Source organism: Herbiconiux sp. 320_LB, from assembly GCF_059691755.1.
In genome coordinates this window covers 57,672-280,373 of sequence record NZ_JCAWAD010000005.1, presented here as the reverse complement: position 1 = coordinate 280,373, position 222,702 = coordinate 57,672, and the positions used below count along the sequence as shown (strand labels likewise).

Annotated in this window: 230 protein-coding genes and 4 tRNA genes (2 of these 234 running past the window's edge); 152 read left to right on the top strand and 82 right to left on the bottom strand. The window is 70.6% G+C overall.

The genetic code is table 11. The annotated features are described in order from the left end of the window. The 5 genes from AC59HU_RS14815 to AC59HU_RS14795 all read right to left on the bottom strand — a co-directional run. Positions 1 to 736 carry the 5' portion of an aldose 1-epimerase family protein gene (locus tag AC59HU_RS14815; protein ID WP_497224186.1) on the bottom strand. It extends 200 nt beyond the left edge of the window, so 736 of the gene's 936 nt are visible here — the first part of the coding sequence; its start codon is at positions 734 to 736; the stop codon falls past the left edge of the window. Then, positions 737 to 2,260 (bottom strand): L-arabinose isomerase, encoded by a 1,524-nt coding sequence (gene araA, locus AC59HU_RS14810; RefSeq protein WP_497224185.1) that lies wholly within the window; start codon positions 2,258 to 2,260, stop codon positions 737 to 739. Beyond that, positions 2,257 to 2,994, bottom strand: coding sequence for an L-ribulose-5-phosphate 4-epimerase (locus AC59HU_RS14805; RefSeq protein WP_497224184.1), 738 nt, complete (start codon positions 2,992 to 2,994; stop codon positions 2,257 to 2,259). The genes araA and AC59HU_RS14805 overlap by 4 nt, the downstream gene beginning before the upstream one ends. Then, positions 2,991 to 4,709, bottom strand: a complete 1,719-nt coding sequence (locus AC59HU_RS14800) for a xylulokinase (protein ID WP_497224183.1) — start codon at positions 4,707 to 4,709, stop codon at positions 2,991 to 2,993. Before AC59HU_RS14800 ends, AC59HU_RS14805 begins: the two co-directional genes overlap by 4 nt. A gap of 168 nt (positions 4,710 to 4,877) precedes the next feature. Continuing rightward, positions 4,878 to 6,005 (bottom strand): LacI family DNA-binding transcriptional regulator, encoded by a 1,128-nt coding sequence (locus AC59HU_RS14795; protein ID WP_497224182.1) that lies wholly within the window; start codon positions 6,003 to 6,005, stop codon positions 4,878 to 4,880. Between the two features lie 186 nt (positions 6,006 to 6,191). On the opposite strand from AC59HU_RS14795, the gene AC59HU_RS14790 reads away from it, so the two are divergent. The 5 genes from AC59HU_RS14790 (at position 6,192) to AC59HU_RS14770 (ending at position 13,316) form a co-directional block, all read left to right on the top strand. Then, complete coding sequence (locus AC59HU_RS14790) at positions 6,192 to 7,208, top strand: LacI family DNA-binding transcriptional regulator (RefSeq protein ID WP_497224181.1); 1,017 nt, start codon at positions 6,192 to 6,194, stop codon at positions 7,206 to 7,208. Positions 7,209 to 7,582: 374 nt separating this feature from the next. Next, on the top strand, positions 7,583 to 8,665 hold the full coding sequence (gene chvE, locus AC59HU_RS14785; RefSeq protein ID WP_497224300.1) for a multiple monosaccharide ABC transporter substrate-binding protein: 1,083 nt from the start codon (positions 7,583 to 7,585) through the stop codon (positions 8,663 to 8,665). Positions 8,666 to 8,832: 167 nt separating this feature from the next. After that, the gene (mmsA, locus tag AC59HU_RS14780; protein WP_497224180.1) at positions 8,833 to 10,350 is read left to right on the top strand and encodes a multiple monosaccharide ABC transporter ATP-binding protein; all 1,518 of its coding nucleotides are present in this window, start codon (positions 8,833 to 8,835) and stop codon (positions 10,348 to 10,350) included. Beyond that, positions 10,343 to 11,584: a multiple monosaccharide ABC transporter permease gene (mmsB, locus tag AC59HU_RS14775; RefSeq protein ID WP_497224179.1), complete on the top strand. Its 1,242-nt coding sequence runs from the start codon at positions 10,343 to 10,345 to the stop codon at positions 11,582 to 11,584. The genes mmsA and mmsB overlap by 8 nt, the downstream gene beginning before the upstream one ends. Positions 11,585 to 11,645: 61 nt before the next feature. Then, positions 11,646 to 13,316: an ATP-binding cassette domain-containing protein gene (locus AC59HU_RS14770; protein WP_497224178.1), complete on the top strand. Its 1,671-nt coding sequence runs from the start codon at positions 11,646 to 11,648 to the stop codon at positions 13,314 to 13,316. 22 nt (positions 13,317 to 13,338) lie between these two features. On the opposite strand, the gene AC59HU_RS14765 is transcribed toward AC59HU_RS14770, so the two are convergent. Further along, positions 13,339 to 13,491, bottom strand: a complete 153-nt coding sequence (locus AC59HU_RS14765; RefSeq protein ID WP_497224177.1) for a hypothetical protein — start codon at positions 13,489 to 13,491, stop codon at positions 13,339 to 13,341. Positions 13,492 to 13,499: 8 nt separating this feature from the next. Further along, entirely contained in the window at positions 13,500 to 14,276 is a 777-nt protein-coding gene (locus tag AC59HU_RS14760; protein WP_497224176.1) for a DUF2510 domain-containing protein, read from the bottom strand. Positions 14,277 to 14,352: 76 nt separating this feature from the next. On the opposite strand from AC59HU_RS14760, the gene AC59HU_RS14755 reads away from it, so the two are divergent. The 4 genes from AC59HU_RS14755 to mtnB are packed head-to-tail and all read left to right on the top strand — an operon-like array spanning position 14,353 to position 18,282. Further along, positions 14,353 to 15,501: a translation initiation factor eIF-2B alpha/beta/delta subunit family protein gene (locus AC59HU_RS14755; RefSeq protein WP_497224175.1), complete on the top strand. Its 1,149-nt coding sequence runs from the start codon at positions 14,353 to 14,355 to the stop codon at positions 15,499 to 15,501. Next, positions 15,498 to 16,820, top strand: a complete 1,323-nt coding sequence (locus tag AC59HU_RS14750; RefSeq protein WP_497224174.1) for a phosphotransferase — start codon at positions 15,498 to 15,500, stop codon at positions 16,818 to 16,820. The genes AC59HU_RS14755 and AC59HU_RS14750 overlap by 4 nt, the downstream gene beginning before the upstream one ends. Beyond that, positions 16,817 to 17,569, top strand: a complete 753-nt coding sequence (mtnC, locus tag AC59HU_RS14745) for an acireductone synthase (protein ID WP_497224173.1) — start codon at positions 16,817 to 16,819, stop codon at positions 17,567 to 17,569. Before AC59HU_RS14750 ends, mtnC begins: the two co-directional genes overlap by 4 nt. Beyond that, positions 17,566 to 18,282, top strand: coding sequence for a methylthioribulose 1-phosphate dehydratase (mtnB, locus tag AC59HU_RS14740; RefSeq protein WP_497224172.1), 717 nt, complete (start codon positions 17,566 to 17,568; stop codon positions 18,280 to 18,282). The genes mtnC and mtnB overlap by 4 nt, the downstream gene beginning before the upstream one ends. Before the next feature lie 14 nt (positions 18,283 to 18,296). On the opposite strand, the gene AC59HU_RS14735 is transcribed toward mtnB, so the two are convergent. The 7 genes from AC59HU_RS14735 to AC59HU_RS14705 form a co-directional block, all read right to left on the bottom strand. Next, complete coding sequence (locus AC59HU_RS14735) at positions 18,297 to 19,550, bottom strand: low temperature requirement protein A (protein ID WP_497224171.1); 1,254 nt, start codon at positions 19,548 to 19,550, stop codon at positions 18,297 to 18,299. Positions 19,551 to 19,576: 26 nt separating this feature from the next. After that, entirely contained in the window at positions 19,577 to 21,181 is a 1,605-nt protein-coding gene (locus tag AC59HU_RS14730; RefSeq protein WP_497224170.1) for a cell wall-binding repeat-containing protein, read from the bottom strand. Positions 21,182 to 21,318: 137 nt separating this feature from the next. Further along, on the bottom strand, positions 21,319 to 22,203 hold the full coding sequence (locus tag AC59HU_RS14725; RefSeq protein WP_497224169.1) for an aminodeoxychorismate lyase: 885 nt from the start codon (positions 22,201 to 22,203) through the stop codon (positions 21,319 to 21,321). 108 nt (positions 22,204 to 22,311) lie between these two features. Beyond that, the gene (mtnK, locus tag AC59HU_RS14720) at positions 22,312 to 23,583 is read right to left on the bottom strand and encodes an S-methyl-5-thioribose kinase (protein WP_497224168.1); all 1,272 of its coding nucleotides are present in this window, start codon (positions 23,581 to 23,583) and stop codon (positions 22,312 to 22,314) included. Between the two features lie 8 nt (positions 23,584 to 23,591). Further along, a complete protein-coding gene (locus AC59HU_RS14715) occupies positions 23,592 to 24,644 on the bottom strand; it encodes an ABC transporter permease (RefSeq protein WP_497224167.1) in 1,053 nt (350 codons plus the stop codon). Then, positions 24,631 to 26,346: a sugar ABC transporter ATP-binding protein gene (locus AC59HU_RS14710; protein ID WP_497224166.1), complete on the bottom strand. Its 1,716-nt coding sequence runs from the start codon at positions 26,344 to 26,346 to the stop codon at positions 24,631 to 24,633. The genes AC59HU_RS14715 and AC59HU_RS14710 overlap by 14 nt, the downstream gene beginning before the upstream one ends. Next, a complete protein-coding gene (locus tag AC59HU_RS14705) occupies positions 26,343 to 27,440 on the bottom strand; it encodes a substrate-binding domain-containing protein (protein ID WP_497224165.1) in 1,098 nt (365 codons plus the stop codon). The genes AC59HU_RS14710 and AC59HU_RS14705 overlap by 4 nt, the downstream gene beginning before the upstream one ends. A gap of 157 nt (positions 27,441 to 27,597) precedes the next feature. Between AC59HU_RS14705 and AC59HU_RS14700 the strand changes: the two genes are divergently transcribed. Further along, positions 27,598 to 28,173 carry a 1,2-dihydroxy-3-keto-5-methylthiopentene dioxygenase gene (locus AC59HU_RS14700; protein WP_497224164.1) on the top strand — a complete coding sequence of 192 codons (576 nt, stop codon included), beginning with the start codon at positions 27,598 to 27,600 and terminating at the stop codon, positions 28,171 to 28,173. A gap of 62 nt (positions 28,174 to 28,235) precedes the next feature. Here AC59HU_RS14700 and AC59HU_RS14695 read toward each other — a convergent pair whose 3' ends face one another. The 3 genes from AC59HU_RS14695 to AC59HU_RS14685 all read right to left on the bottom strand — a co-directional run bounded on the left by AC59HU_RS14695 (position 28,236) and on the right by AC59HU_RS14685 (position 31,273). Beyond that, positions 28,236 to 29,345, bottom strand: a complete 1,110-nt coding sequence (locus AC59HU_RS14695) for a VIT1/CCC1 transporter family protein (RefSeq protein WP_497224163.1) — start codon at positions 29,343 to 29,345, stop codon at positions 28,236 to 28,238. Positions 29,346 to 29,407: 62 nt separating this feature from the next. Continuing rightward, a complete protein-coding gene (locus tag AC59HU_RS14690; protein WP_497224162.1) occupies positions 29,408 to 30,607 on the bottom strand; it encodes an acyl-CoA dehydrogenase family protein in 1,200 nt (399 codons plus the stop codon). Between the two features lie 54 nt (positions 30,608 to 30,661). Continuing rightward, complete coding sequence (locus AC59HU_RS14685; RefSeq protein ID WP_497224161.1) at positions 30,662 to 31,273, bottom strand: histidine phosphatase family protein; 612 nt, start codon at positions 31,271 to 31,273, stop codon at positions 30,662 to 30,664. A 91-nt stretch (positions 31,274 to 31,364) separates the two neighbouring features. Here AC59HU_RS14685 and AC59HU_RS14680 point away from each other — a divergent pair, with 91 nt between their 5' ends. The 6 genes from AC59HU_RS14680 to AC59HU_RS14655 all read left to right on the top strand — a co-directional run bounded on the left by AC59HU_RS14680 (position 31,365) and on the right by AC59HU_RS14655 (position 36,583). Next, positions 31,365 to 32,795: an amidohydrolase family protein gene (locus tag AC59HU_RS14680; protein ID WP_497224160.1), complete on the top strand. Its 1,431-nt coding sequence runs from the start codon at positions 31,365 to 31,367 to the stop codon at positions 32,793 to 32,795. A 149-nt stretch (positions 32,796 to 32,944) separates the two neighbouring features. After that, positions 32,945 to 33,217 carry a hypothetical protein gene (locus tag AC59HU_RS14675; RefSeq protein WP_497224159.1) on the top strand — a complete coding sequence of 91 codons (273 nt, stop codon included), beginning with the start codon at positions 32,945 to 32,947 and terminating at the stop codon, positions 33,215 to 33,217. Positions 33,218 to 33,230: 13 nt separating this feature from the next. Then, positions 33,231 to 34,205 (top strand): FHA domain-containing protein, encoded by a 975-nt coding sequence (locus AC59HU_RS14670; RefSeq protein WP_497224158.1) that lies wholly within the window; start codon positions 33,231 to 33,233, stop codon positions 34,203 to 34,205. A gap of 51 nt (positions 34,206 to 34,256) precedes the next feature. Then, positions 34,257 to 34,721, top strand: a complete 465-nt coding sequence (locus AC59HU_RS14665) for a GNAT family N-acetyltransferase (RefSeq protein WP_497224157.1) — start codon at positions 34,257 to 34,259, stop codon at positions 34,719 to 34,721. A gap of 96 nt (positions 34,722 to 34,817) precedes the next feature. Next, positions 34,818 to 35,669 carry a PPK2 family polyphosphate kinase gene (locus AC59HU_RS14660; RefSeq protein WP_497224156.1) on the top strand — a complete coding sequence of 284 codons (852 nt, stop codon included), beginning with the start codon at positions 34,818 to 34,820 and terminating at the stop codon, positions 35,667 to 35,669. Positions 35,670 to 35,707: 38 nt separating this feature from the next. Continuing rightward, positions 35,708 to 36,583 (top strand): alpha/beta fold hydrolase, encoded by an 876-nt coding sequence (locus AC59HU_RS14655; protein WP_497224155.1) that lies wholly within the window; start codon positions 35,708 to 35,710, stop codon positions 36,581 to 36,583. 96 nt (positions 36,584 to 36,679) lie between these two features. On the opposite strand, the gene AC59HU_RS14650 is transcribed toward AC59HU_RS14655, so the two are convergent. Both AC59HU_RS14650 and AC59HU_RS14645 read right to left on the bottom strand, forming a co-directional pair. Beyond that, positions 36,680 to 37,882: a multidrug effflux MFS transporter gene (locus AC59HU_RS14650; protein ID WP_497224154.1), complete on the bottom strand. Its 1,203-nt coding sequence runs from the start codon at positions 37,880 to 37,882 to the stop codon at positions 36,680 to 36,682. A 71-nt stretch (positions 37,883 to 37,953) separates the two neighbouring features. Further along, entirely contained in the window at positions 37,954 to 38,994 is a 1,041-nt protein-coding gene (locus AC59HU_RS14645; RefSeq protein ID WP_497224153.1) for an LLM class flavin-dependent oxidoreductase, read from the bottom strand. 68 nt (positions 38,995 to 39,062) lie between these two features. Between AC59HU_RS14645 and AC59HU_RS14640 the strand changes: the two genes are divergently transcribed. After that, the gene (locus tag AC59HU_RS14640; protein ID WP_497224152.1) at positions 39,063 to 39,887 is read left to right on the top strand and encodes an SDR family oxidoreductase; all 825 of its coding nucleotides are present in this window, start codon (positions 39,063 to 39,065) and stop codon (positions 39,885 to 39,887) included. Between the two features lie 50 nt (positions 39,888 to 39,937). Here the strand turns inward: AC59HU_RS14640 and AC59HU_RS14635 are convergent, their stop codons facing one another. After that, entirely contained in the window at positions 39,938 to 40,945 is a 1,008-nt protein-coding gene (locus AC59HU_RS14635) for an NAD(P)/FAD-dependent oxidoreductase (RefSeq protein WP_497224151.1), read from the bottom strand. A 57-nt stretch (positions 40,946 to 41,002) separates the two neighbouring features. On the opposite strand from AC59HU_RS14635, the gene AC59HU_RS14630 reads away from it, so the two are divergent. Continuing rightward, a complete protein-coding gene (locus tag AC59HU_RS14630) occupies positions 41,003 to 41,584 on the top strand; it encodes a helix-turn-helix domain-containing protein (RefSeq protein WP_497224150.1) in 582 nt (193 codons plus the stop codon). Then, entirely contained in the window at positions 41,581 to 42,276 is a 696-nt protein-coding gene (locus AC59HU_RS14625) for a hypothetical protein (protein ID WP_497224149.1), read from the top strand. Before AC59HU_RS14630 ends, AC59HU_RS14625 begins: the two co-directional genes overlap by 4 nt. Positions 42,277 to 42,423: 147 nt before the next feature. Here the strand turns inward: AC59HU_RS14625 and AC59HU_RS14620 are convergent, their stop codons facing one another. Further along, positions 42,424 to 42,942 carry a gamma-glutamylcyclotransferase family protein gene (locus tag AC59HU_RS14620; protein ID WP_497224148.1) on the bottom strand — a complete coding sequence of 173 codons (519 nt, stop codon included), beginning with the start codon at positions 42,940 to 42,942 and terminating at the stop codon, positions 42,424 to 42,426. 297 nt (positions 42,943 to 43,239) lie between these two features. Here AC59HU_RS14620 and AC59HU_RS14615 point away from each other — a divergent pair, with 297 nt between their 5' ends. The 3 genes from AC59HU_RS14615 to AC59HU_RS14605 are packed head-to-tail and all read left to right on the top strand — an operon-like array spanning position 43,240 to position 46,939. Then, positions 43,240 to 44,595 (top strand): acyl-CoA dehydrogenase family protein, encoded by a 1,356-nt coding sequence (locus AC59HU_RS14615; protein WP_497224147.1) that lies wholly within the window; start codon positions 43,240 to 43,242, stop codon positions 44,593 to 44,595. Beyond that, entirely contained in the window at positions 44,592 to 46,139 is a 1,548-nt protein-coding gene (locus tag AC59HU_RS14610) for a PIG-L family deacetylase (protein ID WP_497224146.1), read from the top strand. The genes AC59HU_RS14615 and AC59HU_RS14610 overlap by 4 nt, the downstream gene beginning before the upstream one ends. Then, positions 46,136 to 46,939: a glycosyltransferase family 2 protein gene (locus AC59HU_RS14605; RefSeq protein WP_497224145.1), complete on the top strand. Its 804-nt coding sequence runs from the start codon at positions 46,136 to 46,138 to the stop codon at positions 46,937 to 46,939. The genes AC59HU_RS14610 and AC59HU_RS14605 overlap by 4 nt, the downstream gene beginning before the upstream one ends. 36 nt (positions 46,940 to 46,975) lie before the next feature. On the opposite strand, the gene AC59HU_RS14600 is transcribed toward AC59HU_RS14605, so the two are convergent. After that, positions 46,976 to 47,266 carry a hypothetical protein gene (locus tag AC59HU_RS14600; RefSeq protein ID WP_497224144.1) on the bottom strand — a complete coding sequence of 97 codons (291 nt, stop codon included), beginning with the start codon at positions 47,264 to 47,266 and terminating at the stop codon, positions 46,976 to 46,978. Positions 47,267 to 47,394: 128 nt separating this feature from the next. Here AC59HU_RS14600 and AC59HU_RS14595 point away from each other — a divergent pair, with 128 nt between their 5' ends. Together AC59HU_RS14595 and AC59HU_RS14590 are read left to right on the top strand one after the other, a co-directional pair. Then, positions 47,395 to 48,570 carry a zinc-dependent alcohol dehydrogenase gene (locus tag AC59HU_RS14595; protein ID WP_497224143.1) on the top strand — a complete coding sequence of 392 codons (1,176 nt, stop codon included), beginning with the start codon at positions 47,395 to 47,397 and terminating at the stop codon, positions 48,568 to 48,570. A gap of 22 nt (positions 48,571 to 48,592) precedes the next feature. After that, positions 48,593 to 48,940, top strand: a complete 348-nt coding sequence (locus AC59HU_RS14590; protein WP_497224142.1) for a hypothetical protein — start codon at positions 48,593 to 48,595, stop codon at positions 48,938 to 48,940. Positions 48,941 to 49,040: 100 nt separating this feature from the next. Here the strand turns inward: AC59HU_RS14590 and AC59HU_RS14585 are convergent, their stop codons facing one another. Both AC59HU_RS14585 and AC59HU_RS14580 read right to left on the bottom strand, forming a co-directional pair. Further along, positions 49,041 to 49,583 carry a hypothetical protein gene (locus tag AC59HU_RS14585; RefSeq protein ID WP_497224141.1) on the bottom strand — a complete coding sequence of 181 codons (543 nt, stop codon included), beginning with the start codon at positions 49,581 to 49,583 and terminating at the stop codon, positions 49,041 to 49,043. Positions 49,584 to 49,716: 133 nt separating this feature from the next. After that, positions 49,717 to 50,787 (bottom strand): EamA family transporter, encoded by a 1,071-nt coding sequence (locus AC59HU_RS14580; RefSeq protein WP_497224140.1) that lies wholly within the window; start codon positions 50,785 to 50,787, stop codon positions 49,717 to 49,719. Between the two features lie 76 nt (positions 50,788 to 50,863). Between AC59HU_RS14580 and AC59HU_RS14575 the strand changes: the two genes are divergently transcribed. Further along, complete coding sequence (locus tag AC59HU_RS14575; RefSeq protein WP_497224139.1) at positions 50,864 to 51,421, top strand: CGNR zinc finger domain-containing protein; 558 nt, start codon at positions 50,864 to 50,866, stop codon at positions 51,419 to 51,421. A 3-nt stretch (positions 51,422 to 51,424) separates the two neighbouring features. Here the strand turns inward: AC59HU_RS14575 and AC59HU_RS14570 are convergent, their stop codons facing one another. Beyond that, positions 51,425 to 51,976: a DUF1697 domain-containing protein gene (locus AC59HU_RS14570; protein WP_497224138.1), complete on the bottom strand. Its 552-nt coding sequence runs from the start codon at positions 51,974 to 51,976 to the stop codon at positions 51,425 to 51,427. 105 nt (positions 51,977 to 52,081) lie between these two features. Next, entirely contained in the window at positions 52,082 to 54,019 is a 1,938-nt protein-coding gene (gene phoA, locus AC59HU_RS14565) for an alkaline phosphatase (protein WP_497224137.1), read from the bottom strand. A 288-nt stretch (positions 54,020 to 54,307) separates the two neighbouring features. Here phoA and AC59HU_RS14560 point away from each other — a divergent pair, with 288 nt between their 5' ends. After that, positions 54,308 to 55,012, top strand: a complete 705-nt coding sequence (locus AC59HU_RS14560; protein ID WP_497224299.1) for a response regulator transcription factor — start codon at positions 54,308 to 54,310, stop codon at positions 55,010 to 55,012. Then, a complete protein-coding gene (locus tag AC59HU_RS14555) occupies positions 55,009 to 56,574 on the top strand; it encodes a sensor histidine kinase (protein WP_497224136.1) in 1,566 nt (521 codons plus the stop codon). The genes AC59HU_RS14560 and AC59HU_RS14555 overlap by 4 nt, the downstream gene beginning before the upstream one ends. Here AC59HU_RS14555 and AC59HU_RS14550 read toward each other — a convergent pair. Then, positions 56,534 to 57,367 (bottom strand): TspO-related membrane protein, encoded by an 834-nt coding sequence (locus AC59HU_RS14550; RefSeq protein WP_497224135.1) that lies wholly within the window; start codon positions 57,365 to 57,367, stop codon positions 56,534 to 56,536. The two genes, AC59HU_RS14555 and AC59HU_RS14550, sit on opposite strands and share 41 nt — an antisense overlap. A gap of 114 nt (positions 57,368 to 57,481) precedes the next feature. Then, the gene (locus AC59HU_RS14545) at positions 57,482 to 58,624 is read right to left on the bottom strand and encodes an ROK family protein (RefSeq protein ID WP_497224134.1); all 1,143 of its coding nucleotides are present in this window, start codon (positions 58,622 to 58,624) and stop codon (positions 57,482 to 57,484) included. A gap of 186 nt (positions 58,625 to 58,810) precedes the next feature. On the opposite strand from AC59HU_RS14545, the gene AC59HU_RS14540 reads away from it, so the two are divergent. Next, positions 58,811 to 62,878, top strand: coding sequence for a cell wall-binding repeat-containing protein (locus AC59HU_RS14540; RefSeq protein ID WP_497224133.1), 4,068 nt, complete (start codon positions 58,811 to 58,813; stop codon positions 62,876 to 62,878). Between the two features lie 101 nt (positions 62,879 to 62,979). Then, entirely contained in the window at positions 62,980 to 64,215 is a 1,236-nt protein-coding gene (locus AC59HU_RS14535) for an ABC transporter permease (RefSeq protein ID WP_497224132.1), read from the top strand. Positions 64,216 to 64,251: 36 nt separating this feature from the next. Here AC59HU_RS14535 and AC59HU_RS14530 read toward each other — a convergent pair whose 3' ends face one another. The 4 genes from AC59HU_RS14530 to AC59HU_RS14515 are packed head-to-tail and all read right to left on the bottom strand — an operon-like array spanning position 64,252 to position 67,932. Then, positions 64,252 to 65,094 (bottom strand): hypothetical protein, encoded by an 843-nt coding sequence (locus AC59HU_RS14530; protein WP_497224131.1) that lies wholly within the window; start codon positions 65,092 to 65,094, stop codon positions 64,252 to 64,254. Between the two features lie 50 nt (positions 65,095 to 65,144). Continuing rightward, positions 65,145 to 65,846: an SOS response-associated peptidase gene (locus tag AC59HU_RS14525; protein WP_497224130.1), complete on the bottom strand. Its 702-nt coding sequence runs from the start codon at positions 65,844 to 65,846 to the stop codon at positions 65,145 to 65,147. Next, positions 65,843 to 66,637, bottom strand: a complete 795-nt coding sequence (locus AC59HU_RS14520) for a spermidine synthase (protein WP_497224129.1) — start codon at positions 66,635 to 66,637, stop codon at positions 65,843 to 65,845. Before AC59HU_RS14520 ends, AC59HU_RS14525 begins: the two co-directional genes overlap by 4 nt. Further along, a complete protein-coding gene (locus AC59HU_RS14515; RefSeq protein ID WP_497224128.1) occupies positions 66,634 to 67,932 on the bottom strand; it encodes a winged helix DNA-binding domain-containing protein in 1,299 nt (432 codons plus the stop codon). Before AC59HU_RS14515 ends, AC59HU_RS14520 begins: the two co-directional genes overlap by 4 nt. 96 nt (positions 67,933 to 68,028) lie before the next feature. Between AC59HU_RS14515 and AC59HU_RS14510 the strand changes: the two genes are divergently transcribed. Continuing rightward, complete coding sequence (locus tag AC59HU_RS14510; RefSeq protein WP_497224127.1) at positions 68,029 to 68,376, top strand: hypothetical protein; 348 nt, start codon at positions 68,029 to 68,031, stop codon at positions 68,374 to 68,376. Between the two features lie 30 nt (positions 68,377 to 68,406). Here AC59HU_RS14510 and AC59HU_RS14505 read toward each other — a convergent pair whose 3' ends face one another. Beyond that, positions 68,407 to 69,618: a cupin domain-containing protein gene (locus tag AC59HU_RS14505; protein WP_497224126.1), complete on the bottom strand. Its 1,212-nt coding sequence runs from the start codon at positions 69,616 to 69,618 to the stop codon at positions 68,407 to 68,409. A 221-nt stretch (positions 69,619 to 69,839) separates the two neighbouring features. On the opposite strand from AC59HU_RS14505, the gene AC59HU_RS14500 reads away from it, so the two are divergent. Further along, entirely contained in the window at positions 69,840 to 70,553 is a 714-nt protein-coding gene (locus AC59HU_RS14500) for a DUF1275 family protein (RefSeq protein WP_497224125.1), read from the top strand. Between the two features lie 50 nt (positions 70,554 to 70,603). Here AC59HU_RS14500 and AC59HU_RS14495 read toward each other — a convergent pair whose 3' ends face one another. After that, on the bottom strand, positions 70,604 to 71,452 hold the full coding sequence (locus AC59HU_RS14495; protein ID WP_497224124.1) for a DNA/RNA non-specific endonuclease: 849 nt from the start codon (positions 71,450 to 71,452) through the stop codon (positions 70,604 to 70,606). 132 nt (positions 71,453 to 71,584) lie between these two features. On the opposite strand from AC59HU_RS14495, the gene AC59HU_RS14490 reads away from it, so the two are divergent. The 3 genes from AC59HU_RS14490 (at position 71,585) to AC59HU_RS14480 (ending at position 73,664) form a co-directional block, all read left to right on the top strand. Further along, positions 71,585 to 71,785 carry a hypothetical protein gene (locus AC59HU_RS14490; protein ID WP_497224123.1) on the top strand — a complete coding sequence of 67 codons (201 nt, stop codon included), beginning with the start codon at positions 71,585 to 71,587 and terminating at the stop codon, positions 71,783 to 71,785. Between the two features lie 2 nt (positions 71,786 to 71,787). Then, a complete protein-coding gene (locus AC59HU_RS14485) occupies positions 71,788 to 72,249 on the top strand; it encodes a hypothetical protein (RefSeq protein WP_497224122.1) in 462 nt (153 codons plus the stop codon). A 224-nt stretch (positions 72,250 to 72,473) separates the two neighbouring features. Then, entirely contained in the window at positions 72,474 to 73,664 is a 1,191-nt protein-coding gene (locus tag AC59HU_RS14480) for a toll/interleukin-1 receptor domain-containing protein (protein ID WP_497224121.1), read from the top strand. Between the two features lie 106 nt (positions 73,665 to 73,770). Here the strand turns inward: AC59HU_RS14480 and AC59HU_RS14475 are convergent. From AC59HU_RS14475 to AC59HU_RS14465, 3 genes are all read right to left on the bottom strand, one after another. Further along, a tRNA-Phe gene (locus tag AC59HU_RS14475) sits at positions 73,771 to 73,843 on the bottom strand. A gap of 59 nt (positions 73,844 to 73,902) precedes the next feature. Then, positions 73,903 to 73,976: transfer RNA gene (locus AC59HU_RS14470), tRNA-Asp, on the bottom strand. A gap of 55 nt (positions 73,977 to 74,031) precedes the next feature. Next, positions 74,032 to 74,104, bottom strand: a tRNA-Glu gene (locus tag AC59HU_RS14465). 121 nt (positions 74,105 to 74,225) lie between these two features. Here AC59HU_RS14465 and AC59HU_RS14460 point away from each other — a divergent pair. The 3 genes from AC59HU_RS14460 to AC59HU_RS14450 all read left to right on the top strand — a co-directional run bounded on the left by AC59HU_RS14460 (position 74,226) and on the right by AC59HU_RS14450 (position 77,525). Then, entirely contained in the window at positions 74,226 to 75,488 is a 1,263-nt protein-coding gene (locus AC59HU_RS14460; protein ID WP_497224120.1) for a M23 family metallopeptidase, read from the top strand. Positions 75,489 to 75,519: 31 nt separating this feature from the next. Further along, a complete protein-coding gene (locus AC59HU_RS14455; protein ID WP_497224119.1) occupies positions 75,520 to 76,905 on the top strand; it encodes a peptidoglycan DD-metalloendopeptidase family protein in 1,386 nt (461 codons plus the stop codon). Positions 76,906 to 77,033: 128 nt separating this feature from the next. Beyond that, positions 77,034 to 77,525 carry a hypothetical protein gene (locus tag AC59HU_RS14450; RefSeq protein ID WP_497224118.1) on the top strand — a complete coding sequence of 164 codons (492 nt, stop codon included), beginning with the start codon at positions 77,034 to 77,036 and terminating at the stop codon, positions 77,523 to 77,525. Positions 77,526 to 77,593: 68 nt separating this feature from the next. Here the strand turns inward: AC59HU_RS14450 and AC59HU_RS14445 are convergent, their stop codons facing one another. After that, complete coding sequence (locus AC59HU_RS14445) at positions 77,594 to 79,492, bottom strand: hypothetical protein (protein ID WP_497224117.1); 1,899 nt, start codon at positions 79,490 to 79,492, stop codon at positions 77,594 to 77,596. A gap of 84 nt (positions 79,493 to 79,576) precedes the next feature. After that, positions 79,577 to 80,071 (bottom strand): inorganic diphosphatase, encoded by a 495-nt coding sequence (locus AC59HU_RS14440; protein WP_497224116.1) that lies wholly within the window; start codon positions 80,069 to 80,071, stop codon positions 79,577 to 79,579. Between the two features lie 78 nt (positions 80,072 to 80,149). On the opposite strand from AC59HU_RS14440, the gene tilS reads away from it, so the two are divergent. The 15 genes from tilS to cls all read left to right on the top strand — a co-directional run bounded on the left by tilS (position 80,150) and on the right by cls (position 93,925). Beyond that, a complete protein-coding gene (gene tilS / locus AC59HU_RS14435; RefSeq protein ID WP_497224298.1) occupies positions 80,150 to 81,184 on the top strand; it encodes a tRNA lysidine(34) synthetase TilS in 1,035 nt (344 codons plus the stop codon). Between the two features lie 11 nt (positions 81,185 to 81,195). After that, entirely contained in the window at positions 81,196 to 81,750 is a 555-nt protein-coding gene (hpt, locus tag AC59HU_RS14430) for a hypoxanthine phosphoribosyltransferase (protein WP_497224115.1), read from the top strand. A gap of 170 nt (positions 81,751 to 81,920) precedes the next feature. After that, on the top strand, positions 81,921 to 83,939 hold the full coding sequence (gene ftsH, locus AC59HU_RS14425; RefSeq protein WP_497224114.1) for an ATP-dependent zinc metalloprotease FtsH: 2,019 nt from the start codon (positions 81,921 to 81,923) through the stop codon (positions 83,937 to 83,939). A 7-nt stretch (positions 83,940 to 83,946) separates the two neighbouring features. Then, positions 83,947 to 84,549 (top strand): GTP cyclohydrolase I, encoded by a 603-nt coding sequence (gene folE, locus AC59HU_RS14420; RefSeq protein WP_497224113.1) that lies wholly within the window; start codon positions 83,947 to 83,949, stop codon positions 84,547 to 84,549. Next, positions 84,546 to 85,364, top strand: coding sequence for a dihydropteroate synthase (gene folP / locus AC59HU_RS14415; RefSeq protein WP_497224112.1), 819 nt, complete (start codon positions 84,546 to 84,548; stop codon positions 85,362 to 85,364). The genes folE and folP overlap by 4 nt, the downstream gene beginning before the upstream one ends. Beyond that, positions 85,361 to 85,753 (top strand): dihydroneopterin aldolase, encoded by a 393-nt coding sequence (gene folB, locus AC59HU_RS14410; RefSeq protein ID WP_497224111.1) that lies wholly within the window; start codon positions 85,361 to 85,363, stop codon positions 85,751 to 85,753. The genes folP and folB overlap by 4 nt, the downstream gene beginning before the upstream one ends. Then, on the top strand, positions 85,750 to 86,301 hold the full coding sequence (folK, locus tag AC59HU_RS14405; protein ID WP_497224110.1) for a 2-amino-4-hydroxy-6-hydroxymethyldihydropteridine diphosphokinase: 552 nt from the start codon (positions 85,750 to 85,752) through the stop codon (positions 86,299 to 86,301). The genes folB and folK overlap by 4 nt, the downstream gene beginning before the upstream one ends. Beyond that, positions 86,298 to 86,750, top strand: coding sequence for a DUF3180 domain-containing protein (locus AC59HU_RS14400; protein ID WP_497224109.1), 453 nt, complete (start codon positions 86,298 to 86,300; stop codon positions 86,748 to 86,750). Before folK ends, AC59HU_RS14400 begins: the two co-directional genes overlap by 4 nt. Then, complete coding sequence (locus tag AC59HU_RS14395) at positions 86,747 to 87,259, top strand: PH domain-containing protein (protein ID WP_497224108.1); 513 nt, start codon at positions 86,747 to 86,749, stop codon at positions 87,257 to 87,259. Before AC59HU_RS14400 ends, AC59HU_RS14395 begins: the two co-directional genes overlap by 4 nt. After that, positions 87,256 to 88,905 (top strand): PH domain-containing protein, encoded by a 1,650-nt coding sequence (locus AC59HU_RS14390; RefSeq protein ID WP_497224107.1) that lies wholly within the window; start codon positions 87,256 to 87,258, stop codon positions 88,903 to 88,905. Before AC59HU_RS14395 ends, AC59HU_RS14390 begins: the two co-directional genes overlap by 4 nt. Beyond that, positions 88,902 to 89,606: a Rossmann-like and DUF2520 domain-containing protein gene (locus AC59HU_RS14385; RefSeq protein ID WP_497224106.1), complete on the top strand. Its 705-nt coding sequence runs from the start codon at positions 88,902 to 88,904 to the stop codon at positions 89,604 to 89,606. The genes AC59HU_RS14390 and AC59HU_RS14385 overlap by 4 nt, the downstream gene beginning before the upstream one ends. A gap of 93 nt (positions 89,607 to 89,699) precedes the next feature. Further along, entirely contained in the window at positions 89,700 to 90,596 is an 897-nt protein-coding gene (gene panC, locus AC59HU_RS14380) for a pantoate--beta-alanine ligase (RefSeq protein WP_497224105.1), read from the top strand. A 70-nt stretch (positions 90,597 to 90,666) separates the two neighbouring features. Next, positions 90,667 to 92,181 carry a lysine--tRNA ligase gene (gene lysS, locus AC59HU_RS14375; protein ID WP_497224104.1) on the top strand — a complete coding sequence of 505 codons (1,515 nt, stop codon included), beginning with the start codon at positions 90,667 to 90,669 and terminating at the stop codon, positions 92,179 to 92,181. Positions 92,182 to 92,213: 32 nt separating this feature from the next. Next, entirely contained in the window at positions 92,214 to 92,393 is a 180-nt protein-coding gene (locus AC59HU_RS14370; protein WP_497224103.1) for a hypothetical protein, read from the top strand. A 59-nt stretch (positions 92,394 to 92,452) separates the two neighbouring features. Next, positions 92,453 to 93,925: a cardiolipin synthase gene (gene cls / locus AC59HU_RS14365; protein WP_497224102.1), complete on the top strand. Its 1,473-nt coding sequence runs from the start codon at positions 92,453 to 92,455 to the stop codon at positions 93,923 to 93,925. A 24-nt stretch (positions 93,926 to 93,949) separates the two neighbouring features. On the opposite strand, the gene AC59HU_RS14360 is transcribed toward cls, so the two are convergent. Next, on the bottom strand, positions 93,950 to 94,870 hold the full coding sequence (locus AC59HU_RS14360; RefSeq protein WP_497224101.1) for a pirin family protein: 921 nt from the start codon (positions 94,868 to 94,870) through the stop codon (positions 93,950 to 93,952). 290 nt (positions 94,871 to 95,160) lie between these two features. Here AC59HU_RS14360 and AC59HU_RS14355 point away from each other — a divergent pair, with 290 nt between their 5' ends. The 3 genes from AC59HU_RS14355 to AC59HU_RS14345 all read left to right on the top strand — a co-directional run bounded on the left by AC59HU_RS14355 (position 95,161) and on the right by AC59HU_RS14345 (position 98,687). Then, positions 95,161 to 97,689 carry an ATP-dependent Clp protease ATP-binding subunit gene (locus AC59HU_RS14355; protein ID WP_066041319.1) on the top strand — a complete coding sequence of 843 codons (2,529 nt, stop codon included), beginning with the start codon at positions 95,161 to 95,163 and terminating at the stop codon, positions 97,687 to 97,689. A 168-nt stretch (positions 97,690 to 97,857) separates the two neighbouring features. Continuing rightward, positions 97,858 to 98,376 carry an amino-acid N-acetyltransferase gene (locus tag AC59HU_RS14350; protein ID WP_497224100.1) on the top strand — a complete coding sequence of 173 codons (519 nt, stop codon included), beginning with the start codon at positions 97,858 to 97,860 and terminating at the stop codon, positions 98,374 to 98,376. 14 nt (positions 98,377 to 98,390) lie between these two features. After that, positions 98,391 to 98,687 carry a hypothetical protein gene (locus AC59HU_RS14345; protein ID WP_497224099.1) on the top strand — a complete coding sequence of 99 codons (297 nt, stop codon included), beginning with the start codon at positions 98,391 to 98,393 and terminating at the stop codon, positions 98,685 to 98,687. A 28-nt stretch (positions 98,688 to 98,715) separates the two neighbouring features. On the opposite strand, the gene AC59HU_RS14340 is transcribed toward AC59HU_RS14345, so the two are convergent. After that, entirely contained in the window at positions 98,716 to 98,976 is a 261-nt protein-coding gene (locus tag AC59HU_RS14340; RefSeq protein ID WP_497224098.1) for a TraR/DksA family transcriptional regulator, read from the bottom strand. 90 nt (positions 98,977 to 99,066) lie between these two features. Next, complete coding sequence (locus tag AC59HU_RS14335; protein WP_497224097.1) at positions 99,067 to 99,243, bottom strand: hypothetical protein; 177 nt, start codon at positions 99,241 to 99,243, stop codon at positions 99,067 to 99,069. 55 nt (positions 99,244 to 99,298) lie between these two features. Between AC59HU_RS14335 and AC59HU_RS14330 the strand changes: the two genes are divergently transcribed. The 6 genes from AC59HU_RS14330 to AC59HU_RS14305 all read left to right on the top strand — a co-directional run bounded on the left by AC59HU_RS14330 (position 99,299) and on the right by AC59HU_RS14305 (position 104,302). After that, a complete protein-coding gene (locus AC59HU_RS14330; RefSeq protein WP_497224096.1) occupies positions 99,299 to 99,805 on the top strand; it encodes an 8-oxo-dGTP diphosphatase in 507 nt (168 codons plus the stop codon). Positions 99,806 to 99,896: 91 nt separating this feature from the next. Further along, a complete protein-coding gene (locus AC59HU_RS14325; RefSeq protein WP_497224095.1) occupies positions 99,897 to 100,367 on the top strand; it encodes a MarR family winged helix-turn-helix transcriptional regulator in 471 nt (156 codons plus the stop codon). A 58-nt stretch (positions 100,368 to 100,425) separates the two neighbouring features. After that, entirely contained in the window at positions 100,426 to 100,848 is a 423-nt protein-coding gene (locus tag AC59HU_RS14320) for an organic hydroperoxide resistance protein (protein ID WP_497224094.1), read from the top strand. 147 nt (positions 100,849 to 100,995) lie between these two features. After that, entirely contained in the window at positions 100,996 to 101,361 is a 366-nt protein-coding gene (locus AC59HU_RS14315; RefSeq protein WP_497224093.1) for a DUF6457 domain-containing protein, read from the top strand. A gap of 135 nt (positions 101,362 to 101,496) precedes the next feature. Next, positions 101,497 to 102,954 (top strand): GAF domain-containing protein, encoded by a 1,458-nt coding sequence (locus AC59HU_RS14310; protein WP_497224092.1) that lies wholly within the window; start codon positions 101,497 to 101,499, stop codon positions 102,952 to 102,954. A gap of 31 nt (positions 102,955 to 102,985) precedes the next feature. Beyond that, positions 102,986 to 104,302 carry an MFS transporter gene (locus tag AC59HU_RS14305; RefSeq protein WP_497224091.1) on the top strand — a complete coding sequence of 439 codons (1,317 nt, stop codon included), beginning with the start codon at positions 102,986 to 102,988 and terminating at the stop codon, positions 104,300 to 104,302. On the opposite strand, the gene AC59HU_RS14300 is transcribed toward AC59HU_RS14305, so the two are convergent. Beyond that, a complete protein-coding gene (locus AC59HU_RS14300) occupies positions 104,280 to 105,356 on the bottom strand; it encodes an AraC family transcriptional regulator (protein WP_497224090.1) in 1,077 nt (358 codons plus the stop codon). The genes AC59HU_RS14305 and AC59HU_RS14300 overlap by 23 nt on opposite strands. 119 nt (positions 105,357 to 105,475) lie before the next feature. Between AC59HU_RS14300 and exaC the strand changes: the two genes are divergently transcribed. From exaC to AC59HU_RS14280, 4 genes are all read left to right on the top strand, one after another. Next, complete coding sequence (exaC, locus tag AC59HU_RS14295; RefSeq protein ID WP_497224089.1) at positions 105,476 to 107,059, top strand: acetaldehyde dehydrogenase ExaC; 1,584 nt, start codon at positions 105,476 to 105,478, stop codon at positions 107,057 to 107,059. Beyond that, a complete protein-coding gene (locus tag AC59HU_RS14290; RefSeq protein WP_497224088.1) occupies positions 107,059 to 107,481 on the top strand; it encodes a DUF779 domain-containing protein in 423 nt (140 codons plus the stop codon). The genes exaC and AC59HU_RS14290 overlap by 1 nt, the downstream gene beginning before the upstream one ends. A 29-nt stretch (positions 107,482 to 107,510) precedes the next feature. Further along, on the top strand, positions 107,511 to 108,218 hold the full coding sequence (locus AC59HU_RS14285; protein WP_497224087.1) for a hypothetical protein: 708 nt from the start codon (positions 107,511 to 107,513) through the stop codon (positions 108,216 to 108,218). Between the two features lie 92 nt (positions 108,219 to 108,310). Beyond that, positions 108,311 to 109,924: a carboxylesterase/lipase family protein gene (locus AC59HU_RS14280; protein ID WP_497224086.1), complete on the top strand. Its 1,614-nt coding sequence runs from the start codon at positions 108,311 to 108,313 to the stop codon at positions 109,922 to 109,924. A gap of 183 nt (positions 109,925 to 110,107) precedes the next feature. Here the strand turns inward: AC59HU_RS14280 and radA are convergent, their stop codons facing one another. Genes radA through AC59HU_RS14260 form a run of 4 tightly spaced genes read right to left on the bottom strand, consistent with a single transcriptional unit; the run spans position 110,108 to position 114,465 of the window. Further along, on the bottom strand, positions 110,108 to 111,442 hold the full coding sequence (gene radA / locus AC59HU_RS14275) for a DNA repair protein RadA (protein WP_497224085.1): 1,335 nt from the start codon (positions 111,440 to 111,442) through the stop codon (positions 110,108 to 110,110). Positions 111,443 to 111,483: 41 nt separating this feature from the next. Beyond that, positions 111,484 to 112,137, bottom strand: a complete 654-nt coding sequence (locus AC59HU_RS14270) for a response regulator (RefSeq protein WP_497224084.1) — start codon at positions 112,135 to 112,137, stop codon at positions 111,484 to 111,486. Next, entirely contained in the window at positions 112,134 to 113,672 is a 1,539-nt protein-coding gene (locus AC59HU_RS14265; protein WP_497224083.1) for a GAF domain-containing sensor histidine kinase, read from the bottom strand. The genes AC59HU_RS14270 and AC59HU_RS14265 overlap by 4 nt, the downstream gene beginning before the upstream one ends. A gap of 16 nt (positions 113,673 to 113,688) precedes the next feature. Continuing rightward, positions 113,689 to 114,465 (bottom strand): hypothetical protein, encoded by a 777-nt coding sequence (locus AC59HU_RS14260; protein ID WP_497224082.1) that lies wholly within the window; start codon positions 114,463 to 114,465, stop codon positions 113,689 to 113,691. A gap of 286 nt (positions 114,466 to 114,751) precedes the next feature. Between AC59HU_RS14260 and AC59HU_RS14255 the strand changes: the two genes are divergently transcribed. Then, complete coding sequence (locus AC59HU_RS14255; protein WP_497224081.1) at positions 114,752 to 116,413, top strand: stealth family protein; 1,662 nt, start codon at positions 114,752 to 114,754, stop codon at positions 116,411 to 116,413. Here AC59HU_RS14255 and AC59HU_RS14250 read toward each other — a convergent pair. Together AC59HU_RS14250 and AC59HU_RS14245 are read right to left on the bottom strand one after the other, a co-directional pair. Then, positions 116,349 to 117,293: a phosphodiesterase gene (locus AC59HU_RS14250; protein ID WP_497224080.1), complete on the bottom strand. Its 945-nt coding sequence runs from the start codon at positions 117,291 to 117,293 to the stop codon at positions 116,349 to 116,351. The genes AC59HU_RS14255 and AC59HU_RS14250 overlap by 65 nt on opposite strands. A 112-nt stretch (positions 117,294 to 117,405) precedes the next feature. Continuing rightward, positions 117,406 to 118,089 carry a potassium channel family protein gene (locus AC59HU_RS14245; RefSeq protein WP_497224079.1) on the bottom strand — a complete coding sequence of 228 codons (684 nt, stop codon included), beginning with the start codon at positions 118,087 to 118,089 and terminating at the stop codon, positions 117,406 to 117,408. A gap of 86 nt (positions 118,090 to 118,175) precedes the next feature. On the opposite strand from AC59HU_RS14245, the gene AC59HU_RS14240 reads away from it, so the two are divergent. Continuing rightward, positions 118,176 to 118,265 (top strand) — tRNA-Ser (locus AC59HU_RS14240). A 108-nt stretch (positions 118,266 to 118,373) separates the two neighbouring features. On the opposite strand, the gene AC59HU_RS14235 is transcribed toward AC59HU_RS14240, so the two are convergent. The 3 genes from AC59HU_RS14235 to AC59HU_RS14225 all read right to left on the bottom strand — a co-directional run bounded on the left by AC59HU_RS14235 (position 118,374) and on the right by AC59HU_RS14225 (position 121,691). Beyond that, entirely contained in the window at positions 118,374 to 119,240 is an 867-nt protein-coding gene (locus tag AC59HU_RS14235) for an AraC family transcriptional regulator (RefSeq protein ID WP_497224078.1), read from the bottom strand. 145 nt (positions 119,241 to 119,385) lie between these two features. Beyond that, entirely contained in the window at positions 119,386 to 121,020 is a 1,635-nt protein-coding gene (locus AC59HU_RS14230) for a sensor histidine kinase (protein WP_497224077.1), read from the bottom strand. A 2-nt stretch (positions 121,021 to 121,022) separates the two neighbouring features. After that, the gene (locus tag AC59HU_RS14225; RefSeq protein ID WP_497224076.1) at positions 121,023 to 121,691 is read right to left on the bottom strand and encodes a response regulator transcription factor; all 669 of its coding nucleotides are present in this window, start codon (positions 121,689 to 121,691) and stop codon (positions 121,023 to 121,025) included. 155 nt (positions 121,692 to 121,846) lie between these two features. Between AC59HU_RS14225 and AC59HU_RS14220 the strand changes: the two genes are divergently transcribed. Further along, on the top strand, positions 121,847 to 122,467 hold the full coding sequence (locus tag AC59HU_RS14220; RefSeq protein WP_497224075.1) for a hypothetical protein: 621 nt from the start codon (positions 121,847 to 121,849) through the stop codon (positions 122,465 to 122,467). Positions 122,468 to 122,659: 192 nt separating this feature from the next. On the opposite strand, the gene AC59HU_RS14215 is transcribed toward AC59HU_RS14220, so the two are convergent. From AC59HU_RS14215 to AC59HU_RS14200, 4 genes are all read right to left on the bottom strand, one after another. Then, a complete protein-coding gene (locus AC59HU_RS14215; RefSeq protein ID WP_497224074.1) occupies positions 122,660 to 123,628 on the bottom strand; it encodes an arsenic resistance protein in 969 nt (322 codons plus the stop codon). Between the two features lie 4 nt (positions 123,629 to 123,632). Further along, positions 123,633 to 124,250: a nuclear transport factor 2 family protein gene (locus AC59HU_RS14210; RefSeq protein ID WP_497224073.1), complete on the bottom strand. Its 618-nt coding sequence runs from the start codon at positions 124,248 to 124,250 to the stop codon at positions 123,633 to 123,635. Between the two features lie 160 nt (positions 124,251 to 124,410). Beyond that, entirely contained in the window at positions 124,411 to 124,818 is a 408-nt protein-coding gene (locus AC59HU_RS14205) for a (R)-mandelonitrile lyase (protein WP_497224072.1), read from the bottom strand. Positions 124,819 to 124,974: 156 nt separating this feature from the next. Beyond that, positions 124,975 to 125,877, bottom strand: coding sequence for a helix-turn-helix transcriptional regulator (locus tag AC59HU_RS14200; RefSeq protein ID WP_497224071.1), 903 nt, complete (start codon positions 125,875 to 125,877; stop codon positions 124,975 to 124,977). Positions 125,878 to 126,013: 136 nt separating this feature from the next. On the opposite strand from AC59HU_RS14200, the gene AC59HU_RS14195 reads away from it, so the two are divergent. The 6 genes from AC59HU_RS14195 (at position 126,014) to AC59HU_RS14170 (ending at position 131,339) form a co-directional block, all read left to right on the top strand. Beyond that, complete coding sequence (locus AC59HU_RS14195) at positions 126,014 to 126,637, top strand: cyclophilin-like fold protein (RefSeq protein ID WP_497224070.1); 624 nt, start codon at positions 126,014 to 126,016, stop codon at positions 126,635 to 126,637. A gap of 96 nt (positions 126,638 to 126,733) precedes the next feature. Further along, positions 126,734 to 127,078, top strand: a complete 345-nt coding sequence (locus AC59HU_RS14190; protein ID WP_497224069.1) for a carboxymuconolactone decarboxylase family protein — start codon at positions 126,734 to 126,736, stop codon at positions 127,076 to 127,078. Then, positions 127,075 to 128,274, top strand: coding sequence for an MFS transporter (locus tag AC59HU_RS14185; RefSeq protein WP_497224068.1), 1,200 nt, complete (start codon positions 127,075 to 127,077; stop codon positions 128,272 to 128,274). Before AC59HU_RS14190 ends, AC59HU_RS14185 begins: the two co-directional genes overlap by 4 nt. 103 nt (positions 128,275 to 128,377) lie before the next feature. After that, complete coding sequence (locus AC59HU_RS14180) at positions 128,378 to 129,415, top strand: zinc-dependent alcohol dehydrogenase family protein (RefSeq protein WP_497224067.1); 1,038 nt, start codon at positions 128,378 to 128,380, stop codon at positions 129,413 to 129,415. Positions 129,416 to 129,515: 100 nt separating this feature from the next. Next, a complete protein-coding gene (locus AC59HU_RS14175) occupies positions 129,516 to 130,400 on the top strand; it encodes an aldo/keto reductase (RefSeq protein ID WP_497224066.1) in 885 nt (294 codons plus the stop codon). 48 nt (positions 130,401 to 130,448) lie between these two features. Further along, positions 130,449 to 131,339: an aldo/keto reductase gene (locus AC59HU_RS14170; RefSeq protein WP_497224065.1), complete on the top strand. Its 891-nt coding sequence runs from the start codon at positions 130,449 to 130,451 to the stop codon at positions 131,337 to 131,339. 42 nt (positions 131,340 to 131,381) lie between these two features. Here AC59HU_RS14170 and AC59HU_RS14165 read toward each other — a convergent pair whose 3' ends face one another. Next, positions 131,382 to 132,026 (bottom strand): TetR family transcriptional regulator, encoded by a 645-nt coding sequence (locus AC59HU_RS14165; protein WP_497224064.1) that lies wholly within the window; start codon positions 132,024 to 132,026, stop codon positions 131,382 to 131,384. 101 nt (positions 132,027 to 132,127) lie between these two features. Between AC59HU_RS14165 and AC59HU_RS14160 the strand changes: the two genes are divergently transcribed. Then, a complete protein-coding gene (locus AC59HU_RS14160; protein ID WP_497224063.1) occupies positions 132,128 to 132,943 on the top strand; it encodes an SDR family oxidoreductase in 816 nt (271 codons plus the stop codon). A gap of 35 nt (positions 132,944 to 132,978) precedes the next feature. Here the strand turns inward: AC59HU_RS14160 and AC59HU_RS14155 are convergent, their stop codons facing one another. Then, entirely contained in the window at positions 132,979 to 133,290 is a 312-nt protein-coding gene (locus tag AC59HU_RS14155) for a putative quinol monooxygenase (RefSeq protein WP_497224062.1), read from the bottom strand. Between the two features lie 156 nt (positions 133,291 to 133,446). Here AC59HU_RS14155 and AC59HU_RS14150 point away from each other — a divergent pair, with 156 nt between their 5' ends. The 4 genes from AC59HU_RS14150 (at position 133,447) to msrA (ending at position 135,663) form a co-directional block, all read left to right on the top strand. Continuing rightward, entirely contained in the window at positions 133,447 to 134,088 is a 642-nt protein-coding gene (locus tag AC59HU_RS14150) for a TetR/AcrR family transcriptional regulator (RefSeq protein WP_497224061.1), read from the top strand. A 222-nt stretch (positions 134,089 to 134,310) separates the two neighbouring features. Then, positions 134,311 to 134,469, top strand: coding sequence for a hypothetical protein (locus AC59HU_RS14145; protein WP_497224060.1), 159 nt, complete (start codon positions 134,311 to 134,313; stop codon positions 134,467 to 134,469). Between the two features lie 145 nt (positions 134,470 to 134,614). Further along, positions 134,615 to 135,151, top strand: a complete 537-nt coding sequence (msrB, locus tag AC59HU_RS14140; RefSeq protein WP_497224059.1) for a peptide-methionine (R)-S-oxide reductase MsrB — start codon at positions 134,615 to 134,617, stop codon at positions 135,149 to 135,151. After that, on the top strand, positions 135,148 to 135,663 hold the full coding sequence (msrA, locus tag AC59HU_RS14135; protein WP_497224058.1) for a peptide-methionine (S)-S-oxide reductase MsrA: 516 nt from the start codon (positions 135,148 to 135,150) through the stop codon (positions 135,661 to 135,663). The genes msrB and msrA overlap by 4 nt, the downstream gene beginning before the upstream one ends. Before the next feature lie 114 nt (positions 135,664 to 135,777). On the opposite strand, the gene AC59HU_RS14130 is transcribed toward msrA, so the two are convergent. Beyond that, on the bottom strand, positions 135,778 to 136,131 hold the full coding sequence (locus tag AC59HU_RS14130; protein WP_497224057.1) for a nuclear transport factor 2 family protein: 354 nt from the start codon (positions 136,129 to 136,131) through the stop codon (positions 135,778 to 135,780). A gap of 125 nt (positions 136,132 to 136,256) precedes the next feature. Here AC59HU_RS14130 and AC59HU_RS14125 point away from each other — a divergent pair, with 125 nt between their 5' ends. Next, entirely contained in the window at positions 136,257 to 136,514 is a 258-nt protein-coding gene (locus AC59HU_RS14125; protein ID WP_497224056.1) for a hypothetical protein, read from the top strand. On the opposite strand, the gene AC59HU_RS14120 is transcribed toward AC59HU_RS14125, so the two are convergent. Further along, positions 136,505 to 137,098 carry a dihydrofolate reductase gene (locus AC59HU_RS14120; protein ID WP_497224055.1) on the bottom strand — a complete coding sequence of 198 codons (594 nt, stop codon included), beginning with the start codon at positions 137,096 to 137,098 and terminating at the stop codon, positions 136,505 to 136,507. The two genes, AC59HU_RS14125 and AC59HU_RS14120, sit on opposite strands and share 10 nt — an antisense overlap. Continuing rightward, entirely contained in the window at positions 137,095 to 137,901 is an 807-nt protein-coding gene (locus tag AC59HU_RS14115) for a thymidylate synthase (protein WP_497224054.1), read from the bottom strand. Before AC59HU_RS14115 ends, AC59HU_RS14120 begins: the two co-directional genes overlap by 4 nt. An 88-nt stretch (positions 137,902 to 137,989) precedes the next feature. On the opposite strand from AC59HU_RS14115, the gene AC59HU_RS14110 reads away from it, so the two are divergent. The 3 genes from AC59HU_RS14110 to AC59HU_RS14100 all read left to right on the top strand — a co-directional run bounded on the left by AC59HU_RS14110 (position 137,990) and on the right by AC59HU_RS14100 (position 140,134). Continuing rightward, positions 137,990 to 138,202: a hypothetical protein gene (locus tag AC59HU_RS14110; RefSeq protein WP_497224053.1), complete on the top strand. Its 213-nt coding sequence runs from the start codon at positions 137,990 to 137,992 to the stop codon at positions 138,200 to 138,202. Positions 138,203 to 138,347: 145 nt separating this feature from the next. Further along, a complete protein-coding gene (locus AC59HU_RS14105) occupies positions 138,348 to 139,067 on the top strand; it encodes a YqjF family protein (RefSeq protein ID WP_497224052.1) in 720 nt (239 codons plus the stop codon). Positions 139,068 to 139,210: 143 nt separating this feature from the next. Next, positions 139,211 to 140,134 carry a hypothetical protein gene (locus AC59HU_RS14100; protein WP_497224051.1) on the top strand — a complete coding sequence of 308 codons (924 nt, stop codon included), beginning with the start codon at positions 139,211 to 139,213 and terminating at the stop codon, positions 140,132 to 140,134. A gap of 66 nt (positions 140,135 to 140,200) precedes the next feature. Here the strand turns inward: AC59HU_RS14100 and ybaK are convergent, their stop codons facing one another. Both ybaK and AC59HU_RS14090 read right to left on the bottom strand, forming a co-directional pair. After that, positions 140,201 to 140,701 (bottom strand): Cys-tRNA(Pro) deacylase, encoded by a 501-nt coding sequence (gene ybaK / locus AC59HU_RS14095; RefSeq protein WP_497224050.1) that lies wholly within the window; start codon positions 140,699 to 140,701, stop codon positions 140,201 to 140,203. A 20-nt stretch (positions 140,702 to 140,721) separates the two neighbouring features. Next, a complete protein-coding gene (locus tag AC59HU_RS14090; protein ID WP_497224049.1) occupies positions 140,722 to 141,471 on the bottom strand; it encodes an alpha/beta hydrolase in 750 nt (249 codons plus the stop codon). A 51-nt stretch (positions 141,472 to 141,522) separates the two neighbouring features. On the opposite strand from AC59HU_RS14090, the gene AC59HU_RS14085 reads away from it, so the two are divergent. Next, a complete protein-coding gene (locus tag AC59HU_RS14085) occupies positions 141,523 to 141,933 on the top strand; it encodes an MmcQ/YjbR family DNA-binding protein (RefSeq protein WP_497224048.1) in 411 nt (136 codons plus the stop codon). 2 nt (positions 141,934 to 141,935) lie between these two features. Here the strand turns inward: AC59HU_RS14085 and AC59HU_RS14080 are convergent, their stop codons facing one another. Together AC59HU_RS14080 and AC59HU_RS14075 are read right to left on the bottom strand one after the other, a co-directional pair. Next, positions 141,936 to 142,724, bottom strand: a complete 789-nt coding sequence (locus AC59HU_RS14080) for a DNA-formamidopyrimidine glycosylase family protein (RefSeq protein ID WP_497224047.1) — start codon at positions 142,722 to 142,724, stop codon at positions 141,936 to 141,938. A gap of 89 nt (positions 142,725 to 142,813) precedes the next feature. Beyond that, the gene (locus AC59HU_RS14075) at positions 142,814 to 147,547 is read right to left on the bottom strand and encodes an ATP-dependent helicase (protein ID WP_497224046.1); all 4,734 of its coding nucleotides are present in this window, start codon (positions 147,545 to 147,547) and stop codon (positions 142,814 to 142,816) included. A gap of 80 nt (positions 147,548 to 147,627) precedes the next feature. Here AC59HU_RS14075 and AC59HU_RS14070 point away from each other — a divergent pair, with 80 nt between their 5' ends. Beyond that, positions 147,628 to 148,167 carry an NUDIX hydrolase family protein gene (locus AC59HU_RS14070; RefSeq protein ID WP_066041223.1) on the top strand — a complete coding sequence of 180 codons (540 nt, stop codon included), beginning with the start codon at positions 147,628 to 147,630 and terminating at the stop codon, positions 148,165 to 148,167. A 15-nt stretch (positions 148,168 to 148,182) separates the two neighbouring features. Then, entirely contained in the window at positions 148,183 to 148,791 is a 609-nt protein-coding gene (locus AC59HU_RS14065) for a YdeI/OmpD-associated family protein (RefSeq protein WP_497224045.1), read from the top strand. A 189-nt stretch (positions 148,792 to 148,980) separates the two neighbouring features. Here AC59HU_RS14065 and AC59HU_RS14060 read toward each other — a convergent pair whose 3' ends face one another. The 3 genes from AC59HU_RS14060 to AC59HU_RS14050 all read right to left on the bottom strand — a co-directional run bounded on the left by AC59HU_RS14060 (position 148,981) and on the right by AC59HU_RS14050 (position 151,984). Further along, entirely contained in the window at positions 148,981 to 150,597 is a 1,617-nt protein-coding gene (locus tag AC59HU_RS14060) for a DEAD/DEAH box helicase (RefSeq protein WP_497224044.1), read from the bottom strand. 179 nt (positions 150,598 to 150,776) lie between these two features. Beyond that, complete coding sequence (locus tag AC59HU_RS14055) at positions 150,777 to 151,445, bottom strand: DUF1684 domain-containing protein (protein WP_497224043.1); 669 nt, start codon at positions 151,443 to 151,445, stop codon at positions 150,777 to 150,779. Next, positions 151,442 to 151,984 carry a hypothetical protein gene (locus tag AC59HU_RS14050; RefSeq protein ID WP_497224042.1) on the bottom strand — a complete coding sequence of 181 codons (543 nt, stop codon included), beginning with the start codon at positions 151,982 to 151,984 and terminating at the stop codon, positions 151,442 to 151,444. The genes AC59HU_RS14055 and AC59HU_RS14050 overlap by 4 nt, the downstream gene beginning before the upstream one ends. A 126-nt stretch (positions 151,985 to 152,110) precedes the next feature. Here AC59HU_RS14050 and AC59HU_RS14045 point away from each other — a divergent pair, with 126 nt between their 5' ends. Beyond that, complete coding sequence (locus tag AC59HU_RS14045) at positions 152,111 to 152,413, top strand: DUF427 domain-containing protein (protein WP_497224041.1); 303 nt, start codon at positions 152,111 to 152,113, stop codon at positions 152,411 to 152,413. Between the two features lie 110 nt (positions 152,414 to 152,523). Next, positions 152,524 to 153,543, top strand: coding sequence for a Vgb family protein (locus AC59HU_RS14040; protein ID WP_497224040.1), 1,020 nt, complete (start codon positions 152,524 to 152,526; stop codon positions 153,541 to 153,543). Positions 153,544 to 153,566: 23 nt separating this feature from the next. Here the strand turns inward: AC59HU_RS14040 and AC59HU_RS14035 are convergent, their stop codons facing one another. From AC59HU_RS14035 to AC59HU_RS14020, 4 genes are all read right to left on the bottom strand, one after another. Then, the gene (locus AC59HU_RS14035; protein ID WP_497224039.1) at positions 153,567 to 154,061 is read right to left on the bottom strand and encodes a SprT-like domain-containing protein; all 495 of its coding nucleotides are present in this window, start codon (positions 154,059 to 154,061) and stop codon (positions 153,567 to 153,569) included. 62 nt (positions 154,062 to 154,123) lie between these two features. After that, the gene (locus tag AC59HU_RS14030; protein WP_497224038.1) at positions 154,124 to 154,612 is read right to left on the bottom strand and encodes a hypothetical protein; all 489 of its coding nucleotides are present in this window, start codon (positions 154,610 to 154,612) and stop codon (positions 154,124 to 154,126) included. Positions 154,613 to 154,764: 152 nt separating this feature from the next. Further along, entirely contained in the window at positions 154,765 to 155,985 is a 1,221-nt protein-coding gene (locus AC59HU_RS14025; protein WP_497224037.1) for a PQQ-dependent sugar dehydrogenase, read from the bottom strand. Then, positions 155,982 to 156,866 carry a spermidine synthase gene (locus AC59HU_RS14020; RefSeq protein ID WP_497224036.1) on the bottom strand — a complete coding sequence of 295 codons (885 nt, stop codon included), beginning with the start codon at positions 156,864 to 156,866 and terminating at the stop codon, positions 155,982 to 155,984. Before AC59HU_RS14020 ends, AC59HU_RS14025 begins: the two co-directional genes overlap by 4 nt. 258 nt (positions 156,867 to 157,124) lie before the next feature. Here AC59HU_RS14020 and rpoB point away from each other — a divergent pair, with 258 nt between their 5' ends. Then, positions 157,125 to 160,613 (top strand): DNA-directed RNA polymerase subunit beta, encoded by a 3,489-nt coding sequence (rpoB, locus tag AC59HU_RS14015; protein ID WP_497224035.1) that lies wholly within the window; start codon positions 157,125 to 157,127, stop codon positions 160,611 to 160,613. Positions 160,614 to 160,655: 42 nt separating this feature from the next. Further along, the gene (gene rpoC, locus AC59HU_RS14010) at positions 160,656 to 164,534 is read left to right on the top strand and encodes a DNA-directed RNA polymerase subunit beta' (protein ID WP_497224034.1); all 3,879 of its coding nucleotides are present in this window, start codon (positions 160,656 to 160,658) and stop codon (positions 164,532 to 164,534) included. 153 nt (positions 164,535 to 164,687) lie between these two features. Here the strand turns inward: rpoC and AC59HU_RS14005 are convergent, their stop codons facing one another. Next, positions 164,688 to 165,782 carry an FAD-dependent oxidoreductase gene (locus AC59HU_RS14005; RefSeq protein ID WP_497224033.1) on the bottom strand — a complete coding sequence of 365 codons (1,095 nt, stop codon included), beginning with the start codon at positions 165,780 to 165,782 and terminating at the stop codon, positions 164,688 to 164,690. Between the two features lie 135 nt (positions 165,783 to 165,917). Between AC59HU_RS14005 and AC59HU_RS14000 the strand changes: the two genes are divergently transcribed. From AC59HU_RS14000 to map, 31 genes are all read left to right on the top strand, one after another. Continuing rightward, positions 165,918 to 167,129: a DMT family transporter gene (locus AC59HU_RS14000; protein ID WP_497224032.1), complete on the top strand. Its 1,212-nt coding sequence runs from the start codon at positions 165,918 to 165,920 to the stop codon at positions 167,127 to 167,129. A 292-nt stretch (positions 167,130 to 167,421) separates the two neighbouring features. Beyond that, complete coding sequence (rpsL, locus tag AC59HU_RS13995; RefSeq protein WP_056734914.1) at positions 167,422 to 167,796, top strand: 30S ribosomal protein S12; 375 nt, start codon at positions 167,422 to 167,424, stop codon at positions 167,794 to 167,796. Next, the gene (gene rpsG, locus AC59HU_RS13990; RefSeq protein WP_066041196.1) at positions 167,796 to 168,266 is read left to right on the top strand and encodes a 30S ribosomal protein S7; all 471 of its coding nucleotides are present in this window, start codon (positions 167,796 to 167,798) and stop codon (positions 168,264 to 168,266) included. Before rpsL ends, rpsG begins: the two co-directional genes overlap by 1 nt. 48 nt (positions 168,267 to 168,314) lie before the next feature. Continuing rightward, entirely contained in the window at positions 168,315 to 170,429 is a 2,115-nt protein-coding gene (gene fusA, locus AC59HU_RS13985; RefSeq protein ID WP_497224031.1) for an elongation factor G, read from the top strand. A gap of 113 nt (positions 170,430 to 170,542) precedes the next feature. Beyond that, the gene (gene tuf, locus AC59HU_RS13980) at positions 170,543 to 171,733 is read left to right on the top strand and encodes an elongation factor Tu (RefSeq protein WP_497224030.1); all 1,191 of its coding nucleotides are present in this window, start codon (positions 170,543 to 170,545) and stop codon (positions 171,731 to 171,733) included. A gap of 108 nt (positions 171,734 to 171,841) precedes the next feature. Continuing rightward, on the top strand, positions 171,842 to 172,054 hold the full coding sequence (locus tag AC59HU_RS13975; protein ID WP_497224029.1) for an antitoxin: 213 nt from the start codon (positions 171,842 to 171,844) through the stop codon (positions 172,052 to 172,054). Between the two features lie 32 nt (positions 172,055 to 172,086). Continuing rightward, the gene (locus AC59HU_RS13970; protein WP_497224028.1) at positions 172,087 to 173,052 is read left to right on the top strand and encodes a DNA topoisomerase IB; all 966 of its coding nucleotides are present in this window, start codon (positions 172,087 to 172,089) and stop codon (positions 173,050 to 173,052) included. Positions 173,053 to 173,134: 82 nt separating this feature from the next. Beyond that, entirely contained in the window at positions 173,135 to 173,905 is a 771-nt protein-coding gene (locus AC59HU_RS13965; RefSeq protein WP_497224027.1) for a fructosamine kinase family protein, read from the top strand. A 264-nt stretch (positions 173,906 to 174,169) separates the two neighbouring features. Beyond that, positions 174,170 to 174,478: a 30S ribosomal protein S10 gene (gene rpsJ / locus AC59HU_RS13960; RefSeq protein WP_022895514.1), complete on the top strand. Its 309-nt coding sequence runs from the start codon at positions 174,170 to 174,172 to the stop codon at positions 174,476 to 174,478. A 23-nt stretch (positions 174,479 to 174,501) separates the two neighbouring features. Continuing rightward, on the top strand, positions 174,502 to 175,158 hold the full coding sequence (rplC, locus tag AC59HU_RS13955) for a 50S ribosomal protein L3 (RefSeq protein ID WP_497224026.1): 657 nt from the start codon (positions 174,502 to 174,504) through the stop codon (positions 175,156 to 175,158). 3 nt (positions 175,159 to 175,161) lie between these two features. Continuing rightward, positions 175,162 to 175,821, top strand: a complete 660-nt coding sequence (rplD, locus tag AC59HU_RS13950; protein ID WP_497224025.1) for a 50S ribosomal protein L4 — start codon at positions 175,162 to 175,164, stop codon at positions 175,819 to 175,821. Next, complete coding sequence (gene rplW, locus AC59HU_RS13945) at positions 175,818 to 176,123, top strand: 50S ribosomal protein L23 (RefSeq protein WP_497224024.1); 306 nt, start codon at positions 175,818 to 175,820, stop codon at positions 176,121 to 176,123. The genes rplD and rplW overlap by 4 nt, the downstream gene beginning before the upstream one ends. Positions 176,124 to 176,148: 25 nt before the next feature. After that, positions 176,149 to 176,988 carry a 50S ribosomal protein L2 gene (rplB, locus tag AC59HU_RS13940; protein ID WP_497224023.1) on the top strand — a complete coding sequence of 280 codons (840 nt, stop codon included), beginning with the start codon at positions 176,149 to 176,151 and terminating at the stop codon, positions 176,986 to 176,988. A gap of 12 nt (positions 176,989 to 177,000) precedes the next feature. After that, entirely contained in the window at positions 177,001 to 177,282 is a 282-nt protein-coding gene (gene rpsS / locus AC59HU_RS13935; protein ID WP_022897962.1) for a 30S ribosomal protein S19, read from the top strand. A gap of 27 nt (positions 177,283 to 177,309) precedes the next feature. Further along, positions 177,310 to 177,705 (top strand): 50S ribosomal protein L22, encoded by a 396-nt coding sequence (rplV, locus tag AC59HU_RS13930; protein WP_497224022.1) that lies wholly within the window; start codon positions 177,310 to 177,312, stop codon positions 177,703 to 177,705. Beyond that, on the top strand, positions 177,705 to 178,469 hold the full coding sequence (gene rpsC / locus AC59HU_RS13925) for a 30S ribosomal protein S3 (protein WP_066041174.1): 765 nt from the start codon (positions 177,705 to 177,707) through the stop codon (positions 178,467 to 178,469). Before rplV ends, rpsC begins: the two co-directional genes overlap by 1 nt. Positions 178,470 to 178,471: 2 nt before the next feature. After that, positions 178,472 to 178,891, top strand: coding sequence for a 50S ribosomal protein L16 (rplP, locus tag AC59HU_RS13920; protein WP_497224021.1), 420 nt, complete (start codon positions 178,472 to 178,474; stop codon positions 178,889 to 178,891). Beyond that, positions 178,891 to 179,208, top strand: coding sequence for a 50S ribosomal protein L29 (gene rpmC, locus AC59HU_RS13915; protein WP_497224020.1), 318 nt, complete (start codon positions 178,891 to 178,893; stop codon positions 179,206 to 179,208). Before rplP ends, rpmC begins: the two co-directional genes overlap by 1 nt. Further along, on the top strand, positions 179,208 to 179,531 hold the full coding sequence (gene rpsQ / locus AC59HU_RS13910; protein WP_066041168.1) for a 30S ribosomal protein S17: 324 nt from the start codon (positions 179,208 to 179,210) through the stop codon (positions 179,529 to 179,531). The genes rpmC and rpsQ overlap by 1 nt, the downstream gene beginning before the upstream one ends. Before the next feature lies 1 nt (position 179,532). Then, the gene (rplN, locus tag AC59HU_RS13905) at positions 179,533 to 179,901 is read left to right on the top strand and encodes a 50S ribosomal protein L14 (RefSeq protein ID WP_137837171.1); all 369 of its coding nucleotides are present in this window, start codon (positions 179,533 to 179,535) and stop codon (positions 179,899 to 179,901) included. Between the two features lie 2 nt (positions 179,902 to 179,903). Continuing rightward, entirely contained in the window at positions 179,904 to 180,263 is a 360-nt protein-coding gene (gene rplX, locus AC59HU_RS13900; RefSeq protein WP_497224019.1) for a 50S ribosomal protein L24, read from the top strand. Continuing rightward, positions 180,263 to 180,856 carry a 50S ribosomal protein L5 gene (gene rplE, locus AC59HU_RS13895; RefSeq protein WP_497224018.1) on the top strand — a complete coding sequence of 198 codons (594 nt, stop codon included), beginning with the start codon at positions 180,263 to 180,265 and terminating at the stop codon, positions 180,854 to 180,856. The genes rplX and rplE overlap by 1 nt, the downstream gene beginning before the upstream one ends. A 76-nt stretch (positions 180,857 to 180,932) precedes the next feature. Then, entirely contained in the window at positions 180,933 to 181,331 is a 399-nt protein-coding gene (rpsH, locus tag AC59HU_RS13890; RefSeq protein ID WP_066041161.1) for a 30S ribosomal protein S8, read from the top strand. Between the two features lie 6 nt (positions 181,332 to 181,337). Next, a complete protein-coding gene (gene rplF / locus AC59HU_RS13885) occupies positions 181,338 to 181,874 on the top strand; it encodes a 50S ribosomal protein L6 (RefSeq protein ID WP_066041159.1) in 537 nt (178 codons plus the stop codon). Between the two features lie 3 nt (positions 181,875 to 181,877). Next, on the top strand, positions 181,878 to 182,249 hold the full coding sequence (gene rplR / locus AC59HU_RS13880) for a 50S ribosomal protein L18 (protein WP_497224017.1): 372 nt from the start codon (positions 181,878 to 181,880) through the stop codon (positions 182,247 to 182,249). A gap of 26 nt (positions 182,250 to 182,275) precedes the next feature. Further along, positions 182,276 to 182,941, top strand: coding sequence for a 30S ribosomal protein S5 (rpsE, locus tag AC59HU_RS13875; RefSeq protein WP_497224016.1), 666 nt, complete (start codon positions 182,276 to 182,278; stop codon positions 182,939 to 182,941). After that, entirely contained in the window at positions 182,941 to 183,126 is a 186-nt protein-coding gene (rpmD, locus tag AC59HU_RS13870; protein ID WP_066041154.1) for a 50S ribosomal protein L30, read from the top strand. Before rpsE ends, rpmD begins: the two co-directional genes overlap by 1 nt. Then, positions 183,126 to 183,842: a 50S ribosomal protein L15 gene (rplO, locus tag AC59HU_RS13865; RefSeq protein WP_497224015.1), complete on the top strand. Its 717-nt coding sequence runs from the start codon at positions 183,126 to 183,128 to the stop codon at positions 183,840 to 183,842. Before rpmD ends, rplO begins: the two co-directional genes overlap by 1 nt. Before the next feature lie 134 nt (positions 183,843 to 183,976). Next, positions 183,977 to 185,299 carry a preprotein translocase subunit SecY gene (secY, locus tag AC59HU_RS13860; protein WP_066041149.1) on the top strand — a complete coding sequence of 441 codons (1,323 nt, stop codon included), beginning with the start codon at positions 183,977 to 183,979 and terminating at the stop codon, positions 185,297 to 185,299. Beyond that, the gene (locus AC59HU_RS13855) at positions 185,296 to 185,901 is read left to right on the top strand and encodes an adenylate kinase (RefSeq protein ID WP_497224014.1); all 606 of its coding nucleotides are present in this window, start codon (positions 185,296 to 185,298) and stop codon (positions 185,899 to 185,901) included. The genes secY and AC59HU_RS13855 overlap by 4 nt, the downstream gene beginning before the upstream one ends. 44 nt (positions 185,902 to 185,945) lie before the next feature. Next, positions 185,946 to 186,797 (top strand): type I methionyl aminopeptidase, encoded by an 852-nt coding sequence (gene map / locus AC59HU_RS13850; RefSeq protein WP_497224013.1) that lies wholly within the window; start codon positions 185,946 to 185,948, stop codon positions 186,795 to 186,797. 31 nt (positions 186,798 to 186,828) lie between these two features. On the opposite strand, the gene AC59HU_RS13845 is transcribed toward map, so the two are convergent. Beyond that, positions 186,829 to 188,751 (bottom strand): BglG family transcription antiterminator, encoded by a 1,923-nt coding sequence (locus tag AC59HU_RS13845; RefSeq protein ID WP_497224012.1) that lies wholly within the window; start codon positions 188,749 to 188,751, stop codon positions 186,829 to 186,831. A 121-nt stretch (positions 188,752 to 188,872) separates the two neighbouring features. On the opposite strand from AC59HU_RS13845, the gene AC59HU_RS13840 reads away from it, so the two are divergent. The 16 genes from AC59HU_RS13840 (at position 188,873) to glmM (ending at position 201,242) form a co-directional block, all read left to right on the top strand. Then, positions 188,873 to 189,208: a PTS sugar transporter subunit IIB gene (locus AC59HU_RS13840; RefSeq protein ID WP_497224011.1), complete on the top strand. Its 336-nt coding sequence runs from the start codon at positions 188,873 to 188,875 to the stop codon at positions 189,206 to 189,208. A 23-nt stretch (positions 189,209 to 189,231) separates the two neighbouring features. Further along, positions 189,232 to 189,501, top strand: a complete 270-nt coding sequence (locus tag AC59HU_RS13835) for an HPr family phosphocarrier protein (RefSeq protein ID WP_497224010.1) — start codon at positions 189,232 to 189,234, stop codon at positions 189,499 to 189,501. Further along, the gene (gene ptsP / locus AC59HU_RS13830) at positions 189,501 to 191,168 is read left to right on the top strand and encodes a phosphoenolpyruvate--protein phosphotransferase (RefSeq protein ID WP_497224009.1); all 1,668 of its coding nucleotides are present in this window, start codon (positions 189,501 to 189,503) and stop codon (positions 191,166 to 191,168) included. The genes AC59HU_RS13835 and ptsP overlap by 1 nt, the downstream gene beginning before the upstream one ends. A 47-nt stretch (positions 191,169 to 191,215) precedes the next feature. Further along, the gene (locus AC59HU_RS13825) at positions 191,216 to 192,808 is read left to right on the top strand and encodes a PTS mannitol transporter subunit IIBC (protein ID WP_497224008.1); all 1,593 of its coding nucleotides are present in this window, start codon (positions 191,216 to 191,218) and stop codon (positions 192,806 to 192,808) included. A gap of 27 nt (positions 192,809 to 192,835) precedes the next feature. Continuing rightward, entirely contained in the window at positions 192,836 to 193,267 is a 432-nt protein-coding gene (locus AC59HU_RS13820; RefSeq protein ID WP_497224007.1) for a PTS mannitol transporter subunit IIA, read from the top strand. Between the two features lie 31 nt (positions 193,268 to 193,298). Beyond that, positions 193,299 to 194,450: a mannitol-1-phosphate 5-dehydrogenase gene (locus tag AC59HU_RS13815; protein ID WP_497224006.1), complete on the top strand. Its 1,152-nt coding sequence runs from the start codon at positions 193,299 to 193,301 to the stop codon at positions 194,448 to 194,450. A gap of 124 nt (positions 194,451 to 194,574) precedes the next feature. Continuing rightward, complete coding sequence (gene infA / locus AC59HU_RS13810) at positions 194,575 to 194,796, top strand: translation initiation factor IF-1 (RefSeq protein ID WP_022883252.1); 222 nt, start codon at positions 194,575 to 194,577, stop codon at positions 194,794 to 194,796. Between the two features lie 78 nt (positions 194,797 to 194,874). Then, positions 194,875 to 194,991 carry a 50S ribosomal protein L36 gene (rpmJ, locus tag AC59HU_RS13805; RefSeq protein ID WP_066041129.1) on the top strand — a complete coding sequence of 39 codons (117 nt, stop codon included), beginning with the start codon at positions 194,875 to 194,877 and terminating at the stop codon, positions 194,989 to 194,991. Between the two features lie 158 nt (positions 194,992 to 195,149). Then, entirely contained in the window at positions 195,150 to 195,527 is a 378-nt protein-coding gene (gene rpsM / locus AC59HU_RS13800; protein WP_066041126.1) for a 30S ribosomal protein S13, read from the top strand. A gap of 35 nt (positions 195,528 to 195,562) precedes the next feature. Beyond that, on the top strand, positions 195,563 to 195,961 hold the full coding sequence (gene rpsK / locus AC59HU_RS13795) for a 30S ribosomal protein S11 (RefSeq protein WP_022896808.1): 399 nt from the start codon (positions 195,563 to 195,565) through the stop codon (positions 195,959 to 195,961). Positions 195,962 to 196,129: 168 nt separating this feature from the next. Then, the gene (locus AC59HU_RS13790; protein WP_066041125.1) at positions 196,130 to 197,122 is read left to right on the top strand and encodes a DNA-directed RNA polymerase subunit alpha; all 993 of its coding nucleotides are present in this window, start codon (positions 196,130 to 196,132) and stop codon (positions 197,120 to 197,122) included. A gap of 61 nt (positions 197,123 to 197,183) precedes the next feature. Then, positions 197,184 to 197,750, top strand: coding sequence for a 50S ribosomal protein L17 (gene rplQ, locus AC59HU_RS13785; RefSeq protein WP_497224005.1), 567 nt, complete (start codon positions 197,184 to 197,186; stop codon positions 197,748 to 197,750). A gap of 70 nt (positions 197,751 to 197,820) precedes the next feature. Then, complete coding sequence (locus AC59HU_RS13780) at positions 197,821 to 198,702, top strand: tRNA pseudouridine synthase A (RefSeq protein WP_497224004.1); 882 nt, start codon at positions 197,821 to 197,823, stop codon at positions 198,700 to 198,702. 166 nt (positions 198,703 to 198,868) lie between these two features. Further along, on the top strand, positions 198,869 to 199,315 hold the full coding sequence (rplM, locus tag AC59HU_RS13775; protein WP_497224003.1) for a 50S ribosomal protein L13: 447 nt from the start codon (positions 198,869 to 198,871) through the stop codon (positions 199,313 to 199,315). Positions 199,316 to 199,365: 50 nt separating this feature from the next. After that, positions 199,366 to 199,851 carry a 30S ribosomal protein S9 gene (gene rpsI, locus AC59HU_RS13770; RefSeq protein WP_497224002.1) on the top strand — a complete coding sequence of 162 codons (486 nt, stop codon included), beginning with the start codon at positions 199,366 to 199,368 and terminating at the stop codon, positions 199,849 to 199,851. Positions 199,852 to 199,877: 26 nt separating this feature from the next. Continuing rightward, positions 199,878 to 201,242 (top strand): phosphoglucosamine mutase, encoded by a 1,365-nt coding sequence (gene glmM, locus AC59HU_RS13765; RefSeq protein ID WP_497224001.1) that lies wholly within the window; start codon positions 199,878 to 199,880, stop codon positions 201,240 to 201,242. 32 nt (positions 201,243 to 201,274) lie between these two features. On the opposite strand, the gene coaA is transcribed toward glmM, so the two are convergent. Continuing rightward, complete coding sequence (gene coaA / locus AC59HU_RS13760) at positions 201,275 to 202,225, bottom strand: type I pantothenate kinase (RefSeq protein WP_497224000.1); 951 nt, start codon at positions 202,223 to 202,225, stop codon at positions 201,275 to 201,277. Positions 202,226 to 202,314: 89 nt separating this feature from the next. On the opposite strand from coaA, the gene glmS reads away from it, so the two are divergent. From glmS to AC59HU_RS13710, 10 genes are all read left to right on the top strand, one after another. Further along, positions 202,315 to 204,162 carry a glutamine--fructose-6-phosphate transaminase (isomerizing) gene (glmS, locus tag AC59HU_RS13755; RefSeq protein WP_497223999.1) on the top strand — a complete coding sequence of 616 codons (1,848 nt, stop codon included), beginning with the start codon at positions 202,315 to 202,317 and terminating at the stop codon, positions 204,160 to 204,162. 5 nt (positions 204,163 to 204,167) lie between these two features. After that, a complete protein-coding gene (locus AC59HU_RS13750; protein WP_497223998.1) occupies positions 204,168 to 204,527 on the top strand; it encodes a holo-ACP synthase in 360 nt (119 codons plus the stop codon). Further along, complete coding sequence (gene alr, locus AC59HU_RS13745; RefSeq protein WP_497223997.1) at positions 204,524 to 205,681, top strand: alanine racemase; 1,158 nt, start codon at positions 204,524 to 204,526, stop codon at positions 205,679 to 205,681. The genes AC59HU_RS13750 and alr (AC59HU_RS13745) overlap by 4 nt, the downstream gene beginning before the upstream one ends. Continuing rightward, positions 205,678 to 206,982 carry an alanine racemase gene (gene alr / locus AC59HU_RS13740; RefSeq protein ID WP_497223996.1) on the top strand — a complete coding sequence of 435 codons (1,305 nt, stop codon included), beginning with the start codon at positions 205,678 to 205,680 and terminating at the stop codon, positions 206,980 to 206,982. The genes alr (AC59HU_RS13745) and alr (AC59HU_RS13740) overlap by 4 nt, the downstream gene beginning before the upstream one ends. Continuing rightward, on the top strand, positions 206,979 to 207,524 hold the full coding sequence (gene tsaE / locus AC59HU_RS13735; protein ID WP_497223995.1) for a tRNA (adenosine(37)-N6)-threonylcarbamoyltransferase complex ATPase subunit type 1 TsaE: 546 nt from the start codon (positions 206,979 to 206,981) through the stop codon (positions 207,522 to 207,524). Before alr (AC59HU_RS13740) ends, tsaE begins: the two co-directional genes overlap by 4 nt. Positions 207,525 to 207,619: 95 nt before the next feature. Next, positions 207,620 to 208,234, top strand: a complete 615-nt coding sequence (gene tsaB, locus AC59HU_RS13730) for a tRNA (adenosine(37)-N6)-threonylcarbamoyltransferase complex dimerization subunit type 1 TsaB (RefSeq protein ID WP_497223994.1) — start codon at positions 207,620 to 207,622, stop codon at positions 208,232 to 208,234. After that, positions 208,231 to 208,740 (top strand): ribosomal protein S18-alanine N-acetyltransferase, encoded by a 510-nt coding sequence (rimI, locus tag AC59HU_RS13725; RefSeq protein WP_497223993.1) that lies wholly within the window; start codon positions 208,231 to 208,233, stop codon positions 208,738 to 208,740. The genes tsaB and rimI overlap by 4 nt, the downstream gene beginning before the upstream one ends. Continuing rightward, complete coding sequence (tsaD, locus tag AC59HU_RS13720; protein ID WP_497223992.1) at positions 208,737 to 209,858, top strand: tRNA (adenosine(37)-N6)-threonylcarbamoyltransferase complex transferase subunit TsaD; 1,122 nt, start codon at positions 208,737 to 208,739, stop codon at positions 209,856 to 209,858. Before rimI ends, tsaD begins: the two co-directional genes overlap by 4 nt. 109 nt (positions 209,859 to 209,967) lie before the next feature. Next, positions 209,968 to 210,246 (top strand): DUF4190 domain-containing protein, encoded by a 279-nt coding sequence (locus AC59HU_RS13715; protein WP_497223991.1) that lies wholly within the window; start codon positions 209,968 to 209,970, stop codon positions 210,244 to 210,246. 91 nt (positions 210,247 to 210,337) lie between these two features. Continuing rightward, the gene (locus tag AC59HU_RS13710) at positions 210,338 to 211,012 is read left to right on the top strand and encodes a DUF4190 domain-containing protein (RefSeq protein WP_497223990.1); all 675 of its coding nucleotides are present in this window, start codon (positions 210,338 to 210,340) and stop codon (positions 211,010 to 211,012) included. A gap of 18 nt (positions 211,013 to 211,030) precedes the next feature. Here the strand turns inward: AC59HU_RS13710 and AC59HU_RS13705 are convergent, their stop codons facing one another. Continuing rightward, positions 211,031 to 212,221 (bottom strand): THUMP-like domain-containing protein, encoded by a 1,191-nt coding sequence (locus AC59HU_RS13705; protein WP_497223989.1) that lies wholly within the window; start codon positions 212,219 to 212,221, stop codon positions 211,031 to 211,033. Positions 212,222 to 212,376: 155 nt separating this feature from the next. Between AC59HU_RS13705 and groES the strand changes: the two genes are divergently transcribed. From groES to AC59HU_RS13685, 4 genes are all read left to right on the top strand, one after another. Beyond that, complete coding sequence (groES, locus tag AC59HU_RS13700) at positions 212,377 to 212,673, top strand: co-chaperone GroES (RefSeq protein ID WP_066041091.1); 297 nt, start codon at positions 212,377 to 212,379, stop codon at positions 212,671 to 212,673. A 189-nt stretch (positions 212,674 to 212,862) separates the two neighbouring features. After that, a complete protein-coding gene (rarD, locus tag AC59HU_RS13695; RefSeq protein WP_497224297.1) occupies positions 212,863 to 213,786 on the top strand; it encodes an EamA family transporter RarD in 924 nt (307 codons plus the stop codon). A gap of 34 nt (positions 213,787 to 213,820) precedes the next feature. Next, complete coding sequence (locus AC59HU_RS13690) at positions 213,821 to 214,678, top strand: ABC transporter substrate-binding protein (RefSeq protein ID WP_497223988.1); 858 nt, start codon at positions 213,821 to 213,823, stop codon at positions 214,676 to 214,678. A 176-nt stretch (positions 214,679 to 214,854) separates the two neighbouring features. Then, positions 214,855 to 216,213 carry an ABC transporter substrate-binding protein gene (locus AC59HU_RS13685; protein WP_497223987.1) on the top strand — a complete coding sequence of 453 codons (1,359 nt, stop codon included), beginning with the start codon at positions 214,855 to 214,857 and terminating at the stop codon, positions 216,211 to 216,213. Positions 216,214 to 216,304: 91 nt separating this feature from the next. Here AC59HU_RS13685 and AC59HU_RS13680 read toward each other — a convergent pair whose 3' ends face one another. The 6 genes from AC59HU_RS13680 to AC59HU_RS13655 all read right to left on the bottom strand — a co-directional run bounded on the left by AC59HU_RS13680 (position 216,305) and on the right by AC59HU_RS13655 (position 221,973). Continuing rightward, the gene (locus tag AC59HU_RS13680) at positions 216,305 to 217,048 is read right to left on the bottom strand and encodes a hypothetical protein (protein ID WP_497223986.1); all 744 of its coding nucleotides are present in this window, start codon (positions 217,046 to 217,048) and stop codon (positions 216,305 to 216,307) included. Beyond that, positions 217,045 to 217,797, bottom strand: a complete 753-nt coding sequence (locus AC59HU_RS13675) for a hypothetical protein (RefSeq protein ID WP_497223985.1) — start codon at positions 217,795 to 217,797, stop codon at positions 217,045 to 217,047. Before AC59HU_RS13675 ends, AC59HU_RS13680 begins: the two co-directional genes overlap by 4 nt. Positions 217,798 to 217,894: 97 nt before the next feature. Then, the gene (locus AC59HU_RS13670) at positions 217,895 to 218,719 is read right to left on the bottom strand and encodes an ABC transporter ATP-binding protein (RefSeq protein ID WP_497223984.1); all 825 of its coding nucleotides are present in this window, start codon (positions 218,717 to 218,719) and stop codon (positions 217,895 to 217,897) included. Continuing rightward, positions 218,716 to 219,690 (bottom strand): ABC transporter ATP-binding protein, encoded by a 975-nt coding sequence (locus AC59HU_RS13665; RefSeq protein WP_497223983.1) that lies wholly within the window; start codon positions 219,688 to 219,690, stop codon positions 218,716 to 218,718. The genes AC59HU_RS13670 and AC59HU_RS13665 overlap by 4 nt, the downstream gene beginning before the upstream one ends. After that, positions 219,683 to 220,660 carry a branched-chain amino acid ABC transporter permease gene (locus AC59HU_RS13660; RefSeq protein WP_497223982.1) on the bottom strand — a complete coding sequence of 326 codons (978 nt, stop codon included), beginning with the start codon at positions 220,658 to 220,660 and terminating at the stop codon, positions 219,683 to 219,685. Before AC59HU_RS13660 ends, AC59HU_RS13665 begins: the two co-directional genes overlap by 8 nt. Before the next feature lie 14 nt (positions 220,661 to 220,674). Beyond that, positions 220,675 to 221,973, bottom strand: a complete 1,299-nt coding sequence (locus AC59HU_RS13655; protein WP_497224296.1) for a branched-chain amino acid ABC transporter permease — start codon at positions 221,971 to 221,973, stop codon at positions 220,675 to 220,677. Positions 221,974 to 222,227: 254 nt separating this feature from the next. Between AC59HU_RS13655 and guaB the strand changes: the two genes are divergently transcribed. Further along, positions 222,228 to 222,702: the start of an IMP dehydrogenase gene (gene guaB, locus AC59HU_RS13650; protein ID WP_497223981.1), read on the top strand. Its footprint extends 1,028 nt past the window's final position; 475 of the gene's 1,503 nt are visible here — the first part of the coding sequence; the start codon lies at positions 222,228 to 222,230; its stop codon lies off the right edge, out of view.

Here is a 222,702-nt window from a genome sequence, read left to right as displayed (position 1 = left end):
AGCGGATGCCGGCGCCGGAGCCGGCCCGGTCGGTGACGGTGACCGTCGTGGTGCCGTCCGCATCCGGTTCGAGACCGCCGAAGGCGTGGTCGATGAAGGTCGTGCCGACGGGGCGCGGCGCCCGGAAGTCGAGGGCGCCGTCACCGTCGGCCACGCTCCGGGTGCGCCCGGGCAGCAGGCGCTCGCCGACGATGTCGACCACGATCCGGGCGGGCAGCCGCAGGGTCCACTCGTCGACGCGGCCCGCGCCGCCGATGAGATACGGATGCGGCCCGACTCCGTACGGGGCGGGCAGGTCGCCGACGTTCGTCGTGCGCACCTCGGTCGTGAGCCCCTCGGCACTCAGCCGGTAGGCGACGGAGACCTCGAGCGGGAACGGGTACCCGGCCTGCGCGGGGATGCCGGTGCGGAGCGTCACCGCATCCGGAGCGGTCTCGACGACCCCGAAGTCGAGCCAGCTCGCCAGGCCGTGCAACGCGTGCCCGCGCGCCGGCTCGGTCAGCGCCAGCCGGTGCTCGGCGCCTGCGAAGCGGTAGCGGCCGTCGACCACCCGGTTCGGCCAGGGCACCAGCACCGCACCGCGGTAGTACGGGCGCAGTTCGTCGGCCCCGAAGTGCTGCACCAGGTCGCGCCCGTCGTGGCTGAGCCGTCGGAGCGTGGCGCCGACGGTCGCGACCGTGGCCCGGTAGCCTCCGGCGACCAGGTCGAGCTGGTCGCCGGAGAGCGGCCGGCCCACTCAGAGCCCCTGCGCGAGCCGGTAGTAGGCCTGGTTCCAGCGCACCTCGTTCTGGAAGGCGCGGAGGGTGGTGTCGGCGTCGATGCGCAGCAGTTCGGTCTTCGCGATGGCCGCGAAGTCCTCGAAGACGTCGATGCCGACGGCCGTGGACATCACCGTGTGGTGGGCGGCGCCGGCCGTGAGCCAGGCCGCGGCCGAGACCGCGAACGAGGGCTCGGGGCGCCAGACGGCCCGGCCGACCGGGAGGTTCGGCAGCGGGGCGCGGGGCTCGACGACCTCGACCACGTTCGCGACCAGACGGAACCGGTCGCGCATGTCGCTCAGCGCGACGACGACGGCGGGGCCGGGGTCGGCGGTGAAGACCAGGCGCACCGGGTCGTCCTTGCCGCCGATGCCGAGCTCGTGGATCTCGAGGGTGGGGCGTGAGGTCGTGAGCGACGGGCTCACCTCGAGCATGTGGGCGCCGAGGATCGTCTCCGCACCCTCGACCAGGTCGTAGGTGTAGTCCTCCATGAGCGAGGCGCCGCCGGGCAGGCCCGAGCCCATCACGTTGGCGGCCCGCACCAGGATCGCCGTCTTCCAGTCGCCCTCGGCGCCGAAGCCGTAGCCCTCGGCCATCAGCCGCTGCACGGCGAGCCCGGGGAGCTGCTTCAGGGCACCGAGGTCTTCGAAGCTGGTCGTGAAGGCGCCGAAGCCGCCCTCCTCGAGGAAGGAGCGGAGCCCGAGCTCGATCGCGGCCCCGTCACGCAGCGACTGGTGGCGCTCGCCGCCGCGGCGGAGCTCCGGCACGACGTCGTACTGCTCCTCGTACTCGGCCACGAGGGCGTCGACGGCGGCGGTGTCCTCCTCGAACCGGGCCACGGCCTCGGCGAGCTCGTTCACGCCCCAGGTGTTCACCTGCACGCCGAAGCGCAGCTCGGCCTCGGTCTTGTCGCCCTCCGTGACGGCGACGTAGCGCATGTTGTCGCCGAAGCGGGCGAGCTTGAGGGTCTTGGTGGCCTGCCAGCCGGCGGCCGCACGCGACCAGTCGGCGATCTGCTTCTGCACCAGCGGGTTGGTGGCGTGGCCGACGACCGTCTTGCGGGCGACGCCGAGCCGGGTCTGGATGTAGCCGAACTCGCGGTCGCCGTGCGCCGCCTGGTTCAGGTTCATGAAGTCGAAGTCGATGTCGGCGTAGGGCAGCTCGACGTTCGCCTGGGTGTGCAGGTGCAGCAGCGGCTTGGCGAGCGCGTCCAGGCCGGCGATCCACATCTTGGCGGGGCTGAAGGTGTGCATCCAGGCGATCACGCCGATGACGCGGTCGTCGGCGTTGGCGTCGAGGGCGGCGCGACGGATCGACTCGCTGTCCTTCAGCACCGGCTTCCAGACGATCCGCACCGGGACGACGCCGGCGGAGTCGATGGTCGAGGCGATGACCTGCGACTGCTCCGCGACCTGGCGGAGGGTTTCCTCGCCGTAGAGGTTCTGGCTTCCGGTGAAGAACCAGATCTCGTAGGGGCTGAGGTCGGTGCTGAGCGTGCTCAATTGAGGGATCCTGTCGGCTCTTGTCCGTAGACGTTCTGATAGCGGTTGAAGAGGGAGTCGATCGCCGCCGGGTCGATCGGGGTCGGCGTGCCGAGCTGACGCGAGAAGTGCACCGTGCGGGCGACGTCCTCGACCATGACGGCCGCCTTCACGGCGTCGCGCGCGTCGCGGCCGATCGTGAACGGGCCGTGGTTCTTCATCAGCACCGCCCGCGAGCGGTGGCCGGCCAGGGTCTCGACGATCCCGCGGCCGATGGAGTCGTCGCCGATGATCGCGAAGGGGCCGATCGGGATGTCGCCGCCGAACTCGTCGGCCATCGCGGTCGTGACGCAGGGGATCGGCTCGCCGAACGCGGCCCAGGCCACGGCGTAGGGGGAGTGGGTGTGCACCACTCCGCCGACCTCGGGCATGTTGCGGTAGACGTAGGCGTGTGCGGCCGTGTCGCTCGAGGGCGAGCGCTCGGAGCCGGGGGTGCCCTCGACGACCTGCCCGTCGAGGGTGCAGAGGATCATGTTGTCGGCCCGCAGCTGGTCGTACATCACGCCGGAGGGCTTGATCACGAACAGGTCGGCGCCGGGCACGCGCCCGGAGACGTTGCCTCCGGTCCAGACCACGAGCCCGTACCGGACGAGCTCGGCGTGCAGGGTCGCGACCTGCTCGCGGGTGCGGGCGATCGCGTCGCGGAGCTCGGGCGACAGGGCGTCGGCGGTGGGCTCCGTGGTGGGGTCGGTCATGCGGATGCTCCTTCCAGGGGGAGGGCCAGGACGGCGGCGCGCTCGGCGGCGAGCCCGTCGCGGTAACGGTCGAGGTAGGCGGCGAACCCGGCCACGTCGGCCGGGTCGGGGTCGACGACGCTCGAGTCGGAGCGGGCGAAGACCGTCTCGTGCAGGTAGCGGTCGAGGGTGGTCTCGGAGGTCGTGGCGCCCGCCGCACCGCTCGCGCCCGCCGCCTCGGCCTTGGCCGCGGTGAAGGCCGCGAGCACGGCCATGCCCCAGGCGCCCCCCTCCGACGCGGTGCGGGTCACGGCGACCGGAGCGCCGATCGCTCCGGCGAGGAAGCGCTGGGCGACGCCCGCGGTGCGGAACAGGCCGCCGTGGGCGAACATCCGGTCGAGGGCGACCCCCTCCGAGTCGAGCACCCGCATGCCGAGTGCGAGGGTGCCGAAGACGCCGTAGAGCTGGGCGCGCATGAAGTTGGCGAGGGTGAAGCGGCTGTCCGGGGTGCGCACCACCAGGGGCCGGCCCTCGTCGAGCCCGGCGATCGGCTCGCCGGAGAGCTGGTTGTAGGCGAGCAGGCCGCCCGCATCCGGATCGCCCGCGAGCGCCTCGCGGAACAGGATGTCGAAGACGGCGTCGGGATCGGTCGCGGCCCGCCCACCACCCGCATCCGCTCGCCCCGCCTCGGCGAAGCGCACGAACAGCCCGGCCCACGCGGCGAGCTCGCTCGCGCCGTTGTTGCAGTGCACCATCGCGACCGGGTCGCCCGCGGGCGTGGTCACCACGTCGATCTCGTCGTGCGGGCGGGAGAGCGGATGCTCGAGCACGACCATCGCGAAGATGCTTGTCCCGGCGCTGACGTTGCCGGTGCGCGGGGCGACCGAGCAGGTCGCGACCATGCCGGTGCCGGCGTCGCCCTCGGGCGGGCAGAACAGCGCGCCGGGTCGGAGCAGGCCGGAGGGGTCGAGCAGGAGCGCGCCGTCGGCGGTCAGCTCACCGGCCGGCTCGCCCGCGACGAGCACCTCGGGCAGCAGCTCGGCGAGCCGGAGGCCGGGGGCGTCCTCGGCCACGAGCCGGTCGTACGCCGCGATCATCGCGGCGTCGAAGCCCCCGGTCGCGGCGTCGATCGGGAACATGCCCGAGGCGTCGCCCACGCCGAGCACGCGGCGGCCGGTGAGCCGCTCGTGCACGTACCCGGCGAGGGTGGTCAGGTGACGGATGCGCGGGACGTGCTCCTCGTGGTCGAGCACGGCCTGCTGCAGGTGGGCGATCGACCAGCGCAGCGGGATCGTCACGCCGAACAGGGCGCCGAGCTGGGTCGAGGCGGCCCCGGTCGTGGTGTTGCGCCAGGTGCGGAAGGGCACCAGCAGCCGGTCGTCGGCGTCGAAGGCGAGGTAGCCGTGCATCATCGCCGAGATGCCGATCGAGCCGTAGCCGGTCGGGCGCACGCCGTAGCGCGTCTCGGCGTCGGCGACCAGCGCGGCGTGCGCGGCTTGCACCCCGCTCCACACGTCCTCGAGCGAGTAGGTCCAGAGACGGTCGACGAACTCGTTCTCCCAGTCGTGGCTGCCGACGGCGAGCACCTCGCCGTCGGGGCCGATCAGGCACGCCTTGATGCGGGTCGAGCCGAACTCGATGCCGAGGGCGGTGCGCTCCTCGAGGATCGTCCAGGCCGGGCCGCTCCTGGCCGGTTCGGCGAGGAGCGAACCCAGGGGGACGGCAGGCTCGCTCATCGGACGGGACTCCTTCGGCTCGACATGTGAGCGATCACATGATCGATCACAACGGAAGTGTACGACAAGCCGGGGCCGTCTGTCATCCGACGGGTCCGCGTCAGCGGTCGGTCGATGCGCCCACCCGCGGGGCGTCAGCGGCCGGTCGGGGCACTCACGCCCGGGCCGTCAGTGGGCGGTCGGTGCGCCCTCACTCGCCGCGTCGCCAGAATCCGCCGAGTCGGCAGCCCGGCGCCGGGAGGCGCCGACCGGGGTCGCCGACTCCCGCACGATCAGCACCGGCTTGACCGACGGCGCCACCTCGCTCTCGCCGAGCAGCAGGGCGACGGCGCGCCGGCCCGCCTCGGCGAAGTCCTGACGCACCGTGGTGAGCGCCGGGCGGTAGAACGCCGCCTCGGGCACGTCGTCGAAGCCGACGACGCTGAGGTCGGCGGGCGGCTCGAGCCCCGCCTCCGCCGCGGCCGCGAGGGCGCCGAGCGCCATCTGGTCGTTGCCGGCGAAGATCGCGGTCACCCCCTGCGCGATCAGCTCGCGGCCCGCGCGGTACCCGGATGCGGCGCTCCAGTCGCCGCTGGCCACCAGGTCGGCCTCCAGGCCCCGGGAGATCAGCTCTTCGCGGAAGCCGCGGACACGCTGGGAGGCCTCGATCGAGTCGGCGGGGCCGGCGATGTGCCCGATCCTCCGGTGCCCGAGCTCGGCCAGGTGCACGGTCGCGAGCCGCGCGCCGACCACCTGGTCCAGCGAACGGTCGTCGCCAGCCGGCGCGACCGAGCCCACGCCGCCGTGCGCCGCATCCGGGTCGTCGTCGGCCTGAAGGGTCACCCACGGGATGCCGAACGAGCGCTTGGAGAGGATCTCGAGCACGCTGACCTGCGGTGCGACGACGACCAGGCCCTCGGCCGAGAGCGCGGCGAGATGGTCGACGGCCTCGTCGATCGACGCGAGCGACAGCCCGTCGGCGTTCGCGATCGTGACGCTGTAGCCCCGGGCCCGGGCGGCCGACTCGACGGCGGCGACGCTGGAGGCCGGGCCGTACTCGCCCGCGGCGGCCGTGGAGAGGATGCCGATCATCCGCGACCGGTTCGACGACAGGGCGCGCGCGGCGGCGTTCGGTCGGTAGTCGAGCTCGGCGATCGCGTCGAGTACGCGCTGGCGGGTGCTGGGCCGGAGGCTGGGGTGGTCGTTCAGCACTCGGGAGACGGTCTGGTGCGAGACGCCGGCCGCGCGGGCCACATCCATTACGTTGGCCGGGCGCTGACGGCGAGCGGGGGCCGGGGGAACGGGGTCTGCACTCATCTGACGATTATCGGGGGACGGGGCCCCACCCGTCAGCACCACCCCGCGGACTCGCATTCGCGCTCGCCGCCGACGGGCGACATAATCGACTCACGAACGCGATGTGACCGTGCACATGACTGGTCCGCGCTCGTCACGCGAAGGTGCGGGCGGTGCCCCGCCGCACGGCGGGAGTGGAGCGGGCAGATGGCGGAAGACGACACCCGGGCGACCCGGGCGCCGAGCATCCGCGACGTCGCCCGCCTCGCGGGGGTCTCCCACCAGACCGTGTCCCGCGTGCTCAACAACCACCCCAGCATCCGGGTCGAGACGAAGGCCCGTGTCCAGCGGGTGATGGACGACCTGCAGTACCGGCCGAACCGGGCCGCCCGGGTGCTCGTCACGAGCCGCTCCCGCACGATCGGGGTCCTGGCCTACCAGGCGGCGCACTACGGGCCCGCCTCGAGCATCCTGGCGATCGAGCAGGCCGCCCGCGCCGAGGGCTACTTCGTCAACACCGTCAACCTCGAGGCCACCGACGCCGAGTCGATCGGGCAGGCGCTCGGCCACCTGCTCGACCAGGCCGTCGAGGGCCTGGTCGTCATCGCGCCTCAGGTGCGGGTCTTCGAGACCTTCGACGAGCTGAACCTCTCGGTTCCGTTCGTCACGCTGCAGAGCACGGGGGCCTCGCGCAACACCCTGTCGGTCGACCAGGTGACCGGGGCGCGATTGGCCACGCGTCACCTGATCGATCTCGGGCACCGCCACATCCATCATCTCGCCGGACCCCAGGACTGGATCGAGGCGGAGGCCAGGATGCACGGCTTCCTGACCGAGATGAGCGATCGCGACCTGCCGGCGACCGCGCCGATCCTGGGGGACTGGAGCGCCGACTTCGGCTACCACGCGGGGCGCGAGCTGCTGAGGGTGCGGGACTTCACGGCGATCTTCTCGGCCAACGACCAGATGGCGCTGGGCTTCATCCACGCCGTCCGTGAGGCGGGCCTAGACGTGCCGCGGGATGTGAGCATCGCCGGGTTCGACGACATCCCGGAGGCAGCGCACTTCTGGCCACCCCTGACCACGGTGCGGCAGGACTTCCCCGAACTCGGGCGGCGCGCGGTCGCCCTGCTGCTCGGCCGGCTCGCGGACGACGACCGCCCGGAGGTGAGCCTGGTGCCCGATCTCGTGGTGCGCGGGAGCACCGCTCCGCCACCGTTCTGACCCGATTCGGTGACGATCCGATGCCGATCCGGCCCGCCCGGAAAAGTCGGGTTGACATTTTTCGGGAACGTGAGGCACCATTGCCCAAGTCGATGTGACCGTTCACATTCAGCTCGAACCAAACGAAGGAGTTTGCCGCGTGTCCACCTCAGCCGCATCAGGAGCCGTTCTCAGCACGGCACCCGCGGCGCGAGCCCGGCACGACCGCGACTGATGCCGAACCGGCGCTCACGGGCGTCCCCGATTCCGCACGCCACCGCGCGACAGCGTCCTACTCCCTCACCGCACCACCTGCAGACAACGAAGTCATCTCACACAGAAAAGGACACACCGTGAAGAAGAAAATCGCACTCTCGATCCTGGCCGCCGGGGCCATGGTCGTCTCGCTCGCCGGTTGCGCGGGCGGCTCGAGCACCTCGGGCGACAGCGGCTCCAGCAGCGGCGGCGACGGCAGCCTGATCGGCGTCGCGATGCCGACCAAGTCCTCCGAGCGGTGGATCGCCGACGGTGACAACATCAAGAAGCAGCTCGAGGACGCCGGGTACACCGTCGACCTCGAGTACGCCGAGGACGACATCCCCACCCAGGTCTCGCAGATCGAGAACATGATCACCAAGGGCGCCAAGGCCCTGATCATCGCCTCCATCGACGGCACGACGCTGACGAACACGCTGCAGAACGCCAAGGACAACGACATCCCGGTCATCGCCTACGACCGCCTGATCCGCGACTCCGACAACGTCGACTACTACGCCACCTTCGACAACTACAAGGTGGGCGTCGAGCAGGCGACCTCGCTGCTGACCGGCCTCGGTGTCGTCGACGCGAGCGGCGCGAAGACCGGCACGAAGGGCCCGTTCAACATCGAGCTGTTCGCCGGAAGCCCCGACGACAACAACGCCACCTTCTTCTTCAACGGCGCGATGGACACCCTGAAGCCCTACATCGCCGACGGCACGCTGGTCGTCAAGAGCGGTCAGACCGACTTCAACACCGTCGCGACGCTGCGCTGGGACCCGGCGACCGCCCAGGCCCGCATGGAGAACATCCTCACCTCGACCTACTCGGACGGCTCGAAGGTCAACGGCGTGCTCTCGCCCTACGACGGCATCTCGCGCGGCATCATCTCGGCGCTGACCTCGGCCGGCTACACCACGGCCGACATCCCGATCATCACCGGTCAGGATGCCGAGCTCGACTCCGTCAAGGCCATCGAGGCCGGCGAGCAGTACTCGACCATCTACAAGGACACCCGTGAGCTGGCCAAGGTCGCCGTCGAGATGGCCACCGCGCTGCTGACCGGCGGCACCCCGGAGACCAACGACACCGACACCTACGACAACGGAAAGAAGGTCGTGCCCTCGTACCTGCTGCAGCCGGTCGTGGTCACCAAGGCCGACATCCAGAAGGTCCTGGTCGACGGTGGCTACTACACCGACGCTCAGGTGAACGGCTGATCCGCACACCCACGCGGATCTGAAGACGGGTCTGCCCGGTCGCCTCTCGGTCGACCGGGCAGACCTTCCGCGGTGACCAGGTCCGACCGGCCGCACCGCGAACCCCGTCCATCCACTCGCACCTCCACCGCCTCCGAGGAGAGACCGTGACCACCAACATCCTGGAAATGCGAAACATCACCAAGACGTTCCCCGGCGTCAAGGCTCTGCAGGACGTGACGCTCGACGTCGCGCGGGGAGAGGTCCACGCGATCTGCGGCGAGAACGGGGCCGGCAAGTCCACCCTCATGAAGGTGCTGAGCGGGGTCTACCCGTTCGGGACCTACGAGGGCGACATCGTCTTCGAGAACGAGACGATGGAGTTCCGCGACATCCGCGACAGCGAGGCCAAGGGCATCGTGATCATCCACCAGGAGCTGGCGCTGAGCCCCTACCTGTCGATCGCGGAGAACATCTTCCTCAACAACGAGATCAAGGGCCCGCTGGGCCTCATCGACTGGAACAAGACCAACCTCGAGGCCTCGAAGCTCCTCGCCCGGGTGGGGCTCCGCGAGAACCCGACCACCAAGGTGATGGACCTTGGTGTCGGCAAGCAGCAGCTGGTCGAGATCGCGAAGGCGCTCTCCAAGCGGGTCAAGCTGCTCATCCTCGACGAGCCGACGGCCGCCCTCAACGACGAGGACAGCGACCACCTGCTCGATCTGATCCTCTCGCTCAAGGGCCAGAACATCACGTCGATCATCATCAGCCACAAGCTGAACGAGATCAAGAAGATCTCGGACACGGTCACGGTCATCCGCGACGGCAAGGCGATCGAGACGATCCCCAAGCAGGAGGTGACCGAGGAGCGGATCATCAAGGACATGGTGGGCCGCGACCTCGAGCACCGGTACCCGGACCACACCCCGCACATCGGCGAGGAGATCCTCCGGGTCGAGGACTGGACCGCCTACCACCCGCAGGACCCGACCCGGGTGATGGTCGATCACGTGAACATCACCGTGAACCGCGGCGAGATCGTCGGGATCGCCGGCCTCATGGGGGCGGGTCGCACCGAGTTCGCCATGAGCCTCTTCGGCCGCTCCTACGGCACCCGGATCTCGGGCCGCGTCTTCAAGAACGGCCAGGAGATCAAGACCCGCACGGTCTCCGAGGCGATCCAGAACGGTCTCGCCTACGCGACCGAGGACCGCAAGTTCTACGGCCTCAACCTGATCGAGGACATCAAGCGCAACATCTCGATGGCGTCGCTGAAGAAGCTCGAGCACGCCGGCCTCGTCGACGACAACGAGGAGTACAAGATCGCCGACGGCTACCGGAAGTCGATGAACATCAAGGCCCCCTCGGTGCTGGCCAAGGTGGGCAAGCTCTCCGGCGGCAACCAGCAGAAGGTCGTGCTGAGCAAGTGGATCTACTCGGATCCGGACGTGCTCATCCTCGACGAGCCGACCCGCGGCATCGACGTCGGCGCCAAGTACGAGATCTACACGATCATCAACCGGCTCGCGGCCGAGGGGAAGGGCGTCATCGTCATCTCCAGCGAGCTCCCCGAGCTGATCGGCATCTGCGACCGGATCTACGCGATCGCCGAGGGCCGCATCACGGGCGAGGTGCCGATCAGCGAGGCCACCCCCGAAACGCTCATCAAGTACATGACCATGGAAAAGGAACGTCACGATGTCTGATCTCGAGACCAAGCCGGCCGACGACACGGCCGCCGGAGGCCGCGTCGACCCGGTCGACAACCGCTTCACCCGTGCCCTCAGCCACGTCGTCTCCGACCTGGGGAAGAACGGCATCTTCATCGCGCTGATCCTCGTGGTCGTGGTGTTCGAGATCCTGACGAACGGGGTGCTCCTGCGCCCGCAGAACGTCTCGAACCTGATCGTGCAGAACGGCTACATCCTGATCCTCGCGATCGGCATGGTGATGGTGATCGTCGCAGGCCACATCGACCTGTCGGTCGGATCGGTCGCGGCCTTCGTCGGCGCGGTGTCGGGTGTCTTCGCGGTGAACATGGGGATGCCCGCGTGGCTCGCCGTCGTGCTGTCGCTCCTGATCGGCGCCCTGGTCGGCGCCTGGCAGGGCTTCTGGATCGCGTACGTCGGCATCCCGGCGTTCATCGTGACCCTGGCGGGCATGCTGATCTTCCGCGGGCTCACGCTCGTGGTGCTCGGCAACCAGAACATCGGCTCGTTCCCCGACTTCTACCGCGCGCTCGGCAACGGCTTCATCACCGACGTCTTCGGCGCGCTGGAGATCGACCCGCTGACCATGGGCGTCGCCGTCATCGCGATCATCGCGCTGATCGTGCAGTCGGTCCGCACCCGCCGCGGCCGTCAGAGCTACGGGCAGGAGGTCGAGCCCGCCGCCTGGTTCGTCGGCAAGCTCGTGCTCGTCTCGGCCGTCGTGCTGCTGTTCGCATACGCCCTCGCGACCTTCAAGGGCATCCCGGTGACCCTGATCGTGCTGGCCGTGCTCATCCTGATCTACGGTGTGATCATGAACCGCTCGGTCTTCGGTCGCCACGTCTACGCGATCGGCGGCAACCTCCACGCGGCCGAGCTCTCGGGCATCAAGACCCGCAACGTCACCTTCTGGCTGTTCGTCAACATGGGCTTCCTCGCCGGTCTCGCCGGTCTGGTCTTCACCGCCCGCCTCAACCTCGCCGGGCCCAAGGCCGGTGACGGCTTCGAGCTCGAGGCCATCTCGGCCGCCTTCATCGGCGGCGCGGCGGTCACCGGTGGTGTGGGCACGATCGGTGGAGCCATCGTCGGTGGTCTGATCATCGGTGTGCTGAACAACGGCATGTCGATCATGGGCATCGGCATCGAGTGGCAGCAGGCCGTCAAGGGCCTCGTGCTGCTGCTCGCGGTCGCCTTCGACGTCTACAACAAGCGCCGCTCGGGCGGGCGGTAGCCCGTCACGGGCTGACGGACAGCGGATGCCCGGAGCACGCGCGACTCTGACACTGGACTCGGTGTCGGCACGGTCGGGGGCGGGCACGGGCATCCGCTCCGTCACGTTCGGGGTCGCCCGCGGCCGGATCCACGGGATCCTCGGCGGGCCGCGATCCGGAGCGTCGGAGACGCTCGCCGTGATCGGTGGCTACCTGCGGCCCGAGAGCGGCCGGATCGAGTTCGACGGGGTCGAACCGGCGGTCGTCGCTCCCGGCCGCGACGGGGCCGAGGCGGCCGGGATCGTGGTGCTCCGGGGGGAGCCGGCCATCGTGCCGGGGCTCTCGATCGGCGAGAACGTCACCCTCGGCAACGAGCGCCCGGTGGCCGGGCTGATCCGGTTCGGCTCGATGTACGAGCGGGCGGCGGAGCTGCTCGCGCGGGTCGGACTCGAGTCGGTCGACGTGCGCGCCGCGGGGGCGACCCTCGGGCGGGCCGAGCGGCACGTGGTCGGCTTCGCGCGGCAGCTCGCCTCGGGCCGGAAGGCCGTGCTGATCGACGAGCCCTTCCGAGGGCTGGATGCGGCCGGCGCCGACACGGTGGTGCGCGGCATCCTCGGGCTCGCGGCGGCGGGCCTGGTCGTGGTGGTGGCCTCGGCGCGCGTCGAGCTGCTGCTCCGCGTCGCCGACGCGGGGACGGTGCTCGCGGGCGGGGCGGTGTCGGCGGTGTGGCCTGATGCCGGTGCGGCGGGTGGAAGTGGAGCCGACGCGCTCGGCGCTGAGCTCGTCGGGCCGGAGGACGCTGCGGTCGGCGCGATGGGCGCTACCGGTGCGGTGGGGGATGCGGGCGCCGCTCGCCTGATCGGGGCGATGGTGGCCGACGTGGTGGTGGAGCGCAGCGCGGTGCGCGCACCCGGCCCGGGCGGAGAACCCGCTCTCGAGGTGCGGGGCTGGACCGCATCCCACCCGCTCGACCCGAGCCGCGCCCTCGTGCGCGACGCCGACCTCACGGTCGCGGCCGGCGAGATCGTCGGGCTCGCCGGGCTGGAGGGCTCGGGCGCGGGAGAGCTGCTGATGGGCCTGTTCGACAGGTCTCGCGGCTCGTCGGTCGAGGGCTCGGTGAGAGTCGGCGGCACCCCGCTGACCGCGCGGAACCCCGCCGAGTCGATCGCCGCCGGCCTCGCGCTGGCGACCGAGCGCAGCACCACCTACGATCTCGGGCTGATCGGCGGGGTGCCCTCGCGGATCTCACCGGGCATGCTCGGCCGGCTCGCGCGACTCGGCGTGATCGACCGTGACCGCAGCTACCCCGAAGCCGCGCCGGTCGCCGGTCTCGGCGGGATCGCGGCGCTGTTCGCCGGACGGGGTCGCCGCGGTGACGGCTCGGCCCTGTCGCGGGCCGCGGCGAGCGGGGAACCGGCCGGCACGAGCATCCGGAACGCCCTGGCCGGCTGGCTGGCCGGCACGGGTTCCGAAACCGGCCCCGGCCCCGGCGCGCGGCCGACGGTCGTGCTGCTCGACCACCCGACGGCGGGGGCGACGGATGCGCTGGCGCGCGAGATCCACGGCCTGATCCGGCGGCTCGCTGAGGCCGGCACCGGCATCCTGATCGCCTCGGACGACCTCGCCGAACTGCTCGGAACGACCGACCGGGTCTACGCGATGCACGACGGGCGGATCACGGCCGAGCGGCCCGCCGCGACGACCGGCCCGGCGGAGCTGCTCGCACCGATGGTGCTCGGGCCCCGCCGGTAGCGGTCGATCTCGGGACCGGGGCTCAGCTGCCGCCGGTGATGATGCCGTAGACGCCGCTGATCAAGAAGTAGAGGGCGACGGCGCTGACGCCGATCCAGACCGCGATGCGGCCGTTGGAGGGTCGCTTGCGGCGGTTCGGGTCGTCGGAGGGGTCGGTGGGAGGCGTGTAGCTCATCGCCGGGCTCAGGTGTAGCTGCCGTAGGTCGCCGCGGCGCCGAAGGCCGAGGCGATGAGCGACACGGTCCACACGATGGTGACGACGATGCTGAGCGCGCAGAGGCCGATCGACACCCACATCGGGGCGATGCCCCGGCCCGAGCGCCGGCGCACGACGACGGAGCGGCCGATCGGGTAGACGATCGAGAGGAACGCCCAGGCCCAGTGGAACGGCTGCACGTAACCGTGGCGGAGCAGCCACTTGTGGTCGAAGTACGACAGCACCACGATGGCCGCGTAGAGCACCAGGCTGATCAGCGAGCCGATCGCCTGCACCCCGAACAACGAGGCGCTCATCGTCGTGCCGTAGCGGTAGGTGGAAGTCATCGACTGCTGGATCGAACCCGAGTAGAGCGGGAGGATCAGCAGCGAGACGACCGGCATCAGCGTGACGAGCCAGATGAACGCGTTGTAGACGGGGGTGCCGGGCGCGACGGGCGGCGGGGTCTGTGGGGCGTAGAGGCCCGCGGGGGCGGAGCCGTAGGCGGGCTGCTGGGCGTAGCCGCCCTGGGAGTACCCGGGCTGCTGGCCGTATGGGGGCTGGGGCGCCTGCGGGTGCTGCGGCTGGGCCGGCTGCGGCTGGGCCGGCTGGTGCTGCGCCGACTGGTGCTGCCCCGGCTGCGGCGGGGTGGCCTGCGTGTGCTCGGTCCAGCGGGTGCCGTCCCACCAGCGCTGCCCGGGTGCACCCGAGGGATCGGCGTGCCAGCCGGGCGGTGTTGACTGGTTCCCGTTCGAATGGCTCACAGCGGCCCCTTCTCGTTCTTTACGGCAAGCATACGGTCGCGCGGTATCCTCGATGGGGGAAATCGACGGGAACCGCATGACCACTACAGCCGAGAACGCCCCCGCCCTCGACGACTCCGTGCGGGTCGACGACGGGGCGGTGCGCATCCTCGACCGCCGGGTGTTCCCCGAGCGCCTCGAGTGGGTCACCGCGCGGAACGCCGACGAGGTGGCCGCCGCCATCCGCGACATGGTCACGCAGAGCTCCGGGCCGCTGTTCGCCGCCTACGCCGGCCTCGAGATCACCGCCGTGCAGTCGGCGGGCCTCCCACCCGAGCAGGTGCGGCAGCGGATGCACGCGGCCGGCGCCGTGATCGAGGCCGCCCGGCCCACGAACAACCACCCCCGCGAGGCCGTCGGCCGGGTGCTCCGGGCGGTCGACGCCGTGGCCGCGGAGGCGGCGGGTACCGACCCGTCCGTCACGTCGGCGCGGATGATCGAGGCCGCTCTCGAGGCCGCCCGCGCCGGCGCCGAGCTCTACCGCGCGCGCAGCCACCGGCTGGCCGCCGAGACCGTCGCCCTGCTGCCGGACGGCTCGCGCATCCTCACCCACTGCTGGATGGACACCTACCTGATCGAGCTCGTGCGCGCCGCCCGGGCCGCCGGCAAGCGCTTCGACTGGGTCGCCACCGAGACCCGCCCCTACCTGCAGGGCGCGCGCCTGACCGCGCACACCCTCGCCGAGATGGGCGAGCACGTCACCCTGATCACCGACTCGATGGGTGCCGCAGCCCTGGCGCCAGGGTCGACGATCGGGCCGATCGACGCGCTCGTGACCGCGGCCGACCGGGTGTCGCTCGACGGCAGCGTGGTCAACAAGGTCGGCACCCTCGGGCTCGCCGTCGCGGCCTCGGCGTTCGGCATCCCGTTCTACGCCCTGGTGCAGGCCCCCGACGACGAGGCGCCCACCGCCGCCGACATCGTGGTGGAGGAGCGCGACCCGGTCGAGGTGCTGCACACGCTCGGCCGCCGCACGGCGTCGACGCGGGTGACGGATGCCTGGTACCCCGCCTTCGACGTGACCCCGGCCCGCTTCGTGACGCGCATCGTGACCGACCGCGGCGCCTTCGAGCCCGACCGCGTCGCCGACTACTACGGGATCGACGCGGCGGTGGCGGCCGCCTCCGCCGCCCTGGGGCCCGAGTCGACGACGGCCCCCGCCGAGGGCGACGGGGGAGCGCGATGACCGCCGAGGGTTCTGGCTACGAGCTGCTCGTCACGGCGGAGGACGTGGTCGCGTACCTCGCGACGACCGGGCTGCTCGCGCGGGTCGCCGGCCGCGCCGACGAGGTCGAGGCCGTCGAGGTCACCGCGGGCAACATGAACCGCGTGTTCCTGGCGCGTGGTCCGCACGGCAGCCTCGCGGTCAAGCAGGCGCCGCCCTGGGTGCAGGTCGTCGGGCCGGAATGGCCGGTCGACCCGTCCCGGATCGCCTCCGAGGCGCGCACCTACGAACGACTGGCCGAGCGGGTGCCGGACTCGATCCCGACCATCCTCGCCTTCGACGAGGCGCGGTACGTGCTGGTGATGGAGGATCTGTCGGACCTCGACGTACTCCGCGACGTGCTCGTGCGCGAGCTCGCGGGGGAGGCCGGTGCCGGGGACGGCGCCGCGGCGGATACCGGGATCGATTTCGGGGGTCTGGGCACGGTCGTGGGGCGGTTCGTCGGCGAGCTCGCCGCATCCACGTCGCGCCGGGCGCTCGGCGACCAGGGGCACGACGCGCTGATCGAGGTCGCCGCGAACCCGGAGCTGTGCCGCATGACGCTCGACGTGGTGCTCGACGAGCCCTACCGCGAGCACGAGCACAACCACTGGCATCCCGTGCTCGAGGAGCGGGTGCGCGCGCTCTACGCCGACGAGGCCGTGGCGGCCGCCGTCGACGGCGTGCGCCTCGTGTTCGAGACCCGGCACGAGGCGCTCGTGCACGGCGACCTGCACAGCGGCTCGGTGATGCTCGGGCGGCGCGACGGGGCGCAGACCGTGAAGGTGTTCGATCCGGAGTTCAGCTTCGTCGGGCCGATCGGGCTCGACCTCGGACTGTTCTGGGCCAACCTGGAGATCGCGGCGATCGCCGCCTTGGCGCTGGGCCGGCACGACCTGGCCCGGGAGCGCTACTCGGCCGTGGCCGCCTGCCGCGAGGCCTTCGCGCTCTCGTGGGACGACCCCGCGACCCTGGCCGCCATCGAGGCCGACGCCTGGCGCTTCGCGGGGGTCGAGCAGCTGCGTCGCGCCGTGGGCTTCTCGCACGCGGCCGACATCGAGACCCTGCCCGAGCCGGCGCGCGCCGAGGCCTCGGCGCGGCTGTTCGACGTGGCCCGGCAGCACCTCCTGACGGGCGAGGCCGCGCCCGCCGACGCTGCGCCCGCGGGCGCCGCGCTCGCTGACACCGCGCCGGCCGACACTGTGCCGGCTGACACCGCGCCGGCCGACACTGTGCCCGCTGACACCGCGCCCGCCAGCCCCACGAACCACCGCCCCACCGACCACCGGAGGACACCGTGAGCACCGAGACCCCCGCCCCCGCCCCCACGCCCGATCCGCTCGCCGTCACCGCGCGCTACCTCGTGGTCGACCTCGAGGGCACGACGAGTGCCGCCGGGTTCATCCTCGGCGACCTCTACGACTACGCCCGGCCCCGCCTGGCCGGCTGGCTCGACGAGCACGGGGCCGAACCCGCGATCGCCGAGGCCCGGGAGCAGGTCGTGCACGACGCCTCCCTGCCCGCCGACGCCTCGACCGACCAGATCGTCGCCGTGCTGCACGAGTGGATGGAGCGCGACGTCAAGGCGACCCCCCTCAAGACGATCCAGGGCCAGATCTGGGCCGAGGGCTTCGCGCGCGACGAGATCTCGTCGCACTTCTTCGACGACGTGATCCCGCGGCTGCGCGAGTGGCACGAGCACGGCGTCGGCATCGCGGTGTTCTCCTCCGGCTCCGTCGCCTCGCAGGTGCCCTGGTTCCGGCACTCCCCCGGCGGTGACCTGACGCCGCTCATCACCGACTACTTCGACACCGTCAAGGCCGGGCCCAAGAAGTTCGCGTCGTCGTACGAGGCGATCGCCGCGGCGCTGGACGTGCCCGCAGCCGAGATCGTCTTCTTCACCGACAACCCCGGTGAGGTGACTGCCGCGCTCGAGGCCGGCTGGCAGGTCGTCGCCTTCTCGCGCGAGGGGGAGCCGTTCTTCGAGGCCGACTTCGGCGCCGCATCCGTCGTCTCGTCGTTCGACGAGGTCGAGGTCGTCGCTCCGTGAGCACCGGCACGGGCAACTGGGCACCGAACGTGTTCTCGCCGGCCGGAGTCACCGCCGCGACCGTCACCGAGGCGGGTGGCCTCCTGGCCGCCGAGTCGGCCCGGTTCGCCGCCCGGGGGTGGATGCCGGGCACCGCGGGCAACCTGTCGGTCACGCTCGGTCGCGACCCCCTGCGGCTGGCCGTCACGGCCTCGGGCCTGGACAAGGGCGAGCTGACGGCGTCGGACGTGGTGCTGGTCGACGGCGAGGGCGAGTGGATCGGGGAGGGGGCGGATGCCGGACCCGGCGCCGACCTCACCGCCGCGCTCGGTCTCGCGCGGAAGCCCTCCGCCGAGGCGGGGCTGCACGCGCGGATCGCGCGGGTCACCGGGGCCGGGGCGTGCATCCATGTCCACGCCCTCACCGCCGTGCGGGCCGGACACGCCTGGCCCGAGGGGGTCGTGCTGCACGACCTCGAGATGCTGAAGGGCATCGGTCACAGCGCGCACGGCGAGCGCGTCGTCATCCCCGTCGTGCAGAACCACCAGGACATGCGGGTGCTTGGCGACGACTTCGAGCGCGTCTACCGGGGGCGCACGGCCGAGGTCGGCGAGGTGCCCGCCCTGATCGTGGCGAGCCACGGCATCTACGCCTGGGGCGCCGACCTGCGTCAGGCGCGCTGGCATCTCGAGCTCACCGAGGCGCTGCTGCAGATTGCGCTCGCGGTCGCGTAGCTCAGGCCAGTAGCTCAGGCCAGGCGTCTCGCGAGCGCCGCCGCCTGGTGCTTGTGGCCGAGCAGTTCGTAGCCCACGACCACGACGTACGGCGAGAGCGTGATCAGGATGATCGACACCCCGAGCGACGCGCCCGCTGCGGCGGCGGCCACCGCGAGCGCCAGCAGGGCGACGGTGCCCGCGATCAGGCCGAAGTGGAACGGGTCGACGGTCATCAGCAGGTGGTCGTAGAGCGCGAAGATCGTCAGGCACAGCACGAGCACCGGGATCGCCACGCAGAGCACGGCCCCCACCGTCCCGATCTCGGCCTCGCCCTCGATGACGTAGGCGGCGACGTGCAGGCCGGCGCCGGTCGCCGTGATCGAGGCGAACACGAGCAGGTGCCCGTAGCCCCAGACGAAGGCCTTGCCCCGGTAGCGCTGCAGGATCCGGGCCGAGGGCGCGATGAAGTACGACCACCACAGCCCGAAGGTCAGCCCCACCCCGGCGATCACCAGCAGCACCGCCTCGACCGACCAGCCGCTGTGCTCGATCACCGCCGACACCGCGGTGACGGTGCCGAAGACGCCCTCGCCCAGCGCGATGATCGTGAGCAGCCCGTAGCGTTCGGCGATGTGGTGGGCGTTCCACGGCGTGCCGCCCTCGCCCACCCGGCGCTCGGCCAGGTAGGGCCCCGCGAGCTCGACGGCCCACAGCAGCGCCGCGAAGGCGACGGTGGCCCCGAGCGTGGTGTGGGCGACGGCCAGGGCGACCCAGCCGACCTGCGCCAGCGAGACGCAGGCCACGTAGGTGAGCGCGGTGCGGCGGCGCGCGGTGTCGTCGTGCGCGACCCGGAGCCACTGGGCGACCATGGCAACCCGCATCACCACGTACCCGGCCACGAGCACGCCGTTGTCGAGGTGGTCGCCCTGGTCGATCGAGTGGAACACCGCGGGGATGCCGAGGACCAGGATGACGACGCCGATCATCTGCACCATCGTGGTGATCCGGTAGAACCAGTCGTCGGTGTCGTAGGCCGAGGCGAACCAGGAGAAGTTGATCCACGCCCAGGAGACGGCGAAGACCACGAAGGCGAAGCCGGCGATGCCCGCCCCGATGTGCCCCTCGGCGAGGGAGTGCGAGAACTCGTTGCCGGCCGCGCCGAACGCCACCACGAACGCCAGGTCGAACAGCAGCTCGAGGGGTGTCGCGGCGCGGTGCGGCTCGTCCGGGTCGCGCCCGGTCAGGCGGCGCAGCCGGTGCGCGAGCGTCGGTGGTGTCGGGACCATGCGCCCATGGTGCCAGACCCGGCGCCTCAGCAGAGGTAGCGGAGGTTCTCCACGTCGTCGCTCAGCGTGTTGGGGCCGCCGAGGAGGATGAAGTCGATCGGGTCGAGGGCGGAGGCGCTCGACCACATCGACTCGGGGAGGCAGTCCTTCTGCACGAGGTAGAGGGGGGCGTCGATCGTGGCGGCCGAGGGTCCGCCCGAGAGTGCGTCGGCGAACACCTCGCCGGAGGCGAGCAGCACGGTGTCGTAGGTGCCGCGGAACACCAGCCGGTTCATCTCCGCCGCGACCTCGTAGCGGTTGGCCCCGTTGTAGCGGTCGACCCGCCCGGGCAGGGCGATCTGCAGCCGGGTCTCCATCGCGCTGTTGACCGAGAGGTAGCCTCCCGCGATGTGGGCGTCCGCCGTGCCCAGCCGCGAGAGCAGCTCGACGGTCGGCGTGCCGAGCTCGTTCGCGGTGCCCGGGACGAGCAGTACGGCGCCGTCGACGTGGGCGGCGGCGGGGCCGGCCGCGAGGGCGTCGGGGAAGTTCGCGCCCGTGGCCACGAACAGGGTGCGGGCCCCGCCCTCGCAGGGTGCGGAGCTGCGCGGGGCGCCGGGCAGCAGACCGCAGAAGGCGTAGTCGACGATCAGGCGCGACGACTCGTACCGGTCGGCGCCGGCCACGCGGATCGTGTCGGGCTGGAGCTGGGCCAACTGCTGCAGCACCGAGTCCTGCACGGTCGACGTGCCGCCGACGACCACGATCTTCTGTGGCTCGAGGGCGAGGATCGCCGCACGCGTGGAATCGGGGATGCGGTCGTGCATCACGAGCAGCAGCGCGCCGTCCTGACGCGCCGCCGCGGGGCCCGCGCTGAGGGCGTCGGGGTAGCTCTCGCCGCTCGCGATGTAGAGCACGGGCACCCCGGGCGCGAAGGCGTCGAGCGAGATGTTCGCCGCGACCTCGTACCGGTCGGCGCCGCCGTAGCGGTAGGTCCAGTAGGTCTTGGGCTCGAGGTCGACAGCGCCGAGCTCGACGGTCTGACCGGCCGTGACCGAGACCAGGGTGGCCTCGTCCTCGTACAGCGCGTCGTCGTAGTACTCGTTGCGGATGCCGCGGTAGCTCTGGTCGACGAAGTGCACGAGGTAGTCGCCGGGCTCGAGGAGCTCGGAGGTGAAGTCCGAGCCGGAGGCGGGTGCGGCCGGCACGAACTCGCCGGACGCGGGATCCCGTCGCGAGAGCTCGATCAGCACCTGCTCCTCGGGCTCGCGGACGCCGGTCGAGCGGTCGAGGTAGAAGACGATGCCGTGGATGCGGCCACCCGCGGCCTCCTCCGCCGTCGCGGCCGGGTCGCCGGTACTCGTGCCGGCGCTTGAGCCGGTGTCGGTGCCGGTGCCGGCGGCACTGCGGTCGGTGGCCTGGCTCAGCAGCGGGGCCGACGGAGCCGCGAACGGCGACCGCGGGGCCGAGGCGTCGGGGGTGGGTGCCGCCGTCGCTGCATCCGTCCCCTCATCCGGGCCCGGGAGGGCCGGGCCGGTGGCGGCGACCGGCGTCGGTGCGGCATCCACCCGCTCGTCGGCCTGCGCGGGCAGGGCCGTGACCATCAGTGACAGTGCCAGCAGGGCGGCGCCCATGGTGACCGGTATCGTGCGCAATTCGTTCTCCCCCAGCTCGTGCCCCGTCTCCCCGACGGCTGTAGCACAGGGCAGAGCCTAGGGCATCGAAGCGTCGTCTCCGTGCCGCTGGGCTGCGCCGGGCCAGGCCGATCGGATCGCGCGGGTCAGGGTGCGGGTCAGGCCGTGGCGTGCGGGAGGCCGAAGGCCTTGTCGAGGAGGGTGGCCGTGAACTCGGCGTCGACGGGGAGGGGCGCGCCGTCGAGCTCGCGGACGGGGGCGACCAGGCGACCGCTGGAGAGCAGCCAGAGGCCGTCGGCCGAGGCGAGGTCGGCGGGGGAGAGGAGGGCTTCCTCGGCCGCGAAGCCCATGGCGTCGAGGGTGTCGAAGACCGCGGCCTGGGTGGTGCCGGCCAGGATGCCGAGGTCGGTGCGCGGGGTGCGGAACCGGTCGCCGTGCCGCACCAGCACGTTCGCCGTCGGCCCCTCGAGCACCACGTCGTCCGAGCTGATGAAGATCACGTCGTCGGCCCCGCGCCGGGCGGCCTCGCGGAGGGCCGCCTTGTTCAGCGCGTAGGAGAGCGTCTTGGCGCCCTGCAGCAGCCAGGGCGCGGTCTGCGCGATGTCGTGGCGGTAGCCCCGGTCGAGCGTGACGACGCGGATGCCGTCGCGTCGCGCATCCGTGTGGTCGGCCCCGGTGAGCACCTGGATCCAGCCGCTCGGTGCGTCGTCGCCCTCGATGCCGCGGCTGTGGAACAGCTTCACCAGCAGCTCGGCCTCGGGGCGGTGCGCCGAGACGCCCCGGCGAGCGGCCGCCTCGAAGGCCGCGAGGTCGGGCTCGGGCAGGTCGAGCATCGCGGCCGAGTGCGCCAGGCGCGCCAGGTGCCGCTCGAGCTCGATGAAGCGGCCGTCGAGCACCCCGATCGACTCGAAGACGCCGTCGCCGCGGGTCACGGCGAGGTCGCCCGCGTTGACGGCGGCCGAGGCGAGGGGAACCGGGACTCCCTCGTCGAGGAACACGACCAGGTCGCCGAACGACCCGTCGTCAGGAGCAGTGTCAGTCACGCCTTTCACAGTACCCAGGTCTGGCTCGGGTCGCGGCGGAGCGGTGGCCCGGCGGCGGGCCGCGGCGCGGGCGACGGCTCGGCCGAGGGTCGGCAGGGCGGGCAGGGGTCAGCGGGCGGCTCGGAGGGTGGCGAGGGACTCGGCCGCGAGGGCGTCGACGTCGGCGATGCCGTGGCGGGTGAGGGCGAGCGACCGCCCGGCGTGCAGCAAGCCGCGGGCCGCGCGCTCCCGGAGCTCCGGGGGGAGTGTCTCGATGTCGCTCGCCTTGGCGAAGCCGACGATCCGGCGGATCGCCTTGGCCGCCGCGAAGATCGCGGCGTCGTCGCGGATGCTCGCGAGCAGCCCCTCGAGCACGTCGTCGCCCCAAACCCGCGGGTCGACCCGGGAGGGCCAGAGCGCGCGGTACTCCCGCTCGAACGCGCCCCAGAGGCGGCCGGGGAGCGACAGGACGAGCTCGGCCCGCTCCGGCTCGCCGAGCGCCTCGGCGCGGGCCGCGGCGATGATGAAGTTGGCCCACAGGGCGCCGAGATCGAAACCGGTCGGCCCGACGAACCCGAACTCGCTGTCGAAGGCCCGCACCGATGCCGGAGAGCCGCCCCGCGCATCCTCGACCGCCGCCCGCACGAAGACCGAACCCGTGTGCAGGTCGCCGTGGATGAGCGACTGCGCCGTGGTCATGAAGCGCCACTTCGCCAGGCCCATCTCGCGCACGAGGGCGGTGTCGGCCTGCAGCTCGGCGACATCCGCCTCGTTCGCGGGCAGCACGGCGTTGTGCGCGTGAGCGATGTACGGCTCGGTGAACACGAGGTCTTCGGTGATCTGGGCGAGCTCGGGGTTCACGGCCCGCGCGATCAGGCGCTTGTGCTCGAGCGGATCCATGCCGAGCGGCGAGGTCGCGAAGGCGGTGCGGGCCACGTAGACGCCGAGCTCGTCGGCCGCGTAGTCGTGCACCCGGCCCTCGTTGAGTTCGTTGCGCCACACCCGGTGGTCGGACAGGTTCTCGATCGCCAGCACGTAGTGCTCGGGGTCGTAGTCGTAGAACCCGGGCACGTGACCGGGGTCGGCGAGCACGTGCTGCCCGAGAACCGTCGCCTCGCGGGCCGAGCGCTCGCGGGTCATCGGCCACGAGGGGTCGGTGCGCACGTGCGGCAGCGACTGCTTGAGTACCACCGAGGCCCGCACCTCGTCGTGGATGATGAAGACGAGGTTGAGGTTGCCGTCGCCCACCTCGCGCACCGAGGCGATGCGCGAGGCGTCGATCCGGGTCGCGAGGGCCGGGCGGCTCGCGAGGTAGGCGGCGACCGTGTCGGCACGCAGCTGACCGAAGTCGGCTGCGCCGGTGTCGGACGCACCGGTGCCGGATGCGGGGGAGTCGCTCATCGCCGCCCCTACGAGCTCGAGGTGGTCGAGCCGGCGGTCACGACCGTGCGCCGGCGGGAGAAGGTGAAGCTGAACAGCAGCGCGATCAAGAGGACGATGCCCTTCCCGAAGTCCTGCGCGTAGTAGGGCAGGCCCAACATCGTGAAGCCGGTGACCATCACGGCGATCAGCACCGCGCCGAGCGCCGTGCCCCAGGCGTTCGGCCGCCCGATGCCGAGCACCGAGACGCCGACGAGCGCCACGGCCACCGCGTCGAGCAGCAGCGAGTTGCCGGCGCTGACGTCGCCCTGCCCGATGCGGGCGGCCAGCAGCAGCCCTGCGACGGAGGCGAGCAGCCCGCAGCCCATGTAGGCGGCGGTGCGGTACCACTGCACCCGGATGCCGGACAGCCGCGCCGCCTCGGAGTTCGTGCCCACCGCGAACAGCGCCCGCCCCCAGCGCGTGCGCTCGAGCAGGAACCACAGCAGCACCGTGATCACCAGGAAGAGCAGCACCGGCACCGGCACGGGGCCGATGCTGCCCCGATCCAGCCAGAGGAAGTCGGCCGTGAACTTGCCCGGCGCGGTCGTGCCGTTCGACAGCGTCATCTGCGACGAGATCGACTTGCCGTCGACGATGATCAGCTTGAGGCCGACGATCACGAACATCGTGGTCAGCGTCGCCAACAGGTCCGGGATGCGCGCGATGACGATCAAGAAGGCGTTCAGCGCCCCGATGATCAGCCCGCACACCAGCACCACCGACACGGCGACCCCGCCGACCTGGTTGCCGATCACCATCGTCCAGGCCGCGATGGAGACCGCGAAGCCCGCCGAGGCGCCGACCGAGAGGTCGATGCCGCCGACCGTCATGGCGAGCATCACGCCGAGACCCGCGATCGCGGTCGGCGCGATGAACTTGAGCATGCCGAAGATGTTGTCGACGGTGCGGAAGTTGGGTTCGGTGATGACGAAGAACAGGATGAGCGCCACGGTCACACCGACGAAGCCCCACTTGACGACGAAGGCGGAGATGCGCTCGCCGGGAGTCGACGTGACGGCGACCGCGCTAGGGCTGGACATGGGAGGGCCTTTCGGGAGGGGCTTCGGGGGTGGTGGGCGCCGGGGCGGCCGAAGAGGGCGGGGCGGCCTCCGGCACAACGGGCGACGGCGAATCGGGCGCCGGCGCTTCGGGCGCGGGCGACGACACCTCGGGCGACGGCGAGTCGGGCGCCGGCGCGCCACCGACGGTCTGGCCGAGGAAGGCCCCGATCACCGTGCCCCGATCGACCTCGTCGGCGTAGCGGTCGAGCTCGACCGCGCCGGCGACGAGGACGACGATGCGGTCGGCGACCTCGAGGATCTCGTCGACGTCGCTGGAGAGCACGACGGCGGCCGCGCCGTCGGCGGCGAGCCCCGCCAGCCGGGCGCCGATCTCGCGGCGGGCGGCGATGTCGACCCCGCGGAACGGCTCGTCGAGGATGGCCAGCGTCGGGCCGGCCGAGAGCCAGCGGCCGACCACGACCTTCTGCTGGTTGCCGCCGGAGAGGTCGTCGATCGAGGCATCCGGCCCGCTCGCGACGACCTGGAGCGTGTCGATCACGGTCTCGGCGCGCGAGCGCTCGAAGCGCCGGCGCACCAGCCCCGCCACGCTGGACTCGCGGAGGAAGGGCAGCGTGATGTTGCGGAGCACCGACCAGCCCGGCAGGATGCCCTGACGCTGCCGATCCTCCGGCACCAGCACGACCCCGGCGGCGATCGCGTCGCCCGGTCGTCGCGGAGCGTAGGTCTCGCCCCGCAGCCGGAGCGACCCGGCACGGGGACGCCCGAGCCCGCCGAGCAGTTCGGCGATCTCGGTCTTGCCCGCCCCGATCAGGCCGAGCACGCCGAGCACCTCGCCGCGGCGGATCTCGAGCGAGACCGGCAGCGACTCCGGGAACAGCTGCACGCCGATCAGCTCGGCCACGACCTCGGTGCCGCGCTGGGTGCCGCCGCGGTCGTGCTCGACGTCGGTCGCGCGGCCGAGCATGTCGTGCAGGATGCCGTGCCACGCGAAGGGGCGCACCGACTCGCTCTGCACGATCCCGTCGCGCAGCACGACCACCCGGTCGGCCAGGGCCTCGATCTCGCCGAAGCGGTGCGAGACGTAGACGATCGACAGGCCGCGGGAGCGGAGCCCGCGGAGCACCTCGAACAGGCGCTCGGCCTCGGCCGCGGTGAGGGCCGAGGTGGGTTCGTCGAGGATCAGGAGCTGAGGGGTGCTGCGCAGGGCGCGGGCCAGCACGAGCAACTGCGCATCCGAGATCGCGAGGTCGGCCGCATCCTGCGCCAGCACCGAGTCGGGCCAGTCGAGGCCGAGGGTCGCCAGCGCCGACCGGGCGTCGGCCGTGGCCTGGCGGCGATTGCGCAGCGGGTGCCGCGAGGCCTGGGCGAGATCGTCGAGCGTGAGGTTCTCGGCCACCGTGAGACCGGGCACGATCCCGTCGGCGACCTTCTGATGCACGGCCGAGATGCCCAGCTGGCGCGCCGCGACCGGGGAGCCGAGGTGCACGACGGCCCCACCGATCCTGATCTCGCCGGAGTAGCGCGAGTTCGCGCCCGAGAGCGCCTTGATCAGCGTCGACTTGCCGGCGCCGTTCGCGCCGAGCAGCGCCAGGATCTCGCCCGCACGGAACTCGAGGTCGACGTCGGTGAGCACGACGTTCGAGCCGTACGCGACGGAGACGCCGTCGAGGGACACGACGACGTCGTGCCCCTCGAGCGGACGGGTGGGAAGAGAGGTCATTCGGAGACCGCGGGCAGCCAATCCGCGACCACGACGTCGTCGAGCTTCAGGCTCGGCTGCGCCGCGCGGAGTTCGGCGACGTTCGTGACCGAGTTCTCGGCCAGGAAGTCTTTCGTGATGGTGATCGCGGGGAACTGCACGTCGGTCTCGTCGAGCTGGCCGGCGAGGCTGAGGGCGAGCGAGCGGACCACGCCCGCGCCGACCGCGGCCGGGTCGGTCGCCGAGGTGGCGACCCAGGGGCTGCCGTCGGCGGTGATGACCTCGATGTCGGCGTTGGAGATGTCGATGCCGTACACCTTCACCGAGCTCTGCAGATTGTTGTTGATCACAGCCTGAACAGTACCCTTGGTGATCTCGTCGTACGGGGCGAAGATCGCCTGCACGTCGGGGTTCTGCTTCAGCGCCGCGTCGACCAGGGGGATGTTGTCGGTCGCGGTCGACTCGCTGACCTTGCCGGTCGAGAAGAGTACGTCGAGCTTGTGGTCGGTCACGTATTTGTTCCAGACCACCGCGCGCCGGTCGAGAGCGGCGAAGCCCTCGGCCGAGACGTAGCCGACCTTCGCGCCGTCGCCGACATCCGTGATCAGCTGGTCGAGCACGCCGCTGGCCATCGACTCGTCGGACTGGCTCGTCGTGATCACGCCGGTGGTGTCGGTCAGCGCCAGGTCGTAGACGACGACCGGGACTCCGGCGTCGACCGCCTCGGTGATCAGCGGCTGCAGCGTGTCGGTCTGGCCGTGGTCGACGATGATGGCGGCCGGCTTGGAGGCGATGGCCTGCTCGAGGTCGCTGGCCTGCTTGGCGTTGTCGTTGCGCGCATCCGTCACCTGCAGGTCGATGTTGGCGAACGCGGCCTGGGCCTGGGCACCGGCACCCCAGGCCTCGAAGTAGTCGCCCGCCCCGCTCTGGCGCACCAGCGCGACCTTGACCGGCGCGCCGTCGAAGGGCGCGGGCAGGGCGGCGGATGCGGTGGGTGCGGCGGCGGAGGGGCCGGCCGAGGAGGACCCGCCGTCGGACTGGGCGCAGGCGCTGAGCGCGAGCACGGAGGCGGCGGCGAGGGCGGTGACGACCGCGGCTCTGCGGATGAGGGCCATGAGGGATCCTTCGGGACGGGGAAAGAGGTGCGGGCTGTGGGTGATCGTGTTCAGATTCAACCCCGCGTGCGGGACGCCGGCCGAATCATGTGTCGCTCTGTTACTTGTTCGGAGCCGGCCGAGGATTGTGCAGGAGTCGAGGTCTACCATGTTGCACATGACCCTCCTGACCGTGTGGAACGACAACGACCCCTCGACCCCCGAGCTGCAGACGCGGGACGCCGACACCATCCGCGAGGTGCTCGCGGGCCTCGGCGCGCGCTTCAGCCGCTGGGAGCTGCAGGAGCTGCCCGAGAACCCGACCCAGGAGCAGGTGCTCGCCGCCTACCGCTCCGAGATCGACGCGGTGAACGCCGAGCACGGCTACACCCTGGTCGACGTGGTCTCCATCACGCCGGAGGACACGGAGGAGTACCGCGAGACCTCGGCCGTCGCGCGCCAGAAGTTCCTCAGCGAGCACCAGCACGACGACGACGAGGACCGCTTCTTCGCTCGCGGCTCCGGCGTCTTCTACCTGCACGTCGACGGCAAGGTGCACGCGGTCTTCTGCGAGGCCGGCGACCTGCTCTCCGTGCCGAAGGACACCACGCACTGGTTCGACATGGGCACGCGGCCCGACTACGTGTCGGTGCGGTTCTTCCACGACGACGACGGCTGGGTGGGCAACTTCACCGGCAGCGACGTCGCGACGAAGTTCGCCACGTACGACGAGCTGGCGTCGGTTCCGGCTTAGCCGATCCCTCCGCCGGCGCCGAACTCAGCGCCGGAGGCCGTCCGGGCGGCGGCGGTCAGCACCTAGCCGATCGCCGCGCCGAAGAGCAGACCGAGCAGGTAGGTCACCGCCGCCGCGCCGAACCCGATGGCCAGCTGCCGCAGCGCGCGCTTGAGCGGCGGGCCGCCGGAGAGCAGCCCGACGACCGCGCCCGTGCCGAGCAGCGCCAGGCCGACCAGGCCGGCCGCGATCGCGATCGCGACACCGCCCGAGAGCCCGAACGCATAGGGCAGTACCGGGATGATCGCGCCCGAGGCGAAGAAGCAGAACGACGAGATCGCCGCCTGCCAGGCCGTCCCGATCTCCTCGTGCTCGTCGCCGTCGCCCCCGGTGATCTCCGGCGCCGTCAGGCCGGCGTCCCCGGCCCGGATGATCCGGATCGCCGAGGTGGTCGTCGACACGCCTCCGAACACGTCGGCCGCACGGGCGTCCGCCTCCGCCTCGCTCATCCCGCGGGCGCGGTAGACCAGGGCGAGCTCGTTGGCGTCGACGTCGAGCTGCGGCACCGCCGTGTGCGCGTCCGGGTCGGGCGTGGATGCGGCGAGCAGCTCGCGCTGCGACCGCACCGAGACGAACTCCCCGGCCCCCATCGAGAGCGCGCCGGCCAGGAGGCCCGCCACGCCCGATGCGAGCACGACCGTGTGCGAGACGCCGGTCGCGCTCATCCCGAGCACGAGCGCCAGGTTCGAGACGAGACCGTCGTTCGCGCCGAAGACGGCGGCGCGGAAGGTGCCGGAGAGCCGGCTGCGGCCCCGTGCCGCGAGCCCGCGGACCACCTCGCCGTGGATGCGCTCGTCGGCGGCCATGGCGGGCGTCGCATCCACGTCGGTGCCGTAGGGCGAGCGCGCCTCGGCGCGCTGCATGAGCGCGAGCACGAACACAGAGCCGAAGCGGCGGGCGAGCACGCCGAGGAAGCGGGTGCGGATGTCGGCACGGCGCGGCGTGCCGACGTCGTCGCCCAGCAGCTCGAGCCAGTGGGTCTCGTGGCGACCCTCCGCCTCGGCCAGGGCCTGGAGGATCTCACGCTCCGAGCCGGTGCGCCGGGCCGCGAGTTCGCGGTACACCTTCGCCTCGGCCCGCTCGTCGGCCAGGTACTTCCGCCAGCGGCGCAGCTCGCTGCGAGTGGGTTGCATGGGCCTATTCTCCCATCCCGCCGGGCGGGTTCTCCCCTCCCGCCGGGCGGCGCCGATGCGGCTCAGCTGTAGCCCGAGGGCTCCGGGTACCCGCCGGTGAGGGCGTTGTCGCCCACCTCCTGCGCCTTGTAGGCCACCGGGTCGTGCAGGGTGATCGTGCGGGCGTTGCGCCAGAACCGGTCATAGCCGTAGGCCTCGCCCGTGGCGCGGGCGCCGGTCAGCTCGAACAGGCGCGAGGTGACGTCGAGCACCGTGCGGGTGCTCACGACCTTCGCGGCGGCGATCTCGACCGCCACCTCGCCGCGCTCCGCATCCGTCAGCGCCCAGCGCTTGTCGACGGCCGCGACGAGCGCGTCGGTGGCGCGCCAGGTCAGCGCATCCGCCGCGCGGGTCGCCGCGGTGAGCTCGCCGATCAGCTCGCGGATGTACGGGTCGTCGACCGCGCGCGCCACCCCGCTGGTCGACCAGGGCTTCGTCGTGCTGCCGACGTAGGCCGAGGCCGCCTCGAGCGCGCCCTCGGCGAGGCCGACGTGCAGGTGGTCGAGCGCGAGCTGGAACTGCAGGATCGACAGCGAGGAGTACGGCTTGTACTTCGGCCCCGACTGCTCGCCGTAGCCGAGCACGTGCTCCTCGGGCACGGCGGCGGCGTCGAACGATACCGAACCCGACGCCGAGAGCCGCTGCCCGATGTTCGCCCAGTCGTCGTGGTGCACGACCCCGGGCTGGGTCGCGTCGATCACGATCGCGAGCTTCTCGCCCGTGTCGACCCGCGTGCCCGAGGCGGTGACCCGGTCGGCCACCTGGGCGCCAGTGGCGAAGAACTTGCGGCCCGAGACGGTGAAGCCGCCGCCGGCGACCGGGGTGAGCTCGAGCCCGGCGTCGCGCGGATTGCCCGCGCCGCCCCAGAACAGGTGGCGCGCCGCCAGCTCGCGCTGGAGGTCGTCGATGCGCGGCTGGTACTCGTTGAGCTGCAGTCGCCAGGAGTTGACGAAGTGGTAGGCGAAGACGTGGCCGAGCCCGGCGTCGGCGCGGATGATCGGCCGCAGCCCCTCGAACACGGTGTGCCAGTCGAGGCCGCCGCCGCCGAAGCCGCGGTCGACCAGGGCGGGCAGGATACCGGTGGCCCGGAGCGCGGCGACCTCGGCGAAGGGCGCGGTGCCCTCCTTGTCGCGGGCGACGGCCACGCGGGCGATGTCGTCGGCGAGACCGGCCAGGGCGTCGATCGCGGCGGCGCGCTCGGTGATCACGGCGGGCTGGGTCACGCTGCTGCTCCTTCGGGACGGATTCAGAACGGTTTCAGAACGTACGGCCTCGGGTCACTCGGTCCAGGGCGTCCGGTTCCACGACCGGAGCACCTGATTGCCGTGCTCGAAGCCGAGCACGCTGATCGAGGCGGTGTCGAGCACGAGCAGTTCGCCGGCCGCGATCGGCAGGCCGAGCCAGGTGGCCGAGAAGGTGCGCAGGAAGTGGCCGTGCGAGAACAGCAGCACGTCTTCTCCGCCGTTCAGGGTCGCGCGGGCGCGATGGATTATCGCGGTGTTGCGGGCCAGGAGGTCGGCCGCCTGCTCGCCGCGCCCCGCCTCGTCGGGCTCGATGCCGTCGCGCCACAGGTTCCAGTCGTCGCCGTAGGCCTCGGCGATCTGCGGGCTGGTGAGGCCCTCGTAGGCTCCGTAGTCCCACTCCGCGAGGCCCGCATCCACCTGCACCTGATCGCCGAAGCCGGCGATCTCGGCCGTGTGGCGCGCACGCACCCGGGGGCTGGAGAGCACGAGCCCGAAGGAGCGACCCGCGAGCACCTTCCCGACCTGGGCAGCCTGCTCCTCGCCGCGGGAGGTGAGCGGGATGTCGGTGCGGCCGGTGTGCTGGCCGCTGAGGCTCCACTCCGTCTCACCGTGGCGGACGAGCACGATCTGCGGGGGACGGGTCATGGCATCCAGAATATCGGCCGCGCGGACGGGTTAAACGCGCCGGGCAAACTGTGGAAACCTGACCGCAATGTGCAGGAGTGATGATGGCGGCATGACGCTGCTCGTGGTGAACGCCGTGATCCTCCCGATGGCCGACGGGGTCGACTGGTTCCGGGGCTGGCTCGCCGTCGGCGACGACGGTCTGATCGAGGCGATGGGCGAGGGCGAGCCCCCGACCGACGCCGGCGGGATCGGGGCGCGGGCCGCCGGTTCGGCCGCGATCGGCTCCGGCGAGGTGCTCGACGTGGGCGGCGCCTTCGTCGCCCCGGGCTTCATCTCGGCGCACAGCCACCTCTTCACCTCGGGGATGCGCGGCATGACGCCCGGCGACACCCTCTACCCGTGGGTGGGCGAGCAGAGCGCCTTCATCTCCGGGGCCGACGAGGAGGACATCTACTGGTTCACCCTGCACGGCTGCCTCGACTTCCTCGGCAACGGGGTCACCTCGGCCTACAACTTCACCGACTCCCGGATCGTCGGCAGCTATCACGCCGACACCGACACCCGGGAGATCTTCGCGATCCGGCCCGAGGGCTACCTGCACCGCCAGATCGACGCGGCCCGGGATGCCGGGCTCCGCACGATGAACGCCATCCGCCTCGACAGTGAGTTCCAGCCGGTCGAGGAGGCCTTCGAGGTCTTCGGGCGTGCGGTCGAGTATCTGAAGACGACGGTGCCCGCGGAGCTCGACCTCGGGGCCTCGGTCTTCGGGGCGGTGCAGTGGTCGGCCACCCCTCAGGCCGCGCGGGACGAGGTGCGGGCGATGGATGCGCACGGCATCGGCAACCAGGCCCACTTCCTCGAGACCGGCGAGGCGCTCGACCAGCAGCGCGAGAAGTTCCGGTGGTACGAGGAGGCGGGGGCGCTGCGGCCGGGGTTCCTGTTCGGCCACTTCGTGCATCCCGACAGCTACATGAGCCGCACCGCGGCCCAGAAGGGCGCCGGCATGGTCTGGCAGCCGACCTCGAACGGGCGGCTGGGCTCCGGCGTCGCCGACATCCCGGCCTACCGCGCCCTGGGCATGCCGATCGGCGTCGGGCTCGACGACCAGTCGTGCACCGATGTCTCCGACCCGTTCCAGAACCTCCGGATCGGCGCCTACACCCAGCGCGCGGTGAACCAGGACGCCTCGATCGTGATGCCGTACGACATGATCCGGATGCACACCCTCGGCTCGGCCGAGGCGCTGGGCCCCGAGGTCGCCGCCCGCGTCGGGTCGCTGGAGGTCGGCAAGCACGCCGACTTCCTGGTGGTGGATCCGCTGACGCCCGACACCGGTCCGGTCTGGGACGTCTACGCGCACTACGCCTTCGCCTGCGGCCTGCGGAATCTGGTCCGGGTCTACTCAGGAGGCGAGCTGGTCTCGGAGAAGGGCGTCAGCACGCATCCGCTCGCCGCGCGTGCGTCGATCGAGCTGCACTCGCGGGTGCGCGAGGTCGCGTCGCGGGTCGCCGAGCGCAGCACCGAACGGCTCGCCTGGTAGTACGCCGGGTGCTGATCCGGCGCTCTGGTGGGGGCGCATCCGCGGGGCTACGGTGAGCAGCAGAGCGCAACAGCGCGCTCATGGACGCGACACGGTGCACCGCCGGCGACAGTTCCGGCCGGGCCCCGCCCGCAGCGGAGGGAACTGAGATGTCCGAGACCACCACCACCGATCCATTCGCCTCGGCCAGCGGGCCCGAGGGGCGATCCATCGCCGACTGGACCGACCTCGGCCGCGAGATGTGGTCGTACCTGACCGGTCGTGGCGCGGCCGTCAACTACACCTTCGTCGACATGACCGTCGAGGTGCCCCGGGACATCGGGCCCGACGCCCCCCGGGCGACCTGGAAGATCGACGGCACGCTGCGCGTCACCACGAGCGACGACCTGGCCCCCGGTTCCGATCCGCTCCGCCGCAGCTGAGGCGCGTGCCGCCATGGTGCGTTTCGACATCGACCTGGCCTTCTCGGCGGCGGTGCCCGGCAGCCCGGACTTCACCGGCCGGATGACCGCGGCGGGGCCCGAGATCCACATCGAGGTCTCCGACCCTGCCCGGCTGCCCGGCGGCCGGCGCTCGCTCGCCGACCTCCGCGTGCTCGCGGCGGCGCTCGCCCGTCGCGGCGTGATCGTCTCGCTCGACGGGCCGGCCGGCTCGGTCGTGCGCTTCGGGGCGGTCAGGGCCACCGGGTTCCGGCGGCTGGTCTCGGGCTCGCCGCACATCCGGCTCGGTTCGCCCGCGGCGGTCTGGCCGATGCTCCGGCGGAGTCGGGCGCAGTCGGCGGAGCTGAGCATCCCGGCTCCGCCCGCGACACCGTTCCCGCTCACGCCGACCGTCGCCCGCGTGGTGCGGCGGAGGGTGACCACGACCCACTACACCCCGGGCTCCGGGCGCCCGCGGTTGATCTTCGTGATCGGCTCCGGGCCGTGGGACGGCCGGCCACCCCGGGAGTTCGACCTCCTGCCCGGGCGGACCACCATCGGCTCGGGGCCGGACGCCGATCTGCAGCTGCCGGGGCTCGCCGACCTGCACGCCGAGATCAGGCACACGGAGGACGACGAGTACGTGCTCTACGACATCGAGCCCACCGGCGGCGGGGTCGACACCGGGATGCTCGGTGTGGCCGACGGTCGCACCGCCGGCGCGCGAGCGGGGGCGACGGATGCGGGAACCGGTCGCTCTTCCGGCCAGGCCCAAGCCCGGGCCCGGTCCCGGCCCCGGGGCCGGGTGCTGCGCACCGGGGCGCGGATCGACCTCGGCGACTGGAAGCTGGCGTACTTCCGCGAGGAGTTCGCCGACCACGGGCGGCCCTACGGAGGGCGGCTCGGGGGCGAGCTGTCGGTGCAGAAGCGTCAGGCGCCGCGCCCGGTGCCGCCGGGGGCCCGGCGCCGGGCGAGCGACGACCCGAGCTGAGGCGGGGGCGCGGCCGCGCGCCGGTCGCGCCCCCGCACTATCCTGGGCTGCATGACGCTGAGGCTGGTGGCGATGGGCGACGACGCGCTCGCCGAGTTCATCGCGGCCAGCAACGCCGGGTACCGGCAGGAGCGGATCGACTCCGGCGACTCCGAGGCCTACGCCGACGAGCGGGTGGCCGAGTCGAACGCCCAGTACTTCCCGGGCGGCCGGCCGGCCGAGGGACAGCAGATCTTCGATGTGCTCGACGACGAGACCCCGGTGGGGTCGCTCTGGATCGGGCCGCTCCCGGAATCCCGGGCCGGCGAGTGGTGGGTCTTCGACATCGAGATCCGCCCGGAGCACCGCGGCAAGGGCTTCGGGCGCGGGGCGATGGTGCTGGCGGAAGCCGAGGCCAAGGCGCGCGGGGCCGAGAAGCTCGGGCTCAACGTCTTCGGGCACAACACGATCGCCCGGGGGCTGTACGAGTCGCTCGGATACCAGGTGACCTCGCAGAACATGGCGAAGCCGCTGTGAGCCGCGCCGCCTGACCCGCCACCCGCGCCGACCCGCCCATCCGCTCCGACCCGCCCATCCGCTCCGACCCGCGAAGCCGCACCCAAGGAGACCCCGATGACCAAGCACACCCGCACGTGGAGCGACCGCCTCCGGCTCGGCGACCCGGGCACCGCGCTCGATCTCGCCGGGCGCGACACCGGCGCGACCAAGGGCGCCGCCGACAAGACCGCCGGCGAGGGTCTCTTCGACGCCACCGCCCGCTCGCTCTCCACCCTGCAGGAGATGCTCTTCGCCGCCAGCACGGCCGGCGGCACCCGCTCGGTGCTGCTCGTGCTGCAGGGCATGGACACGGCCGGCAAGGGCGGCGTCGTCAAGCGCGTCGCCGGCGCGATGGACCCGCAGGGCCTGACGCATCACGCCTTCAAGAAGCCGACCGAGGAGGAGCTCGCGCATCCGTTTCTCTGGCGGGTCGAGAAGCAGGTGCCCGGGCCCGGGATGATCGGGATCTTCGACCGCTCGCACTACGAGGACGTGCTCGTGCCGCGCGTGCACCGAACCATCGGCTCGGAGGAGCTGCTGCAGCGGTACGAGGAGATCAACGCCTTCGAGCAGCGGCTCGTCGACGCGGGCACGGTCGTGGTCAAGGTCTTCCTGCACCTAGGGAAGGACGAGCAGCGCAAGCGCCTGCTGCGCCGGCTCGACCGGTCGGACAAGCACTGGAAATTCTCGACCGGCGACGTCGACGACCGCGCGCTCTGGCCGCTGTTCCAGGACGCCTACGAGGCGGCGCTCCCGGCGACGAACACCTCGCACGCCCCCTGGTACGTCGTGCCCGCCGACCACAAGTGGTACTCCGCGCTCGCCGTGCAGCAGCTGCTCGAGGAGGCGCTCCGGTCGCTCGAGCTCGAGTGGCCGGCGGCGCAGTACGACGTCGAGGAGCAGCGGGCCCGGCTGCTCGCAGGCTGACACCGGGAACACCCCGGAGCGGAGAGTAGGGTGCACTCGTGGGCACCCTGCAGACCCTCTCGCTCCCGGACGGACGCACGCTGGCCTACCGCGTCTACGGCGACCCCGACGGCTTCGTGGTCGTGAACTGCCACGGCGGCATGATGAGCGGTCTGGATGCCGAGCTCTCCGACGACGCGGCCCGCGCGCGCGGCCTCGCGATCGTCTCGCCCGACCGGCCGGGGGTCGGCGGCACCTCGCGGAACCCGGGTCACACCATGCTCCGTTGGGCCCGCAACGACCTCGTGCTCCTGCTCGATCACTTGGGTTCGACGGGCTTCTCCGTCGACAGGTTCGGGGTGATGGGCTGGTCGGAGGGTGGGCAGTACGCGCTCGCGATCGGTCACGTGCATCCGTCTCGGGTCACCGCGATCGCACTCGTCGCGGGCGCGCTGCCGCTGGACGACCCGACGACCTTCGCCGAGCTGAACCGCACCGATCAGCGGCTGGGCCGGCTCTCCGAGCGGGCACCCGTGGTCGCCCGTGCGGGCTTCGCGGCCACGCGCGTCTTCACCCGGGTGCTGCCCCGGATGGCCGCCCGGATCTCCGCCGGAGCCCTCGACCCCCGCGACGCCGCCGTGATCGAGGGCCGCGCCGACTGGTTCTCGCGCACCGTCGTGGCGGGGCTGCGCGACGCACGCGGAGCCGTCGACCAGTACCTGGCGTTCGTGGGGCCGTGGGGCTTCACGCCCGAGCAGGTTCCGGTGCCCGTGGTCGTGCACCAGGGCGGAGCCGACCGGATGGTGCCGGCCGCCTGGGCCGAGACCTTCCTCCGGCGGCTTCCGTCGGCGCGGCTGCGGCGGTATCCGGAGGACGGGCACTTCATCCAGATCAGCCGCGGCGGTGACGTGCTCGACACCTTCACCGAGCGCTGAGCGACGGCGACCTGCCCGACACGCCCGACACGCCCGACACGTCCGCCACGTCCGACGCGTCCGCCACGTCCGCCACGTCCGATACGTCCGACGCCGTCAGGACGCGCTGAGGGCACGCGCCGGGCGCCGCACGCAGGCCAGGAGCAGCACGCCCCCGGCCACCGCGCAGCCGAGGTAGATGAGCCCGAGCGGTGCCTGCGTGTCGTCGGGCAGCACCGCGGCGGCACCCATCGTCACGGCGACGAACAGGTAGCAGACCGCGCTGGTCAGCCCGCCGATCAGACCGAGGTTGCGCTCGAACAGGCCCAGGGCGAGACCGTAGGCCAGCGGGCAGAGGGCGCCGCAGCCGAGCATCACGAACATCCCGCCGACCGTGATGAGCACGAGGTGAGCGCCGAGCGCGAGACCGCTCACCGTCAGCACGACCGCGCCGACGGTGAACGAGGCCAGTGCCGCGACGCCGAGGGTGCGGGCCGGGATGCGCGTCGCGAGCGACCCCGTGGCGAGTTCGCCGCCGAGGTTCGCGGCACCGACGAGCAGCGCGATGATCCCGTAGGCGGCGGGCGGGAGCCCCAGCGCCGTCTCGTAGAGCAGCGGAGCGACCACGCCGAAGAGCAGCTGCGCGCTCGCGAACACCGCGAAGACCAGCGTCAGGCCGAGGAACAGGCGCCGCCGGAGGGTCGCGCCGAGCACCGCGGCGATCGCCCTGGGTCGAATGGGCTCGGCCTTCGCGGGGTCGAGCGTCTCGGGCAGGAGCCGCCAGACGACCAGCGTGGCCACGGCCGCGAGCACGGCGATCAGCACGAAGATGCCGCGCCACGAGAGGTACTGCACGAGCAGGCCGCCGACCGCGGGGGCGAGAACCGGCGCGAGCCCCCAGGAGGCGCCGAGCCAGCCGGAGAGGCTGGTCAGCTTCGAGCCTCGGGAGGTGTCGGCGGCGATCGCGTAGATCAGGACCATGCAGGCGCAGCCGCCGAGGCCCTGCACGAAACGGAGGACGAGCAGCACGGCGATGTCGGTGGTGGCGGCGATGCCGAGACTCGCCAGCACCAGGATGCCGAGGCAGACCAGGAGGGTGGGCTTGCGGCCGCGCGAGTCGGCGATGATGCCGACCGGGAGCAGACCGATCGCCATGCCCAGCACGTAGGCCGAGACCGAGTTCTGCACGAGTGTCGCGCTGGTGCCGAACTCCCGGATCATCTCGGGGATCGCGGGCGTGTAGATGTCGATCGGCACCTGGCTGAGCGGGATCACGCCCAGCAGGATCGCGACGAGCAGACGCCTGTCCGGTACCCGCACGGAACCCCCCTCGCTCTTGCCCCGGCGTCAGTGTATCCAGGGGGATTCGCGGGCGGGGGCCCCTATTCGGGTCAGTGCACCGTGAGCGGGCTCCAGCCCCAGGCCGGCGCGACGTGGCGGGCGATGTTCTCGAGCAGGGCGGCGTTGTAGTCGACGCCGAGCTGGTTCGGCACGGTGAGCAGCACCGTGTCGGCCGCCTGCACGGCCGCGTCATTGCGCAGCTCCTCGGCGATCGCATCCGGTTCGCCCGTGTAGCTCTTGCCGAAGCGCGCGGTGACGCCCTCGAGCGTCGCGACCTGATCGGCCGCGTCTGAGGAGCGGCCACCGAAGTAGGCGCGGTCGAGGTCGGAGACGAGCGGGATGATGCTGCGGCTGACGCTCACCCGTGGCTCGCGGTCGTGGCCAGCTGCCTTCCAGGCCTCGCGGTAGAGCGCGATCTGCTCGGCCTGGAGGTCGCCGAACGGCACCCCCGTGTCTTCGCTCAGCAGGGTCGAGCTCTGCAGGTTCATGCCCTGCTCGGCCGCCCAGACGGCGGTCTGACGGGTGCCAGAACCCCACCAGATGCGGTCGGCGAGACCCGGCGACTGCGGCTGGATCGCGAGCGGCACGGACTGCCCGGTCATCCGCGGGTCGGAGACGGCGACGCCGGCGCCGGAGATCGCGGCGCGGAACAGTTCGGTGTGCTGTCGGGCGAGATCCGCATCCGTCTCACCGGCCTCGACGTCGGCTCGGTAGCCGAACGACTCGGCCCCGCGCAGCGCCGTCTCGGGTGAGCCGCGGCTGACGCCGAGCTGCAGGCGGCCGGCGGCGATCAGGTCGGCGGAGGCCGCGTTCTCGGCCATCGCGAACGGGTTCTCGTACCGCATGTCGATCACGGCCGTGCCGATCTCGATGCGGCGGGTGCGGGCGGCCATCGCCGCGAGCAGCGGGAAGGGGCTCGCCAGCTGCCGGGCGAAGTGGTGCACCCGCACGTAGGCGCCGTCGATGCCCAGGTCTTCGGCGGCCTGCGCCAGGTCGATCGACTGGAGGAGGGCGTCGGCGGCTGTCTGGGTCTGCGACCCCGGGACGGGCTGCCAGTGGCCGAAGCTGAGGAAACCGATGCTCTTGTGCATACTGGTCTCAGCGTCGGCGGGGCCCGCGATATTCCGCGAGTCCGGAGGCGGGAGCGAAGGGATTCGTCATGGCTCAGAAGATCTGGTTCATCACCGGGACATCGCGCGGCTTCGGCCGGGAGTGGGCGGTCGCCGCCCTGGAACGCGGGGACAGCGTGGCCGCCACCGCCCGCGACACCGCGAGCCTGGCCGATCTGGTCGACCGGTTCGGCGACCGCATCCTGCCGCTGCAGCTGGACGTGACCGATCGGGAGGCCGACTTCGCCGCGGTCACCGAGGCGGTCAACTACTTCGGGCGGCTCGACGTGGTCGTCAACAACGCCGGTTACGGCCAGTTCGGTTTCATCGAGGAGCTCGACGAGCGCGAGGTGCGCGACCAGTTCGAGACCAACGTGTTCGGTGCCCTGTGGATCACCCAGGCCGCGCTGCCCTACCTGCGAGAGCAGGGATCGGGGCACATCATCCAGGTCTCGTCGATCGGCGGGATCTCGGCGTTCCAGAACATCGGCATCTACAACGCCTCGAAGTGGGCGCTCGAGGGCTTCTCGCAGGCCCTGGCCCAGGAGGTCGCGCCGTTCGGGGTGAAGGTGACGCTCGTCGAGCCCGGCGGCTTCAGCACCGACTGGGGCGGGGCCTCGGCGCGGCACGCGAAGCCGCTGCCGGAGCTCGAGGCCGTGCACGCCGCCGCCGCCGAGGCGCGCAAGTCGCGGGTGGCCGACCCGGGCGACCCCGCCGCGTCGGCCGCCGCCATCCTGATGGTGGTGGATGCGGAGGAGCCGCCGCTGCGCGTCTTCTTCGGCACCCAGCCGATCCAGGTCGCGAAGGCCGACTACGCCTCGCGGATCGCGGAGTGGGAGAAGTGGAGCGACGTGTCGGAGATCGCTCAGGGCTGACGGTCGGGTTCGGCCGAGTCGGCCGGGTCGGTCGGGTGGGCTGGTTCGGCTTATTCGGCCGGGCGGGCCGCCGCGAGGGCGATCCGGGTGTCGTCGGCGACCAGGTCGGCGTTGATCGCGGCCGCGGCCATCACTCCGCCGGCCGCCGCCACGATCACGAGCGCCCCCGGGTTCGCCGAGTTGCCGGCGACCCAGACGCCCGGCACCGAGGTGCGGCCGGTGGGATCGGAGTCGATCCACTCGCCCATCGGGCCCGCCGCCCGCGCGGCACCGAGCTGGTCGAGCAGCTCGTCGTGCGCGGCCGGCCGGGAGCCCACGAAGAGCGCGTCGAGCTCGATCACCGAGCCGTCGACCAGTCGCAGGCCGGTGAGCACGCCGTCGGCATCCTCGAGCACCTCGGCCGCATCCGTCTCGACCACCCGGGTGCCGCGCGCGGCGAGCCCCGCCCGCACCTCGGGGTCGAACTCGGCGACCGCGCTGCCCACGACCGTGACGTCGGCCGACCACTGGCGCAGCAGCATCGCCTGGTGCACGCTCATCGGGCCCGTGGCGAGCACGCCGATGCGGCGGTCGCGCACCTCCCAGCCGTCGCAGTAGGGGCAGGCCACCGCGCCGCGGCCCCACTGGGCGGCGAGGCCCGGCAGGTCGGGGAGCACGTCGCGGAGTCCGGTCGCGACGATCAGCCGGCGCGCGTGCACCGCGGTGCCGTCGTCGAGCTCGACCGTGAAGTCGCCGGCGGTTCCGGAGGCCGTCGTCGCTCTCGCCTCGACGATCCGGGCGCCGTAGCCGAGCACCTCGGCGCGACCCAGCTCGAGCAGGTCTTTCGGCGAGAACCCGTCGCGGGTGAGGAAGCCGTGCATGTGGGCGGCGAAGCGGTTGCGGGGGAGCCCGGCGTCGATCACCAGCACCGAGCGGCGGGCGCGAGCGAGCACGAGGGCGGCGTTGAGGCCGGCTGCGCCGCCGCCGACCACGACCACGTCCCAGGTGGAGTCGGGCAGCGGGGTCTGGGGGGTCGGGGTGTCGTGCGGGGTCTGCTGGGTCTGCGGGGTCTCGTCCATGGGTCAAGCCTCGCGGCGGGGGTTCCGATCTGCAAAGCAGTGTGCTGGAATGGCAAGATGGACGACTCGCAAGGGGCGCGGATCGGCGCCCGCCTCCGCGCCGCACGCAGCTCGCGGGGGGTCACGCTCGCGGCGCTCGCCGCCGAGACCGGCATCTCGGCCAGCACGATCTCGCGCCTCGAGGCGGGGAAGCGGCAGCCGAACCTCGAGCTGCTCATCCCGCTGACGGCGGCGCTGGAGATCACGCTCGACGAACTGGTGGCCGACGTGGTGCCCGACCCGCGGATCCGGTCGCGGTCGAGCCACCGGCCCGGGCGCGAGATGCAGCTGCTGTCGAAGGAGAACTCGCCGATGCAGACCGTGCGGATGGTTATCTCGCCGGTCGGCGAGGAGCCGGTGCAGCGCACGCACGACGGGTTCGAGTGGCTGTACGTGATGAGCGGTCGGCTGCGGCTGCTGCTCGGCGATCACGATCTCGTGCTGAAGCCGGGCGAGGCGGCGGAGTTCGCCACCCGCATCCCGCACTGGCTGGGCAATGCCGACGACGATCCGGTGGAGCTGATGGCGATCTTCAGTCGCGACGGGGAGCGGATCCACGTGCGGGCGCAGACCGAGCCGGGCCGGAGGGTCGGGCGGTGAGCGGGGGTGCGGGTGCCGCGGGCGCGGGCGAACTGCTGGGGCGCTCGGTGCGGTTCTCGGGCCGGATCGCCGGCTTCGGCACGGCCTCGGGAACGCGGATCGTGGTCGGGATGTGGCGCCGGTCGCCGTTCGGATCGTTCGCCGATCTGATGGTCGAGGATGCGTCGGGTCACCGCACCCTGCTCGCCCCCACGCCCGAGGTCGCCGACTTCATCGCCTCCACCTACCGCTTCGACGAGGTGCGGGTCGTGCCGGTGCGGCTCCGCGGTGTCGCGGGCGGACTCGCCGTCGATGCCGGGCCGGGGGTCGTCGGTGTCGGGCCGGGTGCCGTCGCCGGTGCGAGCGAGGGGATGCTGCGTGTGCGCATCCAGGTGGGGGAGGTGTCGGGGTTGGGGCGGCTGCTGAGGGCGGTGCCCGCGCCGGTCGCGACCTCGCCGGTGTGGTTGTCGGCGATCGATCCGATCGCGCGGCGGGTGATGGCCGGGGTGCGCACCGCGGGCACCGCCGGGGCCGGACGCCGCGAGTTCTACGGCGTCACCGTCGTGCGCCGGATCGCCTGGGCCTCCGCGACCCTCGACGGCGTCGACCTCGGAGCCTTCGCCCCGCTCGACCCGCCCGTGCGCTTCGGGTTCGGTTCGGCGCCCGTCGAGCCCAGCATCGTCGATGTCACGACGACCATCCGTCCGTCCTGAGCCGGTAGGGCCGGCTTGGCCTGGCCAGGTCTGACCTGCGGTGCGTGGCCTGCCGCGTTTGCCTTGGCCCGCTGCGTCTTCCCTGACGCGCTGCGCCTGGCCGACGCCGCTGTCACTGTGGCCGCAGAGGCGGGGGGCGGCGCGGGATCAGGCGGGGTCGCCGTCGCCGGCGAAGACGTAGACCCACGCATCCTCACCGGTGTCGAGGCGCACGCTCACGCGCACGTAGTCGTCGACCTCGTACTCGTCGGCGGCGTCGAGCTCGGCCGCCGTGATGCGGAAGACGGTGCCGGTCACTGCGCCTGTCAGCGCGCCGGTCCCAGCATCCGTCGCCGCGCCGGTCCCTGCATCCGTCGCCGCGCCGGTCCCTGCATCCGTCACCGCGCCGGTGCCCGCATCCGTCACCGCGCCGAGCACCGCATCCGTCGCCGCGCCGGTCTCCGCATCCGGGTCGGCGGCAGGTTCGGCGAGCGGAATCAGGACGGGGTGCAGGTCACTGCCGCTCGTGGCGATCACGGCGGGGTCGGTGATGGTCAGCCACTCGAGCCGGAACCCCGGCACCGCCGCCTCGCGCCCCTCGAGCAGCCGCCCGAAGGTCGCGAGCTGCACCTCGGGCTGACGCAGGGTTCCGTAGGAGAACAGGAGCACCTCGGCCGGATCGGTCATCGCCTCAGCCTAGGGAGCCGACCCCGCAGGCGCACCCCTCGGGCGCACCCCGCAGCCGCACCCCGGTGACGCATCCCGCCGGCGCTTGCGGGTTGGCCGGATGGGCATCGCCTGTCAAGGGGTTGGGAGGCTTCGGGCGGGGGAGTTGGGTGGAGGGCGACCGTTCCGGAACGAAGTGTCTGGGCGGGCCGGTCGCCGGGGTCGGCGGGTGCGCTGGGCGCGGCCGACCACCGAGGGCTCGTTCGTCCACGACCCCGACCGCTCGCCGAGCGGCCGGAACGAGAGTGGATGGTGACGATGGAACGCGCGGCTGTGACCCTCGACGGGCGCGACGATCCTGCGCTCGCCGCCCTCTTCGAGGCCGCCGTGGCGGCCGGCGCCCCCGCCGATGCCCCCGGTGGACGTTCCGATTCGGCGCACGCGACCGACGCGTTACGCGGGGCGGACTCGGCTGACCGGGCGGACGGACCCGACACTGCTCGCGCGGTCGACGGGGCTTTGTCGGTGGGCGGCGACGTCGTCGAGCGGGCGCTCGACCTCGCACGGCGGGTGGGTGCGACGGCGCCCCGGCCCGCGACCGGCATGGCCGGGTACCTCGAGACCCTCGCCACCCTCGGCTCGGCCGACGTCACCGTCGCCCGCATCGTCGAACCCCACCTCGACGCCCTCGCCATCCTCGACGAGTGCCCCGACCCGATCGACCTGGCCGCGATCGGCGCCGACGCCGAGAGCACCTGGGGCGTCTTCGCGGCCGAGGGGCCGGGGGTCAGGCTGACCGCGGTTCCGGATGAACGGGGCTGGCTCCTCGACGGCACCAAGCCCTGGTGCTCGCTCGCCGGCCGGCTGAGCCACGCGTTGGTGACCGCGCACGTCGACGGCGACCGACGGCTTTTCGCGGTGGCGCTCGGGGATGCGGGGGTCACCGCGCACGACGAGGCCTGGGTGGCGCGCGGGTTCCCGCACGTGCCGAGCGGCCCCGCCGACTTCGACCGGGTGCGGGCGGTTCCGGTCGGGGAGAGCGGCTGGTACCTCGAGCGCGCAGGCTTCGAATGGGGCGGGATCGGCGTCGCCGCCTGCTGGTTCGGTGGGGCGCTCGGGGTGCAGCGGAGCATCCTCGCGGCGGCCGCGCGCAAGGGCGACGACCTCACGGCGCTCCATGCCGGTCGCGCCGAGGCCGCGCTCACGGCGGCCCGAGCCGTCCTGGCGCAGGCTGCCCGAGCGGTGGCCGCCCCCGTAGCGCCCGACACCGCGGCGCCCGCGCCTGAATCGACAGCGCCTCGAGGCCCCGCGAATGATGGGGCCGACCCCGCGACGAACGCGCATGAAGGCGCCGCTCCTGAGGCGACCGACGCTGCAACGGCCCCGGCATCCGTGAGAGCGGGCGACGAGGAGAGGCGGCGGGCCGCAGCCGCGCTGCTCGCCCAGGTCACGCGCACCGTGGTGCGGCAGTCGGCCGAGACCGTGCTGCGCGAGGCCGCCCACGCCCTCGGACCCACACCGCTCGCCACCGACCCCGCCTACGCCGCGCGGGTCGCCGACCTCGAGCTCTACCTCCTCCAGGATCACGGCGCGCGCGACGAGGCCCGCCTCGGCCGCCTGGTCGTGGCCTCCCTCCGCGACCCCGACATCCATGCCGAGGGGGAGGCGCGATGACGTTCCGGCACCACGACGACGGCACATCCGAGTCCTACTGGGCCGATGCGATCGATCGGCGGCGGGGGGAGCTGCGGGACATCGACTCCGCGTTCTTCGCCGGGCTCGCGCACCTCGTGGTCGTGTCGGCGCATCCGGATGACGAGACGCTCGGCGCCGGCGGCCTGCTCGCCACGGCCTACGCCTCGGGCGTGCGCACCAGCGTGATCGTGGCGACCTCGGGCGAGGCCTCGCATCCGGAGTCGTCGACGCACCCGCCCGACCGCCTCGCCCACCTGCGCGAGGCCGAGACCCTCGCCGCGGTGGGGGTGCTCGACCCGGGGGCGCAGGTGCTGTTCCTGCGGATCCCGGACGGGCGGCTCAGCGAACCCGCCCACCTCGAGACCCTCCGCGTCGCGATCGCGGACGCGATCGGCGCGCCCTCGGGCGCCGCCCCCGACACCACCCTCGTGGTCGCCCCGTGGGCGGACGACCGCCACCCCGACCACGCCACCGCCGCGACCGCAGCCATGACCGCGGCCGCAGACGCCGCGACCCCGAGCGCGGCGCTCGTCTGGGGGTACCCGGTGTGGGGATGGCACTGGGGAACCGAAGCCGACCTGCCGTGGGCCGACGCCGCCGTCGTGCCGCTGGGCGAAGCCGCCCTCACCGCCAAAGAGCGGGCTCTCGCGCTGCACGTCACCCAGGTCGAACCGCTCAGCGGACTCCCCGGCGACGAGGTGCTGCTGCACGACCGCATGCTCGCCCACTTCCGCCGCCCGCACGAGATCTTCTTCGCGACCGACCCCGGGCGACTCGATCCCGACCCCGACCCCGCCACCGCGGCCCCGGCCGCCACCTCCGACCCTGCCGCCACGTCCGGCCCGGCCGCCACCGCCGACCCGGCCGCCGTCACGTCCGACCCGGCCGCCGCCACCACCGGCCCGGCCACCACCGACCCCACCGCCCTCGACGCGTGGTTCGAGCAGCTCCACACCCGCACCGACGACCCCTGGGGCTTCGAGACCCGGTGGTACGAAGAGCGCAAGCGCGCCGTGCTGCTGGCCTCGCTGCCCGACCGCGACTACGCATCCGTTCTCGAGCTCGGCTGCTCGACCGGCGTGCTCTCGCGCGAGCTGGCACGGCGGGCCCGCGACCGCTTCCTCGGCGTCGACGTCTCCGAGCGCGCCCTCGAACGGGCCCGCGCGCACAACGCCGACCTCCCCCAGGCCCGCTTCGAGCGGATGCACGTGCCCGCCGAGTGGCCGGACGGCCCGTTCGATCTCGTGGTGCTCTCCGAACTCGGCTACTACCTCGACCCCGCCGAGCTCGACCTGCTCGCCGACCGCGTCGCCGCGACCATCCCGCCCACCGGCGCCTTCGTGCTCTGCCACTGGCGGCATCCGGTCGACGGGCGCCCGTTCTCCGGCGACGGCGTGCACGCGCGCTTCGCCGCCCGCCCCGAGTTCGAGCGGCTCGTGCGGCACGAGGAGGAGGACTTCGTGCTCGAGGTGCTCGTGCCCCGCCCCGCCGTCTCGGTCGCCCGGCGCGAGGGGATCGTATGATCGCCGCCGTCGACGTCGTCATCCCGGTCCGCGACGAGGAGCAGCGCCTCGAAGCGACCCTCGAGGCCGTGCTCGCCAGCCGCCGCGCCCTCCAGCGCCACGCCCCGATCTGCAGCCGGGTCGTCGTGGTGCTCGATCACTGCACCGACGGTTCGCGCGAGATCGCCCTTCGGTACGCGGCCGACGACCTGATCGACGTGATCGAGATCGACGTGCAGAACGTCGGCCGCGCCCGCGCCGCCGGATTCGCCCGGGTGCTCGAAGAGGTCGAGAACCCCGGCGAGCACTGGATCTGCAGCACCGACGGCGACAGCCTCGTGCCCCGCCCGTGGCTGCTCGACCACTACGAGGCCGCGAAGACCGGCGCGCTCGTGGCTCTCGGCGCCGTCGAGCCCGCCGACGACGGCGCGCCGCGCTCGGTGCTCGAGTCGTGGCGGCACGCCCATGAGCGCGGATCGCGTCACGTCTACGGCGCGAACCTCGGCGTGCGCGCCGACGCCTACCTCGCGGCGGGCGGCTTCCCGCCCCTCCGCGACGGGGAGGACGTGGCGCTGGTGCGCGCGATCGAGACGATGGCGGCCCGGGATGCGGCAGCCCAGCATGCGCCGGCCCGGGATGCGACGGCCTGGGATGCGGCGGCCCCGGATGACCAGGCCCGGACAGCTACGACCCCCGAGGTGCCGGTGATCGCCGACGTGCCCGACTCGGTCGTCGTCACCTCGTCGCGGCTCACCGGTCGCACGCCTGGCGGCTTCGCGGGCTACCTGAGCAACCTGGTCGACGGCCCGATCCCCACCTGAGCCGCGGAGGCGCCCCCAGCGAACCGCCCCGTTCCGCTACGGCGTCGCCATCGACGACCCGGAACTCGCATCCGGAATCGCCGGATCCACCGCGTTCAGCAGCGCCTTCACGATCTGCTCCCAGTCGCTGCCCTCGACGTTGCCGATCGTGCCGTCGGGCAGTCGGGTCGTGTACACCGGCTCGCCCTCCTCGCCGGCCACCGAGCGGATCACCAGGTACCCGAACAGCACACCGTCGCGCCCGATCGCCCACTCGGGGGCGCCTCCGCTGAGGGTGTACTCCAGGCCGCGGTGCGGCAGCACGAGGTCGTCGGCTTCGAGGGCCATGGTTCGTCTCCTTCGTCGGAACTGCGGATGTCCCCTCCAGCATGCGACCGAGCGACCGCCCCCGCACGGTGCGCCGTGAATCCGGCACAGGGGGTTGCGCTATCCGTGGATCAGCGTAGGCCGGAGGTATGAAAGCACTCACCTGGCAAGGCACGATGAAGGTCCGCGTCGACGAAGTACCCGATCCGGTGCTGCAGGATGCGACGGATGCGATCATCCGCGTCACCTCCACCGCGATCTGCGGTTCCGACCTGCACCTGTACGACGTGCTCGGGCCCTTCCTCGACAAGGGCGACGTGCTCGGCCACGAGCCGATGGGCATCGTCGAAGAGGTGGGATCCGGCGTCACGTCGCTCTCGGTCGGCGACCGCGTCGTCATCCCCTTCGTGATCGCGTGCGGCTACTGCTACATGTGCCAGAAGGGCCTCACCACCCAGTGCGAGACCACGCAGAACAAGAAGTCCGGCACCGGCGCCTCGCTCTACGGCTACACCGAGCTCTACGGCTCCGTGCCCGGCGGCCAGGCCGAACGGCTCCGGGTGCCCTTCGCCGACTTCAACGCGCTGAAGGTCGGCACCGAGCTGCCCGACGAGCGCTATCTCTTCCTCTCCGACATCCTGCCGACCGCCTGGCAGGGCGTGCAGTACTGCGACCTGCCCGAGGGCGGCGTGCTCGCGGTGCTGGGCCTGGGCCCCGTCGGCCAGTTCGCCTCGCGCATCGGCAAGCACCTCGGTCACCGCGTGATCGCCGTCGACCCGGTGCCCGAGCGCCGGGCGATGGCCGAGCGCCACGGCATCGAGACCTTCGACCTCACCGACGACGTCGTCGACCGGCTGCGCGAGGCCACCGACGGCCGCGGCCCCGACGCGGTGGTGGATGCGGTGGGCATGGAGGCGCACGGCAACCCGGTCGCCGCGTTCGGCCAGTTCGCCACCGGGCTGCTGCCGGATGCGCTGGCGAAGAAGGCGGCCGAGACCGTCGGCGTCGACCGGCTGGCCGCGATGATGCTGGCCTTCGACGCGGTCAAGCGCGGCGGCACGGTGTCGCTGAGCGGTGTCTACGCGGGAGCCGCGGACCCGGTGCCCTTCATGACCATCTTCGACAAGGGCATCACGCTGAAGATGGGCCAGTGCAACGTGCACCGGTGGCTCGACGACCTGCTGCCCCTGGCGGAGGACCCGGCCGACCCGCTGGGCATCGACGACCTGGTGACCCACGAGGTGCCGCTGGAGGACGCGGCCCGGATGTACGACGTCTTCAAGAAGAAGGAGGACGGCTGCATCAAGGTCGTCCTCAAGCCCTGACCCGATCCGAGGGGAGAACCGGATGTCCGAGAAGCTGAACACGACCGCGGTCGGCCACGCCCGTGAGCTGATCGAGGCGGGGAAGGTCGTGCGGGATGACCGCGACGACTGGAGCGAGGCCGCCCCGACCGCCGAGCAGGAGAACGCCTTCATCCAGGAGCACGGCTGGGGCGAGTACGCGAAGTGGCACCTCGGGGTCGACTCGGAGAAGTCCGAGGAGACCAAGGGTCGCTACAGCTTTCCCTATGGCGACTTCACGAAGGTCAGGCGCGGCGGGGTGATCGCGCTCGAGAGCCGGGCGGCCCAGTTCGGGCACGACGACATCGCGAAGGCGGCGAAGAAGCTCCTCGACCAGATCGACGCCGACTGAGTTCGGGATGCCGCGGGTGCCGCGGCATCCGGCTTCGGGGCGGCTGATGGCCTCCGAGCGCGGCTGACGGCCGGATGCGGCAGGCCGCCCCGGGTGCTGATCAGAACGCGCCGAGTGCCGCCGAATAGACCAGCCCGCTGAGCACCTCGACCAGCGTCGCGGCGCCGAGCGCGAGGCCCGCGGCGGCCAGGGTCTTCGAGCGCCCGCGCCGGGTCAGGGCGACGGCGCCGAGCACGACGGCCGCGATGCCGAGGATGGCCGAGAGCACCGCGTTCAGGCTGCTCAACGCACCGAGCACGGACGGCTCGCCGGTGCGGAAGACGGCCGCCTGCGCGAGCAGGAAGACGATCCCCAGCACGGAGGGGATCGCTCCGACGATCAGCGCGGCGAGGCCGAGTGGGTTGCGCTCGGAAGCGGAGCCGGCCCCGGCGTCGGACTGGGCACCGGGGTATCCCGAGGGCTGCCCGTAGCTCGGCTGCTGGCCGTAAGGAGCCTGCCCGTACGGCTGCTGCCCGTATGACTGCTGACCCTGAGGCTGCTGCCCGTATGACTGCTGACCCTGAGGCTGCTGGCCGTAGGACTGCTGACCCTGGGGCTGCTGACCGTACGGCTGCTGGGGCGGGTACTGCTGCGGCTGGCTCATGGGGATCCCTTCGACCGGTCTTTCCTCATACCTACCGCATCCGGGAACCCACCGCACCCGCCTCCGCATCCGCATCCGCACCCGACGGTCACCCGTCAGGCGAGCGGGCGCCCCTCAGGCGAGCGGGCGCCCGTCAGGCCAGCGGGTCAGGCGTGATCGGCTCCGGCAGCGGCGGATCGCGCTGCAGTCGCACGAAGACCACGCCCGCCACGATCAGGGCCCCGCCGAGCGCCTGCACGATCGTGGGCACCTCGCCGAGCAGCAGCCAGGCGAAGAGCACCGCGAACAGCACCTCGACCAGCCCTACGAACGAGGCGACCCGCGAGCCGAGCCGGATCGCGCCGAGCAGCCCGGCCAGGTACGCCACCGCGGTGGCGATCACGACCACCACGCCCATCGGCACGAACCACGGCACGGAGCCGACCAGCGGCATCGTCACCGGGTCGAACGAGAACGCGAGCGGGATCAGCCCGGTCGCCCCGACCAGGCCCAGCGCCGCCGCGCCCACGAGGAGCCCGACACTCACGAGCGTCACCGGCGGCAGCCCCCCGGTCGGCAGCGCCGAGATCAGGTAATAGCCGGCCAGGCAGACCGCGGCGGCCAGGGCGAAGACCACTCCGAGCACGTCGAGCCCCGCGGATCCGGAGGGGTTGATCACCAGGGCGAGCCCGGCGATGCTCAGCACCGCGCCGATGATCGTGAGCAGGGCCGGGGGGATGCGGGTGCGCGCCCAGGCGAGCAGCACCAGCAGGATCGGGGCGCTGTACTCGATCAGCAGCGCGATGCCGACCGGCAGCCGCTCGATCGCGGCGAAGTAGAAGACCTGGGCGCCGATCACGGCCACGAGACCGTAGGCGAGCACGAGTCTCCAGGCGGCGGCGAGCATCCGGAACCGCCCGTGCAGCGCCACGAGCGCGGCCGGCAGGAGCAGCAGCCCGCCCGCGCCGGCGCGCACGGCGACGGCGGCGGCCGGCGACCAGCCCGCGTCGAGGAGGGGCTTGATGAACGGGCCGCTCGTGCCGAAGGCGGCCGCGGCGAGCAGAGCCAGCGCGAGGCCGGAGGCCTTGTGCGAGGCGACCGTCGACGAGAGAGCGCCGCCCGAGACGCGGGCGCCGCCCGAGTTGCCCGAGTTGCCCGAGCCGCCCGAGCCCCCTGAGCTCCCTGAGCCCCCTGAGCCGAGGGTGGGCCGTACCGGAGCGCTCATCGGGTGCCCTTCGCCTGTCAGGAGTGAAATGCCATTACGATGATGACACTAACCGCGCGGGATGTCAGGAGTCAACATGGTCTTTGCCTATGACACCGAGGCGACTCTCGCGTTCACCTCGGCGCTGGTGAACTCGGGGGAGCGCGTGGCGGGTTCGGATGAGGACACGCTCTCCGACCTGCCCTCCCTCGTCGCCCTGCTCGACGAGAACGACTACTCGGGCCGCCGCGACGGTGACACCGCCGAGCTCGACGCCGTCCGGGCGCTGCGCCCGCTGTTCCGCCGGTTCTGGGAGCTCGAGCGCGACGACTCGGTCGCGCTGGTGAACGGCATCCTCCGCGACGCGGACGCGCTGCCCCAGCTGGTGCGGCACGGCGACTGGGACTGGCACCTGCACGCCACCGGATCCGAGGCGCCCCTCGCGACCCGCATGGCCGTCGAGGTCGCCATGGCCTTCGTCGACGTGATCCGCGGCGACGAGCTCGACCGGCTCAAGCGCTGCGCCGCCGACGACTGCGACGCCGTGCTCGTCGACCTCTCGCGCAACCGCTCGAAGCGCTTCTGCGACGCGGGCAACTGCGGCAACCGGATGAACGTGCACGCGTACCGCGCCCGCCGCTCGTCGGAGTCGTAGCGGCTAGAGCAGCTTCCGCAGCGTGCGCAGGTTCCGCGTCGTGGTGGAGGACTTGAACCGCGCCTTCGCCAGGTACTTCGAGAACGGGGTGTCGGTGCTCGACCCCTTCGGGCACTGCCAGTAGACGACCCCGGGCTCCAGCCCCACGGGGCCGGGGGCGGCCTGCTCGCCGCCCGAGGGGTCGAGGCCGGCCGCCGTCTCGGCCACCTCGGCGAGCACTCCCGCATCCGTGCTGAACACCACGTAGGGATGCGTCTCGTCGGTCTCGGGGAATGGGTACCCGTCGACGACGGCGGCCAGGTCGTCGTGCACGATCAGCACGATCCAGGCGTCGTAGCCGAAGCGGTCGCCGAGCGCCTTCTCGATCGTCGCCTTCACCGCCGCGCGATCCTTCGCCGTCGCCTTCTCGCCGGCGGTCTCGAAGACCACGTTGCCGGAGGCCAGGACCGTCTTCACTGCCCCGAACCCGAGCGAGCGGAACAGCTCGGCCAGGTCGGCGCTCTTGATCGTGATGCCATTGACGTTGACGCCCCGGAGCAGCGCTGCGTACCTCATGCGCCCACCGTACAACCGGCCGCCGACGCTGCGAACCCCGACGGCGCGAACCCCGAAGCGGGCCCACCCTGAGGATGAGCCCGCCCCGATCGACCGCGTCGCGGTCTAGTGCTGCTGCGCCTGACGACGTCGCTGCATCACCATCACGGCGCCGGCCGCGAGGAGCAGCGCGCCGAGCGCCGCGAACGGTGCCACGACGGCGCCGGTCGAGCCGAGCGCCGAGGCGCCCGAGCCCGCGGTGGCCGAGGAGCCCGATCCCGAGCCGCCCGTTCCGGCGCCCGCACCCGCACCGGCTCCGCCGGCGGGCGGGTTCGAGGTGCCGGTGCCCGCGGCGACGACGGTGAACTCGGCCGTGACGACCTTGCCGCTCTGGCGCCCGGTCAGGGTCACCGAGTGGGTGCCCGGCTCGGTCGGGGCGGTGAAGTCGTACGAGGTGCTGCCGTCGATCACGTCGTTCGAGCCGAGGTCGACCGGGGTCGAGGCCACGACGGCCCCGAGCTGGCGGTCGCCCTGGAAGCCCTGGCCGGTGACCGAGAGCTGCTCGCCGGGAGCGACCGTGGTCTTCGACAGCGTCGCGGTGGCGGTGCTGCTCAGCGAAGCCGTGTTGCGGTTCAGCTTCAGCGCGTTCGCCATCGTGAAGAAGTTGTCGGTCTGGTCGGTGAGGCCGACGACCTGCGCTCCACCGGGGCCGTACGCGGCGATCCGCAGCTGGGTGCCGGTGTGCTGCTGCGAGCCGCCGGCCGCCGCGGTGCCGTAGGCCACCTTCATGATGGTGCCGTCGGCCGTGGTCAGCGCGGTGCTGAGCGTCGCCGGCGGGGTGCTGTCGACGATCTGCGAGGTGTGCGCGTGGTCGGCGGTGACGATGACGAGGGTGTTGCCGTCCTTCTCCGCGAAGGCGAGTGCGGCCTGCACGGCCTCGTCGAGGTCGAGGGTCTCACCGATCTGACCGCAGGCGTTCGCGGCGTGGTCCTGCTTGTCGATCGAGGCGCCCTCGACCTGCAGGAAGAAGCCCTTGTCGTCGGCTCCGGTGCCGGTGTTCAGCAGGTCGATCGCCTTGTTCGTCAGCGACGACAGCGACAGGCCGGACTCCAGGCGCGCGGGGTTGGGCTGGCAGGTGACGGGAGCGAGGCTCGCTCCGCCCACGGTCGCCTCAGAGGGCGCGTAGCGGGTGGGGAAGTTGCCGGGGGTGAAGAGGCCGAGCAGCGGTGCGCTCTGGTCGGCCGTCTTCACCGCGGACAGGCCCGCGGCGTCCGACACGACCTGGTAGCCGCGGTCCTGAGCCTGCGCGAAGAGCGTCTGCCCGTTCCACTGACCGGCCTTGGCCGTCTGGCCGAAGGCGGTCGAGCCGCCGCCCAGGGTCAGGTCGGGGCGGGTGTCCAGCAGCTGCTCGCTGATCGAGCCGAGGCCGCCGGCGGCGAGGGCGTCGTCGCCGCAGCTGGTGCTGTCGGGGCCGTAGCAGCTGCGCGCGTCGACGTGGGCGACCTGCACGGCCGGGGTCGCATCCTGGATCTCGGCGGTCGAGACGTCACCGGTCTTGAGGCCGTTCGCCTTGGCGATCTCGATCAGGGTCTGCTGCGGCTTGCCGTCGATGTCGACCGAGATGGCGTTGTCGAAGGTCTTGGTGCCGGTGGCCCAGGCCGAGCCGGTCGCGGCGGAGTCCGGCACGTAGTCGGGCTTGCCCTTGGCGTCGCCGTCGCGGTAGAGCGAGTAGGTCGTGTACTGGCCGGTGAGGGGGAGCGCGTCGATACCGGGCAGTTCGCCGGCCGCGCCGTAGGCGTAGTTGCGGGCGACGGTGATCTCGGAGTCGCCCATGCCGTCGCCGATCAGCAGGATGACGTTCTTGGCCGGTCCGTCGACGATGGAGGCGCGGAGGGCCGCGGTCTTGTCGCCGGTGTTGCGGGTCGCGCCGCCGTTGACCGACAGGTCGTCGCCGGCGTCGGCGAACGCGGCCACCGGGAGGCTGATGCTCGCGGCCGTCAGGAGGGCGGCTGCCGCGATCAGCGTGCGCCGTCGGCCTCCGCGGGAGGGGGAATGTGACTCCATCGTGTGCTCCGTGCTCGAAGGGGATGCACCCCGTGCCGGGTGCGGTTCCCAGCAGAGCCGCCGCGGGAAGAACGCCGCTGAACCGACGGTGACCACCGGGTGAACGACGGGCATCCGTCAGCTGTACCCCGAACGGGGGTCGAAACATCTGCGCGAGCTAGGAATGCCCGATGAGCGGTGGAGGGCGGGCTCGCCGTCGAGCGACAATGGACCGTGACGAACGCCCCGACCCCCGATGAGCTGCACTCGACCGGGCGTCGGCGTGCGGTGCTGGCGAAGCTGCCCCGGATGTACCGGCCGGACGGATCGCCGATCCGGGTGCTGCTGGTCGACGACGAGCAGGTGCTGACCAGCCTGGTCTCGCTCGCCCTCGGCTACGAGGGCTGGAGCGTGGAGGTCGCCCACGACGGCGAGACCGCCCTCGAGAGCTACCGCACCCGGCGGCCCGACGTGGTCGTGCTCGACATCATGCTCCCCGACATCGACGGCATCACGCTGTTGAGGCGGATGCGCGAGGTCGAGGCGACCTCGCCCACCCTGTTCCTGACCGCCCGCGACTCGATCGACGACCGGATCATCGGCCTCACCGCGGGCGGCGACGACTACATGACGAAGCCGTTCAGTCTCGAGGAGCTGGTCGCACGGCTCCGCGGACTGCTGCGCCGCTCGATGATGGTGACCTCGGACGAGGACTCCCGGATCATCGTCGGCGACCTGCTGCTGGACGAGACGAGCTACGAGGTCAACCGCGCGGGGGTGGCGATCACGCTCACGACGACCGAGTTCGAGCTGCTGCGGTTCTTCATGCGCAACCCGCGCCGGGTGCTCTCGCGCGCCCAGATCCTCGACCATGTCTGGAACTACGACTTCGCGGGCAAGGCGAGCATCGTCGACCTGTACGTCTCCTACCTGCGCAAGAAGATCGACGCCGAGCGGCCGTCGATGATCCACACGGTCCGCGGGGTCGGCTACGTGCTGAGGCCGGTCGAGTGAGCGGCGAGCCCTCGGGCGCCGGCGCGTCGGAGGTCGGCCGCCCGGCCACCCGGCGTCCGTGGTCGCTGGCGAACAGACTCGTCGTCGGGGTGGTGGCCGTGGTCGCGGCCGTGCTGCTCGCGGTGGGGATCGTGAGCGTCGTGACGGTGACCTCCTCGGTGACCGCGGTGGTCGACACCCAGCTGACCGGGTCGATGTCGGCGTTCCGGCACTCGGTCGAGAAGTTCCACTACGGCTCTGGGGTCGGCGGGGCGGCGGGCTCGGGCGCGGGTTCGGCGTCGGGCGCGGGCGCCGGCGCCCCCTCGCGCGGCGACAAGCCCTTCGTCGACTTCGTCGGGCACGGCCCCGGGGCGATCATCGCGCTGATCCAGGGCGGCCGGGTCGTCGACTCGGCCGAGTTCTCCGACTCCGACGCCCGCCCGCTCGACCCGGCGGTGACCGCGGCGCTCGAGTCGCTCACCCTCACCGACGGCCAGCGGCAGAGCATCCCTCTCCCCGACCTCGGCGGCTACCGGGTCGCGGTCGAGAGCGACGGGCACGGCGGAACGCTCGTCGCCGGCATGTCGATGGCGACAGCGGACGCGGCGGTGCGGCAGCAGACACTCATCCTGGTCGTGCTGGCCCTGCTCGCCCTCGCGATCATCCTCGTCGGCACCGTGGTGGTGGTGCGGCTCGGCCTCCGCCCGCTCGCGCGCGTGGTGGGCACGGCGGTCGAGGTGACGACGCTGCCGCTGGATCGCGGCGACGTCGGCATCACGACGCGGGTGCAGGCATCCGACACCGACCCGCGCACCGAGGTCGGCAAGGTCGGCGAGGCCCTGAACCGGCTGCTCGCCCACGTCGACGACGCGCTCGCCGTGCGCGCCGCGACCGACCGACGGATGCGCCGCTTCGTCACCGACGCCAGCCACGAGCTGCGCACCCCGCTGGCCGCCATCCAGGGCTACGCCGAGCTCACCCGGCAGGACAGCGCCGAGCTGCCCGAGGTCACCGAGTACTCGCTCGCCCGGATCGAGTCGGAGGCCCGCCGGATGAACTCGCTGGTCAGCGACCTGCTGCTCCTGGCGCGGCTCGACGAGGGGCAGGACCTGCACCTCGACGCGGTCGACCTGGGCGAGGTGGTCGAGAATGCGACCAGCGACGCCCGCGCCACCTGGTCCGGCCACCGCTGGTCGATCGTCGTCCCGGACGAGCCGGTCGTGGTGACCGCCGATCGGGAACGCCTGCACCAGCTCGTGCTCAACCTGCTCTCCAACGCCGCCGTCCACACCCCGGAGGGCACCTCGGTGACCGCGCGGGTGCGGGTGCCCGGCCCCGGGGTCGCCGAGCTCGAGGTGGCGGACGACGGGCCGGGGATCGCCCCCGAGCTCGTGCCGGAACTCTTCGAGCGCTTCGCCCGCGGCGACTCCTCGCGTTCGCGTCGCGCCGGCAGCTCGGGTCTGGGGCTCGCGATCGTCGCCTCGATCGTCGAGGCCCACGAGGGCGCCATCACCGTGGACTCGAGCCCCGCCGGCACCGCGTTCACCGTGCGGCTGGCGCGCCTCGACCCGCGATCCGGATGACGACGGTCGCCACGACCACGGCGGCCGCGGTGATCCAGGCCGTCGTCGCCACGGGCGCGCTCACCAGCTCACCCGTCGTGCGTGACACCGCGAGCCACGCCAGGCCCCAGGCGAGCGAGGCCGCGGGCGCGAGCCGGCCGCGACCGTAGGCCGCCAGCCCGATCCCGGCGAGTCCCGCCACGATCACGATCGCGATGCCCCACCCCTCCGCCGGCAGGCCGAAACCGTCGAAGCCGCCCGCCTGGAGCGCCGCCGTCACGTTCGCCGCCGTCGCGATCGAGACCCAGCCGAGGTAGAGGCCGATGGTGCCGTCGAGCACGATCGACTCGATCACGCCCTGGCCGGGCCGCCGGGTGCGGATGACGAGCACGAAGGTGACCAGGAGCGCCGCCAGCAGCAGCACGATCACCACGACGCTCAGGGCGAGCAGACCCGCCTGCACGCTGAGGATCCAGGCCGCGTTGAGGATGAGGGTCACGGCGACCGGATAGCCCAGCCGTCGCTGCCGCGGCGAGGCCGTCTGGCGCGGAAGGAACTGCCACACGGCGTAGGCGATCAGGCCGAGGTAGATCACCGACCAGATCGAGAAGGCGGGCCCGGCCGGGGCGATCAGGGTCGAGTCGGCGCCGAGGGCGCCACCGGCCGCATCCTGGATCGGGGTGCCGCCCGCGGCGCCCGAGCCCACGAAGGAGCCGATCACGGCGAAGACGGCGCTCGCCGCCACGACCACCTGGCGCACGCGGTCGCTCCCGGTCGCCGCGCGGGTCGAGCTGAGGGGGTGGGTCGCGGTCATGGTCGCCTCCGGCTGGTCGTGACGGATGTATTTCGCTAACCAGCTTAGTTACTTTCCGCTTCAGTCGCTTTACCCGCTTCAGCCGCCTCAGCCGCTTCAGCCGCTTCAGCCGCTTTACCCGCTCGTCTCCGCGAGCGCCATCGCCCCCACGATCTCCGCGCGCCCCCCGGTCTCGGCGGCCAGCACCCGCAGGGCGCCCGCCACGGCGGGCTGAGCGTACCGCTGGATCGAGGCCCGAACGCCGTCGACGAAGGCTGGACTGTTCGCACCCAGCTCTCCGCCGAGCACGACCGCGTTCGGGTTGAGCAGGTCGCAGCAGGCGGCGAGCACCCGGCCGAGGACCCGGCCGGACTCCTCGAGCACGCGATAGCCGGGCGATCCCGGACGGTCTTCGGCGAACAGGTCGATCGAGGGATCCTGGCGGGTGAGGGCGATCTGCGCGGTGACCGCGCCGACCGAGACGACGGCCTCGAGGCAGCCGCGGTTGCCGCAGCGGCACACCTCGGTGCGGTTCGGCAGGCCGATGTGCCCGATCTCGCCCGACAGGCCGCTGGCCCCGCGGAACGGCTTGCCGTCGATGACGAGGCTCGCCCCGACGCCGTTCGAGACCTTGACGTAGAGGAAAGTGTTCGCCCACCGTCCGGCTCCGTGGCGCAGCTCGCCGTAGGCGCCGAGGAAGGCGTCGTTCTCGATCCGGATCGAGGTGCCGAGCCGCTCGCCGAGCGCTGCGGCCGGCGCCATCCCGATCCAGCTCGAGAGGATGGTCGGGGATCGGACCAGCCCGGTCCGCGAGTCGACGGGCCCGGGGATGCCGACCACCAGGGCCGGGGGCATCTGCTTGCCCGACTCGGCGAGCAGGTCGCTCAGCAGCGTCGCCGCACCCTCCATCGCCTCGGCCCCGCGGAGGTCGACGTCGATCAGGAGCTCGCGCTCGGCCGCGAAGCCGTCCCGTTCATCCGCCACCGCCACCCGCACGTGGTTGTGGCCGAAGTCGATCGCCGCCGTGACCCCCGACTCCCGGGCCAGCGCCAGCCGCGCCGCCGGGCGTCCGCTGCCGGATCCCGCACCCTTGGGGCCGGTGGTGATCTGCCGCAGCAGGCCGCGGCGAAGCAGCCGGGAGACGGCCTGATTGACCGTGCTCTGCGCGATGCCGGCGGTCGCGGCGAGCTCGGCCCGGCTGGTGTCGCCGGCGGCGGCGACGAGTGCGAGCACGGCGGCATCGGTGCGGGTGTTCGCGAGAGGGTCGCCCTGGGTCATGGCTCGCACGCTAGCGGCTGCACGGACGCTGGAGCTCCTAATTCGGACGCTTTTCAGCAAAAAAACCCGAATCGCGATTTTAAAACGGATTGACCGTTTCATAGGGCCCTCTTAGGGTCGACCACGGGGGCGATAGCTGTCCTCACGGGTAATTAGGCCCATCGACGTTGTCAGAGAGGACAGCGAATGCAAATCCTGAGAAACAGGCTGGCGAGCGGTGTGGTCGCCGCCGCCACCGTCTGCGCATCCCTAGGGGCGTTCGGGGTGGGTGCGGCCAATGCCGCGACCACCGACCCGAACCCGGGGCAGCTCGAGCTCGCCCATGCGCAGCTCGCACGACAGGCCGCGGCCGACGGCATGGTGCTCCTGAAGAACGACGGCGGAAGCCTGCCGCTCGCCGACAGCGGCCCCGTGGCCCTGTTCGGCGTCGGCAGCTACAAGACCGTCAAGGGCGGCACCGGTTCCGGTGACGTGAACAACCGCTACACGGTCTCCGTGCGCCAGGGCCTCGAGTCCGCCGGCTACACGATCACCACCAGCCCCGGCTACTACGACGCCATGAAGGCGGCGTACGACGCCAAGTACGCGAACGCCACCGGCGGTTTCGGCAGCCCCACCGTGGACTACTCCTCGGTCGAGCAGGTGCTCACCACCGACACGGTCGCGCCGACCGCGGCGACCGACACGGCCGTGTTCGTGCTCGCGCGGAGCTCCGGTGAAGGTGCCGACCGCAAGTCGGGCGCCGGCGACTACCTGCTCACCGACGTCGAGCGCAACGACATCGCCCTGCTCGGGCAGACCTACAAGAACGTGGTCGTCCTGCTCAACGTCGGCGGTGTCGTCGACACCTCGTTCGTCGAGACCATCAACGCCTCGACCACCGACCCCGCGGGCGGGGAGGCCATCGACTCGGTGCTCCTGACGAGCCAGGGCGGGCAGGAGACCGGCAACGCCGTCGCCGACGTGCTCGCAGGCAAGGTCACACCGGCCGGCAAGCTCACCGACACCTGGGCGTCGAAATACTCCTACTACCCGGCTTCGAGCACCTTCGCGAACAACGACGCCGACTCGGCGACCGAGCAGTACAGCGAGGGCATCTACGTCGGCTACCGCTACTTCGACTCGAAGTACACCACCATCGACCCGGCCGACCCCGCGGGCGTGGTCAACTACCCGTTCGGCTACGGGATGTCGTACACCGACTTCCAGGTCGAGCCGGTCTCGGTCACGGCCGACTCCGGTCAGGTGACCGTGCGCGCCCGTGTCACGAACACCGGCGACACCTACTCGGGTCGCGACACCGTGCAGGTCTACTACTCGGCCCCCCAGGGCGGCCTCGACGAGCCGTACCAGGAGCTCGCCGCCTACGGGAAGACCGATGTGCTCGCCCCGGGTGAGTCGCAGACGCTGACCCTCTCGTACACGACCACGCAGATGTCGTCCTACGACACCACCCGCGCGGCCGAGGTGATGGGTGCCGGCGACTACGTCGTGCGCGTCGGCGACTCCTCGCGCGACACCCACGTTGCCGGAGTGGTGCGCCTCGGCGACGAGCTCGTCACCGAGCAGCTCGCCAACGAGGTGACCGACCAGGCGCCCGCGAGCGAGCTGACCAGCTCGCCGGCGGAGTTCTACTCCTACGAGGGCGAGGCCGCCGAGGTCGCCGCCGCCTCCGTCATCACGCTCGACACCACCGGATTCGTCACGCCGGACAACTCCTCGGAGTACCAGCAGGATGTCGCGGTCGACCCGAGCTCGCCCTACGCGGCGATCGACGGCTCGATGATCTCGAGCGTCGACGCGCACGTCGACCCGTCGGTCACCGACTGGGAGGGCACCGGGGCGCCGTACCAGGCCAAGACCGGTGAGACCGTCACCCCGACGACCCCGGTCGCCGGCGCGACGCTCTTCGACGTGGCCAAGGGCACGGTGAGCATGGACCAGTTCGTCACGGGCCTCTCGCTCGTGCAGCTGGCCACGATCGCCGAGGGCTCCTCGGGCCGCGGAAGCATCGCGAGCGCCGTGGGCGCCGCCGGCTACACCACCTCGAAGTACGAGGGACAGGGCATCCCGGGCATGACGCTCGCCGACGGCCCGGCCGGACTCCGCATCACCAAGGAGATCGCCGGCCCCACGCCGACGTACCAGTACGCGACCGCATGGCCCATCGGCACCGCTCTCGCCCAGACCTGGGACCGCGACCTGATCCAGCAGGTCTCGGCCGCGGTCGGCGCCGAGATGGCCGAGTACGGTGTCACGCTCTGGCTCGCGCCGGGCATGAACATCCACCGCGACCCGCTGAACGGCCGCAACTTCGAGTACTACTCGGAGGATCCGCTCGTCGCCGGTCTCACGGCGGTGTCGACGACGCTGGGCGTGCAGAGCGTTCCCGGTATCGGTGTCACGATCAAGCACTACGCCGCCAACAACCAGGAGACGGCGCGCACCTCGTCGAACTCGGTGATCGGCGAGCGGGCGCTGCGCGAGATCTACCTGCGCGGCTTCGAGATCGCGGTCAAGGGCGCCCAGCCGATGGCCGTCATGAGCTCGTACAACAAGATCAACGGCACGTACACCTCCGGTTCGTACGACCTCGACACCGACATCCTGCGCGGTGAGTGGGGCTTCGGCGGCCTGGTGATGAGCGACTGGGGTGCGGGACCGCGCACCGGCGCCACCGCCGTGATGTACGCCGGCAACGACCTGATCGAGCCCGGTGGAAACCCCGGCGAGATCGTCAACGCCTCGAAGAAGACCGCCCCGAGCATCGACTCGACCGGGCTGCCCGTCTACACCAAGACGGTCACCCCGACCCGCACGTCGTGGTCGTGGCAGTTCAACGGTCTGGCCCCCTCGGCCACCGGTGTCGACACGGTCAGCAAGACGGTCGACGCGAGCACCGACTTCGGTGCCGCCCGGGCCTCGGGAACGATCACGCGTGACGCGATCAACAACGAGGTGTTCGCCGCGACGGCGCAGCCGACGAGCGTGCAGGCCGCCTACGACGAGGTGCAGTCCTACCTCACGGGGGCGAACAGCTCGGCGCTGACCGCGACGCAGCGACCCGCCATCACGGTGTCGGACGTGGTTCGTCAGAACCCGGCCGATGCCACGAGCCCGGTGGTCTCGTACACCGTCACGGTGCGCGGCAACTACTCCACGACGGGGTTCAACCTCCGTCTGGGCGACCTGCAGCGCAGTGTCTCCACGATCCTCGACGTCGCCATCCACACGGCCGGCTTCGAAGAGCTCGCGGGCATCAAGGGCGTCTCGGGCATCGACGTCGGACCGTACTCGGCCGGCTACCCCGACCTGCAGAACCTCGTCTCGGTGACCCGCAGCTCGGTCTCCGACGGCACGACGGCGCGCATCGACGGCGCCGACCGCTACGAGGTCTCGGTCAACACGTCCAAGGCGGGCTTCCCCGACGGTGCCGGCACGGTCTACGTGTCCTCCGGCGAGGTGTTCCCGGATGCGCTGTCGGCCGCCCCCGCGGCGACCATCAGCGGCGCGCCGATCCTGCTCACCCAGGGTGCGGCTCTGCCGGCCTCGGTCGAGGAGGAGATCAAGCGCCTCGACCCCGAGTCGATCGTCATCGTCGGCGGTGAGGGATCGGTCAGCGCGGCTGTCGAGACCGAGCTGGCCACGATCGCGACCGTCAGCCGCGTGAGCGGTGCCGACCGGTACGAGACGTCGCGGGAGATCGCGGCCGCCTCGTTCCCGACCGGAGCCGGAACCGCCGTGCTCGCCACGGGGACCAGCTTCCCGGACGCGCTCTCGGCGGGAGCCGCGGTCGACGGCAAGGCGCCGGTCATCCTCGTCGACGGCTCCGCCCCGACGCTGGACGACGCCACGGTCGCCCTGCTGGAGAAGCTGGGCGTCGACGAGGTGCTGATCGCCGGTGGTGAGGCCTCGGTCTCGGCCGGCATCGCGACCCAGGCCGCCACGATCGGGTCGACCACCCGTCTCGCGGGTGCCGACCGGTACGCGTCGTCGCGGGCCATCAACGCGCACTTCTTCACCTCGGCCGACGACGTCGTGATCGCGACCGGGGAGAAGTTCCCGGATGCGCTCTCCGGCTCGGCGTTCGCCCCGCGCATCGATGCTCCGCTGTTCACGGTTCCGGGCACCTGCGTGCCGGCCGAGACGCTGGCGCAGATCGAGGCGCTCGGCGCGAACAAGGTCACCCTCCTCGGCGGCGAGCTCACGCTCTCGCCCGCGGTGGCGAGCCTGACCCCGTGCGCGGCGGGCTAGCGTAAGCCGGCGGCGGCCTCCGGTCGGGATCTCGGGTGTACCCGGGGTTTGGCCGGAGGCCTTCGTGGTGTCCGGGGGCGGGGCTCCGCTAGCGTGATCGCATGGCCGATCACGATCGTGGTTCCGACGCGGGGTCTGCGTCTGGTGCTGGGTCTGCGTCTGGCGCTGGTGCTGGCGCTGGCACCGGCTCTGGCTCCGGTGCTGGTGCTGGCTCCGACTCCGCGATGCACCGCTCGATCGTCGCCGTGCGGCGGGTGGTGACCGGGCCCAACCGTCCGGCGCTGGTCGTCTCGCTGCTCGTCTCGGTGTTCGCCGCCCTCTTCGTCACCTCCTACAGCCTGGCGATGGGCAACCCCCAGCCCCACGACGTGCCGATCGGCGTCGTGTCCGAGACCGTCGCGCCGGTCGCCCTCGACCAGAGCCTGCAGTCGGTCACCGGCACCTCGTTCGACGTGCGCGCGTTCCCCAGCGAGCAGTCCGCCGAGGCGGCGATCCAGCAGCAGGAGATCTATGCCGTCGTCGTGGTCGAGCCCGGCGCCGGGGCCCGGCTGCTCATCTCGAGCGCGTCCGGCGCCTCCGTCGCCCGGCTGATCGAGAGCGACGCGACGCAGTTGGGCAGCGCGCTGGGCGTGACGTTCACGGTGACCGACCTCAACCCGCTCAGCCCGAGCGACCCGGGTGGGCTGGTGCTGTTCTACCTCGCGCTGGCCTCGACCATCATCGGTTTCGTCGGGGCGATCCAGACCCGGGTGAACGCCGGCGGGTTGACACTCGGCGGCGAGCTGGCGTGGGATGCGGGCCGGGCGGTGCTCGTCGGGCTGGTCGTCACGCTGACGGCCGGGCCGGTGCTCCGGTTCGAGAGCTTCCCGTTCCTGCCGGTCTGGGGTGTGCTCTCGACGAGTGTGTTCGTCGCCGGAGCCGTGTACAGCTTCTTCCGGGTCGTGATCGGCGGGAAGTGGGCGCTCCTGCCCACCTGGGTGCTGTTCATCCTGATCAGCAATCCGTCCTCCGGTGGCGCGGTGGCCCCGCAGCTGCTGCCGCCGTTCTACGAGTTCATGGGCCGGTGGCTGCCGACCGGGGCGACGGTGCGGGCGCTGCGCGACCTCACGTATTTCCCCGACGCCGTGCATCCCGAGCCGTACCTGGTGCTCGGGGTCTGGCTGGTCGCCTCGACGGCCGGGTTCGTGATCGCGCGCCGGATCAAGTACGGCGCGGGGCGCGTCGACGCGGTCGAGATCAGCGTGGCGGGGGAGAAGACGGGGGCGATCGACGTCGTGGAGCTGCCCAGCTCGGCCGAGCGGCGGATCGCCCCGGACCGCCCCTCCGCCGAGCCCTGACCCGCGGTGCCGCCACCTCGTCGGCGTTCCTCCTCGTCAGGCGGGGCAGCGTTCGCTGGGGATGGTCTTGACCGAGCGGTTCTCCGGCGGGAGGACGGCCTCGTTGGCGATCTGGATCGTGCCGACCTTCCCCTGGAGCAGCGCAAACACGATCCACGCGCCCTGGCCGTCCGTGATGCCGTAGTACGGATAGTCGTCGGACTGGTACATCCCGGTCTTCTCGATCCCCGGGTAGGCGGCGAGCAGGTCGTCGAGGGTCGAGTCGATCCCGATGCCCTCCGGGGTCCTCGGCGTCGTCGCGGCGGTCTCGGGCCCCGTGCCGCCGCCGTTGCCGAAGGTGACCCCGGACGTCGTCTGCGGTTGGGCCGCGCCGCCGAGCAGCAGGATCGAGAAGCCCGTCGGCGCCTCGAGATCGAGGTAGTACTCGGTGCAGCTCGGGTCGGTGATGTCGGTGAAGTCCGGGAGCACCGCGCGCTGGTCCTCCATCGGCACCCCGATCGTGACCGGGCCGACCCCGTCGAAGCGGATGGTCCAGGTGCTCGGGTCGGACGGGTCCTCGGCCGCTCCGCCCGGATCCCCGGGAAGCGCGGGTGCCGGCGACGCTGCGCCCGGGGTCGGCGCGGGTGTCGGTGCGGCGGATCCCGGCGCGGTCGGGGTCGGGGCGGGCGTCGGGGTCGCCGCGCGCGTGGCGCTCGGCTGCGGGGTCGACGTGGTGCCCGCGGCCGACGTCGCCGTCCCGGCCGTGGGGGAGCTCCCCGGCAGCACGACCGTGACGGCCACGACGACGGCGACCACCACGGCGGCGGCGAGTGCGACGATCCCCACGATCGTCGCCCGACGACGGGACCGCGGCTGCTCAGGGGGTGTGATCTCGCTCATATCCTCTAGTGTCCGTTCCCCCGATCCGGTTCCCTCCCGTGCCGGCGGGGTCAGGACTCGGGGGCCTCGAGGGGGGCGATCAGGGTGGGGTCGTCCTTCGCGACTGTGGTGTCACGCACGTTGTTGACCCGTTTCGAGACCGGGTAGGTCGTGATGGTGCTCGCCACCGCCAGCGAGGAGCGGTCGAGCATCGCCACGTACTCGTCCTTCTGCCCGGTCGAGTCGAGCTTCAGCGGCTCGATCCAGGCATCCCAGGTGTCGGGGGTGAGGAAGACGGGCATCCGGTCGTGCACCTCGCCCGAGGCGTCGGCCGCCTCGCGCGTGATGATCGTGAAGGTCAGCTGCCACTCGTCCTTCTCCTTCCGCACCTCGTAGAGACCGGCCGCGGCCAGCAGCGTCTCGGGAGCGTGGATGAAGTGGGGCTGCTTGCCGTGCTCGGTCGCCTCCCACTCGTAGTAGCCGTTCATCGGCACGATGCACCGGCGCTGGGCGAAGGCGTTGCGGAACAGGCCGTTGCTCGCGACGCTCTCCAACCGCGCGTTGATCGGCGACGGGCCGCCCGGCTTGGCCCAGGCGGGTTTCAGGCCCCAGCCCGCCGCATCCAGTTCTCGCACGATCTCGCCGTCGATCAGGCGGTCGCGCACGATCGGGGCCTCCTCGGTGGGGGCGACGTTGTAGGAGGGCCGCCAATCCTCCAGCCGTCCGCCCCTGGCCACGAACTCGGAGATCAGCTCGTCGGTCTCGGCGCTCATCGCGAAGCGTCCGCACATGGCATGTCCTTTCGTCGGGTGGGGTGGTCGATGACCAGACCGGGATGCGGGCCCGCGAGTCGCAGTTCGGGCGCCCATGCCGCCATCCGCTCGCTCCGGGAGGCCGCGATGACGGAGTTGCCCGCCCGGTCGGCCTCCAGCACCGAAGTCGGCCCGAGGAGCATCAGGTGCGGGAAGACCTGCTCGAGGGCGGCCAGCTGGGCGCGGCGGGCGGGAGCGCCGTCGTCGTCGGCGACGTTCACGAGCAGCACCCCGTCGTCGGCGAGCAGATGATCGACCTCGGCGAAGAACGCCGCATTGCGCAGGTACGGCGGGGTGGTCGTGCCCTGGTAGAGATCGGCGACCACGAGGTCGGCGTTCAGGGGGCCGGCGCCCGCGAGCAGGTGCACGACCCGGGCCGCATCACCCGTGTGCGCCGTGAGCCGCGTGCCTTGGGGGAGGGGGAGATGCTCGGTTACCCAGCCGATCAGCTCCGGCTCCAGCTCGATCACGTGCTGGTCGGAGTCGGGGCGGGTGGCCTGGAGGTACCGGGCCAGCGTGAGCGCCCCGGCACCGAGGTGGATGGCGGTCACGGGCGCACCCGGCATCCGGATGCGGTCGATCACCGACCCCATCCGCCGCACGTAGTCGTAGAACGGCGCACCGGGATCGTCGAGGCGCACGTGCGACTGGGGCGACCCGTCGACCGCCAGCTCGAAGCCGCCGGGGATGAGCGGGTCGGCCGTGATCTCGACCCGGGTGCCGCTCGTCGGCAGCGTCGCGGACCAGCTCATGGCGCGGCTCCGCTCGCCTCGTCGATCCGAACCGGCAGCCCGAGGAACCGGCCGTAGCGCGCGAATTCGCGCTCGAGCGCACGATGGGCGGTCGCGGGGAGCGGCTCGAAGGCGTCGAGCGTCACGATCGCCGTCGAGCTCGTCACCCGCCGGCGCCAGGTGCCACGGATGACGCCGCCGACCACGAGCATCGGCAGGAAGATGCCGTTGTTGCCCGGCACGATCCGGTCGGCGTAGGCCTCCGAGAGGGCGGGCTGCCGCGAGGGGTAGCCGAGCAGGTACTCGTCGAACCCTGGCAGCACCCAGGAGCCGAGGGCACCAGCCGTCGCGTCCGGTCCGGCCGGGTGGGCGGTGACCGGTCTCGGGTCGATCGTGACGAGGTATTCGCTGCCCGCGATCGACACCTCCTCGACCTGCTCGCGCACCCGCGCCAGCCCCTGCGACGCCTCCGCTACCGTGACCTTCGACCACCAGCAGAAGTCTTTGAGCGTGGCCGGGCCGTGACCGCGCAGGTAGCGCAGCACGAACTCGCCGAGCGCCTCCTCCCGGGTGAGGATGCGCGTCGCCGGCGCCCATTCGTCGAGCAGCACCAGCGCCTGTTGCGACCCCCGGGTCGGCCCCCAGCAGAGCAGACCCTCGTGCGCGAGCCGCCCGATCAGGTGCACGCCGCGCTGGCCGCTGGTGTCGACCCCCGCGCCCTCGAGCAGCGCGGTGAACTCCTCACGCGAGGCCTGCCCGCCCCCGGCCAGCTCCCGCGCCGCCACGGCCCGGGCGCGGGCGAAGTCGTCGTCGCCGAGACCGAGCGCGCGGTAGCGACCGGCGATCGAGGCGATCGTACGGGTCGCGGTGACCGCGAGCATCCACCTCAGGTCGTCGGGAGTCGTGACGTGCAGGGTGCCCCGCATGGGCCACGACCGCACGATCAGGCCCCCGTCGTAGGCACGCGCCACGTCGTCGCGGGTCGTGCCGTGCGCGCGCACCCCGAGGGCCCAGAGCGACTGGCCGAAGTCTTGCGCCTGGAGGGCCAGCAGCTGCGAGGCGACGGCCGCGACCCGGGATGCGCCGTCGCCGGCCGCCGCGCCCGTCACCGCAGCGCCTGCCGCCGCAGCACCGCCCGCCTCCGCAGCGCTTGCTGCAGCAGCGCCCGCTTCGGTAGCGCCGGGCTCGGGCGCGGCGCCGGATGCCCTCGAGCCCGCCGCACCGCCCGACTCCGCGGCCCCACCCGCCAGCACCCACTGCGACTCGAGCCGCCGGCGCAGCAGTTCGCGCTGACCGGGCGCGAGTCGACTGCTCATGCGCCCAGTATGCCGCGCACCACCGACGCCCGCGTCGCTCGCTATCGTTGTGCACGGCCGGCGCATCCGTCGCGGCCGAGGGGCGGAGGAACCGACATGGAGAAGGACCTGCTGATCGAGGCCGACCGGATCGTGGCCGGCCTCACGCCGGGCAAGCAGGAGGCCGTGCGCGAGATCATGGTCGCGGCCAAGCGACGGGGATTCCTGGATGCGGGCGCGCGCGGGTTCCTCGACCGGGCCACGCAGGGCACCCTGGTCGCCGACGTGCTCGCGCAGGCGCTCGCCGAGACCGCAGACGCGCCCGACGCATCCGCGGCCCCGATCGAGGCCCCTCTCGACGCGCCGGTCGCGGCACCTCTCAATGCGCCGGCCGAGGCGCCGATCGAGCCCCCGATCACAGCTCCGGGCGGCGCGCCCGAGGGCGGCCGCCCGGAACTCGGCTGACGCCGACCCGACCCGAGGTCTCGATCACGATCAGCGCAGCGGCGTGATCCCCTGCGTCTCGCGGGGGAAGGTCGCCAGCACCGCCTCCGGGATGTTGAGGTGCGCCGACACCAGCGCCGGCGGCACGTGGCTCAGCCAGTTCGCGAGCGAGACCTCCTCGTAGCGCGAGCTCTTGAACGTCTCGATGAAGATCGCGAGGTCGTCGCCGGTGTTCTCGATGTAGTGGCCGAAGTTGCGCCCGACCACCCCGACGTCGCCGGCGTTGAAGTCGGTCGTGTTGGCGTGCGGTCCCGTGTTGAACACGGTCATCCGGCCCGATCCCTTGAGCCAGTACTGCCACTCGTCGGCGTTCGGGTGCCAGTGCAGCTCGCGCATCGACCCGGGCTCCAGGGCCACGAGCGCGGCGGCCACCGTCTGCGACATCGGGAAGTTGCCGCTGTCGGCGATCTGGATCTTGCCACCGCTGTTCTGGTGCACCGGCTTCGACTGCGAGAGCCGGAAGATCACCGCGCCGGTGTCGGGCTGGACCCTCGCCGCCTTGCGGTCGGCCTCGAGCTCGCCGGGTACGTCGCCCGGGAAGATCCAGAGGTTGTGCAGCGGGATGTCCTTGAAGACCTCCTGCGCGACCCCGAAGTTCTTCGCCAGGATCTCCGGCGGGGTGTGGGCGAACCAGTCGGTGAGCAGGAGGGTGTTGCTCTCGGACTGCGCGCCGTCGTCGAAGGCGAGCACGAACTCGGCGCCATCCGGGCCCAGCCCCTGCAGCGAGTGGGGCAGCCCGGGCGGGAAGTACCAGAGGTCGCCCTCGTGCACGTCGTCGACGCTCGGCATGCCCTCGCGGCTGAGGGTCGTGATCCGGCAGCTGCCGCGGGTCATGACGGCCCACTCCGCGGTCTGGTGCCAGTGGAGCTCTCGGATGCCGCCGGCCTCGAGGTACATGTTGACCCCGGCGATCTCGTCCGAGATCGCGAAGTCCCGCTGCGTCAGTTCACGGGCCCAGCCCCCGCGCTGCACCCGGCGGGGGGAGATGTTGAACGACGACCAGAAGAAGGGCTGCGTCGAGATGTCGGTGGGCGGCGCATCCATCTGGTTGGGGAAGAGCTTCTCCAAGGTGGGGTTCTGCGGCCCGGTCATCGTCAGGCTCGTCTCGTCGCCGACCGTGTTGACCTCGCCCTCGGCGGGGAGATCGGGGTTCCCGACCGTGGGCACCTCGTGGTTGGGTGCGCCGTCGTTGCTCGCGTCCATCAATGACTCCTTGTCGTCCTCGGCGGGTGTCTTGACCCGATAGAACGTCAGGGCCTGGCCGGCGCGCTACTCGGAATGTCGAGACCGGGTCGGGCGGACCCTCCCGCCCCAGGTCACCGCCCGAGGTCTCAACAAACGTCGCAGGTGGCCTCGACTCCGGTCCGGTCCGGCCCGCCCGATCCCTGCGTAATCTCGCAGGCACCCCACCCCAGGAGGACCAGATGAGACGACTCCACCCCGCCCTCGTGCTGCTGTCGTTCGGAGCGGGGGCGGCGGATGCGTTCGCCTTCCTTGCGCTCAACGGCACCTTCACGGCGAACATGACCGGCAACCTCGTGCTCGCCGCGATGTTCACCCGGCCCGGCTTCGAGAAGACCTTCGTCTGCGCGGTCGTCGCCGTCGCGGTCTTCGCGCTCGTGCTCTACTCGGGCTTCCGGCTGACCAGGGCTGTCGGCCACGGCCCGGAGTCGTCCCGCACCGTGATCGGCGTGCTCCTCGTGCCGTCGCTCGTGGCCCAGGCGGTGGTGGTCGTGATCTGGCTGATCGGCGGGGCCGGCGCCTCGCTGCTGCTCGTGTGTGTGGTGATCGCGTTCTCGGCGGCGGCCCTGGCGCTCCAGACCGTGGCGGCGAAGAAGCTGAGCGACGTCGACGGGATCACGACCACCTACGTCACCGGCACCCTGACGACGACCATGCAGGCGCTCGCCGAACGCAAGGAGAGCGGGCAGGGCATCCGCGTGCTGTCGATCCTGGCGCTGCCGGCGGGCGCGGTCGCGTGCACCGCGCTCTACCAGGCGGCGGGGTGGGGCGGGCCGGTGCTGCCGTTCGTGGTGTCGGCGGTGGCGACGGCGCTCGCGGCGAGTGCGCGGCCGGGGGCTGCCCCGGATGCCGGGGCGGGGGCGCGACCGGCTTCAAATCCGGCGACCGGGGTCTGACGGGCCCGGGTCGATGTCGTTCCGCGCCGCCGTTCTCGACCTGGTCGCGATCAGAGACGGATGCTCGTGAAGCTCTCTAGTTCGCGCCACGGCAGCGGCTCGGGGATCCCGAGCGGGCGGACCCCCGTCTTCTCCGCGGGCGGCTCGAACGAGTCGGCGGCCGGCAGCGGGCCGAAGTCGAGCCCCGTCAGCCCGGTCAGGTCGGCGACCGGCACCTGGAACGTGCGGAACGGCCCCAGCGGGGGCGGTGCATCCCGAGCGATCGCGGTCGCCCGAGCCGTCGACAGGTCGATCTCGTCGAGCTGGGGCGACTGGTCAAGCACGAACCCGGCCGACCGCAGCTCGCCGGACGCCTCCCAGGCCGCGACCTTCCAGAACCCGAGCGGGATGCGGACCCCGCGGTACTCCGGGTCGTCGTCGCCGCACACGGGGCCGGTGAACACGCTCAGCCGAAGCCGGTTGGTCTCGGCGTAGGCGAGCACGTGGTCTTCCAGCCCGTTCCAGAGTTCTTTCGACTGGTTGAACTCGGCCACCTGCGGAGCGGCGTTGGTGTACGAGAAGGTGTCGTAGTTCGCCGTCTGCGCCTCCTCGCCCCAGACCGGATCCCGCCGGCGCACGAGGTGCCCCCGGTCGAGGTCGTTGCGGGCGTACACCTCGGGCCCGGTCTGCTCGCTCGCCGGGATGCGCTCGTCGAGGTGCCAGTCGTCGCCGCGCGCCAGATCGACCGCCGTCGCCCCGTCGATGTTGACCGCGGTCACGGCGGCCAGCCGCCGCTCCGGATCCAGATGCACCGAGAAGTGGGTATACGGCAGCACTCGTATCGCCCGCCCCGCCGCGGCGCCCGGCACCGGGCACGCGGCCCCCAGGAATCCCGAATCGAACCCATCCGAAGTAGCCATGCCCCCAGCACACCACCCACCCCCGACATCTGCCCCCCGACGAACGCGCAGCCGGGAACGACCTCTGAGTCATTCTGCTTACTGTCTATTGTGTGCTAGACACTGGCGTCTAGCGCTGGCTAGAATTACACTGTGAAAAAGGCGGACCTCGAGAAGCGCATGGCTGCGATCGCCCGCAACCATGGCGTCGAGATGGTGTCCGATGGAGGAACGAAGCACGACAAGTTCCGCATCAACGGCATCACTGTGATGGTTCCTCGCCACAATGAGATCGGCGAGATGCTCGCGAAGACGATTCTGAAGCAGACCGCCAAGGCAGCGGAAGGGGAATGACAATGGCTACGTTCAAGATCACCGTCAAGAGGGATCGCAAGTTCTGGTACATCGAGATCCCTGAGCTCGATGGCGCGACGCAGGCTCGCAATCTGGCCGAGGTCGACGAGATGGCCCGGGACTACATCCACGAAGCGACCGACCTGCCCCTCGACCAGATCGACCTCGACGTCGAACGCGAGCTGCCGGACGCGGTGCGCGGTTATCTCTGTCACGAGAAGGCCTTCCGAGATGCGTCCGACCTGCTGCTTCACGCTTCGTGGGCCGAATCGCGCAAGGCGGCGCTCGCGCTCAAGGAGAGCGGGATCTCGCTGCGTGAATCGGCGATGCTCCTCGGCGTCTCGTACCAGCGGGTGCACCAGATGCTGAATCTGCCGGAGGCTCCCGAGGAATGGGAGGACTTGTCCGGCGTGTTCGAGGCCGCGGTGGAAGCGACGCGGGCGAGGCGTTCGAGTGCCGCCTGACATGGACTAGGAACAACCTCGGCGCAAGCAACCCGACCCGGTGTCTGGAGGAGGTGACGCGGACTCTACTCGGTCATAGCCAAAGCGCACAGGTGCAGCAATTGGTAAGGGGCTTCCTAGTCAATGGCAAGACGTCACGTTCGCTGCGCCCGGTCCCCGTACGTCGTCGGTCGGATCAGGCGTCGAGGTATACCGATCAGATCCGAGTTCGGTACATTCTGCTCATGGAGATAGTTGCAAAAGCCTTTCTGAGCTACGCCCATGCGGACAACGAACGTGAGGGTGGCCGGATTCTCCACTTGGCGGACCTCATTCGCGCTGAATTTGAGTCGCTAACTGGAACCACAATCAAAATATTTACGGATAGCACCGAAATCTTATGGGGTCAAGACTTTCGGGCGCGTCTGGATGAGTCGCTTCAGGAGACCACGTTCTTCATCCCTGTGCTCAGCCCGACCTACTTTCTACGGGATGAATGTCGCGCGGAGCTTCGAAAGTTCGCGACATCCGCAACGTCTCTCGGCCTAGAGCAATTACTTTTGTCCATCCGGTACTTCCCGGTGCCGGACCTTCGCGAGGGCAGCTCTGACGAACTTAAGGATCTAGCTGCTCGGATGCAATTTGAGCCCTGGGATTCATATCGTCTGCTAGACGAGAGCGGCGAGCGGTATAGAACCGCGGTAAACAAGTTGGCCACGCGACTCGTTCAGCTGACTGAGAACCTTGAGGGCCCATCTGACGACAGCGTCCCAAGTGCTAGAGGTGCCCTCCTAGTGCCGGCACAATCCGACGAAGCGGAAAGCGATGATTCGTCAGCGGCCGCGCCAAAGGATATGGGTGACGACGACGAAGAGGATGATGATGCTCCAGGACTAATTGATCTCGTGAGCGATGTGGAGCCCGCGATCGCCGATTGGGGCGAGACTGTGGGGAAGCTGGGCCCCGCTACGCAGGATTTCAACGCCCTGATTTCGGCGGCTGCGGAAGAGATGACTGTTGCCAACTCTCGCCCAAATAGCTTTGCCGCCAAATTGGTGATCTCCAAGAATCTGGCGGCCGCCGCACAGGGGCCGCTCTCCGTAATCGAACAGATTTCGAAGGATTACTCCGTCGGTTTGATGAGGCTCGATCCGGCATTGCGGGCGCTCCTCGAACTTGTCGGTGCGCAAGCTCGAACAGAGGAAACCACGCTATTCATAGACAATCTCCAGGGCTTGATTGATGGCGCGATCGACGCGGCTGGGAAGATTCGGGTGGCCGCAGAGGCAGCTAAACAGAATGCCGGGATGAGCAGAGACCTCCGTCCAATCCTTCGGCGGTTCGAGACTGCCCTTCGAAACATTGCGGACGGCGACTCGACGATCGAGGAGTGGCAACCGTTGCTTGACGCCGCGAAATCCGTCGGGCCAAAGTAAGCACGCAGGATCCCAGCCGGGACGGCGTCGCCGAAGTCGCAGCGCCGGAACTTGGAGCCCGAACGGAGGAAACCCCCGCCATGTAGAAGCTAGGCGAGGGTTTCAGTGGCTCCGACGGGCGTCGATCCCGTGACCTCACGATTTTCAGTCGTGCGCTCTACCAACTGAGCTACAGAGCCGAGCGAGCTTGCGCCGCTCTAGCGAAAAGCCCTTCCGAATGGAAGGGCTTCGCGCCTTGCGACCCTGACGGGACTTGAACCCGCGACCTCCGCCGTGACAGGGCGGCACGCTAACCAACTGCGCTACAGGGCCTTACTGGTATTCCTATTGTAGTGTTGCCGACCCGATGCTCGAGACGTCGGGATCGTGACCCCAACGGGATTCGAACCCGTGCTACCGCCGTGAAAGGGCGGCGTCCTAGGCCGCTAAACGATGGGGCCAGCGGCGACAACTCATCGAGTATGCCACATCTCCTCCACAGTCTCCAATTCGAGGCCGTTCGTCCACATGCGCGTGAATGTCCGGGCCTTCCGAGCGCCCAGCGATTAGATTCGCAGAGACATGAGCAGCACGAGACACGTCCGGATTCGAACGCGATCCCGGCGCATCAGAGACCGGATCGCGACGGTCGTGGCCACGGTGGCCCTCGTCGCCGCGACGGCCTTCGTCGCGGGCCCGGCCCCCGCGTTCGCCGACGACTACCCGTCGTGGGACGACGTGAAGAACGCCCAGGCCGACGAGACGGCGAAGAACGACGAGATCACGCGCATCCAGGCTCTGATCTCGTCGATGAACGCCGAAGTCGCCGAGGCCCAAGACCTCGCCTTCCAGCGGGGCGAGGAGTATCACGCGGCCCAGGAGTCGTACGACACCGCGAACTTCGTCGCCGGTCAGCTCGACGCCCAGGCCGCCGAGGCCACCACGAAGGCGGATGCCTCGAACCGCCAGGCGGGCCAGCTCGCCGCCCAGCTCGCCCGCAGCGGGGGCAACGACCTGTCGCTCAACCTCCTCGTCGGGGGCGACAAGGTCTCGAGCGATCTGCTCTACCAGCTCAGCGCGATGTCCAAGCTCGCCGAGAAGACCTCGCAGATCTACGCGCGGGCCGAGCAGGACAGCAATACCGCCACCGCCCTCACCGCCCAGGCCACGATCGCCCGCGATGAGCTGAAGAACCTCGCCGACGCCGCACAATCCCGTCGCGACGAGGCCGTCGCGGCCCAGCAGCAGGCCGAGACCGCCCTGCAGGAGCAGCAGGACCACCAGGTCGAGCTCTCGGCACAGCTGCAGGTGCTGCAGGAGAACCGCGTCGCCACCGAGGCCGACTACCAGAAGGGCGTCGACGCGCGAGCCGAGGCGGCCCGCGCCGCGGCCGCAGCCGGGCTGTCGACGCTGCCCTACATCGCCGCCAGCGGCTGGACCAGCCCGTTCCCCGGCGCCTACTCCTCCGACGAGTACGGGATGCGGGTGAACCCGGTCTCCGGCGCCTACCTGCTGCACTCGGGCATCGACCTGGTCTATTCCGGCGGCACCTGCGGGGCGACGGTCTACGCCGCGGCCGAGGGCGTGGTGAACTTCGCCGGCTGGAACGGCGGGTACGGCAACTTCATCCAGATCGACCACGGTGGCGGGATCGCGACGGCGTACGGCCACAACACCCGGCTACTGGTCGCGAACGGCGACTACGTGCAGGTCGGTCAGCCGATCTCGCTCGCGGGCACGACCGGTAACTCCACGGGCTGCCACCTGCACTTCGAGGTGCGCCAGAACGGCACAGCCGTGAACCCACGCCCCTTCATGGCCGACCAGGGGGTCGACTTCGGATGAGTCGCGCGAACGGCACGAGGAACGAGGGAACATGACCAGCCCCAGCACGATGCGCCCGCGCCGGTCGCTGTCGTCCCACCCGTCATCCCACCCGTCGTCCCGCACCCCGCCGACGCGTCGGGGCCGGTCGCTGCCGCGGTTCGCGGCGGCCATGGTGCTCGCCGCCGGTATCGTCGCGGTCGACGTCTTCCGGGGCGCCGAGGGGGCTTCGGCCGTCGACTACCCGAGTTGGGAAGACGTGCTGGCCGCCCGCAGCAGCGAGGCGACCAAGCAGGCCGAGGTCGCGCGCATCCAGGGGTTCATCGATCAGCTGCAGAGCGACGTGGTCGCCGCGCAGTCGCTCTCGCAGCAGCGTGCCGACGAGTACGCGGCGGCTCAGGATGCGTACGACTCCGCCGCCTACCGGGCCGACGAGCTCGCCCTGCAGGCGGTCGAGGCGCGCGAACGGGCCGAGCTCTCGAACGGGCAGGCCGGCCAGCTCATCTCGCAGCTCACCCGAGCCGGCGGGGGAGACCTCACACTCAACCTGATCGTGGCCGGGGAAGACACCGACGACCTGCTCTACCAGCTCGGCGCGATGAGCCAGCTCTCGCAGCAGACCAGCCGGGTCTACGAGCGCGCGGCGCAGGACAGGAACACGGCCGACGCGCTGACCGCCCAGGCCGAGGTCGCCGAGTCGGGGCTCGAAGAGCTCAAGATCGCGGCCGAGGCGGCGTTCCAGGTCGCGGTCGACGCACAGGCGCAGGTCGAGGCGGCCCTCGCCGAGCAGCAGGCCCAGGGCATCGTTCTCGAAGAGCAGCTCAAGGCGCTCACGGCCGCCACGGCGACGACTGAGGCCGAATACCAGAAGGGCGTCGAGGAACGGCGCCGCGCCGAGGAGGCGGCTCGGGCGGCGGCAGCAGCGGCCGCAGCGGCTGCGGCTGCGGCGGCGGCCGAAGCCCGGGCGAACGCCGGCTCGAACGCCGGTGGCGGGGGTGGCTGGTCGGTCGGTGCCGGTGGCCAGGGCTGGTCGAACCCCTTCCCGGGTTCGGTCGTGAGCGACGAGTGGGGGATGCGCTTCCACCCGATCGACCGGGTCAACCGGCTCCACGCCGGGATCGACCTCGTCTACGGCGGCGGTCGCACCTGCGGCGCCCCGGTCTACGCGGCCGCGGCCGGCACGATCAGCCAGGCCGGCTACAACGGCGGGCTCGGCAACTCGGTCACGATCAGCCACGGCGGCGGGGTCACGACGGTCTACGGCCACAACTCCCGGCTCAACGTCGGTCGTGGTCAGTCGGTCGCCGAGGGCGAGCCGATCGCCTGGGCCGGCACCACGGGCGCCTCCACCGGATGCCACCTCCACTTCGAGACCCGCGTCAACGGCGGCTCGCAGAACCCCCGCGCCTTCCTCGGCGGCTACGGCGTCGGCTTCTGACCGTGCCCAGCGGTGGGAGCTCCCGCAGTCCGCGACCGGCGGGGCCCGGCCGTGTCGCGGGGGGCGACGACGCTGATGCGCCCGATGTCATCGCGGCGACCGCGCCTGCCGGTGACACGGTGCCGGCCGTGGATTCCGATGCGGGTGTGGGGCGCGACCTCCCGGCCCTCCTCGGCTGGCAGCCCGAGACGGTCGAGGCCGGGCCCGGGCGGGCGCGACGGACGCTCGGTCAGCTCGCGGCCGCATCCGCAGTTCTCGTGGTCGTGGCCGGTGCGCTGATGACCGGTGCCCTCGTGCTCGCGGGCCCCCTGCTCCCGCCGAAGGACGCCTCGCAGCCCTATTGCAACCCGATCACCGAACACTGCGTCAACACCCTCGACCTGGCGGCCGTGCAGACGCAGACGGGCTACGAGTTCCCGCCCGGCAGCGAGCTGGTCGAGTCGAGCACGCGCACCGGGGACATCCTCCATCCCGCGTACCGCAGCCTGACCGCGACCGTGCGGATGCCGGTGGGCGCGGCCCTGCCGAGCTCGCCCGACCCGCTCAGCAGCATCCGGGTCACCGGGGAGGACCCCGACGGATCCCGCCTCGTCGAGGTCGGCACGAGCAACGGTCGCTGACCGCACGCACACCGCACGCACACCCCCCCGCAAGGGCACCGGGCACCACGGGCCGCGCGGAAGCCGATCTATCGAGCGGCGCCCGGGGTGATGCGCACGGTCTGCGCCGAGTCGATGCAGATCGGCTTGCCGTTGTTCGTGATGGCGAAGGTGCCGGCCACCAGCGGCTGGGTGAGCTGCACGACGAGCTGCCCGGAGGTCGAGGTGATGGTGCTCGAGATGAGATGCCCGATCTGGATCGACGCGTCGTTGGGCGTCGTCTTGGAGAAGTCGAGCACGACGAAGTCACCGGCGGATCCGTAGAGCCTCGGGATCGAGATGCCGGAATCGGTCGTGCACTGACCCACCGCGACCTCGGGCGCGAGCGGCTGCACGACGGCCGGCCCGGCGGTTCCGTCGGCACCGACGACCCACGCCCCGTCGAGCTCATCGGTGGTCGGGGTGCCGGGGTGGATGAGCGGCAGGATGATCCCGGTCGTGTTGTACGGCGCCATGCCGGTGATCGCCACGTAGGTGGGCACCACGGTGTCCAGGAACGGCGGGGTCTCACCGGCCGGGAAGGTCTCGTCGAGCCGGTCGACCCAGGCGCGGGTGTCGACGCCGTTGTTCAGCCGCACCACCTCGAAGGTCGTGGGGATCCACACGGCGATGGAGGCGACCACGACCACGAAGGCGGCGACCAACGCGAGCCACCCGCCGACGATCCCGCCGCGCGACCGCTCGGCCGAGGAAGGCTCAGCCGACGACGGCTCAGAAGACACTGACTCAGCCGACGACGGCTCAGACGACAATGGCCCAGAAGACGATGGCTCAGCCGGCGACAAGTCAGCCTCAACCAGCGCCGCCCCCGCACGCCGCCCCCGCCCCGCCAGCACACTGAACGCCACGACCCCCGCGGCCAGCCAGAACAGCGCCGTCTCCTCGAGGTCGTACCGCAGGATGCGCGACCCGTCGATGCCCAGGAGATCGGCCCGCCGGGACAGCACCCCGGTCGTCGCGAGCGCGACCAGCGCGACGAAGACCCACACCCACGCCACGCTCCGCCGCCGCACGATCGAGACCACGATCGCCACGAGCAGCACGGCGTTCGTCGCCACGATCGCGGCGAACTCCCACGGCGGCCGGGTCTGCCAGAGGTCGAGCCCGAACAGCGAGGGCACGAAGCCGCCGACGATGCCCCAACCGACGAACAGGGCGGAGGTCTGCAGCGACGCGGCCTCACCCGACTCGTCGACGTAGGCGCCGTGCACGAACACCCAGACGACGATGCCACCGAGCACGGCCATGCCCAGCCAGACCGGCCAGGCGCGCACGAGCAGCAGCAGGCGCCGCCCGATCCGCTCGTCGCGCCAGACCACGAACAGCACCCAGAGCACCGCGAACGCGGCGAACAGCAGCGACTTCTCGCTGAGTGCCAGCGCCAGCGCGAAGGCCGCCAGGGTCCCGACGAGGTACCACCAGCGCTTCCGCGTGACCCACCGCGTGAGGCTGCCCATCATGGCGAGGCAGAACGCGAGCGCCAGCATGTTGTTCAGGGTCGCGGCCCACCACAGCCGCGTCACGAACACCCCGGTCGAGAGGGTGAAGGCGAGGCCGAAGAGCAGGTTCATCCGCACCCGGCCGACCGCCGCATCCAGACACCGCACCAGCGCCACGTACACGCCCGTGTGCACGAGGGCGATCACCGCTCCGGCCGCCGCCCAGTTGAGCCCGAGCAGCTTCATGAAGACGCCGTCGGCGGCGATGTACCCGGGCATCAGGTGCCCGAACCACGACCGGGTGAGGATCTCGACGTTCAGCGGGTTCTTGATCAGGATGTCGGCGAGCAGGTAGTCGTCGGCGAAGAAGTACGACAGCGTCGTGAACGCCCAGGTGCCCGCGAACAGGAGCACCGCCACGACGACGAGCGACCACACCGAGCGGCGGCTCGTCAGAGCGGCCGCGACGCGGCTAGGGAAAGTGGTCACAGTCAGCCTGGGTAGGGAGCGATCGGGGAAGCTGGGGAGCGATCGGGGAAGCGACACGGGGCGGCCGAAGCCGCCCCGTCCGGCCTAGTGGCCGCCCTCCTCCGCGAGCTTCTTGAAGCCGGCCTGCACGATGGCGTCGGCCTCGGCGGCGTCGCCCCAGCCCTCGATCTTCACGAACTTGTTGGGCTCGAGGTCTTTGTAGCGCGCGAAGAAGTGCTCGATCTCCTTGCGGGTCTGCTCGGGCACGTCGGTGATGTCCTGGATGTGGGCCCAGCGCGGATCCTTGTGAGGAACCACGACGACCTTCGCGTCGGAGCCGGCCTCGTCGCTCATGTTGAGCACGCCGACCGGGCGCACCTTCACGCCGACGCCCGGGAACACCGGGTACTCCAGCAGCACGAGCGCGTCGACCGGGTCGCCGTCCAGGCCCAGGGTGTTCTCGAAGAAGCCGTAGTCGGTCGGGTAGACGAAGCTGGTGAACAGCACGCGGTCGAGGTAGACCCGGCCGGTCTCGTGGTCGACTTCGTACTTGTTGCGGCTCCCCTTGGGGATTTCGACGACGACGTCGTACTCGGCCATGTTGTGCTCCCTGAAATTGAGTCCGGTCACGCCACAGATGTCGATGCCTGCGCGCTGCAATAACGTTATCGGATGCACATGGACGACCGCCGACCGCGCCTCACCCCCGCCGTGGCCGATGTCCGCCGGGCGGTCCGGGAGGGCCTGGAGGCGCGCGGGCTCGAGCCGGGCGCACTGGTGCTGGTGGCCCTGAGCGGCGGCCCCGATTCCCTGGCCCTGGCGGCGGCGACCGCCTTCGAGGCGCCGCGGGCGGGCCTCCGGGCGGGTGCCGTGGTCATCGACCACGGGCTGCAGGCCGATTCGGATGCGGTCGCCGCGCGCGCCGCCGGCCAGGCGTCTGCCCTGGGCCTCGCCCCCGTGCTGATCTCCCGGGTCGAGGTGGCCACGGGTCCCGCCTCGATCACCGGCGGCACCGAGGCCGCCGCCCGCACGGCGCGCTACGCGGCGCTCGACCGGGCGCGGGAGGAGACGGGGGCCGCCGCGATGCTCCTCGGCCACACCCTCGACGACCAGGCCGAGACCGTGCTGCTCGGCCTCGCGCGGGGTGCCGGCGCGGGCAGCCTCCGCGGGATGGAGCCGGTCTCCGCCGCGGGGACCCGCCTGCGCCCGCTGCTCGGCATCCGTCGGGCGACCACGCTCGCCCTCTGCATCGACTCGGGGCTCGAGCCGTGGCACGACCCGCACAACCTCGATCCCTCCTTCACCCGGGTGCGGGTGCGCGAGACCGTGCTCCCGCTGCTCGAGCGCGAGCTCGGCCCGGGCATCGCCGACGCGCTGGCGCGCACGGCCGAGCAGTTCCGCGAGGACGAGGACACCCTGCACGACATGGCGACCGAGACGATCGAGGATCTGGTCGAGCACGCGGAGGCCGGCATCGCGATCTCGGCCCCGGCGCTGGAGGCGAACCCGCCCGCGCTCCGCAACCGGATCATCCGCTACGTCGTCGACAGCGAGTTCGGGGTCTCGCTCTCCCGCTCCCAGACCCTGGCGGTCGCGGCCCTGGTGACCGGGTGGCACGGCCAGAAGGGGGTCGATCTGCCAGGGATTAGAGTGGTGCGGCGAGGAGCGCGGATCGTGTTCTCCCGAGCGGTGCACGAGACGATCGACGACTAGGAACGGCAGCCATGGACATTTCAGACATCGAATCCGACATCACCGAGGTGCTGCTCACCGAGGCGCAGATCGCCGAGAAGATCGCCGAGCTCGCCCGCTCGATCGAGGCCGACTACACCGACGACGACGACGTGCTCCTGGTGGGCGTGCTGCGCGGCGCGGTCATGGTGATGGCCGACCTCGCCCGCGAGCTGCGGCTGCAGATCAACATGGACTGGATGGCCGTGAGCTCCTACGGGTCGGGAACCCAGTCCAGCGGCGTCGTCCGCATCCTGAAAGACCTCGACACCGACATCACCGGCCGCAAGGTGCTGATCGTCGAGGACATCATCGACTCCGGCCTCACCCTCTCCTGGCTGCTGGCGAACCTGCGCTCGCGCGGCGCCGCCTCGGTCGAGATCTGCGCGCTGCTGCGCAAGCCCGAGGCCGTGAAGGTCGAGATCGACGTCAAGTACGTCGGCTACGACATCCCGAACGCCTTCGTGGTGGGCTACGGCCTCGACTACGCCGAGCGCTACCGCAACCTCAAGTCGATCGGTGTGCTCGCCCCTCACGTCTACGCCTGAGCCCACGGCGTCGGCCGCCCCCGACCGCCCGCGTGCCGGGCATCGAGCGGGAGCGCCGGGGCGGTTACGCCCACGGGGAACATGGAGGCGGCGTCCAGTCCGCGACGGGTACCCTTGCAGCACCACATAGGCACCGTGCTGCACCCCCGGCACACGAGCGATGAAGAGACATGAACGCGAAACGCATCCTTCGATCTCCCATTCCGTACATCCTGCTGGGCGCGATCGCCCTCTGGATCGGGTTCACGCTCATCACCGGCGGCACGACCAAGCAGATCACCACGGATCAGGGTCTCAACCTCCTGTCCACGGGCAAGGTCTCCGAGGCCACGATCATCGACGGCGAGCAGCGCGTCGACATGACGCTGACGAACCCGGATGACGAGTTCGGCTCGAAGGTGCAGTTCTACTACGTCGCCCCGCGCGGCACCGAGGTCGTCAACGCGGTCACCGACGCCAAGCCCGCCGACGGCTTCGACGACCAGGTTCCCCAGCCGAACTGGTTCCTCTCCGCTCTCGGCCTCTTCCTCCCGATCCTGCTGATCGGCGCCTTCTTCTGGTTCATGCTCTCGGGCATGCAGGGCGGCGGCAACCGGGTCATGCAGTTCGGCAAGTCGAAGGCGAAGCTCGTCTCCAAGGAGTCGCCGAAGGTCACCTTCGACGACGTGGCCGGCGCCGAGGAGGCGCTGGAGGAGCTCGAGGAGATCAAGGACTTCTTGAAGGAGCCCGCCAAGTTCCTCGCCGTCGGCGCCCGCATCCCGAAGGGTGTGCTGCTCTACGGCCCTCCCGGTACCGGCAAGACCCTGCTGGCCCGCGCCGTCGCGGGTGAGGCGGGAGTGCCGTTCTACTCGATCTCGGGTTCGGACTTCGTCGAGATGTTCGTCGGCGTCGGCGCGAGCCGCGTGCGCGACCTGTTCCAGCAGGCCAAGGAGAACTCGCCCGCGATCATCTTCATCGACGAGATCGACGCCGTCGGCCGCCACCGCGGCGCCGGCATGGGCGGCGGTCACGACGAGCGCGAGCAGACCCTCAACCAGCTGCTGGTCGAGATGGACGGCTTCGACGTCAAGACGAACGTCATCCTGATCGCCGCGACCAACCGTCCCGACATCCTCGACCCGGCGCTGCTCCGCCCCGGCCGTTTCGACCGCCAGATCGGCGTCGACGCGCCCGACCTCAACGGGCGGCGCAAGATCCTCGAGGTGCACGGCAAGGGCAAGCCCCTGGCGGCCGGTGTCGACCTCGAGGTCGTCGCCCGCAAGACGCCGGGCTTCACCGGCGCCGACCTGGCGAACGTGCTGAACGAGGCGGCCCTGCTCACCGCGCGCAGCAACGCGCAGCTGATCGACAACCGCGCCCTCGACGAGGCCATCGACCGCGTGATCGCCGGCCCCCAGCGCCGCACCCGCATCATGCGCGACCAGGAGAAGCTCGTCACCGCGTACCACGAGGGCGGTCACGCTTTGGTCGCCACGGCGATGAACTACACCGACCCGGTCACCAAGGTCACGATCCTGCCGCGCGGCCGGGCCCTCGGCTACACGATGGTGCTCCCGCTGGAAGATCGGTACTCGGTCAGCCGCAACGAACTGCTCGACCAGCTCGCCTACGCCATGGGCGGCCGTGTCGCCGAGGAGATCGTCTTCCACGACCCGACGACGGGCGCCTCGAACGACATCGAGAAGGCCACCGGCACCGCCAAGAAGATGGTCACCGAGTACGGCATGACCGCCTCGCTCGGTGCGGTCAAGCTCGGCAGCGCCTCGGGCGAGATGTTCCTCGGCCGCAACATGGGCCACGAGCGCGACTACTCCGAGAGCCTCGCCCAGCAGGTCGACGCCGAGGTGCGCGGCCTGATCGAGGCGGCGCACGATGAGGCCTGGCAGGTGCTCAACGACAACCGCGAGATCCTCGACAAGCTGGCCGCCGCGCTGCTCGAGAAGGAGACGCTCGACCACGACCAGCTGGCCGAGATCTTCCAGGGCGTCAAGCGCCTGCCGCTGCGCCCGCAGTGGCTCTCGAGCGAGAACCGCCCGGTCTCCGAGCTCCCGCCGGTGGAGTTCCCGACGGCCAAGGCGCCGATCGACGCCGGCGCCGTCGACGGCGGCGTGGGTTCCGAGCCGGAGCCCGAGCCCGAGTCGAAGCCGAAGCGCGCCCCGCGCATCAACCCCCGCCCCGCCACCGCGTAGGGCTCGCGTGAGCTCCGTCGACCGGGAGAGGATCGAGGCCGCGGTCAGTGAGATCCTGGCCGCGATCGGCGACGACCCGGAGCGCGAGGGTCTGGCGCAGACGCCGCATCGGGTCGCCGAGCTCTTCGCCGAGCTGTACGGCGGTGTGGGCACGGATCCTGCGGAGGCGATCGGGTCGACCTTCGCGGCTCCGGATGCCCAGCCCGTCATCCTGCGCGACATCACCTTCCGTTCGGTGTGCGAGCACCATCTGATGGTGTTCGAGGGGGTGGCCCACGTGGCCTACCTGCCGGGCGAGCGGATCGCGGGGCTCGGCGGGATCGTGGCGGTCATCGAGTCCGCGTCCTCCCGCCCCCAGCTGCAGGAGCGGCTCGGCGACGAGATCGCGGCCGCGATCGAATCTGCGCTGGAGTCGCCGGGTGTGCTCGTGGTGCTCGACGCCAAGCACGGCTGCGTGAGTGCGCGGGGGCCACGGCAGACCCGCAGCACCACCGTCACCCTCGCGTCGCGCGGTGTCTTCGCCGATCCGGCGGCCCGGGCCGAGGTGATCGCGCTGATCGGCAGCCCGTCGGCTGCCCGGCCGTCGGAGACCGCGGGGGAGGAGCGATGAGCGCCCCCGCCGCGATCCTCGGCATCCTCAACGTCACGCCCGACTCCTTCAGCGACGGCGGACTCTGGCTCGACCGCGACGCGGCCGTGCGGCACGCGATCGAGATGGTCGAGCAGGGCGCCGACGTGATCGACGTCGGCGGAGAGTCGACCCGGCCGGGAGCCGGCCGCATCGCCGTCTCGGAGGAGCAACGGCGGGTGCTGCCCGTGGTGCGCGACCTCGTCGGCCGCGGCATCACCGTCAGTGTCGACACGACCAACGCCTCGACCGCCGCGGCGGCCATCCAGGCCGGTGCCGCCATCGTCAACGACGTCTCCGGCGGGCTCGCCGACCCGGAGATGGACGACCTGATCGTCGCCTCCGACGCCCGGTTCGTGGTGATGCACTGGCGCGGGCCGAGCGACGAGATGACCGGGGTGGCGCACTACCGCGACGTCGTGTCCGAGGTCGTCTCGCACGTGGCGCTGCGGGCGGCCGAACTGGTCGTCAAGGGTGTCGACCCCGACCGGCTCATCCTCGACCCCGGCCTCGGCTTCGCGAAGGACGCCGGGCACAACTGGCAGCTGCTGCGGCACCTCGACCGCCTGGTCGCGCTCGGCCCCCCGGTGCTCATCGGCGCCTCGCGCAAGCGCTTCGTCGGCGGCCTGCTGCCGGAGGGCAAGTCACCCACCGCACGCGACCTCCCCTCCGCGGTCATCGCGGCCCTGGCGGTGCACGACGGGGTCTGGGGGGTGCGGGTGCACGACGTGCCGGTGACCCGGCAGGCGCTCGACGTGGTGGCCGCTTGGCAGGGCAACGAGGGGGTCCCCGCATGACCGACCGGCTCGACCTCCTCACCCTCACCGGGCTCGAGGTCTTCGCCCACCACGGCGTCTTCGACTTCGAGCGCGAGAACGGCCAGCGCTTCGTGATCGACGTCGATGTCTGGCTCGACACCGCCCCGGCGGCCTCGGGCGACGACCTCGGCCGCACCGTGCACTACGGCGAGCTCGCGGTCGAGATCTCCGAGGCGGTCGCGGCCGACCCCGTCGACCTGATCGAGACGCTGGCCGAGCGCATCGCCGCCGTGGTCCTCGCGCACGAGCCGGTCGAGCGCACGCGCGTCGTGGTGCACAAGCCCGACGCCCCCATCCCGGTGCCCTTCGCCGACGTCAGCATCACGATCACCCGCACCAGGCCCCGAGCACGATTGGCTTCCTCATGAACGCGAACGCCCGCCCGATCCCGAGCGTCGAGCGCCGGATCGTCCGGCTCCCCGCCGTGCTCGCCTTCGGCAGCAACCTGGGCGACCGCGAGACCACCATCCTCGCGGCGCTGCGCGAGCTCGACGAGACCGAGGGTGTCGACGTGGTGGCCGCCTCGCGTCTCTACGAGACGACGGCGGTCAAACCGGATGGCGTCGACCCCGACGCGCCCGCCTACCTGAACGCCGTCGCGCTGATCCGCACCAGCCTGCATCCCGAGGAGCTGCTCGGCGTCGTCAACGCGATCGAGCACGCCCACGGCCGGGTGCGCGCCGAGCGCTGGGGCGACCGCACGCTCGACGTCGACATCGTGAGCTTCGCCTCGGTCATCCGCGACACCCCGCGGCTCACACTGCCGCATCCGCGGGCCGCCGAGCGCGACTTCGTGCTGGTGCCGTGGCTCGAGGTCGATCCGGAGGCGACCCTGCCGGGTCTCGGCCGGGTCGACGCGCTGCTGGCGCGCATCCCGGAGACGACCCTGCGCCCCTACGCGGGGGAGCCGCGGTGAGGCACACGCGACCGGTCACCCTGATCGTCTTCGGCCTGGTCGGGGTCGTCGCCGGCTACGTGCTCGAGATCGTGCTCGCCGCCGCCGGATCCCCGGTGCTCGTGCCGCCGGTGACCCTCACCATCACCCTGCTCGCGGCCGCAGCGATCGTCGTGGTGCTGGCGATCCCGATCCGGCGCGCCATCCGTGGCACCTCGGCGACCCGGGTCAACCCGTTCCGCGCGATGCGCACGGTGGTGCTCGCGAAGGCCTCCGCCCTGGTCGGCAGCCTGATCGGCGGGTTCAGCATCGGGGTGCTCGTCTTCCTGCTGACCCGGCCGGTGATCGCCGACATCGGCTCGCTCTGGTCGGCCATCGCGGCCGCGGTCTCCGGGATCACGCTCCTGATCGCCGGCCTCGTGGCCGAGCGGCTGTGCACGCTGCCGCCCGACGAACCCGACACCCCGTGACCGACCCGACGCGAGACGAGGATGCCGTGGCCGACGCCCCGCCGACGGCCACCGCGGAGTGGCGCGGCGTCAGCCCGCGCTACGTCGGCGTCGAGGTGGTCTCCAGCGTGATCGGGGCGCTCGTGCTCGCCGCGGTGACCGTGCCGTTCATCCTGGGCGGAGCCTGGTTCGGCTGGCCGGCGCTCGCGGTGGCCGTCGTGATCGGGCTGATCCTGCTCGTGCTCGCGCCCCGGCGGGTGCGGTCGATCGGCTACCGCTTGCGGGAGGACGACCTCGAGTTCCGCCGCGGCATCATGTTCCACCGGGTTGTGTCGGTGCCCTACGGGCGGATGCAGCTGATCGACGTCAACCGCGGCCCGGTCGCCCGCGCGCTCGGGCTCGCCGAACTCAAGTTCGTCACGGCCGCCGCGGCGACCGGCGTCACGATCCCCGGGCTGGTCGACGCCGACGCGACCGCGCTGCGCGACCGGCTCGTCGCCCTGGCGGAGTCTCGGCGCGTGGGGCTGTGACCGGGCCGACGGGCCGCGTCGGAGCCGATCTCACCGACGGGCAGTGGCACCGGCTGCATCCCGCCACCCCGCTGCTGCGCGGCGGAATCGTGCTCATCGCGGTGCTCGGCTTCGTGGTCAGCAACTTCCGCGAGCGACTCGTCGACTGGGTCTTCGGGGCGCCCGACCTGCCGGGCGACCCGCTGCAGACCGCCTACGAGCGCGGCCAGATCGGCTGGCTCGGGCTCATCGTCGTCGGCGCCCTCGTGGTCGGGATCGCGGGGTTCTACCTGTCCTGGCGCATGCACACCTTCCGGGTGGGCGACGACGTCGTCGAGGTGCGCAGCGGCGTGCTCTTCCGCACCCACCGGCGGGCCCGGCTCGACCGCATCCAGGGCATCGCGATCGGCCGGCCGGTCTTCGCGCGGCTGTTCGGGGCGGCGCGGCTGGACATCAGCGTCGCCGGTCAGGATGCGAAGGTGCAGCTGGCCTACCTGGGCGGTGCCGACGCCGACCGCCTCCGTCGCGACGTGCTCGTGCTCGCCTCGGGCATCCAGGCGACCGAGCAGGTCGCCGTCGACTCCCCGCCCCCCGAGCAGCGCGAGCGCCTGATCAACCAGCGGATGCGCGAGCTCCTCGCGCCCGAGCTCGACCCGGCGCTGGCCGTCCCCGGGTCGGTCGTGCGCATCCCGCCCGGCCGGCTGATCGCCTCGCTCGTGCTGAGCGGCTTCACCGTCGGGCTCCTGATCGTCGCCGCCGTGCTCGTCACCACCTCGATGCTCGGCCAGCGGTTGTTCGTGGTCGTCCTGCTGCTGCCCGGGATCGCCGCCGCGCTCGGCTACTACGGGCGCCGCTTCACCAAGTCGCTGCGGTACAGCATCGCGGGCACGCCGGACGGGGTCCGGGTCGGGTTCGGGCTGCTCTCGACCAGCAACGACACCCTGCCGCCCGGGCGCATCCACGCGATCGAGGTAAGTCAGCCGCTGCTCTGGCGGCCGGCGGGCTGGTGGATGATCCGGATCAACCGGGCGGGCGCGGCCGGGGAGGGCAGCGCGCAGTCGAGCACGACGATGCTGCCGGTCGGCACGGTCGACGACGTGCGCCAGGTGCTCGGTCTCCTGCTGCCGGGGCTCGCGGGGGAGCACACGCGCGGCCTCGTGCTCGCCGGCCTGCTCGCCCGGGGCGGCGAGGGCTTCGACGACGCCCCGCGCCGGGCCTGGCCCATCCGGCCGCTGTCGTGGCGGCGCACCGGCACCGCGCTGACCGATGACGCCATCCTCATCCGTTCGGGCTTCATCTGGCGCCGGCTGGTGGTCGTGCCACTGGCCCGGGTGCAGAGTCTGCGGCTGTCTCAGGGCCCCCTGCAACGGATGCTCGACCTCGTCGGTCTCACCGCCCACACCGTCGCGGGGCCGGTTCGGGCGAGCATCGACGCGGTGGACCGTGCGCGCGGCAGCGCCGCGTTCGAGCGGTGGACGGCGCGGGTCGACGCCGCGGGGGCCGCCGACCGCACCCAGAGGTGGGCGGCGCCGGCCCCGGCCGCGCCCGCCGCGCCGGCACCGGCCGCGCCCGAGTCCGCCCCGCCGGCGCAGCCCGCACCCGTCCCGCCCTGGCCCGCGCCGGCCCCCGAAGCCCCACCCACACGCTCAGAAGGAGACCACGCATGAAGCCCTCGGAACGCACCGGCCGCCTCGGCGTCGGCATCGTCGGGGCCGGCCGGGTCGGCCCGGTGCTCGGGGCCGCCCTCGCCAACGCCGGCCACGCGATCGTCGGCGTCGCGGCGATCTCCGAGTCGAGCCGGGAGCGCGCCGAGGCGATGCTGCCGGGCGTGCCGGTGCTCACCATCCCCGAGCTCGTCGAGCGCAGCGAGCTCGTGGTGCTGGCCGTCCCCTCCTCCGAGCTCGGCAGCCTGATCGCGGGCCTCGCCGAGACCGGCACCTGGCAGATGGGGCAGCTGGTGCTGCACACCGCGCCGGAGTACGGCACCGACATCCTCGCCCCGGCCCGCGCGGCCGGCATCATCCCGCTCGCGGTGCACCCGGCGATGTCGTTCACCGGCACCAGCATCGACCTCGGCCGGCTCGCCGGCACCTGGTTCGGCGTGACCGCCCCCACCCCCGTGCTGCCGATCGCCCAGGCGCTGGTCGTCGAGATGGGCGGCGAGCCCGTGGTCGTCGCGGAGGCCGATCGGCCCGCCTACGCCGAGGCCATCGAGACCGCGACCACGTTCTCGACCGCCATCGTCGACCAGGCCGTCGGCCTGCTCGCCTCGATCGGGGTCGAGGCGCCGGGGCGAGTGCTCTCGCCGCTCATGCTCTCGGCCGTGCAGAACGCGCTCGCCCGCGCCGGCGGAGACGTGCCGGGCTGACCCGCGCCGCCGGCACCCTTCCGGCACCCGGTAACATCGTCGTGGCGGTCGCCCCTGGCCCGCCGAGCACAGCGCAACAGCAAGGAGTACCCGGTGGCAGCAGCCGAGTCGGAGGCTCTCGCAGGCCAGGTCCCCGTCGTCGTGACGACGGTGGCCGATGTCCGCCGCGAGATCCGGGAGGCCGCCGAGAGCGCGGGCGCACGCCCGGTCGTCGCCCTCGTCCCCACGATGGGCGCCCTGCACGCGGGGCACCTCGCTCTGGTCGAGCGGGCGGCCGAGATCGCCGACCTCGTCGTGGTGTCGATCTTCGTCAACCCGCTGCAGTTCACCGACCCGGCCGATCTCGAACGCTACCCGCGCGACCTCGACGGCGATGTGGCGCTGCTCACCGGCCGCGGCGCCGATCTCGTCTTCGCCCCCGAGGTGCAGGAGCTCTACCCGACCGGAGACGTCGCGACCCGCGTGACCGCCGGCCGCGTCGGCACCCTCTTCGAGGGCAGGAGCCGCCCGGGCCACTTCGACGGCGTGCTGACCGTGGTGTCGAAGCTGATCAACTCCGTCGGCCCCGACGTCGTGCTCTTCGGGCAGAAGGATGCGCAGCAGGTCTTCCTGGTGCAGCGGATGCTCACCGACCTCGACATGCCCACCACGGTCGAGGTGGTCGAGACGGTGCGCGACGACGACGAGCTCGCGCTCTCCAGCCGCAACCGCTTCCTCGACCCGCGCGAGCGCCGGGCCGCCGCCACGCTGCCGCACGTGCTCGAGGCCGCCGCCTCCGCCTCCGACCGGGGGATCGACGCGGTGCTCGCCGCCGCGCAGGCCGCGGCGATGGGCGAGCAGCTGGTCGAGCTCGATTACCTGGCGGTCGTGCATCCGGACACCTTCCTGCCCGTCGACGACGACTACACCGGCAAGGCCCGGGTGATCATCGCCGCCAAGGTCGGCAGCACCCGCCTGATCGACAACACCGCCATCTACCTCGGGCGCTGACCGCCGGAGAGCGGGAGGCGGCCCGGCGCGCCCGGTACACTGGGCGCGACCTCAAGGAGACCCGTTCCGCATGACCGACGCATCCGCGCTGAACCCCACCGCCCCCGCCGAGCTGACCGACGACGAGGTCTCCGAGCAAAAGGCCGTGCGCCTGGCCAAGCGCGACAAGCTCAACGACTCCGGCGTCGGCGCCTATCCCGTCTCCGTCCCGGTCACCACCACGATCCCCGCCGTCCGCGCCAAGTGGGGTCACCTGGCCGCCGACGAGGTCTCGGGCGAGACCGTCGGCATCGCCGGGCGGGTCGTGCACCTCCGCAACACCGGCAAGCTCTGCTTCGTCTCGCTGCAGTCCGGCGACGGCACCCGCATCCAGGCGATGATCTCGCTCGCGGTCGTCGGCGAGGAGTCCCTGGCCGACTTCAAGGAGCTCGTCGACCTCGGCGACCACCTCTTCGTCTCGGGCGAGGTCATCTCCTCCCGCCGCGGCGAGCTCTCCGTGATGGTCGCGGAGTGGGCGATCGCCTCCAAGGCCCTGCTGCCCCTGCCGAACCTGCACTCCGAACTGTCGGAGGAGACCCGGATGCGCAGCCGCTACCTCGACCTGATCGTGCGCGACCAGGCGCGCCAGGTCGTGCGCACTCGCGCGCTCGCGACCGCCTCCCTCCGCGCCACCTTCGCCGACCGGCACTACCTCGAGGTCGAGACGCCGATGCTGCAGACCATGCACGGCGGTGCGGCGGCGCGACCGTTCGTCACCCACTCCAACGCTTTCGACACCGAGCTCTACCTGCGCATCGCGCCCGAGCTCTTCCTCAAGCGCGCCGTCGTCGGCGGCATCGACCGGGTGTTCGAGATCAACCGCAACTTCCGCAACGAGGGCGCCGACTCGACGCACTCGCCCGAGTTCGCGATGCTCGAGGCCTACGAGGCGTACGGCGACTACACCAGCATCGCCGAGCTGACCCAGACGCTGATCCAGAACGCCGCCCTCGCGACCTCGGGCTCGCACGTGGTGACCTGGGCCGACGGCACGGAGTACGACCTCGGCGGGCAGTGGGACCGCATCAGCATGTACGGCTCGCTCTCCGAGGCGGCCGGCGTCGAGATCACCCCGCAGACCTCGGTCGCCGACCTACAGGCGCTCGCCGAGCGCGAGGGCGTCGAGGTGCACCTGCCCAACCACGGCAAGCTCGTCGAAGAGCTCTGGGAGCACTTCGTGAAGGGCTCGCTCGTGCGCCCCACCTTCGTGCTCGACTTCCCGGTCGAGACCAGTCCGCTCACCCGGGCGCACCGCACGATCGAGGGCGTCGTCGAGAAGTGGGACCTCTACATCCGCGGCTTCGAGCTGGCGACCGGGTACTCCGAGCTGGTCGACCCCGTCATCCAGCGCGAGCGCTTCGTCGAGCAGGCCCGCCAGGCGGCGGCCGGCGACGACGAGGCCATGCAGCTCGACGAGGAGTTCCTGCGGGCCCTCGAGTTCGGCATGCCGCCCTCGGGGGGCATGGGGATGGGCATCGACCGCCTGCTGATGGCGCTCACCGGTCTCGGCATCCGCGAGACCATCCTGTTCCCGCTGGTGAAGTGACCCTCCCAGGTGCGTGACGTAGGATTCGGGCGATGAACGACTTCCTGCCCGCGATCGCCGCCCTGGCACCGACCGTCCTGATCGGCCTGGTGTTCTGGTTCATCATGCGTGCGCTCCTGCGGTCGGACAAGTCCGAGCGTCGCGCCCTGGCGAAGATCGAGGCCGAAGAACGCCGCAGGCTGGGGCTCCCGGCCAAGACCGCGTCCGAATAAGCGGGCGTGCCCCGACCCGATACGGTATCCCTGAGGGAATCGCTAGAAGGGGTGCCGCAGTGGGGAGTTCCGACATCGCCGTCATCGTGGTGCTCGTCCTTCTGGCGATCGACTTCGTCATCCGTGTCGTCGCCGTCATCTACGTGCCGCGCAACCGCCGCCCGTCGACGGGGATCGCCTGGCTCATGGCCATCTTCGTGCTGCCGTACGTCGGCTTCCTGCTCTTCCTCCTGATCGGCAGCTACAAACTGCCGAAGTCCCGGCGCGACAAGCAGCACGCGATCAACGAGTTCATCATCGAGACCACCGAGGGCATCGAGCGGGTCAGCGACGACCACCCGTGGCCGCCGTGGTTCCGCAGCGTCGTCGAGCTCAACCGCAACCTGGGCGCCATGCCCCTGGTCGGCGGCAACAAGGCCACCCTCGTGGGCGACTACGACGACTCGATCCGGCAGATGACGGCCGACATCCAGAACGCGCACCGCTACGTGCACGCCGAGTTCTACATCCTCTCCTACGACGCGACCACGAAGCCGTTCTTCGAGGCCCTGGAGGCGGCGGTCAAGCGCGGGGTGACCGTGCGCGTGCTGCTGGACCACATCGCCTCGGTGCGGGCCCCCGGGCACCGCGCCACCGTCAAGAAGCTGAACGCCATGGGGGTCTCCTGGCACTTCATGCTCCCGGTACAGCCGCTGAAGGGCAAGTGGCAGCGCCCGGATCTGCGCAACCACCGCAAGGTGCTCGTGATCGACGGCGACGTGGCCTACATGGGGTCGCAGAACGTGGTCGACCGCAGCTACAACAAGCGCGGCAACTTGAAGCGCGGCCTGAAGTGGCAAGACCTGATGACCCGGCTCGAGGGCCCGATCGTCGCCGGCATCAACGCGATCTTCATCACCGACTGGTTCAGCGAGAGCGGCGAGCTGCTGCTGCGCGAGACCCGGGCGATCACCGACGACGTGATCGAAGACGATCCGGATGCCCTCGACATGCAGGTGGTCCCCTCCGGTCCCGGGTTCGATGGCGAGAACAATCTGCGCCTGTTCCTGGCCCTGCTCTACAACGCGCAGCGCAAGATCATCATCACCAGCCCCTACTTCGTGCCGGACGACGCGATGATGTATGCCATCACGACCGCCACCGAGCGCGGGGTCGAGGTGCAGCTGTTCGTCTCCGAAATCGGTGACCAGGCCCTGGTGTACCACGCACAGCGGTCGTACTACGAGCTGCTGCTGCGGGCGGGGGTGCGGATCTACATGTACCAGGCCCCGTACATCCTGCACTCCAAGCACTTCACGATCGACGACGACGTCGCCGTGATCGGCTCGTCGAACATGGACATGCGCTCGTTCAGCCTGAACATGGAGGTCTCGCTGATGGTGCGCGGCCACGAGTTCGTCGAGCAGATGCGCCTGGTCGAGGACGGCTATCGCGCGGTCAGTCGCGAGCTCACCCTCGAGGAGTGGCGCAAGCAGCCGCTCCGCTCCACCATCCTCGACAACCTGGCCCGCCTCACCTCGGCCATCCAGTAGTCGAGCATCCAGCAGTCGCGCCCGTCAGGGGCGGTGCTTGAGGCGCACCGTGGGGAGTTCGGGGGCCGGCAGTGGCGCTCCCTCGTAATGGTGGTCGCTCGCGCCGAAGCGACGCGGTGCGGCAGCGGTGGGCGCGCCCGACTCCTGCTGCCAGGCCGCGCGGTAGGCCACGATCTCCTCGTGGCTGCGGCCGACGAAGTTCCACCACATCAGGATCTGCTCGTCCAGCGGCTCCCCGCCGATCAGCACGACCCGCACCGGCTCGTCCTCGGCGGCGAGCACCAGGGTGTCGTGCCCGACACCGGTGTACGCGAGCTCGGTGCGCTCGACCCGCGCGCCGTCCACCCGCACGGGCCCCGCATCCACCAGCACCCCGTACTCGAAGCCGGGTCGCACCGGCAGCTCGGCCCGGCCGTGGGCGGGGAGCGCGATCTCGGCCGCCACGAGCGGGCTGAAGGTCTTCGCACCCACCGACGCCCCGCCGAGCTCGCCCACGAACACGGCGACGGCCGCGTCGCCGACCCGCAGGCGCACGGCCTCGTGGCTCTCGAAGAAGGGGGCCGTATTCCGCGAAGCCGCCGGCAGGGCGACCCACAGCTGCACGCCGTGCAGGGTGGTGGTCTCGGCCGTCGAGACCTCCGAGTGCGAGATGCCGCGACCGGCGGTCATCAGGTTGAGGGTGCCGGGGCGCACGAAGGCGTGGCTGCCGACGCTGTCGCGGTGCTCGATCTCGCCCTCGAAGAGCCAGCTCACGGTCTGCAGTCCGGTGTGCGGATGCGGCGGCACGACCATGCCCCCGGTCTCCGAGACCGGCGACGGCCCGTAGTGGTCGGCGAAGCACCAGGCGCCGATCAGCGTGCGCTGTTTGCTCGGCAGGGTGCGGTGCACCATCATCGCCCGCGGCCCGCCGAGCGGCACCTCCCGCGCCTGGAGGATCGTCGTCATGCCCGCCATCCTACGATCGCCGTCCCGCCGTCCCGCCGTCCCGCCGTCGCGCCGCACCGCCGGTCGCCGGGGACGGCAGAGGCCCGGTCCCGTGGGGAGACCGGGCCTCACCGGCTTTCGCTCGAGTCGAACATCCTCCACCTGGGGCGAGGAGTCAACCCGTTGCGGCACGAAAGCCCGGAAACCGGTAGTCACGCCCAGGGCGAACAGGGGCTGTCCGGGCCCCTCCGCCTGGTTAGTCTCTTCCTATCGGTCGCCATCCACCGGCCCTGGCGACCAAGGAGACAGACATGTTTGAGAGATTCACCGACCGAGCCCGTCGTGTCGTCGTCTTGGCGCAAGAAGAAGCCAAGATGCTCAACCACAACTACATCGGTACCGAGCACATCCTGCTCGGCCTGATCCATGAGGGCGAGGGAGTCGCCGCCAAGGCGCTCGAGTCGCTGAACATCTCGCTCGACGCCGTGCGCGAGCAGGTGCAGGACATCATCGGTCAGGGACAGCAGCAGCCCACCGGGCACATCCCCTTCACGCCCCGCGCGAAGAAGGTCCTCGAGCTCTCGCTGCGCGAAGCGCTGCAGCTCGGCCACAACTACATCGGCACCGAGCACATCCTGCTCGGCCTGATCCGCGAGGGCGAGGGCGTCGCCGCCCAGGTGCTCGTCAAGCTGGGCGCCGACCTGAACCGCGTTCGGCAGCAGGTCATCCAGCTGCTCTCCGGCTACCAGGGCAAGGAGCAGGTCGCGGTCGGCGGCAACGACCAGGCCCCCGACAAGGGCTCGCAGATCCTCGACCAGTTCGGCCGCAACCTCACGCAGGCCGCGCGCGACAACAAGCTCGACCCGGTGATCGGGCGCGAGAAGGAGATCGAGCGGGTCATGCAGATCCTCTCCCGCCGCTCCAAGAACAACCCCGTGCTGATCGGTGAGCCCGGCGTCGGCAAGACGGCGGTCGTCGAGGGCCTGGCCCAGGCGATCGTGCGCGGCGACGTGCCCGAGACCCTGAAGGACAAGCAGCTCTACACGCTCGACCTCGGCTCGCTCATCGCCGGTTCCCGCTACCGCGGCGACTTCGAGGAGCGCCTGAAGAAGGTCACCAAGGAGATCCGCACCCGCGGCGACATCATCACCTTCATCGACGAGATCCACACGCTCGTCGGCGCCGGTGCGGCCGAGGGCGCGATCGACGCCGCGTCGATCCTCAAGCCCCTGCTGGCCCGTGGCGAGCTCCAGACCATCGGCGCCACCACGCTCGACGAGTACCGCAAGCACTTCGAGAAGGATGCGGCGCTCGAGCGCCGGTTCCAGCCGATCCAGGTCGCCGAGCCGTCGCTGCCCCACGCGATCAACATCCTGAAGGGGCTGCGCGACAAGTACGAGGCGTTCCACAAGGTGTCGATCACCGACGGCGCGATCGTCGCCGCCGCGAACCTCGCCGACCGCTACGTGCAGGACCGCTTCCTCCCGGACAAGGCGATCGACCTGATCGACGAGGCCGGCGCGCGCCTTCGCCTGTCGATCCTCTCGGCCCCGCCGGAGCTGCGCGAGTTCGACGAGCGCATCGCCGCCGTCCGCGGCCAGAAGGAGGCCGCGATCGAGGATCAGGACTTCGAGAAGGCCGCCTCGCTCCGCGACGAGGAGAAGAACCTCCTCGGCGAGCGTCTGCGTCTGGAGAAGCAGTGGAAGTCGGGAGACATCCAGACCTCCGGCATCGTCGACGAGGGCCTGATCGCCGAGGTGCTGGCCCAGGCCACGGGCATCCCGGTGTTCAAGCTCACCGAGGAGGAGTCCGCTCGCCTCGTGTTCATGGAGAAGGCCCTGCACCAGCGGGTCATCGGCCAGAACGAGGCCATCGCCGCGCTGTCCCGCACGATCCGCCGCACCCGCGCCGGACTCAAGGACCCGAAGCGCCCCTCGGGCTCGTTCATCTTCGCCGGCCCCACGGGTGTCGGTAAGACCGAGCTCGCCAAGGCGCTCGCCGAGTTCCTGTTCGACGACGAGAACGCGCTGATCTCGCTCGACATGTCGGAGTACGGCGAGAAGCACACGGTCTCGCGACTGTTCGGTGCCCCTCCCGGGTTCGTCGGTTTCGAAGAGGGCGGCCAGCTCACCGAGAAGGTGCGCCGCAAGCCGTTCTCCGTGGTGCTGTTCGACGAGATCGAGAAGGCCCACCCGGACATCTTCAACTCGCTGCTCCAGGTGCTGGAGGAGGGACGTCTGACGGATGGTCAGGGTCGCGTCGTCGACTTCAAGAACACGGTCATCATCATGACGACGAACCTCGGAACCAAGGACATCACGGGAAGCCCCATCGGCTTCCAGGTCTCCGGCAACGAGTCGACCTCGTACGACCGCATGAAGGCGAAGGTGTCGGAGGAGCTGAAGAAGAACTTCAAGCCCGAGTTCCTCAACCGCGTCGACGACACGATCGTCTTCCCGCAGCTGAACAAGGTCGAGCTGCTGCAAATCGTCGATCTGTTCATCAAGCGCCTGCGCGACCGCCTGCTCGACCGCGACATGACGATCGAGCTCACGCTCGCCGCCAAGGAGCGCCTGATCGAGGTCGGCTTCGACCCCTCGCTCGGTGCGCGTCCGCTGCGTCGCGCGATGCAGCACGAGGTGGAGGACCAGCTGTCCGAGCGCATCCTGCAGGGTGAGCTGAACGCCGGTGACCACGTGCACGTCGACTTCGAAGACGGCAAGTTCACCTTCGTGCAGACCTCGCGCGAGCCCGTGGCGGTCGGCGCGATCGGCGCCGGCGGCGACGAGCAGCAGGCCTCGGCGGCTGCGGCCGCGGCGGCCCTGGGAGACCTCGACTAACCACCGCACCACCTGTCCGCGACCCGTCAGTCGTCGTCGCTATTCCTCCGGGATGGCGACGACAACTGACGGGTCGTCGGCGTTTCGGGCGGGAAGGCGGCATTTCAGGGCCGGGGAGGCGGCGTCCCGGGGCGGGGCTCGGCGTTTCGGGGCGGGTACGCTGGAGGGATGAGTTCGAGCGAGACGCCCGTCACCGTGCGGCGGGCGCGCACCAGCGATGTCCCGTGGATCCAGGCGCTCGTCGAGCCGCTGGTGCAGCGACGCATCCTGCTCGGCAAGGATGCGGTGGTCTTCTACGAGGCCGTGCAGGAGTTCCGCATCGCGGAGACCGCCGACGGCGTGCCGGTCGGCTGCGGCGCCCTGCACGTGTTCTGGGAAGACCTCGGCGAGGTGCGCACCCTCGCGGTCCACGACGAGTGGCTGGGCCGGGGGATCGGCCGCGCGCTCCTCACCGCCCTGGAGGCGGAGGCGCTCGAGCTCGGGCTCTCGCGCCTGTTCTGCCTCACCTTCGAGGTGCCGTTCTTCGAGCGCAACGGCTACACGGCCTCGCCGCTCGCACTGGTCGAGCCCGAGGTCTACGCCGAGCTGGTGCGCTCGCCCGACGAGGGTGTCGCCGAGTTCCTCGACCTGGCGCGCGTGAAGCCGAACACGCTCGGCAACACCCGCATGCTGAAGCACCTGCGATGAGCGAGGAGATGCGGATGAACGACGAGACGCGGGTGAACGACGACGGGTCCGACCGCAAGACCTTCAACGAGCGGCTGCGCGACCGCTACTTCGGCCGGCGCCGTGCAGGCGAGACCGCGGCCGAGGAGGCGGTGGCGGAGTCATCGCTGCCGAAGTCGAACCAGATGGGCTTCTTCGGCCGCGTGCAGCGCCCCGGCGGCTTCGACACCCCGCCGGACGAGCCGGTCGAGCTGGAGGGCCCGCTGCCCTGGGAGCTCGGCGGCGACGACGACGGTACGCGCCGCACGGACGCGTCTTCGGGCGAGCGGTAGCCTCGGGGCAATCCGTGGGTGGCGCCGCTCAGGCCGCGCAGTCGACGCAGAGCGCCGCCGTGGGCCGGGCCTCGAGCCGCCCGGGCGCGATCGGCCGCCCGCAGGTCAGGCAGGTGCCGTAGCGCCCCTCGGCGACGCGCTCGAGTGCGGCATCCGCCTCGTCGCGCCGCACCTCGGCGGCCAGCATCAGACCCCGGATGCGTGACCACTCGCTCGAGAGCGTCGGGCCCTCCGGGTCGTGCTCGTCGTCGTCCGAGGAGGACTCGCGGGTGATGCGGAGCGCGCGCATGTCGGCGTCGAGGCCGGCGATCTCGGCGAGCGCCGCATCCCGGAGCGCGGTGAGACGCTCGGCGGAAGAGGGCGTCTGATCAGTCGTGGGTCAACCCGCGGGAGCCGGGCCGTCGGTGGGCTCGGCCTTGCCGACGAGCGTCTCGAACTCGTCCTCGACCTGCTTGTCGAACGAGTCCTGCTCCTCGCCCTTCTCGTCGTCGACCTCGGGGTGCTGGCCGTTGTGCTCGAAGGACTCGGGAGTGGGCGGATCGATGAAAGTGCTCATGCTTCGAGATTACGCCCGAAACATCCCGAACACATGGGCGGGCTATCATCCTCGGGTGTCTCCCGTCTCGCCGTACCAGGTCTGCGTCGTCTTCCTCCTGCGCGACGGCGCCGACGGTCGCGAGGTGCTGCTGGGGCGCAAGAAGACGGGCCTCGGCTCGGGCAACATCGTGGGCCTCGGCGGCAAGATCGAACCGGGCGAGTCGGCGCTGGAGGCGATCGTGCGGGAGATCGAGGAGGAGTCCGGTCTCGTCGTGGCCCCCGGCGACCTCCAGGAGCGCGGGCTGGTGAAGTTCGCGTTCCCGTTCCGGGAGAACTGGAGCCAGGACTCGACGGTCTTCGTCGGCCCCGCCGGCCTCGCGGAGCCCCAGGAGTCGGACGAGGTCTCGCCCGGCTGGTACCCCGTCGACGCCCTGCCGCTGGACCGGATGTGGGATGACGCGAAGTACTGGCTGCCCGCCGTGCTCCGCGGTGAGCGGGTGCTCGGCGACTTCACCTTCGGCCCCGACTGCGCGACCGTGTCGGAGTACGAGCTGCACGACCCGCGGGCTCCGCGGGGCTGAGCCGCTTCGAGGGAATGGGCGGCTCCGAGGTCGCTGAGACGTCGCCGGGCGGAATTGGTTGTGCGCAATTGAATTTGGTACAGTGGGGTTCATGGCACCCGAGACGACCTCCCCGCCCTCGCCGCTGGACGACATGGCGTGCTTCGCCCTGTACTCCGCGTCGAACGCGGTCGCGCAGGCCCATCGCGCCGCCCTCGCCCCCTGGAACCTCACGTACACGCAGTACATCGCCCTGGTCGAGCTCGCCGCCGACCGCACCGGCCTCACGGTCGGCGACCTGGGCTCGCGGTTGGGTCTGGACTCCGGGACCCTGTCGCCGATGCTGCGCCGGCTCGAGGAGCGCGGCCTGCTCACCCGCACCCGTTCCCGCGACGACGAGCGGGTCGTCTCCGTTATCCTCACCGAGCAGGGCCGCACCGTGCGGGCCGAGCTCGCCGAGGCGGTCAGCTGCCTCACCCCGGCCTACGGCCTGGGCTCCCTCGACGAGCTGCGCGCCCTGGTCGCCAGCCTCCACGGCATCGCCGAGGGGATGCGCGGACTCACCGCTGCCACACGCGCCTGACGCGCCCCACCTCCTTCTCCGACCCGACATCCCGTCCGCTCCATCGAAAGGCATCATCATGACCGCTCTCTACACCGCCGAAGCCCTCTCCACCGGCGACGGCCGCAACGGACACGTGCGCAGCTCGGACGGCCGGGTCGACCTCGACCTCGCCATCCCGCAGTCGATGGGCGGCTCGGGCAACGGCTCGAACCCCGAGCAGCTCTTCGCCGCCGGCTACTCCGCCTGCTTCCACTCCGCGCTGCAGGCCGTCGCCCGCCAGCAGAAGGTCGCGATCTCCGACTCCTCGGTCGGCGGCCGGGTGGAGATCTCCTCGAACGGCGAGGGCGGCTTCCAGCTCGCCGTGCTGCTCGAGGTCGTCCTCCCCGGGCTCGAGCACGACGTGGCCCAGGCGCTCGCCGACGCCGCCCACCAGGTCTGCCCGTACTCCAACGCGACCCGCGGCAACATCGAGGTCACAATCACCGTCTCGGAGGACTGACCTCCGACAGGGTCCGCGCAGGATCCCCGATAGTCCCCCGAAGGGGCCGCCCAGGCCGAGTGCCGGTGGCGGCCCCCTTTCGCGTCCGGAACGTCTTTCGCGTCGGGAACGTCCTAGGCTCGGGAGGATTACGAGAGGAGCGGACACGTGAACGAGGACTCGATCGTCGGACTCACGGACCAGGACCTCAACGGCGACCTCGTCGCCTGGTCGGCCCGGGTCGCCGCCGAACTGCGGCTGGAGGGCTACCAGGTCGACGCCGGCGCGCTCCTGGCCGCTGCGACCGCGACCGCGACGTCGCTCCGCCCGCCCGCCGCCGGGCTCACCGCCTACCTCGTCGGGTTCGCCGCCGGACGCGCGGCCGCCGCGGGTGAGGACGTGGCCGCCGCGGCCGCCACCGCGACCGACGTCGCCACCCGGCTGGCCGCCTTGAGCGCCGCCGAGTCGTCGTTCTCCTCCGACCTGCCGCCCACCGCACCGGTCGAGGAGCCGCGCCCGGCCACGGAGGACTGAGCCGCACCGGGCCTCACCGGGGCAGCCACTCGCACTGGAGTCTCGCCGTCGCGCGAGCGATACTGGACGCGCGGCCCGCGCCCCTCTCCGGCAGCCGGCCGCCACGGTTCGATCGACGGCGATTGGCGGCAACGGATGGGCAGTCCCTGGCTCGCACTCCCGGGCATCCCGAGGCCGAGACGCCCGCGCCCGGTCGTCGCCCAGTCGTGGGAACGGTCCCGTCGCCGCGCGCTCGACCCGGAGCACCTGCTCCCGCACCTCGAGGTCGCGGAGGACCTGCTGGCGGAGTACCGGCTTGCGCATCCGCTCTCCGCCGTGCTCCCGGTGATCCGGCGGCTCCTGGTGCGCGACGCCGAGGGCTCGGGGCTGCTCGTCGCGGTCGGCGACGAGATGGGGCGGCTGCTCTGGGTCGAGGGCGATCCCGAGTCCAAGCGCCTGGCCGAGCGGATGCGCTTCGTCGAGGGAGCGGGCTGGTCCGAACGCGAGGTGGGCACCTCGGCACCGGGGACCGCGCTCGAGCTCGACCACGGCATCCAGATCCACGACGCCGAGCACTTCAACCGCCTGGTGCACGGCTGGAGCTGCACCGCGGTGCCGGTGCACGATCCGGAGACCCGCCGCATCCTCGGGGTGATCGACATCACCGGCGACGCCCGCGCGGTCGACCCGCACACGCTGCCGCTGATCGAGGCGACCGCGGCGGCCGCCGAGGCCGACCTCATGGTGCAGCGGCTGCGCGCGGGTCAGGACCGCGGGAGCGTCGAGGCCGCCGCTGCCGAACGGGCGGGGTTGCGCGTGACCGGCTTCGCGGGGCGTTCGGCCACGGCGACCTCGGCGGCCCCATCGACCCCACCGGCCCCGACGGCCAGGGATGCGGCGGCGGGTACCGGGTCGGAGGCCGGGCCCGATTCGGACCCGACCGCCCGGGCGGGCCGTGGCCCAGGCACCCTCGTCGCGGCCAGGCGCGGGGTCCCGATCCGGATGCACGTGCTCGGTCGCGACACCGGTGACATAGGCGGGGGCGTCGAGCTGAGCACCCGGCACTCCGAGATCGTGACCCTGCTCGCTTGGCATCGCGAGGGGCTCTCGGCCGCGAGGCTGGCCCAGCTCGTCTACGGCGACGACCGGGTCGCGGTCACGCTCCGGGCGGAGATCGTGCGACTGCGCCGCATCCTCGAACCCACCGGCCTCGGCCTCGAGTCGCGCCCCTACCGGCTGACCAGCCCGGTCGAGCTCGACGCGCACCACGTGCTCTCGCTGCTGGACCGCGGCGCGCACCGGGTGGCCCTCGCGGCCTCCCCGGGGCCGCTGCTGCCGGGGTCGGATGCGCCGGGGATCGAGGAGATCCGCTCCGTGCTGCGCGGCCGGCTGCGCGAGGCGATGCTGACCGACGCCTCGGTCGACGTGCTGCTCGACTACGCCGCGACCGACGACGGGCGGCTCGACGCCGAGGTGTGGACGGCGGCGCTCCGGCTGCTCCCGCCGCGCTCACCGCGGCGGGCCGGGGTGGTGCTGCAGCTGGAGCAGCTCGAGCGGCGCGAACCCGGGCCGCTCGCCGGACGATCGGTCCACCCCGGGCGACGATCGGTCTGATCGAGGGGGCCGCGCCGGCGTTGACCCCCGTATGACCGACACCAGTTCCCTCCGCGCGATCCCCGTCGACGCCCCCGTGGCATCCGGATCGCCGTCGTCGACCGCCTCGATCCCGTCGGGATCGGGTCCCGGATCTTCCTCCGGCTCCAGCTCGGGCTCCGGCTCCGGCTCCAGCTCGAGGTCCGCCTCCGGCTCCGCGCCGGCGCCGGCCGGGGCCTCCTGGGCCGGGGTCGTCTCGCTCGGCCTGGGCGTGTTCGCCCTGGTGATGGGCGAGTTCCTGCCCGCGAGCCTGCTCTCCCGGATCGCCGGCGACCTCGCGGTCTCGGAGGGTCTGGCCGGGCAGTCGGTCAGCGTCACCGCGATCGTCGCCGCCGTGGCCGGGCTCACGGTACCCGTGCTGCTGCCGCGGCTCGACCGGCGCCGGGTGATGCTCGGCCTGACCGGCCTGGCGATCCTCTCCGACCTCTTGGTCGCCCTCGCGCCAGGCCTCGGCGTGCTCCTGGCCGGTCGCGTGCTGCTCGGCATCTCGATCGGCGGCTTCTGGGCGCTGGCGGTGTCGATGACGGCCCAGCTCGTCTCACCCGCACGGCTCGGACGCGCGATGACGGTCGTGAACACCGGCGTCTCGCTCGCCACGGTCGCCGCGATCCCGCTCGGCACCTGGCTCGGTGAGCTCTGGGGCTGGCGCTGGGTGTTCGCCCTCGCCGCCGTGGTGGGGCTCGCGGCTCTGGTGACCCAGGCCCTGCTGCTGCCGTCGGTCGCGCCGACGGGGGCGCCCGGGTTCCGGCCGCTCGCCGCCACGCTCCGCTCACCGCTCATCATCCTCGGGCTCGTCGCCACCGCCCTGATCGCCGGCGGCCACTTCACCGGCTTCACCTACATCCGGCCCGCCGCCGAGGGCATCGGCGGGTTCGACCCGAGCGGGATCGCGGCGCTGCTGCTGGTCTACGGGATCGCCGCGTTCGCGGGCAACGTCGTGGCCGGGCCGCTCGCCGACCGGCGGATCGGCGTCTCGGTGCTGATCTTCCCGGTCGCCCTCGGAGCGGCGATGCTGGTCTTCGTGGTCGCGGGCGCCTCGGCGGCCGGAGCGATCGTGGCCGTCGCGCTCTGGGGGCTGGCGTTCGGGGCCATCCCGACCACGCTGATGACCTGGATGGCGCGAGCCGAACCCGATCGCCTCGAGAGCGTCGGCGGGCTGCAGGTGGCGGCGTTCCAGGTCGCGATCGCGGCGGGCGCCGTGATCGGCGGGGTGCTCACCGACGGGGTCGGGGTCGGCGCGGCGCTGGCCGGAGGCGGGGTCGCGGCACTCGCAGGCGGGATCCTGCTCAGCGTGCTCCGGCGCCGCTGAGGGTGCCGGAGCGGGCGCCGGTGCTGATGCCGGCGCGGGCGCCATTGCTGATGCCGGTACTGCCGCGCAGGGCCGGGCCGGGGGTCACGCCGGTGCCTGCCCCGGCGCCCCCGGCCGCGACCTGCCGCCAGGCGGTCGGCGACGACCCGGTGAAGCGGCGGAAGGCCCGGCTGAACCCCACGTCCGAGCAGTAGCCCAGAGCGGCGGCGGTCTGGCCCACGGTGGCGCCGTCGCGGCCGAGCAGCTCCATCGCCCGCTCCATCCGCACCCGGGCGAGGTAGGTCAGCGGGGGCAGGCCCACCGCCGCCTTGAACTGCTCGGCGAAGCTCGACCGCGACGACCGCGCCACCCGCGCGAGGCCCGCCACGGTCCAGCGCCGGCCCGGCTCGGCGTGGATGGCGTCGACCGCCCGCGCGATGTTCTCGTCGCGCAGCACGACGAGCCACGACGATCCGTCCCCGCCGCCGTGCTCGATCCAGGTGCGGAGCGCGGCCGCGGCGACCGCGTTGCCGAGCGCCGAGACGACCGGGCCCGAACCCGCGCGACCGGCGAGGCCCGCTCGACGCTCCTCGCGCATCCCGGCCAGCAGGGCGCCGACCAGCGGTTCGCGCACGACGAAGCGGCAGGCGACGAGCAGGCCGGGCAGCCGGCCGGTCAGGGCGGTGGGGCCGGGCTCGGCGCGGAGGGTGCCGCTGAACAGCTCGAGCGGTTCCCGCGCGGTCACGGTGTGCGAGCCGCCCCGGGGCAGCAGCACGAAGTCGCCTTCCGACACATCTGCCGCCTCGCCGACCCGGTGGATGCGGGCGGAGCCGCTCACGATCTGGTGGAAGGTCACCTCGTCGCCGGCGAAGCGGATGCGGTCGCCGAGCGCTCGGGTCGCCTCCTCGGTCGACGTCACGCTCCAGCGCAGTCGGCCGAGCAGGTCACCGATCGGATCCGCGGTCGACGTGCCCGCATCCGCGGCCGCGGTGCCCGCATCCGTCGTCACGACCGAGGCCCGATCCGTGCCCGTGCCCGCGCCCGTCTGCGCATCCGTCACCACCGTGGGATCCATGTGCCCTTCAAGCGCCGCGCGCCGCGCGGCATTCCCGCGCAACCGTCTGCAACCTCCGCCGACGTAGCCTCGCTGCCACGGACACCTGTCACCGACACCGTCGTCGAGAAGGAGCACTCATGACCATCATCGATCGTCCCGAGACCGAGACCGAGACCGCCCAGCCGGCGGCTCCGGCCTCCACCGTGTACGCGAACCCCGGAACCGAGGGTTCGGTCCTCACGTTCAAACCGCGCTACGACAACTACATCGGCGGCCGGTACGTGCCGCCGGCGAACGGCCAGTACTTCCAGAACCCCACCCCGATCACCGGGAAAGTCTTCACCGAGGTCGCCCGCGGCACCGCCGCCGACATCGACCTGGCCGTCGAGGCCGGCTGGAAGGCGTTCGACGACTGGGGCAGGACCAGCGTCGCCGAGCGTGCCGTCATCCTCAACAAGATCGCCGACCGCATGGAGCAGAACCTCGAGCTGCTCGCCGTGGCCGAGACCTGGGAGAACGGCAAGCCGGTGCGGGAGACGCTCGCCGCCGACATCCCGCTCGCGATCGATCACTTCCGCTACTTCGCCGGCTGCATCCGGGCCCAGGAGGGCGGGATCTCGGAGCTGGACCACGACACCGTGGCCTACCACTTCCACGAACCGCTGGGCGTCGTGGGGCAGATCATCCCGTGGAACTTCCCCATCCTCATGGCGGTCTGGAAGCTCGCACCGGCGCTCGCCGCCGGCAACTGCGTGGTGCTGAAGCCCGCGGAGCAGACGCCGGCCTCCATCCACGTGCTGCTGGAGCTGATCGAGGACCTGCTGCCGGCCGGTGTGCTCAACATCGTCAACGGCTTCGGCATCGAGGCGGGCGCTCCGCTCGCGAGCCACCCGAACATCCGCAAGATCGCGTTCACCGGCGAGACCACGACGGGCCGCCTGATCATGCAGTACGCCAGCGAGAACCTGATCCCGGTGACCCTGGAGCTCGGCGGCAAGAGTCCGAACGTGTTCTTCGCCGACGTCGCCGACGAGCGCGACTCGTTCTACGACAAGGCGCTGGAGGGCTTCACCTTCTTCGCCCTCAACCAGGGCGAGGTCTGCACCTGCCCCTCGCGGGCGCTGGTGCAGCGGTCGATCTACGACGGCTTCGTCGCCGACGGTCTCGACCGGGTCGCGAAGGTGAAGCAGGGCAATCCGCTCGACGTCTCGACCATGATCGGCGCGCAGGCGAGCAACGACCAGCTCGAGAAAATCCTGAGCTACATGGACATCGGGAAACAGGAGGGCGCGAAGCTGCTGACCGGCGGCGAGCGGGCCGACCTCGGCGGCGAGCTCTCGGGCGGCTTCTACGTGCAGCCCACCGTGTTCGAGGGCCGCAACGACATGCGCATCTTCCAGGAGGAGATCTTCGGGCCGGTGCTCGCGCTGACGAGCTTCGACGACTACGACGACGCCATCTCGATCGCGAACGACACCCTCTACGGTCTCGGCGCCGGCGTCTGGTCGCGGAGCGGGTCGCAGCTGTACCGGGCGGGCCGGGCCATCCAGGCCGGCCGGGTGTGGTCGAACACCTACCACCAGTACCCGGCGCACGCGGCTTTCGGCGGCTACAAGCAGTCCGGCATCGGGCGCGAGAACCACCGGATGATGCTCGACCACTACCAGCAGACGAAGAACCTCCTCGTCTCCTACGCCGACGGGCCGATGGGCTTCTTCTGATGCCCGAGGCCGTCCTCCCGCGGGTGGCGGTGACGGAGGCCGCAGCCGACATGCTGCGCCACCTCGCCGCCACCAACGGGCCCCTGATGTTCCACCAGTCCGGCGGCTGCTGCGACGGCTCGTCGCCGATGTGCTACCCGGTCGGGATGTTCCGCATCGGCGGCTCGGACGTGCTCCTCGGCGCGCTGGACGTCGAGGGCATCGACCCGGTCGAGGTGTACATGTCGCGTTCGCAGTTCGAGTACTGGAAGCACACCTTCCTCACCATCGACCTGGTCGACGGCCGGGGCAGCGGGTTCTCGATCGAGGCGCCCGAGGGCAAGCGGTTCCTGATCCGCTCGAGGCTGCTGGACGACAGCGAACTCGAGGCGTTCGGGTCGGCGACACCCGGGCTCGCGACTCACGGCGGCGACGGCGGCTGATCCGCGCCGGTGGTCGCTACCCTGTGACCATGTCGACCATCAGGCATCCCGTCGGGCCGCAGCCGAAGAAGGTGTATCTGCGCCGCAGGCTCATCGTCCTCGGCGTGCTCGTCGCGATCATCGCGATCGTCGTGCTCATCATCGTCAGGCCCGGGTCGGGTGCCCAGGGCGAGGTCCCGGCGGCCGCTCCCTCGGAGTCGGCCGCCGCGACCGGTGACGGTGCCGCGGGGGCCGCGGGGGGTTCGGATGCGGCCGGGTCCGCAGGCGCCGCCGATCCGTCGGCCGCGCCCGGCACGGTCGACACCTCCTCCCAGACCCCGCCCGGCGAGGTCGCCGCCTGTGCCGCCGGCAACATCTCGATCACCCCGGTCACCGACGCCGACACCTACGCCGCGGGGGTCATGCCGAAGCTCTCGTTCACGATCACCAACACCGGGGCCGAGGCCTGCAAGCTCAACGCCGGCACCTCGCAGCAGGTCTACACGATCACCAGCGGCTCGGAGACCTACTGGGTCTCGACCGACTGCCAGACCGACCCGACCGACACCGAGGCCGTGCTCGAGCCCGGAGTCGCCGTCTCGTCGACGCCGTTCTCCTGGGACCGCACGCGCTCCGCGAAGGACACCTGCATGTCGTCGGCCCGCCCGGCCGTGCCGGCCGCCGGCGCCTCGTACCACCTGACCGTCTCGGTGGCGGGCATCCCGTCGGCCGACACGAAGCAGTTCATCCTCAGCTGATCGCGGGTCGGCCACACCGGAAGCCGGGTCGGCCGCACGGGATCGCGCATCACCCACACCTGAACCCGGGTCGGCCGGGCTAGCATTCGGACGTGACCGCACTGCCCGATCCCGCCCTGCCTGATCCCGCTCGGGCCGATCCGCTCGGGGTGCCCGATCCGCTCGAGGTCGCCGTCGACGGCGGAGTCGTGCGGGGCATCCGGCTCGGCGGCGCGCGGGACGCGCTGCTCGCCTGGCGCGGCATCCCGTTCGCGGCACCGCCGGTGGGCGAGCTGCGGTTCCGGTCGCCGCGGCCGGTCGTCCCGTGGGTCGGGGTGCGGGATGCGAGCGAATTCGGTCCGGTCGCGATGCAGTCCCGAGACGGCAACTTCATCGGGGTCGCGCGCAGCACGCCGATGTCGGAGGACTGCCTGACCGTCAACGTGCTGCGCAACGCCGGCCCGCCGGCAGGGGGCCGGGCCCGGCCGGTCATGGTCTTCATCCACGGCGGTGCATACGCCGTCGGATCCTCGGCCGAGCATCCCGAGAACGGCGAGGCCCTCGTGCGCGAGGGCGACGTGGTCTACGTCAGCTTCAACTACCGGCTCGGCGCCCTGGGCTACCTCGACCTCACCCGGTACGGCACGCCCGAGCGCCCGATCGAGTCGAACCTGGGCCTCCGCGACCAGGTCGCGGCGCTGCGCTGGGTGCGCGAGAACATCGCTGCGTTCGGCGGCGACCCCGACAGCGTGACGGTGTTCGGGGAGTCGGCCGGCGGCAACGCGGTCACCACCCTGATGGCGACGCCCTCGGCCCAGGGACTCTTCGACCGGGCGATCGCCCAGAGCTCGCCGGCGAACGCGATCTACCCGCCCGAGGTCACGGCGGTCTGGGCCGAGGAGTTCGTCGAGCTGCTCTCCGAGTCGATCGACGCCGACGGCGTCGACTCCACGTCGGACGACGTCGCGGGCGCGCTGCTGGCAGGCGCTCCCGCCGACGCGCTCGTCGGCGCGGCCGTGACCCTGACCCTCCGCACCCCGGATGCGTACCCAGGCACCATCGCTCTCTCTCCGGTGATCGACGGCGACCTGCTCCCCGAGCGGCCCCTCGACGCGTTCAAGGGCGGCCGGGCGGCCCGGTTGCCGTTGATCATCGGCACGAACGACCGCGAGGGTTCGGTCTTCACCGGCCGACTCGACATCCTCGCGACGACGCCGAAGCGCATCCGCGCCATCTTCGCCCGCACCAAGAAGGGGGCGCGGAAGGCGATCACGGCCGAGTACCCAGGACTCCCGGCCAAGCGGCCGGCCGCCGACTTCGGCGGGGACTACGCGTTCTGGTACCCGACGGTGAAGGTCGCCGAGCGGCACTCGCGCTTCGCCCCCGTGCACTTCTACCGCTTCGACATCGCGCCGCGGCTCGTGCGGCTGGCCGGGTTCGACGCCACCCACGGGCTCGACCTGTACGCGGTGTTCGACCGGATGGACGGGTGGTTCGGCCGCACGATGACCTCGCTCGGCGGGCGGCGAGACTTCCTGCGCACCAGCCGACGGATGCGCGCGCACTGGCTCGCCTTCGCCCGCGACGGCGTCGTCGACCCGGGGTCGTGGCCGGCCTACGAGGAGACCGAACGGAAGACCCTGATCATCGACGTCGTCGACCGCGTCGAGTCCGACCCGCGGTCCTCCCGTCGCCGCGCCTGGCAGTCCTTCGTCCCCCACATCTGACCCGGCCCCCGGCCTCCGCCCGGCCCGCGGCCCCTGCCCCCGCAACCCGGCACCCGACTGCCCCCGACCCGTCAATTGTTGTCGCTATTCCGCCCTTTTAGCGACAACAAGTGACGGGTCGAGGACCTTCTTCGCGGCACGGGTCGGTGGCCTTCGAGGAGGGGCGGGGAGGGCGGGTGCGGGCTAGCGGGCGGAGTCGGCGAAGGCGCGACCGAGCGCCTTCACCAGCTGCCGCGACTCGTCGTCGAGGATCGTCGTGAAGCCGAGCCGACGCGCCTCCGAGGCCCGCACCCGGGAGGAGGAGACCGGCCGCACCTCTCCGGCCAGCGAGATTTCGCCGAAGGCCGCGAGATCGTGGGGGAGCGGGCGGTCGTTCGCCGCCGAGGCCAGGGCGAGCGCGATCGCGAGATCGGCGCCCGGCTCGGTGAGCTTCACCCCTCCGACCGTGGAGACGTAGACGTCTTGCTCACTGAGCTTGATGCGGGCCCGGCGCTCGAGCACCGCCAGGATCATCGCCACCCGCGACGAGTCGACCCCGTTGGTCACCCGACGGGGGTTCGGCGACGGGGTCGACACCACGAGCGCCTGCACCTCGACGGGCAGGGCGCGGCGGCCCTCGAGCGCGACCGTGACGCAGGTGCCCGAGACCGCGTCGCTGCCCCGGGAGAGGAAGAGGCCGCTCGGGTCGGGCACCTCGGAGATGCCGTCCGACGTCATCTCGAAGCAGCCCACCTCGTCGGTCGGCCCGAACCGGTTCTTGAGCGCCCGCACGAAGCGCAGCGAGGTCTGCCGGTCGCCCTCGAACTGGCACACGACGTCGACCAGGTGCTCGAGCACACGCGGCCCGGCGATCGAGCCGTCTTTCGTCACGTGCCCGACCAGCAGCACGGGCAGCGACCGCTCCTTCGCGACCCGGATGAGGGAGGACGCGACCTCGCGCACCTGCGTGGGCGAACCCGCGGCCGAGTCGAGCGAGGCCGACGACACGGTCTGCACCGAGTCGACGATGACCAGGTGCGGCTGCACGGCGTCGATCTGGCCGAGCACGGTCGCCAGGTCGGTCTCGGCGGCGAGCATCAGCGTGGGCGAGAGGGAGTGCGTGCGCTCGGCGCGCAGCTTGACCTGCGAGACCGACTCCTCGGCCGACACGTAGAGCACCCGCAGGTGCTCTTCGGCGGCCTTCGCGGCGACCTCGAGCAGCAGGGTCGACTTGCCGACCCCCGGTTCGCCCGAGAGCAGGATCGCCGCGCCCGGCACCAGCCCGCCGCCGAGCACCCGGTCGAACTCGCCGATGCCGGTGGCCCAGTGGGCGGCGACGTCGGAGGAGATCTCGGTGATCGGCCTGGCGATCCGCGCCGAGTCGAGCACGGTGGCGCGCACCGCTCGGGTGATGCCCTCGTTCTCGGCCGCCGAGACGACCGTGCCCCACGACTGGCACTCGCCGCAGCGACCCACCCACTTCGCGGTCTGCCAGCCGCACTCGGTGCAGCGGTACGCGTTGGTGGATTTCGTGGCCATGTCCTCACGATAGGGCCGGCCGCCGACATCCGGCCCCCGCCCTAGGGCTGCTTGTCCTTCAGCGCGAACACCGCCGCCTGCGTGCGCCGCTCGAGCCCCAGCTTCGCCAGCAGCGACGAGACGTAGTTCTTCACCGTCTTCTCGGCCAGGCCCAGCTCTTCGCCGATCCGCCGGTTCGTCAGCCCGTCGGCGATCAGCGACAGGATCTGCCGCTCGCGCAGCCCCAGGGAGGCCAGCCGCGGGTCCTCGGCCCCCGCCCCGCCGCCCGCGCGCATCCGCTCGGTCACCCGGCGACCCAGGGCGGGGTCGATCAGCGACCGGCCGGCGGCCACGGCCCGCACGGCGTCGGCGAGCCGGGTGCCGCGGACGTCTTTCAGCACATAGCCGGCCGCCCCGGCGACGACCGCCGAGAACAGCGCGTCGTCGTCGTCGTAGGCCGTGAGCATGAGGCAGCGCACGGCGGGGAAGCGGGAGAGCACGTCGCGGCACAGGTCGATGCCGCTGCCGTCGGGCAGGCGCACGTCGAGCAGGGCCACGTCGGGCCGGGTCGCGGCGATCCGGGCGAGGGCCCCGGCGACCGTGCCCGCCTCGCCGACGACCTCGAGGTCGGGCTCGGCCCCGAGCAGGTCGGCGACGCCGCGGCGCACGATCTCGTGGTCGTCGACCAAAAACAGCCTGATGGGGGCGGCGCTCATCGTTCCGGCCCCTCCGGGTAGGGCGCGGTCCAGGTCACGGTCGTGTCGCCCGGCGCCGAGACGACGCGCAGCCCTCCGCCGTGATCGACCGCCCGTCGTTCGAGGTTGCGCAAACCACTCCTCCTGCCCTCTCCGGGGATGCCGATCCCGTCGTCGTGAACCGCGACCGTCACGCGGCCCTCCGCCACCGTCACCGCGATCGAGACCCGGGAGGCCGAGGCGTGCCTCACGACGTTGGTGACGCACTCGCGCACCACCGCCGCCACGTCGTCGGCCAGCGGCCCGACCACCACGAGGTCGACCGGGCCGGCGAAGCTCACACCGGGCCGGCGCACCAGCCCCGCCGAGGCCTCCTCCACAAGGTCGAGGATGCGTCGCCGCGCGCTCGCCGTCTCCGTCTCTCCCGACGACTCCAGCGCGAAGATCACCGTGCGGATCTGGGCGATCGACTCGTCGATCCGGCCCACGGCGGTCGAGACCGTGTCCGCCGCATCCTCGGTGTCGCCCGTGCCGAGCCGGCGCACGAGGCTCTGCAGCTGCATCCCGGTGCCGAACAGCTGCTGCACCACGTGGTCGTGGAGGTCGCGCGAGATCCGACCGCGGTCTTCGATCAGCAGCGCCCGCTGCTGCACCTCGCGGGCGCGGGCGAGCTCGAGCGCGATGCCGGCGCGGCCCGCGAGGTCGCGGGCGACGGCCTGCTCCTCGGGGGTGAACGCGGGGCCGCCGGCGGGGCGGGTGATGACGAGTTCGGTGCGCCCGGCTCCGGATGCGGTGAGCGGCACCGCGAGCACGGCACCCACCCCCGCGGTCGCAGCTGATCCACCCGCATCCGCCCTGCCGACCGCGTCGAGCTCGACGACCTCGACCCGCTCCGCGCCGGCGACCTGCGCCACCCGCTCGACCACCAGCTGCAGCGCCTCGTCGCGGCCGCGCGACAGCACCGCCTCGGCGATCTCGGCCGACGCGGCCAGCCAGGCCTCGCGCATCCGGGCGTCGGCGAGCAGGCGGGCGTTCTCGATCGCCGCCCCGGCCGTCGCCGCGAGGGCCTCGACGAGCTCGGTGTCCTCCTCGGTGAACGGTCCGGCACGCTTCTCGGTGAGGTAGAGGTTGCCGAAGACCTGGTCGCCCACGCGCACCGGCACGCCCAGGAAGCCGTCCATCGCGGGATGGCCGGCCGGGAACCCCGACGAGCGCGGGTCGGCGGAAAGCCGGTCGAGGCGGATCGGGCGCGGATCCTCGATCAGCGCCCCCAGAAGGCCGTGGCCCTCCGGCAGTCGGCCGATCGCCGCCTGCTCGTCGGGGGTCAGGCCGACCGAGATGAACCGTTCGAGGCCGCCGTGCGGGGCGATCACGCCGATCGCGCCGTAGCGGGCGTCGACGAGCTCGACGGCCGCATCCACGATCCGCTGCAGCAGCACCGGCAGCTCGATCTGGCGCGAGACGAGCTGGGTGGCCCGGAGGAGTGCGCGCTGGCGCTCGGCAGCGGCGCTCTCGCTTCTGGTCCCGCGCCCGGTCCCGCCCACGGTCCCGTCCACGCTCCCGCTCAGGGCGTCAGGCCTCGGGGTCGCGCGAGCCGAGCCCCGCCTTGCCCTTGGCGGCGAGGATCGCGGCGCGCTCGGCGAGCCGGCGGCGCACCTCGGACTGGGCGTGGTCGACGAAGCCCGGGTCCAGCGGCACGGTGGCGTAGTGCGGGTCGCCGTGGTGCTTCTCGATGTACGCATCCAGTTCGGGCCCGGACTCCCACGACGTGATCAGGCAATAGCGGGGCTCGGGGCCCTTCTGCCAGACCGCGTGCCAGAACCGCTGCGTGTCGACGATCACCTGGGCGCCCGCGGGGAGGGCGATCCGCACCTCGGTGTCGGGGTCGAAGCGGTCCTCCCGCAGGATCAGGAACGACTCGGGGTCGTCGGAGAGGTTGAAGAAACCGCGCACGATCCAGCCCGTGCCGTCGGGGTTCAGGCGGTTGTTGTCGTCCTGGTGCAGGTTGTAGAGCGCCTCGGAGTAGGTGTTCGGCTGCAGCTCGATCACGCGGCACCGGCCGATGTTCGCGCCGGGCTCCTCGGCACGTGCCTTGAGGATGGGCGCCTTCTCGACGTTGGCCTGCACCCAGACGCCGTCCTTGTCGGTGCGGGGCGGGGTGTGGTTCCAGAACCCGTTGCACTCCATCTCGCCGAATGCGCTGGCAAGAGGGGCGAAGCGGGTGTCGCCCGAGGACTTCCAGTCGACGTATTCGAGGTCCCGCCACTCCGCCGGATCGGCGGCCTGGTCGTAGCGGTCGAGAACGACGTAGCCGGTCTCGTCGAAGGCGTGCGAACGGATGTAGCTCATCGGGGGAGTGGCCCTTTCACGGACACGGGCGAGCGCGTCTTCACCTGCCCGGCTTAGGCAAGGCTAACACCCGGCCCCTTCCGCGCCACAGGTCCAAGGTCCCGTCCACGGGCCCGAGATCCCGCCCACGGGCCCGAGATCCCGCCCACGGGCCCGAGGTCCCGCTCCCGGACGGAGTCCCAGGCAGAGGGCGTAAAGTAAGGAGACTGGCGACGACGGCAGGAGATCCCACCGCACGCGCCCCTCGAGGGCATCACGCACCCGCACCATCGACAAGGAGGCGACTTTGACCAATGACGTACCAGGAGCCCCCCACCTCGAAACGGTCCTCCGTGCGGCCACCTCGCATCCGATCGCTCTGGATCGCGACGACCTCGTCCTCCGCAAGGGCCAGCTGACCCTTCTCAACGGTCACGAGACTCCCCGGGAGTCGATGATCGAAGACCTGCTCTTCATCGCAGACGCCTTCGACGCCGCCGGCGTGCCCTTCCTGCTCGTGCGCGGCAACGACGACCGGCCCGTGCTCGCGGTGCACTGGAAGCACCGCAAGCGCGCCCGCGCCGCCCTGCTCGAGAGCATGGCCGGCGAGCCCTTCTACTCCAAGGCGCCCGGGGCCCCCGCCCTGCTGGTCGCCGACGGCAAGCTGGCCCGCGACCCCAAGGCCAGGGTCATGCGCCTCTACCGGCCGCGGGTCGAGCCGATCGGCCGCCTGCGCTACGGCGCCGGCCTGGCCGTGCAGCTGGAGTTCTGGCGTCGCAACGGCGACGTCATCGAGGCCCCGGTCGAGAACTCGCTGACCCGGCGCACCATCCCGGTCGACGAGGTCGTCGAGACCACGGTCGACCTCTACGGCCGCACCTGGAAGACGATCGAGGGCATGTTCGACCAGCTCGCGAGCGACGTCGACTTCGACATCGACCTCGTCTTCTCCTGGGTCGACGGCACCGCGATCGAGTTCCAGCGGGCCCGCGCGAAGCGCATGGCCAGCTACGTCGTCGGCGACGGCGACGACTCCGAGGCCCGCTACCGGCAGATCGACGAGCTGAAGTACGCGCTCCGCAGCGTGTACATGTTCGCGCCCTGGGTGCGTCGCATCTTCATCGCGACCGACTCCCCGCGCCCGACCTGGCTGGCCGACGACCCGCGGGTCACGATCATGCCCAGCGAGAAGTTCTTCAAGAACCTGAGCGACCTGCCGACGCACAACTCGCACGCCGTCGAAGCGCAGCTGCACCACATCCCGGGCATCTCGGAGCACTTCCTCTACTCCAACGACGACATGTTCTTCGGGCGCCCGGTGCGCCCCGACCTGTTCTTCTCACCGGGCGGTATCTCGAAGTTCGTCGAGGCCGACACCCGCATCGGGCTGGGCTCGAACGCGGTGCACCGCAGCGGCTTCGAGAACGCGGCTCGGGTCAACCGCGAGCTGCTGCAGCAGCGCTTCGGCCGCATCACGACCCGGCACCTAGAGCACTGCGCCGCGCCGCTGCGCAAGAGCGTGCTGTTCGAGATGGAGCGCGAGTTCGCGGCCGAGTTCGCGCGCACCACCGCGAGCCCGTTCCGCTCGGCCACCGACATCTCGGTCACCAACTCGCTCTACCACTACTACGGGCTGATGACCGGTCGTGCGGTGGTGCAGACGGATGCGCGGGTCAAGTACATCGAGACCACGCTGGCCGACTCGCTCAAGGAGATGGACACGCTGCTGAAGAAGCGGTCGATGGACATGTTCTGCCTCAACGACGGTTCCAAGCCCGAGATCAGCGTCGAGACGCGCACGAGCGCCGTGATCTCGTTCCTCGAGCGGTACTTCCCGTTCCCGGCCCCGTGGGAGAAGACCGCGGCCGACGGCGTCGACGCGGGGCCCGAGGGCCGGGCGTCGGTCACACCCCCGACGGCAGAAGGATCGGCATCGTCATCGGCGGCTCTGGTGATACCCGCGAGCTGACCGCATCGGCGATGACCACGCCGTTCGCCAGCAGGCGGCGGCGGGTCTCCTCGGCCGAGACGTAGTCGAGGGTCGGGTAGGTGCCCACCGGAACCACCGAGTGCAGCACCGTGTGCTCGTAGACGTGCACGAGGTTGAAGGCCTGGGCGCCGGCTCGGGGCTTGGTGCCCCCGGCCTGCACGTTGAGATCCTGCGTGTAGCAGGTGGCCGAGGCGACCGAGACCGGGATGCCCGCGAAGGTCGCCGTCGTGGAGTAGTGCAGGTGCCCGGCGATGATCGAGCGCACGTCCGACCCCTCCAGCACCTCGGCGAGGCCGCGCTGGTCGCGGAGCTCGACGGCGACCGCGAGGTCGAGCACGCTCGGCACGGGCGGGTGGTGCATGGCCAGGATCGTGCCGTGCGGCGCGGGGGAGGCGAGCTCCTCGGCCAGCCAGTCGAGCTGGTCGCCCGTGACCTCGCCGTGGTGGTGGCCGGGCACGGTGGAGTCGAGGGTGATGACGCGCAGTCCGTTGATGTCGTAGACCCGGTCGACCGCGCGGTCCGTGGCGACCTCGCCCAGGAGTCCCTCGCGGAACGATGCCCGGTCGTCGTGGTTGCCCATGACCCAGATCACCTCGGCGCCGAGCCGCGCGGCGGCCGGCTCGACGATCGCGCGGAGCCGGGCGTAGGCATCCGGTTCGCCCTTGTCGGCCAGATCGCCGGTGAACACGATGGCTTCCGGGCGCCCTCCCGAGGCCTCGAGCTCGTCGAACACCTCGCGGAGGTGGGTCTCGCTGTCGACGCTGCCGTAGAGCTTGCGGCCCCCTGCGAGCAGGTGCGTGTCGCTGAGGTGCAGGAGGAAATGGTTCGGCCTCGGGTACTCGGCCGTTCTGATAGTCACAAGACTTCCGTTCGGATGAGGTGCGGGCTCCAGGGTTGTCGCCCGTCCGTGGTGCTGCAACGACTCAAGCACGCGAATCTGAACGGGAGGCGAACTTCGGCCCGCGAGTCGCTCAGTTCCGGTGACGTTCCGGTGTCGGGGTCGGCGCCCCCGGATCCTCGTGCCGTCGGTGCGAGATTCGTTCGCTGAGATACGACACGATCGTGGCCGTCGCTATTCCCACGATCACGATCCCGCCGGCCATCAGCACGACGGCGAGCAGCCGGCCGAGCGCGGTCACCGGATACACGTCGCCGTAGCCGACCGTGGCGACCGTGACGCAGGCCCACCAGATCGCGTCGCCGAAGTCGGTGATGTTCGCGTCCGGCGCATCCCGTTCGACGGCGAGCACCGCGAGCGAGATCGAGTAGACGAAGAGCACGACGACGAGAGCGGCCTGGATGAGGAGCGTCGTCCGAACGGATGTGCCGCTCCGCGACCGGAAGAACGGCAACTTCTTGAGATGGCTGAGCAGCAGGAAGGGGCGGAACACCGGGACGACGACCGACAGCAACTCCGGCACCGTGGAGCGGACGTACCTCCCGCGCTCGGGCGAGAGCAGCAGACGGATCAGGTAGTCGGCGGCGAAGGCGGCCCAGATGACGATGATCACGACCGCCAGGGCGACCCGCGCCTCGGACGGGAGCTGCGTGTCGAGCACCTGGATCGAGTAGGCGGCGATGAATACGAGCGACAGGGCGACGAGCGGGAGGCTCGTGGCGGTCTCGTAGCGCAGGCGCCGCGGATCCTCCGGCATGGTGCCCCTCCCTCCTCGACCGGTCCAGGATGGCACGTCCCGGCGCCGATTGGCGGGAGCGGCCCGGCTCGCGTACACTCGTCCCCGGTACCGTGTCCGAGCGGCCGAAGGTGCAACTCTCGAAAAGTTGTGTGGGGGAGACTCCACCGTGGGTTCAAATCCCACCGGTACCGCCACGAGAAAAGCCCCGCACACCTGTCGACCAGGGGTGCGGGGCTCTCTTATTTCGCCCCGATCGGCGGTGACGACATCGTGAGTTGCGATGGTTCCCGCGCCGGCTGCTCCTAGGCGCGCTCGATGGGGAGCCACAGTTCGCTGGTCGCGGTACTGAAGTCATCCGCGCGGTCGATAATCGCGACGATGGATGGCCCGGGGCGAAGCCGCCACGGGTTCGACGGGAACCAGTGCGTCGCGGTCGCGGCCCATGTCTGCTGCAGCGCCGCCGGGTACTCGCCCTCAGTGCGGAACACGGCCCACGTACCGGCCGGCACCTCGATCGTGTCGAGATCGTCGGCCACCGGGGCTGCGCCCGTGACGGCCACCCCGTGCACGTAGGTGAGTTCGCTCCCCTCGGCGTAGTCCGGGTCGACGTCTGCGGTCACCTGGAGCAGTCCGCCTGGTTCGGTGTCACTCAGAGCCTTCAGACGGGCGTGCTCCGCTGCCGTCAGAGAAGCGATGAAAGAGTGGATGTGGGGGTTGATGCCCTCATGGATGAGGGGCACACGGGTGGCGTGGCCGACGAGCCGAAAGGTCGGTCGATCGGTGATTCGGGTGTCCATGGAGCTGTTCCCTTCTACGGTCAGGCGGAACCTGAGTTGCGATTGCGTTCGAAGGGGGCCGCCGTTCAGCTTGACGTCGCCGACGCTGACGCCGTGCACCGAGCGGAACGCCCGACCGAACGCCTCGGTCGAGCCGTAGCCGTATCGCACCGCGATGCTCAGCAGGTCGTCGTCGGCGAGGACGTCTGCCGCTGCGACTGACATACGGCGTCGGCGGATGTACTCCGACAGCGGCATCCCGGCGAGCGACGAGAACATCCGCCGGAGGTGGTACTCCGTCGTGCCGACCGCACTCGCCAGCGACACCAAGTCGATGTCGTCAGTGAGATGGTCCTCGACCAGTTCGACCAGTCTGTTCAGCTCCGCGATCATGCCGCCTCCTTCGACACCCACACTTCCGGGCCGTCACGATCGGCACCCTACTATCGCGGTCCGATCCGATCGCCTTCGTCTTCGCCTTCGACGACCTAGCCGCGACCGCGGCTGCGGCTGCGGCTGCGGCTGCTGATACTGCGCCTCACGCGAGCGGGAGGGTGAGGAGGAAACGCGCGCCGGGATGGAGCGGGGCGGCGCAGACGAGGTCGCCGGCGTGGGCGCGGGCGATGCCCCGGGCGATCGGGAGACCGAGGCCCGAACCGCCGCCCGCGGCACCCCGCGAGTCGTCGAGGCGCACGAGCCGGTCGAAGATGCGCTCGCGGTCGGCGACCGGCACGCCGGGGCCGGAGTCGGCGACCTCGAGCCTGGCCGTGCGGCCCTCGGAGCCGAGGGTGATCGCCACCGGGCCGCGGTCTCCGGTCATCCGGCCCGCGTTCTCGACGAGGTTCGCCAGCACCTGACCGAGGCGCCCCGGGTCGCCCTGCACGGGCAGCTCGTGCTCGGGCGTGAGCACCCGCAGGTCGAGGCCGGGGCGACGGATGCGCAGCCGCTCGACCTCGGCCGCGATCACCGAGCGCAGGTCGATCGCGCGCAGCTCGACCCCGAGTCCCTCGTCGAGCCGGGCCATCAGCAGCATGTCGTCGATCAGCCGGCTCGCCCGGGTGGCCTCGCGCCCCACGTGCACCGCCAGTCGTTCCCGGGTGGCGGGATCCGCGGATCCGCGCACGAGCGTGTCGGCGGCGGCGCGCATCCCGGCCACCGGCGTGCGGAGTTCGTGCGCCGCATCGTTCACGAAGGCGCGGACGCGGCGCTCGGCCTCCTGGGCCACCCGCTCGGCCTCCTGGGCCAACCGCTCGGCCTCGCGGGCGGCGCGTTCGGAGGTTCGGGCCGAGGCCTCGGCGCCACGGGCCGTCCGTTCGGCGCCTTCCACGCCGTCGAGCATCTCGTCGAACGCCACCGCGGTGCGGCCGATCTCGGTGCGCGGTCGGGTGGGCTGCAGCCGCCGGCCCCGGTCGCCGCGGGCGATGTCGCCGGCCAGGTCGGTCATCGTGCGCAGCGGGCGCAGGGATGCCCGCACCACGACGAGCAGCAGACCGGCCGCGAGCACGAGGAAGGCGCCCGACGCGCCCAGCATGATCCAGCGCAACTGGTCGAGGGTCTGCTCGACGCTCGCGGTGTCGGCGGTGAGGGTGAGCACGCTCCCGTCGCTGAGCCCGGTGCGCAGGGTGATCAGCCGCGGGTCGGAGGTGTCGACGGCTGACGAGGTGATCGTGACGGCGGGATCGGCTGCCGACGTGCCGTCGGCGGGGGCGCTCGCCGGGTCGCTCGAGGGGGCGCTCGCGGGGTCGTCCGACGAGGCGCCCGGTGCTCGCTCGGGCGCCGGCTCACCGGCCGGCGGCAACCCGGCGGGATCCGGCCCGCGGCGCAGCTCGTCCGGGGTGGGGCCCGCGACGACCGCGCCGCCGTCGGGGCTCTCGATCAGCACGGAGACGCCCTGGGCCGAGAGGCGGTCGGCCAGGTCGTCGTTCGAGACGGTGCCGATCAGGGCTGCGGCGGCGGAGGCGCGATCGGCGAGGCGTTCCTCGATCTGGGCGCGCAGGCGCTCGCCCAGCAGCAGTTGCACGGTCAGGGCGAGCCCGACGAGCAGGACCGCGAGCATCCCGAGCACGGCGAGCACCGTGCGGGTGCGCAGCGAGCCGGTGCGGAGTCGCGCCGGGCGTGCTCCGGTCGTACGGAGTCGCGCCGGGCGTGCTCCGCTGGCGTGGGCCGGGGCCACGGTCACACGCTCATCCGGTAGCCCATGCCGCGCACGGTATGGATGAGCCGGGGGCCGTTCTGCTCCATCTTGCGGCGGAGCGAGCTCAGATGCACCTCGACGACATTGGGGTCGACGTCGTCGTAGCCCCAGACCTGGGTGAGGATCTGCCCCTTCGACAGGGTGCGGCCGCGGCTCGCGGCGAGGAAGCCGAGCAGCCGGAACTCGGTCGCGGTCAGCTCGAGGTCGAGACCGGCCCGGCGCGCGCGGGCGCCGTCGATGTCGACGACGAGGTCGTCCAGCTCGATCACGCCCGGGATGCGCCCGCGCCGGCGGAGCACCGCGGTCACCCGGGCGACCAGCTCGGCCATCGCGAAGGGTTTCACGAGGTAGTCGTCGATGCCCTCCGAGAAGCCGCGAAGCCGGTCTTCGACGGCGTCGCGAGCGGTGAGCATGAGCACGCCGCAGTCGGTGTGGATGCGGGCGGTGGCGGCGAGCTGGATGCCCGAGCGGCCGGGCAGCATCCAGTCGAGCACCACGAGATCGGGCACGAGGGTCGTGAGCAGCGCGCCGAAGTCGTCGCCGTCGGCGCGTTCGTGCACGATGAGCCCTTCGTCGCGGAGGGCGGCCGTGACGGCCTCGCGGATCGTCTCGTCGTCCTCCACCAGCAGGATGCGGGCAGGGGTCGTCATCGTCCGACGGTAGGCGGCGACGTTATCGGCCGGCCATCACCCGGCTGGGAGGACCCTGGGCTTAAGCGGAGCTTCAGATTCGCTTTCGACAGTGGAGAAGCCGAGGTCGGACGACCCGGCCGGCGCTCCGGCGTCGACACCGAACGGAGACACCCATGTCAGACCTCGACCCCCGCTTCGACGAAGCGACCCGACCCATCCCCACCGCGCCGACGCCCCCGCGCAGGCCCTCGATCGCCCGCCGCGTGGCGATCGGAGCCGTCTGCGGCGTCGTCGGCCTCGGCGTGCTCGGCGGCACGGCGGCGTTCGCGGCGCAGGGAGGGGGAGGGGGGACTGCGGTACCGACCGTTGTCGCGACCTCCTCGGCGACCCCTGCGCCGAACCCTGCCCCGACCGACGGCGCGACCGATGGTGCGGCCGGCGGCGCGGCGCCGACCCAGCCCGGTGCATCCGGTGCGCCGGCGGACGGCGCCGCGCCCGTCGCGCCCGTAGCTCCGGGGGACGGGACCGCCCCGCCCGCGACCGCCGCCGGCCCCGCGGGCGAGTGCGGCCCCGGAGTCGCGGCGGGTGGCCCGGCCGGTGGCGTGCTGCCGGCCCCGCCCGCCCCGCTGGCAGACGGCTCGGCGCCGACCCCGCCGGCAGACGGCTCGTCACCCACCCCGCCCGCAGACGGCTCGGCGCCCACCCCGCCCACTCCGCCGACAGACGGCTCAGCCCCCACCCCGCCCGACGGCACCACCCCGCCCACCGCCGCCCCCCAGGTCGAGGGCTCCTGACGCACGGCCCACTGGGGTCCCAGCGGCGAGCCGGGGCCCCACCGGGCCACGTCTGCCATCGTGACCGAAGCCCACCTGCCACCCCTCGAGCCGGGTGAGGGGACGCCGTCCGTCAGTCTCGGGACGGGCCCATCGGGTTCGGGGTGGGCGCGTCGGTCTCGGGACCGGCCCGTCGGTCTCGCGGTGGGCGCGTCAGCCTCGCGGTGGGCGCGTCAGCCTCGGGACGAGGCGGACGAAGACCACCATGCCGACCAGCTCGACGAGGGTCTGCGTGACCACCGCCAGCGGTGCGAGAGCGAGCGACGTCGGCAGGGCCAGGGCGAGCGGCAGCACGACGAGGGAGTTGCGGGTCGCGCCGGAGAAGATCACCGCGCGCGTCGCCGGCGCATCCAGTCGCGCGGTTCGGCCGGCGACCAGACCCACGCCGAGCATGATCGCCAGGAACGCCGCGTAGATCGGGACCACGCCGACGAGCGCCAGGGCCTCGCCCCCGACGGCGGCGATCTGCGAACCGATGACGACCGCGAGGGTGAGCATCATCAGCGGCACCATCGCGGCCGCCGAGATGCGTTCGACGGCTCGTCCCGAGCGGTGCCGTCGGGCGACCGCCTGCACGACGGCGGCGGCGACCAGCGGCGTCACGATCAACACGAGGAACGCTTCGACGAAGGGCCCGATCGCGATGAGTCGCACCGCCTCACCGCCGGCGAACAGCAGGAGGTACAGCGGCAGGAGCACGATCTGAAGCAGCATCAGCAGAGGCGCCGCGGCCAGCAGGCGCGCCTTGGCGCCACCGGCGAGACCCGTGAACACGATCACGTAGTCGACGCAGGGGGTCAGGAGGACCAGCAGCACCCCGAGCAGCAGCCCCTGGTCGCCGGCGACGAATCGCGACAACCCGAACACGATCACGGGCACGACGACGAAGTTCACCAGGAGGACCGTCGAGAGGAATCGCAGGTCGCGGAACGACCTGCCGACCTCGATCAGCGGCACGCCGAGGAAGGTGGCGAACAGCAGCAGACCCAGGGCCGGATCGATGGTGGCCGTCAGGGCCGGGGCGAGGCCGGGGGCGAGAAGCCCGACGACGGCGCCCAGGATGATCGCGGCGAGATAGAGGGGGACCTGCCGTCGATCCCACCATGCAACGGCAGCGCCCACCGTCTCAGTCTAGGAGTGGGGTGTGCGACACCGGGGAGACCGGGTTCTGGGGCCTGCCGGGGGTCGCGGCCATGCTGGCGAAGCCGCCGCCGCCCTTCCAGACGGTGGTGTTGACCAGTCGGACGATCCGCAGGCCGGCCGACTGGGGCGTCGGCGTCGAGGTCGGTGTCGGCGTCGAGGTCGGTGTCGGCGTCGAACCAGGTGCCTGCGTCGCCGCCGGCGCCTCGGCCCCCGTCACCTCCGCCGTCGACGGGCGTAGCGTCGCCGTGATCACGGCCCCCGCCACGAAGACGTCGTCGGGCCCGCTGATCACCCCGCTCGAGTTCTCGCCCCAGAGATGAACGGCGACCAGGTTGGCCCGCACGGTCAGCTCCTCGCCCTCCGCCTCGACGTCGTGGCCGGTCAGCAGGTGCTGAGTCGCAGCGAACCGCGCGAAGCTCGCTCGGTGGCTCTCCACGATCTGTTCCGGGCCGACCATGGAGGTGCCGTTGGGCCGCAGAACCACCCCGTCGGGCGCGAAGACCTCGGCGAACGGCTCCGTCTCGAACACCCGCTCATCCAGCAGCCGGAAGTACCGGTTCAGCACACGCACGGCCTCCGCCGCCAGCCCCGAGTCGATCATGCCGACACCCTAGTCGCCCCGCCGACGCCGACGAAGGAACACTCGGACGACAACCCACCCGCTGGCTCGTCGCGATGGCGCTGAGCGCGGAACGCTGTAGACCTCCTGGCGGATGTCCTGGTCTGCCGCCTCCGCGTGCCATGGAGTCCCCGGTGCCAGGTTAGCGCGGCGGGATGCGGTAGTCCTCGTCGCGGACGTGCTCCGACCAGGTGGTCGTGGTCGCGGGGTCGTCGGCGTTCTCGAGCATCGCGAGGTGCTCCATGTACTGATCGGGGGCGGCGCCGTGCCAGTGCTCCTCGCCGGGCGGCGTGTAGACCGTCTGTCCGGGATGCACGGCGATGACGGTCCCGTCACGGGTGCCCATCAGGGCCAGGCCCTCGGTGACGTGCAGGGTCTGGCCGTGGGCGTGCGAGTGCCACGCGGTGCGGGCACCGGGCAAGAAGCGCACCTTCGACACGATCATCCGCTGGCCCTCGTCGTGCGGGGTGGCGATCAGGTCGAGGTAGACGTCGCCGGTGAACTGCTCCGGCGGGTTCTTGGTGGTCGGCTTCCGGAGTTCGATCTGCATTCGGTTCTCCTGGTTCTGGTGGATGCGGTCGGTTGGTGGATGCGGCCGGCAGATGGATGAGGCCGGCGGATGGTTGCGGCCGGCGGGCGGATGTGGTGGGCGGATGTGGTGGGCTGATGCGGCCGGCCGACGGACGCGGGCGGTCGGTGGATGCGCTCAGTCGGTGCTGACCCGCGGCCGGGCCGCGGGGTCGCGCGCGATGTCGGCGATGCGCTCGGTGGCCGCCCAGCTCGCGAGCAGGCGCAGGCCCTCCGCCGAGGGGCTGCCGGGCGCCGGCGTGTAGACGGTCAGGGTGTGGCCGGGGTCGTCCTCGAGATCCATCACGTGGTAGGTCAGCTCGAGCAGGCCCACCACCGGATGCTGGAACTGCTTCGCACCGGAATAGTGGCGACGCACGTCGTGCGCGCCCCACAGCGTGCGGAACTCCTCGCTCCGCACCGACAGCTCGCCGATCAGGCCGCTGAGCTCCTTGTCGTAGGGGCTCCGCCCGGCGTCGCGGCGCAGGATCTGCACGTTCACGTCGGCCGCCCGCCGCCAGTCGGGGTAGAAGTCGTGCGAGCGGGGGTCGAGGAAGATGAACCGGGAGTGGTTCGCCGGGCGCGCCGAGCCGCGGTACATCTCGGAGTAGAGGGCGAAGCCGAGCTCGTTCGCCGCGACGAGGTCCATCCGGTTGTTGCCGACGAACGCGGCGGCCCCCGTGATCGAGTCGAGCAGATCCTGCGTGGCCGGCCGCAGGGCGTGCGCCGGGGCCTTGGGCGCGCGGGCCCTCGTTCCGAGGTTGGCGGTGCGGGCCAGGTCGTGGAGGTGGTCGTGCTCGGCACGGTCGAGGGAGAGCGCGCGGGAGACGGCGTCGAGCACGTTCTCCGAGACGCCGGTGAGGTTTCCGCGTTCGACCCGGGTGTAATAGTCCACGCTCAGACCCGCGAGCCTGGCCACCTCGTCGCGACGCAGGCCGGGCACCCGCCGGCGCCCACCGGTCGGTTCGACGCCGGCCTGCTCGGGGCTGAGGCGAGCCCGGCGCGACACCAGGAACTCGCGTACTTCGCTGCGATTGTCCATGACCCCACGGTAGGTCTGTCGCGCGTCACGAGGGAGGGTTTGTCAGAACCCGTTTAGACAGCCCCCTCCCTCCGGCCGCCGACACGCGTTTGGATCGGTCTGTGAGCACAGAAACCGATCTCGGAAGGGGAGCCGCATGACCGCGATCACCTCCCTCGGCCGCACCCGGGCGCTCGCCGGGGTCGTCGCTCTCGGGCTGACGCTGGCGCTGGCGCTGGCCGGATGCGCGCCCGGCGGCACCGACACCGGCTCCGGCGACGAGGCGGCTCGCCACACGCCCGCCGCCATCCCGACCGTGTCGGCGGGGCCGGCGACCCCGGCGCCCGCCTCCGCGGCCCCAGCGACCGCGAATCCCGGCACCACCCCATCGCCCACCCCGGCACCCGCGAACCAGGAGGCTCCCGTGACCACCGACGTCCTTCTCCAGATCACCGTGAACGGGGCGACCGTCGCCGCCGTTCTCCCGCAGAGCGCCGCATCCACGTCGCTCGTCGCCCAGCTGCCGCTCGACCTGTCGTTCACCGACTTCGGCGGTCAGGAGAAGATCGCCCGCCTCCCCGCTGCGCTGGACCTCGCCGGGATGCCCTCCGGCAGCGCCGCCGAGCCCGGCACCATCGGGTACTACGCCCCCGATCAGGCGCTCGTCCTGTACTACGACTCGGTCGGCTACTACGAGGGGATCATCCCGCTCGGCACCTTCGACGACGTCGCCGCGGTGCGCGAGGCGCCCGCGTTCACCGGCTCTGTCACCGACCGCTGAAGCCTCAAATTCACCGGCGCCGCGGATCCACCGCAACCCCCGCATCCACCGGTCCCGCACCCACCGAACCCCCGCATCCACCGAAGGAGAACCACGATGACCGAACAGCCTCGCCAGATCGGCGGCGGTCGCCGCAGCATCGGCGACGTCGCACCGAAGCTCGCCGCCCTCACCGACGACGTGCTCTTCGACGACGTCTGGAACCGCCCCGGTCTCAGTGCCCGCGACCGCAGCCTGATCACGGTCGCCGCCCTCGTGCGCGGCGGCGACACCGAGCAGCTGCGTTTCCACGCCGGGCGCGCCCTCGAGAACGGGGTGACCGGCGACGAACTCGTCGAGGCGGTCACCCACCTGGCGTTCTACGCGGGCTGGCCCAAGGCGATGTCCGCGGTCGCCGTGCTGAAGGACGTGCTCGCCGACGCCCGGGACGGGGCCGAATGAGTACCGCCACCGCGAGCCTCCCCGTCGCGCCGACGACCGAGGACCGCCGACTGCCGGTCGCCGCACTGGTCGCGCTGGCCCTGATCGGTTTCATCCTGATCGCCATGGAGACCATGCCGGCCGGCCTCCTGCCCGACATCGCCTCGGGAATGGGCACGAGCGAGGGCACCGTCGGTCTCTTCGTCAGCGCCTACGCCCTCGGCACGGTCATCGTCACCGTGCCGGCGATCTCGCTCACCCGCGGCTTCCGGCGCAAGCCGCTGCTCCTCGCGGGCGTGGCCGGGCTCGTCCTGGCGAACGCGGTCACCGCCGTGTCGCCCGACGTGACGCTCTCCCTCGTCTCCCGGTTCGTGGCCGGGTCGTTCTCGGGCGTCATCTGGGGGATGCTGGCCAACTACGCGATCCGCATCTCCCCGCCGGCCCGTTCGGGTCTCGCCCTGTCGATCATGTCGACCGGGGCGCCGCTCGGCTTCGCGTTCGGCACGCCGCTCGGAGCCTTCATCGGTGGCCTCACCGACTGGCGCTGGTCGTTCGCCGGGGTGAGCCTGCTCGCCCTCGTGGTAGGGCTCGTGATCCTCGCCGTCGTGCCCGATGCGCCGGGACTCCCCGCCGCCGGCCGACTGCCCCTCCGCCGGGTGCTGGGGCTGCGCGGCGTGCCGATCGTGCTCGTCGTGATCGTGGTGTGGATGCTCGCGCACAGCACCATCTACACCTACGTCGCCCCTTACCTCCGCGCGACCGGCACGGGCCTCGGCCCCGACCTGATGCTCCTGGTCTACGGCGTCGCCTCGCTCGGCGGGGTCGCGCTGGTGGGGGTCTTCCTCGACCGGCACCCGCGGGCGCTGCTCCACCTCTCGGCGGCCACCTTCACGGTCGCCGGAGTGGTGCTGCTGGTGGGCCACGCCTCGGTGCCGGCCGTGCTGATCGCGGCCGTGCTCTGGGGCGCGAGCTTCGGCGGCACCGCCCCGCAGCTGCAGCACGCCCTCACCCGGGCCGGCGGCGACAACGCCGACATCGCGAACTCGTTCCTGCCGGTGGCGTTCAACCTGGCCATCTTCGGGGCCGGGATCCTCGGCGGGCTGCTGCTCACCGTCGCCGACGGCCTGATCCTCCCCGCCGCGATGGCCGTGCTCGGTCTGGTCGCCTTCGGGCTCACCCTCCACGGTCGCCGCTCGGCGTTCGCCGCGTCGCGCTGACCCCGGTCACACCTCCGACGCATCCCGCTGATCCGTGCGACAGCCGCGGACCCCACCCACCCGTCCACCGCATCCCCCCCCATCAACCCCAGAGAGACACATCATGCGCGCAGCACTCATGTACGAAGCCGGCGACGTGCGGATCGAGACCGTACCCGACTCCCGCATCCAGCAGCCCACCGACGCCCTGGTGCGCATCACCGCCGCCTGCATCTGCGGCAGCGACCTGCATCCGTACCACTCGATGACCCGCGACCAGGGCCCGGCGCGGATGGGCCACGAGTTCATCGGCATCGTCGAGGACATCGGATCGGCCGTCACCACCGTGAAGAAGGGCGACCTGGTCGTCGCTCCCTTCGCCATCTCGGACGGCACCTGCGAGTACTGCCGGGAGGGCCTGCAGACCTCGTGCGTGCACGGGTCGTTCTGGGACACGCTGCCCGACGAGGGCGGCCAGGCCGAGGCCGCGCGCGTGCCCTGGGCCGACGGCACGCTCGTGAAGCTGCCCGTGGCCGCCGACTCGGCGCTCATCCCGTCGCTGCTGACGCTCTCCGACGTGTTCGGCACCGGCTACCACGCCGCCGTGCGGGGCGGCGTGGAGCCCGGCTCGACCGTCACCGTGATCGGCGACGGCGCGGTTGGCCTGCTCGCCGTGCTCTCGGCGAAGCGCCTCGGCGCCGAGCAGATCATCCTGATGGGCCGCCACGAGGCCCGCACCGACCTCGGCCGCTCGTTCGGCGCGACCGACGTCGTCGCCGAGCGCGGCAAGGAGGGCATCGAGAAGGTGCGCGAGCTCACCGACGGACAGGGCACCCGGATCGTGCTCGAGGCCGTCGGCCACCGCCCCGCCTACGAGCAGGCATACGGCATCGTGCGCGCGGGCGGCACCATCAGCCGGGTCGGTGTTCCGCAGTACGAGGAGGCTCCGGTCGGTTTCGGCAGCCTCTTCGGCAAGAACATCACCCTGACCGGCGGCCCCGCACCCACCCGGGCCTACATCGACGAGCTGATGCCCGACATCCTGAACGGCACCATCGAACCGGGCCGCGTCTTCGACCTGACCACCGACCTCGACGGCGTGCCCGACGGCTACCGGTCGATGGACGACCGCTCGCGCCTCAAGGTGCTCGTCACCCCGTGAGCGTGACGGTGAAATCGACCTCGACCTCGACCTCGACCTTGACCTTGACCTTGACCTCGACTGTGATCGTGACCGAAACCGCACCGGAGGACCGACTGACATGACCACGACCATCACCCTGAACAACGGAGTCGCGCTTCCTGCCCTCGGGCTGGGCGTGCTGCAGAGCGAGGGCGGCGAGGCGACGGCCGCCGTGTCGACGGCGCTGGCCGCCGGCTACCGCCTGATCGACACCGCCGCGGCGTACTTCAACGAGCGCGAGGTGGGGCAGGGCATCCGCGACTCGGGCGTCGCGCGCGACGAGGTGTTCCTCACGACGAAGCTGTGGATGACCGACTACGGCTTCGACAGCGCCCTCCGCGCCTTCGACACCAGCACCGCCAAGCTCGGCGTGGACCACGTCGATCTCTACCTGTTGCACTGGCCGTGGCCGGCGGACTTCGAGAGGACCCTCGCGGCGTACCGGGCCGCCGAGCGCCTGCTGGCCGAGGGCCGGGTGCGGGCGATCGGCGTCGCCAACTTCCTGCCCGAGCACCTGTGCGCACTGGTGGGCCAGACGGATGTGGTGCCCGCAGTGAACCAGATCGAGCTGCACCCGAACTTCCAGCAGCCCGAGCAGCTCGCGGTGCACCGCGAGCTCGGCATCGCCACCCAGGCTTGGTCGCCGATCGGCGGCGTCTACGGCTGGGCGGGCGACAACGGCGCGGTGCCGCCGCTCCGCAACGAGACGATCCTCGCGATCGCGGAGGCCCACGGCCGCACGCCGGCCCAGGTGATCCTGCGCTGGCACCTGCAGGAGGGGCGCAGCGCGATCCCGAAGTCGGTGAAGCCCGAGCGGATCGCCGAGAACATCGACGTGTTCGGCTTCGAGCTGTCCGACGACGAGCTGAGCGCCATAGACGCGCTCGACACCGGCGTGCGCGGTGCGATCGATCCCCAGATCGTGACACCCGAGGCGATCGACCTCACGATCGACGCGGCCTGACGGGTCCGCGAATCCCGAACCACGAACCACGAACCACAGGGAGTACTCATGAACCCGCACCTGACGCTCAACAACGGCGTCCGCATCCCCGCCATCGGCTTCGGCGTCTTCCAGAGCGCCCCGGAGGAGACCGCGGCCGCCGTCGAGACCGCCCTCGCCGCCGGCTACCGCCACATCGACACGGCGGCCGGCTACGCCAACGAGCGCGAGGTCGGGGAGGGCATCCGGCGCTCCGGGCTCGACCGGGCCGACATCGTCATCGAGACGAAGGTGTGGGTCAGCGACTACGGCTTCGACGAGACCCTGCACGCCTTCGAGAAGAGCGCGACGAAGCTGGGGGTGGACCGGATCGACCTGCTGATCCTGCACCAGCCGATGCCGCAGCACTTCGAGCGGACGGTGCAGGCCTATCGCGCGCTCGAGAGACTGCTGGCGGAGGGACGGGCGAGCGCCATCGGCGTGAGCAACTTCATGCCCCACCACCTGGCGGCACTCCGGGAGCAGACCGAGGTGGTGCCGGCCCTCAACCAGGTGGAGCTGCATCCCTACTTCAGCCAGCCCACCGTGCAGGCGGCTGACGCCGAGCTCGGTGTGCTCACGCAGGCCTGGTCGCCGATCGGCGGCATCACCTTCTACCCGGGCTGGGGCGACGACAGCCGCCGCAGCGTGCTCGACGACGACACGATCGGCCGGATCGCCGCGGCGCACGGCAAGTCGCCGGCGCAGGTGATGCTGCGCTGGCACGTGCAGGAGGGGCGCTCGGCCATCCCCAAGTCGACGAACCCGCAACGCATCGCCAAGAACATCGACGTCTTCGACTTCGAACTCACCACCGAGGAGCTCGCGGCTCTCGACGGTCTGGACCGCGGGGTGCGCGGCGGCCCCGACCCTGACGAGGTCGATCCCTCGACCTGGGATGTGACGATCCCGGAGGCCTGACCTGCGGGCATGCGGCTGGCCGTGCATCCGGACTCTCGATGGTCAGGTGGCGGTCACTGGCCGGAGGGTCGACATCGCGGTGTCGAGGTAGCTGCCGAAGGGCGCCGTGCGGTCGGAGGCGTACCAGGCCTGCTGCGCGGCCTGCAGGCAGGCGAACGCGGCACCGACGATGGATGCGGGGCGCGGGTCGGCGGGGTCGATCTCGCGCCCGCTCTCGGCCTCGTCGGCGGGGTCGATCTCGCCGAGGCGCTCGGCGACCCGGCCGATGAGGAGCTGCTGCACGCGCTGCAGCTTCTCCAAGTACCGGGCGTACAGCTGGGGCGTGCTGCGGACGATCTCGTCCATGGCCTCGTTCCGGGCGCGCTGGTGGTCGTCCTGCACGTAGTCGAGCGTGATGTCGAACACGCGCCTCAGCGACTCCCACACCGGCTCGTCGGCGGGCCGGTCGTCGAGGGCCTCCGCCATCCGATCCGCGAAGAGGTCGTACTTGCCGATCACGAGGTCGTCCTTCGACGGGAAGTACCGGAAGAAGGTTCGCTTGGACATGCCCGCCGCGGCCGCGATCTGATCCACGGTCGTGGCGTCGTACCCCTGCGCGACGAACAGATCCTGCGCCACCGAGGTCAGCTCGGTCTGCGCGAGACGCCGCGTGCGTTCGCGGATCGGCACCGGGGGCGTCTCGCTCATCTCCTCATCATATCCCCAGGATGCAAAGTTGACACCCGGTGACAGAAGAGGCATATAGTCTCCCTGTGGCGTCAGAGAGGCGCCCGTATCGGAAGGTCATCATGAGCAAGGTTTGGTTCGTCACCGGGTCGTCGAAGGGGTTCGGCCGCGCGTTCGTGCTCGCCGCGCTGGAGCGAGGGGACAAGGTCGCCGCGACCGCCCGCGACACCGCCACACTGAACGACCTGGTCGAGAAGTACGGCGACGCGGTGCTCCCGTTGCAGCTCGACGTCACCGACCGCGACCAGGTGTTCGACGCCGTCGCGTCGGCGCACGACACCTTCGGTCGGCTCGACGTCGTGGTCAACAACGCCGGCTACGGACTCTTCGGCGCGGTCGAGGAGATCACCGAGCAGCAGCTCCGCGATCAGCTCGAGACGAACCTGTTCGGCGTCGTCCACGTCACCCAGGCCGTGCTGCCGATCCTCCGCGAGCAGGGATCCGGTCACATCATCCAGATCTCCACCGTCGGCGGCGTCGCGGCGTTCCCGACCCTCGGCGGCTACCACGCCTCGAAGTGGGCCCTCGAGGGCCTGACCGAGTCGCTGGCCCAGGAGGTCGCCGGGTTCGGCATCTCGGTCACCCTGGTCGAGCCCGGCGGGTTCGACACCGACTGGAGCAGCGCATCCGCCACCGTCGCCGACCCGCAGCCGCAGTACGCGCCCCTGCACGAGGCGATGGCCGCGTGGGCCGAGGGCCCGCAGCCGCAGCCGGTGGGGTTCGGCTCCGCGATCCTCAAGGTGGTCGACGCCGACAAGCCGCCGCTGCGCGTCTTCTTCGGCGAGCAGCCGACCCAGCTCGCCCCGCAGCTCTACCAGCAGCGCCTGGCGGAGTGGGCCGAGTGGGCACCCGTCTCCCGCGAGGCGGAAGGCAAGTAGTCAGCCGGCGCCCGGTGCCCGGCGCCAAGCCCCCGTCAGCTCGAGGCGACCGGGTGCAGCATCACCCGCATCGGCGGCTCGGCGAGCAGGGCGATGAGCTCGTCGTGGCGCTGCTCGACCGCGGCGTTCGATTCGGCGTAGTGCCGATCGAACGACGCCTGGTCGCGGTAGAACTCCGTGGTCCAGATCACCTCGGGGGTCTCGTCCTCCTGCGAGACGAGCCAGTCGACCGGGCCGTCGGGGTCGTCGACGTAATGGAGCTCGGTGATCACCTTCGCCAGCGCGTCTCCCTCGCCCTCTCGGGCTCGCATCTTCAGCAGTACTCCGGGCTTGGTGCTCTCGAACATGGCATCTCCTTCCATCATCGGGCGCGACTGGAGCGCGCACTGGAACGGCGTTCCAAAGAGATTATGGAACGCTGTTCCAGGATGTGTCAAGATGAGCCGGTGACCGAGAGAGCGCGAGCGGGCAGGCGATCGGATCCCCTGTCGAGGGACCGCCTCGTGCGGGCGGCGATCGAGATCCTGGATGCGGATGGTGCGGATGCGCTGACCTTCCGTCTGCTCGCCGGCCGCCTGGCGACCGGACCGGGTGCGATCTACCACCACGTCGCGAGCAAGGACGAGCTGCTCCGAGCAGCCACCGCGATGGTGATCGGCGGTGCTCTGGAGGGCGTCGGTGACGACTCGGACCCGGCGGCGGCGATCCGGGCGCTCGCACTGACCGCGTTCGACGCCATCGACGCGCATCCGTGGATCGGCGGTGAGCTCGCGCGCGAGCCGTGGCAGTTCGCGGTCACCCGATTGTTCGAGGCCATCGGTCGGCAGCTGGATGCGCTCGGTGTTCCCCCGGGCGCCCAGTTCGACGTCGCCACGGCGTTGCTCGGCTATATCCTGGGCCTGGCCGGGCAGTACGCGGCCGGCGTTCGCGTCGTCAGCCGGGGCGCCGATCGACAGGCTTTCCTCGACGACGTCGCGCGCGAGTGGGAGCGCCTCGACGATGACGAGTTCCCGTTCATGCGCGGGATCGCCTCCGAGCTCCGCGATCACGACGACCGGGCGCAGTTCATCGCGGGCGTCGAGTTGATCCTCGCGGGGATCCAGGCCGCGCACGGCGGCCGCGCCGTAAACGAAGAACGGCCCTGACCTGGGTGGGATCAGGGCCGCTCGAAGCTCTCGCTTCCGGGTCAGCCGCCTCAGAGATGGGGATCTTTTTGGCGGCCTGCAGACAACCGTAGAACGATCCCGCCCCCGATCAGGGGCCGTTCCCCGGTTTCACCCGGCGTTTCACCCGGGGTTTAACCCGCGTGAGAACAGAGCAGGACGGGACTAGAGCGGGATCGGTCGGGTGGTGCCATCATGGGCGTCATGATCGGTTTAGCAATCGGCGCGTTCATCGTCGGCCTCATCCTCCTGTTCATCGGACTGTTCGTCGAAGCGGCGAAGTTCCTGCTCTGGATCGGTGTCGTGATCCTGATCGTGGCGATCATCGCGGCGCTGCTGCGGTACATCCGGAGACGTGCCTGACGCTTGGGCCACAGCCTGGATCACGGTCATCCAGCGGGGTGTGAGCGCTTCCTGAGATCTGGCTGAGTGCGGGACCAGACGGGGCAGAACGCGTGTTCTCTTCTATGACCGCCGCAGCCAGCGGTGCACAGACCGAGGAGTTCTCGTGACACAGGAGTACCGCAAGACCCCGGAGGCGCTCGCCCGCCTCACCCGCCAGCAGTATCGCGTGACCCAGGAGGACGTGACGGAGCCGGCGTTCCGCAACGCGTTCTGGGACGACCATCGCGACGGCATCTACGTCGACGTCGTGACCGGCGAGCCGCTGTTCGCCTCCACCGACAAGTACGACAGCGGATCCGGCTGGCCGAGCTTCACCGTGCCGATCGATCGCAGCAACGTGATCGAGAAGACCGACCGCACCTGGGGCATGGCGCGCACCGAGGTGCGTTCCGCATCCGGCGACAGCCACCTGGGGCACGTGTTCCCGGACGGCCCGCGCGAGGCCGGAGGGTTGCGCTACTGCATCAACTCCGCCGCCCTGCGCTTCGTCGCGCTCGAGGATCTCGAGGCCGAGGGGTACGGCGACTACCGTGCGCTGTTCGCGCCCGTCGCGACGCCCGCATCGGCTGGAGCCCACGCATCCGCTGGCACCACCGCATCCGCTGCTACCACCGCATCCACTGAGGAGACCGTACGATGATCACCGAGAAGGCCATTCTGGCCGGAGGCTGTTTCTGGGGCATGGAGGATCTGATCCGCCGTCGTCCCGGAGTGCTCGACACCCGTGTCGGCTACACCGGCGGAGACACGCCGAACGCGACCTACCGCAACCACGGCAGCCACGCCGAGGCGATCGAGATCAGCTACGACCCGGCTCGGACGAGCTACCGCGAGCTGCTGGAGTTCTTCTTCCAGATCCACGATCCGTCGACGAAGAACCGCCAGGGCAACGACATCGGCACGAGCTACCGCTCGGGCATCTACTACACCGACGACGCCCAGCACCAGGAGGCCATCGACACGATCGCCGACGTGGATGCCTCGGGCCTGTGGCCGGGGCCGGTCACGACCGAGGTCGCCCCCGCGGGCGATTTCTGGGAGGCCGAGCCCGAGCACCAGGACTACCTGGAGCGCTACCCGAATGGGTACACCTGCCACTACGTTCGCCCGGGCTGGAAGCTGCCGCGGCGCGAGCAGGTCTCGGCGGAGTAGTCCGTTCTCGCGACCGGGTGATCCGGGCCCCGGCCCGGTGACCCCGGTCGTTTGAGTTCGTGACCCCGGGCCTCGACGTTTGTATCCCTGGCCTCGTCGCGTGCGCGGCGGGATTCAGGGCCGCTCGACCCACCAGTCGGTGAAGTCCCTGGCGCGGCCGTCGGGCGCTCGTTCGACGACCCAGAGGTTGTCGTAGACGTTGCCGCTCCGGTGGTAGGTCGACACGGCCCGGACGATCCCGAGCTCCGGGGTGTCGACGACCGGCGACCAGGTGAACGTGGTGTCACCGGGTTCGTCGCGGGCGCGCAGCCAGCCGGCGACGATGCCGTCGTGGCCCGTCCACGGCTCCTCCGCCGGAGCGGGGTGGTAGACGGCGTCCTCGGTGAAGAGGGCGCGGATGTGCTCCGGGTCGTTCGATTCCCAGGCGCGGCGGTAGCGGTCGATCCAGGCGGCGATTCCCTCGGTCATGAGACCAGTGTCGGTCGGCATCCTCCGGGCGGCAAGGTTCCGATCATCCGGAGCCGTCTTGGCGTGTCGTGCTCGACGGGCGCATAGTAGACATTCGAACACGTATTCGAATGTCTGGAGGCCGCATGAGCATCATCGATCTGACGGAGGCGGCGACCCTGTGGTTCGCCGACGACCTACCCGTGCGCATGCGCTGGCGCGGTGAGCGCTGGCGGGTCACCGACCGGCCGACCGAGCCCGAGGGGCTGTACTGGTCGACCCACGCGCCGGACTTCGCGGCCTGGCGGTTCCAGGCCACCAACGAGGCCGGCGAGAGCCGGGTCTTCGACCTCGTGCGGGGCCATGGCGGCCAGCACTGGACCGTGGCGCACGTCTACGACTGAGCGCGATCCTTCGTGAGGCTGACGAAGCGGTACCGGATGCCCGTCTTCGACTCGAGCCAGCCCGATTCGGGCGTCACGATCTGCGACCAGCCCGCGGTCTCGGCGTCGATGTCCGGCGCGCGAGTGTCGCCGGCGACGTCGAGATCGACTTCCGTGATCTCGATCCGATCCGCGAATGGCAGGGCCTGGCGGTAGAGCTCACCGCCGCCGATAACCCAGAGCGGGCCTTCTGTGCTGTCGGTGCCGCGGGCGGTGCTGCGGTCGGTACTGCGGTGCAATGCTTCGTCGACCGAGCCGGCGCGCTCGGCGCCCTCGGCAGACCAGTCCTGCTGGCGGGTGACGACGACGTTGGTGCGGCCTGGCAGCGGGCGGAACCGATCGGGCAGCGAGTCCCAGGTCTTCCGGCCCATCACGACCGTGGGGGACGTGGTGCTGGTGGTGCCCGTGGTCAGTTCGCGGAAGTGAGCGAGGTCTTCGGGCAGATGCCACGGGATGCTCCCGCCGTCTCCGATCACACCGCTCGTCGTCTGGGCCCAGATGAGCGAGACCGGCGGCCCGCCGTCATGCGTCGGGCGATCGGTCATACGGCGACGGCGGCGCGGATGGCGGGGTGGTGCTCGTAGCCGACGATCGCGAGGTCGTCGTACTCGTAGTCGAAGACGCTCGCTCGGGGGCGCGTGATCTCGAGGGTCGGCAGTGCGAAGGGCTCGCGGCTCAGCTGCTCCTCGACCTGGGCGATGTGGTTGTCGTAGATGTGGCAGTCTCCGCCGGTCCAGACGAAGTCGCCGACCTCGAGTCCGGTCTGCGCGGCGATCAGGTGGGTGAGGAGGGCGTAGCTGGCGATGTTGAACGGCACGCCGAGGAACAGGTCCGCGCTCCGCTGGTAGAGCTGGCAGGACAGCTTGCCGTCGGCGACGTAGAACTGGAACAGCGCGTGACACGGGGCCAGCGCCATCTCCGGGATCTCGGCGACGTTCCAGGCCGACACGATCATCCGGCGCGAGTCGGGGTCGGTCTTGATCGTCTCGATCACCTGGGAGATCTGGTCGATCGTCTCGCCGTCGCGGGTGGGCCAGGAGCGCCACTGCACCCCGTAGACCGGGCCGAGCTCCCCGTTTCCGTCGGCCCACTCGTCCCAGATCGAGACACCGTTCTCCTGCAGCCAGCCGACGTTGCTCTCGCCGCGGAGGAACCACAGCAGCTCGTACGCGATCGACTTGAAGTGCACGCGCTTGGTGGTGATCAGGGGGAAGCCCTCCGACAGGTCGAACCGCAGCTGTCGGCCGAAGACGCTGCGGGTGCCGGTGCCCGTGCGGTCGCTCTTCGGGGTTCCGTTCGCGAGGGTGTCGCGGAGGAGGTCTTCGTACGGCGTCGCGATCGTGCTCATCGCTTCGAGCGTAAGCCATGGGCGCGGGTTCAGGGGAGCGTTCTCGCGCTCGGCCCAGTACCCTGAGACTGAAGACGGAAGGGCGCCGATGAAGCGGATCAACATCCTCTACGGGGGAAAGCAGTACTCGATCTCCGGTCGCGACGTCGACGAGGTGAAGGAAGAGATCCGGGCAGCCGTCGAGAAGGCGATCCCCTCGTGGCTCGAGGTCAACGTCGGCGAGGGCCGGTACAAGCAGGCCTCCATCCTCCTCTCGCCCGGTGTGGATGTCTCGGTCATCGGCATCGACGCCGACGACTGACGTGTCCGGCCCCGCCGCGCCGCTCGATGGCGGCGCGCCGCTCGATCGCGCCGCTCCGCTCGATCGCACGGCACCGCTTTATCCCCCGGTAGATCGCGCCGCGCCGCTGGTTCGCTCCGCGCCGCTCGACCGCACCGCACCGGCGATGCCCGGCATCCTCCACGAGCAGGACTGGCAGTCGCTGACCTTCCTCCACTGGCGGGTGGATCCCGCCGTGGTTGCCCCCCACCTGCCTCCGGGAACCCGGCCCGACGTCTTCGACGGCTCATCCTGGGTGGGCCTCATCCCGTTCCGTCTCGCCCACGCGACCGCCCCCGGCTTCCGGGCCCTCGGCCCGATCCCGTACGCCGGAACCTTCCCCGAGATCAACGTGCGCCTGTACTCGGTCGACGAGACCGGTCGCCGTGGTGTCGTGTTCTCCTCACTCGAATCCTCTCGTCTGGCCGCGGTCTCGGCCGCGCACGTCCTGTTCGGGCTGCCCTACCGCTGGGCGCGGATGTCGATCTCCACGGACGCGGACGGTGTGATCAGCTACCGGTCCGAGCGTCGGGGGGACCAAGGCTTCGGCGGCCGGCCCGGGCCGCACTCGCGCGTCGACGCACGCCCCGGCACCATCGATCGCTCCACCGACGAGCTCGCCGTCTTCCTCACCGCCCGCTGGGGGCTCCACATCGCCCGTGGCGGACGCACCCGCTTCATCCCGAACGAACACGCCCCCTGGCAGCTCGTCGACGCCGAGCTCACCTTCCTCGACGACGAACTCCTGGCGGCGGCCGGCTTCCCGCAGCTGGCCTCCCGCCCGCCGGACTCCGTACTCTTCTCGCCCGGCGTCCACACCGCATTCGGCCGCGCCCTCCCGTCCTGACCCCGATCATCCCCGAGCCCGGCGTCCGAAATGGCTAGCAGTCCACCTGCCCAGCCCGCCATCTGGCAGCACGCCACACTGTCCCGCACTTCGCACCGGCACTCCGACCGAGGCGCCCACGCCGCGGCAGCCATAATTGAGCGGTGACCTCTGACACTGTGAATCTCGGACTCCTGCTCGACGTCGACGGGCCGATCGCCAGCCCGATCACGCGCACCATCGCCATCCCCTCGATCGCGTCCGATCTCGTGGAACTGGCCGATGCCGGCGTGCCCGTGGTCTTCAACACCGGGCGGTCGGACGAGTTCCTCCGCGGCGAGGTCGTCGGCCCGCTGATCGCGGGCGGGCTCGGGCCCGATGCCCGGGTGTACGGGGTGTGCGAGAAGGGGGCGGTCTGGTTCCGCATCACCCCCGACGGGGTCGGCGAACTGACGGTGGACGACACGCTGGTTCTCCCTCCTGCGCTCCGCGAGGGCGTGGAGCGCCTGATCGACGAACGGTTCGCCGATTCGATGTTCTTCGACCACACGAAGCGCACCATGATCTCGGTGGAGCAGCGGACGGAGGTCGACTCCGATCACTATCTCGCGGTGCAGCCCGAGCTCGACCGGGCGGTGCAGGATCTGTGCAGAACCCTCGGACTGGGGACTCTGTGGAGGACGGAAGCGGTCCCGAACGACTCCGGTGCGATCGAGGTCAGGATCGATCCGACGATCATCTCGACCGACATCGAGTCGGTGCGGGTCGGCAAGGATCTGGGGGCCGAGCGCGCCCTCGAGCTCGTGGCCGCGGCCGGTCCGCTGCCGACCCGGTGGCGCACGGTGGGTGACTCCCGCAGTGATTACGCGATGGCCGACTGGCTGCACCGAGCCGGCTACGACGTCGCCCACGTCGACGTCCGTCCGGCGGACGGCGTCCCCGAGACGCCCTACGACGTGCTCACGGCGCCGGCGGAGGCGACCAACGACACGGCGGGAGCGGCGTTCCTCACCCGCTGGACCGACTCACTCGCGACCGGCGCCCTGACCGGCCGCGGCATCATCGAGCACCGCGCCGGCCGCGCGTGACAGCTCGAGCCCCACAGCCCGAGCCTGACAGCCCGGGCAGCCCGCGCCTGAGCGCCCCAGAACGCTCTACCCGCGCCGGATCCTCGCGCTCCGACCGCCGACGATCGCCAGCAGATCCTGCGGCGCCAGCTCGATGTCGAAGCCGCGGCGGCCACCCGAGACGAAGATCGTCCCGAATTCCAGGGCCGCGTCGTCCAGCACCGTGTCGAGGCGCGTCCTCTGCCCGATCGGGCTGATCCCGCCCACGACGTAGCCGCTCTTGCGCTCGGCGACCGCCCGGTCGGCCATCGCGGCCTTCTTGGCGCCGAGCTCGCCGGCCAGTGCCTTGAGGTCGAGCTGGTCGCGCACGGAGACGATCCCGATGCCGAGCCCCGCATCCGTCTCGACCATCAGGGTCTTGAAGACCCGTGCGGCGTCGACGCCGAGCTCCCGGGCCGCCTCGGCGCCGAAGTCGGTGGCGGATGCATCGTGCAGGTAGCTGTGCGGCACGAACGGCACGCCCGACTTCGCGAGCGCCTGGGTCGCCGCCGTGGTCGGGCCACCCGCGCCGGTCGCCTTCTTAGCCATCGTCCGTCCCTCCACCCGTCTCAGACGCCGTCGGCGGGGATCTGCCCTCGGGTCTCGAGCGGCAACACCTCCTGCAGGAACCGGCTCACGTCGCCCAGCTCGGCCGGCGAGATCGAGTGGGCGATCCCGTCGTACCGCCGTTCGGTCACGGCGAAGTGGGTGGGCGCGAACACCGCGGTGCGCTCGATCCCCACGGTCGGGATGACGGGGTCGGCCAGGTCGTACCCCCAGAACAGCGGCGGCCGGCGACGGGCCAGCTCCTCGTCGCCGGCCCGCTCTCCGCGGAGCGCCGTTCCCGAGAGGTTCACGGCGGCCGCGAAACGGTGCGGCTTCGCCCGGTGCAGTTCGATCGACATCATGCCGCCCTGCGAGAACCCGAGGGCCGCGACCGCCGGGGGAGCACCGTACTCCTGCTCGATCCGGTCGAGCCAGGCGAGCACAGCGGATGCGGCGGCTTCCGCTGCGGCGGGGGTGGGACCGTCGACCTCGTCGAGCGGGAACCAGGTCCACCCGCCCATTCCCCAGGGTGCGCCCGAGATCGGCGCGCGGAGGGAGGCGTAGACGACCCCCTCGGGCAGCAGCGGGAAGAGGGCCGCGAGATCGTTCTCGTGCGACCCCCGGCCGTGCATGACGATCACCAGGGGCTCATCGGCGAGTCGTTCGGAGCGCTCCTCGCGCGCGACCGACCAGACCACGGCGTCGTCGTCGATCCGGAGGGAGGCGGGGGCGGAACCCGAGGGCACGGACGCGTGGGAGGACGTTTCGCTCACCAGCCGAAACTATCATCGCGGACCCGACGCGCGGAGGTCTACCATGCCTGCATGGAGCATCCCCGGCTCTTCGAACCGGACGACGCGGTGGTCGCCCGTCTGCGCGAGCTCTGCGCGGGGTATCCCGAGTGCGTCGAGATCGAGTCCTGGGGTCGCCCGAGCTTCCGGGCCGGCAAGAAGATCTTCGCGCTCGCCGGAGCGATGATGGATCGGCCGCATTCGCTCGTGTTCAAGCCCGACCCCTTCGAGCACCCGGCACTCCTCGAGATCGAGGGGGTCTTCGTGCCGCCGTACTTCGGCCCGTCGGGGTGGTTGGCGATCGATCTCGACGACCACACCGACTGGACGCTGGTGGCCGAGCTCGTCGACACCTCCTACCGGCAGGTGGCGTTGAAGCGGCAGCTCACGGCACTCGACTCCTCGGTTCGCGTCGCGGCGGGAGAGGGCCGCGGCCCTCGCTGATCTCAGGTCTGGCAGTGGGGGCACCAGTAGGTGTCCCGCAGGGCCAGTTCGTTCGCGCCGAGCATCCCGTGCCTGATCTTGGTGCCGCAGCGCCGGCACGGCTTGCCCTCACGGCCGTAGACCCAGGTCTGCTTGCCCGGGCGCAGATCACCCGTCGTGGTGCGCTCGACCCGGTCCCGGTTGGCCGTGATCAGCCGGTGGGCCAGTGCGACCACCGCCGGCAGATCGCGCACCTCATCGACCGGTCGCTGGGGGAGCACCCCGCGGAGGAAGCAGAGCTCGTTCGCGTAGACGTTGCCGAGACCCGCCAGATTGCGCTGGTCGAGCAGGGCGACATCGATCTCGCGCGACCCCTCGGCCGCGAGCCGCCGCACCGCCTCCTCCGCGCCGCCGTTCGTCCACTCCGGGCCGAGGACGTCGGGCCCGAGATGCCCGACCGCCTCGTCCTCCCGAGCACGCTCGACGATCTCGACCGTCCCGAGATCGAAGCCGACGGTCACCCAGTCGGCGTTCTCGAGCACGATGCGGGCCTGATGGGCGGGGCGACGCCAGGGTGTTCCGTGGCGGTAGATGTGCCACGAACCCTCCATCTTGAGATGCGTGTGGATCGACCAGTCGCCCACCCGGGTGAGCAGGTGCTTGCCCACGGGCACGACCTCGTCGACCACCTCGCCGCGCAGGTCGACGGATGCGTACTTCGGCACCCGCACATCGCTGACGGTCAGCGGGCGCCCGCGAAGGGCCTGATCCAGATGCACCGCGGTGCGGTAGACGGTGTCGCCCTCAGGCATCCCGGCCTCCTCGCCCGCAGACGCTCGACCCCGCAGCACTCGGCCGGGTGGCGCCCGACCCGGCGACGCTCGCGCCGACCGACCCCGCCCTACGCACGAAGCCTCAACCCCCTCGGCGTCCCCGTGAAGCCGGCGGCCTCGAGAGCCGTGCCGACCGTGGTGCCGAGCACGAAGTCGCCGTTCACCTTCTCGACGGCGATCTTGTCGACGTGGCCCGCGGTGACGGCGGCGGCCACCGAGCGCGCGGCGGGCGCGAGCACCGCCTCGTCGTCCGTGAACGCCAGCGCCGACTTGCCGCCCCGCTCGAGGTAGAGTGCGAGTTCGCCGTCGACGATGCACACCAGCGCGCCCGCCTTGCGGCCGGGTTTGTGGCCCTCCACAGACGGCCAGGGCAGTGCAGCACCGTAGGGGTTGGCTGGGTCGGTGGCCGCGAGGGTGAGCGCCTCGGGTGGTCGGTCGCGCCCGCTGTCGCGACCCACCGCATCCGGAGCGAACCCCCGCAGCCGGTCGACCGTGCCCCCGGTCGCGAACTGCGCGGCCCCCAACGTCTCGACGAAGTACCCGCGGCGGCAGCGCCCGGTCTCTTCGAACTGGCTGAGCACGCGGTAGATCAGGGCGAAGCTGCCCGGGATCCGCTCGTTCACCACCGAGCCGCGGGTCACCACCCCGTAGCGGTCGAGCAGCATCTCGGCGATGGCGTGCGCCCGCAGCGTGGGGTCGTCGACCGGGTCGGGGAGCAGTGACCAGCGGCCACCGGCCGTCGGCGGACCGACCCGGGTCTGCATCGACTGGCGCGCGAAGGCCCGGCCGCGGTACATCCGGGATCGCGGTGCGGCCCGCTTGGTGGCGTGCGCCGCCTTGCCCGAGCCGGTCAGGATGCGCAGCGGCGCCACGGTGTCGTTCGTGACGAGCCCCGCCCACACCAGATCCCACAGGGCGTCGACGATCGCCGCGTCGTCCGGCGGCCCGGAGACGAGAGCAGCCGCCCTCCCTGGGGCGCCAGCAGCCGCCCCCGCGACCTCGCTCCCGGCCCCCACGGCCAACGACGCCGTGACCTCGTCGGCCAGCGCCCGGAAGAAGTACGCCCCGCCCCGCGACAGTGCCGCCAGCACGGCTCGGTGCAGCTCGGTGTCGTCGAACGGTTCGGCCGGCACGGCGGAGACCGGGAGCGTGTCGAGCGTGTGGAAGGCCACCCACCCGTCACTGCCCGGCAGGCTCCCGCGCCCCGACCAGACCACTTCGCCCGACGCCGTCAGCTCATCGAGCATCGCGGGGCTGTAGTCGCGCACCCGGGCCGGGAACACGAGGTTCTCCCAGGCCGAAGCCGGAACGGGCACACCGGCGAGCTGCTCGATCACCGTCAGCACCCCGTCGACGCCACGGAGCGAGCCGCCCACGTGCTGCCACGACGGCAGGAAGCGGGCGAGCGTCGGAGTCTGCACGGGCTCGACCTCGTGCCGGAGTGCGGCGAGCGACCGGCTCCGCAGGCGCCGCAGCACCTCGGCGTCGCACCACTCGGTGCCGCTCGCCTGACCGAGCAGCGCCGTGTCGACCGCCAGGCCGCTCGGGCGGAACTCGCCCTCCACGACCCTCCGATCCGACGCGAGGCGCCGCAGCGCATCCGTCACCACCGCGATGCCGAGGCCGAAGCGCTCGGCGACCTCGCTGGCGAGGAACGGGCCGTGCGTGCGGCCGTAGCGGCTGACCAGATCGATGACCGGATGCTCGACCGGTGCGATGAAGGCGTCGGGCACGCCGAAGGGGATCGGCACACCCAACGCGTCCCGCAACCGCCCGGCGTCTTCGATCGCCGCCCACCACTCCCGTCCCGCGAAGCTCACGCGGAGCGCGCGCCGCGCGGTGACGAGCTCGGCCAGCGCCGCGTCGACATCGAACTCAAGCGACCGCTCCCGCACCTCGTCGGTCGTGAGCGGCCCGAGCATCCGCAGCAGATCGGCCACGCCCTCGAGATTGCGCGCCTTGCGGTCGGGCGCGAGGCGCTGCAGCTCGCGCTGGGTGTCGATGATGACGCCCGGGTCGAGCAGTTCGCGGAGCTCGGCCCGGCCGAGGAGCTCCGACAGCAGGGTCGGGTCGAGCGCCAGTGCCGCCGCCCGTCGCTCGGCCAGCGGGCTGTCGCCCTCGTAGACGAACGACGCGACGTAGCCGAAGAGCAGCGACCGGGCGAAGGGGGAGGCCTGCGGCGACTCGACCTCGACGACACGGATGCGCCGGGCCTCCAGGTCGCGGGCGATCGCCAGCAGCGCCGGCAGGTCGTAGACGTCTTGCAGGCACTCGCGGACCGTCTCGAGGATGATCGGGAACGACGGGTACTTGCGGGCGACCTCGAGCAGCTGGGCCGAGCGCTGGCGCTGCTGCCAGAGCGGGGAGCGCTTGCCGGGATTCTGCCGGGGCAGCAGGAGCGCGCGGGCCGCGTTCTCACGGAATCGCGAGGCGAAGAGCGCCGAACCGCCGACCTCCTCGGTCACGATCTGCTCGAGCTCGACCGGGTCGAAGAGGAACAGGTCGGCCGAGGGCGGCTCGCTCTCGGTGTCGGGGAGCCGCAGCACGATGCCGTCGTCGCTCGCCACCGCGTTGGCATCGACGCCGAACCGTTCGCGCACCCGTGCGTTGATCGCCAGGGCCCAGGGGGAGTGCACCGGCATGCCGTAGGGGGAGTGCAGGATGACGCGCCAGTCGCCCAGCTCGTCGCGGAACCGCTCGACGACGAAGGTCGAATCGCTCGGCACCTGCCCGGTCGACTCCCTCTGCTCGGCGACGAAGGCCACCAGGTTCGCGGCAGCCCACTCGTCCAGGCCTGCCGTGGACGCGCGCTCGAGAGCATCTGACGGCGAGGCGGCCGCGACCTCGCGGGTGAACGCGCCGATCGCCGCTCCGAGTTCGGCCGGACGCCCGAGCCCTTCACCGCGCCAGAACGGCAGTCGCCCCGGCTGACCGAACGCCGGCGTGACCAACACCTGGTCGTGGGTGATCTCGTGGATGCGCCAGCTGGTCGCCCCGAGCGCGAAGACGTCGCCGACCCGCGACTCGTAGACCATCTCCTCGTCGAGCTCGCCGACCCGCCGCCCCGGCCCGGAACGGCCCGCACCCGTCGCGGGATCCGCATCCTTCGGCTCACCGCCCACCATGAAGACGCCGAAGAGACCGCGGTCGGGGATCGTGCCACCGCTCGTGACCGCGAGCCGCTGGGCGCCCGGTCGCCCGGTCAGGGTGCCGGCGTCCCGGTCCCAGACCAGGCGCGGGCGCAGCTCGGCGAACTCGTCGGACGGGTAGAGGCCCGAGAGCAGATCGAGCGTGGCGTCGTAGGCCGATCGCGGCAGCGCGGTGAACGAGGCGCTCCGCCGCACCACGTCGAACCACTCCTCGACGTCGATGGGTTCGAGGGCGCAGGCCGCCACCGTCTGCTGCGCGAGGATGTCGAGGGGGTTGGCGGGGATCGACAGGGTCTCGATCAGGCCCTCGGTCATCCGCATCGACACGACCGCCGAGTGCAGCAGATCGGCCCGGTGCTTGGGGTAGAGCAGCCCCTTCGAGACCTCGCCGACCTGGTGCCCGGCTCGACCGACCCGCTGCAACCCGCTGGCGACCGACGGCGGCGCCTCGACCTGCACGACCAGGTCGACCGCACCCATGTCGATGCCCAGCTCGAGGCTCGAGGTCGCCACCACGCAGCGGAGGCGCCCGGTCTTCAAGTCGTCCTCGATGATGGCCCGCTGCTCCTTGCTCACCGAGCCGTGGTGCGCACGGGCGAGCAGCGGCTCGGCCCCGTCGGTCTGGCCGGCCTGCCCCATCGACTGTGCGAGCGGGCGAGTGGATGCGGCCGCCACGACCTCGCCCCCACCGTCGTCTCCGCCCTCACCCGCCGTCGCCATCCGTTCGGCGAAGATCTCGTTGAGCCGCGCGGTCAGCCGCTCGGCCAGCCGCCTCGAGTTGGCGAACACGATGGAGGAGCGGTGGCCGAGGATCTGGTCGACGATGTGGTCTTCGACGTGCGGCCAGATCGACCCCTGCTCCGGAGCATCCGCCCCCGCCGCCGAGCCCTCGAGCGAGTGCGACTCGGTCGGCGGGATCTGAGTCATGTCCTCGACCGGCACGACGACCCGCAGGTCGAACTTCTTGGTCGAGGGCGGCGCCACGATGCTGACCGGTCGCCCGCCCGCCAGGAAGCGCGCGACCTCCTCGCGCGGGCGCACGGTCGCCGAGAGCCCGATCCGCTGCGCGGGCTCGGCGAGGAGGGTGTCGAGGCGGTCGAGGCTGACCGCGAGGTGGGCGCCGCGCTTCGTGGCCGCGACGGCGTGCACCTCGTCGACGATCACCGTCGTGACCTCGGAGAGCGACTCCCGCGCGGACGAGGTCAGCATCAGGAACAGCGACTCGGGGGTCGTGATCAGGATGTCGGGCGGCGTCTTCGCGAGCGACCGGCGCTCGTTCGCGGGGGTGTCGCCCGATCGCACGCCGACCGTGATCACGGGCGGCGACTCGCCCAGGCGCTTCGCGGTCTGGGTGATGCCGACCAGTGGCGACCGCAGGTTGCGCTCGACGTCGACGGCCAGCGCCTTCAGCGGCGAGACGTAGAGCACCGAGGTCTTGCGGGGTTCGCCGTCGGTGACGGTCGTGGCCAGCCGGTCGAGCGCCCAGAGGAACGCGGCGAGCGTCTTGCCCGAGCCCGTCGGCGCCACGACGAGGGCGTGCGCGCCGGTCGACACCGCCCCCCAGGCGCCCTCCTGTGCCGCGGTGGGCGCGGAGAAGGCACCCAGGAACCATTCGCGGGTTGCGGGGGAGAAGCTCTGGAGCACGTCGCTCATGGGAACAATCCTCACCCAAGCCTCCGACAACGGCACCGCGCCTGCGCGAACTCCCGGGAGAGGTCGAGTAAGAATGGACTATGAGCGTGCGCACCCCTGACCCCAACTCCGGCTGGTTGAGCGATTCCGAGCTCGCCGACGTGCGGCGTCGACTCCCGCTGCTCTACGTCGAGGCGGTCCCGGTGCGGGTCGACGGTCTGGGGCAGGTCGTCGAGGTCGGTGTGCTGCTCCGCGTGGGGTCCAGCGGCACCATCACGCGCACCCTGGTCTCGGGCCGGGTGATGTACGGCGAGACGCTCCGCGACGCCCTGTTCCGCCACCTCGAGAAGGATCTCGGGCCGATGGCCTTCCCGCAGCTGCCGGCCAGCCCCATCCCGTTCCAGGTGGCCGAGTACTTCCCGCTGCCCGGGGTCTCGCCGTATTACGACGAGCGTCAGCACGCAGTCTCGCTGGCCTACGTCGTGCCGGTGACCGGCACCTGCGAACCGCGTCAGGATGCGCTCGAGCTCACCTGGATGACGCCTCAGGAAGCGGCCGCCGACTCCATCGCCGAGGAGATGGAGGGCGGTCGCGGCGGCCTCCTCCGCTCCGCCCTCGCCTCCGTGGGCCGGCTCCACTAGGCCTGGACTCCCCGGATGGCCGAGCACTATCCCCAGCTCCAGTTCGACGACGCGGTCGCCTGGGAGGCGTGGCTGATCGAGAACGCGGCCGCATCCGACGGCCTCACCGGGGTGCAGCTGCGCATCGCGAAGAAGGGCAGCGCCCACCGCACCGTCTCGCACGCCGAGGCGCTCGACGTGGCGCTCTGCCACGGCTGGATCGACGCCATCCGCCGCTCGCTCGACGACGACTTCTTCCTCCAGACCTTCACGGCGCGACGGCCGAAGAGCCTGTGGTCGCAGGTCAACCGCGTCAAGGTCGCCGCGCTGATCGACGCGGGCCGGATGCGCGAGGGCGGTCACCGCGAGATCGAGCTGGCGAAGGCCGACGGGCGGTGGGATGCGGCCTACGCCTCCCAGCGCACCATCGAGGTCACCCCCGAGCTGGCCGCGGCCCTCGAGGCCTCGCCCGAGGCGGCGGAGTTCTTCACCACGCTGAGCAGTCAGAACCGGTACGCGATCCTCTTCCGCATCCACAACGCGAAGCGGCCCGAGACGAAGACCCGGCTCGTGGCGCAGTTCGTCGACATGCTCGCCCGCCACGAGACCGTCTACCCCCAGAAGCCGCCCCGCCCCACCCCCTGAGTGCGCCCCCTCCATCCCCACCCCGCCGAGAAGTCATCTTTACGTCCAAAACCACTCGTTTGGACGTACAAGCGACTTCTCGACGCCCCCGAGGGCGCAGGCGCGGGCGCGGTACGCCGAACGGCCCGCCTCGCGAGGAGACGGGCCGTTCGATGAACTGCGGATGCGCGTCAGGCGCGCACCGGGCGACTAGCGCGAGCGGCGACGCCCGCCGTCGGAGCCGGCCGAGAACGAGGCCGCCGAGCGACGCGCGCCGCCCTGACCCGACCCCGAGGCGCCCGAGCCGGAGCCCTGGCCGCCGCGGCGGTTGCCGCCCTCGCCGCCCGCGGGGCGGTCGGAGGAGGTGCTGTAGAACGAGCGGCTGCCGCCGACGGGAGCGCCGCCGCCGTTGCCGCGCGATCCGCGCCCGTTCGAGGAGCCGCCGCGACCGGCGGACGATCCGCCGGCACCGACGGGCTCGCCCTGGCCACCGCGACGCGCACGCTTGCGCTGCGCGTTCGCACCCTGCGACTGCCCGCCGTTGCGGCCCACGCCGTCGTTGCCGGTGCGGCGCTGGCCGGAGGCCGGAAGCTGGTTGACCGTGCGCGGAGCCGGCTTCACGTACGCGGCCACCTCGCCGACGAGGGCGTTCACCGACGCGGAGTCGGCGTTCACGACCTCGGGGGTCACGGTGATGGCGGCCTTGCGGAGCAGGTCCTTCACGTCCTTGCGCTGGGCGGGGAGCATGATCGTGACCACGTCTCCGGCCGAACCGGCGCGGGCGGTACGGCCCGAGCGGTGCAGGTACGCCTTGTGCTCCGCCGGCGGGTCGACGTGGATGACGAGCTCGATGTCGTCGACGTGCACGCCGCGGGCCGCGACATCCGTGGCGACGAGCACCTTGACGTCACCGGCGCTGAACGCGGCGAGGTTGCGGTCGCGGGCCACCTGCGAGAGGTTGCCGTGCAGGTCGACGGCCGGGATCCCCGCATCCGTCAGCTGCTTCGCGAGCTTCTTGGCGTGGTGCTTGGTGCGCATGAACAGGATGCGGCGCCCGGTGCCCGAGGCCAGCTTCTCGACGAGGACGCGCTTGGACTCGACCGACTCGGTCTCGAACACGTGGTGCGTCATCGCGGCGACGGGCGAGTTCGCCTCGTCGACCGAGTGCAGCACCTCGTTGTGGAGGAAGCGGCGGACCAGCTTGTCGACGCCGTTGTCCAGCGTCGCCGAGAACAGCAGGCGCTGACCCGACTGCGGCGTCTTGTCCAGGATGCGCGTGACGACCGGCAGGAAGCCGAGGTCGGCCATGTGGTCGGCCTCGTCGAGCACGGTGATCTCGACCGCGTCGAGCGAGACGAAGCCCTGCTTCATCAGGTCTTCGAGGCGGCCGGGGCAGGCGACGACGATGTCGACGCCGGCCTTGAGCGCGGTCACCTGACGGCCCTGTGAGACACCGCCGAATATGGTCGTGGTGGTCATGTTGTAGGCCTTGGCCATCGGTGCCAGGACCGCGTCGATCTGCGTCGCGAGCTCACGGGTGGGGGCCAGGACGAGGCCGACCGGGCGACCCGGGCGACGCTTGCCGCCGGAGAGCGCGCCGGCCAGGCGGGCGACCATCGGGATGGAGAAGGCCAGGGTCTTGCCGGAGCCGGTCTTGCCGCGGCCGAGCACGTCGCGGCCGTTCAGGGTGTCGGGGAGGGTGTCGACCTGGATGGGGAACGGCTCCGTGATGCCGCTCGCGGTGAGCGAGGCGACCAGGGGAGCGGGCACGCCGAGCGCGCTGAAGGATGAGGGGGTGTTGGACAAAGGTGTCTGCCTTTCGGGCACCGTCCGAGTGAAGCGTCTGACGCGATCCCACTCGGATATGGAGGCGAACGCACCGACGGTGCATCCGTTCGCCGCAAGAAGTATCTGCAAATGGTGAGGCAGCCAGTGCCTTCGCCAGAGAAGAGGGAGCGTTCTTTCGACGCACGGGGCTCGTAATCGAACCCTCGAGTTCCTCTAGTCTAGTGCACGTCTGCCTGATAGCTCTCGCCGACCGGGATCTCCACAGGTACGCGGTTGCCCGGTTGGGCCAGCGGGCAGGCCCAGGCCGGGTCGTAGGCGCAGCTCGGGTTGTAGGCGAAATTGAAGTCGAGAACGAGGGTCGAGCTGGTCTGCACGCCGAGGATGACCGTCTCGTCTAGGCTCGCACCCTTGATCGTGTCGACGAGGTAGCGCCCGCCGCCATAGGTTCCGCCCGGGCGGCCGGCCAACGCATCCTTCACCGGAACGAACAGGCCACCGCCGTATCCCGCCAGCCGCCACACGTCGAGCGTGCCGACGCCCTCGAGGCGCGCGATGCCGAGCAGGGCGAACGGCACGACACCGTCCGTCCCGGTTTCGAAGTCGAAGCTCCGGGGCCGCGGGTCGTCGTCCGCGACCGGCTCGATCTCGACCTCGAAGCTCCAGGCGGGGTCGTAGGGCGCGATCGGCAGCCCGGTGAATCCGGCCGCGTCCTCCGGAAGGAGGGGGGAGGCGGGATGCTGGGCGAAGAGGTCGTCGCGCATCTGACGCCAGAACTCGTGCGCCTCGACCGGATCCTCGCCCCGCAGGCGGCGCACCTCCTCGTAGATGCTGAAGACGCGGCGGCGCCAGTCGGCGGTCTCGAGGGCGGTGGTGGCGGGCGCGTTCATCGGTTCTCCTTCAGGGGGTCGTGCTGGTCGTCGGCCTCCTCGACCGCTTCGATCGCGGGGTCGTAGGCCCAGGTGGGGGCCAACTTCTTCAGCTTCAGCCCGCGCAGCTGCCAGAACGCCCAGAGGCTGTACCAGGCCATCGGGGTCAGGAGCCCCGCTCGGACCACGAGCTGATCGCGGTACAGCGTCTTGCCCGTGCCCGCGGGGTCGGGTGCGATCGCCATTTTGTGGTCCCAGAGACGGATGGCGCTGACGGCGCCCGTCACGCCCTGCCCCGAGTCGTGCACGATGCGCACCGACCCCCGCCGGGCGGTCTCGAAGTTCAGCCGGATGATCTGTTTGCCCATCGGGATCACCCCGCCCCCGCGCATCTCGACCGGGTGCTGACCCGGCTCCCAGACCGTCGGGAACCCGTCGGCCTCGAGCGACTCGACGTGGACGAGCGGGGAGGAGACCTCGCGGAACACCGCGGGGCTCCGGATGGCGCGCCACGCGGCATCCGGGTCGCAGTCGAGGATGAGCTTCAGCAGCACGCGCATCTCCACAGTCTCGCCTGAGCGCCGCCTGGGGCCAAGCTCTGTGGACGGATGCGCAGCCAGCGCCGCCTGTGCAGAAGGCGTAGCGTGAGATCGAAATCTCGTGAGATCGACACTGGAGGTCAGTACATGAAGGCAACACTGGACGGCACGGTCATCGCCGAGGCTCCGAAGGAGGACCTGATCGCCATCGAGGGCAACTGGTACTTCCCCCCGTCGAGCGTCAAGTCGGAGTTCCTCGAGAAGAGCCCCACGCCCTACACCTGCCCCTGGAAGGGCGAGTGCCAGTACTTCAGCGTGAAGGACGGCGACACGGTGCTGAAGGATCGCGCCTGGAGCTACCCGCACCCCTACCCCACGGCCTTCGACCGCGTCGGCAAGGACTTCACCGACTACGTCGCATTCTGGAAAGAAGTGCAGGTTACCGACTGAGTACGAATTACTCGTCACACCCCTGAGAAGTCCTCGCCTACGGTGATCTCGGGCGGCGCGTTTCCCCCCTTACGCGCCGCCTTTCCATCGTCCGTTCCGAGGAGTTCTCCGTGTCACGCCGTCTTCGTCAGATCGTCACGTTCGCCGCCGCACTGGCTGCGATCGTGGGCGCGGCGATCGTGGGCGGCGGGATGCTCGGTGCAGCACCCGCCGGAGCCCTCGAGCCCCGTCCCGGCGGCTTCGCCAGCTGGCACGAGTACGACCCGGCGACGCCCGGCGGCAGCCCGCAGACCATCGCGATGGACTCGTCGGACAACGTCTGGTACGCCGACTCGCTGAGCAACCAGCTCGTCCGGGTACCGAGTGGCGCACCCGCGACGGCGCGTGCCTACGACCTCGGGCCGAGTACACCGGGGATCGGCTCGATCGCCTTCGGCGCCGACGGCTCGGTCTGGTTCAGCGACACCGCGAACGGAGCGATCGGCCGCCTCGACGCCGCGAGCGGCGCGATCGACACCTTCGCGCTCGGCGGCCCGTTCGACTGGGCCAGCTCGCTGGTGGCCGGCCCCGGCGGAGACATCTGGTTCGGCGACCCGCAGAACTACGGGATCGGCGCGATCGCCCCTGACGGGCACATCACCCGCATCCCGGAGCCCGCGGGCACCGAGATCGCCATTCTGGTCGCGGCTCCCGACGGCCGCCTGTGGTACCCGAAGAGCCGCACCGGAGAGCTGGGGGCGTACGACCCGCGCACCGGTCTCTTCGAGAGCGTCTCGGTCCCCGGCGGCATCCGCGAGTTCACCGGTCTCTCGCTGTCGAACACGGGCGACCTGTGGGTCGGTGGCGTCGATGCCCTCGTCCGACTCGGTCTCGACGGTGCGGTGAAGGCCTCCGTCGCGCTGCCGCCCTCGCCCGCGGGCTACACCGCCCCGAGGCGGCTCGTGCCCGGCGTCGACTCCGAGCTGCACTTCACCGATCCCACGATGGGAATCGGAACGGTCACCGCGGCGGGCCGAGTCACCTACTCCCACCCGCCTTTCGCCGGTGCCACCCCCGATCGCCTGGCAGTCACCTCCTACGGCTCCCTTTGGTACACCGACGCCGCCCGCTCCACCCTCGGCAACATCTGACCGGTGCCAAGACGGCAGGCCGGTCAGGCCGAGGCGGCGGAGCGGACCGAGCGGCGGGCGGCCGTCACGTCGCGGCGGGTCCAGGTGATCAGGTGCGCGGGTGAGAAACCGCGGGCGCACAGGCTGCAGGAGAGTCGCGCGGTCGGGCGACGGTGGCGGTAGAACTCGTGGCCGGCCGGGCAGCGGCCCACCCAGGGCGCGAGCTCGTCGGCGCGGTCTCCCTCGTGCAGGCGCTTGCCCTCGTAGCCCAGCTCGCGCGCGATCGCGACCCAGCGCGGACCGTGACCGGCGCCCGAACCCGCGAGCGCGTGCGCGACCTCGTGCAGCAGGATCTGATGGATCTCGTCGTCGTCGTACCGAGCGGCGAGGTACCGCGACACCGTGATCCGGTGCGCGGTGTAGTTGCACTGACCGGCGCGGGTCTTGGCGTTGTCGTACCCGAAGCTCCAGACCGCCGGGTCCAGGTGCATCCGAATGAGGGCGTCGGCCCAGCGCGTCACGCGCGCGAGGTCAGCCACGAGAGCACGCCCTCGCCGCAGCACCCACACCGACCACCGTCACCGAAACCGCCCCGCCACCGCTACGCCGCGAGGAACGATTCGGTCACGGCGACGGCCACGAGCGCGCTCTCGAGCTGGTCGATCGACGCACCCTGGCGCTCCATGAGGAAGACGGCGGCCTTGAAGTCGACGAGCGCCGGCTCGAACTCGCCCATCTCGAAGTGCACCTTGCCGCGGCTGAGCGTCGCGATCGACTCCAGCGACGCCCACTCGTGCGTCTGCGCCTCCTCGACGCAGAGCCCGAGCTCCTGCAACGCCGCGGGGTACTTGCCCTGGTACTGCTGAACCTGCGCGCGTCGGATGCGCGCCCCCAGCGCCATCTCCCGGTCGCCCGAGAAACGTGCCTGGCGAACCGCCTCGTTCGCGATCGTGAAGGCCTCGTCGAGACGGTCGAGAAGGCGCAGCAGCACGACCTTCTCGTTCAGCGCCGAGAGGCTGCGGAGCTTGCCGAGCTCGTCGAGACGTGCGACCGCGGCCTGCAGGTCGACCTTCTCCCGCAGGGTTGTCATGTCGTAACCGGTGATGATGCTCAGTGCGTGCTCCTGGTGGTGCTACTCGGGCGTTCGGGTCCCGTCGATCAAGGGTACCCATCCGCCCCGACAAGCGGGCCCGCCGAGCGCGGCAGTTCGCGAACCGACCACCCGCTCAACCCCAAACCGCCTCAGCCCGCCGACACCAACTGCACCGAGTACAGCCGATCGTCCCCCGCCCGAGGATCCCCGCGTCCGTCCGTGTTGTTCGTGATCAGGTACAGCGTCGATCCCGGCCCCCGCACCACGTCCCGGATGCGCCCCAGCTGCCCGCCCCCGTACCACTCCGCCGCCGCGCCGTCGAAGCCCACGGTCCACAGCCGCTCCCCGCCGAGGCCGGCCATGAAGATCGTGTCGCCGACGACCGCGATCCCCGAGGGCGACGCGTCGTCGGTCGGCCACTGCTGTACCGGGTCAAGGTACCCGGGCGCGCCCGCGATCCCCTCGACCTCGGGCCAGCCGTAGTTGCCGCCCGGCACGATCCGGTTCATCTCGTCCCAGGTGTCCTGCCCGAACTCCGCGGCCCACATCGTGCCGTCGGCCGCCCAGGCGATCCCCTGCGGATTCCGGTGCCCGAGCGACCACACCGGCGAGCCGGCCGAGGCGAACGGATTGTCGGCGGGGATCCCGCCCTCCGGAGTCACCCGCAGGATCTTGCCGCCCAGCGAGTCCAGCGTCTGCGCGTTCGCCCCCCGGCTCGCGTCGCCGGCGGTGATGTAGAGCATCCCGTCCGGTCCGAACGCGATGCGCCCGCCGTTGTGGTTCGAGGCCTTCGGAAGCCCGGCGATCACCACCTGCTGGTCGCCGACCGTGTGCGCTCCGGGCCCGCCCGACAGCGGCATCCTCACCACCCGGTTGTCGGATGCGCCGGTGTAGTACGCGTAGAGCCAGTCACCGGATGCATCCTCCCGCGTCGCGATCCCGAGCAGCCCGCCCTCGCCGGCCGGTGCCGCACCGCCCACGGTCGTGACCAGAGCGGTGGACGACCCGACGACCTCGACGATCGCCGCCTCGTCGCGCTCGCTGACGAACAGAGTCCCGTCGGTCAGCGAGGCGATCGACCACGGCGCCGGGAGGTCGCCGACGAGCGGGACCGGGTCACCGGACGGGACGAGCGGCCCGAGATCCTCCACGATCGGCGAGGGCGCGGAGGCCGATGGCGCACCGGAAGACGAGGGAGAAACAGGAGAAGAGGGAGAAGCAGGAGAAGACGCAGAGGGTGCAGGAGACGGAGCCGCAGAGGAAGACGCTCCCGCCTCCGACGGATCCGAGGCCGCGCACCCCGCCAGCAGCACCCCCACCACGCCGAGCGCCCCCGCGCCCAGCCCCGACCTCACCGCGTGCCGCCTCATTCCCCCAGTCTGCGCCGGTCGACCTGGAAAATGCTCCGAGCCGGTGCCGGGGACTTCGTCGAGGTCTGGTCGGTCGCGACCGGCGCGCCGGCGATGAAGTTCTGCAGCTCGCGGCCGGTGACGACCTTCGCGGCCACCGGGTCGCCGGCGAGGAGCCGGGGCAGTCCGTCGAACGCGGCCGGGAAGGGCGACGGCGACGCGAACGCCACGACGTTGCCGAACCGCCGCGCCTTGAGCATCTGCGGGTCGACGGCGAGCGACACAGCCGGGAACACGTGCGAGAGGGTCGCTGCCTGGCCGCGGGCGAAGGCAAGCCCCGCGCCGTCGGCGATGTTCACGGCGACCAGGCCGCCCGGTCGAAGGATGCCGCGCACCGCCTCGTAGAACTCCGCACTCGTGACGTGGGCCGGGGTCCGCGCGCCGGCGAAGACGTCGACGACGACGAGGTCGACCGTTCCGCGGAGGCCGGCCGGGAACTTCTCGAGCACCGCCCGCGCATCCCCGTGCCGCACCCGGATGCTCGCCCCGCGCGGGAGCGGCAGTTCGGCTCGCACGAAGCCCACGAGGTCGCTGTCGATCTCGACGACCTGCTGCCGGGATCCCGCCCGGGTCGCCTCGACGTAGCGGGGGAGCGTGAAGGCTCCGCCGCCCAGGTGCACGGCGGTGATGGCCGTGCCGGCCGGTGCGAGCAGGTCGATGCCGTGCCCGATCCGCCGCACGTACTCGAAGGAGAGGTAGGTCGGATCCTCGAGATCGACGTGCGACTGCGGGGTGCCGTCGACGATCAGAACCCGGGAGCCGGGGCGGAACCGGTCGTCCTCGATCGTGGCGAGCAGTCCGTCCGTCAGGCGGAGCGATGGGGGAGGAGAAGAGGCAGCCACGCGGTTATACCTGAGAAAACCAAACTGGTCAAGAATTCGACTGGACAGGCGTGTCGTAGACACATATGATTGTTCTTTGCGCTCCCAGAACAATCATGCCTTCATATTGTGGTCGGCAGCCGCGCGGAGGAATTCACACTCTACCGCGCAGCAACACTCTAGAACCATATTGCGGGTTCGGACCATATCTCGGGAGTTCTCGACACACATCGACCGTAAGTAACGCATGGCCCGACGGGGCCCACGGAGGTTATTTCCTTGGCTGCTGCGCGCAACGCAACCACCACTTCACCCAAGAACGGCCGGGCCGCATCGCGGCTCTCGTTCGCCAAGATCACCGACACCCTGACCGTTCCGGATCTGCTCGCTCTGCAGACCGAGAGCTTCGACTGGCTGGTCGGGAACGACGTGTGGAAGGCACGCGTCGCCGATGCCAAGAAGGCCGGTCGTCAAGACCTGCCGAGCCGTTCGGGTCTCGATGAGATCTTCGAGGAGATCTCTCCCATCGAAGACCTCGGCGAGACCATGCAGCTCAGCTTCACGAGCCCGTTCCTCGAGCCCGAGAAGTACACCATCGACGAGTGCAAGGAGCGCGGCAAGACCTACGCGGCTCCCCTCTACGTCGAGGCCGAGTTCATGAACCACCAGACCGGTGAGATCAAGACCCAGACGGTCTTCATGGGCGACTTCCCGCTCATGACCGAGAAGGGCACGTTCATCATCAACGGCACCGAGCGTGTCGTCGTGTCGCAGCTGGTCCGTTCCCCCGGCGTGTACTTCGAGCGCACCCCCGAGAAGACGTCCGACAAGGACATCTACTCCGCGCGCATCATCCCGAGCCGCGGTGCCTGGCTCGAGTTCGAGATCGACAAGCGCGACCAGGTCGGCGTCCGCATCGACCGCAAGCGCAAGCAGTCGGTCACCGTGTTCCTGAAGGCCCTGGGCCTGACCTCCGAAGAGATCCTCGAGGAGTTCAAGGGCTACGCCTCGATCGAGGCCACCCTGGAGAAGGACTCGATCCTCACCAAGGAAGAGGCGCTGAAGGACATCTACCGCAAGCTCCGCCCGGGCGAGCAGGTCGCCGCCGAGGCCGCGCGTGCGCTGCTGGACAACTTCTACTTCAACCCCAAGCGCTACGACCTGGCGAAGGTGGGTCGTTACAAGATCAACCGCAAGCTCGGCATCGACGCGCCGCTGTCCGACTCGGTCCTCACCAACCAGGACATCATCGCGACGATCAAGTACCTGGTCGCGCTGCACGACAACCAGACGCAGCTCCCGGGCGTGCGCGACGGCAAGAAGGTCGACATCCGTCTCGACGTGGACGACATCGACCACTTCGGCAACCGTCGCATCCGCGCCGTCGGCGAGCTCATCCAGAACCAGGTCCGCACGGGTCTGTCCCGGATGGAGCGCGTCGTCCGCGAGCGCATGACCACGCAGGACATCGAGGCCATCACCCCGCAGACCCTGATCAACGTGCGCCCCGTCGTCGCCGCGATCAAGGAGTTCTTCGGAACCTCGCAGCTCAGCCAGTTCATGGACCAGAACAACCCCCTCGCGGGTCTGACGCACAAGCGTCGTCTCTCCGCGCTGGGCCCGGGTGGTCTGTCCCGTGAGCGTGCCGGCGTCGAGGTCCGCGACGTCCACCCGTCGCACTACGGCCGCATGTGCCCGATCGAGACCCCGGAAGGCCCGAACATCGGCCTGATCGGCTCGCTCGCGTCCTTCGCGCGCATCAACTCCTTCGGTTTCATCGAGACCCCGTACCGTCGCGTCGTCGACGGCGTGGTCACGGCGAACATCGACTACCTCACCGCTTCCGAGGAGGACGAGTACATCGTCGCCCAGGCGAACGCCCCGCTGACCGCGGACGCGAAGTTCGCCGAGGGCCGCGTGCTCGCCCGTAAGAAGGGTGGCGAGGTCGACCTGTTCCCCGCCGAGGACATCGGGTACATGGACGTCTCGCCGCGCCAGATGGTGTCGGTCGCGACCTCCCTCATCCCGTTCCTCGAGCACGACGACGCGAACCGCGCCCTCATGGGTGCGAACATGCAGCGTCAGGCCGTGCCGCTGCTCCGTTCGGAGTCGCCGCTGGTCGGAACCGGTATGGAGGGCTTCGCAGCCATCGACGCCGGTGACGTGGTCACCGCGAACGGCGCCGGTGTCGTCGAGGAGGTCTCGGCCGACTCCGTCACCGTGATGCTCGACGAGGGCGGCTCGGAGACCTACTACCTCCGCAAGTTCGACCGCTCCAACCAGGGCACGTCGTACAACAACCGCGTCATCGTCTCCGAGGGTGAGCGGATCGAGGTCGGTCAGGTCATCGCGGATGGCCCGGCCACCGAGAACGGCGAGCTCGCGCTCGGCAAGAACCTCCTCGTGGCGTTCATGCCGTGGGAGGGTCACAACTTCGAGGATGCGATCATCCTGAGCCAGAACCTGGTGAAGGACGACGTGCTGTCCTCGATCCACATCGAGGAGTACGAGGTCGACGCCCGCGACACCAAGCTCGGCAAGGAGGAGATCACCCGTGACCTCCCCAACGTCAGCCCGGAGCTGCTGGCCGACCTCGACGAGCGCGGCATCATCCGCATCGGCGCCGAGGTCCGCCCCGGCGACATCCTCGTCGGCAAGGTCACGCCGAAGGGCGAGACCGAGCTCTCCGCCGAGGAGCGCCTGCTGCGCGCCATCTTCAACGAGAAGTCCCGCGAGGTCCGTGACACGAGCCTCAAGGTGCCTCACGGTGAAGAGGGCACGATCATCGCCGTCAAGGAGTTCTCCGCCGAGAACGACGACGAGCTCGGCTCGGGCGTCAACCAGCGCGTCGTGGTCTACATCGCCCAGAAGCGCAAGATCACCGCGGGCGACAAGCTCGCCGGCCGTCACGGCAACAAGGGCGTCATCTCCAAGATCCTTCCGGTCGAGGACATGCCGTTCCTCGCTGACGGGACCCCGGTCGACATCGTCCTGAACCCGATGGGCATCCCTGGCCGGATGAACTTCGGCCAGGTGCTCGAGACCCACCTCGGGTGGATCGCGAAGCAGGGCTGGGAGGTCGACGGCAAGCCGAAGTGGGCCGCGAGCCTGCCCGAGCAGGCGCGTTCCGCTGCTCCCGGCACCAAGGTCGCCACCCCGGTGTTCGACGGTGCCTCGGAGGAGGAGATCGCCGGTCTGCTCGACTCGACGACCCTCACCCGCGACGGTGAGCGCCTGATCGACTCGACCGGAAAGACGCAGCTGTTCGACGGCCGCTCCGGCGAGCCGTACCCGGAGCCGGTGTCGGTCGGCTACATGTACATCCTGAAGCTGCACCACCTGGTCGACGACAAGATCCACGCGCGTTCGACCGGTCCGTACTCCATGATCACGCAGCAGCCGCTGGGTGGTAAGGCGCAGTTCGGTGGACAGCGATTCGGCGAGATGGAGGTGTGGGCGCTCGAGGCATACGGTGCCGCCTACGCCCTGCAGGAGCTCCTGACCATCAAGTCGGACGACATCCTCGGCCGCGTGAAGGTGTACGAGGCGATCGTCAAGGGCGAGAACATCCAGGAGCCGGGTATCCCCGAATCCTTCAAGGTGCTCATCAAGGAGATGCAGTCGCTCTGCCTGAACGTCGAGGTGCTGTCGGCAGACGGCACCGCGGTCAGCCTCCGCGACACGGACGACGAGGTCTTCCGTGCCGCCGAAGAGCTCGGCATCAACATCTCCAGCCGCTTCGAGTCGTCGTCCATCGACGACATCTGAGCCGGCAACCACTAGAAGACTTTTTCCAGGAGAGAAGGAAAATTGCTCGACGTAACAACTTTTGATGAGCTGCGGATCGGCCTCGCAACGGCCGACGACATCCGCAAGTGGTCGCACGGTGAGGTCAAGAAGCCCGAGACCATCAACTACCGCACGCTGAAGCCCGAGAAGGACGGCCTCTTCGGAGAGCAGATCTTCGGACCGAGCCGTGACTGGGAGTGCTCCTGCGGCAAGTACAAGCGAGTGCGCTTCAAGGGCATCGTCTGTGAGCGCTGCGGTGTCGAGGTCACGAAGTCGTCGGTGCGCCGCGAGCGCATGGGCCACATCGAGCTCGCCGCCCCGGTCACGCACATCTGGTACTTCAAGGGCGTCCCGTCGCGCTTGGGCTACCTGCTCGACATGGCGCCGAAGGACCTCGAGAAGGTCATCTACTTCGCCGCGTACATGATCATCTCGGTGGATGAGGACGGCCGTCACGAAGACATGCCCGGCCTCGAGAACGAGCTGCGCCTCGAGATCAAGACGCTGGCCGACCAGCGCGATGCCCGCATCGCCGACCGTCTGTCGCGTCTGGAGACCGACCTCGCCGACCTCGAGAACGAGGGCGCCAAGGCCGACCAGAAGCGCCGCACGAAGGATGGCGCCGAGAAGGAGATGTCGCAGACCCGCAAGGCCTACGACGACCAGATCTCCCAGCTCGAGCGCGTCTGGGAGGACTTCCGCAACCTCAAGGTCGGCGAGCTCAAGCCCGAGGACGCGATCTTCCACGAGCTGCAGGACCGCTACGGCATGTACTTCGAGGCCTACATGGGCGCCGAGGCCATCAAGAAGCGCCTCGAGGCCTTCGACCTCGCGACCGAAGGCGAGAACCTCCGCCTGCAGATCGCCGAGGGCAAGGGTCAGAAGAAGATCCGTGCCATCAAGCGTCTGCGCGTGGTGAGCTCCTTCCTGGCCACCGGCAACTCGCCGGCCGCCATGGTGCTCGACGTCGTCCCGGTGATCCCGCCGGAGCTGCGCCCGATGGTGCAGCTGGACGGTGGCCGCTTCGCGACCAGCGACCTGAACGACCTGTACCGCCGCGTGATCAACCGCAACAACCGTCTCCGTCGACTGCTCGACCTCGGCGCTCCCGAGATCATCGTCAACAACGAGAAGCGGATGCTGCAGGAGGCCGTCGACGCCCTGTTCGACAACGGCCGCCGCGGTCGTCCCGTCACGGGTACCGGCAACCGCGCCCTGAAGTCCCTGAGCGACATGCTCAAGGGAAAGCAGGGTCGTTTCCGCCAGAACCTGCTCGGAAAGCGCGTCGACTACTCGGGCCGTTCGGTCATCATCGTCGGTCCGCAGCTCAAGCTGCACCAGTGCGGTCTGCCCAAGCAGATGGCGCTGGAGCTGTTCAAGCCGTTCGTGATCAAGCGCCTGATCGACCTGAGCCACGCTCAGAACATCAAGGCCGCGAAGCGCATGGTCGAGCGCAGCCGTCCGCAGGTGTGGGACGTGCTCGAGGAGATCATCCGCGAGCGCCCCGTGCTGCTGAACCGCGCACCGACGCTGCACCGCCTCGGCATCCAGGCCTTCGAGCCTCAGCTCGTCGAGGGCAAGGCGATCCAGCTGCACCCGCTCGTCTGCGCCGCGTTCAATGCGGACTTCGACGGTGACCAGATGGCCGTCCACCTGCCGCTGTCGGTCGAGGCCCAGGCCGAGGCCCGCATCCTGATGCTCGCGTCGAACAACATCCTGAAGCCGTCCGACGGCCGCCCGGTGACCCTGCCCACGCAGGACATGATCATCGGTCTGCACCACCTGACGACGATCAAGGAAGGCGCGATCGGCGAGGGCCGTGCGTTCTCCACCGTGTCCGAGGCGATCCTCGCCAAGGACCAGGGTTCGCTCGACCTCAACGCGCTGGTCAAGATCCGGATGAACGACGTCCACTTCGGTGAGGGCGAAGGCCCCGAGGGCTACACCGGCGGGCCCGTGCTCGTCGAGACCACCCTCGGTCGCGCGCTGTTCAACGAGGCGCTGCCGGCGGACTACCCGTACATGCAGCAGGTCGCCGACAAGGGCGCGATCTCCGCGATCGTCAACGACCTCGCGGAGCGCTACCCCAAGGTGGAGGTCGCCGCGTCGCTGGACCGCATCAAGGACGCCGGTTTCTACTGGGCCACGCGTTCCGGTGTGACCGTCGCGCTCTCGGACATCCTGACGCCTCCCACCAAGCGGGAGATCGTCGCGGGCTACGAGAAGCAGGCCGCCAAGGTCCAGGCGCAGTTCGAGAAGGGTCTCACGACCGACCTCGAGCGTCGCCAGGAGCTCATCCAGATCTGGACGAAGGCCACCGACGAGGTCGCCGCAGCCATGCGCGCGAACTTCCCGGTCGACAACACGATCAACCGCATGGTCACCTCGGGTGCTCGCGGTAACTGGCTGCAGGTGCGCAACATCGCCGGCATGCGAGGCCTCGTGAACAACCCGAAGGGTGAGATCATCCCTCGTCCGATCATCTCCTCGTACCGCGAGGGACTGTCGGTGGCGGAGTACTTCATCGCGACCCACGGTGCTCGTAAGGGTCTGGCCGACACGGCTCTCCGTACGGCCGACTCGGGCTACCTGACCCGTCGTCTCGTCGACGTCTCGCAGGATGTCATCATCCGCGAGCCCGACTGCGGCACGACGCGTGGTCTCGACCTGCCGATCGCGATCGAGGGCGCCGACGGCGTCTGGACCCGCGACGACAACGTCGAGAACTCGGTCTACGCCCGCTCGCTCGCCGCTGACGCGGTGAACGAGGCCGGCGAGGTCGTGGCCGAGGCCGGAGACGACGTCGGAGATGTGCTGATCGACAAGCTGGTCGCCGCGGGCGTCCGCACCATCAAGGTGCGTTCGGTCCTGACCTGCGAGTCGGCCGTCGGTGTGTGTGCGGCCTGCTACGGCCGCTCGCTCGCCACGGGCAAGCTCGTCGACATCGGCGAGGCCGTCGGCATCATCGCGGCCCAGTCGATCGGTGAGCCCGGTACCCAGCTCACGATGCGTACCTTCCACACCGGTGGATCGGCTTCGGCCGACGACATCACGCAGGGTCTTCCCCGCGTGCAGGAGCTCTTCGAGGCCCGTACCCCCAAGGGTGCGTCGCCCATCGTCGAGGCCGCCGGTCGCGTCACGATCGAAGACACCGACCGCAGCCGCAAGGTGATCCTCACGCCCGACAACGGCGACGAGCCGATCGCCTACCCGGTGCTCAAGCGTGCGACCCTCCTCATCGAGGACGGGCAGCACGTCGAGCTCGGGCAGCAGCTCATCGTCGGCGCCGTCGACCCGAAGGAGGTCCTTCGTGTCAAGGGCGTCCGCGAGGTGCAGAAGCACCTCGTCGGCGGTGTGCAGGGCGTCTACCGCTCGCAGGGTGTCCCGATCCACGACAAGCACATCGAGGTCATCGTCCGACAGATGCTCCGCAAGGTCACCGTCGTCGAGCACAGCGACACCGATCTGCTGCCGGGTGAGCTCGTCGACCGGTCGCGGTACACCGAGGTGAACCGCGCCGCTGTCGCCGAGGGCAAGAAGCCCGCATCGGCTCGCCAGGAGGTCATGGGTATCACCAAGGCGTCCCTCGCGACCGAGTCGTGGCTGTCGGCCGCGTCGTTCCAGGAGACCACGCGTGTTCTCACGCAGGCCGCCATGGAAGGCAAGTCCGACCCGCTGGTGGGCCTGAAGGAGAACGTGATCATCGGAAAGCTGATCCCGGCCGGTACCGGTCTCCAGAAGTACCGCGACGTCACCGTCGAGGCGACCGAAGAGGCCAAGGCCGAGCGCTACCCGAACCGCATCTTCACGGATGACTCGGTGTTCTCGGAGGCGGATCTCTCGTTCGTCGACTTCGACAGCTTCTCGAGCGACGACTACACCCCCGGTACCTACAACTAGTAGGTGCTAGCTGCGTCAAAGGGCCTCTCACCTGCGGTGAGGGGCCCTTTGCCGTTCGCGCCGGTCCCCGCCCGGCGCGAAGCGACATGTTCGCGTGCGGTCGCTGGCGCGGCCGCGCGCTCACCCTGGGTCGGCGAGTACGGCCCGCCGCTCTCAGTCCCGCCCGGCGCCGGTCAAGAGGGCGAGGACCTGGGCGGCTACCAGGCGGCCGGCGCGGTTCGCGCCGATCGTGGAGGCCTGGGGGCCGTAGCCGGCCAGGAAGAGGCGGGGCTCGCGCGTCACGCGGCCGCGCTCGACCGCGATCCCACCCGCGTGCTCGCGCAGGTGCAGCGGGGCCAGGTGCTTGAGCTCGGCCCGGAACCCCGTGGCCCAGATGATGTCGTCGGCGGGCACGAACGAGCCGTCGGCGAATCGCACGCCCTCCGGCTCGACCGAGGTGAACATCGGATGCGCGGCTAGCGCCCCGCGATCGATCGCGGCCCGGATCGCGGGTGTCGCCACCAGCTTCGTGCCGCTGACGATGCTGGGCAGGGGAAGGCCCTGGCGGGCCGCCTCGTCCTGCGCCGCGACCGCCGCGATGCCGTTCTCCTGAGCGAGCCCGTCGCCCTCCACGAACTCCACGGTGCGGCGGGTGACCCACGTGGTCGCCGCGGCCACGCCCTCCAGCTCGCGCACGAACCCGACCGCCGACGTCCCGCCGCCGACCACGACGACCCGGCGGTCGCGGAAGTCCTCGGCGTCGACGTAGTCGACCGTGGTCCACTGCCGGCCGAGGAAGGTCTCGTCGCCGCGCACCCGTGGCCGGAAGGGCGCCCCCCAGGTGCCGCTGGCGTTGACCACGGCCTCGGCCTCGATCACGCCCTGGTCGGTGACCACGCGGAGCCGGTCGCCGGCATCCTCCACGGCCGTCACGGCGACCGGACGACGGACGTCGAGCCCGTAGGCCTCCTCGAACCGGCGGTAGTAGTCGGCGACGACCTCGCGGGCCGGCACCGACGCATCCGCCGTCTCGAAGCTCAGGCCGAGCTCGGCCATGCCCGGGAGGTCGTTCACGCGGTGGGCGTCTCCGAGTCGCAGCGACTCCCAGCGGAACTGCCACGCGCCACCGGTGCCGGGCCCGCGGTCCAGGATCACGAGGTCCTCTCCGGGGCGGAGCCCCCGGCGCTGCAGGTGGTACGCCACCGAGAGGCCGGCCTGGCCCGCGCCGATGATCACGACCCGGGTGCGGCGGGGGAGGGGACTGTCCATGCCGATCAGAACGTCCGGAGCGGTCTGCGTGTTCCCCGGCCCCGCATCCCCGACCGCGGCCCGACCCGTTGTTAGAGTGTCGCCAGCACCCCTCCGGGGCGCGGACAGGCCACCCGGGCCGTGAGGAGCAGCCAGATGAGCACCGACGACCGTCAGAGCGATCAGCCGGAGTTCCCGATGCGGGATTCCGAAGGGCGCCTCATCGACCCCGAGCGGTCCGCGGACGAGCACGAGGCCCGCGAGGGCGCCGCCGGGTCCGTCGAGCCCGCCACCGGTCAGCGTCTGCCCGACATGCCCGCGTGGGATGCCCCGGCCGGCCCGGCCGTCGTCATCCCCGAGCCGATCCGGATGCCCGCCGACGACGCCGCGATCGAGCGTGCGGAGGCGGCGTCCCGCGACGAGGATCGCGCGGAAGAGCGTCGCGAGGAGACGTCCGGCGCCACGACCCGCGACCCGATCGGCGGCCCGTACGTCGTCGGAGAGAGCGGATCCCCGATCTCCGACCCGGACGTCCAGGCCTACGACCGCCAGCCCCAGGGCGGCCCCTACGTGACCGCTTCCGAGCCGGCCGAGGAGTCCCCTCGCGAGGCTCTGCGTCCCTCGGAGCCCGAACCCGAGCGCACCCCCTACCCCGCGGCCGCCTACGCCCCCGCCGCGGCGGCGGCCTACGGCTCGACCGCACCCGTCGGTGCCGACGGCCGTGCGGCCACGGGCCCGACCGCGCCCGGTGAGACCTTCCCCGCCTACCTGGCGGCGCCCCAGCCCCTCGTCGCGCCCGTCCCGCCGCGGGCGAAGGGCAACCGCGGCGCCGGCAGCCTGATCGCCCTCGCCGGCACCGTGCTGTTCGGCATCGTCTACGCCGGCGTCGCGTTCCTCATCATCCTGGCCAACCTCAGCGGTTCGGCTGCGGTCTCGGCCTTCACCTCCTTCCTCCTGAGCGCCGCCTTCATCGTCCCGGTCGTGGTGTTCGCGCTGGCCCTCATCCTGATCGTGCTGATCGTGAACCGGGCGGGCTGGTGGGCCTACGTGCTCGGCGGCTTCCTCGTGGCCGTGCTCGTCTACTTCGGCTCCCTCGCCGGCGCCCTCATCCACGTCCAGGCCTGGGCCTGGCAGCCCCAGGAGCAGTACGACTTCGTGCGCTCGCTCACCATGGATCCGCTCACCCTGGCCGCGGCGATCGTCGCCCGCGAGGCCGCGATCTGGACGGGAGCGTTCATCGCCCTCCGCGGCCGCCGGGTCAAGGCCCGCAACCTGACGGCGCGCGAGGAGTTCGACGCCGCGCAGCGCGAGGCGCGGGAACGCGAGGAGGCGCTCCGCGATCCTGCGGCGCCCAGCACGACCTGGTAGCATCACCAGGTCCCGTCCCCTCGTCATCCGACCGGGCGTCATTTGACCGGGACGGTTTCAGAAGCTATTATTTTCCGGGTGTGTGCATACTTGCATGCCCAGATTTTCGAGCAAAGTAAGACTGAAAAGTCTCCACCGCTCTTCCAACCAGCGATACCAGAGCCATTTTGTACCGCCGGTGGGTCCAAACGAACCCGACACGCCACCAACGGCGTGCGCAGGGCGTGAACGAACGGGTTCCGGATGTCCGTGCCCGACAGACACTGAGCGTGACGAATACAAGGAGTAAGTAGTGCCAACCATTCAGCAGTTGGTCCGCAAGGGTCGCACCCCGAAGGTCACCAAGACCAAGGCGCCCGCCCTCAAGGCCAACCCCCAGCAGCGCGGCGTGTGCACCCGTGTGTACACCACCACCCCCAAGAAGCCGAACTCCGCGCTTCGCAAGGTCGCCCGCGTCAAGCTGTCGAACGGCACCGAGGTCACCGCTTACATCCCCGGTGAGGGCCACAACCTGCAGGAGCACTCGATGGTGCTCGTGCGCGGCGGTCGTGTGAAGGACCTCCCCGGCGTTCGCTACAAGATCATCCGCGGCGCGCTCGACACGCAGGCCGTGAAGAACCGCAAGCAGGCTCGCAGCCGTTACGGCGCGAAGATGGAGAAGAAGTAATGCCTCGCAAGGGTCCCGCCCCGAAGCGTCCCGTTGTCGCCGACCCCGTCTACGGCGCCCCGATCGTCAGCCAGCTGGTCAACAAGATCCTGCTCGACGGCAAGAAGGCCACCGCTGAGCGCATCGTCTACGACGCGCTCGAGGGTGTCTCGGCCAAGAACAGCCAGGACGCGGTCGTCACGCTGAAGAAGGCGCTCGACAACGTGCGCCCCACGCTCGAGGTCCGCAGCCGCCGCGTCGGTGGTTCGACCTACCAGGTGCCGATCGAGGTCAAGCCTCACCGCGCCAACACCCTCGCGCTCCGCTGGCTCACCACCTACGCCAAGGCCCGCCGCGAGAAGACGATGACCGAGCGTCTCACCAACGAGATCCTCGACGCGTCGAACGGTCTGGGCGCCGCTGTCAAGCGTCGCGAAGACACCCACAAGATGGCCGAGTCGAACAAGGCCTTCGCGCACTACCGCTGGTAGTCCGAACCTCGTTCGTCGCCTCAACTCTTTACCTTTCGGAGGAAATCCGTGGCACAGGACGTGCTCACCGACCTGAACAAGGTCCGCAACATCGGCATCATGGCTCACATCGATGCCGGCAAGACCACCACGACCGAGCGCATCCTGTTCTACACGGGAATCACGCACAAGATCGGTGAGGTCCACGACGGCGCTGCCACGATGGACTGGATGGCGCAGGAGCAGGAGCGTGGCATCACGATCACCTCTGCTGCGACGACCTGTTTCTGGAACAAGAACCAGATCAACATCATCGACACCCCCGGTCACGTCGACTTCACCGTCGAGGTGGAGCGCTCGCTCCGCGTCCTCGACGGCGCCGTCGCCGTGTTCGACGGCAAGGAGGGCGTCGAGCCCCAGTCCGAGACGGTGTGGCGTCAGGCCGACAAGTACAACGTGCCCCGCATCTGCTTCGTCAACAAGATGGACAAGCTGGGCGCCGACTTCTACTTCACGGTCGACACCATCATCAACCGTCTGGGTGCCAAGCCCCTCGTGATCCAGCTCCCGATCGGTGCCGAGTCGTCCTTCGAGGGCGTCATCGACCTGGTCGAGATGCGTGCGCTCACCTGGCGCGGCGACGCCAAGGGTGACGTGCAGATGGGTGCCAAGTACGAGATCGAGGAGATCCCGGCCGACCTCAAGGAGAAGGCCGACGAGTACCGTCAGCTCCTCCTCGAGACCGTCGCCGAGACCGACGACGCTCTGCTGGAGAAGTTCTTCGGCGGTGAGGAGCTCACGGTCGCCGAGATCAAGGGCGCCATCCGCAAGCTGACCGTCAACAGCGAGATCTACCCCGTGCTCTGCGGCTCGGCGTTCAAGAACCGCGGCGTGCAGCCGATGCTGGACGCGGTCGTCGACTACCTGCCGTCGCCGCTGGACGTGCCGGCCACCGAGGGTCACGACATCCGCGACGAGGAGATCGTCGTCGAGCGTCACCCCGACCCGAAGGACCCGTTCGCGGCCCTCGCGTTCAAGGTCGCCGTGCACCCCTTCTTCGGTCGTCTCACCTACATCCGCGTGTACTCGGGTCACCTCGACTCCGGCGGACAGGTCATGAACTCGACCAAGGGCAAGAAGGAGCGCATCGGCAAGATCTTCCAGATGCACTCCAACAAGGAGAACCCGGTCGACTCGGTCACCGCCGGTCACATCTACGCGGTCATCGGCCTGAAGGACACCACCACCGGTGACACCCTCTCCGACCCGTCGAACCAGATCGTGCTCGAGTCGATGACCTTCCCGGAGCCCGTGATCGAGGTCGCGATCGAGCCGAAGACCAAGGCCGACCAGGAGAAGCTGGGTGTCGCCATCCAGAAGCTCGCTGAGGAGGACCCGACCTTCCGCACGGAGCAGAACCAGGAGACCGGCCAGACGGTCATCAAGGGAATGGGCGAGCTCCACCTCGACATCCTGGTCGACCGCATGAAGCGCGAGTTCAACGTCGAGGCGAACGTCGGAAAGCCACAGGTGGCCTACCGCGAGACGATCCGCAAGACCGTCGAGCGTCACGACTACACGCACAAGAAGCAGACCGGTGGATCCGGCCAGTTCGCGAAGATCCAGATCGCCATCGAGCCCCTCGAGGTCACGGCGGAGACGATCTACGAGTTCGTGAACAAGGTCACGGGTGGCCGCGTGCCGCGCGAGTACATCCCCTCGGTCGACGCCGGTATCCAGGATGCGCTGCAGGTCGGCGTGCTCGCCGGATACCCCATGGTGGGCGTCAAGGCCACGCTGCTCGACGGTGCTTCGCACGACGTCGACTCCTCGGAGATGGCGTTCAAGATCGCCGGTTCGATGGCGTTCAAGGAAGCGGCCCGCAAGGCCAGCCCCGTGCTGCTCGAGCCGCTGATGGCCGTCGAGGTCCGTACGCCCGAGGAGTACATGGGCGACGTGATCGGCGACCTGAACTCCCGTCGTGGCCAGATCCAGTCCATGGAAGACGCTTCCGGCGTCAAGGTGGTCCGTGCGCACGTCCCGCTGTCGGAGATGTTCGGCTACATCGGCGACCTGAGGTCCAAGACCTCCGGCCGCGCGGTGTACTCGATGACCTTCGAGAGCTACGCCGAGGTCCCGAAGGCTGTGGCCGACGAGATCATCCAGAAGAACAAGGGCGAGTAACACCCGAGTTCTGCGGGCCTCGTAGGTTCGCGTAAAGTATCAACAAACCCCCGCCTGATCCCGGATGCAATCCAGCACCCGGTGTCCGGCATGAGAGTCCTGAGGAGGACCTAGTGGCTAAGGCCAAGTTCGAGCGGACCAAGCCGCACGTCAACATCGGAACGATCGGTCACGTTGACCACGGTAAGACCACTCTTACCGCTGCCATCTCGAAGGTCCTGGCGGACAAGTTCCCGTCGGCGACCAACGTTCAGCGCGACTTCGCGTCGATCGACTCCGCTCCTGAGGAGCGCCAGCGCGGCATCACGATCAACATCTCGCACGTCGAGTACGAGACGCCCAAGCGTCACTACGCTCACGTGGATGCCCCTGGTCACGCCGACTACATCAAGAACATGATCACCGGTGCTGCTCAGATGGACGGCGCGATCCTCGTGGTCGCCGCCACCGACGGCCCGATGGCTCAGACCCGTGAGCACGTCCTGCTCGCCAAGCAGGTCGGCGTGCCGTACCTGCTCGTCGCCCTGAACAAGGCCGACATGGTGGATGACGAGGAGATCCTGGAGCTCGTCGAGCTCGAGGTCCGCGAGCTGCTCGCCGGCCAGAACTTCGACGAGGACGCACCGGTCGTGCGCGTCTCGGGCCTCAAGGCCCTCGAGGGTGACGAGAAGTGGACCCAGTCCATCCTCGACCTCATGGACGCCGTCGACGAGTCCATCCCGGACCCGATCCGCGACAAGGACAAGCCGTTCCTGATGCCGATCGAGGACGTCTTCACGATCACCGGTCGTGGAACCGTCGTGACCGGCCGCGCCGAGCGTGGAACCCTCGCCATCAACTCCGAGGTCGAGATCGTCGGCATCCGCCCGACGCAGAAGACCACGGTCACCGGTATCGAGATGTTCCACAAGCAGCTCGACGAGGCCTGGGCCGGCGAGAACTGTGGTCTGCTCCTCCGCGGCACCAAGCGCGAGGACGTCGAGCGCGGTCAGGTCGTCGTCAAGCCCGGTTCGGTCACCCCGCACACCGAGTTCGAAGGGACCGCCTACATCCTGTCGAAGGATGAGGGTGGCCGTCACAACCCCTTCTACACGAACTACCGCCCGCAGTTCTACTTCCGTACCACGGACGTCACCGGTGTCATCACGCTGCCCGAGGGCACCGAGATGGTCATGCCCGGCGACACCACCGACATCTCGGTCACGCTGATTCAGCCGATCGCGATGGAGGATGGCCTCGGCTTCGCGATCCGTGAGGGTGGCCGCACCGTCGGTGCCGGTACCGTCACGAAGATCCTCAAGTAGTACCTGCAACACGTAGTACCTGCAGTTCAGAGAAGGGCCGCACCTCCGGGTGCGGCCCTTTTCGTGTTCCCCCTTCTGCTCGACGTGGCGGAGGAGCACGATGGTGTCATGGCTGGATTCGACGACATCACCAAGAAGGCCCAGGAATTCCTCAACGACGACAAGGTCAAGGACGCCCTGAAGAGCGAGAAGGCGGAGGACGTCAGCGACAAGCTGCTCGACGCCGTCTCGGGCGCGGCGAAGAAGGTGACCGGGGGCGCGCACGACGACAAGATCGACTCCGCGCGCGAGGCCGCCGACAAGCGCGTCGGCAACGAATAGCCTGATCGGCGCATCCGTACTTAGATGGGGAGATGCCCCGCCTTCGCCGCTCTGATTCCTCGGGACGGGGGATCCGCCGCCTGAAGTCCGGCCGGGGGTTCACCTACCGCGACGACGCGGGGGTGACCGTCACCGACCCCGAGCTCCGGGCCCGGATCGAGCACCTCGCCATCCCGCCGGCCTGGACGGACGTCTGGATCGCCCCGTTCGCGAACGGCCACATCCAGGCCACCGGGGTCGACTCGGCGGGCCGTCGGCAGTACATCTACCACCCGACCTGGCGCGAGCAGAAGGACCGGATCAAGTACGACCGGGCCCTCGCCCTCGCCGAATCCCTCCCCGCGGCACGCCGACTCGTGACGATCGACCTGCGGAAGGACGGCTATCCGCGTGAGCGCGTGCTGGCCGCCGGCTTCCGGATGCTCGACACCGGCTCGCTGAGGGTCGGCAACGAGCGCTACGCCCAGCAGCACGGCAGCTACGGCCTGACCAGTCTGCTCTGCGAGCACGCCACGGTCTCCGGCACCGTCGTCAAGCTGGAGTTCCCGGCCAAGAGCGGCGAGGAGTGGTCCTCCGAGATCACGGACGAGGATCTCGCCCACGTGGTGCGGAGCCTCAAACGCCGGGGGCCGCTGGCCCGGCTGCTCGCGTGGAAGAACGAGGGCACGAAGACCTGGCACCCGGTCGACCCGGCCGAGATCAACGAGTACGTGCGCGAGCGCACCGGCGGGGACTTCACCGCGAAAGACTTCCGCACGTTGCACGGTACGATCGCCGCGGCCGTGAGTCTCGCCAAGCACGGGCCGGAGGAGAAGAAGACGGCTCGGGCCCGCGCACTCACCCAGGCCATGCGCGACGCCTCGGCCGTGCTCGGCAACACCCCGGCCATCGCGAAGAAGAGCTACGTCGACCCCCGGGTCGTCGACCACTACGCGGCGGGCGAGATCATCGATCCGCGGCGCCCGGAATCCGAGCTGCGCGCCCTGCTGTTCGAGTAGACGACGATCGTGGAGCCCCTCCTCGTCGGAACGTCTTCTGGGCGACACGTGTGCGAAACGTGGGGAGCCTAGCGTGGAGTCCGTGTTCACCAAGAGCGACCCGGCGGCACCCGAGGGCTTCTACGAGGCGGAGGCCGCGGGCCTCGCCTGGCTCGCGGACACCGGGGGAGTGCCGTGCGTGGAGGTCGTCGACGTGCGACCCGGCGCCATCGAGCTGGCCGAGCTGCGCGAGACCCGCCCGAGCCGGGAGGCGGCCCGCCGGTTCGGGGAGCTGCTCGCGCGGACCCACGCCGCGGGTGCGCCGGCGTTCGGCTCCCCGCCCGCGGGGTGGGACGGGCCGTGCTTCATCGGCCGACGGGAGATGTCGGTCACGCCCTGGTCGGAGTGGAGCGAGTTCTACCCTCGGGAGCGGGTGCGCCCCTATGCCGAGCAGGCGGTCGCGCGCGGCAACCTCTCCGCCGACGGCTTCCAGACCGTGGTCCGGGCCTGCGAGCTCATCCGGTCCGGGATCTTCGACGACGGCGAGCCGCCGGCCCGCCTGCACGGCGACCTCTGGTCGGGCAACGTCATGTGGACCGGGCACGGCGTCGTGCTGATCGACCCGGCGGCCCACGGCGGACACAGGGAGACCGACCTGGCGATGCTGGTGCTCTTCGGGGCGCCCTTCCTCGACGACATCCTGGCGGCGTACGACAAGGCCGCGCCCCTGAAGCCGGGCTGGCACTCGCGGGTGCCGCTGCACCAGCTCTTCCCCCTGGCGGTGCATGCCGTCGGCCATGGTCCCTCCTACGGCGACGAGCTCGAGCGGGCCGCGGAAGCGGTGCTCCGGGGCGCCGCCGGAGACCGGCACTGAGCCGCGACACGCCCGGGTTGCAACTGGGCCGTGGATGTGGCAAACTCGTCTAGTTCAACATTTCGGGCCGCCTTGCGCGTGCCTTGATCACTGTCTTGGCAGTGCATAGTCCTCGAGATTAGGCCGCAGGCAGCAGAACGAAGCTTAATCGCAACCTCCTCCTTCATCTAGGTGAAGTGTGTGTGCGCGCGGTGCTTGATAGCAGAACAGTGGGCGTCCAATGCAGTCGAGGCTGTATGACGCGAGACAGAGAGAGAGTCACACATGGCGGGACAGAAGATCCGCATCCGACTTAAGTCGTATGACCACGAGGTCATCGACACCTCGGCGCGCAAGATCGTCGACACGGTCACCCGCGCAGGAGCGACCGTCGTCGGCCCCGTGCCGCTTCCGACGGAGAAGAACGTGGTAGCCGTCATCCGTTCGCCCCACAAGTACAAGGACAGCCGCGAGCACTTCGAGATGCGCACGCACAAGCGCCTCATCGACATCATCGACCCGACGCCGAAGGCCGTCGACTCGCTCATGCGTCTCGACCTCCCCGCCGACGTCAACATCGAGATCAAGCTCTGAGCGGGAAGGACCAGTAGATAACAATGGCTACCACCGCTAAGACTTCCAAGGGCCTGCTCGGCAAGAAGCTCGGCATGACCCAGGTGTGGGACGAGAACAACCGTCTCATCCCCGTGACCGTCGTCGAGGTCTCCCCGAACGTCGTCACCCAGATCCGCACCCCGGAGCGCGACGGCTACTCGGCCGTCCAGATCGCCGCCGGTCAGATCGACCCCCGCAAGGTGAACAAGCCGGCCACCGGCCACTTCGACGCCGCGGGTGTCACCCCCCGTCGCCACATCACCGAGATCCGCACCGCGGATGCGGCCGACTACACCGTCGGCCAGGAGCTCACCGCCGAGGGCGTCTTCGAGGCCGGCCAGAAGGTCGACGTCGTGGGCACCTCGAAGGGCAAGGGCTTCGCCGGTGTCATGAAGCGCCACAACTTCAAGGGTGTCTCCGCTTCGCACGGTTCGCACCGCAACCACCGCAAGCCCGGCTCGATCGGTGCGTCCTCGACGCCCAGCCGAGTCTTCAAGGGCATGCGCATGGCAGGCCGCATGGGTGGCGAGCGCGTCACCGTGCTCAACCTGGTCATCCACTCGGTCGACGCCGAGAAGGGCCTGCTGCTGGTCAAGGGTGCCGTTCCCGGTGCCAAGGGCCGCCTCGTTTTCGTTCGCAACGCAGTGAAGGGGGCGTAGTTCATGGCTACCGCAACTAACACGCTCGATGTGCTCGACGTCTCCGGCAAGAAGTCCGGCTCCGTCGAGCTGCCCGCCGAGATCTTCGACGTGCAGAGCAACATCCCGCTCATCCACCAGGTCGTCGTCGCCCAGCTCGCCGCCGCCCGCCAGGGAACCCACAAGACCAAGCGTCGTGGTGAGGTCTCCGGTGCCGGCCGCAAGCCGTTCAAGCAGAAGGGAACCGGTCGCGCTCGTCAGGGTTCGATCCGCGCCCCTCAGATGACCGGTGGTGGCATCGTCCACGGACCGGTGCCCCGCAACTACTCGCAGCGCACCCCCAAGAAGATGATCGCCGCGGCTCTGCTCGGCGCTCTCTCGGACCGCGCCCGCGGTGGCCGCGTGCACGTCGTCGAGTCCCTCTCGCAGGGCGAGGCGCCGTCGACCAAGGCCGTCGTCGAGTTCCTCTCGACCGTCGCAACGTCCAAGCACGTGCTGATCGTGCTCGAGCGCACCGACGAGCTGAGCCTCAAGAGCGTCCGCAACATCCCGACCGTTCACGTGCTGCCTGCAGACCAGCTGAACGCCTACGACGTCCTCGTCTCCGACGACATCGTCTTCACCAAGGGTTCGTTCGACTCGTTCGTCGCGTCGAAGACCAAGAAGGAAGAGGTTTCCGCATGAGCAACGCCGCGTTCAACAAGGACCCGCGTGACATCATCCTCGCGCCGGTCGTCTCCGAGAAGAGCTACGGCCTGATCGACGAGGGCAAGTACACCTTCGTCGTCGACCCCCGCTCGAACAAGACCGAGATCAAGCTCGCCATCGAGAAGATCTTCAAGGTCGAGGTCGCGTCGATCAACACGCTCAACCGCACGGGCAAGACCCGCCGCACCAAGTTCGGTCAGGGCAAGCGCAAGGACACCAAGCGCGCGATCGTGACCCTCAAGTCCGGCTCCATCGACATCTTCACGGCCGTCGGCTAGGCCCGGAAGCTAGAGGAAAAGACACATGGCTATTCGCAAGTACAAGCCCACGACCCCTGGTCGTCGCGGTTCGTCCGTCTCGGACTTCGCCGAGATCACCCGTTCGACTCCTGAGAAGTCGCTGCTCCGCCCGCTCTCCAAGACCGGTGGCCGCAACAACCAGGGCCGGATCACGACCCGTCACATCGGTGGCGGTCACAAGCGCCAGTACCGCGTCATCGACTTCCGTCGCAATGACAAGGACGGCGTGAACGCCAAGGTCGCTCACATCGAGTACGACCCCAACCGCACCGCGCGCATCGCGCTGCTCCACTTCGTGGACGGCACCAAGCGCTACATCCTCGCGCCGAACAAGCTCGCCCAGGGCGACGTCGTCGAGTCGGGTGCCGGCGCGGACATCAAGCCCGGCAACAACCTGCCGCTGCGCAACATCCCCACCGGTACCGTGATCCACGCGATCGAGCTGAAGCCGGGCGGCGGCGCCAAGATGGCCCGCTCCGCCGGGACCTCGGTTCGTCTCGTGGCGAAGGACGGCCCCTACGCGCAGCTCCGTCTGCCGTCGGGCGAGATCCGCAACGTGGATGCGCGCTGCCGCGCCACCATCGGCGAGGTCGGCAACGCCGAGCAGTCGAACATCAACTGGGGCAAGGCCGGCCGTAACCGTTGGAAGGGCATCCGCCCGACCGTCCGTGGTGTCGCCATGAACCCGGTCGACCACCCGCACGGTGGTGGTGAGGGTAAGACGTCCGGTGGTCGTCACCCCGTCAGCCCGTGGGGTCAGGCCGAGGGCCGTACCCGTCACCCCAACAAGGAAAGCGACAAGCTCATCGTGCGTCGTCGGACCGTCGGCAAGAAGCGTAAGTAGGAGTCTCAGAAAATGCCACGCAGTCTCAAAAAGGGCCCCTTCGTCGACGACCACCTGTACCGCAAGGTCGTCACGCAGAACGAAGCCGGCTCCAAGAACGTCATCAAGACCTGGTCGCGCCGCTCGATGATCATCCCCGCGTTCCTCGGGCACACGATCGCCGTGCACGACGGTCGCAAGCACATCCCGGTGTTCATCACCGAGACCATGGTGGGTCACAAGCTGGGCGAGTTCGCCCCGACCCGCACCTTCCGTGGACACGTGAAGGACGACAAGAAGGGCCGTCGCCGCTAACCGCGGTGACGTGAAGGAGGAAGAGAAATGGTGGAGTCGATCGCACGCGTGCGTCACATCCGCGTCACCCCCATGAAGGCCCGTCGTGTCGTCAACATGATCCGTGGCCGTCAGGCCATCGAAGCGTTGGCCATCCTGAAGTTCGCCCCCCAGGGCGCTTCGGAGCCCGTGTACAAGCTGGTCGCCTCGGCGATCGCGAACGCACGGGTCAAGGCGGACGCCTCGAACAGCTACCTGGACGAGCAGGACCTCTTCATTGCGAAGGCCTACGTCGACCAGGGCACCACGCTCAAGCGTTTCCAGCCCCGTGCTCAGGGACGAGCGTTCCAGATCCTCAAGCGCACGAGCCACATCACGATCGTCCTCGCGACGCCGGATGAGGCCGCCTCGACCGAGGGCGCGAGCAAGAAGGTGAGCAAGTAATGGGCCAGAAAGTCAATCCCTACGGCTTCCGTCTCGGAATCACCACCGACCACGTGTCGCGCTGGTTCTCCGACAGCACGAAGAAGGGTCAGCGTTACAGCGACTACGTCGCCGAGGACGTGAAGATCCGCAACCTGCTGAAGACCTCCCTCGACCGCGCCGGTGTGGCGAAGATCGAGATCGAGCGCACCCGTGACCGTGTCCGCGTCGACATCCACACCGCCCGTCCGGGCATCGTGATCGGTCGTCGTGGCGCCGAGGCCGAGCGCATCCGTGCCGACCTCGAGAAGCTCACGGGCAAGCAGATCCAGCTGAACATCCTCGAGGTCAAGAACCCCGAGGCCGACGCTCAGCTCGTCGCGCAGGGCATCGCCGAGCAGCTCACCGCTCGCGTGGCGTTCCGTCGCGCGATGCGCAAGGGCCTGCAGGGCGCTCAGCGCGCCGGCGCCAAGGGTGTCCGCATCCAGGTGTCGGGTCGTCTCGGCGGTGCTGAGATGAGCCGCTCCGAGTTCTACCGTGAAGGTCGCGTTCCGCTGCACACCCTCCGCGCCAACATCGACTACGGCTTCTACGAGGCCAAGACGACGTTCGGCCGCATCGGTGTGAAGGTCTGGATCTACAAGGGCGACATCACCAACAAGGAGCTCGCTCGCGAGCAGGCCAACCAGAAGTCCTCGCGCCCCGAGCGCGGCGACCGTGACCGTCCGCGCCGCAACTCCGCCCCCAAGGCGGACGCACCGGTCGCAGCAGGAGTTGAGGCGTAATCATGCTTATCCCCCGTCGAGTCAAGCACCGTAAGCAGCACCACCCGGGACGCAGTGGCCAGGCCACCGGCGGCACCAAGGTGAGCTTCGGTGAGTACGGCATCCAGGCCATCACCCCCGCCTACGTGACGAACCGTCAGATCGAGTCCGCTCGTATCGCGATGACCCGTCACATCAAGCGTGGTGGAAAGGTGTGGATCAACATCTACCCCGACCGTCCGCTCACGAAGAAGCCTGCCGAGACCCGCATGGGTTCCGGTAAGGGTTCGCCCGAGTGGTGGGTCGCCAACGTCAAGCCGGGACGAGTGCTGTTCGAGCTGAGCGGCGTCAACGAGACGATCGCCCGCGAGGCACTCACCCGTGCAATTCACAAGCTGCCTCTCAAGGCACGCATCATCAAGCGCGAGGAGGGCGACGCGTAATGGCGATCGGATCCAAGGAGCTCGCCTCGGCTGAGCTCGACACGTTCGAAGAGTCCCGGCTGCTCGAGGAGCTCCGCAAGGCCAAGGAAGAGCTGTTCAACCTGCGCTTCCAGTCGGCGACCGGCCAGCTCGAGAGCCACGGCCGGCTCCGTGCCGTGAAGCGCGACATCGCTCGCATCTACACGGTCATCCGCGAGCGGGAGCTCGGCATCCGTGCCACCCCCGCCCCCGTCGAGGCTCCGGCCAAGACGACCAAGAAGTCCAAGAAGGCAGCCGAGGCCGAGGCCCCCGCTGCAGACGCTGAGGAGGCGAAGTAATGGCTAAGACCGAAGAGAAGGTCGTCGCGGCCGGCCACGAGTCGTCCTCGCACGACGTCAAGGACGAGGCGGCCCGCGGATACCGCAAGGCTCGTCGCGGCTACGTGACCAGCGACAAGATGGACAAGACCATCGTCGTCGAGGTCGAGGACCGCGTGAAGCACCCGCTGTACGGCAAGGTCATCCGCCGCACCTCCAAGGTGAAGGCGCACGACGAGACCAACAGCGCCGGGGTCGGCGACCTCGTCCTCATCAACGAGACCCGTCCGCTGAGCGCCTCCAAGCGCTGGCGCCTGGTCGAGATCCTGGAGAAGGCGAAGTAACATGCTGCAGCAAGAATCACGAGTCAAGGTCGCCGACAACACCGGCGCCAAGGAGCTCCTGACGATTCGTGTGCTCGGTGGATCCGGCCGTCGCTACGCAGGTCTCGGCGATGTCATCGTCGCGACCGTGAAGGACGCCATCCCCGGCGGAAACGTCAAGAAGGGCGATGTGGTCAAGGCCGTCATCGTCCGTACCGTCAAGTCGACCCGTCGTCCCGACGGCTCCTACATCAAGTTCGACGAGAACGCCGCTGTGATCCTGAAGAACGACGGTGACCCCCGTGGCACCCGTATCTTCGGCCCGGTCGGCCGTGAGCTCCGTGACAAGAAGTTCATGAAGATCATCTCGCTGGCACCGGAGGTCATTTAGTCATGGCAAACATCAAGAAGGGTGACCTGGTTCAGGTCATCTCCGGAGCGACCCAGGAACGCGGCGGAGACCGCGGCAAGCAGGGTCGCGTCATCGAGGTCCTGGTCGAGAAGGACCGCGTGGTCGTCGAGGGTGTCAACTTCGTCACCAAGCACGTCCGCGTCGGCCAGACCCAGCGCGGCACCAAGACCGGCGGCATCGAGACCATGGAGGCGCCGATCCACGTGTCGAACGTCGCCCTGGTCGACCCCGAGACCAAGAAGCCGACCCGTGTCGGCCACCGAAACGAAGAAGTGACCAAGGACGGCGTCACCAAGACCGTCCGCGTTCGCTACGCGAAGAAGTCAGGTAAGGACCTCTGATGAGCACCGACACTGCCGCGCCGGCTGGCAAAATCCAGCCCCGCCTGAAGCAGAAGTACAAGAGCGAGATCGTCGATCAGCTCACCAAGGACTTCGGTTTCACGAACGTGCACCAGGTGCCCGGCGTCGTGAAGATCGTCGTGAACACCGGTGTCGGCGAAGCGGCCCGCGATGGCAAGGTCATCGACGGCGCCGTGAAGGACCTCACCGCGATCACCGGTCAGAAGCCGCAGGTCACCAAGGCCCGCAAGTCGATCGCGCAGTTCAAGCTGCGTGAGGGACAGCCGATCGGCGCCCACGTGACGCTGCGAGGCGACCGCGCCTGGGAGTTCATGGACCGCCTGGTCTCGCTCGCCCTGCCCCGTATCCGCGACTTCCGCGGTCTCTCGGACCAGCAGTTCGACGGCCGTGGCAACTACACCTTCGGTCTGACCGAGCAGTCGATGTTCCACGAGATCGACCAGGACAAGATCGACCGCGTGCGTGGATTCGACATCACCGTCGTCACCACCGCGAAGAACGACGACGAGGGTCGCGCGCTGCTCAAGGCGCTCGGGTTCCCCTTCAAGTCGAACGACAGCACCACCAACTAGCTCCACCCACCCACGACGACCACAGGTCGGCATCCTCGGAAAGGGTGTCGAAACCAGGCGCGAAAGGCAATAGATCATGACAATGACAGATCCGGTCGCAGACATGCTGACCAGACTGCGCAACGCGAACTCGGCACACCACGACACGGTGTCGATGCCGCACTCCAAGCTGAAGTCGCACATCGCCGACATCCTGAAGTCCGAGGGCTACATCTCGGGCTGGGAGGTCACGGACGCGAAGGTCGGGCAGACGCTCACGCTGAACCTGAAGTTCGGCCCGAACCGCGAGCGCTCGATCGCCGGCATCAAGCGGGTGTCCAAGCCCGGACTCCGCGTCTACGCGAAGTCGACCGAGATCCCCACGGTGCTCGGTGGCCTCGGCGTCGCTATCCTGTCCACCTCCTCGGGTCTGCTGACGGACCGCCAGGCGAGCAAGAAGGGCGTAGGTGGGGAAGTCCTCGCCTATGTGTGGTAACTGACAATGTCACGAATCGGACGTCTTCCCATCGACATCCCTGCCGGCGTCACCGTCACCATCGACGGCCAGCAGGTTGCAGTCAAGGGGCCCAAGGGCGAGCTCGCACTCGTCATCGCGGCCCCGATCGCGGCCACGGTCGAGGAGAACCAGGTTCTCGTCACCCGTCCGGATGACGAGCGCACCTCGCGCTCGCTCCACGGCCTCACGCGTACCCTCATCGCGAACCAGATCATCGGCGTCACCACGGGCTACTCCAAGAGCCTCGAGGTCGTCGGAACCGGTTACCGCGTCGCTGCCAAGGGCAGCGGCGTCGAGTTCGCACTCGGGTACTCGCACCCCATCTCGGTCGAGCCGCCTGCGGGCATCACGTTCACCGTCGAGGGAAACAACAAGCTCACGGTCAACGGAATCGACAAGCAGGCTGTCGGTGAGGTTGCCGCCAACATTCGCAAGCTGCGCAAGCCCGAGCCCTACAAGGGCAAGGGTGTGCGGTACGCCGGCGAGGTCGTTCGCCGCAAGGCCGGAAAGAGTGGTAAGTAAGCCATGGCTACTGGAACCAGAGGAAAGTCGAAGTCCGCTGCCCGCGATCGCCGGCACGCTCGTCTTCGCAAGAAGGTCGAGGGCACGCCCGCGCGTCCCCGCCTCGTCGTCACCCGTTCGGCTCGTCACGTCTTCGTGCAGATCGTCGACGACAGCAAGGGTCACACCCTCGCGTCGGCCTCGACGCTCGAGACCGACATGCGCAGCTTCGACGGTGACAAGACCGCCAAGGCCAAGAAGGTCGGTGAGCTGGTCGCCGAGCGCGCCAAGCTCGCCGGTGTCGAGGCCGTCGTATTCGACCGCGGTGGTAACCGCTACGCCGGTCGCGTCGCGGCCATCGCCGATGGAGCACGAGAGGGTGGTCTGAACCTGTGAGCACGGAAACCAACAAAGAGCCGGACGTGGCAGCGATCACCGAGGCCCCCGTCGAGACGGCTGCCTCCAGCGGCCAGAACGCGACCGAGCCCCGTGAGGCCCGTCGTGGCGGCCGGGAGCGCAACCCGAACCGCGGCGACCGCGGAGGACGTGACTCGGACAAGAGCAACTTCCTCGAGCGCGTCGTCACCATCAACCGCGTCTCCAAGGTCGTGAAGGGTGGTCGTCGCTTCAGCTTCACCGCTCTCGTGGTCGTCGGAGACGGCAACGGTCTGGTGGGCGTCGGCTACGGCAAGGCCCGCGAGGTGCCGACCGCGATCTCGAAGGGCGTCGAGGAGGCGAAGAAGAACTTCTTCCGCGTCCCCCGCGTCGGAAACACGATCCCCCACCCGGTTCAGGGTGAGGCGGCCGCCGGTGTGGTGCTCCTGCGCCCCGCCGCCGCCGGTACCGGTGTCATCGCCGGTGGCCCGGTCCGCGCCGTCCTCGAGTGCGCCGGGATCCACGACATCCTTTCGAAGTCGCTCGGCTCGTCGAACACGATCAACATCGTGCACGCGACCGTCGAGGCCCTGAAGCAGCTCGAGGAGCCGCGCGCCGTCGCCGCTCGTCGTGGCCTCGACTTCGAAGACGTCGCCCCGGCCCGCCTCGTGCGCGCCGAGGCCGACGCCCTCGCAGCGAAGGCAGGTGCATGATGGCCGCGCGTCTGAAGATTACCCAGATCAAGTCCAAGATCAGCGAGAAGCAGAACCAGCGTGACACGCTGCGCAGCCTCGGACTGAAGCGCATCAACGACATCGTCGTGCGCGAAGACAACGCCCAGAACCGCGGCTACGTGCGCACCGTCGCACACCTGGTGAAGGTCGAGGAGATTGACTAATGGCTGAAGAAGAAGCCAAGGAGACCGCCCCCAAGGCTGCTCCGAAGAAGGCTGCCGCCCCCAAGAAGGCCGCTGCTCCCAAGGCCGACGCCCCCAAGGCGACGGCTGCGAAGGCGGATGCTGCGGAGAAGGCGCCTGCGAAGGCCGCTGCCCCCAAGAAGGCCGCCGCGCCCAAGGCCGACAAGGCCGAGGCTGCGGAGAAGGCTCCGGCCGCCGCCAAGGCGCCCGCGGCCAAGGCCGCCCCGAAGGCTTCGGCCGACGAGGCTGCCGGCCCCCGCGAGCACGTGCTCAAGGTGCACCACCTCCGTCCGGCTCCCGGTGCCAAGAAGGCCCGTACCCGCGTCGGCCGTGGTGAGGGTTCCAAGGGTAAGACCGCGGGCCGTGGCACCAAGGGCACCAAGGCCCGCTACCAGGTGCGCGTCGGCTTCGAGGGTGGGCAGATGCCGCTGCACATGCGCACCCCGAAGCTGCGCGGCTTCAAGAACCCGTTCCGCGTCGAGTACCAGGTGGTGAACCTGCAGAAGCTCGCGGAGCTCTACCCGGCCGGTGGCGATGTCACCGTCGGCGACCTGGTCGCCAAGGGTGCGGTTCGCAAGAACGAAAAAGTGAAGGTTCTCGGCGATGGCGACATCGCGGTGAAGCTGAACGTCGCGGTCGACAAGGTCTCCGGCTCCGCTGAGCAGAAGATCGTCGCCGCTGGTGGTTCCGTCAAGTAGAGGTACCCCAAAACCGGTGACCCGATCCGTCGGCAGTAGTCAGATGCGTCATGAGAATGAGGTAGCCTGTCGAGGCCACGAATCGGGTCACCGGCTTTCTTGGCATTGAGCCACACGAACGCAGGAGGCCCTTTTTGTTCAAAGCCGTCGCGAGGATCTTCCGGACTCCGGACCTCAGAAGGAAGATCGGCTTCACGCTCGGCATCGTCGCGCTGTTCCGTCTGGGATCGTTCATCCCCGCACCGTTCGTCGACTTCGCCAACGTCCAGACCTGTCTGGCCGCGAACCAGGGCACCTCGGGCCTCTACGAGCTCGTCAACCTGTTCTCCGGCGGCGCCCTGCTCCAGCTGTCGATCTTCGCGCTGGGGATCATGCCGTACATCACGGCCTCGATCATCGTGCAGCTGCTGCGCGTGGTCATCCCTCACTTCGAGACCCTCTACAAGGAGGGTCAGTCGGGCCAGAGCCGCCTGACGCAGTACACCCGCTACCTCACCATCGCGCTGGGTGTCCTGCAGTCCACCACGCTCATCACGGTCGCCCGCTCGGGCGCCCTGTTCGGCACCTCCACCGTCGCCGAGTGCGGCCAGCTGATCACCAACGACGCCTGGTACGCCATCCTGCTCATGGTCATCACGATGACCGCCGGCACCGGTGTCATCATGTGGATGGGCGAGCTCATCACCGAGCGCGGCATCGGCAACGGCATGTCGCTGCTGATCTTCACTTCGATCGCCGCCCGCTTCCCCGAGTCGCTCGGCCTCATCGCTCAGACGAAGGGCTTCGAGACCTTCCTGATCGTGATCGTCGTCGGTATCGGCGTGGTCTTCGCGGTGGTCTACGTCGAGCTGTCGCAGAGACGCATCCCGGTGCAGTACGCCAAGCGTGTCGTCGGGAGACGGACGTACGGCGGCAACAACACCTACATCCCGATCAAGGTCAACATGGCCGGCGTCGTGCCCGTCATCTTCGCCTCGTCGCTGTTGTACCTGCCCGCGCTGATCGCACAGTTCAACCAGCCCGCCGCCGGGCAGCAGCCCGCCGGCTGGGTGACCTGGATCAACAACTACCTGGTCCGGGGCGATCACCCGCTCTACATGCTTCTGTACTTCCTGCTCATCGTCGGGTTCACCTACTTCTACGTCGCGATCACCTTCAACCCCGAAGAGGTCGCCGACAACATGAAGAAGTTCGGTGGCTTCATCCCCGGCATCCGTGCCGGCCGCCCGACCGCCGAGTACCTCGACTACGTGCTCACCCGCATCACGCTGCCGGGTTCGATCTACCTGGGGTTGATCGCGCTGCTGCCGTTGATCGCGCTGGTCGCGGTCGGCGCGAACCAGAACTTCCCGTTCGGTGGCGCGTCGATCCTGATTATCGTCGGCGTCGGCCTCGAGACCGTGAAGCAGATCGACTCGCAGCTGCAGCAGCGGCACTATGAGGGACTGCTGCGATGACCGTGCCCGGCGGAGCCTCTGACGCGAGCGGGGCCCTGCGCCTCCTGCTGATCGGTCCTCCCGGAGCCGGCAAGGGAACGCAGGCGGCACGCCTCTCCGAGGCGTACGGCATCCCCGCGATCTCGACCGGAGACATCTTCCGCGAGAACGTCAAGAACGGCACCGAGCTGGGTGTGCAGGCCAAGGGCTTCATGGATGCGGGCCAGTACGTGCCCGACTCGCTGACCAACGACCTCGTGCGCGACCGGCTGGGCCAGCCCGACGTGGCCGACGGCTTCCTGCTCGACGGCTACCCGCGGACGCTGCAGCAGGTCGAGGAGCTCGACAGCATCCTCGGTGTCGACGGCTATTCGCTGGATGCGGTGGTCGTGCTCACCGCCGACACCGACGAGGTCGTCACCCGCCTCCTCAAGCGCTCGGCCGAACAGGGTCGCAGCGACGACACCGAAGAGGTCATCCGCAAGCGTCTGGACGTGTACGAGGAGCAGACCGCTCCGCTGGTCGCCGTCTACGACGAGCGCGGCCTCGTGGTGAACGTCGACGGCCTCGGCGACATCGACGTGGTCACCGGCCGGATCATCGCGGCCCTCGCCGCACGATGAGCCCTCGGCTCCACCCCTGATCGGACGGACGGGATGATCGGACGATGATCGGACGCAAGAAGGGCATCTACAAGACGCCGGAAGAACTCCGGCTGATGGTGGAGCCCGGTCTCGTGACCGCGGCGTCGCTCGCAGCGGTGCGGAAGGCCATCCGTCCCGGCATCACGACGCTCGAGCTCGACGCGATCGCGGATCGCACGATCCGCTCGCTCGGCGGAATCTCGAACTTCCAGCTCGTACCGGGCTACGCCCACACGGTCTGCACCTCGGTGAACGAGGACATCGTGCACGGGATCCCCGGCGGCCGGGTGCTCGAGCCCGGCGACATCGTCTCGATCGACAGCGGGGCCGAGGTAGACGGCTGGAACGGCGACTCCGCGATCACGATCGTGCTCGACGATCCGTCCCGCCCCGAGGAGGTCGCCCGCCGGCGCCTGCTCTCCGACGTCACCGAGCAGTCGCTCTGGCACGGCATCGCCCGACTCGCGACCGCGCGGCACCTCAACGAGGTGGGCGAGGCGATCGAGGAGTACGTCGAGGATCACCCGTCGACGCGCGAGGGAGCCGTCTACGGCATCCTGACCGACTACATCGGGCACGGGATCGGCCGCAGCATGCACGAGGCGCCGCCGGTGTTCAACTACCGCGTGCGTCAGCGCGGCCCGGAGGTGAAGCCGGGCCTCGTGGTCGCGATCGAACCGATGATCACGGCTGGCACGGCCGAGACCTTTGTGCGGGAAGACGAGTGGACCGTGGCCTCGGCCGACGGCAGCATGTCCTCGCACTGGGAGCACTCGGTCGCGGTGCACGAGAACGGCATCTGGGTACTCACCGCCGAAGACGGCGGGGCCGCGGCCCTCGCCCCCCTCGGCGTCACCCCCGTCCCCATCCCCTAGCGCAGTATCCCGCTGGCGCCGTGGCGCGGGTTCAGACGTCCATGACGTGGACCAGGGCGTCTATGAAGGACGCGAAGTCAGTGGAGCCACGGACGATGCGCTGCATGTCGTCGCGCTCGGCGAAGACCTCGACCAGCTGGTCGAAGACGTTCTGGAACGCCTTGCGACCGCTCGCGCTGAACGCGATCAGGGCGATGACGTTGACCCGGTTGTCGCCCCAGGTCATCGGCGTCTCGTTGACGACCAGGGCGATGGCGGTTCGGGATGCGGTCATCGCCATCGCGTGGGGCACCGCGATGGTGTCGGTGAAGGCGGTCGACGACATCCGCTCGCGCTCGATCGCGCCCTCGACGTAGCTCTCGTCGATCACGCCGAGCGAGACCATCGCGCCCCCGAGCATCCGGATCAGCTCCGCCTCGGAGCCCGCCTCGACGTTGCGGTAGAACAGCCGCTCGTCGAAGTACTGCAGCAGCTCGTCCTTGATCTCCATCCGCCGCCGGTGCCGGCGCACCGCGGCGATCGCCCGCCGCACCGACTGCAGGTCGCCCTCGGTGAGGAAGGGCTGGATGACGACGACGTTGTCGCGGATCGTCGGCACCGGGATGGTGGTCACGACGATGTCGGAGGAGAGCGCCGACCAGTCGACGTCGGCGCGCGTGATCACGACGTCGACCTGCAGCTCGGAGCCCAGCTCGGCCTCGAGCTTCTGCCGCAGCATCAGGTGCATGTCGTAGTAGCCCGGAGACACGATCGCGCAGGTCACCCGCTCCTCGCGCAGGTTCTGGCGCTCGAGGTAGGAGCCGACGTGCAGGGCGATGTAGGCGATCTCGTCCTCGGTGACGACGATCTGCTCACGTCGCTGGATCTGGCTGGCGATGAAGACGGCGAGCTCGTAGATCATCGGGTACGAGCCCTTGATCGAGCGGGTCATGGGGTTCCGCGAGAACGAGTTCTCCTGGGCGCGGGCGACGAGGTTGCGGATGTGCAGGCTCAGCCGCACGATGAAGTCCTCGTCGTTGAGGTCGACCAGGTACTCGTCGCTGGCGAGCCGCACGATGTCGCGCATCGCGGCCAGATCGTCAGGATCGAGGTAGCTCGAGGCGACCGCCTCGGCCGGCTGCCCGTGACCGGGGGTGAGCACCCGCGTGGTCAGCAGCACCGAGAGGTACCGCAGCTCGCGGGTGCCGAGTGCGGCACCGAAGTGCGAGCGGATGAGCTCGTCGAGCTGGGGGGAGACGTCGAGCTCGGTGTCGGGCACCGGCTGATCCTCCGCCGGCTCGATCGACTGCTGCTTGCCGACGCGGTCGACCGCGATCGCGATGTGCAGCAGCACGTTGTTGATCGAGTACTCGTTGACGAAGTAGCCGTTGCCGTCGAGCATCGCGATCAGGTCGGACTTGAAGCCCGCGAGGTTCTCCGAGGAGAACTCGCGCTGGATGTTCTCCAGATCGAGGAAGCCCTGGGCGCTCTCGTCGCGGAAGATGCGGCTCAGCAGCCGGCGCCGGTTGAGCTCGGTACCGGCCAGGGAGACGATGCTGCCGCGCCGCACCAGCGAGAGGCCCGCCTCTTCGATCAAGAGCTTCGCCTTGCGGAGATCGGCCTCGATCGTCGAGTCGCTCACGAACAGCCCCGCGGCGAGGTCGTAGACGTCGAGGCCGTCGATCGAGTCACCGAGACTGCGGATGATGACGTGCACCCGTTCGCGCGGACTGCCCGGCTCGGTGTCGCGCGAGCGGCGGTCGGCGACGAACGCGGCGTAGGCCTCGCGGTTCAGCCGGTACCCGCTCGTGGAGGAGACGATCACCTCGAGCGGCTTCGCGGCCGTCTTCACGCTGGTGACGTAGCTGCGCACGCTGCGCGTCGTGACGCCCAGCCGGTCGGCGAGCTCACCGGCGGTGACCCAGTCGTCGGACTCGGCCAGATACGCCAGCAGCCGTTCGTACTTCTCGCTCATCTGGGCCCAGTCTACGTGGGGGAGGCGCCGCTTCCGGGGGTCCGGAAACAACCCTGCTGGATCGTCGACCCCCGGTGGCGCATGATCGTCTGAGATCGAAGCAGGACGCGAGGAGGCGTGCGTGGACAGGGTGCTGATCGTCTGCGGTGCGGGAGCGTCGAGCACGTTCCTCGCTCTCCGGATGCGCCGGGCACTCCGCGAACGCGACCTCGACCTCGTGGTGGAAGCCGGGACGGTCGCCGACGTCGGCGAACGACTCGCGGCCACGCGCATCCTGCTGGTCGGCCCCCACCTCGCGGAGCAGTTCGGCGCCCTCGCCGGCGAAGCCGCCGCCGCCGGTGCGGACGCAGGCCTGCTGCCCGGAACCGTGTACGGACCGGACGGCGGGGAACTCGCAGCCGACATCGTGACCGAACTCCTCGCCGCCCGCAGGAGCTCACGCCCCAGCGCTCAGTGATGAGCGGAGACAAGGAGAAGAACATGGCCGAACGCACCGTCGAAATCGCGTCGAAGCACGGACTCCACGCCCGTCCGGCGACCCTCTTCACCCAGACCGTGGCGAAGTCCGGTCTGCCCGTGCAGATCTCGAAGGCGAGCGGTCGCACCGTGAACGCCGCGAGCATCCTCGGCGTCATCTCGCTGGGCATCGAGCACGGCGACACCGTGACCCTCGTCTCCGAGGACCCGGGTTCGGACGCGCTGCTCGACGAGCTCGCCGCCCTCCTGGCCTCCGACCTGGACGCCGAGTGATGGGGGAGTCCACGCTGCAGGGCACCGGGATCGGTCGCGGCATCGCCGTCGGCCCAGTGCTCCGGATGCCTGACCCGCTCCCCGAGCCCGACGAGACCCCCAGCGCCCTCACCCCCGACGCCGAGAAGGAGCGCGCGCGGGCCTCGCTCGCCGCGACCGCCGCGATCATCCGTCACCGCGGTGAGCGCGCCGGCGGTTCGGCGAAGGACGTGCTCGAGGCCCAGGCCTTCATGGCCGAGGACCCGACCCTGATCGACGACGTCGGCGAGCGGATCGACACCGGCAAGACCGCCGAGCGGGCGGTCTTCGAGGCCTTCGCCGCCTTCCGCGAGCTGCTGCTGAGCATGGGCGGCTACATGGGCGAGCGGGCGACCGACCTCGACGACGTCTCGCAGCGGGTCGTTGCGCACCTGCGCGGGGTGCCGGCTCCCGGCGTCCCCGACCCCGACCACGCATTCGTGCTCGTCGCCCGCGACCTGGCCCCGGCCGACACGGCCCTGCTCGACCTGTCGAAGGTGCTCGCGCTCGTCACGAGTGACGGCGGCCCCACCTCGCACACCGCCATCCTCGCTCGCGAGAAGTCCATCGTGGCCGTCGTCGGCGTCGCGGATGCGCTGGGCCTGGTCGACGGCACCGAGATCGTCGTCGACGCCTCCAGCGGCGTCGTCACCGTCGCGCCCGACGCCGGCGAGCGGGATGCGGCGATCGCCCGCGCCGAGGAGCTCAAGGCCGCCCGCAACGCGGCGACCGGCCCGGGAACCCTTGCCGACGGCACTCTGGTGCCGCTCCTGGCGAACCTCGGTTCGGCCGACGGCGCGGAGGACGCGCTCGCGAAGGGCGCCGAGGGCGTCGGCCTGTTCCGCACCGAGTTCCTCTTCCTCGACTCGACGAGCGCCCCCACCGTCGAGGAGCAGAAGACGCAGTACGTGCGCCTGCTGCAGGCCTTCGCCGGCAAGAAGGTCGTCGTGCGGGCCCTGGATGCGGGAGCCGACAAGCCCCTCAGCTTCCTGAACGACGCCGCGGAGGAGAACCCCGCGCTCGGTCTGCGCGGCCTCCGCGCCCTGCGGGCCAACGAGCCGATCCTCCGCGACCAGCTCGCCGCGCTCGCCGCGGCCGACGCCCAGACCGACGCCGACCTCTGGGTGATGGCGCCGATGGTCTCGACCGTCGAGGAGACCCGCTACTTCACCGCCCTCGCCCGCGAGGCGGGGCTGAAGACGGCCGGCGTAATGGTCGAGGTGCCCTCCTCCGCTCTCCTGGCCGACCGCATCCTGGCCGACGCCGACTTCGCGTCGATCGGCACCAATGACCTGACCCAGTACACCCTCGCCGCCGACCGCCTGCTCGGTTCGGTCGCCTCGTTCCAGGATCCGTGGCACCCCGCGGTGCTGAAGCTGGTCGGCGAGGTCGGCAAGGCCGGTCAGGCCACCGGCAAGCCCGTCGGCATCTGCGGCGAGGCGGCGGCCGACCCGCTGCTCGCCGTCGTGCTCGTCGGCCTCGGAGCCACCACCCTCTCGATGTCGCCGTCGGCCCTGGCCGACGTGCGCGCCGAACTCTCCCGCTTCACGCGGGAGGACGCCCGTCGATTCGCCGAGCTCGCACTCTCGGCGAACAGCGCGGTCGAAGCCCGAGCGGCGGTCACCTCGGCCGCCGCGACCACCGAGTAACACCCCTTCACCCGCAACCCTATGAACACAGAATTGGAGCAGTCGTCATGACAACGACGTCAGGAACCACGACAGGGGGTGGGGCCCGGGTGCGCGTTCAGCGCTTCGGAACCTTCCTCTCGGGCATGGTCATGCCCAACATCCCCGCCTTCATCGCCTGGGGCCTCATCACGAGCCTCTTCATCGCCACCGGCTGGCTGCCGAACGGCATCCTCGGCGGCTTCGGCAACGCGGACGCGATCGGCTGGACCGGGGCGGCGACGGCGCTGGCCCAGGCCGACGACGGAACCACCTTCCCGCAGTACGTCGGCCTCGTCGGCCCGATGATCACGTACCTGCTGCCGCTCCTGATCGCGAACACCGGTGGCCGCATGGTCTACGGCGCCCGCGGTGGTGTGGTCGGCACGATCGCGACCATGGGTGTCATCGTCGGCGCGGACATCCCGATGTTCATCGGCGCGATGATCATGGGCCCGCTCGGCGCCTGGCTGATCAAGCAGATCGACAAGATCTGGGCCGGCAAGATCAAGGCCGGCTTCGAGATGCTGGTCGACAACTTCTCCGCCGGTATCCTCGGCGGCCTGCTGGCGATCGCCGGCTTCTTCGGCATCGCCCCGGTCATCCAGGGTCTGTCGAAGGCCCTCGAGACCGGCGTCGACTGGCTGATCAGCATGGGCCTGCTCCCGCTGGCCTCGATCCTGGTCGAGCCGGGCAAGGTGCTGTTCCTGAACAACGCCATCAACCACGGCGTCTTCACGCCGCTGGGTGTGCAGCAGGTGGCGGAGCAGGGCAAGTCGATCCTGTTCCTGATCGAGGCGAACCCCGGCCCGGGCCTCGGCATCCTGCTGGCCTTCTCGATCTTCGGGATCGGCCTGGCCAAAGCGAGCGCCCCCGGTGCGGTCATCATCCAGTTCTTCGGCGGCATCCACGAGATCTACTTCCCCTACGTGCTGTCCAAGCCGATGACGATCCTCGCGGCCATCGCCGGTGGCGCCACCGGTGTCGCGGTCAACGTGCTCTTCAACTCCGGCCTGCGCGCCCCGGCCTCGCCCGGGAGCATCATCGCGGTGCTGGCGCAGACGGCTCCCGACAGCTACGTGGGCGTCATCCTCTCGGTCATCGCCGCCGCGGCCGTCTCCTTCCTGGTGACCGCGATCATCCTGCGGGCCAGCCGGAAGCGCGACCTCGAAAAGGAGGGCGCGGGCGACCTCTCGGCCGCCATCGCCCAGACCGAGGCGAACAAGGGCAAGGAGAGCTCGGTGCTCGGAAACCTGCGCGCCGAGGGCGTCCCCGCCGCCGACGCGGAGGTCGTGGCCGAGCAGACCTCGCTGCTGACCGACACCCGACCGATCTCGAACATCGTGTTCGCCTGCGACGCCGGGATGGGATCCAGTGCCATGGGCGCGTCGGTGCTGCGGAATAAGATCAAGAAGGCCGGTATCGACGGGGTCACGGTGGTCAACAAGGCCATCGCCAACCTCGACGACGACATCGACCTGGTGATCACCCAGCGCGAGCTGACCCCCCGGGCCCAGCAGCGCACCCCCAGCGCCGAGCACATCTCGGTGGACAACTTCATGAACAGCCCCGCGTACGACGAGGTCGTCGAGAAGCTGAAGCAGCAGGCCGCCGCCAAATAGGCGCGCAGCCACGAGGAGGAGGAGCCCATGGCCGTCATCGAAGCGTCGCAGATCAACCTGCATGGCACCGCACGCACCAAGGACGAGGCGATCGCCGAGGCGGCCGCCATCCTGGTCGCGGCCGGAGCGGTGGAGCCGGCGTACCTGGACTTCATGCGTCAGCGTGAAGAGACGGTGTCGACGTACATGGGCAACCTCCTCGCCATCCCGCACGGCACGAACGAGGGCAAGGACACGATCCTCGACTCCGCGCTCTCGTTCGTGCGGTACGACGAGCCCCTCGACTGGGGTGGCGAGGACGTGCGTTTCGTCGTCGGCATCGCGGGCAAGGACGGCGGGCACATGGAGATCCTCTCCGGCATCGCCATCGTGTTCAGCGACGAGGACGAGGTGGACAAGCTGCTCGCCGCCCAGACCCCGGACGAGGTCCTCGCCATCCTCGGCGACGTCAACAGCTGACGAGACCGGCAACCCGACCAAGGAGAACCCCATGAAAGCCGTGCACTTCGGAGCCGGGAACATCGGACGCGGTTTCGTGGGGCTCATCCTCCACGACGCCGGCTACGACCTCGTCTTCGCCGACGTGAACGCCGAGCTGATCGACGCCCTCGCGGCCGCGACGAGCTACGAGGTGCACGCGGTGGGGGAGGACTCGTCCACCCGCACGGTGACCGGCTTCCGGGCCCTGAACAGCGGCAACGACGAGGATGCGGTGGTCGCCGAGATCGCGACCGCCGACATCGTCACCACGGCGGTCGGCCCGAACATCCTGAAGTTCGTCGCCCCGGTGATCGCCCGGGGACTCGAGGCCCGCGACCCTGGCCTGCCGCCGCTGACCGTCATGGCCTGCGAGAACGCGATCAACGCGACGGATGCTCTGAAGGCCGAGATCGTCGGTCGCCTCACCGACGGCGAGACCTCCGCAGCCCTGGGCCGCGCGGTGTTCGCCAACACCGCGGTCGACCGGATCGTGCCGAACCAGGATCCCGGCCACGGCCTGGACGTGACGGTGGAGGACTTCTTCGAGTGGGCGATCGAGGAGAAGCCCTTCCGCGGCACGCCCCCGGTCATCCCCGCGGCGCACTTCGTCGACGATCTGGCGCCGTACATCGAGCGGAAGCTCTTCACGGTCAACACCGGCCACGCCACGGTGGCCTACCACGGCTGGGTCGAGGGGGCCACGACGCTGGCCGACGCCCTCGCGGTGCCCGAGGTCTTCGCCGAGGTGAAGGCCGTGCTGGAGGAGACGAAGGCGCTCCTGGTCGCCAAGCACGAGTTCGAGCCCTCGGTGCAGGAGGCGTACCTGGAGAAGAACCTCGTGCGCTTCGCGAACCCCTACCTCACGGACACCCCGGAGCGGGTCGGCCGCCAGCCGCTCCGCAAGCTCAGCCGGAACGAGCGGTTCATCGGCCCCGCGGCCGAACTGGCCGAGCGGGGCCTCCCCACGGCGGCGCTCCTGCGCGCGGTCCGGGCCGCCCTGCGGTTCGACGCCCCGAGCGACCCGCAGAGCGCCGAGCTCGCCGACCTGCTCTCGTCGAAGACGCCGGAGGAGTTCACGAGCGAGGTCTGCGGGATCGACCCCGGGCATCCGCTCTTCGACGACCTCGTCGCCACTATCCGATCCGTTGACGCCTTCCGTTGATTGGTCGTCGGCGTTTTGGAATGAGGCTTTCGTAGTGTAAGCTCGATCTTTGGTGTTTTCGGCCCATTTTCGTGGGTCGATCCTCCGCAAGACCAGCACAGACTACTTGAGTGACAGTGAGGCTATGGCCAAAAAAGACGGTGTTATCGAGATCGAGGGCGCGGTCGTCGAAGCCCTCCCGAACGCGATGTTCCGGGTGGAATTGACGAACGGCCACAAGGTGCTTGCCCACATCTCGGGCAAGATGCGCCAGCACTACATCCGCATCCTCCCCGAGGACCGCGTGATCGTGGAGTTGAGCCCCTACGACCTCACCCGTGGCCGGATCGTCTACCGATACAAGTAGTGCCGAATCCTTTCGGCAGCGCTGGAAAGTAACGGCCCGATCCCATCGGGTACGAGGACAGCGAAGAGAGAAAATCACATGAAGGTCAACCCCAGCGTCAAGCCCATCTGCGAGCATTGCCGCATCATCCGCCGCAACGGCCGCGTGATGAACATCTGCAAGAGCAACCCGCGTCACAAGCAGCGTCAGGGCTAGTCGCCGTCGGGATCAATTCCCGGCGCGGCCCCGGTCGCGATCATCACATGGCAGTGTCAGAAGCCGCCCGGCGAGAGCCGGGCGGTGGACACCTTCGGTAGGAGGCCGGAGCACATTCACTGTCACAGACCTCCACTCATCAACAGGAGATAGCCACAATGGCACGTCTAGCAGGAGTTGACATCCCCCGCGACAAGCGCGTGGAAGTTGCCCTCACGTACATCTACGGGGTCGGCCGCACTCGCGCGCTGAAGACCCTCGCCGACACGGAGATCAGCGGCGACATCCGCGTCAAGGATCTGTCCGACGATCAGCTGGTCGCCCTCCGCGATTACATCGAGGGCAACTACAAGGTGGAGGGTGACCTCCGCCGTGAGGTCGCCGCCGACATCCGCCGCAAGGTCGAGATCGGCAGCTACGAGGGTGTCCGTCACCGCAAGGGCCTCCCGGTCCGCGGTCAGCGCACCAAGACCAACGCGCGTACCCGCAAGGGCCCGAAGCGTACCGTCGCCGGCAAGAAGAAGGCCGGCCGCTAGAAGCGGGCGACTGACCAGGATTCCAGGAGAGAAATATGGCAACCCCCAAGTCGGCCGTTCGCAAGCCGCGCAAGAAAGAGAAGAAGAACGTCGCCGTGGGCCAGGCCCACATCAAGTCGACCTTCAACAACACGATCGTCTCGATCACCGACACCACCGGTGCGGTCATCAGCTGGGCCTCCTCGGGTGGCGTCGGCTTCAAGGGCTCGCGCAAGTCGACCCCGTTCGCCGCGCAGCTCGCTGCCGAGTCGGCCGCGCGCCAGGCTCAGGAGCACGGCATGAAGAAGGTCGACGTCTTCGTCAAGGGACCGGGCTCAGGCCGCGAGACCGCGATCCGCTCCCTCCAGGCCGCCGGCCTCGAGGTCGGTTCGATCAACGACGTGACCCCGCAGGCGCACAACGGGTGCCGTCCGCCCAAGCGTCGCCGCGTCTGAGCTAGTTGCGCCTCGAATCCCGTGGGCGTCCTGACGGACGCCCACGGGACTCGGCGTAAGTGCTGAAGGGCGGGCCCTGGGCCCGCCTGGAAGCTGCATCCTTTCTCACAACTCAATACCTCGTCACGTGAGTGTCATATAGCGGACACTCAGCCGAAAGGAATAACAGTGCTCATTGCACAGCGCCCCACTCTCACCGAGGAGAACATCTCGGAGTTCCGCTCGCGGTTCGTCATCGAGCCGCTGGAGCCCGGCTTCGGCTACACCCTCGGCAACTCCCTCCGTCGCACCCTGCTCTCGTCGATCCCCGGAGCCGCTGTCACGAGCATCCGCATCGACGGCGTGCTGCACGAGTTCAGCACCATCCCCGGTGTGAAGGAAGACGTCACCGAGATCATCCTCAACGTCAAGGGCCTCGTCGTCTCGAGCGAGCACGACGAGCCGATCACCGCCTACCTGCGCAAGCACGCGTCGGGCGAGGTCACCGCGGCCGACATCTCGGCTCCGGCCGGTGTCGAGATCCACAACCCCGAGCTCGTCATCGCCACCCTGAACGACAAGGCGAAGTTCGAGCTCGAGCTGATCATCGAGCGTGGCCGCGGCTACGTCTCGGCGACGCAGAACCGCAGCGAGTTCTCCGAGGCCGGTCAGATCCCGATCGACTCGATCTACTCGCCCGTGCTCAAGGTGACCTACCGCGTCGAGGCGACCCGTGCCGGTGAGCGCACCGACTTCGACCGCCTCGTGGTCGACGTCGAGACCAAGCCGGCGATCACGCCGCGCGACGCCATCGCCTCGGCCGGCCGCACGCTGACCGAGCTGTTCGGTCTCGCCCGCGAGCTGAACACCGCTGCCGAGGGCATCGAGATCGGCCCCGCGCCGGTCGACGCCGTGCTCTCCTCCGAGCTCTCGGTTCCGATCGAGGACCTCGACCTGTCGGTGCGTTCGTACAACTGCCTCAAGCGCGAGGGCATCAACACCGTCTCCGAGCTCGTCGCCCTGTCGGAGACGCAGCTCATGAACATCCGCAACTTCGGGCAGAAGTCGGTCGATGAGGTGAAGGACAAGCTCGTCGAGCTCGGCCTGTCGCTCAAGGACACCGTTCCCGGTTTCGACGGCGCTCACTTCTACGGCGGATACGACGAAGAGACCAACGTCTAGACCACGTTGCTTCGCCCCGTTCGACTTCACTGACACACCGACCCCCATCTGGAGATAAGAAATGCCCAAGCCGACCAAGGGACCCCGTCTCGGCGGAGGACCGGCGCACGAGCGCCTGCTGCTCGCGAACCTGGCTGCCGCCCTGTTCACCCACAAGAGCATCAAGACGACCGAGACCAAGGCCAAGCGGATGCGTCCGCTGACCGAGCGCCTCATCACCTTCGCCAAGCGCGGAGACCTGCACGCCCGTCGTCGCGTGCTCGGCGTGATCGGCGACAAGAGCGTCGTGCACGAGCTCTTCACCGAGATCGCCCCGCTGATGGCGGAGCGCGAGGGTGGCTACACCCGCATCACGAAGCTCGGCTTCCGCAAGGGCGACAACGCCCCCATGGTGCAGATCGAGCTCGTGCTCGAGCCCGTCGTGGCCAAGAAGAAGACCGCGAAGGCTGCTCCGGCCGCCGCCGCGGCCCCGGCCGCCGCCGAGCCCGAGGCCCCTGCTGCCGACGAGACCGCCGCAGACGAGACCGCTGTCGACGAGACCGCTGCCGACGAGACCGCTGTCGAGGAGCCCACCGAGACCGAGGCTCCCGCCGCGGCCGACGAGGCTCCCGCGGAGGAGACCAAGTAGCACCCGCTTCACGAGGGGGCCCTGCATCCGAAAGGATGAGGGGCCCTTCTTCGTTAAGGTGGAGGACGTGATGCACGACGAGACCGGGATGAGGCGCCTGCGGCTCGACATCGCCTACGACGGCACCGACTTCTCCGGCTGGGCCAAGCAGCCGGGCTCGCGCACCGTGCAGGGCGTGCTCGAGGAGACGATGGGGATCATCCTCCGCCGCTATCCGCCCCAGCCCGTGCTCTACGTGGCCGGGCGGACGGATGCAGGGGTGCACGCCACCGGACAGGTCGCCCACGTCGACCTCACCGAGGCCCAGCTGCGGAGCCTCCGCCGGCGCGGAGCACCCGCCTCGATCAGCGAGGCGGAGCTCGCCCGACTCCTCGGGCAGCGGATCAACGGCGTGCTCGGCGCCGACTCCGACGTGGTCGTCACCGACTCCTCCCTCGCACCCGCCGGCTTCGACGCGCGGTTCTCGGCGAGCTGGCGGCGCTACCGCTACCGCGTGGCCGACGCGGCCGCCGCGCACGACCCGCTCGAGCGCCGCCGAACCGTGCGGCATCCGACCGTGCTCGACGTCGACGCGATGGACACCGCCGCCCGGGCGCTGCTCGGCCTGCACGACTACGCCACTTTCTGCAAGCCGCGGCCGAACTCCACCACGATCCGCACCCTCCGCTCCTTCGCCTGGCGGCGCCAGGGCGACGGCGTGCTCATCGCCTCGCTGGAGGCCGACGCGTTCTGCCACAGCATGGTGCGGTCGCTCGTGGGCGCCACGGTCGCGGTGGGAGACGGGACGCTCAGCGGCGACGACATCCTGAGGCTGCGCGACGAGCGGATGCGGACGGGGGCGTTCCTGGTGATGCCCGCGAAGGGGCTCGTGCTGACCGAGGTGGGGTACCCCGCCGACGGCGAGCTCGCAGGGCGCGCCGACCTGACGCGGGCGCGTCGCGAGCTCATTTGACCGCACCGGTGGTATCGCGTACTCTTGACCCTTGGTGTACGCGCCCCGTTGCGTGTCGCCCGAAGTTGAGCCCTCCATCGGCTGCCTTCGACCTCTGTCTGACGTCGAAGACCCACCGGAGTGGGATTCACGAACTCCTCACCTCGAACAAGAAAGCAGCACTACTGTGACGCGCACTTACTCCCCGAAGGCCAGCGAAGTCCAGCGCGGCTGGGTCATCATCGACGCCACGGACATCGTCCTGGGCCGTCTGGCCAGCCACGCCGCCGCCATCCTCCGCGGCAAGAACAAGGCCACCTTCACCCCGCACATGGACATGGGCGACTTCGTGATCATCGTGAACGCCGACAAGGTCGCGCTCACCGGTGCCAAGCTCGCGCAGAAGAAGGCCTACCGCCACTCCGGTTACCCGGGCGGCCTCAGCGCCGTGACCTACTCGGAGCTGCTCGAGAAGAACCCCGAGCGCGCCGTCGAGAAGGCCATCCGTGGCATGCTCCCCAAGACCTCCCTCGGTCGCGACCAGTTCCGCAAGCTGAAGGTCTACGCGGGCGCCGAGCACCCGCACGCTGCTCAGCAGCCCACCCCGTACATCCTCGACCAGGTCGCCCAGTAGTAGCGTCCCGCGTTCGTACAGCAGACTCAGACAAAGGACTAAACAGTACCGTGGCGAAGATCGCAGACCAGATTGACGTGGCTCCCGAGAGCTACTCCACCGAAACCCCGGCCGACGAGGCGCCCCGCGCGCCCCGCGCGGTCCTGAACGTCTCCGGCGCTGCCGTGGGCCGTCGCAAGCAGGCCATCGCCCGCGTGCGCCTGGTCCCGGGTGCCGGAACCCTCACGGTCAACGGCCGCGAGTTCGAGCACTACTTCCCGAACAAGCTGCACCAGCAGCTGATCACCGACCCCTTCAAGGTGCTCGACCTGATCGGCTCCTACGACGTGGTCGCGAAGATCACCGGCGGTGGCCCCTCGGGTCAGGCCGGCGCCCTCCGTCTCGCCATCGCTCGTGCGCTGAACGAGATCGACCGCGAGAACAACCGTGCCCAGCTCAAGAAGGCCGGCTTCCTCACTCGTGACGCCCGCGTCATCGAGCGCAAGAAGGCTGGTCTCAAGAAGGCCCGTAAGGCGTCGCAGTTCTCGAAGCGCTGATCGCGCTTCGGCTCTACGCTTAGCGTATGGCTCGCCTTTTCGGCACCGATGGGGTGCGTGGGCTCGCGAACCAGGACGTCACCGCCGACCTCGCTCTTCGGATCGCGCAGGCCGGGGCGCGCGTGCTGGGTCACGCGGCCCGAGAAGCCGGTCGACGACCGGTCGCCGTGGTCGCTCGCGACCCCCGGCAGTCCGGTGACTTCATCGCGGCTGCCGTCTCGGCCGGTTTCGCCAGCTCCGGCGTCGATGTCCTGGACGCCGGAGTGCTGCCGACCCCGGCCGCTGCATTCCTCATCGCCGACATCGGCGCCGACTTCGGCGTCGTCATCTCGGCCTCGCACAACCCGGCTCCGGACAACGGGATCAAGTTCTTCGCGGCCGAGGGCAAGAAGCTGCCCGACGAGGTCGAGATCCAGATCGAGGCCGCTCTCGAGCATCCGCAGCTCACGCCGCTCGGCGGCGACATCGGCCGCATCAAGCGGTTCGCGGATGCGGAGGACCGCTACGTCGTCCACCTGCTGACGACCCTCCCGCACCGGCTCGACGGCATCCACGTGGTGCTCGACTGCGCCCACGGCGCGGCGGCCGGGGTCTCACCGGAGGCGTTCAGCCAGGCCGGCGCGCGGATCACGGTGATCGGCAACGACCCCACCGGGATGAACATCAACGACGGCGTGGGGTCGACCCACCTCGACCTGCTGGCCGAGGCGGTCGTCGCAGCCGGTGCCGACGTCGGCATCGCCCACGACGGCGACGCCGACCGCTGCCTGGCCGTCGACGCCGCGGGCAACATCATCGACGGCGACCAGATCATGGCCATCCTGGCGATCGCGCAGGCCTCGCGCGGGCTGCTTCGGGAGAACACTCTCGTCGCCACCGTGATGTCGAACCTCGGGCTCAAGGTCGCGATGGCGCAGAACGGCATCTCGATGCTCGAGACCCGGGTGGGCGACCGCTACGTGCTCGAGGCGATCAACGAGAAGAAGCTCAGCCTCGGCGGCGAGCAGTCGGGCCACATCATCTTCGCCGACCACGCCACCACCGGCGATGGCATCCTCACCGGCCTGCAGCTGCTGAGCCAGATGGCGGCGACCGGCAAGAGCCTCGCCGAGCTGGCCTCGGTGATGAAGGTCTACCCGCAGACGCTCGTCAACGTGCGCGGGGTCGACCGCGACGGCGTCTCGACCGACCGGGTGCTCGCGGAGGCCGTGGCCGAGGCCGAGGCCGACCTGGGGGAGACGGGCCGCGTGCTGCTGCGCCCCTCGGGCACGGAGCCGCTCGTGCGCGTGATGGTGGAGGCCGGAGACCAGGCCACCGCCGACCGCATCGCCGAGTCCCTCGCCGACGTCGTGCGCCAGCGCCTCTCGACGGGCGTCGAGCGGAAGGTGTGATCTGCCGCGCCGCCCTGCGGCGCGGAAAGAATTCACAACTTGCGCAGGAGCACCTTGTTGATGGTGTGGTCTGCATCCTTGCGCAGCACCAGGGTCGCGCGGGAGCGGGTCGGGAGCACGTTGTCGCGGAGGTTGGGGAGGTTGATCGACTCCCAGATCCGCCGGGCGGTCGCCCGCGCCTCGGCCTCGGACAGGCTCGAGTAGCGGTGGAAGTACGACTTCGGGTTCGAGAAGGCCCCGCGCTGCAGGTCGAGGAAGCGGCTCTCGTACCAGGTGGCGATGTCCGAGGTGCGGGCGTCGACGTAGACCGAGAAGTCGAACAGGTCGCTCACCGCGAGCCGGTTGGCGGGCGGCGGCTGCAGCACGTTCAGACCCTCGACGATGAGGATGTCGGGCTGCCGCACCACGATCTGCGCCTCGGGCACGATGTCGTAGCTGAGGTGGGAGTAGAACGGTGCCCGCACCTCGGGGACGCCGCTCTTGATCGCGCTGACGAAGCGGAGCAGCGCCCGACGGTCGTACGACTCCGGGAAGCCCTTGCGCTGCATCAGCCCGCGACGCTCGAGCTCGGCGTTGGGCAGCAGGAACCCGTCGGTCGTGATCAGCTCGACCCGGGGGGTGTTCGACCAGCGCGCCAGCAGTTCCCGCAGGAGCCGTGCCGTGGTCGACTTGCCGACCGCGACCGATCCGGCCACGCCGATGATGAACGGGGTGCTCGTGGAGTCCTCGCCGAGGTAGTCGGCTGTCGAGCGGTGCAGCTGCTTCGCGCTGGCGACGTAGAGGTTGATCAGCCGGGCCAGCGGCAGGTAGACCTCGGTGACCTCGCGCAGGTCGAGCGGGTTGCCGAGGCCGCGCAACTGCACGATCTCGGTCTCGAGCAGGGGCAGCGGGGTCGAGGGGGCCAGTGCCGCCCAGTGCGCCCGGTCGAACTCCATGAAGGGGCTGAACTGCGCGAATCCTGTGGTCGCTGAGGAATCGGGCATAGGAGTCCATTGTGCCCGAGATCCGGGGCGCTCCGGCGCGCTCACCGCTGTCAGCCTCGGCCCCGGAACGCTCGGCTAAACTCGAAACCATGTGTGGAATCGTGGGTTACGTCGGCAACAACAGCAGTCTCGAGGTGCTCCTCGGCGGCTTGCGCCGGCTGGAGTACCGCGGTTACGACTCCGCCGGTGTCGCCGTGATCGGGGAAGACGGCTCGCTCTCGACCCGGAAGCGCGCGGGCAAGCTCGCGGTGCTGGCCGACGACCTGGAGGCGCGGCCGATGGCCGACGGCCGCACCGGGATCGGGCACACCCGCTGGGCGACGCACGGCGGACCGACCGACGGCAACGCGCATCCGCACCTCTCGGCCGACGGCCGGATCGCCCTCATCCACAACGGCATCATCGAGAACTTCGCCGTGCTCAAGCAGGAGCTGCTCGACGACGGCTACACCTTCGAGAGCGAGACCGACACCGAGGTCGCGGCCAAGCTGCTCGGCCGCGAGTACGCCGCCGGCGACGGGCTGCCGAACGCGCTCGGCCGGGTCGTCTCGCGCCTGGAGGGCGCCTTCACGCTGCTGGCCCTGCACCAGGACGAGCCGGGCGTCGTCGTCGGCGCCCGCCGCAACTCGCCGCTCGTCATCGGGCTCGGCGAGGGCGAGAACTTCCTCGGCTCGGACGTCGCGGCCTTCGTCGAGCACACCCACCGTGCCGTGGCCATCGGACAGGACCAGATCGTCGTCATCACGCCCGACACGGTGACCGTGACCGACTTCGACGGCGCGCCCGTCGAGGTGCACGAGTTCGAGGTGTCGTGGGATGCGTCGGCCGCCGAGAAGGGCGGCTGGTCGAGCTTCATGGCCAAGGAGATCAGCGAGGAGCCCGAGGCCGTCGCGAACACGATCCTCGGCCGGGTCGAGGGCGAGAAGGTCGTGCTCCCCGAGCTCGCGGACCTCGACGACGTGCTGGCCGGCATCGACCGCATCATCGTGATCGCCTGCGGCACCGCCAGCTACTCCGGCATGCTCGGCCAGTACGCGATCGAGAAGTGGGCCCGCGTGCCCGTCTCGGTCGAGCTCTCGCACGAGTTCCGCTACCGCGAGCCCGTGCTCACCCCATCGACGCTCGTGGTGTCGATCAGCCAGTCGGGCGAGACCATGGACACCCTGATGGCCGTGAAGTACGCCATCGCGAACGGCGCCCGCACCCTGTCGATCTGCAACACCCAGGGCGCGACGATCGCGCGAGAGTCGGACGCGGTCATCTACACGCACGCCGGCCCCGAGGTCGCCGTCGCGTCGACCAAGGCCTTCGTCGCGCAGATCACCGCGCTGTACCTCTTCGGCCTGCACCTCGCGCGAGTGCGCGGCACGCTCGACCCGGCCGTCGCCGCCGAGCAGCTGGCCGAGCTGCAGGCGGTCCCGGCCAAGATCGAGCGCGTGCTGACCAGCGCCCCTGAGATCACCCAGCTCGCCAAGTGGATGTCGGACTCGCGGGCCGTGCTCTTCCTCGGCCGTCACGTCGGTTACCCGATCGCGCTCGAAGGCGCACTGAAGCTCAAGGAGCTCGCGTACATCCACGCCGAGGGCTTCGCCGCAGGCGAGCTCAAGCACGGGCCGATCGCGCTGATCGAGCCCGGCCAGCCGGTCTTCGTCGTCGTGCCCAGCCCGCGCGACCCCAACTCGCTGCACGCGAAGGTCGTCTCGAACATCCAGGAGATCCGGGCCCGCGGTGCGCGGATCCTGGCGATCGCCGAGGAGGGCGACGTCGCGGTGCTGCCCTTTGCCGACGAGGTCATCCGCATCCCGCTCGCGGCGCCGCTGATGGAGCCGCTGCTCACCGTCATCCCGTTGCAGCTGTTCGCGATGGAGCTCGCGACGGCGAAGGGGCTCGACGTGGACCAGCCCCGCAACCTCGCCAAGTCCGTCACGGTCGAGTAGGCCCGGTGATCGTCGGAGTGGGGGTCGACCTCGTCGACGTGGCGCGGTTCGAGCGGTCGCTCGAGCGCACGCCGCGGCTGGTCGAGCGTCTGTTCGCTCCTGGCGAACGCGGTCTGCCGGTGCGGTCGCTCGCGGCCCGGTTCGCGGCCAAGGAGGCGCTGATCAAGGCGGTTGGGCACTCCTCCGAGTTCCGGTGGCACGACATGGAGGTGGTCTCGGATGCCGAGCGCAACCCCGGGTTCGCGCTGACCGGCGGGGTCGCCGCGGCGCTCGCCGAGCTCGGCGCCGACCGGGTGCACCTGAGCATGACGCACGACGGCGGGCACGCGCTCGCCTTCGTCGTGGCCGAGCGGGACGCCGGATGAACGGGGCCGACGACCAGGGTGCGGTGACCGGCGCCCCGCCCATGCTCCGCCGCGCGCATATCGATCTGGGCGCGATCAGCGCCAACGTCGAGCACGTGGTGCGCAGCGTCGCCCCGGCGGCGGTGATGGCGGTCGTGAAGGCCGACGGGTACGGGCACGGCGCCGTGCCGGCCGCTCGTGCGGCTCTCGACGGCGGCGCGGCTGCTCTCGGTGTGGCCGACGTCACCGAGGCGCTCGCGCTGCGCTCGGCCGGCATCCACGCCCCCCTGCTCGCCTGGCTGCACGGCGCCGATCCGGTCTTCGACACCGCGGTCGCCCACGACATCACCCTCGGCCTCTCGACCCGCGCCCAGCTGGCGAGCGCCGTCGCGGCCGGCACCCCGGCCCGACCCGCGCGGGTGCACCTCAAGATCGACACCGGGCTCGGCCGCAACGGCCTCGAGCGCCGCGACTGGGAGCCCGCGTTCGCCGAGGCCCGGCGCGCGGTCGACGCGGGCCGCATCCTGGTCGAGGGGCTCTTCAGCCATCTCTCGAACGCGAGCGACGACGACGACCGGGCGCAGTTCGCGACCTTCGAGGAGGCGACGGCGGCGGCGCGCGCGGCCGGTCTGGAGCCCACCGTCCGGCACCTCGCCTCGACGGCCGGGGCGCTCCGGCTGCCGGAGCTGCGGCTCGACATGGTGCGGCTCGGCATCGGGCAGTACGGACTCTCGCCCTACGACGGCGTGCCCGCGGCCGAGCTCGGGCTGCGGCCCGCCCTGCGGCTGGAGACGAGGCTCATCTCGGTCAAGCGGGTGGCGGCCGGCACCGGCGTCTCCTACGGCTACACCTACCGGCCCGAGGAGGACACCTGGCTCGGGCTGGTCCCGCTCGGCTACGCCGACGGCATCCCGCGCCACGTCTCGAACCGCGGCAGCGTCTGGGTCGACGGCCCGAGCGGCGGCCGCGTGCGCCCGATCGTCGGGCGGGTCGCCATGGACCAGTTCGTCGTCGACCTGGGGCGTGAGCGCGCCGAGGTCGGCGACCGAGTCGTGCTGTTCGGCGACCCCGCCGAGGGGTACCCGAGCGCCGACGACTGGGCCGAGGCCGCCTCGACCATCAACTACGAGATCGTGACCCGCCTCGGCGGCCGGGTGGAGCGGGTGTACGGATGAGCGACGAGCAGAGCCCGGAACCGGCGGGGGCCGCCCCCGAGCGGCAGGCCGTGATCGACCTGGAGGCGTTCCGACACAACGTGCGCACGCTCGCGGCACTGGCCCGACCGTCCGAGACCATGCTCGCCGTCAAGGCCGACGCCTACGGGCACGGGATGATCCCGCTCGCGCGGGCCGCCCTGGAGGCGGGGGCCTCCTCGCTCGCCGTGCTCGACATCCCGGCGGCCCTGACCCTGCGGGAGGCCGGCATCACGACCCCGATCTTCGCCTGGATGCACGACCCCGACGCCCGCTTCGGCGAGGCGGCGGAGGCCGACATCGACCTCGGCATCTCGGCCGTCTGGCAGCTGGACGCGATCGCCGCGGCCGGGGCGTCGAACGCTCCGCGCGTGCACCTCAAGGTCGACACCGGCCTGAGCCGGAACGGCGCCACGGAAGCCGACTGGCCCGACCTGGTGCGCTCGGCCCTCGAGCACGATCGGGCGGGCGCGGTGCGGCTGCACGCCGCCTGGTCGCACCTGGCCGACGCCTCGCCGGAGGACGACCGGGTCGCCCTCGGCAAGCTGCAGCGCGCGGTCGCGGTGGCCGAGGAGCTCGGCGCCCGGTTCGAGCTGCTGCACCTCGCGGCGAGCTCGGCCGGCATCCGGATGCCCGAGGCCCGACTGGGCCTGGTGAGGTTCGGGATCGCGGCCTACGGGATCTCGCCCTTCGACGACGCCACGGCCCGCGACCTGGGGCTCCGGCCGGTCATGACCCTGCAGGCGCCGGTGGTCTCGGTGAAGCGGGTGCCCGCGGGGCACGGCGTCTCCTACGGCCTGACCTACCGCACCGAGGCCGAGAGCACGCTCGCGCTCGTGCCGCTGGGCTACGCCGACGGCATCCCGCGGATCGCGAGCGGCCGCGGCGAGGTCTGGCTGAACGGGCGCCGCCATCCGATCGCCGGCCGGGTCGCCATGGACCAGGTCGTCGTCGACGCCGGCGACGAGCCGGTCGAGGTCGGCGACCTGGCGATCGTCTTCGGCGAGGGCGAGCTGGGCGAGCCGACGGCGGAGGAGTGGGCCGGCTTCGCCGACACCATCGGCGACGAGATCGTGGCGCGGGTCGGACACCGGGTGGAGCGCGTCTACCTGGCCGAGCACGACCACCGCACGATCGTGGACGGGCCGGGCGGGTCGCTCGAGTCGCCGGCGTCGCTCGGGTCGGTCGGGGCCGAGGAGCGGGTGGCGTCGGCCGAGTCTCCGGCACCGGCGGCCGCGCTCGCACAGGAGGACCGGCTCGCGTCGGAGGGCCCGCTGGGATGACGCCGGAGATCCTCCGCATCCAGACGCCCGAGGAGATGCACGCCTTCGGGGAGGGGATCGCCGCGCAGCTCGGGGCGGGCGACGTGGTGCTGCTCTCCGGCGACCTCGGCGCGGGCAAGACCACCTTCACCCGCGGCCTCGGCGAGGGGCTCGGGATCAGGGGGCCGGTGACCAGCCCGACCTTCGTGCTCGCCCGCACACATCCCTCGCTCGTCGGCGGCCCCGCCCTCGTGCACGTGGACGCCTACCGGCTCGGCAGCGCGCTCGAGCTCGACGACCTCGACATCGACTTCGCCGGGTCGGTCGTCGTCGTCGAATGGGGGGCCGGGATGATCGAGGCCCTGACCGACTCGTACCTCTCGATCGAGATCGACCGGCCGCACGGCGCGGGCGAGGCCGTGGATGCGCCCGATGCGGTCGGCGCGCCGTCGGTCTCGGCGGGGGAGCCCGGGGAGGCCGAGGAGTCTGAGGAGCCCGACGAGTCCGAGCCGATCGAGCCTCGGACCGTGCGGATCACCGGGGTGGGGCCTCGCTGGTCGTGAGCGTGAGCGTAGGCGTCGGTGGCGCAGTGGATGCGGCCGACGCCGGGCGCACGGCTCGCGGCATCCGCCCCGCCCGTCGGCGTTAGGCTCGTTCTGTGCTCCTCGCCATCGACACCTCCGCCGGCACCTCGGTCGCCGTCGTCGAGGGCGACCTCGTGCTCGCCGAGCGCGCGACCGAGGACACGATGCGTCACGCCGAGGTCATCGGCGAGATGATCCTGGGGGCGCTGGCCGACGCCGGCGTCGCCCCGACCTCGCTCGACGCGGTCGTGACGGGCATGGGTCCCGGGCCGTTCACCGGCCTCCGGGTGGGCATCGCGGCGGCGCGGGCCTTCGCGCTCGGGATCGGCGCCCCGGTGGTGCCGGCCATGAGTCACGACGCGGTCGCCTTCGACGCGTGGTCGGCGGGCGACCGGGGCCTGCTCCTCGTCGTGACCGACGCCAGGCGTCGCGAGGTCTACTGGTCGACCTACCGGCTCGGCGACGACGGACCGGAGCGCACCGATGGCCCCGCCCTCTGCGCTCCCGGCGAGCTGCCGCCGCACGAGGACGGCCAGCGCATCGACGCGGTGCAGGTCTCCGCGGGCTCACTCGCCCGCGCCGAACGGCTGAACCGGGCGCGCGGGATCGTGGAGGAGTTCTCCGAGCCGCTCTACCTGCGCTCGCCCGACGTCACGATGCCCGGCGCGCGCAAGCGGGTCTCGCAGTGACCTGGCAGCTGCGCCGCGCCCAGGAGGGCGACCTCGACGCGATCATGGCGCTCGAGGAGGCCTCGTTCGAATCCGACGCGTGGTCGCGCGAGTCGATGCGGCGCGAGCTCGAGCATCCCGAGTGCTACTACCTCGTGGGGCTCGACGCCGAGCATCCGGATGCGGTGGAGGGCTACGCGGGACTGCTCTGCCCCCGCGGGGCCGGCGACGCCGACATCCAGACCATCGCCGTCTCGGAGCGCTCGCGCGGCCGCGGCCTGGGCCGGCAGCTGATGGGCCGGCTGCTCGAGGAGGCGGCGACCCGCGGCGCCCGCAAGGTCTTCCTCGAGGTGCGGGCCGACAACCCGGTCGCCCACGGCCTCTACCTCGACCTCGGCTTCGCGGACATCGCCGTGCGGCCCCGGTACTACCAGCCCGACGGTGTCGACGCGATCGTGATGCAGCTCGACGTCGCGCGCCGTGGTGCGGCCCTGGCCGGGCCGGCCGCCGAAGGAGCAGCCTCATGACCGCCGAATCCGTGACGGACGCCGGAGTCGCGACGAGCGCCGGGCCCCTGACGAACGCCGAACCCGTGGTGCTCGGGATCGAGACCTCCTGCGACGAGACCGGTGTCGGCATCGTGCGCGGCTCGACCCTGCTGGCGAACGTGATCGCCTCGTCGATGGACGAGCACGCCCGCTACGGCGGGGTCGTGCCCGAGGTGGCGGCCCGCGCCCACCTCGAAGCCATGAACCCGACCCTCGAGGCCGCGCTCGCGGAAGCCGGGCTCGGCCTCGACGAGATCGACGCGATCGCCGTCACCAGCGGCCCCGGGCTCTCCGGCGCCCTGATGGTGGGGGTGGGGGCGGCGAAGGCGCTCGCCGTCGCCACCGGAAAGCCGCTGTTTGCGGTGAACCACCTGGTGGGCCACGTCGGCGCCGACGTGCTCGACGACGACGCCCTGGAGTACCCGACCATCGCCCTGCTGGTCTCGGGCGGCCACACCTCGCTGCTGCTGGTGCGCGACCTCGTGGGCGACGTCGAGCTGCTCGGCGAGACGATCGACGACGCCGCGGGGGAGGCCTTCGACAAGGTCGCCCGGGTGCTGGGGCTGCCCTACCCCGGCGGCCCCCAGATCGACCGGGTGGCCAGAGACGGCGACCCGAAGGCGATCCATTTCCCGCGCGGGCTGATGCAGGCGAAGGATCTGGAGAAGCACCGGTACGACTTCTCGTTCTCGGGGCTCAAGACCGCGGTCGCGCGCTGGGTCGAGCGCACCTCGGACGCCGGAGAGGAGGTGCCGGTGGCCGACGTCGCGGCGAGCTTCCGCGAGGCGGTGGTCGACGTGCTGCTCACGAAGGCCTTCCGCGCCTGCGCGGACCACGGCATCCCCCGCCTGCTGCTGGGCGGCGGAGTCGTCGCGAACGCCCGCGTCCGCGAGGTCGCGGCGGAGCGGGCCGCGGCGGCCGGCGTGACCCTGCGCATCCCGCCGCTGTCGCTGTGCACCGACAACGGAGCGATGATCGCGGCTCTCGGCGCGCAGCTCATCCAGGCCGGGCACGAGCCCTCCGGCCTCGGCTTCGGGGCGGATTCGACGCTGCCGGTGACGGAGATCCAGGTCGACGAAGGCGGCCGGACCCCCTGACGCCCGCGTCACAGGGCGACCCGAAGTGCTCGGGATCATTGACACTTCCTCAACGCGACTGCCACGATAGTCGTCGTCATTGATCACCTAGGACAATTGGAGCCCTCCCGTGACCGAAACCACCCCCGCCTACACCGGAGCCCCGGTGGCCCGTAAGACGAACGTCCTCGCGATCGTCTCGCTCGTGCTGTCGATCCTGAGCTTCAACGTCATCGCGATCGTGCTCGGCATCATCGCGCTGAACCAGATCAAGAAGACAGGCGAAGCGGGCCGCGGCCTCGCGCTCGCCGGCATCATCATCGGTGCCGCCACGTTCGTGATCTGGCTGATCGTCATCATCGTGCTCGCCGCGACGGCGTCGACGATGAGCTACACCACGACCTACTGAGTCATCGGCGCAGGCGGCCCCGGTGCCTTCGGCCCGGGGCCGCCTGCGCCTACTCTGTTAACGAGCCAGTACCCCAGAGAAGGGCGTTCCCGTGAGCGACAACGACAACTCCACCCCTCCGGCCGAGGAGCCCACGGCGCCTCCCGCCCCGCCGGCGCCCCCGGCGCCCTCGTACACTCCGCCGCCCTCGGTGCCGCAGCCGGCCGCCCCGCCCGCGCCGCCGTCGGCTCCGCCGGCCGCGCCGAGCTTCCAGGCCCCGCCCACCGGCGGGTACCAGTCGCCGACTCCCCCGACGCCGCCCGCGCCCGGCGGCTACGGCCAGCAGCCCGGCAGCTACGCGCCCCAGGGCCAGCAGCCCGGCTACCAGAACACCGGTCAGCAGCCCGGCTACCAGAACTCCGGCCAGCAGCCGGGCTACCAGGCACCGTCGTACCAGCCCGGGTACCAGCCCACCCAGCCGCCCCAGCCGCAGGGTCAGCAGGCCTACTACGGCTACAACCAGGTGCCGGCCGCGCCCCCGACGAACACGCTCGCGATCGTCACGATCGTGCTCGCCTTCGTGTTCTCCGTGGCGGGCATCGTCACCGGGCACATCGCGCTCAAGCAGATCGACCGGACGGGCGAGGGGGGTCGTGGCCTGGCCAAGGCCGGCCTCATCCTGTCGTACGTGTTCACCGGCCTCGCCGTGCTGTTCGTGATCGGGTACATCATCTTCGTCGTCGTTCTCGTCGCCTCCGTGGGCGCGGGCACGACGTACTACAACTGACCCTGTCGGCGGCGGTCGTCAGGTGACGACGCGCTCGGCGAGCAGAGCCTCGTGGCCGCCGTCGACCCGGGTCAGGATGAGCGTGGCCGAGCGGTCGCCCTTGAGGGCCAGCCGCTTGCGCAGCGCGGCCGGATCGACGTCGATGCCGCGCTTCTTGATCTCGAGCGTGCCGATCCTCCGCTCACGGAGGGCACGCTTCAGGGCGGCCTCACCGGCCGGCAGCCGCTCGATCACCCGGAAGGCGGCCGCGAACGGCGTCGGCACCACCTCGTCTGCGGTCAGGTAGGCGATGCCCGCCGAGAGCATCCCCGCGCCGAGCCGCTCGGCCAGGTCGCCGATCAGACGGGCGCGGATGACCGCGCCGTCCGGCTCGTAGACGTAGTCGCCGAGGGGCCGCACCTCGGCGTCCGGGCTGTCGCCGGCGGCCGTCAGCTCGTCGGCCCCGGCCCCGCTCAGCACGAGGGCGGCACGACGGATGCCCGGTCGGGCGACCGCGCCGAACCACAGCCCCATCTCGACCAGCTGGCCGTCGACGGAGACCCACTGGGCCTCGGCCGAGGGGGGGATCAGCGACCGGTCGAAGCCCGGCCCGAGCTTGATCCCGGTGGGGTAGCGCTCGGCGAGACCGAAGGCGAAGCCGATCGACGGCGAGTAGTCCTCCTCGTGGGCGAGGCGGGTGGTCTCGCCCGTGCCGGCGGTGCGGCGGGCCGGGTCGAGGTAGACCGCGTCGACGCCGTCGAGCTCCGCCTCCTCGGCCGAGGCGTGGACGACCTCGGCCTCGGGGAATCCCGCCAGGTTGTAGCTCGCGATCGCGGCGGTGACCTCGTCGCGCTCCACCGCCCGCACCGGGATGTCGAGGGCGACCAGGGCGAGGGCGTCGGCCCCGATGCCGCAGCCGAGGTCGGCGACCCGGGAGACGCCCGCCGAGCGGAAGCGGCCCGCGTGGCCTGCCGCGACCTTGAGGCGTGTGGCCTGCTCGAGGCCCGCCTGGGTGTAGAGCAGCCGGTCGGCGAAGGCGCCGAACTTGGCCGTGGCCTTCTCGCGCAAACGCGACTGCGTGAGCACCGCGGCGACCAGTTCGGGGGAGTGGCCGGCCTTCCGGAGCGCGGCGACCTGGGCGACCGCATCCAGCGAGGAGTAGGGCGGCAGCGAGTCCAGAAGCCGGAGCCCCTCGGGGGTGAGCAGCGTCGACAGCTCGGCGGCATCCATCCGGCAACCGTACCAAGGGCGACGGGCCGAAGGCGCCGCGCGATCCCTGGCACTCACGTTGCGCGAGTGCCAGCGGTGCCCCTAAACTCGACTTAGCACTCTCGCAGTGAGTGTGCTAACCAGACGTTTTGTCACTGAGAAAGAAGAGGTCAACCGTGTCGGTCTCCATCAAGCCGCTCGAGGATCGCATCGTCATCAAGCAGGTCGAAGCTGAGCAGACCACTGCTTCCGGTCTCGTCATCCCTGACACCGCCAAGGAGAAGCCCCAGGAGGGCGAAGTCGTCGCCGTCGGCCCCGGCCGCATCGACGACAACGGCAACCGCGTGCCGCTCGACGTCGCAGTCGGCGACAAGGTCATCTACTCCAAGTACGGCGGAACCGAGGTGAAGTACGCCGGCGAAGACTTCCTGGTGCTCTCGGCCCGCGACGTGCTCGCGGTCGTCGTCCGCTAGACGCAGTCCTCAGAGACAGAACCCGGGTGGCTTCGGCCGCCCGGGTTCTGTGCGTTCCGGGCGGGGCCCGCAGAGCTCCGGGCCCGGGTCGTCCCGCGCCTCGTCGGCCGCTCCGCCGGCCCTCCCGCGCGGGGGTAGAGTGGCGCGGTGACACCCCCCGAACCCGCCTCGCGACCGAGCTCCCTGACCATCCGCGGTTCCGAGTCCGAGCGGTTCCGCACCGGCCTCGTCAATGCCGTCGGGGCGTACGTGCTCTGGGGAGTGCTCCCGGTCTACTTCCTGCTGATGCAGCCGGCCGGCGCCTTCGAGATCGTGGCCTGGCGGATCGTGTTCTCGCTCGTGTTCTGCGCGGTGCTGCTGACCGTCACCCGGGCCTGGCGGCCCTTCCTGGCGATCGCCCGCCAGCCCAAGCTGCTGCTGTTCATGGGGCTCGCCGGCATCCTGATCTACGTCAACTGGCAGACCTACATCCTCGGCACCCTGAGCGGGCAGGTCGTCGAGGCCTCGCTCGGCTACTTCATCAACCCGATCGTGACGGTGCTGCTCGGTGTCGTCGTGCTGCGCGAGAAGCTGCGCCGGATGCAGTGGGTCGCGATCGGCGTCGCCGCCCTCGCCGTGCTGGTGCTCGCGTTCGGGCACGGCACGGTGCCGTGGATCGCCCTCATCCTCGCCTTCTCGTTCGGAACCTACGGTCTGGTCAAGAAGCACGTCGGCCCCCGGGTCGACGCGGTCAGCGGTCTCACCCTCGAGACGGCCTGGCTGACGCCGCTCGCGATCGTGCTCCTCGTCGTGGTCGGCACGCAGGGCGGCCTGGTCTTCGGCACGGTCAACGGCTGGCACACCACCGGCATGGTGCTGCTCGGCGTGGTCACGGCCGTGCCGCTGCTGATGTTCGCCTCGGCGACCCGACGGCTGCCGCTGGTCTGGGTGGGGCTGGTGCAGTTCGTCGCCCCCATCCTGCAGTTCGCACTGGGGGTCTTCGTGCTGCACGAGGACATGCCGCCCGAGCGGTGGGCCGGGTTCGCGATCGTCTGGGTCGCCGTGGTCATCCTCGCCGTCGACATGGTGCGGGCCTCCCGCGGGACGCGCGGCGCGCCCGTCGAGGCGCTCTGAGATGCGCCCGGCCGACCGGTAGGGTGCTGGGAGCATGAGACAGAGCGACCACTCGACGGGGCCCGGCCGTCGTGCATCCGCGTCTGCGGGTCGCCCCGGGGCCGCCTTGCGCCGGCCGGCCGTCAGCCTCGCCGGTCTCGCCGTCGTGACCGCCGGTCTCGCCCTCGGCCTGAGCGGATGCTTCGCTGCCGCACCGGCGTCGACCCCGGTCGCGCCGAACCCGGTCGCCAGCATGGCGCAGCCGATCCCCATCGGCGACGGCACCCTCGTCATCGGCGCGGTCGTGCCGCTCACTGGAGGAAACGCGGTCCTCGGCACGGCCGAGCTGGCCGGGGTGGAGCTCGCGGCCCGGGACATCGACGCCGCGGGAGGATTCCGCGGCCAGACCCTGGTCGTCCTGCACGGGGATGCGGGGGACGCCGCGAGCACGCGCGCGGCCGAGACGATCGCCTCCTTCGCCGGCCGGGTCGACGCCCTGGTCGGACCAAACAGCCAGGACGTGCTCACGGCCGCGGACACCGCGGCGAAGGCGGCGGGCGTGGCCGGGCTGAGCGCGGTCGCCGACCCCGTGCCGGTCGACGAGGCCGTCGCCGAGCGCCTCCGCACGGCCGACCCGTCGCTGACCGACACCCGCTTCGGTGCCGAGAGCTACGACGCGACCGTGACGATCGCGCTCGCCGCGGTGCTCGCGGGCGACGACGGAGCCACCTCGATCGCCCGATTCATCCCCGCGGTCACCGCCGGTGCGGTGTCGTGCTCGAGCTACGGCGCGTGTCTGGACGCGATCGGATCGGGCGGCGGCATCCGCTACACCGGGGTCACCGGCGCGCTCGCCCCGGCCCCTGCGAGCACCGCTCCTGGCTCCCTCATGCCGATCGGGATCACCGGCTGAGAGCGATCACACCCCCCGAACAGGCGGGGTGAAGGTCACCGCGAGGTAACGATTGACGCGTGTTACACGGCTGTAACACCAGCGTATTGTTCCCGCGTCACGGAGCGCATAGCGTGATCCCACGGCCGATTCTTCGAGTCTGCCGAGAAACTGCACACATTCACATAAGGAGCACCATGAGCGTATTTGCGAAGGCCAAGGCCTCGCGCTCGAAGCCCCTCTCGATCGTTGCCGGCGTAGCCGCGTTCAGCGCCACGGCTCTGCTGCTGGCCTCGTGCGCCTCGACGCCGAGCACCGACGGCGGAGCGACCACCGCTGCGGCGGAGAGCTGCGGCCCCGACGCCGCGACCGCGGCGGCGAACATCACGGCGGTCGCCCCCGAGGCGGCGCAGAGCCGAGCCACCACGCTGAAGATCGGTTCGATCCTCCCGACCACCGGTAGCCTCGCCTACCTCGGCCCGCCCGAGATCGCCGGTGTCGACCTCGCCATCGACGAGATCAACGCGTCGACGTCGGGTGTCCTGGGCGGCAACGCCGAGGTCATCCACCGCGACTCCGGTGACACCACGACCGACATCGCGACCCAGTCGGCGACCGACCTGCTCAGCCAGGGCGTCTCCGGCATCGTCGGCGCCGCGTCGTCCGGTGTCTCGTTCACCTTCATCGACCAGGTCACGGGTGCCCAGGTCGTCCAGGTGTCGCCCGCGAACACCTCGCCCGACTTCTCGACCTACGCCGACGGCGGGTATTACTTCCGTACCGCTCCCTCCGACGTGCTGCAGGGCCGCGTGCTCGGCAACCTGATGGTCGGCGACGGCAACACCAACATCGGCATCATCTACCTGAACGACGCGTACGGCTCCGGCCTCGAGTCGAACGTCACCACGGCCGTCGAGGCAGCCGGTGGCACCGTCGTGGCCTCCGAGGCCTTCAACGAGGGTGACAGCCAGTTCAGCGCTCAGATCGACTCCGTGCTGGCGGCCGACCCCGACGCGATCGCCCTGATCGCGTTCGACCAGACCAAGGTCATCATCCCCGAGCTCGTCGGAACCAAGGGCTTCGACGGCAGCAAGGTCTACTTCGTGGACGGCAACCTGGCCGACTACTCCGCAGACTTCGACAAGGGTGTGCTGAACTGCGCCAAGGGCACGCTGCCCGGCGTTCTGGCCGACGACGCGTTCAAGGCCAAGCTGCTCGGTGTGAACCCCGACCTGAAGGACTTCAGCTACGCAGCCGAGTCCTACGACGCGGTCAACCTGATGGCTCTCGCGGCCATCGCCGGTGGCTCCGCGACCGGTCCCGCCATCCAGGCCAACATGCAGGCCGTCTCGGATGGTGGCACGAAGTGCACCAGCTTCGCCGAGTGCGCCGACCTGCTGGCAGCCGGCACGGACATCGACTACGACGGCATCTCCGGCCCGATCACCTTCGACCAGAACGGTGACCCGACCGAGGCCTACATCGGTATCTACCAGTACGGCATGGACAACACCTACGCGCCGCTGAACGTCGAGTTCGGTTCGCTGAAGGGCTAGTCCCGCCCGCACCACGCACGAAGGCCCGGCCCTCCTCGGAGGTGCCGGGCCTTCTCGCGTGCCAGCAGCCGGATGCGCCGCGTCGACGACGTCAGGTCGTCCTCATGGCGACCCACCAGACGACGGCCGCCACGGTGCAGACGGTGGACAGGGCGACGATGCCCGCGGTGCGCAGCGCGCCGGGAGCGGTGCTCAGCCGCGCGCGTGCCGGCAGCGGGAGGCCGGCCGCCGGGATCGTGTCGCGCCGGGTCTGGCGGGACAGCTTCGGGTCGAGAGCCGCCAGCAGTCGTTCGATCCGCTGCCACTCCGCCTCGTCACCCAGGTCGAAGGGCCGTTCCGCGTAGGCGAAGAGCAGGTCTCCGACGATCTCGACGTCGAACGCGGTCGCCTCGTCGATGAGTACGGCCATCAGGTCGGGCGTGAAGATCAGGTGCGCCTCCATCCGGTGGTCGGCGGGGCAGTAGAGCTGGAAGTGGCGGCCGAAGTCACCCTCGAGCGACAGCCGCTGCGTGGGGGAGAACGACCCCGTGAGCGCGACGTCGCGGAGCGGACCGTTGCGCAGCGAGTCGAGGAACAGGTGGGGATGCGTGCCCTCGAGCTCGACCATCAGGTAGCCCCGCGTGATCGTCTTCGGGCCGCCGAGCCGGGCAGCGGTGTACCGCAGGTTGCCCACCTCCACCAACCGGGGCTCGCGCCGCCGCAGCCGGTCGACGATGTGCCGGTCCTCTCCGACCGCGAAGAGCGCGCCGGGGTAGTCGGTGGTGCGGTCGTCGCGGCGGTGGTCGAGCTGATGGGCCGCCGCGAAGGCCTCCAGCCTGGCCCGCCGGCCGGTCACAGGACGGACGCGGCCTGCACGGCCCGGGCGATCGACCCGATGCCCGTCCACTCGGCGGGGTCGTCGAAGTCGAAGGAGCCGTGCACGTAGGCGATCACCCGATCGGTGACGGATTCGAGGTGCACGTGCCCGTGGCCCGCGACGCCGGACAGCATCAGGGCCGGCAGCTCGTGCAGGTCGAGCGACACGGCGACCCGGGAGCGGGCCACGGAGCTCTGCTCGGGAACGGAGCCCGGACTGTGCACGATGACGTACCCATTGATCACGAAGGGCTGCTGGCTCGCCACCGTGTCGAACCGGTGCGCGCCCACCTCGATCACCGGGCCGGCGCTCGGCCGGAAGCGGTGGAGCATCCGCTGGTTCCGGCCCAGGCGGTTGACGACCCCCGGCATGGTGGCATCGACGACGTCGTGGTCGTACTGCCAGCCGTTCTCCTCGGCGAGCCGGCGCATCCGGCACCATCGCGTCGCGGCGGCACGGATGCGCGAGCGCCGGGCGAGCAGGAAGCCGCCCACAGCGCCCAGCAGCACGACGATCGCGGCCGGGACGACCAGCAGCGTGACCGAGGAGAGGTAGACGCACGCCACCACCAGGACCGCGACCAGTCCCAGGCCGGAGAGCACCGTCGCCCGGACGTCGAGCGGCGGGACGACGCCGGAGGCGCGTGCCGCCGTCACTTCGGCGTCGACCTCCGCTCGCGACGGGCGACTGCGGAGGGCTGTGGTGGTGACCGCGAGGGGTGTGGACATCGGTTCTCCCGTCGCCGACGGGAGAACAGGGAGTTCACGCGCCCGTCGGCCGGAACCGAGGATATGTCAGTTCCGGCCGACGGGTCAAGCAGAGGGGCTAGTGGCCCTGGTCGGCCGCCAGGGTGCCGAGGTAGAGCTCGATGACCTTCGGGTCCTTCATCAGCTCGCGGCCGGTGCCGGTGTAGGCGTCGCGGCCCTGGTCGAGCACGTAGGCCCGGTCGCAGATCTGCAGGCAGCGGCGCGCGTTCTGCTCGACCATGATGACCGAGACGCCGGCGCGGTTGATCTGGTGCACGCGCATGAAGGTCTCGTCCTGACGCACGGGGGACAGGCCCGCGGAGGGCTCGTCCAGCAGCAGCACCGAGGGCTCCATCATCAGCGCCCGGCCCATCGCCACCATCTGGCGCTCACCGCCCGAGAGCGAGCCCGCCCGCTGCTTGCGGCGCTTGCCGAGCTCGGGGAAGAGGGTCGTCACGAAGTCGAAGCGCTCGGCGAAGATCGAGGGCTTCTGGAACAGGCCCATCTCGAGGTTCTCCTCGATGGTGAGGCTCGGGAAGACGTTGTTGTTCTGCGGCACCATGCCGACACCCTTGGTGACGAGCTTGTTGGCGCGCAGGCCCGTGATGTCCTCGCCCTTCAGGATGACGCGGCCGCTCCGGATGCGGATCTGGCCGAAGATCGCCTTGAGCACCGTCGACTTGCCGGCGCCGTTCGGGCCGATGATCCCGATCAGCTCACCGGGGTAGGCCTCGATGGTGCAGCCGTTCAGGATGTTGACGCCGGGCAGGTAGCCGCCGACCAGGTCTTCGGTGCGCAGCACCGCGTCGCCGCGGTCCGTCGGGGCGAGCGTGTGCGCCCGAGGGGTCTCCTCGGCCAGCGTGTTCGTCTCGGCGTTGACCTCGTTGGGGTCGATGTCGCTCATCGGTTCTCCTCCGCCGTCGATCCGGTGCCGTAGCCGGCTCCCTCGGCGTCGGGGTGCGCGTCGTGCGCCTTCCGCTCCGCCTCGATGACCGGGTTCGGTCCGTCTTCCATCAGGTCGCCCAGGTCGGTGTCGTGGTGGGCGCCCAGGTAGGCGTCGATCACGGCCGGATCCTTCATCACGGTCTCGGGCGGGCCCTCGGCCACGACGCGGCCCTCGGCCATCACGACCACCCAGTCCGAGATGTGCATGACCATGTGCATGTCGTGCTCGACGAACAGCACCGTGGTGCCGTCGGACTTGAGGTTCTTGATGTGCCCGAGCAGCGACTGGGTCAGTGCCGGGTTCACCCCCGCCATCGGCTCGTCGAGCATGATCAGCTCGGGCTTGGACATCAGCGCCCTGGCCATCTCGAGGAGCTTGCGCTGGCCGCCCGAGAGCGAGGCCGCGTAGTCCTCACGCTTGGCGTCGAGCTTGAAGCGGGCGAGGAGGTCGTCCGCGCGGACGGTGTTCTCCTCCTCCTGCTTGCGCCACAGCGGCTTGAAGAGCGAGCTGAACAGCCCCTCGCCCTTCTGCCCGGTCGCACCGAGCAGCATGTTCTGCAGCACCGAGAGGCGGCCGAGCGACTTCGTCAGCTGGAAGGTGCGGACCATGCCGGCCCGGGCCACCTTGAAGGCCGGCACGCCGGCGAGCGACTTGCCGTCGAACTCCCACGTGCCGGTGTTCGGCTTGTCGAACCCGGTGAGCAGGTTGAACATCGTCGTCTTGCCGGCACCGTTGGGGCCGATAAGCGCCGTGATCTGGCCGCGCGGGATCTCGAGGTGGGCGACGTCGACCGCCTTGAGACCGCCGAACTGCCGGGTGACGTTGTCGGCGATGACGATCGGGTCGACCTTCGCGCAGCCGGGACCGATCTCGCCCTTGACGAGCGGGTGGGTCGTGGAGAGGGTGGGGGTTCCGTCGAGATTAGACACTGAAGGACAGCTCCTTCTTGTTTCCGAAAATACCTTGCGGTCTGAAGATGACCAGGAGCATCAGCGCCACACCGACGAGGATGAAGCGGATCTGCCCGGCCTGGGTGGTCGAGACGAAGGGCAGGGCCCCCGACTCGATGGCGCCGTACAGGATGCCCTGGGTGAGCGAGAGCACGACCCAGAAGATCATCGAACCCACGATGGGCCCGAAGATCGTGGCCGCCCCGCCCAGGAGCATGATCGTCCAGATGAAGAAGGTGAGGCCGGTGGTGTAGTTCGCCGGCTGCACCGCGCGGGGCAGGATGAAGATGATTCCGGCGAGCGAGCCGAGCCCGCCACCGATGACCAGCGCCTGCATCTTGTAGCTGTAGACGTTCTTGCCGAGGCTGCGCACCGCATCCTCGTCTTCGCGGATGCCCTTGACCACTCGGCCCCAGGGGGAGCGCATGAGCAGGAACACCAGCACGCTGGCGAGGGCCACGAGCGCCCAGCCGACGATCCGGATCCACCAGTCGTACTCGTTGTACGTGAACGGGCCGAAGCCGTAGGTGCCTTGCGGGATCGGGTTGATCGCGGCGAAGGTGCCCTTGAAGCCCGAGAGGCCGTTCGCGGCGCCGGTGAAGTCGGTGAGGCCCGTCGTGGTGACGATGTATCTCACGACCTCCGCGGCCGCGATCGTGACGATCGCCAGATAGTCGGCTCTCAGCCGCAGGGTCGGGATGCCCAGGATGAACGCGAAGATCACCGAGCAGGCGATCGCGCAGAGCACCGCCACGACCAGCGGTGCCCCCGCGAGGGTCGGGATCGCGAAGCCGTAGGCACCAATCAGGAGGAAGGCCGCCTGGCCGAAGTTGAGCAGCCCCGTGTAGCCGAAGTGCACGCCGAGGCCGATGGCCGCGAGTGCGTAGGCCGCGGTCGTCGGGCTGATGATCTCGCCGACGGCGTTGCCGAGAATGTTTCCCCAGTCCATGAGTCTCTCCTCCCCTAACCGATTCGTTCTTTACGACCGAGAATGCCCTGCGGTCGCACGAGGAGCACCACGATGAGCACGACGAGTGCCGCCGCGTATTTCAGGTCCGGCGGGATGAAGAGCGTCGACAGCTCGACGAACAACCCGACCACGATGGAGCCGACCAGCGCGCCGTAGGCGGAGCCGAGACCACCGAGCGTGACCGCCGCGAACATCAGCAGCAGCACCTGGAAGCCCATGTCCCACGACACCTGGCGGTAGAGCGCGAGCATGACGCCGGCGAGGGCGGCCAGCGCTCCCGAGAGCACCCAGACGATCCGGATGATCCGGTCGACGTCGATTCCGGATGCGGCGGCCAGCGACGGGTTGTCGGAGACCGCGCGGGTCGCCTTGCCGATCCGGGTGCGGGTGAGGAACAGACCCACCAGCACGAGCACGACGACCGAGATGATCATGCTGAGGATGGAGCCGGTCGTGATGCGCACGGGACCGAGGGCCACCGCATCCGAGAGCCCGACGCTCATCGTCTTGGTGTCGCCGCCGATGAAGAAGAGGTAGAGGTAGCGGAGCGCGATGGCGAGACCGATCGAGACGATCATCGCCTGGACGAGCTTCACCCCCTTCTTCCTCAAGGGCTTCCAAAGCAACCAGTCGTTGAGGTAGCCGAAGACGCCGCCGAGCACCAGGGCGATCAGCATGGCGATGAAGATGTTGATGCCGAGCAGCACGGCCGCGATCCAGGCGACGATGGCGCCGAAGGTGACCATCTCGCCGTGCGCGAAGTTGTTCAGGCCCGTCGTGCCGAAGATCAGCGTGATGCCGATTGCGGCCAGCGCGATCAGCAGGCCGAAGTTGAGGCCGGCGACCAGGCGCTGCAGGAACTGCTCGAAGAACCCGGTGGTCTGCCGGGTGTCGGCGCCGAGCGGGAAGGAGCGGGTGATCGTGTTCGTCTGCCACTCGGTGGCGCTGACGACCGCGGAGGCCTTGTCCGGGTCGCGGAGCTGCACGCCGTCGGGCAGGGTGTCCGGGTCGAGGGTGACGGTGTAGTCGCCCTTGGCCGGCACGGCGACCGACCAGCGGCCGGTGTCGTCGGTCTTCGCGACCTCGGAATAGCCGTCGGCGCCCGCGACCGTGATCTCGGCACCCTCGACGAGGTTGTCGCCGTCGCGGAGGATGCCGCCGATCGTGTAGGTGGTGGTGAAGTCGCCGGAATCCGTGGGGGTGGGGGTCGGAGCGGGGGCGGTGGCGGCCGAGGCCGAGAGGGCCCCTGAGCCGAGCGCGATCCCGAGACAGAGTGCGAGCATCGCCAACATCATCGTGGCGAGACGGACCCCGTGTCCGATACGGATTCCTGCGATCAAGACAGCACCTCCTGGAAGAAGCCTGCCGGGTGCGGTGGCAGGCTTCGTGTCTATGGTCGTAGCGACTTTGCTAGACCATACAGTCGTTTTGTGTCCACGGTGTTTCAAGTGGCCACCTCGAACGACGTCCGTCATTTCTACACGGAATACCCATCACCTCCTAACGGTTACGATTGGTCAAGGCTTTTCGGTGATAAGGGAGAACGATGGACCAGGCGGATCCGTTCGGTTTTGTAGGGCTGACGTACGACGACGTGATGCTGCTGCCGGGTCATACCGACGTCATCCCCAGTGAGGCCGACACGACCTCCCGCCTGACCAAGCGCATCACGGTCGCGACCCCGCTGCTCTCGGCGGCGATGGACACGGTGACCGAGTCGCGCATGGCGGTCGCCATGGCCCGCCAGGGCGGCCTGGGCGTGCTGCACCGCAACCTCTCGATCGCCGATCAGGCCGAGCAGGTCGACCGGGTCAAGCGCAGCGAGTCCGGCATGGTCACCGACCCCGTGACCACGACGCCGGATGCGACGGTCGCCGAGGTCGACGCCCTCTGCGGCATCTACCGCGTCAGCGGCCTCCCCGTCGTCGACGGCCAGGGCGTCCTCGTCGGCATCGTGACCAACCGCGACATGCGCTTCGTCTCCCCGTTCGAGAAGTCGACGACGCTCGTGCGCGACGTCA

Coding starts and splice junctions, on each gene's coding strand:
- AC59HU_RS14805 (WP_497224184.1), bottom strand. CDS start 2,994: ATGACCGACCCCACCACGGAGCCCACCGCCGACGCCCTGTCGCCCGAG.
- AC59HU_RS14800 (WP_497224183.1), bottom strand. CDS start 4,709: ATGAGCGAGCCTGCCGTCCCCCTGGGTTCGCTCCTCGCCGAACCGGCC.
- AC59HU_RS14795 (WP_497224182.1), bottom strand. CDS start 6,005: ATGAGTGCAGACCCCGTTCCCCCGGCCCCCGCTCGCCGTCAGCGCCCG.
- AC59HU_RS14790 (WP_497224181.1), top strand. CDS start 6,192: ATGGCGGAAGACGACACCCGGGCGACCCGGGCGCCGAGCATCCGCGAC.
- chvE (WP_497224300.1), top strand. CDS start 7,583: ATGGTCGTCTCGCTCGCCGGTTGCGCGGGCGGCTCGAGCACCTCGGGC.
- mmsA (WP_497224180.1), top strand. CDS start 8,833: ATGCGAAACATCACCAAGACGTTCCCCGGCGTCAAGGCTCTGCAGGAC.
- mmsB (WP_497224179.1), top strand. CDS start 10,343: ATGTCTGATCTCGAGACCAAGCCGGCCGACGACACGGCCGCCGGAGGC.
- AC59HU_RS14765 (WP_497224177.1), bottom strand. CDS start 13,491: ATGAGCTACACGCCTCCCACCGACCCCTCCGACGACCCGAACCGCCGC.
- AC59HU_RS14755 (WP_497224175.1), top strand. CDS start 14,353: ATGACCACTACAGCCGAGAACGCCCCCGCCCTCGACGACTCCGTGCGG.
- AC59HU_RS14750 (WP_497224174.1), top strand. CDS start 15,498: ATGACCGCCGAGGGTTCTGGCTACGAGCTGCTCGTCACGGCGGAGGAC.
- AC59HU_RS14735 (WP_497224171.1), bottom strand. CDS start 19,550: ATGGTCCCGACACCACCGACGCTCGCGCACCGGCTGCGCCGCCTGACC.
- mtnK (WP_497224168.1), bottom strand. CDS start 23,583: ATGAGCGACTCCCCCGCATCCGGCACCGGTGCGTCCGACACCGGCGCA.
- AC59HU_RS14715 (WP_497224167.1), bottom strand. CDS start 24,644: ATGTCCAGCCCTAGCGCGGTCGCCGTCACGTCGACTCCCGGCGAGCGC.
- AC59HU_RS14710 (WP_497224166.1), bottom strand. CDS start 26,346: ATGACCTCTCTTCCCACCCGTCCGCTCGAGGGGCACGACGTCGTCGTG.
- AC59HU_RS14705 (WP_497224165.1), bottom strand. CDS start 27,440: ATGGCCCTCATCCGCAGAGCCGCGGTCGTCACCGCCCTCGCCGCCGCC.
- AC59HU_RS14700 (WP_497224164.1), top strand. CDS start 27,598: ATGACCCTCCTGACCGTGTGGAACGACAACGACCCCTCGACCCCCGAG.
- AC59HU_RS14695 (WP_497224163.1), bottom strand. CDS start 29,345: ATGCAACCCACTCGCAGCGAGCTGCGCCGCTGGCGGAAGTACCTGGCC.
- AC59HU_RS14685 (WP_497224161.1), bottom strand. CDS start 31,273: ATGACCCGTCCCCCGCAGATCGTGCTCGTCCGCCACGGTGAGACGGAG.
- AC59HU_RS14680 (WP_497224160.1), top strand. CDS start 31,365: ATGACGCTGCTCGTGGTGAACGCCGTGATCCTCCCGATGGCCGACGGG.
- AC59HU_RS14675 (WP_497224159.1), top strand. CDS start 32,945: ATGTCCGAGACCACCACCACCGATCCATTCGCCTCGGCCAGCGGGCCC.
- AC59HU_RS14670 (WP_497224158.1), top strand. CDS start 33,231: ATGGTGCGTTTCGACATCGACCTGGCCTTCTCGGCGGCGGTGCCCGGC.
- AC59HU_RS14665 (WP_497224157.1), top strand. CDS start 34,257: ATGACGCTGAGGCTGGTGGCGATGGGCGACGACGCGCTCGCCGAGTTC.
- AC59HU_RS14660 (WP_497224156.1), top strand. CDS start 34,818: ATGACCAAGCACACCCGCACGTGGAGCGACCGCCTCCGGCTCGGCGAC.
- AC59HU_RS14645 (WP_497224153.1), bottom strand. CDS start 38,994: ATGCACAAGAGCATCGGTTTCCTCAGCTTCGGCCACTGGCAGCCCGTC.
- AC59HU_RS14640 (WP_497224152.1), top strand. CDS start 39,063: ATGGCTCAGAAGATCTGGTTCATCACCGGGACATCGCGCGGCTTCGGC.
- AC59HU_RS14635 (WP_497224151.1), bottom strand. CDS start 40,945: ATGGACGAGACCCCGCAGACCCAGCAGACCCCGCACGACACCCCGACC.
- AC59HU_RS14630 (WP_497224150.1), top strand. CDS start 41,003: ATGGACGACTCGCAAGGGGCGCGGATCGGCGCCCGCCTCCGCGCCGCA.
- AC59HU_RS14620 (WP_497224148.1), bottom strand. CDS start 42,942: ATGACCGATCCGGCCGAGGTGCTCCTGTTCTCCTACGGAACCCTGCGT.
- AC59HU_RS14615 (WP_497224147.1), top strand. CDS start 43,240: ATGGAACGCGCGGCTGTGACCCTCGACGGGCGCGACGATCCTGCGCTC.
- AC59HU_RS14610 (WP_497224146.1), top strand. CDS start 44,592: ATGACGTTCCGGCACCACGACGACGGCACATCCGAGTCCTACTGGGCC.
- AC59HU_RS14605 (WP_497224145.1), top strand. CDS start 46,136: ATGATCGCCGCCGTCGACGTCGTCATCCCGGTCCGCGACGAGGAGCAG.
- AC59HU_RS14600 (WP_497224144.1), bottom strand. CDS start 47,266: ATGGCCCTCGAAGCCGACGACCTCGTGCTGCCGCACCGCGGCCTGGAG.
- AC59HU_RS14595 (WP_497224143.1), top strand. CDS start 47,395: ATGAAAGCACTCACCTGGCAAGGCACGATGAAGGTCCGCGTCGACGAA.
- AC59HU_RS14590 (WP_497224142.1), top strand. CDS start 48,593: ATGTCCGAGAAGCTGAACACGACCGCGGTCGGCCACGCCCGTGAGCTG.
- AC59HU_RS14585 (WP_497224141.1), bottom strand. CDS start 49,583: ATGAGCCAGCCGCAGCAGTACCCGCCCCAGCAGCCGTACGGTCAGCAG.
- AC59HU_RS14580 (WP_497224140.1), bottom strand. CDS start 50,787: ATGAGCGCTCCGGTACGGCCCACCCTCGGCTCAGGGGGCTCAGGGAGC.
- AC59HU_RS14575 (WP_497224139.1), top strand. CDS start 50,864: ATGGTCTTTGCCTATGACACCGAGGCGACTCTCGCGTTCACCTCGGCG.
- AC59HU_RS14570 (WP_497224138.1), bottom strand. CDS start 51,976: ATGAGGTACGCAGCGCTGCTCCGGGGCGTCAACGTCAATGGCATCACG.
- phoA (WP_497224137.1), bottom strand. CDS start 54,019: ATGGAGTCACATTCCCCCTCCCGCGGAGGCCGACGGCGCACGCTGATC.
- AC59HU_RS14560 (WP_497224299.1), top strand. CDS start 54,308: ATGTACCGGCCGGACGGATCGCCGATCCGGGTGCTGCTGGTCGACGAC.
- AC59HU_RS14550 (WP_497224135.1), bottom strand. CDS start 57,367: ATGACCGCGACCCACCCCCTCAGCTCGACCCGCGCGGCGACCGGGAGC.
- AC59HU_RS14545 (WP_497224134.1), bottom strand. CDS start 58,624: ATGACCCAGGGCGACCCTCTCGCGAACACCCGCACCGATGCCGCCGTG.
- AC59HU_RS14540 (WP_497224133.1), top strand. CDS start 58,811: ATGCAAATCCTGAGAAACAGGCTGGCGAGCGGTGTGGTCGCCGCCGCC.
- AC59HU_RS14535 (WP_497224132.1), top strand. CDS start 62,980: ATGGCCGATCACGATCGTGGTTCCGACGCGGGGTCTGCGTCTGGTGCT.
- AC59HU_RS14530 (WP_497224131.1), bottom strand. CDS start 65,094: ATGAGCGAGATCACACCCCCTGAGCAGCCGCGGTCCCGTCGTCGGGCG.
- AC59HU_RS14525 (WP_497224130.1), bottom strand. CDS start 65,846: ATGAGCGCCGAGACCGACGAGCTGATCTCCGAGTTCGTGGCCAGGGGC.
- AC59HU_RS14520 (WP_497224129.1), bottom strand. CDS start 66,637: ATGAGCTGGTCCGCGACGCTGCCGACGAGCGGCACCCGGGTCGAGATC.
- AC59HU_RS14515 (WP_497224128.1), bottom strand. CDS start 67,932: ATGAGCAGTCGACTCGCGCCCGGTCAGCGCGAACTGCTGCGCCGGCGG.
- AC59HU_RS14510 (WP_497224127.1), top strand. CDS start 68,029: ATGGAGAAGGACCTGCTGATCGAGGCCGACCGGATCGTGGCCGGCCTC.
- AC59HU_RS14505 (WP_497224126.1), bottom strand. CDS start 69,618: ATGGACGCGAGCAACGACGGCGCACCCAACCACGAGGTGCCCACGGTC.
- AC59HU_RS14500 (WP_497224125.1), top strand. CDS start 69,840: ATGAGACGACTCCACCCCGCCCTCGTGCTGCTGTCGTTCGGAGCGGGG.
- AC59HU_RS14495 (WP_497224124.1), bottom strand. CDS start 71,452: ATGGCTACTTCGGATGGGTTCGATTCGGGATTCCTGGGGGCCGCGTGC.
- AC59HU_RS14485 (WP_497224122.1), top strand. CDS start 71,788: ATGGCTACGTTCAAGATCACCGTCAAGAGGGATCGCAAGTTCTGGTAC.
- AC59HU_RS14480 (WP_497224121.1), top strand. CDS start 72,474: ATGGAGATAGTTGCAAAAGCCTTTCTGAGCTACGCCCATGCGGACAAC.
- AC59HU_RS14460 (WP_497224120.1), top strand. CDS start 74,226: ATGAGCAGCACGAGACACGTCCGGATTCGAACGCGATCCCGGCGCATC.
- AC59HU_RS14455 (WP_497224119.1), top strand. CDS start 75,520: ATGACCAGCCCCAGCACGATGCGCCCGCGCCGGTCGCTGTCGTCCCAC.
- AC59HU_RS14440 (WP_497224116.1), bottom strand. CDS start 80,071: ATGGCCGAGTACGACGTCGTCGTCGAAATCCCCAAGGGGAGCCGCAAC.
- tilS (WP_497224298.1), top strand. CDS start 80,150: ATGGACGACCGCCGACCGCGCCTCACCCCCGCCGTGGCCGATGTCCGC.
- hpt (WP_497224115.1), top strand. CDS start 81,196: ATGGACATTTCAGACATCGAATCCGACATCACCGAGGTGCTGCTCACC.
- ftsH (WP_497224114.1), top strand. CDS start 81,921: ATGAACGCGAAACGCATCCTTCGATCTCCCATTCCGTACATCCTGCTG.
- folP (WP_497224112.1), top strand. CDS start 84,546: ATGAGCGCCCCCGCCGCGATCCTCGGCATCCTCAACGTCACGCCCGAC.
- folB (WP_497224111.1), top strand. CDS start 85,361: ATGACCGACCGGCTCGACCTCCTCACCCTCACCGGGCTCGAGGTCTTC.
- folK (WP_497224110.1), top strand. CDS start 85,750: ATGAACGCGAACGCCCGCCCGATCCCGAGCGTCGAGCGCCGGATCGTC.
- AC59HU_RS14385 (WP_497224106.1), top strand. CDS start 88,902: ATGAAGCCCTCGGAACGCACCGGCCGCCTCGGCGTCGGCATCGTCGGG.
- lysS (WP_497224104.1), top strand. CDS start 90,667: ATGACCGACGCATCCGCGCTGAACCCCACCGCCCCCGCCGAGCTGACC.
- AC59HU_RS14370 (WP_497224103.1), top strand. CDS start 92,214: ATGAACGACTTCCTGCCCGCGATCGCCGCCCTGGCACCGACCGTCCTG.
- AC59HU_RS14360 (WP_497224101.1), bottom strand. CDS start 94,870: ATGACGACGATCCTCCAGGCGCGGGAGGTGCCGCTCGGCGGGCCGCGG.
- AC59HU_RS14355 (WP_066041319.1), top strand. CDS start 95,161: ATGTTTGAGAGATTCACCGACCGAGCCCGTCGTGTCGTCGTCTTGGCG.
- AC59HU_RS14350 (WP_497224100.1), top strand. CDS start 97,858: ATGAGTTCGAGCGAGACGCCCGTCACCGTGCGGCGGGCGCGCACCAGC.
- AC59HU_RS14345 (WP_497224099.1), top strand. CDS start 98,391: ATGAACGACGAGACGCGGGTGAACGACGACGGGTCCGACCGCAAGACC.
- AC59HU_RS14340 (WP_497224098.1), bottom strand. CDS start 98,976: ATGCGCGCGCTCCGCATCACCCGCGAGTCCTCCTCGGACGACGACGAG.
- AC59HU_RS14335 (WP_497224097.1), bottom strand. CDS start 99,243: ATGAGCACTTTCATCGATCCGCCCACTCCCGAGTCCTTCGAGCACAAC.
- AC59HU_RS14325 (WP_497224095.1), top strand. CDS start 99,897: ATGGCACCCGAGACGACCTCCCCGCCCTCGCCGCTGGACGACATGGCG.
- AC59HU_RS14320 (WP_497224094.1), top strand. CDS start 100,426: ATGACCGCTCTCTACACCGCCGAAGCCCTCTCCACCGGCGACGGCCGC.
- AC59HU_RS14310 (WP_497224092.1), top strand. CDS start 101,497: ATGGGCAGTCCCTGGCTCGCACTCCCGGGCATCCCGAGGCCGAGACGC.
- AC59HU_RS14305 (WP_497224091.1), top strand. CDS start 102,986: ATGACCGACACCAGTTCCCTCCGCGCGATCCCCGTCGACGCCCCCGTG.
- AC59HU_RS14300 (WP_497224090.1), bottom strand. CDS start 105,356: ATGGATCCCACGGTGGTGACGGATGCGCAGACGGGCGCGGGCACGGGC.
- exaC (WP_497224089.1), top strand. CDS start 105,476: ATGACCATCATCGATCGTCCCGAGACCGAGACCGAGACCGCCCAGCCG.
- AC59HU_RS14290 (WP_497224088.1), top strand. CDS start 107,059: ATGCCCGAGGCCGTCCTCCCGCGGGTGGCGGTGACGGAGGCCGCAGCC.
- AC59HU_RS14285 (WP_497224087.1), top strand. CDS start 107,511: ATGTCGACCATCAGGCATCCCGTCGGGCCGCAGCCGAAGAAGGTGTAT.
- radA (WP_497224085.1), bottom strand. CDS start 111,442: ATGGCCACGAAATCCACCAACGCGTACCGCTGCACCGAGTGCGGCTGG.
- AC59HU_RS14270 (WP_497224084.1), bottom strand. CDS start 112,137: ATGAGCGCCGCCCCCATCAGGCTGTTTTTGGTCGACGACCACGAGATC.
- AC59HU_RS14260 (WP_497224082.1), bottom strand. CDS start 114,465: ATGAGCTACATCCGTTCGCACGCCTTCGACGAGACCGGCTACGTCGTT.
- AC59HU_RS14245 (WP_497224079.1), bottom strand. CDS start 118,089: ATGCCGGAGGATCCGCGGCGCCTGCGCTACGAGACCGCCACGAGCCTC.
- AC59HU_RS14235 (WP_497224078.1), bottom strand. CDS start 119,240: ATGATCGCGGAGCTGAACAGACTGGTCGAACTGGTCGAGGACCATCTC.
- AC59HU_RS14225 (WP_497224076.1), bottom strand. CDS start 121,691: ATGACGACCCCTGCCCGCATCCTGCTGGTGGAGGACGACGAGACGATC.
- AC59HU_RS14220 (WP_497224075.1), top strand. CDS start 121,847: ATGTCAGACCTCGACCCCCGCTTCGACGAAGCGACCCGACCCATCCCC.
- AC59HU_RS14210 (WP_497224073.1), bottom strand. CDS start 124,250: ATGATCGACTCGGGGCTGGCGGCGGAGGCCGTGCGTGTGCTGAACCGG.
- AC59HU_RS14205 (WP_497224072.1), bottom strand. CDS start 124,818: ATGCAGATCGAACTCCGGAAGCCGACCACCAAGAACCCGCCGGAGCAG.
- AC59HU_RS14200 (WP_497224071.1), bottom strand. CDS start 125,877: ATGGACAATCGCAGCGAAGTACGCGAGTTCCTGGTGTCGCGCCGGGCT.
- AC59HU_RS14195 (WP_497224070.1), top strand. CDS start 126,014: ATGACCGCGATCACCTCCCTCGGCCGCACCCGGGCGCTCGCCGGGGTC.
- AC59HU_RS14190 (WP_497224069.1), top strand. CDS start 126,734: ATGACCGAACAGCCTCGCCAGATCGGCGGCGGTCGCCGCAGCATCGGC.
- AC59HU_RS14185 (WP_497224068.1), top strand. CDS start 127,075: ATGAGTACCGCCACCGCGAGCCTCCCCGTCGCGCCGACGACCGAGGAC.
- AC59HU_RS14180 (WP_497224067.1), top strand. CDS start 128,378: ATGCGCGCAGCACTCATGTACGAAGCCGGCGACGTGCGGATCGAGACC.
- AC59HU_RS14175 (WP_497224066.1), top strand. CDS start 129,516: ATGACCACGACCATCACCCTGAACAACGGAGTCGCGCTTCCTGCCCTC.
- AC59HU_RS14170 (WP_497224065.1), top strand. CDS start 130,449: ATGAACCCGCACCTGACGCTCAACAACGGCGTCCGCATCCCCGCCATC.
- AC59HU_RS14165 (WP_497224064.1), bottom strand. CDS start 132,026: ATGAGCGAGACGCCCCCGGTGCCGATCCGCGAACGCACGCGGCGTCTC.
- AC59HU_RS14160 (WP_497224063.1), top strand. CDS start 132,128: ATGAGCAAGGTTTGGTTCGTCACCGGGTCGTCGAAGGGGTTCGGCCGC.
- AC59HU_RS14155 (WP_497224062.1), bottom strand. CDS start 133,290: ATGTTCGAGAGCACCAAGCCCGGAGTACTGCTGAAGATGCGAGCCCGA.
- AC59HU_RS14145 (WP_497224060.1), top strand. CDS start 134,311: ATGATCGGTTTAGCAATCGGCGCGTTCATCGTCGGCCTCATCCTCCTG.
- msrA (WP_497224058.1), top strand. CDS start 135,148: ATGATCACCGAGAAGGCCATTCTGGCCGGAGGCTGTTTCTGGGGCATG.
- AC59HU_RS14130 (WP_497224057.1), bottom strand. CDS start 136,131: ATGACCGAGGGAATCGCCGCCTGGATCGACCGCTACCGCCGCGCCTGG.
- AC59HU_RS14125 (WP_497224056.1), top strand. CDS start 136,257: ATGAGCATCATCGATCTGACGGAGGCGGCGACCCTGTGGTTCGCCGAC.
- AC59HU_RS14120 (WP_497224055.1), bottom strand. CDS start 137,098: ATGACCGATCGCCCGACGCATGACGGCGGGCCGCCGGTCTCGCTCATC.
- AC59HU_RS14115 (WP_497224054.1), bottom strand. CDS start 137,901: ATGAGCACGATCGCGACGCCGTACGAAGACCTCCTCCGCGACACCCTC.
- AC59HU_RS14110 (WP_497224053.1), top strand. CDS start 137,990: ATGAAGCGGATCAACATCCTCTACGGGGGAAAGCAGTACTCGATCTCC.
- AC59HU_RS14105 (WP_497224052.1), top strand. CDS start 138,348: ATGCCCGGCATCCTCCACGAGCAGGACTGGCAGTCGCTGACCTTCCTC.
- ybaK (WP_497224050.1), bottom strand. CDS start 140,701: ATGGCTAAGAAGGCGACCGGCGCGGGTGGCCCGACCACGGCGGCGACC.
- AC59HU_RS14085 (WP_497224048.1), top strand. CDS start 141,523: ATGGAGCATCCCCGGCTCTTCGAACCGGACGACGCGGTGGTCGCCCGT.
- AC59HU_RS14080 (WP_497224047.1), bottom strand. CDS start 142,724: ATGCCTGAGGGCGACACCGTCTACCGCACCGCGGTGCATCTGGATCAG.
- AC59HU_RS14075 (WP_497224046.1), bottom strand. CDS start 147,547: ATGAGCGACGTGCTCCAGAGCTTCTCCCCCGCAACCCGCGAATGGTTC.
- AC59HU_RS14070 (WP_066041223.1), top strand. CDS start 147,628: ATGAGCGTGCGCACCCCTGACCCCAACTCCGGCTGGTTGAGCGATTCC.
- AC59HU_RS14065 (WP_497224045.1), top strand. CDS start 148,183: ATGGCCGAGCACTATCCCCAGCTCCAGTTCGACGACGCGGTCGCCTGG.
- AC59HU_RS14055 (WP_497224043.1), bottom strand. CDS start 151,445: ATGAACGCGCCCGCCACCACCGCCCTCGAGACCGCCGACTGGCGCCGC.
- AC59HU_RS14050 (WP_497224042.1), bottom strand. CDS start 151,984: ATGCGCGTGCTGCTGAAGCTCATCCTCGACTGCGACCCGGATGCCGCG.
- AC59HU_RS14045 (WP_497224041.1), top strand. CDS start 152,111: ATGAAGGCAACACTGGACGGCACGGTCATCGCCGAGGCTCCGAAGGAG.
- AC59HU_RS14030 (WP_497224038.1), bottom strand. CDS start 154,612: ATGACAACCCTGCGGGAGAAGGTCGACCTGCAGGCCGCGGTCGCACGT.
- AC59HU_RS14025 (WP_497224037.1), bottom strand. CDS start 155,985: ATGAGGCGGCACGCGGTGAGGTCGGGGCTGGGCGCGGGGGCGCTCGGC.
- AC59HU_RS14005 (WP_497224033.1), bottom strand. CDS start 165,782: ATGGACAGTCCCCTCCCCCGCCGCACCCGGGTCGTGATCATCGGCGCG.
- AC59HU_RS14000 (WP_497224032.1), top strand. CDS start 165,918: ATGAGCACCGACGACCGTCAGAGCGATCAGCCGGAGTTCCCGATGCGG.
- rpsG (WP_066041196.1), top strand. CDS start 167,796: ATGCCTCGCAAGGGTCCCGCCCCGAAGCGTCCCGTTGTCGCCGACCCC.
- AC59HU_RS13975 (WP_497224029.1), top strand. CDS start 171,842: ATGGCTGGATTCGACGACATCACCAAGAAGGCCCAGGAATTCCTCAAC.
- AC59HU_RS13970 (WP_497224028.1), top strand. CDS start 172,087: ATGCCCCGCCTTCGCCGCTCTGATTCCTCGGGACGGGGGATCCGCCGC.
- rpsJ (WP_022895514.1), top strand. CDS start 174,170: ATGGCGGGACAGAAGATCCGCATCCGACTTAAGTCGTATGACCACGAG.
- rplC (WP_497224026.1), top strand. CDS start 174,502: ATGGCTACCACCGCTAAGACTTCCAAGGGCCTGCTCGGCAAGAAGCTC.
- rplD (WP_497224025.1), top strand. CDS start 175,162: ATGGCTACCGCAACTAACACGCTCGATGTGCTCGACGTCTCCGGCAAG.
- rplW (WP_497224024.1), top strand. CDS start 175,818: ATGAGCAACGCCGCGTTCAACAAGGACCCGCGTGACATCATCCTCGCG.
- rplB (WP_497224023.1), top strand. CDS start 176,149: ATGGCTATTCGCAAGTACAAGCCCACGACCCCTGGTCGTCGCGGTTCG.
- rpsS (WP_022897962.1), top strand. CDS start 177,001: ATGCCACGCAGTCTCAAAAAGGGCCCCTTCGTCGACGACCACCTGTAC.
- rplV (WP_497224022.1), top strand. CDS start 177,310: ATGGTGGAGTCGATCGCACGCGTGCGTCACATCCGCGTCACCCCCATG.
- rpsC (WP_066041174.1), top strand. CDS start 177,705: ATGGGCCAGAAAGTCAATCCCTACGGCTTCCGTCTCGGAATCACCACC.
- rplP (WP_497224021.1), top strand. CDS start 178,472: ATGCTTATCCCCCGTCGAGTCAAGCACCGTAAGCAGCACCACCCGGGA.
- rpmC (WP_497224020.1), top strand. CDS start 178,891: ATGGCGATCGGATCCAAGGAGCTCGCCTCGGCTGAGCTCGACACGTTC.
- rpsQ (WP_066041168.1), top strand. CDS start 179,208: ATGGCTAAGACCGAAGAGAAGGTCGTCGCGGCCGGCCACGAGTCGTCC.
- rplN (WP_137837171.1), top strand. CDS start 179,533: ATGCTGCAGCAAGAATCACGAGTCAAGGTCGCCGACAACACCGGCGCC.
- rplX (WP_497224019.1), top strand. CDS start 179,904: ATGGCAAACATCAAGAAGGGTGACCTGGTTCAGGTCATCTCCGGAGCG.
- rplE (WP_497224018.1), top strand. CDS start 180,263: ATGAGCACCGACACTGCCGCGCCGGCTGGCAAAATCCAGCCCCGCCTG.
- rpsH (WP_066041161.1), top strand. CDS start 180,933: ATGACAATGACAGATCCGGTCGCAGACATGCTGACCAGACTGCGCAAC.
- rplF (WP_066041159.1), top strand. CDS start 181,338: ATGTCACGAATCGGACGTCTTCCCATCGACATCCCTGCCGGCGTCACC.
- rplR (WP_497224017.1), top strand. CDS start 181,878: ATGGCTACTGGAACCAGAGGAAAGTCGAAGTCCGCTGCCCGCGATCGC.
- rpmD (WP_066041154.1), top strand. CDS start 182,941: ATGGCCGCGCGTCTGAAGATTACCCAGATCAAGTCCAAGATCAGCGAG.
- rplO (WP_497224015.1), top strand. CDS start 183,126: ATGGCTGAAGAAGAAGCCAAGGAGACCGCCCCCAAGGCTGCTCCGAAG.
- AC59HU_RS13855 (WP_497224014.1), top strand. CDS start 185,296: ATGACCGTGCCCGGCGGAGCCTCTGACGCGAGCGGGGCCCTGCGCCTC.
- map (WP_497224013.1), top strand. CDS start 185,946: ATGATCGGACGCAAGAAGGGCATCTACAAGACGCCGGAAGAACTCCGG.
- AC59HU_RS13845 (WP_497224012.1), bottom strand. CDS start 188,751: ATGAGCGAGAAGTACGAACGGCTGCTGGCGTATCTGGCCGAGTCCGAC.
- AC59HU_RS13835 (WP_497224010.1), top strand. CDS start 189,232: ATGGCCGAACGCACCGTCGAAATCGCGTCGAAGCACGGACTCCACGCC.
- ptsP (WP_497224009.1), top strand. CDS start 189,501: ATGGGGGAGTCCACGCTGCAGGGCACCGGGATCGGTCGCGGCATCGCC.
- AC59HU_RS13825 (WP_497224008.1), top strand. CDS start 191,216: ATGACAACGACGTCAGGAACCACGACAGGGGGTGGGGCCCGGGTGCGC.
- AC59HU_RS13820 (WP_497224007.1), top strand. CDS start 192,836: ATGGCCGTCATCGAAGCGTCGCAGATCAACCTGCATGGCACCGCACGC.
- AC59HU_RS13815 (WP_497224006.1), top strand. CDS start 193,299: ATGAAAGCCGTGCACTTCGGAGCCGGGAACATCGGACGCGGTTTCGTG.
- infA (WP_022883252.1), top strand. CDS start 194,575: ATGGCCAAAAAAGACGGTGTTATCGAGATCGAGGGCGCGGTCGTCGAA.
- rpmJ (WP_066041129.1), top strand. CDS start 194,875: ATGAAGGTCAACCCCAGCGTCAAGCCCATCTGCGAGCATTGCCGCATC.
- rpsM (WP_066041126.1), top strand. CDS start 195,150: ATGGCACGTCTAGCAGGAGTTGACATCCCCCGCGACAAGCGCGTGGAA.
- rpsK (WP_022896808.1), top strand. CDS start 195,563: ATGGCAACCCCCAAGTCGGCCGTTCGCAAGCCGCGCAAGAAAGAGAAG.
- rplQ (WP_497224005.1), top strand. CDS start 197,184: ATGCCCAAGCCGACCAAGGGACCCCGTCTCGGCGGAGGACCGGCGCAC.
- AC59HU_RS13780 (WP_497224004.1), top strand. CDS start 197,821: ATGCACGACGAGACCGGGATGAGGCGCCTGCGGCTCGACATCGCCTAC.
- glmM (WP_497224001.1), top strand. CDS start 199,878: ATGGCTCGCCTTTTCGGCACCGATGGGGTGCGTGGGCTCGCGAACCAG.
- coaA (WP_497224000.1), bottom strand. CDS start 202,225: ATGCCCGATTCCTCAGCGACCACAGGATTCGCGCAGTTCAGCCCCTTC.
- glmS (WP_497223999.1), top strand. CDS start 202,315: ATGTGTGGAATCGTGGGTTACGTCGGCAACAACAGCAGTCTCGAGGTG.
- alr (WP_497223997.1), top strand. CDS start 204,524: ATGAACGGGGCCGACGACCAGGGTGCGGTGACCGGCGCCCCGCCCATG.
- alr (WP_497223996.1), top strand. CDS start 205,678: ATGAGCGACGAGCAGAGCCCGGAACCGGCGGGGGCCGCCCCCGAGCGG.
- tsaE (WP_497223995.1), top strand. CDS start 206,979: ATGACGCCGGAGATCCTCCGCATCCAGACGCCCGAGGAGATGCACGCC.
- tsaD (WP_497223992.1), top strand. CDS start 208,737: ATGACCGCCGAATCCGTGACGGACGCCGGAGTCGCGACGAGCGCCGGG.
- AC59HU_RS13705 (WP_497223989.1), bottom strand. CDS start 212,221: ATGGATGCCGCCGAGCTGTCGACGCTGCTCACCCCCGAGGGGCTCCGG.
- AC59HU_RS13690 (WP_497223988.1), top strand. CDS start 213,821: ATGAGACAGAGCGACCACTCGACGGGGCCCGGCCGTCGTGCATCCGCG.
- AC59HU_RS13685 (WP_497223987.1), top strand. CDS start 214,855: ATGAGCGTATTTGCGAAGGCCAAGGCCTCGCGCTCGAAGCCCCTCTCG.
- AC59HU_RS13675 (WP_497223985.1), bottom strand. CDS start 217,797: ATGTCCACACCCCTCGCGGTCACCACCACAGCCCTCCGCAGTCGCCCG.
- AC59HU_RS13670 (WP_497223984.1), bottom strand. CDS start 218,719: ATGAGCGACATCGACCCCAACGAGGTCAACGCCGAGACGAACACGCTG.
- AC59HU_RS13660 (WP_497223982.1), bottom strand. CDS start 220,660: ATGGACTGGGGAAACATTCTCGGCAACGCCGTCGGCGAGATCATCAGC.
- AC59HU_RS13655 (WP_497224296.1), bottom strand. CDS start 221,973: ATGTTGGCGATGCTCGCACTCTGTCTCGGGATCGCGCTCGGCTCAGGG.